The 169,219-nt window shown below is 36.9% G+C and carries 162 protein-coding genes, 4 tRNA genes and 2 riboswitches; of the genes, 50 read left to right on the top strand and 116 right to left on the bottom strand.

Annotated elements, in window-relative coordinates:
• Positions 1-277: 277 nt before the first annotated feature.
• The 3 genes from cysS to folE form a co-directional block, all read right to left on the bottom strand.
• Positions 278-1,744: a cysteine--tRNA ligase gene (gene cysS, locus FFS26_RS11125; RefSeq protein ID WP_110008604.1), complete on the bottom strand. Its 1,467-nt coding sequence runs from the start codon at positions 1,742-1,744 to the stop codon at positions 278-280.
• A 123-nt stretch (positions 1,745-1,867) separates the two neighbouring features.
• The gene (locus tag FFS26_RS11120; RefSeq protein ID WP_110008603.1) at positions 1,868-2,299 is read right to left on the bottom strand and encodes a DinB family protein; all 432 of its coding nucleotides are present in this window, start codon (positions 2,297-2,299) and stop codon (positions 1,868-1,870) included.
• A 6-nt stretch (positions 2,300-2,305) separates the two neighbouring features.
• The gene (gene folE, locus FFS26_RS11115; protein ID WP_002983392.1) at positions 2,306-2,971 is read right to left on the bottom strand and encodes a GTP cyclohydrolase I FolE; all 666 of its coding nucleotides are present in this window, start codon (positions 2,969-2,971) and stop codon (positions 2,306-2,308) included.
• A 102-nt stretch (positions 2,972-3,073) separates the two neighbouring features.
• Between folE and FFS26_RS11110 the strand changes: the two genes are divergently transcribed.
• Together FFS26_RS11110 and FFS26_RS11105 are read left to right on the top strand one after the other, a co-directional pair.
• Positions 3,074-4,225 carry a hypothetical protein gene (locus FFS26_RS11110; RefSeq protein ID WP_137905050.1) on the top strand — a complete coding sequence of 384 codons (1,152 nt, stop codon included), beginning with the start codon at positions 3,074-3,076 and terminating at the stop codon, positions 4,223-4,225.
• Between the two features lie 88 nt (positions 4,226-4,313).
• A complete protein-coding gene (locus FFS26_RS11105; RefSeq protein ID WP_110008602.1) occupies positions 4,314-5,021 on the top strand; it encodes a hypothetical protein in 708 nt (235 codons plus the stop codon).
• Between the two features lie 52 nt (positions 5,022-5,073).
• Here FFS26_RS11105 and metF read toward each other — a convergent pair whose 3' ends face one another.
• The 7 genes from metF to FFS26_RS11070 all read right to left on the bottom strand — a co-directional run bounded on the left by metF (position 5,074) and on the right by FFS26_RS11070 (position 14,650).
• The gene (metF, locus tag FFS26_RS11100) at positions 5,074-6,033 is read right to left on the bottom strand and encodes a methylenetetrahydrofolate reductase [NAD(P)H] (protein WP_110008601.1); all 960 of its coding nucleotides are present in this window, start codon (positions 6,031-6,033) and stop codon (positions 5,074-5,076) included.
• 7 nt (positions 6,034-6,040) lie between these two features.
• Positions 6,041-8,701: a methionine synthase gene (gene metH / locus FFS26_RS11095; protein WP_137905049.1), complete on the bottom strand. Its 2,661-nt coding sequence runs from the start codon at positions 8,699-8,701 to the stop codon at positions 6,041-6,043.
• Between the two features lies 1 nt (position 8,702).
• Positions 8,703-9,794 (bottom strand): fatty acid desaturase family protein, encoded by a 1,092-nt coding sequence (locus FFS26_RS11090; RefSeq protein ID WP_110008599.1) that lies wholly within the window; start codon positions 9,792-9,794, stop codon positions 8,703-8,705.
• Positions 9,795-9,877: 83 nt separating this feature from the next.
• Positions 9,878-10,888: a homocysteine S-methyltransferase family protein gene (locus tag FFS26_RS11085; protein ID WP_137905048.1), complete on the bottom strand. Its 1,011-nt coding sequence runs from the start codon at positions 10,886-10,888 to the stop codon at positions 9,878-9,880.
• 38 nt (positions 10,889-10,926) lie between these two features.
• Positions 10,927-12,087 carry an O-succinylhomoserine sulfhydrylase gene (locus FFS26_RS11080; protein WP_110008597.1) on the bottom strand — a complete coding sequence of 387 codons (1,161 nt, stop codon included), beginning with the start codon at positions 12,085-12,087 and terminating at the stop codon, positions 10,927-10,929.
• Positions 12,088-12,167: 80 nt separating this feature from the next.
• Positions 12,168-13,706: an ACT domain-containing protein gene (locus FFS26_RS11075; RefSeq protein WP_110008596.1), complete on the bottom strand. Its 1,539-nt coding sequence runs from the start codon at positions 13,704-13,706 to the stop codon at positions 12,168-12,170.
• Positions 13,707-13,711: 5 nt separating this feature from the next.
• A complete protein-coding gene (locus tag FFS26_RS11070) occupies positions 13,712-14,650 on the bottom strand; it encodes an alpha/beta fold hydrolase (RefSeq protein WP_110008595.1) in 939 nt (312 codons plus the stop codon).
• A 61-nt stretch (positions 14,651-14,711) separates the two neighbouring features.
• Positions 14,712-14,818, bottom strand: a riboswitch (SAM riboswitch).
• A 188-nt stretch (positions 14,819-15,006) separates the two neighbouring features.
• On the opposite strand from FFS26_RS11070, the gene FFS26_RS11065 reads away from it, so the two are divergent.
• Positions 15,007-17,622, top strand: coding sequence for an MGH1-like glycoside hydrolase domain-containing protein (locus FFS26_RS11065; protein ID WP_110008594.1), 2,616 nt, complete (start codon positions 15,007-15,009; stop codon positions 17,620-17,622).
• 76 nt (positions 17,623-17,698) lie between these two features.
• On the opposite strand, the gene FFS26_RS11060 is transcribed toward FFS26_RS11065, so the two are convergent.
• The 9 genes from FFS26_RS11060 to FFS26_RS11020 form a co-directional block, all read right to left on the bottom strand.
• Positions 17,699-18,118, bottom strand: coding sequence for an OsmC family protein (locus FFS26_RS11060; RefSeq protein ID WP_110008593.1), 420 nt, complete (start codon positions 18,116-18,118; stop codon positions 17,699-17,701).
• A gap of 75 nt (positions 18,119-18,193) precedes the next feature.
• Entirely contained in the window at positions 18,194-19,132 is a 939-nt protein-coding gene (locus FFS26_RS11055; protein ID WP_110008592.1) for a proline dehydrogenase family protein, read from the bottom strand.
• Between the two features lie 29 nt (positions 19,133-19,161).
• A complete protein-coding gene (locus FFS26_RS11050) occupies positions 19,162-20,484 on the bottom strand; it encodes a DUF58 domain-containing protein (RefSeq protein ID WP_110008591.1) in 1,323 nt (440 codons plus the stop codon).
• 85 nt (positions 20,485-20,569) lie between these two features.
• On the bottom strand, positions 20,570-20,920 hold the full coding sequence (locus FFS26_RS11045) for a four helix bundle protein (RefSeq protein ID WP_137905047.1): 351 nt from the start codon (positions 20,918-20,920) through the stop codon (positions 20,570-20,572).
• 79 nt (positions 20,921-20,999) lie between these two features.
• Positions 21,000-22,031 carry an AAA family ATPase gene (locus FFS26_RS11040; protein ID WP_110008625.1) on the bottom strand — a complete coding sequence of 344 codons (1,032 nt, stop codon included), beginning with the start codon at positions 22,029-22,031 and terminating at the stop codon, positions 21,000-21,002.
• 94 nt (positions 22,032-22,125) lie between these two features.
• A complete protein-coding gene (locus FFS26_RS11035; RefSeq protein WP_137905046.1) occupies positions 22,126-23,283 on the bottom strand; it encodes a hypothetical protein in 1,158 nt (385 codons plus the stop codon).
• Positions 23,284-23,294: 11 nt separating this feature from the next.
• Positions 23,295-24,086: a DUF4129 domain-containing protein gene (locus tag FFS26_RS11030; RefSeq protein WP_137905045.1), complete on the bottom strand. Its 792-nt coding sequence runs from the start codon at positions 24,084-24,086 to the stop codon at positions 23,295-23,297.
• Positions 24,079-25,041 carry a DUF4013 domain-containing protein gene (locus FFS26_RS11025; RefSeq protein ID WP_137905044.1) on the bottom strand — a complete coding sequence of 321 codons (963 nt, stop codon included), beginning with the start codon at positions 25,039-25,041 and terminating at the stop codon, positions 24,079-24,081. The genes FFS26_RS11030 and FFS26_RS11025 overlap by 8 nt, the downstream gene beginning before the upstream one ends.
• The gene (locus tag FFS26_RS11020) at positions 25,025-26,008 is read right to left on the bottom strand and encodes a stage II sporulation protein M (protein WP_110008586.1); all 984 of its coding nucleotides are present in this window, start codon (positions 26,006-26,008) and stop codon (positions 25,025-25,027) included. Before FFS26_RS11020 ends, FFS26_RS11025 begins: the two co-directional genes overlap by 17 nt.
• Before the next feature lie 28 nt (positions 26,009-26,036).
• Here FFS26_RS11020 and FFS26_RS11015 point away from each other — a divergent pair, with 28 nt between their 5' ends.
• Positions 26,037-26,786 carry an RDD family protein gene (locus FFS26_RS11015; RefSeq protein ID WP_110008585.1) on the top strand — a complete coding sequence of 250 codons (750 nt, stop codon included), beginning with the start codon at positions 26,037-26,039 and terminating at the stop codon, positions 26,784-26,786.
• Between the two features lie 168 nt (positions 26,787-26,954).
• Positions 26,955-27,245 (top strand): GNAT family N-acetyltransferase, encoded by a 291-nt coding sequence (locus FFS26_RS11010; protein ID WP_110008584.1) that lies wholly within the window; start codon positions 26,955-26,957, stop codon positions 27,243-27,245.
• Here FFS26_RS11010 and FFS26_RS11005 read toward each other — a convergent pair.
• From FFS26_RS11005 to smpB, 5 genes are all read right to left on the bottom strand, one after another.
• The gene (locus FFS26_RS11005; protein ID WP_137905043.1) at positions 27,234-28,205 is read right to left on the bottom strand and encodes a glycosyltransferase family protein; all 972 of its coding nucleotides are present in this window, start codon (positions 28,203-28,205) and stop codon (positions 27,234-27,236) included. The two genes, FFS26_RS11010 and FFS26_RS11005, sit on opposite strands and share 12 nt — an antisense overlap.
• Positions 28,206-29,030, bottom strand: a complete 825-nt coding sequence (locus tag FFS26_RS11000; protein WP_110008582.1) for a UDP-2,3-diacylglucosamine diphosphatase — start codon at positions 29,028-29,030, stop codon at positions 28,206-28,208. It abuts the gene before it with no gap.
• Positions 29,031-29,087: 57 nt separating this feature from the next.
• Positions 29,088-29,828 carry a YebC/PmpR family DNA-binding transcriptional regulator gene (locus FFS26_RS10995; RefSeq protein WP_076596963.1) on the bottom strand — a complete coding sequence of 247 codons (741 nt, stop codon included), beginning with the start codon at positions 29,826-29,828 and terminating at the stop codon, positions 29,088-29,090.
• Between the two features lie 95 nt (positions 29,829-29,923).
• Positions 29,924-31,435 (bottom strand): OmpA family protein, encoded by a 1,512-nt coding sequence (locus FFS26_RS10990; protein ID WP_110008580.1) that lies wholly within the window; start codon positions 31,433-31,435, stop codon positions 29,924-29,926.
• A gap of 77 nt (positions 31,436-31,512) precedes the next feature.
• A complete protein-coding gene (smpB, locus tag FFS26_RS10985) occupies positions 31,513-31,971 on the bottom strand; it encodes an SsrA-binding protein SmpB (protein WP_047427948.1) in 459 nt (152 codons plus the stop codon).
• Positions 31,972-32,092: 121 nt separating this feature from the next.
• On the opposite strand from smpB, the gene FFS26_RS10980 reads away from it, so the two are divergent.
• The gene (locus FFS26_RS10980) at positions 32,093-33,715 is read left to right on the top strand and encodes an ABC-F family ATP-binding cassette domain-containing protein (RefSeq protein WP_137905042.1); all 1,623 of its coding nucleotides are present in this window, start codon (positions 32,093-32,095) and stop codon (positions 33,713-33,715) included.
• Positions 33,716-33,794: 79 nt separating this feature from the next.
• Here the strand turns inward: FFS26_RS10980 and FFS26_RS10975 are convergent, their stop codons facing one another.
• The gene (locus FFS26_RS10975; protein ID WP_137905041.1) at positions 33,795-34,607 is read right to left on the bottom strand and encodes a M48 family metallopeptidase; all 813 of its coding nucleotides are present in this window, start codon (positions 34,605-34,607) and stop codon (positions 33,795-33,797) included.
• Positions 34,608-34,717: 110 nt separating this feature from the next.
• On the opposite strand from FFS26_RS10975, the gene recJ reads away from it, so the two are divergent.
• The 6 genes from recJ to FFS26_RS10945 all read left to right on the top strand — a co-directional run bounded on the left by recJ (position 34,718) and on the right by FFS26_RS10945 (position 43,366).
• Entirely contained in the window at positions 34,718-36,430 is a 1,713-nt protein-coding gene (gene recJ / locus FFS26_RS10970) for a single-stranded-DNA-specific exonuclease RecJ (protein ID WP_110008578.1), read from the top strand.
• 39 nt (positions 36,431-36,469) lie between these two features.
• Entirely contained in the window at positions 36,470-37,054 is a 585-nt protein-coding gene (nadD, locus tag FFS26_RS10965) for a nicotinate (nicotinamide) nucleotide adenylyltransferase (RefSeq protein WP_062673671.1), read from the top strand.
• Positions 37,055-37,136: 82 nt separating this feature from the next.
• A complete protein-coding gene (locus FFS26_RS10960; protein WP_137905040.1) occupies positions 37,137-37,475 on the top strand; it encodes a DUF3817 domain-containing protein in 339 nt (112 codons plus the stop codon).
• Between the two features lie 375 nt (positions 37,476-37,850).
• Positions 37,851-40,112 carry an outer membrane beta-barrel family protein gene (locus FFS26_RS10955; protein ID WP_137905039.1) on the top strand — a complete coding sequence of 754 codons (2,262 nt, stop codon included), beginning with the start codon at positions 37,851-37,853 and terminating at the stop codon, positions 40,110-40,112.
• A 46-nt stretch (positions 40,113-40,158) separates the two neighbouring features.
• Positions 40,159-42,417, top strand: coding sequence for a TonB-dependent receptor domain-containing protein (locus FFS26_RS10950; RefSeq protein WP_137905038.1), 2,259 nt, complete (start codon positions 40,159-40,161; stop codon positions 42,415-42,417).
• Positions 42,418-42,496: 79 nt separating this feature from the next.
• The gene (locus tag FFS26_RS10945) at positions 42,497-43,366 is read left to right on the top strand and encodes an alpha/beta hydrolase (protein WP_137905037.1); all 870 of its coding nucleotides are present in this window, start codon (positions 42,497-42,499) and stop codon (positions 43,364-43,366) included.
• A gap of 40 nt (positions 43,367-43,406) precedes the next feature.
• Here FFS26_RS10945 and FFS26_RS10940 read toward each other — a convergent pair whose 3' ends face one another.
• From FFS26_RS10940 to FFS26_RS10895, 10 genes are all read right to left on the bottom strand, one after another.
• Complete coding sequence (locus FFS26_RS10940) at positions 43,407-45,161, bottom strand: discoidin domain-containing protein (RefSeq protein ID WP_137905036.1); 1,755 nt, start codon at positions 45,159-45,161, stop codon at positions 43,407-43,409.
• A gap of 28 nt (positions 45,162-45,189) precedes the next feature.
• Entirely contained in the window at positions 45,190-46,215 is a 1,026-nt protein-coding gene (locus tag FFS26_RS10935; RefSeq protein ID WP_137905035.1) for a hypothetical protein, read from the bottom strand.
• Between the two features lie 9 nt (positions 46,216-46,224).
• The gene (locus FFS26_RS10930; RefSeq protein WP_228449430.1) at positions 46,225-47,751 is read right to left on the bottom strand and encodes an NAD(P)/FAD-dependent oxidoreductase; all 1,527 of its coding nucleotides are present in this window, start codon (positions 47,749-47,751) and stop codon (positions 46,225-46,227) included.
• A gap of 37 nt (positions 47,752-47,788) precedes the next feature.
• Positions 47,789-49,303, bottom strand: coding sequence for a polyamine aminopropyltransferase (locus FFS26_RS10925; protein ID WP_110008569.1), 1,515 nt, complete (start codon positions 49,301-49,303; stop codon positions 47,789-47,791).
• Entirely contained in the window at positions 49,296-49,511 is a 216-nt protein-coding gene (locus tag FFS26_RS10920) for a DUF350 domain-containing protein (protein ID WP_110008568.1), read from the bottom strand. The genes FFS26_RS10925 and FFS26_RS10920 overlap by 8 nt, the downstream gene beginning before the upstream one ends.
• 12 nt (positions 49,512-49,523) lie before the next feature.
• A complete protein-coding gene (locus FFS26_RS10915; RefSeq protein WP_171006289.1) occupies positions 49,524-49,718 on the bottom strand; it encodes a hypothetical protein in 195 nt (64 codons plus the stop codon).
• A complete protein-coding gene (locus FFS26_RS10910; protein ID WP_137905033.1) occupies positions 49,708-51,171 on the bottom strand; it encodes a DUF4178 domain-containing protein in 1,464 nt (487 codons plus the stop codon). The genes FFS26_RS10915 and FFS26_RS10910 overlap by 11 nt, the downstream gene beginning before the upstream one ends.
• 2 nt (positions 51,172-51,173) lie before the next feature.
• Entirely contained in the window at positions 51,174-51,533 is a 360-nt protein-coding gene (locus tag FFS26_RS10905; RefSeq protein ID WP_110008566.1) for an S-adenosylmethionine decarboxylase family protein, read from the bottom strand.
• Between the two features lie 22 nt (positions 51,534-51,555).
• Positions 51,556-52,479: a citrulline utilization hydrolase CtlX gene (gene ctlX, locus FFS26_RS10900; RefSeq protein WP_137905032.1), complete on the bottom strand. Its 924-nt coding sequence runs from the start codon at positions 52,477-52,479 to the stop codon at positions 51,556-51,558.
• Between the two features lie 90 nt (positions 52,480-52,569).
• Positions 52,570-53,484, bottom strand: a complete 915-nt coding sequence (locus FFS26_RS10895) for a dimethylarginine dimethylaminohydrolase family protein (RefSeq protein WP_110008564.1) — start codon at positions 53,482-53,484, stop codon at positions 52,570-52,572.
• A 289-nt stretch (positions 53,485-53,773) separates the two neighbouring features.
• On the opposite strand from FFS26_RS10895, the gene FFS26_RS22510 reads away from it, so the two are divergent.
• Positions 53,774-53,938 carry a hypothetical protein gene (locus tag FFS26_RS22510; RefSeq protein ID WP_156121335.1) on the top strand — a complete coding sequence of 55 codons (165 nt, stop codon included), beginning with the start codon at positions 53,774-53,776 and terminating at the stop codon, positions 53,936-53,938.
• A gap of 108 nt (positions 53,939-54,046) precedes the next feature.
• On the opposite strand, the gene FFS26_RS10890 is transcribed toward FFS26_RS22510, so the two are convergent.
• From FFS26_RS10890 to FFS26_RS10855, 8 genes are all read right to left on the bottom strand, one after another.
• A complete protein-coding gene (locus FFS26_RS10890) occupies positions 54,047-55,333 on the bottom strand; it encodes a citrate synthase (protein WP_110008563.1) in 1,287 nt (428 codons plus the stop codon).
• Between the two features lie 88 nt (positions 55,334-55,421).
• A complete protein-coding gene (eno, locus tag FFS26_RS10885; protein WP_110008562.1) occupies positions 55,422-56,714 on the bottom strand; it encodes a phosphopyruvate hydratase in 1,293 nt (430 codons plus the stop codon).
• Positions 56,715-56,930: 216 nt separating this feature from the next.
• A complete protein-coding gene (locus tag FFS26_RS10880; RefSeq protein WP_110008561.1) occupies positions 56,931-57,260 on the bottom strand; it encodes a hypothetical protein in 330 nt (109 codons plus the stop codon).
• 65 nt (positions 57,261-57,325) lie between these two features.
• Positions 57,326-58,114 (bottom strand): sensor histidine kinase, encoded by a 789-nt coding sequence (locus FFS26_RS10875; protein ID WP_110008560.1) that lies wholly within the window; start codon positions 58,112-58,114, stop codon positions 57,326-57,328.
• Entirely contained in the window at positions 58,111-58,746 is a 636-nt protein-coding gene (locus FFS26_RS10870) for a hypothetical protein (protein ID WP_137905031.1), read from the bottom strand. Before FFS26_RS10870 ends, FFS26_RS10875 begins: the two co-directional genes overlap by 4 nt.
• 1 nt (position 58,747) lies before the next feature.
• Complete coding sequence (locus tag FFS26_RS10865) at positions 58,748-59,539, bottom strand: hypothetical protein (protein ID WP_137905030.1); 792 nt, start codon at positions 59,537-59,539, stop codon at positions 58,748-58,750.
• 6 nt (positions 59,540-59,545) lie between these two features.
• A complete protein-coding gene (locus FFS26_RS10860; RefSeq protein ID WP_137905029.1) occupies positions 59,546-60,178 on the bottom strand; it encodes a response regulator in 633 nt (210 codons plus the stop codon).
• 202 nt (positions 60,179-60,380) lie between these two features.
• On the bottom strand, positions 60,381-62,240 hold the full coding sequence (locus FFS26_RS10855; RefSeq protein ID WP_137905028.1) for a glycoside hydrolase family 35 protein: 1,860 nt from the start codon (positions 62,238-62,240) through the stop codon (positions 60,381-60,383).
• 66 nt (positions 62,241-62,306) lie between these two features.
• Between FFS26_RS10855 and FFS26_RS10850 the strand changes: the two genes are divergently transcribed.
• A complete protein-coding gene (locus FFS26_RS10850; protein WP_137905027.1) occupies positions 62,307-62,741 on the top strand; it encodes a hypothetical protein in 435 nt (144 codons plus the stop codon).
• Positions 62,742-62,842: 101 nt separating this feature from the next.
• Here the strand turns inward: FFS26_RS10850 and rplQ are convergent, their stop codons facing one another.
• The 29 genes from rplQ to FFS26_RS10705 all read right to left on the bottom strand — a co-directional run bounded on the left by rplQ (position 62,843) and on the right by FFS26_RS10705 (position 77,732).
• Positions 62,843-63,361 (bottom strand): 50S ribosomal protein L17, encoded by a 519-nt coding sequence (gene rplQ, locus FFS26_RS10845; RefSeq protein WP_110008555.1) that lies wholly within the window; start codon positions 63,359-63,361, stop codon positions 62,843-62,845.
• 6 nt (positions 63,362-63,367) lie between these two features.
• On the bottom strand, positions 63,368-64,363 hold the full coding sequence (locus FFS26_RS10840; RefSeq protein ID WP_047376582.1) for a DNA-directed RNA polymerase subunit alpha: 996 nt from the start codon (positions 64,361-64,363) through the stop codon (positions 63,368-63,370).
• Positions 64,364-64,396: 33 nt separating this feature from the next.
• Positions 64,397-65,005, bottom strand: a complete 609-nt coding sequence (rpsD, locus tag FFS26_RS10835) for a 30S ribosomal protein S4 (RefSeq protein WP_110008554.1) — start codon at positions 65,003-65,005, stop codon at positions 64,397-64,399.
• A gap of 19 nt (positions 65,006-65,024) precedes the next feature.
• Complete coding sequence (rpsK, locus tag FFS26_RS10830; RefSeq protein WP_002983263.1) at positions 65,025-65,414, bottom strand: 30S ribosomal protein S11; 390 nt, start codon at positions 65,412-65,414, stop codon at positions 65,025-65,027.
• A 12-nt stretch (positions 65,415-65,426) separates the two neighbouring features.
• Positions 65,427-65,804, bottom strand: a complete 378-nt coding sequence (rpsM, locus tag FFS26_RS10825) for a 30S ribosomal protein S13 (RefSeq protein ID WP_002983260.1) — start codon at positions 65,802-65,804, stop codon at positions 65,427-65,429.
• 9 nt (positions 65,805-65,813) lie between these two features.
• Positions 65,814-65,930 carry a 50S ribosomal protein L36 gene (gene rpmJ, locus FFS26_RS10820; RefSeq protein ID WP_007839480.1) on the bottom strand — a complete coding sequence of 39 codons (117 nt, stop codon included), beginning with the start codon at positions 65,928-65,930 and terminating at the stop codon, positions 65,814-65,816.
• A gap of 62 nt (positions 65,931-65,992) precedes the next feature.
• Positions 65,993-66,208, bottom strand: coding sequence for a translation initiation factor IF-1 (infA, locus tag FFS26_RS10815; RefSeq protein WP_089793277.1), 216 nt, complete (start codon positions 66,206-66,208; stop codon positions 65,993-65,995).
• Between the two features lie 3 nt (positions 66,209-66,211).
• Entirely contained in the window at positions 66,212-67,591 is a 1,380-nt protein-coding gene (gene secY, locus FFS26_RS10810; protein ID WP_002983253.1) for a preprotein translocase subunit SecY, read from the bottom strand.
• Positions 67,592-67,600: 9 nt separating this feature from the next.
• Positions 67,601-68,050 (bottom strand): 50S ribosomal protein L15, encoded by a 450-nt coding sequence (gene rplO, locus FFS26_RS10805; protein WP_110008553.1) that lies wholly within the window; start codon positions 68,048-68,050, stop codon positions 67,601-67,603.
• A gap of 21 nt (positions 68,051-68,071) precedes the next feature.
• Positions 68,072-68,248, bottom strand: coding sequence for a 50S ribosomal protein L30 (gene rpmD / locus FFS26_RS10800; protein WP_029297759.1), 177 nt, complete (start codon positions 68,246-68,248; stop codon positions 68,072-68,074).
• A gap of 11 nt (positions 68,249-68,259) precedes the next feature.
• A complete protein-coding gene (gene rpsE / locus FFS26_RS10795) occupies positions 68,260-68,781 on the bottom strand; it encodes a 30S ribosomal protein S5 (protein WP_002983245.1) in 522 nt (173 codons plus the stop codon).
• 19 nt (positions 68,782-68,800) lie between these two features.
• Positions 68,801-69,154, bottom strand: a complete 354-nt coding sequence (gene rplR, locus FFS26_RS10790; protein WP_002983242.1) for a 50S ribosomal protein L18 — start codon at positions 69,152-69,154, stop codon at positions 68,801-68,803.
• 15 nt (positions 69,155-69,169) lie between these two features.
• Complete coding sequence (gene rplF, locus FFS26_RS10785) at positions 69,170-69,715, bottom strand: 50S ribosomal protein L6 (protein ID WP_110008552.1); 546 nt, start codon at positions 69,713-69,715, stop codon at positions 69,170-69,172.
• Positions 69,716-69,732: 17 nt separating this feature from the next.
• Positions 69,733-70,131, bottom strand: coding sequence for a 30S ribosomal protein S8 (gene rpsH / locus FFS26_RS10780; RefSeq protein ID WP_002983236.1), 399 nt, complete (start codon positions 70,129-70,131; stop codon positions 69,733-69,735).
• A gap of 146 nt (positions 70,132-70,277) precedes the next feature.
• Positions 70,278-70,547, bottom strand: a complete 270-nt coding sequence (gene rpsN, locus FFS26_RS10775) for a 30S ribosomal protein S14 (protein ID WP_002983233.1) — start codon at positions 70,545-70,547, stop codon at positions 70,278-70,280.
• A gap of 3 nt (positions 70,548-70,550) precedes the next feature.
• The gene (gene rplE / locus FFS26_RS10770; RefSeq protein WP_034694682.1) at positions 70,551-71,102 is read right to left on the bottom strand and encodes a 50S ribosomal protein L5; all 552 of its coding nucleotides are present in this window, start codon (positions 71,100-71,102) and stop codon (positions 70,551-70,553) included.
• An 11-nt stretch (positions 71,103-71,113) separates the two neighbouring features.
• A complete protein-coding gene (rplX, locus tag FFS26_RS10765) occupies positions 71,114-71,440 on the bottom strand; it encodes a 50S ribosomal protein L24 (protein ID WP_029297774.1) in 327 nt (108 codons plus the stop codon).
• 21 nt (positions 71,441-71,461) lie between these two features.
• Positions 71,462-71,830: a 50S ribosomal protein L14 gene (gene rplN, locus FFS26_RS10760; protein WP_002983226.1), complete on the bottom strand. Its 369-nt coding sequence runs from the start codon at positions 71,828-71,830 to the stop codon at positions 71,462-71,464.
• A gap of 2 nt (positions 71,831-71,832) precedes the next feature.
• Positions 71,833-72,087: a 30S ribosomal protein S17 gene (rpsQ, locus tag FFS26_RS10755; RefSeq protein ID WP_027371715.1), complete on the bottom strand. Its 255-nt coding sequence runs from the start codon at positions 72,085-72,087 to the stop codon at positions 71,833-71,835.
• A 12-nt stretch (positions 72,088-72,099) separates the two neighbouring features.
• Positions 72,100-72,285 carry a 50S ribosomal protein L29 gene (rpmC, locus tag FFS26_RS10750; protein ID WP_034694678.1) on the bottom strand — a complete coding sequence of 62 codons (186 nt, stop codon included), beginning with the start codon at positions 72,283-72,285 and terminating at the stop codon, positions 72,100-72,102.
• Positions 72,286-72,297: 12 nt separating this feature from the next.
• Positions 72,298-72,723, bottom strand: a complete 426-nt coding sequence (gene rplP, locus FFS26_RS10745) for a 50S ribosomal protein L16 (protein WP_034694677.1) — start codon at positions 72,721-72,723, stop codon at positions 72,298-72,300.
• 97 nt (positions 72,724-72,820) lie between these two features.
• On the bottom strand, positions 72,821-73,570 hold the full coding sequence (gene rpsC / locus FFS26_RS10740; RefSeq protein WP_034694675.1) for a 30S ribosomal protein S3: 750 nt from the start codon (positions 73,568-73,570) through the stop codon (positions 72,821-72,823).
• A gap of 7 nt (positions 73,571-73,577) precedes the next feature.
• On the bottom strand, positions 73,578-73,976 hold the full coding sequence (gene rplV / locus FFS26_RS10735; protein ID WP_002983214.1) for a 50S ribosomal protein L22: 399 nt from the start codon (positions 73,974-73,976) through the stop codon (positions 73,578-73,580).
• A gap of 2 nt (positions 73,977-73,978) precedes the next feature.
• Positions 73,979-74,257 (bottom strand): 30S ribosomal protein S19, encoded by a 279-nt coding sequence (gene rpsS, locus FFS26_RS10730; protein ID WP_002983209.1) that lies wholly within the window; start codon positions 74,255-74,257, stop codon positions 73,979-73,981.
• Positions 74,258-74,259: 2 nt separating this feature from the next.
• Entirely contained in the window at positions 74,260-75,081 is an 822-nt protein-coding gene (gene rplB, locus FFS26_RS10725; protein WP_027381305.1) for a 50S ribosomal protein L2, read from the bottom strand.
• Between the two features lie 22 nt (positions 75,082-75,103).
• Positions 75,104-75,394, bottom strand: coding sequence for a 50S ribosomal protein L23 (gene rplW / locus FFS26_RS10720; protein WP_002983204.1), 291 nt, complete (start codon positions 75,392-75,394; stop codon positions 75,104-75,106).
• Positions 75,395-75,397: 3 nt separating this feature from the next.
• Positions 75,398-76,027 carry a 50S ribosomal protein L4 gene (gene rplD / locus FFS26_RS10715; RefSeq protein WP_034694672.1) on the bottom strand — a complete coding sequence of 210 codons (630 nt, stop codon included), beginning with the start codon at positions 76,025-76,027 and terminating at the stop codon, positions 75,398-75,400.
• Positions 76,018-76,644, bottom strand: coding sequence for a 50S ribosomal protein L3 (rplC, locus tag FFS26_RS10710; protein ID WP_002983195.1), 627 nt, complete (start codon positions 76,642-76,644; stop codon positions 76,018-76,020). Before rplC ends, rplD begins: the two co-directional genes overlap by 10 nt.
• A gap of 191 nt (positions 76,645-76,835) precedes the next feature.
• Positions 76,836-77,732, bottom strand: coding sequence for a LysR family transcriptional regulator (locus tag FFS26_RS10705; RefSeq protein WP_137905026.1), 897 nt, complete (start codon positions 77,730-77,732; stop codon positions 76,836-76,838).
• 131 nt (positions 77,733-77,863) lie between these two features.
• Between FFS26_RS10705 and FFS26_RS10700 the strand changes: the two genes are divergently transcribed.
• The gene (locus FFS26_RS10700) at positions 77,864-78,256 is read left to right on the top strand and encodes a rhodanese-like domain-containing protein (RefSeq protein ID WP_137905025.1); all 393 of its coding nucleotides are present in this window, start codon (positions 77,864-77,866) and stop codon (positions 78,254-78,256) included.
• Between the two features lie 17 nt (positions 78,257-78,273).
• Complete coding sequence (locus tag FFS26_RS10695) at positions 78,274-78,717, top strand: GNAT family N-acetyltransferase (protein ID WP_137905024.1); 444 nt, start codon at positions 78,274-78,276, stop codon at positions 78,715-78,717.
• Positions 78,718-78,801: 84 nt separating this feature from the next.
• On the opposite strand, the gene FFS26_RS10690 is transcribed toward FFS26_RS10695, so the two are convergent.
• Positions 78,802-79,566 (bottom strand): DeoR/GlpR family DNA-binding transcription regulator, encoded by a 765-nt coding sequence (locus tag FFS26_RS10690; RefSeq protein WP_110008548.1) that lies wholly within the window; start codon positions 79,564-79,566, stop codon positions 78,802-78,804.
• 116 nt (positions 79,567-79,682) lie between these two features.
• Here FFS26_RS10690 and FFS26_RS10685 point away from each other — a divergent pair, with 116 nt between their 5' ends.
• From FFS26_RS10685 to FFS26_RS10655, 7 genes are all read left to right on the top strand, one after another.
• On the top strand, positions 79,683-81,281 hold the full coding sequence (locus tag FFS26_RS10685) for a glycerol-3-phosphate dehydrogenase/oxidase (protein WP_137905023.1): 1,599 nt from the start codon (positions 79,683-79,685) through the stop codon (positions 81,279-81,281).
• Between the two features lie 10 nt (positions 81,282-81,291).
• On the top strand, positions 81,292-82,788 hold the full coding sequence (gene glpK, locus FFS26_RS10680) for a glycerol kinase GlpK (RefSeq protein WP_137905022.1): 1,497 nt from the start codon (positions 81,292-81,294) through the stop codon (positions 82,786-82,788).
• Positions 82,789-82,809: 21 nt separating this feature from the next.
• Positions 82,810-83,541, top strand: coding sequence for an MIP/aquaporin family protein (locus FFS26_RS10675; RefSeq protein ID WP_137905021.1), 732 nt, complete (start codon positions 82,810-82,812; stop codon positions 83,539-83,541).
• A gap of 5 nt (positions 83,542-83,546) precedes the next feature.
• The gene (locus FFS26_RS10670; protein ID WP_137905020.1) at positions 83,547-84,359 is read left to right on the top strand and encodes a hypothetical protein; all 813 of its coding nucleotides are present in this window, start codon (positions 83,547-83,549) and stop codon (positions 84,357-84,359) included.
• Between the two features lie 163 nt (positions 84,360-84,522).
• Positions 84,523-84,945 (top strand): hypothetical protein, encoded by a 423-nt coding sequence (locus FFS26_RS10665; protein ID WP_110008544.1) that lies wholly within the window; start codon positions 84,523-84,525, stop codon positions 84,943-84,945.
• A 240-nt stretch (positions 84,946-85,185) separates the two neighbouring features.
• Complete coding sequence (locus FFS26_RS10660) at positions 85,186-86,163, top strand: hypothetical protein (RefSeq protein ID WP_137905019.1); 978 nt, start codon at positions 85,186-85,188, stop codon at positions 86,161-86,163.
• 73 nt (positions 86,164-86,236) lie between these two features.
• A complete protein-coding gene (locus FFS26_RS10655) occupies positions 86,237-88,957 on the top strand; it encodes a hypothetical protein (protein WP_137905018.1) in 2,721 nt (906 codons plus the stop codon).
• 60 nt (positions 88,958-89,017) lie between these two features.
• Here FFS26_RS10655 and FFS26_RS10650 read toward each other — a convergent pair whose 3' ends face one another.
• The 8 genes from FFS26_RS10650 to rpsL form a co-directional block, all read right to left on the bottom strand.
• Positions 89,018-91,285, bottom strand: a complete 2,268-nt coding sequence (locus tag FFS26_RS10650) for a zinc-dependent metalloprotease (protein WP_137905017.1) — start codon at positions 91,283-91,285, stop codon at positions 89,018-89,020.
• A gap of 145 nt (positions 91,286-91,430) precedes the next feature.
• Complete coding sequence (locus FFS26_RS10645; RefSeq protein ID WP_410493523.1) at positions 91,431-91,841, bottom strand: low affinity iron permease family protein; 411 nt, start codon at positions 91,839-91,841, stop codon at positions 91,431-91,433.
• 212 nt (positions 91,842-92,053) lie between these two features.
• Positions 92,054-92,341: a hypothetical protein gene (locus FFS26_RS10640; protein ID WP_137905016.1), complete on the bottom strand. Its 288-nt coding sequence runs from the start codon at positions 92,339-92,341 to the stop codon at positions 92,054-92,056.
• Between the two features lie 15 nt (positions 92,342-92,356).
• Positions 92,357-94,528 carry a TonB-dependent siderophore receptor gene (locus FFS26_RS10635; protein WP_137905015.1) on the bottom strand — a complete coding sequence of 724 codons (2,172 nt, stop codon included), beginning with the start codon at positions 94,526-94,528 and terminating at the stop codon, positions 92,357-92,359.
• Positions 94,529-94,849: 321 nt separating this feature from the next.
• Positions 94,850-95,155 (bottom strand): 30S ribosomal protein S10, encoded by a 306-nt coding sequence (gene rpsJ / locus FFS26_RS10630; RefSeq protein WP_002661363.1) that lies wholly within the window; start codon positions 95,153-95,155, stop codon positions 94,850-94,852.
• A gap of 16 nt (positions 95,156-95,171) precedes the next feature.
• A complete protein-coding gene (gene fusA / locus FFS26_RS10625; RefSeq protein ID WP_110008538.1) occupies positions 95,172-97,289 on the bottom strand; it encodes an elongation factor G in 2,118 nt (705 codons plus the stop codon).
• Between the two features lie 6 nt (positions 97,290-97,295).
• Positions 97,296-97,772 (bottom strand): 30S ribosomal protein S7, encoded by a 477-nt coding sequence (gene rpsG / locus FFS26_RS10620; protein ID WP_062673583.1) that lies wholly within the window; start codon positions 97,770-97,772, stop codon positions 97,296-97,298.
• Positions 97,773-97,795: 23 nt separating this feature from the next.
• Complete coding sequence (gene rpsL, locus FFS26_RS10615; RefSeq protein WP_002983146.1) at positions 97,796-98,209, bottom strand: 30S ribosomal protein S12; 414 nt, start codon at positions 98,207-98,209, stop codon at positions 97,796-97,798.
• Between the two features lie 434 nt (positions 98,210-98,643).
• Here rpsL and FFS26_RS10610 point away from each other — a divergent pair, with 434 nt between their 5' ends.
• From FFS26_RS10610 to FFS26_RS10595, 4 genes are all read left to right on the top strand, one after another.
• On the top strand, positions 98,644-99,120 hold the full coding sequence (locus FFS26_RS10610; protein WP_062673577.1) for a Dps family protein: 477 nt from the start codon (positions 98,644-98,646) through the stop codon (positions 99,118-99,120).
• 96 nt (positions 99,121-99,216) lie between these two features.
• Positions 99,217-100,395, top strand: coding sequence for a nicotinate phosphoribosyltransferase (gene pncB, locus FFS26_RS10605; protein WP_110008537.1), 1,179 nt, complete (start codon positions 99,217-99,219; stop codon positions 100,393-100,395).
• Between the two features lie 126 nt (positions 100,396-100,521).
• Positions 100,522-100,992, top strand: a complete 471-nt coding sequence (locus FFS26_RS10600) for a YciI family protein (RefSeq protein ID WP_137905014.1) — start codon at positions 100,522-100,524, stop codon at positions 100,990-100,992.
• Positions 100,964-101,737 (top strand): hypothetical protein, encoded by a 774-nt coding sequence (locus FFS26_RS10595; RefSeq protein ID WP_110008535.1) that lies wholly within the window; start codon positions 100,964-100,966, stop codon positions 101,735-101,737. The genes FFS26_RS10600 and FFS26_RS10595 overlap by 29 nt, the downstream gene beginning before the upstream one ends.
• A gap of 30 nt (positions 101,738-101,767) precedes the next feature.
• Here FFS26_RS10595 and FFS26_RS22505 read toward each other — a convergent pair whose 3' ends face one another.
• The gene (locus tag FFS26_RS22505) at positions 101,768-101,938 is read right to left on the bottom strand and encodes a bacteriocin-like protein (RefSeq protein ID WP_171006288.1); all 171 of its coding nucleotides are present in this window, start codon (positions 101,936-101,938) and stop codon (positions 101,768-101,770) included.
• A gap of 266 nt (positions 101,939-102,204) precedes the next feature.
• Here FFS26_RS22505 and FFS26_RS10590 point away from each other — a divergent pair, with 266 nt between their 5' ends.
• Positions 102,205-102,459 carry a hypothetical protein gene (locus FFS26_RS10590; protein WP_137905013.1) on the top strand — a complete coding sequence of 85 codons (255 nt, stop codon included), beginning with the start codon at positions 102,205-102,207 and terminating at the stop codon, positions 102,457-102,459.
• 72 nt (positions 102,460-102,531) lie between these two features.
• Positions 102,532-103,287: a DUF5995 family protein gene (locus tag FFS26_RS10585; RefSeq protein ID WP_110008533.1), complete on the top strand. Its 756-nt coding sequence runs from the start codon at positions 102,532-102,534 to the stop codon at positions 103,285-103,287.
• A 58-nt stretch (positions 103,288-103,345) separates the two neighbouring features.
• Here FFS26_RS10585 and FFS26_RS10580 read toward each other — a convergent pair whose 3' ends face one another.
• The 5 genes from FFS26_RS10580 to FFS26_RS10560 all read right to left on the bottom strand — a co-directional run bounded on the left by FFS26_RS10580 (position 103,346) and on the right by FFS26_RS10560 (position 111,023).
• Positions 103,346-106,444: an efflux RND transporter permease subunit gene (locus FFS26_RS10580; protein WP_110008532.1), complete on the bottom strand. Its 3,099-nt coding sequence runs from the start codon at positions 106,442-106,444 to the stop codon at positions 103,346-103,348.
• Positions 106,444-107,547 (bottom strand): efflux RND transporter periplasmic adaptor subunit, encoded by a 1,104-nt coding sequence (locus FFS26_RS10575; protein WP_228449428.1) that lies wholly within the window; start codon positions 107,545-107,547, stop codon positions 106,444-106,446. The genes FFS26_RS10580 and FFS26_RS10575 overlap by 1 nt, the downstream gene beginning before the upstream one ends.
• 15 nt (positions 107,548-107,562) lie before the next feature.
• The gene (locus FFS26_RS10570) at positions 107,563-108,837 is read right to left on the bottom strand and encodes a TolC family protein (RefSeq protein WP_137905011.1); all 1,275 of its coding nucleotides are present in this window, start codon (positions 108,835-108,837) and stop codon (positions 107,563-107,565) included.
• 145 nt (positions 108,838-108,982) lie between these two features.
• Positions 108,983-110,347 carry a sensor histidine kinase gene (locus tag FFS26_RS10565; protein ID WP_110008529.1) on the bottom strand — a complete coding sequence of 455 codons (1,365 nt, stop codon included), beginning with the start codon at positions 110,345-110,347 and terminating at the stop codon, positions 108,983-108,985.
• Between the two features lies 1 nt (position 110,348).
• Positions 110,349-111,023, bottom strand: coding sequence for a response regulator transcription factor (locus FFS26_RS10560; RefSeq protein ID WP_137905010.1), 675 nt, complete (start codon positions 111,021-111,023; stop codon positions 110,349-110,351).
• Between the two features lie 220 nt (positions 111,024-111,243).
• Between FFS26_RS10560 and rmuC the strand changes: the two genes are divergently transcribed.
• From rmuC to FFS26_RS10540, 4 genes are all read left to right on the top strand, one after another.
• Complete coding sequence (gene rmuC / locus FFS26_RS10555) at positions 111,244-112,749, top strand: DNA recombination protein RmuC (RefSeq protein ID WP_137905009.1); 1,506 nt, start codon at positions 111,244-111,246, stop codon at positions 112,747-112,749.
• Between the two features lie 10 nt (positions 112,750-112,759).
• Positions 112,760-113,599, top strand: a complete 840-nt coding sequence (locus tag FFS26_RS10550) for a LytTR family DNA-binding domain-containing protein (RefSeq protein WP_137905008.1) — start codon at positions 112,760-112,762, stop codon at positions 113,597-113,599.
• A gap of 90 nt (positions 113,600-113,689) precedes the next feature.
• Complete coding sequence (locus FFS26_RS10545) at positions 113,690-114,481, top strand: CPBP family intramembrane glutamic endopeptidase (protein WP_110008525.1); 792 nt, start codon at positions 113,690-113,692, stop codon at positions 114,479-114,481.
• A 20-nt stretch (positions 114,482-114,501) separates the two neighbouring features.
• The gene (locus FFS26_RS10540) at positions 114,502-115,269 is read left to right on the top strand and encodes a TrmH family RNA methyltransferase (RefSeq protein ID WP_137905007.1); all 768 of its coding nucleotides are present in this window, start codon (positions 114,502-114,504) and stop codon (positions 115,267-115,269) included.
• A 122-nt stretch (positions 115,270-115,391) separates the two neighbouring features.
• On the opposite strand, the gene FFS26_RS10535 is transcribed toward FFS26_RS10540, so the two are convergent.
• Positions 115,392-115,721 carry a hypothetical protein gene (locus FFS26_RS10535; protein WP_034694620.1) on the bottom strand — a complete coding sequence of 110 codons (330 nt, stop codon included), beginning with the start codon at positions 115,719-115,721 and terminating at the stop codon, positions 115,392-115,394.
• A 183-nt stretch (positions 115,722-115,904) separates the two neighbouring features.
• Between FFS26_RS10535 and FFS26_RS10530 the strand changes: the two genes are divergently transcribed.
• Entirely contained in the window at positions 115,905-117,086 is a 1,182-nt protein-coding gene (locus FFS26_RS10530; RefSeq protein WP_110008523.1) for a hypothetical protein, read from the top strand.
• On the top strand, positions 117,070-117,651 hold the full coding sequence (locus FFS26_RS10525) for a hypothetical protein (protein WP_137905006.1): 582 nt from the start codon (positions 117,070-117,072) through the stop codon (positions 117,649-117,651). Before FFS26_RS10530 ends, FFS26_RS10525 begins: the two co-directional genes overlap by 17 nt.
• Here the strand turns inward: FFS26_RS10525 and FFS26_RS10520 are convergent.
• The 4 genes from FFS26_RS10520 to FFS26_RS10505 are packed head-to-tail and all read right to left on the bottom strand — an operon-like array spanning position 117,615 to position 121,075.
• A complete protein-coding gene (locus tag FFS26_RS10520) occupies positions 117,615-118,175 on the bottom strand; it encodes a 5-formyltetrahydrofolate cyclo-ligase (protein WP_110008521.1) in 561 nt (186 codons plus the stop codon). The genes FFS26_RS10525 and FFS26_RS10520 overlap by 37 nt on opposite strands.
• Positions 118,176-118,180: 5 nt before the next feature.
• Positions 118,181-118,411 carry a ferredoxin gene (locus FFS26_RS10515; protein ID WP_062673534.1) on the bottom strand — a complete coding sequence of 77 codons (231 nt, stop codon included), beginning with the start codon at positions 118,409-118,411 and terminating at the stop codon, positions 118,181-118,183.
• Positions 118,411-119,655: a peptidase U32 family protein gene (locus FFS26_RS10510; protein WP_137905005.1), complete on the bottom strand. Its 1,245-nt coding sequence runs from the start codon at positions 119,653-119,655 to the stop codon at positions 118,411-118,413. Before FFS26_RS10510 ends, FFS26_RS10515 begins: the two co-directional genes overlap by 1 nt.
• Before the next feature lie 58 nt (positions 119,656-119,713).
• On the bottom strand, positions 119,714-121,075 hold the full coding sequence (locus FFS26_RS10505) for a rhodanese-related sulfurtransferase (protein WP_137905004.1): 1,362 nt from the start codon (positions 121,073-121,075) through the stop codon (positions 119,714-119,716).
• A gap of 340 nt (positions 121,076-121,415) precedes the next feature.
• Here FFS26_RS10505 and FFS26_RS10500 point away from each other — a divergent pair, with 340 nt between their 5' ends.
• Together FFS26_RS10500 and FFS26_RS10495 are read left to right on the top strand one after the other, a co-directional pair.
• The gene (locus FFS26_RS10500) at positions 121,416-122,942 is read left to right on the top strand and encodes a trypsin-like peptidase domain-containing protein (RefSeq protein WP_110008518.1); all 1,527 of its coding nucleotides are present in this window, start codon (positions 121,416-121,418) and stop codon (positions 122,940-122,942) included.
• A 162-nt stretch (positions 122,943-123,104) separates the two neighbouring features.
• Positions 123,105-123,674, top strand: a complete 570-nt coding sequence (locus tag FFS26_RS10495; protein WP_137905003.1) for a GNAT family N-acetyltransferase — start codon at positions 123,105-123,107, stop codon at positions 123,672-123,674.
• A 65-nt stretch (positions 123,675-123,739) separates the two neighbouring features.
• On the opposite strand, the gene FFS26_RS10490 is transcribed toward FFS26_RS10495, so the two are convergent.
• The 3 genes from FFS26_RS10490 to FFS26_RS10480 form a co-directional block, all read right to left on the bottom strand.
• Positions 123,740-124,195, bottom strand: a complete 456-nt coding sequence (locus FFS26_RS10490; protein WP_034694594.1) for a hypothetical protein — start codon at positions 124,193-124,195, stop codon at positions 123,740-123,742.
• Entirely contained in the window at positions 124,195-124,575 is a 381-nt protein-coding gene (locus tag FFS26_RS10485; protein ID WP_034694591.1) for a RidA family protein, read from the bottom strand. The genes FFS26_RS10490 and FFS26_RS10485 overlap by 1 nt, the downstream gene beginning before the upstream one ends.
• A gap of 146 nt (positions 124,576-124,721) precedes the next feature.
• Positions 124,722-127,307 carry a putative LPS assembly protein LptD gene (locus FFS26_RS10480; protein WP_110008515.1) on the bottom strand — a complete coding sequence of 862 codons (2,586 nt, stop codon included), beginning with the start codon at positions 127,305-127,307 and terminating at the stop codon, positions 124,722-124,724.
• A gap of 53 nt (positions 127,308-127,360) precedes the next feature.
• On the opposite strand from FFS26_RS10480, the gene FFS26_RS10475 reads away from it, so the two are divergent.
• Both FFS26_RS10475 and FFS26_RS10470 read left to right on the top strand, forming a co-directional pair.
• Entirely contained in the window at positions 127,361-128,647 is a 1,287-nt protein-coding gene (locus FFS26_RS10475; protein ID WP_171006287.1) for an N-acetylmuramoyl-L-alanine amidase, read from the top strand.
• A gap of 60 nt (positions 128,648-128,707) precedes the next feature.
• Positions 128,708-128,779, top strand: a tRNA-Glu gene (locus tag FFS26_RS10470).
• A 298-nt stretch (positions 128,780-129,077) separates the two neighbouring features.
• On the opposite strand, the gene FFS26_RS10465 is transcribed toward FFS26_RS10470, so the two are convergent.
• Both FFS26_RS10465 and FFS26_RS10460 read right to left on the bottom strand, forming a co-directional pair.
• On the bottom strand, positions 129,078-129,431 hold the full coding sequence (locus FFS26_RS10465) for a hypothetical protein (RefSeq protein WP_110008514.1): 354 nt from the start codon (positions 129,429-129,431) through the stop codon (positions 129,078-129,080).
• A gap of 12 nt (positions 129,432-129,443) precedes the next feature.
• Positions 129,444-131,615: an EndoU domain-containing protein gene (locus FFS26_RS10460; protein WP_137905002.1), complete on the bottom strand. Its 2,172-nt coding sequence runs from the start codon at positions 131,613-131,615 to the stop codon at positions 129,444-129,446.
• Between the two features lie 282 nt (positions 131,616-131,897).
• Here FFS26_RS10460 and FFS26_RS10455 point away from each other — a divergent pair, with 282 nt between their 5' ends.
• From FFS26_RS10455 to FFS26_RS10425, 7 genes are all read left to right on the top strand, one after another.
• Positions 131,898-132,218, top strand: coding sequence for a hypothetical protein (locus FFS26_RS10455; RefSeq protein ID WP_034694584.1), 321 nt, complete (start codon positions 131,898-131,900; stop codon positions 132,216-132,218).
• 66 nt (positions 132,219-132,284) lie between these two features.
• Positions 132,285-132,539 (top strand): 30S ribosomal protein S20, encoded by a 255-nt coding sequence (gene rpsT / locus FFS26_RS10450; protein WP_002983073.1) that lies wholly within the window; start codon positions 132,285-132,287, stop codon positions 132,537-132,539.
• Positions 132,540-132,549: 10 nt separating this feature from the next.
• Positions 132,550-132,621 (top strand) — tRNA-Glu (locus FFS26_RS10445).
• A gap of 82 nt (positions 132,622-132,703) precedes the next feature.
• Positions 132,704-132,775 (top strand) — tRNA-Glu (locus FFS26_RS10440).
• Positions 132,776-132,838: 63 nt separating this feature from the next.
• A tRNA-Glu gene (locus tag FFS26_RS10435) sits at positions 132,839-132,910 on the top strand.
• 286 nt (positions 132,911-133,196) lie between these two features.
• Positions 133,197-133,970, top strand: coding sequence for a T9SS type A sorting domain-containing protein (locus FFS26_RS10430; protein ID WP_137905001.1), 774 nt, complete (start codon positions 133,197-133,199; stop codon positions 133,968-133,970).
• Between the two features lie 227 nt (positions 133,971-134,197).
• On the top strand, positions 134,198-134,986 hold the full coding sequence (locus FFS26_RS10425) for a T9SS type A sorting domain-containing protein (protein ID WP_110008510.1): 789 nt from the start codon (positions 134,198-134,200) through the stop codon (positions 134,984-134,986).
• Between the two features lie 142 nt (positions 134,987-135,128).
• On the opposite strand, the gene FFS26_RS10420 is transcribed toward FFS26_RS10425, so the two are convergent.
• From FFS26_RS10420 to FFS26_RS10330, 19 genes are all read right to left on the bottom strand, one after another.
• Entirely contained in the window at positions 135,129-137,387 is a 2,259-nt protein-coding gene (locus tag FFS26_RS10420) for a DUF5074 domain-containing protein (protein WP_137905000.1), read from the bottom strand.
• Between the two features lie 36 nt (positions 137,388-137,423).
• Positions 137,424-138,617: a cell surface protein gene (locus FFS26_RS10415; RefSeq protein ID WP_137904999.1), complete on the bottom strand. Its 1,194-nt coding sequence runs from the start codon at positions 138,615-138,617 to the stop codon at positions 137,424-137,426.
• A 13-nt stretch (positions 138,618-138,630) separates the two neighbouring features.
• Positions 138,631-139,764 (bottom strand): YncE family protein, encoded by a 1,134-nt coding sequence (locus tag FFS26_RS10410; RefSeq protein ID WP_137904998.1) that lies wholly within the window; start codon positions 139,762-139,764, stop codon positions 138,631-138,633.
• Positions 139,761-141,794, bottom strand: coding sequence for a TonB-dependent receptor plug domain-containing protein (locus tag FFS26_RS10405; RefSeq protein WP_137904997.1), 2,034 nt, complete (start codon positions 141,792-141,794; stop codon positions 139,761-139,763). Before FFS26_RS10405 ends, FFS26_RS10410 begins: the two co-directional genes overlap by 4 nt.
• A 108-nt stretch (positions 141,795-141,902) precedes the next feature.
• Positions 141,903-142,088, bottom strand: a riboswitch (cobalamin riboswitch).
• Between the two features lie 92 nt (positions 142,089-142,180).
• Positions 142,181-143,128, bottom strand: coding sequence for a transporter (locus tag FFS26_RS10400; RefSeq protein WP_137904996.1), 948 nt, complete (start codon positions 143,126-143,128; stop codon positions 142,181-142,183).
• A gap of 12 nt (positions 143,129-143,140) precedes the next feature.
• The gene (locus FFS26_RS10395; RefSeq protein ID WP_137904995.1) at positions 143,141-144,190 is read right to left on the bottom strand and encodes a cytochrome-c peroxidase; all 1,050 of its coding nucleotides are present in this window, start codon (positions 144,188-144,190) and stop codon (positions 143,141-143,143) included.
• Positions 144,183-145,013, bottom strand: a complete 831-nt coding sequence (locus tag FFS26_RS10390; RefSeq protein WP_110008503.1) for an MbnP family protein — start codon at positions 145,011-145,013, stop codon at positions 144,183-144,185. Before FFS26_RS10390 ends, FFS26_RS10395 begins: the two co-directional genes overlap by 8 nt.
• Before the next feature lie 199 nt (positions 145,014-145,212).
• Complete coding sequence (locus tag FFS26_RS10385; protein WP_228449427.1) at positions 145,213-145,581, bottom strand: hypothetical protein; 369 nt, start codon at positions 145,579-145,581, stop codon at positions 145,213-145,215.
• A 4-nt stretch (positions 145,582-145,585) separates the two neighbouring features.
• Positions 145,586-146,260 carry a superoxide dismutase gene (locus FFS26_RS10380; protein ID WP_110008501.1) on the bottom strand — a complete coding sequence of 225 codons (675 nt, stop codon included), beginning with the start codon at positions 146,258-146,260 and terminating at the stop codon, positions 145,586-145,588.
• A gap of 189 nt (positions 146,261-146,449) precedes the next feature.
• A complete protein-coding gene (locus tag FFS26_RS10375) occupies positions 146,450-147,127 on the bottom strand; it encodes an SCO family protein (RefSeq protein ID WP_171006286.1) in 678 nt (225 codons plus the stop codon).
• Positions 147,114-147,389, bottom strand: coding sequence for a YHS domain-containing protein (locus FFS26_RS22500; RefSeq protein WP_171006285.1), 276 nt, complete (start codon positions 147,387-147,389; stop codon positions 147,114-147,116). Before FFS26_RS22500 ends, FFS26_RS10375 begins: the two co-directional genes overlap by 14 nt.
• Before the next feature lie 203 nt (positions 147,390-147,592).
• Positions 147,593-147,955, bottom strand: coding sequence for a hypothetical protein (locus FFS26_RS10365; protein ID WP_110008500.1), 363 nt, complete (start codon positions 147,953-147,955; stop codon positions 147,593-147,595).
• 642 nt (positions 147,956-148,597) lie between these two features.
• The gene (locus tag FFS26_RS10360) at positions 148,598-150,247 is read right to left on the bottom strand and encodes a heavy metal translocating P-type ATPase (RefSeq protein ID WP_410493522.1); all 1,650 of its coding nucleotides are present in this window, start codon (positions 150,245-150,247) and stop codon (positions 148,598-148,600) included.
• A 378-nt stretch (positions 150,248-150,625) separates the two neighbouring features.
• Positions 150,626-151,045 (bottom strand): Fur family transcriptional regulator, encoded by a 420-nt coding sequence (locus FFS26_RS10355; protein WP_002983024.1) that lies wholly within the window; start codon positions 151,043-151,045, stop codon positions 150,626-150,628.
• Positions 151,046-151,061: 16 nt separating this feature from the next.
• Positions 151,062-151,958, bottom strand: a complete 897-nt coding sequence (locus tag FFS26_RS10350) for a cation diffusion facilitator family transporter (protein ID WP_137904993.1) — start codon at positions 151,956-151,958, stop codon at positions 151,062-151,064.
• A gap of 16 nt (positions 151,959-151,974) precedes the next feature.
• Positions 151,975-152,856: a bestrophin family protein gene (locus FFS26_RS10345; protein ID WP_137904992.1), complete on the bottom strand. Its 882-nt coding sequence runs from the start codon at positions 152,854-152,856 to the stop codon at positions 151,975-151,977.
• Positions 152,857-152,987: 131 nt separating this feature from the next.
• Entirely contained in the window at positions 152,988-154,217 is a 1,230-nt protein-coding gene (locus FFS26_RS10340) for an efflux RND transporter periplasmic adaptor subunit (protein WP_137904991.1), read from the bottom strand.
• Position 154,218: 1 nt separating this feature from the next.
• A complete protein-coding gene (locus FFS26_RS10335) occupies positions 154,219-158,580 on the bottom strand; it encodes a CusA/CzcA family heavy metal efflux RND transporter (RefSeq protein ID WP_137904990.1) in 4,362 nt (1,453 codons plus the stop codon).
• Positions 158,581-158,728: 148 nt separating this feature from the next.
• The gene (locus tag FFS26_RS10330; protein ID WP_228406433.1) at positions 158,729-159,109 is read right to left on the bottom strand and encodes a DUF6660 family protein; all 381 of its coding nucleotides are present in this window, start codon (positions 159,107-159,109) and stop codon (positions 158,729-158,731) included.
• A 320-nt stretch (positions 159,110-159,429) separates the two neighbouring features.
• Between FFS26_RS10330 and FFS26_RS22790 the strand changes: the two genes are divergently transcribed.
• The 4 genes from FFS26_RS22790 to FFS26_RS10310 are packed head-to-tail and all read left to right on the top strand — an operon-like array spanning position 159,430 to position 168,047.
• Complete coding sequence (locus FFS26_RS22790; RefSeq protein ID WP_228449426.1) at positions 159,430-160,389, top strand: hypothetical protein; 960 nt, start codon at positions 159,430-159,432, stop codon at positions 160,387-160,389.
• A gap of 6 nt (positions 160,390-160,395) precedes the next feature.
• Positions 160,396-160,863 carry a hypothetical protein gene (locus tag FFS26_RS10320; RefSeq protein ID WP_171006284.1) on the top strand — a complete coding sequence of 156 codons (468 nt, stop codon included), beginning with the start codon at positions 160,396-160,398 and terminating at the stop codon, positions 160,861-160,863.
• Positions 160,864-160,867: 4 nt separating this feature from the next.
• Complete coding sequence (locus FFS26_RS10315; RefSeq protein ID WP_137904989.1) at positions 160,868-167,458, top strand: RHS repeat-associated core domain-containing protein; 6,591 nt, start codon at positions 160,868-160,870, stop codon at positions 167,456-167,458.
• Positions 167,459-167,510: 52 nt separating this feature from the next.
• Positions 167,511-168,047 carry a hypothetical protein gene (locus FFS26_RS10310; protein ID WP_137904988.1) on the top strand — a complete coding sequence of 179 codons (537 nt, stop codon included), beginning with the start codon at positions 167,511-167,513 and terminating at the stop codon, positions 168,045-168,047.
• Positions 168,048-169,219 lie beyond the last annotated feature (1,172 nt).

Here is a 169,219-nt window from a genome sequence, read left to right as displayed (position 1 = left end):
TTTAGGTGTGGGGGCCCTTCGGCTTCGCTCAGGGTGAGAGCGTGGGAAAGCCTCGGCGCGAGGAGTATGAATGGATAGCAGGAAATAGCTCCTAATAAAGTTCGAGAGTTGGAAGGTTGGAGGGTGAGTGGGTAAGAGAGTTTAGAGAGGGGAAGTGAAGCACAAAGAGACATAAGCTGAAATAGGGATATATTCTCTAAAAGGGACAAAAAACATTCCGTAAGAATCCTAAATATGTGGGACTCCTACGGAATGGGGATAAAACGAAGTTATATTTCTAGTTCAGAACGTATGATGTTCCGTCTCTTCCGTCTTTTAATTCGATCCCTTCTGCAAGCAGTTTATCTCTGATCTGGTCTGAAAGTTCGAAGTTTTTGGATTTTCTTGCCTGGTTTCTCAATTCGATCAAAACTTTTAAGGTCTGATCAAGTTTTTCATTGTTATTTTCTTCTATGGTCTGTAATCCCAGAACGTCGAAGATGAATGCATTCAGTGTTGATTTTAAGTCTTCAAGATCTTCTGTTGCAATTGTTTCTTTGCCATCTTTCAGCGCAAAGATATATTTCACCGCTTCAAACAGGTGGGCAATCAGTATTGGCGAATTAAAGTCATCTGTTAATGCTTCATAGGCTTTATTTTTCCATTCTTTCAGGCTGAAACCGGATTGTTTTGAATCATCAGGGGTAATAGAAGCCAATACTTTCACAGCTTCCATTAATCTGATAAATCCTTTTTCGCTCGCTATCATGGCATCGTTTGAAATATCCAGAACGCTTCGGTAGTGCGCCTGCAGGAAACAGAAGCGTACAATTGAAGGGTGGAACGGCTTTTCAAAGAAGTCGTTATCTCCTGTCACCAGCTGCATGGGCAGGATATAGTTTCCTGTAGATTTGCTCATACGCTGAGAATTCATCGTCAGCATATTGGCGTGCATCCAGTAATTCACCGGTGCGGCATCGTTGCAGGCTTTGCCTTGTGCAATTTCGCATTCGTGGTGGGGAAATTTAAGATCCATTCCTCCTCCATGGATATCGAATGTTTCGCCAAGATATTTTGTACTCATTGCAGTACATTCAAGGTGCCATCCCGGAAAACCTTCTCCCCAAGGGGAGTTCCATCTCATGATGTGGGCTGGGGATGCTTTTTTCCACAATGCAAAATCCTGTGGGTTTTTCTTTTCTCCCTGGCCGTCCAGGTCTCTGGTATTGGCAAAAAGTTCTTCTATATTTCGTTTTGAAAGTTCACCGTAATTCAATCCTCTTTTATTGTATTCCAAAACGTCAAAGTATACTGAACCGTTGCTTTCGTAGGCAAAACCTCTTTCAATCAGCTTTTGAGTTAATTCGATCTGTTCTACAATATGTCCTGTAGCGGTAGGTTCGATATTGGGTGGCAGCAGATTGAACATATCCAGTACTTTGTGGAAATCTACGGTATATTTCTGTACAATTTCCATAGGCTCCAGTTTTTCAAGTCTGGTTTGTTTTACGAATCTGTCGTTATCTACATTTCCATCATCGGTAAGGTGTCCTGCGTCGGTAATATTTCTTACATATCTTACTTTGTATCCCAAATGCATCAGGGTACGGTAGATAAAATCGAAAGAAAGGAAAGTTCTTACATTTCCCAAATGTACATTGCTGTACACGGTAGGTCCGCAGACATACATTCCGACATTTCCTTCCAAGATAGGTTTGAATATTTCTTTTTCCGCTGTAAGGGAGTTATATAATTTTAATTGCATTTATTTTTAAGTTAAAGATTTAATGATTTTAAGATTCAAAATTGAGTTAAAAAATATTTTTGTCACAACAAATAATTGTCGTGATAAAAATCTTATCTGAAACTTTTTTAAATTTTATCATAATTAAATCGCTTTTAAATGATGCTGCAGATGATCTACATAATCATCGATAATAAACTCCAATGTATAGACCCGTGGTTCTGTTTTGGTCGTATCACAGGTTCTCTGTAATGCTTCGTCCGGGATATTTTCTACGATATGAACAATCTGATAGTTCAAAGATTTCCACAGGTCAATAAGATCTGAAGTAGGAACATTCTGATAGTTCTGAGCTTTTACCCAAAAATTCTGATCATATACAATATTTTCGTTCTCTTTATATTGTGTCACAACAAATCTACGGATATTTGTAAAAGCGCTGTCACAAAGATGGCCAATAATTTCTTTTTTGGACCATTTTTCCGAGGAATTTTTATATATCCATTCTTCTTCAGTGATATTTTGGAATCTCTGAAGCTGTGTATCAATAATATTTTTAAGGATCTGGTAGTTCATTGTTTATTAATCCAGTTTTGCATGACTTCCTACGTAATGTAAGAATTCCTGTCTTGTGATAGGGTTTGTTCTGAAAATACCACTGAGTTCCGCAGTAATTGTGGAGCTTGCTGTATCTTTTATTCCTCTGCAGTTGACACAAAGGTGTTTTGCATCAATGATACACGCCACATCTTTAGTTCCCAAAGCTTCTTTCAAAGCATCTACAATCTGCATGGTAAGTCTTTCCTGAACCTGTGGTCTTTTCGCATAATAATCAACAATTCTGTTAATTTTTGAAAGACCGATTACTTCTCCATTGGAAATATAAGCAACATGTGCTCTACCTATAATTGGTAAAAAGTGATGCTCGCAGAAAGAGTATACCGTGATATCTTTTTCCACCAGCATCTGGCGGTATTTGTATTTGTTGGAGAAAGTGGAGATTCCTGGTTTATTTTCAGGAAGAAGTCCTCCGAAAATCTCGTTCACATACATTTTGGCAACACGTCTTGGAGAATCCTTCAGAGAATCATCTGTCATATCCAATCCCAACGTTTCCATAATCTCACCAAAAAGCTCAGTAATTTTTTCAATTTTTTCCTGTGGCGATTTATCAAAAGCATCTTCCCTTATAGGCGTATGTTCTTTTCCAGTGAAAATATCATCGTCGTTATCAGTAAAATCAACCATTTTTATTTAATTTGCAGCAAAAATACGGATAATATCTGTTCATCTATATTCAATTAGGGTGAAAAACATTATCTTTTATAACCAGCTCAGATTAAAAAGCCTATGATTATTGTCGAAGAAGTACAAAACCAACTCCATAAAAAGGAATTTCTGGAATTCCCGGCCCGTCTTTATGAACACGACAAAAATTATATCCGCCCTTTAGATAAACATATTGAGGAGATTTTTGATCCTGCCAAGAATAAATTCTTCAAAAACGGAGAATGTAAAAGGTTTCTGTTTAAAAGAAATGGTAACACCGTTGGGAAAGTAGCTGTTTTTGTGAACGGCTGTTATGAACAGAAGCAGCCTACGGGAGGAATTGGCTTTTTCGACTGTATTAATGATCAGGAAACTGCCAATTTTATTTTTGACCATTGTAAAAACTGGCTTCAAAAAAAAGGAATGGAAGCAATGGACGGACCTATCAATTTTGGAGAACGGGATAAATTCTGGGGGCTTCTAATTGAAGGTTTTATTGAGCCTTTATTTGGAATGAACTACAATTTCCCTTATTACAAAGATCTTTTTGAAAATTATGGTTTTCAGATTTATTTTGAGCAGCTATGTTTTACCAGACCTGTTTTTGCGGAAGTGTCGAGGATCTTTACCATTGCGCATGAAAAGAACAGAAGAAACCCTGCGATCTCAGCACAACCTATGAAAAAGAATAATTTGCCGAAGTTTGCAAAGGATTTTACAGAGATTTATAATAAAGCATGGGCATCTCATGGAGAAGGAAAGCATCTTGAAGAAGCAAAAGTTCTGAAGATGTTCAATACCATGAAACCTATCATCAATGAGCATATTTCCTGGTTTGTATACGAAAACGAAAAACCGATTGCGATGTGGATCAATATTCCTGATCTCAACCAGTGGTTTAAATATTTGAACGGGAAATTCGGGATTTTTCAAAAGCTTAAATTTTTGTTTTTAAAACGTTTTAAAAAGAATGAAAAAATGGTGGGGCTTGTTTTTGGTGTTGTCCCCGAATGGCAGAAGAAAGGTATTGACGGATATATGATCTGGGAAGGAACTCAGCATTTAAGAAAACATACGGATTTTACCATTACGGAACTTCAGTGGATTGGTGATTTTAACCCTAAAATGATTAAGATTGCAGAAACTCTTGATACTACAGTAACACGTAGACTTGCTACTTACCGGTATTTGTTTGACAGAAATAAGGAGTTTGAGAGACACACAATACTATAGCTAAATACTTTAACAAAATTTCATCATTTTAAGAATAATAATCGTATTTTTGAAAATAACTTTTGAAAACTTTAATAAAACTAACAAAATGAGAAAAGTAATTATAAGCGCCTTACTGGTTACTTCATGCATTGTATTTGCACAGGATTTTACTCCTGATAACTACTCATCCGGCTACTCAAGTACAATATCTGTAAACAGCCTCGGAGGAGATCACGCAGTATTCGGAGTACGATCAGAAAACTATGGGAGAGCATTAAAGTATGATGAAATAGCAGGTTCTCCTTATTACAATTCAGAGTTTCATCTTGCTAAAGTAGGTGAAAACTTTGAAAAAGTACCTGTAAGATACAATAGCTACAAGGATGAAGTAGAATTTCAGAAAGAAGGTAAACCTTTGGTCCTGCCTAAAGAAGAACAGTTTTCCAAAATTGAAATTTCATCGCCAAAAAGCACAATGGTATTATTAAAAACTGATGATGATCTGAGTGGTTATTTTTTTGAATTAGTTAATGGTAAAATCCCGCTTTTCAAAAAAATAAAGGTTAAATTTCAAGATGCCATCCCTGCAGCCAATTCATATGCAACTGATAAAGCGGCTTTTTTTAAAACATTAGACCCTGTTTACTATATCAAAACAGAATCAGGATATATTAAAAAACCGAAGAAAATAAAAGATATCACAGAGGCCTTCCCTGCAAAAAAGGATGAGATTGAAAACTTTGTAAAATCTAATAATATTAAAATCAACAAAGAAGAAGACCTCATCAAACTGGTTAAGTTCTTAAATCAATAAAAAAATAAACCCCTGTGAAATTTACAGGGGTTCCTTCATTTTGGTACTTTTATTAGAATAGCTCACCGGCTACTTTTTTGATGTTATCACTTTTCCCCATTGAGTAAAAGTGGAGAACGGGAACTCCAAAGTCCAGAAGTTCTTTACACTGAGCAATAGACCATTCTATTCCGATCTGTTTTACCGCTTCATTATTTTTTGCATTTTCCACCTCATTGATCAGTTCTTCAGGAAGATCTATTTTGAATACCTGTGGCAGGATTTTCAAGTGTTTCTTTGTTGCAATAGGTTTGATTCCCGGAATAATTGGAACCGTTATTCCCATTTCTCTTGCTTTCTGAACGAATTCAATATACTTTTTATTGTCAAAAAACATTTGGGTAACGATGTAATCTGCTCCGGCATCTACTTTTTGTTTCAGCCACTTCAGATCATAATTCATGGAGGGCGCTTCCATATGTTTTTCGGGATATCCAGCAACACCGATGCAGAATTTGTTCAGTTCATCACAAACCTGTTCTTCGTTATGAAGATATTTTCCTCTTCCCAGATCATTAATCTGATTGACAAGATCCATTGCACTGGCGTGCCCTCCCTGAGTAGGTTCAAAATATTGATGCCCTTTCATGGCGTCACCTCTTAAGGCCATTACATTATCTATTCCAAGGTACATACAATCTACCAGCAGATATTCTGTTTCTTCTTTTGTAAAACCTCCGCAAAGAAGGTGTGGCACTGTATCAACATTATATTTATGCTGGATGGCTGCACAAATACCCAAGGTTCCGGGGCGCATCCTTGTAATACGGCGTTCCATCAGCCCGTTTCCTTTGTCCAGATAGATGTATTCTTCTCTGGATGTGGTAACATCAATGAAAGGAGGTTTGAACTCCATCAACGGATCTATGTTCGTATAAAGATCTTCAATACCTATTCCCTTTTGTGGTGGAACAACTTCTAAGGAGAATAAAGTTTTTCCATTTGCGTTTTTAATGTGTTCTGTTATCTTCATGTTAATGTTAATCTGCTAAATTGGGTGACAACCATTTTTTCGCTTCCTGGATGCTACAACCTCTTCTTGCTGCATAATCTTCAAGCTGGTCTTCTGTAATTTTACCTAATCCGAAATATTTGGCATGCGGGCTTCCGAAATAATATCCGGAAACAGATGCTGTTGGGAACATGGCAAGGCTTTCTGTAAGGAAAACCCCAGTATTCTCTTCTACTTTTAAAAGGTCCCAGATGGTTTTCTTTTCCAGATGGTCCGGGCAAGCCGGATATCCCGGAGCCGGACGGATTCCTTTATATTTTTCGGCAATAAGCTCTTCGTTGCTTAAGTTTTCCTGATTGGCGTATCCCCAGTATTCCGTTCTGACTTTTTTATGTAAGAATTCGGCATAAGCTTCTGCAAAACGGTCTGCCAAAGCTTTGACCATGATAGAATTGTAATCATCATTGGCTTTTTCGTATTCCGCAGACAGTTCATCGGTACCAAATCCGGTGGTTACACAGAATGCTCCTACATAATCGGTTTTTCCAGAGCTTTGAGGAGCAATAAAATCACTTAGCGCCAGATAATCTTTGCCTTTTGATCTCTGAGCCTGCTGTCTTAGAGTTAAAAATTTTGCCTGCTCATTATTATTTCCATCAAAAATCAAAATATCATCAGATTCATTGGAATTGGCTTTAAAGATTCCGAAGATGGCTTTTGCGGTTAACAGTTTCTCATCCAGAATTCTATTCAAAATAACCTGAGCATCTTTGAATAGTTCTTTCGCCTGAACTCCTACCACCTCATCTTCCAGAATATTCGGGTATTTTCCGTGGAGATCCCAGCTTCTGAAAAACGGAGACCAGTCGATAAAAGGAAGAAGCTCTCTCAGATCCTGATTTTCAATTACTTTTATTCCGAGATTATTCGGTGTGAAAATTTCTTCATTTTCCCAGTCAATTTTAAAGTGATTTTCCCTTGCTTCTTTGATTGAAACATAATCTTTATCCACCTGTCTGTTCAGAAATTTTTCTCTGAAATCAGAGTAGTCATTCTTTAAATCCGAAACATATTCTTTATTTCTGTCACCCAGCAATGAGCTTACAACGTTTACCGCTCTTGAAGCATCATTCACATGAACGACAGCATTTTTATATTTCAAATCGATTTTCACGGCCGTATGTGCTTTTGACGTTGTAGCACCGCCGATTAATAGAGGGAAATCCAAATTTTGTCTTTCTAATTCTGAAGCGATGTACACCATTTCATCCAAACTTGGGGTAATCAGTCCGCTTAGCCCAATAACATCTACTTTTTCTTCAATGGCAGTCTGAATAATCTTTTCGGCGGGAACCATTACTCCAAGGTCAACAATTTCATAGTTGTTACAACCTAAAACAACACTCACAATGTTTTTGCCGATATCATGAACGTCCCCTTTTACGGTTGCCATTAATATTTTTCCGTTGGCAGGTTTTGTTCCGTCTTTTTCTGCTTCAATGAAAGGCTGTAAATAAGCTACTGCCTTTTTCATTACCCTTGCGGATTTTACTACCTGTGGAAGGAACATTTTTCCACTTCCGAATAAATCTCCAACCACTCCCATACCTGTCATCAGGTTCACTTCGATGACGTGAAGGGGTCTTTCGGCCAATAGCCTTGCTTCTTCTACATCTTCTTCAATAAAACGGTCGATTCCTTTTACCAAAGCATGGGTAATCCTTTCCTGTAGAGGATTATTTCTCCACTCTAAGTCTTCAGTCTTTTCCTTTTTTACCGATTTATGTTTCTCAGAGTAATCTAAAAGCCTTTCGGTAGCATCTTCTCTTTTATCCAGGATGACATCTTCTACCAGCTCCAGCAATTCTTTATTGATTTCATCATAAACCTCCAGCATAGCCGGATTTACAATACCAATGTTCATTCCTGCCTGAATCGCATGGTACAGGAATACAGAGTGCATGGCTTCTCTCACCGTATCATTTCCACGGAAAGAGAAAGAAACATTACTCACGCCTCCACTCACGGATGCGTAAGGAAGGTTTTGTCTTACCCAGCGTGTCGCTTCAATAAAATCGATGGCATTTCTTCTGTGCTCATCCATTCCAGTTGCTACCGGAAAGATATTTAAGTCGAAAATGATATCTTCTGCGGGGAAGCCAATCTGGTTCACCAAAATATCATAGGAACGTTTTGAAATTTCAATTCTTCGTTCAAAACTGTCTGCCTGTCCTACCTCATCAAATGCCATTACAATGACAGCTGCACCATACCTTTTGATGGCCTTGGCATGTTTGATAAATTCTTCCTCGCCTTCTTTTAAGCTAATGGAATTCACGACACATTTTCCCTGAGCTACCTGAAGACCTGCTTCAAGGATCTCCCATTTGGAAGAATCTACCATAATCGGGATTCTTGCAATATCCGGTTCAGAGGCAATTAAGTTCAGGAATTTGATCATCGATGCTTTTCCATCAATCAAACCATCATCAAAGTTAACATCCAGAATCTGGGCACCTCCTTCTACCTGATGGCGGGCAATATCTAAGGCTTCTGAGAATTTCTCCTCTTTAATCAGTCTTAAAAACTTTTTGGATCCGGCAACATTTGTTCTTTCACCAACGTTGATGAAATTACTTTCCGGGGTTATGATAAGAGGCTCGAGGCCTGATAATCTTAAATACTTCATTTTATTCTTCTAAAATATAGTAGGCATTATTGGCATTCTGCTTCAATAAATCCCTATGCTTACTTAAAGCTGTAATCAGCGGAAATCTTTTGTATGCTAAACCATGTTCTTTAGCAAATTCTTCAATCTCCTCTGTAATTTCATTATAATACATATAACTGTAATTGGGAAACAGATGGTGAGCAACGTGAAAATTGAAATTTCCCAACACATTTCTTACAAACCAGTTATTTTCTTTGAGATCATTGGTTACTTCCAGCTGGTGGCGAAGCCAGCTAAACGGCAGACCATTCTCTTTATTTAATTTTGGAAAGGCATTATCAGGAAGCGGATGCAAAGGCAGTAACACAAACAATGCAAAAATACTTGCTGATATCACCTGTAAAAACCACGCTCCTAAAGCCAATCCTATTGATACTTTAAAGAACACTACAGGAACAACGATCTGATAAAAGAAATAGAACAGCTTATAGCTTATCATTTTTACTTTTTCAATGGTGGGTATCTTTCCCTGGGTTTTTAAAATCACCCTTTCTTTATCAAAAAAGTCTCTGAAGTCTCTTATAAACATCCAGTTGAACAAATACAACGGATAGACTAAAAAGAAAAACTTGTCCTGATACTTCTGTACTCCTTTCGCTTTAATCCACGGTACAATTAAAAGCAGTCCGCTCTGCTCGATATCCGTATCCCATCCATCTACGTTCGGATAGGCGTGATGGCTTGCGATATGTCTTTTTTTCCAGATATAGGAGTTGGCTCCTATAAAATCAAAAATGTGAAGAATCAGCCCATTGAGTCTTTTACTCTTATAAATGTTATTATGGGCCGCTTCGTGGATTAAGTTTAAATAAATCAAAACCAGAGAAATTCCCATTAAAACAAAACTCAGAATATAGATCCAATGCTTTTCGGCATTAAGAACAGCGAGAAAATATAAACCAATATAGACCAATGGCAGGATGACTGCTTTGATCTGAATGTAGATATCTCTGTTTTCAGAAATCCCTTCCACCCTTTGGTTTACTTTCTTCCTCAACTCATTAAAAAGCTTAACATCTTCTGAATCTTTTAAGTAAATCGGCTTTTCCATTACATTAAATTTTGTGGTTTATTTAAAGATAATATTTATAACCGAGCCTTCATTCTTGATTTTAATTAAAAAAATCTATCAAATCAGACAAATTCTTTCAATTCTCTAGGCGGATAATCTTTCACCAGATCTGCAATCGCCCTGATATGCTCAGGGGTAGTTCCGCAGCATCCTCCTATAATATTGATTAATCCTTTCTCTACATATTCTTTGATCTGTCTTGCCATATCTTCCGGAGTTTCGTCATATTTTCCAAAAGCATTCGGTAAACCGGCATTCGGATATGCTGAAACATAGAATCCTGAATTATGAGCCAGTGTTTCAAGGTAAGGAGTCAGCTGATCTGCTCCCAATGCACAGTTGAATCCTACACTTAATAAGTTCAGGTGAGACACTGATATGAGAAAAGCTTCCGCGGTCTGTCCGCTCAATGTTCTTCCTGAAGCATCTGTAATAGTTCCTGAAACCATAATCGGAATCTTAATTCCTCTTTCATCCTGCAGTTCATCAATAGCGAATAAAGCAGCTTTTGCATTCAAAGTATCAAAGATGGTTTCTACCAGAAGGATGTCTGAACCCCCATCCAGCAAAGCTTCACACTGCTGTTTGTAAGCTACTCTCAATTCTTCAAAAGTGATGGCTCTGTATCCCGGATCATTCACATCAGGGCTTAAACTTGCTGTTCTGTTGGTAGGTCCGATAGATCCTGCTACAAATCTCGGTTTGTCCGGATTTTTTGCGGTGTACTCGTCACAGGCTTTTCTGGCAATTTTTGCTGACTCATAGTTCAGGTCGTATACCAGATCTTCCATATGATAATCTGCCATGGCAATCGTAGTTCCTGAGAACGTATTGGTTTCAATGATGTCTGCTCCGGCTTCCAGATATTTCTTGTGAACTTCTTCAATCGCCTGAGGCTGTGTCAGAGAAAGCAGGTCATTGTTTCCTTTTACCGGATGTTCCCAGTCTTTGAAGCGCTCCCCACGGTAATCTTCTTCTTCGAATTTGTATCTCTGAAGCATGGTACCCATCGCTCCGTCAAGAATTAAAATTCTTTCGGATAAAGCTTTATATAATTGTTCTGAATTTTTCATTTTTATCTTTTTTGGCTAAAAACCAGTTGCTATTTGGATTAATCCAAAGCTTGTTTTAAATCTGCAATGATATCATCCACATTTTCCAATCCTACTGAACAACGTACCAGTCCTGCAGTAATACCTACTTCATTTCTTTCTTCGTCTGACAGTTTGGAGTGCGTTGTAGAAGCCGGATGCGTAACGATCGTTCTTGTATCACCTAAGTTGGCGGACAATGAACACATTTGTATCTTATCTAAAAAGTTTCTTCCTCCTTCTATTCCTCCTTTTATTTCAAAGGCTACGATATTTCCCCCGAGCTTCATCTGCTTTCTGGCTACTTCATAGCTTGGATGGGATTTCAGGAATGGATATTTTACCAATTCTACATTAGGATGGCTTTCTAAAAACTCCGCTACCTTCAAGGCATTCTCACAATGCTTTTCTACACGGATAGCCAATGTTTCCAGACTTTTTGATAATACCCAGGCGTTGAAAGGAGACAATGCAGGCCCTGTATTTCTTGCGAAAAGATAAATTTCTCTGATCAGGTCTTCTTTTCCTACTGCGATTCCTCCTAAAACTCTTCCTTGTCCGTCAATCAGTTTCGTTGCTGAGTGTACCACAATATCTGCACCATATTTGATGGGCTGCTGAAGATAAGGTGTTGCAAAACAATTATCTACAATAAATATAAGATTATGCTTTTTGGCGATCTGACCGAAAAACTCAAGATCCAGAATTTCAATAGCGGGATTGGTAGGAGTTTCAAGGTATAAGATCTTTGTATTAGGTTTGATGTATTGCTCCACATTCGCTGCATCTTCTGCTTTGAAATAAGAGGTTTCAATATTCCATTTCGGGAAATATTTGGTAAACAAAGTGTGGGTAGACCCGAATACTGACTGGCAGCTCACAATATGATCTCCAGCGTTTAACAAAGCTGCAAATGTAGAATAGATGGCTGCCATTCCTGTTGCAAAAGCATATCCTGCTTCTGCACCTTCCATTTTAGCGATCTTATCTGTAAATTCTGTTACATTAGGATTGGAAAAACGGCTGTATAAATTTTTAGGTTTTTCTTCTGCAAAGCTTGCTCTCATATCCTCCGCATCCTGAAATATAAAACTGGAGGTAAGATAGAGCGGCGTAGAATGCTCATCAAACTGAGTTCTTTCCGTCTGGGTTCTTATTGCTGATGTTTCAAAATTTTCCATATAGTTTTAATTTGTCAATTTAACAGTGTATCAATGAGATTCTTCACTATGTTCAGAATGACACACTGTTATATTAAATATTATTTTGTTTCACTTACTCTTAAAATATCTCCGAATACTCCTCTTGCGGTTACCTTTGCTCCGGCTCCGGCTCCCATAATCACGATTGGATTTTCACCATAGCTTTCTGTATAAATTTCAAAGATGGAGTCTGAACCTTTCAGTTGTCCCAATGCTGAAGTTGCAGGAACAGAAACCAGTTTTACATCCAGTTCACCTTTATCTTTCTGTAAATCTCCGTGCAGATCACCTACATATCTCAATACATGTCCCGGTTCCTGATTTTCTTTTATTTTCTGATATTCTTCGTCCAGTTCTTCCAGTCTTGAAAGGAATTCTGATTTTGAAACTTCAAGCAGACTTTCCGGAACAAGATTTTGAATATTGATATCTCCGAACTCGTTGATTAAGTCTAATTCTCTCGCCAGGATCAATAGTTTTCTTGCAACATCATTTCCTGATAAGTCTTCTCTCGGATCCGGTTCGGTGTATCCTTTTTCCAAGGCTTCGTTGATGATGGTTGAAAATTTATCGTCTCTCAAAGAAAAATTATTGAACACATAGCTCAATGTTCCTGAGAATACGCCTTTGATTCTTGTGATATTTTCTCCTGAAAGGTGCAGTAATTTGATGGTATCAATTAAAGGTAATCCAGCCCCAACATTGGTTTCATACAAGTAACGTCTGTTATTTTTATTCAACGTATATCTTAGTTTTCTGTATTCTTCTATCGGAAGGGTATTGAAAATCTTGTTGGAAGAAACCAGATCGAAACCGTTTTCTGCCAGGGCATGATAGTTTTTAACAAAATCTTTGCTTGCTGTGTTATCCACAACGATCAGATTTTCCAGTTGATTTTCGTTGGAGAAATTAATCAGTTCTTCAACATTTGACGGTCTTTCAGCTGTTAAAACCTCATCTCCCCAATTGGCATCAAACCCTTTTTTGTTGAAGGCAATTTTCTTTGAATTGGCTACCGCAACTACTTTAAGGTCTATTTTTTTACGTTTTTTAATTTCTTCTGCAGATTCAAGTACCTGTTCTATCAAGGTTTTTCCTACGTTTCCGTGACCAATAATGGCCAGATGAACGGTCTTTGGCTTTTTGAAAATTTCAGATTCTATGATATTTCTTGTTTTTTCATCCTGCGAAGAGGTCACTACGATATTGACTCTGTTTTCTCCTGCCACCTGATTTAAAAGTAACGGGAAAACATTATTTCTTGCCAGCTCAGCAAAAACTTTATTGAAATCTTCTGCAACAAAACCAATCACAGAAACATTATTGATACTATAAATCTGAGAAACTTTTCCTGATTTTCTTTCTGCCTCAAATTCATCAATAAGACAGGCAACTGCTTTTTCTGCATCATTTTCATGAACCAGAATAGAAATTCCGTTTTCTATGGCCTGCTGAGAGATTACTCCTACACTGATACGCGCCAAAGTAAGCGCTTTAAAAATTCGTCCGTCAATCCCGATTTCTCCCAGGAAATCTTCTCCTTCAAATTTGACGATTGATCTGTTCTTCAAAAATTTTATTTCGTTAGCATTTTTCATTACTTCTATAAAATGTTTTTAATGATATTATTTAATTGTTGATATTCCATTAGGAAGGCATCATGCCCGTGTATAGATTGGATCTCGTGATAAGAAACATCCTTATTTTTCTCTTTTAAGTTTTCAAAACACATTCGGATTTCAGAAGCCGGGAAGAATAAGTCTGTATCTACGGAGATCATGTGCATTCGTGCCTGAATGTTCTCCAGTGCTGTATCAGCAGCATTTATATTCATTAAGAGATGATTCATCAGTTTGTACGCTTTCAAACTAAATCTTTCGTTTAGCGCATTACCATGATAAACCAGCCAGTCTTCTGATTCCAGGCGTTGTTTGTCCTGGTTATATTGGTTTTGAAATCTGTCATTGAGCGACTGCGGTGTTCTGTAGCACAACATGGCATGAATTCTTGCTTTCTGTAATGGTTCTTCCTTATCATTTAATAAAAATTTCTGAACCAGACACTGTGCATGAAGCCAGTCGTGCGTTCTGTAATCGCAGGCAATAGGAATAAAAATCTCAGCAAGATCCGGCTGCTGGGCAAGCATTTCCCAGGCAATACCTCCTCCCAGAGAGCCTCCTATAATGGCATATAAATTTTTGATCTGTAAAACTTCAAGCCCTTTCAGAAATATCGCAGCGATATCTGAAGGAGTAAAGTCTTCATAATCTTCAATTAAAAAATCGTCATATCCGTTTCCTGGTATATTGAAGCACAGAACGGTATACTGATCGGTATCAACAATCTGATTTTTCCCTACCAGCTGTTTCCACCAGCCTTTTTCTCCGGATACATTTGAGTTTCCGGTGAGAGCATGGTTGATTAAGATAACAGGGGCTGTAAACAGATCTTTCCCAAAGAGCTGATAGCTCAACGGGATATGGTATTCCTTTTGGGAATGAGTTTGATACGTAAGATTAATATAGTTTAGTTCTGTTTTCAATTCTATTAAATTTTAATACAATTGAAAATGCCACAGGAAATGGCTGAAAAAGAACTTCAGTGAGTTATCTGTCCAAAATTATTTGGTAGAACGTAGCACCTTCTTTGCTTGCGCAAAGGGTTGCTAAGGTTTCATAGGGTCTAATCCCTCAACCTTTCTTGATAACATTTTCAATATTTGAATGAACGAATGGTGCAAAGGTAGTTCTTTTCTTTTAATTTCAAAAAAAAATTATTTTAATATTTAAAAAAGCCCTTAAATACAAGTATTCCAAGACCATATTAATAATTGTTCAGATGAAAAAAATTGGAATTACTTCTCAAAAAAACTAACTTCGTATTGAAAAATGATGCCATATGACCGCCGAAAAAGATAGATTACAAGATACCAAATGGAAAAACTGGGGACCTTATGTAAGCAACCGGCAGTGGGGAAATGTACGTGAAGATTATAGCCCGAACGGGAATGCCTGGAATTTCACCAATCATAATAATGCCGAAAGCTATGCCTACCGCTGGGGTGAAGAAGGCATTGCCGGAATTTCCGATGTAAAGCAGCTTTTATGTTTTGCTTTTTCATTCTGGAACAAGAAAGATAAAATGGTAAAAGAACGGTTCTTTGGCCTGAGCAATCCTCAGGGAAACCATGGGGAAGACATCAAAGAAATCTTTTATTACCTGGATAATACGCCTACCCACAGCTATATGAAAATGCTGTACAAGTACCCGATCAATGAGTTTCCTTATGATGACATTCTTGCTGAAAATGGAAAACGCAGCAAAAAGGAACCTGAGTATGAGCTTTTCGACACCGGGATTTTTGATAATGATGAATATTTTGATATTTTCATAGAATATTGTAAAGCCGATCACAATGATATTCTGGCCAGGGTGACAGTCTGTAACCGAAGCCAGCATGAGGCACCTATCGTGGTGGCACCTACAGCATGGTTCAGAAATAACTGGAAATGGGGATACAACACCTATAAGGCAGAACTTAATGCTTCTCATGACGGAAGTATCAATATTGCCCACGACAGTATTTCGATAAAGAAGCTGTATTCCAGAAATTCAAATGCACAAAGTGTATTTTGTGATAATGAAACCAATACTTCTAAGCTTTACGGAGCTCCTGCAGTTGAAAACACCTATTTCAAAGACGGAATCAATAATTATATTATCCATCAAACGGATACGGTAAATCCCGAAAAAAGAGGAACAAAGGCTTCTTTTCTGATTGATGAGCTTATCGGAGCCGGAGAATCAAAGGTTTTTGAATTCAGATTGTGCCCGGATGAAGCCGATGAGCCTTTTGAAAACTTTGATGAAATTTTCAATACCCGGCAGGCTGAAGCTGAAGAGTTTTATCAGGAAATTCAGAGCGATACCGTTAACGAAGATGAGAGAAATGTACAGAGACAGGCTTTTGCAGGACTTCTCTGGAACAAACAGTTTTATCATTATAATATCGGAAAATGGCTGAAAGGTGATCCCAACTTTGAAGCCCCAAGAAATTTCAACGAATATGTAAGAAATACGGAATGGAATCATCTCCATAATAAGGATATTATTTCTATGCCCGATAAATGGGAGTATCCATGGTATGCCACATGGGATCTGGCGTTTCACTGTGTTCCGTTTTCCATCATCGATGCAGAGTTTGCCAAAGGGCAGCTTTTGCTGCTTACGAAAGAATGGTATATGCATCCTAACGGACAGCTTCCTGCCTATGAGTGGAATATGAGTGATGTGAATCCGCCGGTGCACGCATGGTCTTGTTTCCGTGTTTTTAAAATTGATGAAAAAAATAACGGAAAGCCGGATTTATTATTCTTAGAAAAAGTATTCCAGAAACTCCTGCTCAATTTCACGTGGTGGGTGAACCGAAAGGATAAAAACGGAAAAAATATTTTCGGTGGAGGTTTCCTGGGTCTCGATAATATCGGAGCTTTTGACCGTAACATGGTTTTAAAGGATGGCCAGCACCTCGAACAGGCAGACGGAACCAGCTGGATGGCCATGTATGCATTGAATATGATGCGTATTGCGATGGAACTTGCCCAATATTACCAGGTGTATGAAGATATGGCCATCAAGTTTTTTGAACATTATCTTTACATCGCTGAGGCTATGGAAAATCTTGGCGAAGGCACAAAAGGGCTTTGGAATGAAGAAGATGGATTTTTCTATGATGTATTGCAGCTTGGAAACGGAGACAGTGTTTCTTTGAGGTTAAGAAGTATTGTTGGTTTGATCCCAATGTTTGCTGTTGAAATTGTAGACCACCGCTTACTGGAAAAGATGCCGAACTTCAGAACCCGAATGGAGTGGATCTTAAAAAATAAACCGGAGCTTACCAAACTCGTTTCCCATTGGGACGAGGAAGGACACGGACGAAAACACCTGATGAGCATACTTCGTAAAAACAGACTGACAAAAGTTCTGACCAGAATGCTTGATGAAAACGAGTTCCTGAGTTCTTACGGAATCCGCGCCATGTCTAAGGTATATGAAGAAAATCCCTTTGTCTTTTCTGTGCACGGAACGGAAAATATGGTCTACTATACACCTGCCGAAAGTGACAGCCGGATGTTTGGCGGAAACAGCAACTGGCGCGGCCCCATCTGGTTTCCGATCAATTTCCTGATTGTGGAAAGCCTGCAGCGCTTCCATTATTATTATGGAAACAGTCTGAAAGTAGAACTTCCAACAGGCAGCGGCGATAAAAGAAACCTTGATGAAGTAGCCCAGAATATCAGCAAAAGACTCTGCTCAATATTTTTAAAGGATGAACATGGCCAAAGAGCGTTCAATGGAGGGAATCCAAAGTTCAATTATGATGAGCATTTCAGAGATTATATTACCTTCTTTGAGTATTTCCATGGTGATAACGGCCGTGGTGTGGGTGCTTCCCATCAAACAGGATGGACAGCCACTGTAGCAAAACTGATAAAACCAAGGCTCACCTTTTAATAAGCAATGAGTAGTTGGTAATGAGTAATATAAAAGCCGGATGAAACATCCGGCTTTTCCTGTTTTATATAAGAGATTAAATTTTTTCTCCGTTCACAAATACTTCGTATCCGATTTCCACATTCGGTTCTAACGTTTTTGATACAGAGCAGTATTTTTCAAAAGAAAGTTCTGCAGCCTTTAATGCTTTTTTAGGATCAATTTCTCCTTCCAGAAGGAATTTAACTTTAATTGATTTAAAAGGTTTTGCATCTTCTACCTGTACTCTCTCTCCTTCTACCTCTGCCTGAAAGCTTTTAATTTCCTGACGTTGCTTCTTCAGAATAGACACCACATCAATTCCGCTGCAGCCTGCTACAGCCATCAGTACACTTTCCATTGGGGAAACTCCTTTGGCTCCCGGCTGGGAAGTATTATCTAAAAGAATAGAATTTCCCTGAGCATTGGTACATTCAAATAAAAAATCGTCGTTTATTCTGTTGAGTGTAATTTTCATTGTAAGAATTTATAATTCAGAATTCTTTTTATATTCTTGTTCAAATATAAAAAACTTTGTGGATTAAACCTGAGGCTAAGACATGATATCAACCATAGCCTGAAAAACATTATCGGGATTTTCTGCAATTCGGTTACACATGTACAGATACCATTCATCACCATACACAATATACTGCCTGCACGGGTAACCTTCTTTATGGATTTCATTCAACAGGTCTTCCTGTATTCCCAGTAACATTTCAAATTCATACTTAGATTTTGGAATATCATATTGTTCAATAAGTTCTTTAACTCTATTTTGAATGATATTATGATGGGTAGCTATTGAACATTTTCTGTTATTAGTGAAAAGAGTTTCAATATATTTAATATATAAATCGTCTAAATGTTTTCCTCTTTCTACAGCATGTCCCGGAGGAACAGCAAAAGCTCCTTTTACAATTCTTATTTTTCCTTGTGTTTCAGCCAATATCCGTTCAAGGTCTTTTGGAGTACGATTTAAATAAGCCTGAAGTGTAATCCCCACATTTGAAAAATCGTTTGATATTTTACAATAGGTATTAATAATATCATCAGTTCTTTCAACTCCTTCTGCACTAATCACTATTTCAATATCTTTTTTATAAGCTGATTCCGCTAACAATACTAAATTACTATAAGTGATATCTTTGTCAATTGCAAGTCCGATATGTGATAAATCCAAAGAAACAATAGAATTAATATTCTCTTCTTTCACATTATTAATCAAACGAAGGAAATGTTGAGTTACCGCTTCTGACTCTTTCACTGAACGGGTACTTTCTCCCATAAACTCTAATGAAGTGGGAATTCCTTTAGCATTAATTCTTTTAGCAGTAGCAATAGCTTCCTCCATTTTTTCGCCTCCTATATATCTTTTAGCTGCTTTAAGCAGGAGTTTAAAGAGCTCAGGATTGTTAAGAATATATTCTTTTGCCCCTTCATTTAATGCTGCTATTTTCAACAGAGCACCTGCTTTTTCTTTTAGTTCCATTTATTTTTTGTGATTTGTATTTACATATTTTATAAAATTCCTCTCGCTTTTATCTCCAGATATTTATTGATAACATCGATATTCAAATTTTCCGGAAGTGTATAAACGGTATAGATTCCATATTTCCGGAGTTCCTGGATGATCAGTTTCTTCTCAAACTCAAATTTTTCTGCAATGATCTCGTCATAAATTTCCTGCATACTTTCAGGATTTTTGTTGATCAGCGTCTGCAGTTCTGAATTTTTAAAGAATACCACGACCAGCAAATGATTTTTTGCAATTCCGCGAAGATATTTCAGCTGTCGGTTTAGTCCGTCTAACGTTTCAAAATTGGTAAAAAGCAGAATTAAACTTCTTTGGTTGATGGAATATTTTACATCCTGATATAATCTGTTGAAATCACTTTCGAAGAAATCTGTTTTAATATTATAAAGTGCCTCGGAAATTTTCTTCAGCTGTCCGGATTTATTGTCAGCAGCAATTTTATTTTCGGCTTTTTTGGAAAAGGTCATCATTCCGGCTCTGTCTCCTTTTCTCAAAATAATATGAGACAGCGCCATGGTTGCATTTATGGAATAATCCAGCAGGCTTAATCCATTGAAAGGCATTTTCATGGTTCGTCCTTTATCAATCAGCATAAAAATACGCTGTGATTTTTCATCCTGAAACTGATTAACCATTAAACGATTTGTTTTCGAAGTTGCTTTCCAGTTGATCGTTCTGATATCATCTCCGGGTACATATTCTTTGATCTGCTCAAATTCCATGGTGTGTCCAAGCTTTCTGACTTTCTTGATTCCACCTAATAAAAATTCACTCTGAATAGCCATCAGTTCATATTTTCGGAGATGAATAAAAGAGGGATAGGCAGGAAGCATCGCATCTTTCTGGAAAATAAATCTTTTTGAAATCAGTCCTATTGGTGATGATGCGTACACATTCAAACCTCCGAAATGATATTCTCCCCTTTCTTTAGGTTCTAATGAATATTGAAAAAATGTATTTCCTCCGGAAGCAATCTGCTTTTCGATCAGAAAATCTCTTTTCTGAAATTGGAACGGGATTTCATCAATAATTTTAGTGGCTATGGTAAAGTTGTAATTATTTTTGATATCAATTTTTACAAAATTCTCATCTCCATTAGACAATTTTTCCGGCAGAATCCTTTGAACCTGCAATGCATTCTTCTGATTAAAAATCAACAGAAAATCTACCATTGCTGCCAAAAAACAAATCAGGAGTGTGATATGGGCTACCCACATCAGCACCGGAAAGAAAAATGCAAGGACATACAGAATCCCCACTCCGATGAGTGCAAAAAAGAAACGTGTATTGATGTATAAGTTTTTCATTGGTTAGGTGGCAGGTTGCAGATGATAGGTTGCAGGTTACAGGTTTTGAGGATTATGTGAACGCACCATAGGTCTTACAGTTGTATTATTGTAATGAGTTAATGAGTCCGTTCAACATTTTGGATACTTCTATAATCTTTTCATTTAATTTTAAATGCTCATTTTCATTTAAAAATTTGAGATTTTTTGAAATAATTAATTGTGTTTCTACTTCTGCACAACTGCCTCTTGATATTTTTAAAAATTGCACGTAATCAGGTTTGCTTCTCCTGGAGTTTCCCTCTGCAATATTGGAGGGTATAGAAACAGCAGCCCTTCTGATTTGTGATGTCAAGCCATAAATCTCATCCTTAGGAAAAGCTTCTGTAGTTCTGTAGATTTCAGTAACAAAATCAATAGATCTCTGCCAGACTAAAAGTTCTTTAAAATTTGCCATACATAATAATTTTGTAAATATTTAAACATTCACTCACAATCAACTGCTACCGGCTACCTACCATCTACTACCTATTGTTCTATCTCGGTATTTCTATTCCCTCTAAAATCTGACGGATAATTTCATCTGCGGTAAGACCTTCCATTTCTCTTTCCGGAGATACGATGACTCTGTGTCTTAATACGGCGTAGCTTGCTTCTTTAATATCTTCAGGAGTCACAAAGTCTCTACCTCTTAAAGCGGCAAATGACTTTGATGCCGTAAGAAGTGCCAATGAAGCTCGTGGTGAAGCTCCAAGATATAAGAATTGGTTTTCTCTGGTATTGATGATAATTTTAGCAATATATTCCATCAGCTGGCTTTCAACAATAATTTCTTTTACCAGATGCTGGTAGTTTTTCAATTGTTCAGCTGTGATCACGCGGTTGATTCCTTCTGTTTTATCTTCTTTTTTGCTTTCGTGCTGATTTTTAATAATCGCAATTTCCTGCTCAAGATCAGGATATCCTACATTGATTTTGAATAAAAAACGGTCCAGCTGTGCTTCCGGAAGTCTGTACGTTCCTTCATGTTCAATAGGGTTTTGTGTAGCGATCACCAGGAAAGGTTCCTCAAGGGTATATCGTGTACCGTCCATCGTGATCTGCCTTTCTTCCATGACTTCAAATAATGCAGACTGCGTTTTTGCCGGCGATCTGTTGATTTCATCAATCAGGATGAAATTGGAGAAGATAGGTCCTTTTTTAAATTCAAATTCTGAGTTTTTCACATTGAAAACGGATGTTCCCAAAATATCGGAAGGCATAAGATCCGGTGTAAACTGAATTCTGCTGAAACCTACGTCAATGGTTTTGGCTAATAGTTTTGCAGTGATTGTTTTTGCCACTCCCGGAACACCTTCAATCAAAACATGTCCGTTTGAAAGCAAAGCTGCCAAAAGATGTTCAATCATTTTCTCCTGCCCTACGATCACTTTTCCGATCTCAGATTTTACTTTTTCCAAACTTGCACGAAGTTCAATCATATCAATTCTCGACTGAAACTGCTCTTCCTGCTTATTAAGATTAATAGAGCTTGGGGTTTCTATGTTGGGGTTATCCAGGTTTTCCATAATAAAATTTTTATTTATCATTCTAACAATGTATCTCTTTGAATGGTGACAGCATTGAGCAAATCTACATTGTTAGGTTATTTCTATTGTTATATTATTTAAGTATTTCACCAAGGACCTTATTGATCCTTGTAAGGTCTTCTTTCATTACGCTCGCGTAAGGATCCTGGGCTTTTTTGATAAGTACCATAGCTTCATTGATCATTTCCATGGTTTTCCCGGTTTTCAACTGTAATTTTTTCGCGAATTCTTCATCTAAATTCCGGGTGTCTATCAACAGATCCATTCTTACCTTGTTCAGGAAATATTGAGCTTTCTTGGCCATCATATCATGGAAATCGCCTTCCTGAAGATACAGATTTCCAATGCTTTTCACAAAATCCAGGGAAGTATTTCTCAATGGTTCTGTTACTGGGACTATCCTCTGTTTCCTTTTTGCATTAAAGAAGATAAAAAGAATAAGCCCTCCTAAAAATACCCACCATGCATATTTTAGAGCCGGATTTGACAATATAAATCTCATAAAAAAGCGTGATTCATAGCTTTTGTTTGAGACAAACCAAAGGGTTTCCCTATCCTGAAGATATGAAAATACGTCTTGAGCATATTTTACATTTCCGGGTTTCAGAAGATAATAATTCGTCAGGAAAAGAGGTTCGGTATGAGCATAAATATATCCTTTGCCAAACTTCACCTTAATAAAATTAGCCTGATCTGTATTCTTTTTCTCTACCGTTTTTCCCAGTACTTCCACTCCCGGTTTTATGAATGAGAATCCTCTGCCCGACGGGAATTTATCCAGCTTAATAAAATCATTCTGAAATTTTTTATCGGTAAGTTTCAGGACATTTTCTTCTTCAAAAGAAATTTCAGAATCGTAGTATCCAATACTGTCTGAAATTTCTTTAGGCATACGGGTTACCATCAGAAATGCGTCTGAACCTTCGGATATCTGAGTCAGAATTTTATGCCAGGACTCTCTGTCAAGATTATTTTCAATGACTACAATATTGTGAGCCTGTTTTTTGTGCTGGCTGTAATATTCGTAAGGAACCTGCTCAATCTTCTTCAGCTTATTTTTAAAAAGATTGTTGGCTTCTTTATTGAAAACAAACAACCCGAACGGAGATTTTTCGTTGATATCAAAATTCTTCCGCCAGTCTGTCGTTTCTTTTTTGTTAACTTCAAGCAATGCCAGAACAATCATCACAATGACGAAAATTACAGCATATGTTTTGAAAGTTTTATTCATGGTTATTATTGTTATGGTTTAAAGGCCTGATATTGATTTTTAAATTTCCGGTAGTTCTCTTCATCAATACTGAATTCTCCGTACCAGACATAATCAAAAATATAAGACAGATCAAAAAAGTCATTTTTCAGGTGGGCAGCTTTTAATTCTGCAGTATAATCTTTATTGGTTTTTTCAGGATTCCAGGTGATCAGTTTTTTATCACTCAGCTTTTTAAGAATAAACAGGAACTGATAACGTACTGCTGAACGGTAATCCCCTGCAAGTTCAAATTTCGCGATACTTTCAGGAAAATTAATTTCATGGATATTCTCATGAAGTTCCTGCACATTAAGATCCAGTTTTTTATTCTTTTTACCAAAAATAAAATTCCCGTCTTTTCCCATGATATATCTGATGATGAAATAAAGCAGAAATCCAACAAGAATAATAGCAAACAGCCTGATAAGAACAGTAGTAAGTTCTGCCGACTTCGTGAGTGCCGTATCTCCAAAGATCCCCTGTATAATCTGATTGATCTTACGCATCAGCTTTTGAAAGAAAGATTCTCTCGGCTTTGAAACGGAATAATCAAACTCATTTCCTTTGTATCTTGACGGAATATTCTCTTTAAATGTTTTCGGGTACACTTCATTTTCCGATACCGGATATTTCATCAGTACAGAATCTGCACGCAGCATATTTCTGTAATGCCCGGTTGTGTACAATGAATCTACCAGATCATCAGAAGCAGGAGGGTTATCCTGAGCATGAACCAGCCCGGGAGAAAAGAAAAGCAGTATGAAAAAAAGAGTTTTATTCATTGATTCCAATCGTGTCTATTTCTGCCAATTCAACTTTCTGGTGAAGATCTGTTCTGCTGTCATAATACATTAATCCAGCATTCACATACATAAGGTTGGAAAGAAAAAATGAAAGTAACATAGAAACTCCATAGAATACAAAAAAAATGATTCCGGCAGTTCCGGTAAAAGGATTCTGTTCAAAATTTCCGTCCGGTGTAGAGGTAAGCAGTGATCCGTAAAAAAACATCATCGGAATAAACGTAAAGATAGACGTTATAATGTACATGATAATAAACATCACAAATGCAGCTCCCCAATATTTCCAGAACGGTGATTTTTCACTTCCATTGGGATAAGAAAACTGAGAACGCAAAGCATAGCTCAAGCTTCCCCAGAACCCTCGGTCCGAATTAAAATAATCATACATCAGAAATGTAGTAAAATTAAATATCGTTGGATAAAGAAGCAGGATAAGGAAGAAACCGATAATGATAAGAACCAGGATATAAGAAAAACCTACTACAAATAAGATTGCCGGAGTAACGATAAAGATCATTCCCAGACATAGTTTTCCAATTCTTCCGGCATTGTTTTTAAAGTCGCCGAGAATTTCATCAGTCTTTATTTTTTCTGCTCCCTGTGCAATTCTTTTTAAATAAAAAACAGGATACAGATAATTGACAATCATCAGGACCATGAAAAGCAGGAAAGTCAGTAATCCTACTGTGATCAGCATTCCGGAATTTTCTGAAAAATACTGTTCAAAATAATAGGTTTCACCTCCAAGATTAGATCCGAATATCTGTGAAAACATTTCCTTATATCCGAAAATAACAACTGTAACCATTAAGATCAAAAGCAAGCCGTTGATCAGAATATAGTTTTTAAAATAATTCTTCCCGTATAATTTGAAAAAATTGAAACTATCACTGATAAAAGTTCCGAAGTCTCTTTTTTTATAAAATTGTATCATTGATGTGTTTATTAGTTTTTTTGTAAACAACAGACGGATATACAAAATAGTAGTATCCAATAATTGCCAGTGAGCCAAAAATGATGATAAGGTTCAAAATTAAAGGCATCTTCAATGCATGTCTGGTGACATATCCTTCTATAATCCCTGCACAAATAGTGAAAGGAACCGTACTCAAAAATATTTTAAATGAATCTTTAAATCCTTTTTTAAATGAATTAAATCTTGAAAACGTTCTCGGAAATAAGATAGAAGCTCCCAGAATCAATCCGCACATTGCTTCCACAACCATGGCAAAAATTTCAAAGACTCCGTGAAGCCATATTCCCCTTGCACTGTCTTTCAATGCTCCATAATCATAGAAAAAATATTGAAAAGCTCCCAGCATCACACTGTTGGAGAGCAGTGCAAACAATGTTCCCACCCCTCCGGCAATACCGTAAATATACAACTTTGCTCCAACCTGAATATTATTAAAAATGATCCCGATTGTACTTCCCCAGGTGCTTCCGCTCTGATAAACGCCTACCGCATTATTATTTTTAATATTTTCGATCGTTTCATTCACATACTCTTCGCCCAGTATAATATTCACGAAGTTCTTATCATAAATGGCGGAAAGCACTCCTATTGATGTAAATAAAATGAAAAAGAGGAAGGCATACATCAGATATCTCCGGTACTGATACATCAGCAGCGGAACTTCGGTTTTGAAAAAATAAACCAGCCTGTTCTCCTCTACCCTTTTTGTTTTATAAATCTTCTGAAAAATCTGGGCAGATAAATGGTTCAGATAAACGGTAGTATTGCTTTTGGGATAATAAGTCTGGGCAAAAGAAAGGTCATTGATCAGGTTTATATACAATGAAGACAGGTCATCAGGATTTTTTTTAATTTTCCCTTGAATAACCTGTTCGATTCCCAACCATTTTTCTTTATTTTGTTTAATGAAATAAACTTCTCTCATAATTATTAAGGCTAAAATAATAAAAAATATGTCTCAAATTGCGATAAATACCTCACAAAATGTAAATATTAATTTTACTGTTGCAGGTGTAGGAGAAAGGATGCTTGCCTTCATTATTGATCTTCTGATCAGGATTGCTTATGTAGTTGCTATCCTGTATCTGTTCTTCAATATTCTTGATTTGGGATATCTTCTGGATGGTCTTGACGGCTGGTCGATACGTGCGGTATATCTTGTCCTTACTTTTCCTGTTTACGTTTATCCTCTTGTATTGGAAAGTTTGATGGAAGGCCAGACTCCCGGTAAAAGACTCATGAAAATAAAAGTGGTGAAAATTGACGGCTACCAGGCCAGTTTCGCAGATTATATGATCCGGTGGGTTTTCAGAATTGTAGATATTTCATTTGCCGGAGTAGTAGGACTTATTTCTATGATTGTTTCTAAAAACAATCAGCGTTTGGGTGATATCGCTTCCGGAACAGCTGTTATTTCTTTAAAGAACAATATTAATATCTCCCATACCATTCTGGAGAATATCCATGAAAATTATATTCCCTCTTTCCCTCAGGTGATTGCTTTGAGTGATAATGATATGAGAATTATCAAAGACAATTATACCAAAGCATTGAAAGCAGATGACCGCCAGATCATCAGTAAACTATCCGAAAAAATCAAAAGCATTCTGAAACTGGAAATAGATCCCACTAAAATGACGGAGAGACAGTTCATTGGTGTAATTATCAAAGATTATAATTATTATACGGGGAAAGATAATTAGGTAGGTCAATGGTCAATTTTGCTTCGCAAGTGAATGGTCAACTTGAAAAATGTTGAGCCAGATTGACAGCAAGACTTATTGCTTATTGCTTATTGCTTATTGCGTATTGCTTATTGCTTATGCAAAGCTCGGTTCAATTTTTGTATCTATAAACTAAAGTCAAGAATCATGAAATTTGAAAACAATAAATCCGGGAACGGCGGAGTTATCACTTTAAATAACGAAATAAAAGAAGTCGGAAGGCTTACCTACACTATTTTCCCTGAAGATCATAAATTTATTATTTCTTTTGTATTGGTACATCCCGAATTTGAAGGCAGAGGAATGGGAAAATTTTTAGTCGAAGAAGCAATCAGATTTGCCAGAGAAAATAACTGGAAGGTATATCCGCACTGTTCGTATGCAAGGTCTGTGATGATGAAAATGAGTGATGTGGACGATATTTTTCTAAAGAATTAAAACCTCGTTTACCAGGATATCTTCAATATCATCCGGATAATCCACTTTCAGATGATGATCTGATGCTACCCATTCCATAATTTCCTGAAGATTTAATACCTTGGAATTGGGAATTCCCATTTTATCCAGAGCACATGCATTGCATTCCTGCTCATATTGATTGTGGATAGGAATCACAAATAGTTTCTTATCCATAAATAGTGCTTCTGCCGGGGTTTCAAAACCTGCATTGCACAAAATTCCGTCACAGCCTTCAAAATATTTCAGGTACTGGTTTTCATCAATGGGAAAGACTTCTACATTTTTTATTTTCACCTGTACTTTGCTGTATTTTGAAAAAGCTTTCCACTCCACAGGAATTTTTCTTAAAACCTTGATGATATTCTCATCTGCAAAACTAGGCAGGTAAACAAGATAATATCCCTGTTTGTAAGGATTAAGGTTTCTGATCTTTCTCCTGATGACAGGTTTTTTGATCTGTGGATGGTAATTTTCAAAATGAAATCCTATTTTCCTTTCACTGGGAACGTAATATTTTAAAATCATTTCTCCCAGAAAATCTTTTTCCTTGGGTTTGGGTGTTTCAGGAAAACTCATGGAAGCCTGATGGCTGAGTTCTATCAACGGTAGCTTTTTAAGTTTGGAAGCCCAGCCTGTCAGAGGTTCATAATCATTAATAATTAAATCATACTGTGACAGTTCTAGTTCTCTGATTGTTTTAGCTGCTTCAAAGAATTTATTTTCGGTAAATGTTTTTCTGTAAGATAAGCCTCCTGTTTTATTATAAAGAAGGGAAATACCTCTGTATTGAAAGTTAATGTCAAAATCAGCCTTCAATTGCGATTGATGACCACTGATCAAGGTATCCACAGACGCATGCTTTTTGAGAAGAGGAATAATTTCCTGTGCCCTGGCAATATGCCCGTTTCCGGTACCCTGGAATGCATACAGAATCTTCATTTAGGAAAAATTAGTTACAATTTTTAAAAGATCAGAATTATCCATCTCCGGGATTTCTTCTGCTTCATCATCTTTCAGTAAATGTTTATGTTCATCATAATAAAAAATCTTCCATTGTTTATCATGATATTCCAAAGCAGAAAGATTTTCTATCCAGTCACCGGAATTCAGGTAAGTACAGGATCCTTTTTTATTAACAACCTCGCGGATCTGTGGCTGGTGAATATGCCCGCATACCACATAATCATATTGGTTATCAATGGCCAGCTCTGAAGCTGTCAATTCAAAATCCCCGATATATTTTACCGCTTTTTTCACATTGTTTTTGATCTTTTTGGAAAATGAGTATTTCTCTTTACCCATTTTTTCCAGGAACCAATTTACAACATTATTGATAATAATAAGGAGATCATAACCTTTTCCGCCGAGTTTGGCGATCCATTTGGAATGCTGGACGGATGCATCGAAAACATCCCCGTGAAAAATCCAGGTTTTTTTCTGATCGATATTCAGACAGATCTTGTTACAGACTTTAAGTTTTCCCAGTTCAAAATCTGTGAACTTACGGAACATTTCATCATGATTGCCTGTAATGTAATAGACATCTGTGTTTTTGGTAGCCAGTGAAAGTATCTTTCTGATTACCTTCAAATGAGGTTTAGGGAAGTAAGACTTTTTAAACTGCCAGATATCGATAATATCACCGTTTAAAACTAAAGTTTTAGGCTGGATCGAATTGAGATATCTTAGCAATTCTTTAGCCTTACATCCATAAGTTCCCAAATGAACATCCGATATAACAACTAATTCAACGTTTCTTTTCATAGTTTTGTACAAAGAAACTAATTGAAAATTAACTGTATATGAATGCTATATTATTTTTTATAGAGAGTTCATCAGCTCTTCTGTGATTTCCATGTTGTGGTAAACGTTTTGCACGTCATCATCTTCTTCGAAACGCTCAAGCATTTTCATATTCGCTTTGAACTGTTCTGCGTTCACTTCTTTCGTATTATTTGGAATTCTTTGAAGTTCTGCACTTTTTGCTTCAATTCCAAGCGCATCCAATTTGTGAGATAAAGAACCGAAATCTTCAAAAGCAGTGGTAATCATTACTTCTTCTTCATCTTTTTCTACATCTTCTGCTCCTCCGTCAATCATTTCCATTTCAAAATCATCCCAATCCATTTTGATCTGAGCCAAATCTATAGTGAAAATACCTTTTCTGTCGAAGATAAATGCCAATTCCCCGTTCTTACCAAGGTTACCATCAAACTTATTGAAGATAGCTCTTACATTGGCTACCGTTCTTGTAGTATTGTTTGTAGTACATTCTACAAAAAAAGCAACACCACCTTGTCCGTAACCTTCATAAGTGATCTCTTCATAGTTTTCTGCATCTGCACCGCTTGCCTTTTTAATTGCTCTTTCAACATTATCCTTAGGCATGTTAGCCCCTTTTGCGTTTTGGATACATCTTCTCAAGGCAGGATTAGATTCAGGATCTGTTCCTCCAGCTTTTACAGCCAGTGCGATATCTTTTCCTATTTTAGAGAATGTCTTGGCCATCTTGTCCCATCTGGCCATTTTAGAAGCTTTTCTATATTCAAATGCTCTTCCCATTTTAATTTTTAAATTTCCAACAAAATTACTCAAAAGTCCACAAAAAAAAAATACCTCCAATCAAATTGGAGGTATTCATTATTTAGAAAAATTAATTATTTTTTCTTTTTAGCAGCAGCTTTTTTCTTAGCTGGAGCTTTTTTAGTAGCTTTTTTAGTAGCTTTTTTAGCTGGAGCTACAACATCAGATTTCTGATATTTGTTCCACTCACTGTCATCACCAATGTATCTAACAGTTACTTTTCTATCAGCTTGTCTTTCAGCATCAGAAGCAGATTCTGCAACTTTAGCATTTTGCTCACCAATACCAACTGATTTTAATGCGTTGATATCTACACCTCTTGCATCTAAAGCAGCAACTACAGAAGCAGCTCTTTCTTTAGATAATTTCAAGTTGTAAGCATCGCTTCCTTTCTTGTCAGTTTCACCAACTAATAGGAATCTACCTCCGTCTTTCTTAATGATTTCAGCAGCAGTATCTAAAGCTCCTTTAGATTCAGGCTTGATTGTAGCTTTGTTGAAATCGAAGTATACACTCTTAAGGTTTTTCTCAACATCAGTAGCTGTTACTTCTTTTGGTTTAGGACATCCGTTGTATTCTGGAAGACCTGGAACAGTAGGACAAGCATCATCTTTATCTAAGATACCGTCACCGTCTGTATCTGGCCAAGGACAACCGTTGTTTTCAGCAGGACCTGCTACTGTAGGACAAGCGTCATCTTTGTCGATTACACCATCACCATCAGTATCTGGCCAAGGGCATCCGTTGTTTTCAACCGGACCAGCCACTTCTGGACATTGATCGTCTTTATCTGGAACTCCGTCACCGTCAGTATCAGGACATCCTTGGAATTCTGGTAAACCTGGAGTATCTGGACAAAGGTCATCTTTATCTAGGATACCATCCTTATCTCTGTCTCTGTTTCCGAATCTGAATAAGATGGAAGCAGAAGCTTGCCAGAAGTTAGCAACAGTAGATTTGTCACCTGGAGTTGATACATAATCTCCCTGAACACCAAGACCGAAGTTCTTAGTTACCCAGAAGTTAGCACCAGCACCTGTAGCTACAGTAAAGTGATTAGCTTTACCGTTTTCGTTACCATCCTTACCGTTAGTTACAGTTTCGATTGGGTTACCGTTATCATCAACAGATGTTCTAGGGAAAGTAAGAGCTGTATAGTCATGTCTTAAGTAGTTAGCACCAACTCTTAAATATGGATCAAACCAAGATTCTTCGTTCCATAAAAGACCTGCAGCGTGAGCCTGGAAACCAAGACCTGTCATTAGGAAAAATTCTTTCCCCATGTTGAATCTTTTGTTTTCAACATTTCCAACAGAAGTTTGCCAGTCAATTACTAAACCTTTACCAACGTTTCTAGCAACTGTTAACTTAGATAGTGGAGGTGTAATAGAAAAGTTGTTCACATTGAACATACTTTTTGTCAAATTGTTAGCAGAGAACGTATTACTGAAGTTACTTCTTGCTGCTACGTGGTTTTCAGCATGAGCACCAACTCCGATTAACCACGGATTGTTGGTAGTCTGTGCGAAAACAGTAGAGGCAACAGTAAGCGCCAATGCTGAAATTCCTAATTTTAGATTTTTCATAGAATTAAATGATTAAATAATTGATAATGCAAAATAAATATAATTTTTCTTTATATACAAAGTTTTTCAAATGATTTTTAACTTTTCTTTAATATTCTGTCGAGGTTCCGTTTATTTTCTCTATCTTTTATCGCCTCTCTTTTATCGAAAAGTTTTTTCCCTCTACCAAGCGCTATGAGCACCTTTGCTTTCCCTCTATCAGTGATATATAATTTTAAAGGTATTATGGTGTTCCCGGCATCCTTTAACTTTTTTTCAAGTTTTTGTAATTCTTTTTTGTGCAAGAGCAATTTCCGTTCCCTTTTTGTTTTGTGGTTGTAAAAAGTTCCCAATTTGTACTCATCAATCATCATGTTGATGATGTACAATTCCCCATCAATAAACTGACAGAACGATTCTGTGATAGATGCTTTGGATGAACGTAAAGATTTTATTTCGGTACCCGTTAAAACCATTCCGGCTTCATATTCTTCAAGAATTTCATATTCAAAACGGGCTCTTTTGTTTAATATGTTAACTGTTTTCTCAATCTTCATCATTTTAAAATTTCGTTAATGAAATATATAAAAAATACCGTACATTTAAAAACTTGACTATTATATTATTACAAAATACCCAAATTCTTTTCGTATTTTTGCGCCAAATTTACAAAACTATATGTTAACAGTATCTAACTTATCTTTACAATTCGGGAAAAGAATTCTTTTTGACGAGGTAAATATTATGTTTACCAAAGGAAACTGCTACGGAATCATCGGAGCAAACGGTGCGGGAAAGTCTACATTCCTGAAAATACTAACAGGAAAGCAGGATCCTACAACAGGACATGTATCTCTGGAGCCAGGGAAAAGAATGTCAGTTTTGGAACAGGATCACTTTGCTTATGATCAGTTTACAGTTCTTGAAGCTGTTTTAAGAGGTAATAAGAAATTATTTGAGATAAAAGAGGAAATGGATGCGTTATACGCAAAAGAAGATTTCTCTGACGAAGACGGTATTAAAGCCGGTGAACTAGGTGTAATTTATGACGAAATGGGTGGCTGGACTGCAGAATCTGATGCTCAGACTATGCTCTCTAACGTAGGTATTTCTGATGATATGCACTGGCAGCTGATGAGCGAACTTGAGAACAAAGACAAGGTAAAAGTTCTTTTGGCTCAGGCCCTTTTCGGAAACCCTGATGTATTGATTCTGGATGAGCCTACCAATGACCTTGATATCGACACGATCTCATGGCTGGAAGACTTCCTTGCAGATTATGAAAACACGGTAATCGTTGTATCTCACGACCGTCACTTCCTTGATACGGTTTGTACGCACATCGGCGACCTTGATTATTCTAAACTTAACCTTTATACAGGTAACTACTCTTTCTGGTACCAGGCTTCTCAATTGGCAACAAGACAAAGAGCTCAGGCCAACAAGAAAGCTGAAGAGAAGAAAAAAGAGCTTCAGGACTTCATTGCGAGATTCAGTTCCAACGTTGCGAAAGCAAAACAGGCTACTGCAAGAAAGAAAATGATCGACAAATTAAATATTGATGATATTAAGCCTTCTTCAAGAAGATATCCTGCTATTATTTTCGAAATGGAAAGAGAAGCAGGAGATCAGATCCTTGATGTAAAAGGTCTTGAGAAAACAAAAGACGGAGAATTATTATTCTCTAATGTTGATTTAAATCTTAAAAAAGGAGATAAAGTAGCTGTCCTTTCCAAAAACTCTTTAGCTATTACAGAATTCTTCGAAATTCTTGCCGGAAATGTAGAAGCAGATAAAGGAACGGTTGCATGGGGAGTAACAACCAACCAGTCTCACATGCCTTTGGACAACACCAACTTCTTCCAGGAAGACCTTAGTTTAGTTGACTGGTTGAGACAGTTTACAAAAAATGACGAAGAGCGTCATGAAGAATTCGTAAGAGGATTCTTAGGAAGAATGCTGTTCTCAGGAGATGAAGCTTTGAAATCCTGTAAAGTACTTTCAGGGGGTGAAAAAATGAGATGTATGTTCAGTAGAATGATGCTTCAAAAAGCGAACGTTCTTTTATTGGACGAACCTACCAACCACTTAGACCTGGAGAGTATCACAACCTTGAACAACTCTTTATCCAACTTCAAAGGAAATCTTTTACTGGCATCTCATGACCACGAAATGCTTTCAACAGTCTGTAACAGAATCATCGAATTGACTCCTTCCGGAATTATCGACAGAGAAATGACTTACGACGAGTATCTTGCGGATAAAAAAGTAAAAGAATTAAGAGAGAAAATGTATTCTTAATCTGAACAACATTAAAATCTATATAAAAACACCTCAAAGCAGTGCTTTGAGGTGTTTTCGTTTAAACAATAAATAATATTTATTTCGTCAATTTTACAGCAGGTAAAGTAACCGTTCCCGGATCTTTCCATAAACCTTCTTTCTCTGCTTTCTTTTTGATAGATTCAGCTCTCTTGTTGCTATCGGGGTGAGAATTGAACATTTTTTCAAAATTAGTCTGTGTACTTCCCTGTGAAAGTAAGGCTAACTTTTTAAAAGCTGTATATGCTCCTACCACATCATACTTATTGGCTTTCATGAAATCATATGAATAAGTATCTGCTTCAGATTCCTGCTTTTTGCTGTGCGAAGCATCTAAAAATGCATTTGCCATCTTCCCTACCTGACTATCATTTAGAGCAGCTACATCTGACGAAGCTGAGGAAGCGGCATCTAATGCAGCTGCCTTCAGATAAGCTGATTTCATAGCATCTTTGGTATCCTGATTCTTTACGTGCCCGATCTCATGTCCGATTACGGCAAGCAGTTCATTATCAGTCATAATATCCATTAAAGAAGAGAACACACGTACACTCCCGTCTGCACAGGCAAACGCGTTGATATCTTTTACTTTATAAACTTTATAATTAAGGTTCAGACCATCCTGAGATTTGTGTTTTCCAAACAGCCTGTTCAGTCTCACAGTGTAAGGATCCTTCGGTCCTGCTACAGGATTATTTTTATCCATCCACTCTACTGATTCTTTGGATAATTTAATAGCATCTTCGTTGGTAAATGTTAAGGCTTTTGCACCATTTGAAACCATTCCGGCTGCTTTGCCAAGATTAATTTTCTGTGCGTTGATCGAACATGCTGTTCCCAGTAACAGGAAGCATAGAGTAATTTTTTTCATAGTCATTTAAAATTTTGGAGCACGAAGATAGCCTTTTTTTAACAATTATTAAGTCAAAACTTCGTTTCAGTTCTTCCCTGAATGCTATTTTTTTTCCTTATTTTTGTGAAATGAGTCAAAAATGGATTTACAAGCCTGAACCCGATGAGGAAGTTGTGGACAGACTAAGTTCGTCACTTGGTTTTGGTACTTTTGAATCTAAAATCCTCGTTCTTAGGGGAATTGACAATTATCAAAAGGCCAGAGAATTCTTCAAACCGAACCTTAACGATATCCACAACCCTTTTTTAATGGCAGATATGCAAAAAGCTGTAGAGCGTATTGCCACCGCCATTGAAAACGGTGAAAAAATATTGGTATATGGTGACTATGATGTGGACGGAACCACGGCGGTTGCTTTAATGTACCTGTATCTCAGCAAAATTGTTGAGAAAAAATATTTAGATTATTATATTCCGGACAGAAATTCTGAAGGATATGGAATTTCCACGGAAGGAATTGATTTTGCCAAAGAAAATGGTTTCTCATTAATCATTGCTCTGGACTGCGGAATCAAGGCACTTGATATGATCAACTATGCCAGCAATCTGGGTATAGATTTTATTATCTGCGATCATCACCTTCCAGGTGAAGAGATTCCTAATGCTGCAGCGGTGCTTGATCCTAAAAGAAGCGACTGCCGTTATCCTTTCAAAGAACTTTCCGGATGCGGTGTTGGCTTTAAGCTTTGCCAGGGACTGAATACGATTTATAAATTACCGGAAGCAGAATTATTTGAACTTACAGATCTTCTCGCCATTTCCATTGCAGCAGACATTGTTTCGATGACGGGAGAAAACAGGGTCTTGGCTAAAATGGGATTAAAAACCCTGAGGAAAACCAGAAATCTTGGTTTAAGGTTACTGATTCCTGAGGATAAACTTTCTCATTTCGAAATTTCCAATATCGTTTTTGAAATAGCTCCCAAAATTAATGCTGCCGGAAGAATTTCTCATGGTAAAGCAGCCGTGGAACTTATGGTTTCCGACAATCTGAAACATGCCAACCAGATTGTGAATGATATCATGAACCTCAACGATGAAAGGCGTGAACTGGATATGAATTCCACCCTTTCCGCTCTGAATCAGATTATAGAATCCCAGCAGGAAACCAAGCATACTACTATTGTTTATCATCCTGAATGGAATAAAGGAGTGATTGGTATTGTAGCCTCAAGGCTTATTGAAACCTATTATAAACCTACGCTTGTTTTTACCGATGGTAATAACGGGGAAATGGTAGCTTCCGCAAGATCTGTTTCTGATTTCGATGTACATGAAGCTCTTGATATGTGTTCTGAATATTTCCTTAAATTCGGGGGCCACCATGCTGCTGCCGGACTTTCGATGGAAAAAGATAAGTTTGATGCCTTCAAGGAAAAATTTGAAAGAATTGTTTCTGAAAAAATCCAGGAGCACCAGAAAGAACCTTCTATTACGATTGATACGGAAATAAGAATTGACGAAATCAACAGAGAGTTCATCAATTTCCACAGAAAATTGGCTCCATTCGGGCCTCATAATATGAAGCCTATTTTTACATTAACCAATCAGAAGCTTTCCGGATATGTAAAAACAATGGGGAAAGATAATAATCACCTGAAGTTTTATATCAAGCAGGAATCTACGGGACGAAATATTGAATGTGTCGGATTCAAACTGGGACAGTTTGTTGACGATTTTAAAAATAAAAACTTTGATCTTGCGTTTACCCTGGAAGAAAACCACTGGAAAGGCAATGTCACCCATTATCTTAATATCAAGGATGTAAAATTCAGGGATTAATTATTAGTACCTATAATCTTCTACCTGCTACCTGAACAAATGAAAAAAATCGGTTTATTTTTCGGATCATTTAATCCTATTCATATTGGGCATCTTATCCTGGCCAATTATATTCTGGAAAATTCTGATATGGATGAGCTTTGGTTTGTGGTAAGCCCGCAAAACCCATTTAAGGACAAAAAGTCTTTACTGAATGATCATAACAGACTTGATATGGTACAGCTTGCGGTAAAGAATTATCCTAATATGAGAGCTTCCAATGTGGAGTTTTCTCTTCCGAAACCAAGTTATACTATTGATACCTTAACGTATCTGCATGAGAAATATCCTGATTATTCTTTTAGTCTGATCATGGGAGAAGATAATCTGAAAAGCCTTCACAAATGGAAAAATGCTGATATCCTGATCAAAAATCATCATATTATTGTTTACCCAAGAGTATTTGAAGGTGAGAAAAAAGATTCTGAATATTTACAGCATGAAAATATCTCTCTGGTAAAAGCACCCATAATAGAACTTTCAGCTACGGAAATCCGTAATATGATAAAGGATGGTAAAAATGTAAGACCTATGCTGCCACCAGAAGTTTTTGAATATTTGGATGGTAGTAGTTTTTATAAGTAATTTTGTAAATCAGAAATGAGAGGCTAAAACCAAAAGCCGGAGAAAGACTCTTGCCTTTTAACTCTCACCTCAATCTTAAGAAATGAACTTCATCGAAAAAATATTCTCAAAATATTCTCAGGAAAAAATCATCAGATGGTTTAAGCAGATTTGTCTTGCAGAAGCCATTTCATGTCTTTTGTTGTATGGTGTTGCGATGATCTGGATCCGATATGATGAAAATGTGTACTCTATCATCTTCATCAGTGTTATTGGTAGTTTACATGGTTTATTTTTTACCCTTTACCTTTTACTCTGCCTTCCTGCCAGAAAAATTTATAATTGGGATGATGAAGATTTTGTTTTTGCCTTATTATCGGCATTCTTCCCCTTTGCAACGGTTTGGGTAGATAAAAAGCTGGCCCGATTCGACAGAGAATAAACAATATTATGAAAGGACCTATTCGGTCCTTTTTTATTTTACGGATATTACAGCCCCGCTTCACAGATACCTTTGTTCGGAGCATAATTCCTGGACCATGGGGATAAATTCCAGGTATTAATTATCCATTTTTTTAAAAATTCTTTCATAATTTCTTTCATCGATGTAACATTTAGCATCATTTATTTGTCTTATTATACAGAAAGGTCAAGCAATCAATATTTTAAACTAAATTTTTATCAACTGACAATCAATCAATTGCGATGATTCAAAAATATTTTTAAGTACTTTGTATTGCATAATACTAAATTTATTATATATCTTTGTAATGTTGAATAACAAACCATACAAGCTATTAATTAAAAAAGAATAATCATGAAGACTCAAATTCTTATTGCAGCACTATTTTTCGGTGGACTTATCACTGCCCAGCAGAAAAAAGACAGTTTGAAAGTCAATGCTATTGATGCAGTGACTCTCAAGAAGCAGGTTTTCAAAAAGCAAGGTGACCGTTTGGTATACGATGTAGCTTCTTCATCTATTGCTAAAGGGACCAACACCTTTACTCTTTTGAAACAAACACCGATGATTTCCAGCATTGACGGAAAGACGCTGAAGATTTTGGGAAAAAATGATGCAATCATTTACATCAACAACAAAAAAACCAATATGGATTCTGAGGCGTTGATTGAAATGCTGAAGTCTACTCCCTCTGAGGATATCCAGAAAATAGAAGTGATTACAGTTCCAGGAAGTGAATTCCAGGTTGAATCCAAAGAAGGGGTGATCAATATTGTGATGAAAAAAAGCAAAAACAACGGCTACAACGGAACGCTGAAAATGCAGAACGAGCAGGCTTATTACAATAACCCTAATGCAGGAGCTTCTTTTAATTTCAGACAAGGTAAATGGTCTGGTAATTCCAATTTCAGAACGGGAAGCTGGACAGACAGACAAAGATATACGCTGTCCAACGGTGATCCTACTTTCAAAAATGAATCCTTTGGCTTCAATGATGATCCTAACAAAAATTTTGGTGGAGGCTTCAATGTTGATTATGAAATCAATAAAAAACACAGTCTTGGATTTTCCTACAACATGAGATACAATAAAAGTTTCAATTCTGTACTGGATATTACCAACTGGCAAAACGGAGTCTTAAACAACAGAACAGTGAATAACGAGGATGCACAGACCAGAAATCATTCTTTCAATTTAAATTATGAGATGAAAACAGATTCTCTGGGAAGTAAACTTACATCAAACGTTTCTTACCTGTGGTTCAACAGAGATAAAGTAAGCTTCAATGAGAGTTTTCCTCTAACGAATGATACAATCAATAAATATTCTGCATTGCATCAGGCGGTACCCCAAATTATCAACAACTATGCAGCCAATATTGATTATCTGAAAAAGACAGCAAAAGGCGCAACATGGTTAATGGGAATCAGCTACAATCACACCAATACAGATAACGATACCAAACAGGATAAACTAATAAAGGGGGAATTTATCATCGATCCCAACCAAACTAATCACTTCATTTATAAAGAAAATATTCTTGGAATTTACCTGAACTATGAAAGAAAACTGACTGAGAAAATATCCGGAAAGATTGGTGCCCGCTACGAAATGACCAGAAGCACCGGGGATATTGTAGATAAAACAGGTTTTGAAAGAAATTACAACAACCTTCTGCCTTATCTGAATTTAAACTACGCCATCAATACCGATCATAATCTGAGCTATACTTTCTCCAGCAGAATCAGAAGACCCAGATTCTGGGAACTGAATCCTTCAAGAACCTACTTTACTCCAACCAATTATACGCAGAACAATCCATTTATACTGGCTTCCAAATATTATAATCAGGAGTTAAATTATATGTACAAAAATGCATTCTATGCCAATCTTAGTTTTAATATGGTGGAAGATGCTGCAGCTTCAGACCTGATTCCATTGCAGGGAACGGTTACAGCTCCTAAAAAAGATGCTGACGGGAAAATCATCAAGGATATCAAAGGAAATCCAATTATGGAAACTACCAGATTTCTGAGATACATCAGAACCAATTATGGTAAAAACAGGGAAATTGCTCTGACTCTAGGAATGAACAAGTCCTGGTTCAAAGACATCTGGACAACCAATTATTCTGTCAATCTGGGATATGTTACCTACAAAGGCGGAGTATTTGAAGATCCTACTTCCATGCCGGTTCCGGGAGAAACTGAAGTAGTGGATCCTTATATCATTGATGTTAAAAACTATAATATGTCTGCAACCATCAATAATGTGATCAGACTGTCTTCTAAAAAAGACTGGTTCCTGGGAGTGAATTACTTCTTTGCCAGCCAGACTGCCATGGAAGGAGGTATGATCCGAGCAAGACAAAGTTTCGATTTCAGTCTGAAAAAAATTGCAGGAGACTGGACTATTGTAGCGGAAGTGAGTGACTTATTCAATCAAAGTTTCTACAGCATTAGAGGCGTACAGCCCGATGGGAAATTTAACAATATCACCAACTTCAATTATCCAAGGTTGATGAGCCTAGGGGTTACTTATAATTTCGGAAATCAGAAACTGAAAAAGGCAAGGGAAATGAAATCGGCTAATGATGCAGTAAAATCAAGAACCTAATCTATAACCACTTATTTCACTAAATCCACTCTTAAATAAAAACAACATGAAACGTATAATTTTGTCAATGGCTATTGTATTCGGTACCTGTGCATTTGCACAAGAGAAGAAATCTGATACGGCAAAAACAAAAAACATAGAAGGTGTTACCATCACAAAGCAGGTTTTCAAAAAGCAAAGTGACCGTTTTGTATACGATGTGGCAGCATCACCAGTTGCCAAAGGAAACACCACCTTTGACCTTTTAAAACAAACTCCTTTATTATCTTCTACAGATGATAAAACATTAAAAATAGCAGGAAAAAACAATGCACTGGTCTATATCAACGGAAGAAAAAGCAATATGGACTCTGAGTCACTGGCTCAGTTTCTGAAAAATACTCCGGCTGAAAATATCCAGAAAATAGAAGTGATTACTGTTCCCGGCAGCGAGTATCAGGTAGAATCTTCTGATGGAATCATCAATATCGTTTTAAAGAAAAAAATGAGTGACGGTCTCAATGGAAACATGAGAATGTCTAACACAACCAATAAGTATAACGGAAGCCAGGCAAGTTTCTCAGCCAATTACAGAAAAGATAAACTGGGAGTAAGTGCCAGTCTTAGCGGCGGTGAAAATATCGAAGCACAAACCTATACCCTGAGAAACGGAACTTCAACAACTTCCAACGAATCTACCGGAGATATTGACGATCCGAATAAAAACATAGGAGGTTATCTGAATATTGATTACCAGCTGAACGACAAAAGCAACCTTGCCTTATCATGGAATACATGGGCCAATAAAAGTTATAATTCAACGGTAGATTTATTTAATACCATAAAAAAAACGAATACGGAATATACGTGGTCTAAAAACAGAGAGAATACACGATCTTATAACAATTCTGTGAATTTAAACTATGAATTAAAAACAGATTCTCTGGGCAGTAAACTGAATGTAAATGCGGCTTATCTCAACTACAGAAGATTTCAGTTCACGGATAACCAAACCTTTAATTCGGATATTGACAGAGTGTTAGGAGCAAGAACAAAACAAGTTATTCAGGACCTTCCGCAGATCATTAATAATTTCTCCGGAATGGTGGATTATAATCAAAAGTTTAAAAATGATCTTACCGTTTCCGTCGGTGGAAATTATAACAAGACTAAAACAGATAACGATTCTAAAAACATCACTTATTCATTTAATCCCGTAACAGCTCCGGATTCAAGACCCAACCATTTTATCTATGATGAAAACATCTACGGAATGTATCTTACCGTTGAGAAAAAAATTTCCGACAAGCTTTCAGGAAAAGTAGGTGCCAGATACGAGATCACCAACAGTCTTGGAACGTCTGACAACGCTCCCACAGAAGCCCTTAGAAGAATTGAGAGAAATTACAAAAACATTCTTCCTTATCTAAGTCTGAATTACGCGATTAATGACAAAAACAATATTTCCTATTCCTTTTCAAGCAGAATGAGAAGGCCAAGTTTCTGGGAACTTAATCCGGTCAAAAATATTCTGACCGATGACAATTATACTCAGAACGATCCGTTTGTAAAGGCCTCTTCCAACTACAATCAGGAACTTACCTATATGTACAGAAATTCGTATTTCCTGATTTTAAACCATTCTTACATTCAGGACGTCATTACACAGGTTCCGCTTCAGGGATATCCGGTATCGCCTGATGGTAAAATTGGTGATAATCCTGCATTACGATATATCAGAACCAACTTTGGAAATAAGCAGGAAATGTCGGCCATGGTAGGTATCCAGAAGTCGTTTTTCAAACAGTACTGGACAACCAATTTCAATATCGGAGTGCAGCATAATATCAACAACGGAAGTCTTGATACTGATCCTACAACCGGAGACCGCTTCAAAGATCAAAAAGGGCCTAATGGAAACTTTATTACCTACACCAATAAAACCAATTCTACCAGTCTTCTGATCCAGACCAATAATACCATCCGTCTTGATAAAAAGAAAACATGGTTCTTCGGACTTAATTATTTCTTTGTTGACAAACAGCAGATTGAGCTTGGTTCACTGAAAAACTTAATGAGTATGGATCTCAGTCTTAAAAAAATGTGGAACGACTGGACTTTTGCAGTGAATGTAAATGATGTACTGAATACTAATATTGTTAAAATTGAAGACTTTCAGGAGAACGGAAATTATAATTATATCCACCAGAACCGTTACAACAGAAGTTTAATCGTAAGCTTTACCTACAATTTCGGAAACCAGAAAGTGAAAAAGGTAAGAGACATCGAAGGGGCATCAGATGCCATCAAAAGCAGAACAAGATAGAGAATTATCTTTCTTCATATTTAATTATTCTTACGGTATCCGCTGATTCTTTTCAGCGGATTTTATATATTTAATCATTATGAAAAAAGATATAAAAATTATTTTGATATCCCTCAGCCTCTTTTTTCTATGGACAGCTTGCAAAGAAAAAAAGATAAAGCTTGGTAAAGATATCCACTTTGATAAGGAGGAAAATATTCACTATGGAAACAATCCAGAGCAGGTTATGGATCTATATATTCCATCTGCACGAACGAATAAAGAAAAGGATGTTTTTATTATGATTCATGGTGGAGGCTGGAGGGCTGGAGATAAATCGCAGCTCACCTTTTTCACACTCTCTATGATGCAGAAATTTCCTGATCATATTTTTGTTAATATGAACTACAGACTTGCTTCAGTTACGAACTTTGGACTTCCAAATCAAACTAATGATATTAAAAAGGTAACTGAATTATTAAAAAATAAACTGGGCTACAATCCCAATTTGATTTTATCAGGCAACAGCGCCGGAGGCCATTTATCGATGTTGTATGCCTACAAGTTTGATGCGGATAAAAAAGTAAAAGCAGTGATAAATATTGTGGGTCCGGCAGATCTGTCTGATCCGGGGTTTAAAAACTATCAGGAATATTCTTTTGTGGAAAGCAGACTTGTGGCTCCTGAAATAATTCAAACCGAAATATCAAAGATAGGTTTTGCCAGTCCTGTGAAATGGATAAAAAGCGATTCCCCTCCTACTTTGTCTTACTATGGAAGTTTGGACCGTGTAATTCCGTCTACACAGGAAAAAAGGCTGGATTCAGCATTGACTGCCAACCATATTATCCATGAATCTTATCAATTTAATGGAGGACATCTGGACTGGGATAAACATCCAAATGATCAATTCCTTATCAATAAAATAGAAACATTTCTCCAAAAACACACAAAAAATAACACGTCCTGATATTTCAAAACGTGTTATTCTTCTATATTTAATTTGAAATTTATTCGGATTTTGCAACGGCTGTTCTTTCAGAAACACCATTCGCGTTGAAAGCTTCAATCTGGAAATAGTAAGCATCCGTTCTGTCTGCTCCGGTAAAGAAATACTCATTCTTTCCGTATACCATGATGCTTCCGTATAATTTATCGGGAGACTTTCCAAAATAGATTACATAGCCGTCTGCATCAGGGTTCTGCTGCCACTTCATCCAGATACTTCTTCTTTCACCATACTTCTTTGGATCAGCTCTCAGAGGAACAAACCCTTCCACTTTAGCAGGCTGTTTTCCTGCTCCTTTTCCAAATACTCTGAAACCGCTTAATGCAAATTTTCCTGTTGGCATTTTAAGGTTTTCCATTTTAAGGAAACGGGCTTTTGCAGGCTGTTCAAGTTCTATATAGTCGTGAGGAACATCTTTCATGTTTTTACTTTTATCCACAATCACATTCCATTTTTTCCCGTCATTGGAGCCATAGATCTTATATTGATGCATTTTCCCCAACGTTTTTCCCATAAATTCTGCATCCTGATCCGCATAATTGATCTGAATAGCATTAATTGTCGAAACTTCCCCAAGATCCGTCTGGAACCATTCCCCGGAATTTCCTGTCTTAGCACTCCAGTAGGTTTTGATATCTTCATCTACCGCATAGTTGGGCTGATACCCTCCCAAAGTAGATGAAACCTGCACCGGTTTATTATAGTTCAACAGCATCCATCCGGCAAAAAGACCTTTAGTAAAATCTTTTCCCTGTGCATATTGCGGAAGATAAGTCGGATAATCGCCATAAGCCGTGTTACAGTACATCACATCATCTTTATCAAATCCTGCCGGCCAGATTCCCAGTCTTCTTTCAAAATTATTTTTAGTTGAAATAAAGATGGTCGAAACATGCCACCAGTTTTTGTAATTGTCTTCAAATGTCGCTCCGTGCCCTGCACCTCTTGCAAAGCCTCCCGGTTTATAAGAGAACGGATTATGCTGTTGATATTCGAAGCCTTCCAAAGGATTTTTGCTCACATATACTCCATCGGAATAGCCGCTGAATTCTGTTGCCGGAGCACCATACTGCATATAATATTTCCCGTTATGCTTCGTCATCCACGCTCCTTCTACAAAAGGCTGCAGAAAAACATTATCATTGTATTCCCCAAACCTTTCCCAACCGTGGTCTTCAGGTTTTAGCTTAATAATAGGCTTAACAAAGCCTTCGGACTGAAGGTTTTTTACTTTCACTTCTGTTCCCAGCAATGGCCATTCATTGCTTGAACCCCAGTACAGATATAATTTATTCTTGTCTTCATCATAATGGAATGCAGGATCCCATGCTCCTACTTTTAAAGTATCCACTGCAATTTTCCAGTCGTCTTTGGTGGGATTAGTACTTTTCCAGATCGGGAAATCCTGTTCCCAGGTAGAGCCATACACATACAAAGTATCTTTCATTGCCCAGACTGCCGGGGCATTAAGATCATGGATGTATTTGTTATCTCTGAGGAATTTCCTTTTTACAAACTTCCAATCCAGCATATCATCACTGTACCAGTATCCTTCCTGATTGGTAGAAAAAAGGAAAAGTTTATTTTTAAAATTGACAATTACCGGATCTGCTGTAGCACGGTGCTTTCCCTGCTTGGAAAAGGCTTCAAAAGGGGTATATCCGTAATCGATATTGATAGGATTACAGAAAGTTTTCTGCTGGGCTCCAACAATAATTCCCATAAAAATTGTTAATGATAAAAAATATTGTCTCATTTTCAGATTTTAAACGTTCCGGACAAAGTTAACTAACTTTTTTTGGTTTTCTCCAAATAAAGCCGTCCAGAAGATAATGAGTGAGTTGCGGAACAACCAATAAAGGAACCAGAAACTGAAAGAGATTTTCTGAGATTACCATATTCAGGGAAAAGTGCTCATTCCAGACAAGCGTTTCCCACAAAAATTCTTCGAGAAAGGCAAACAATAAAATGACTCCGACAAATAGGAAGATTCCTGAAAAGGATTTAAAAATCTGCATCCGGTTCAGCTGATGATTTTCTTTTTGCTTTATTTCCCGGATATAGATCAATGCGATATAAGGAATCCCGTGAGAAACTACATTCAGAAACGTAAAAAGGAGATCATTGTTAAAGTAGATAATTCCGAAATACCAGGAAAGAAAAGTTCCCGTGATCAGTGCTGTTTTCGGAATGTTAATTTTTCTTGTTTTAAAGGCTTCAACAACAGTTTTAATAATCCAAATAATCAGAATGGCAAAATAGATAACGGTAATTATAGGAACATAATCCGGAAGATTCTGAAGCCAGTCAAACTCATTGTTGACAAACCAGGTGAAGGCACGGGGCGTTTTAAACCAGTACAGCATCGGATAAATCGTTGCGGAGTAAACGGCTACCTCATCTATTCTTTTGCTCCAGTTATTCGGTTCAAAGCGCGCATAGATTCTCATAAAACCGTATTGCTGCCGTATAAAATGAAAAACGGCAATCAATGCCAGTACTGACCAGAATGTCAGGCTACCCAACTGGAACAGGATCATTCCCAAGATCCAGCTCAAAACAGGAATTCCCAGATACAGCAGTTTATTTTTCTGTATTTCTCCCTTTACGAAATACGTTTTGAACAGCGTAGAATATACATGAGCCACATCCACAAAAACGATCAGGAAAAGCCATGTGTAAAAGGAATAATGATTTTCCAGCCCCTGAATCTGTTTCTGAAAGAGAAAGATAATCATCAATACCAGAAAAGGCGGTGATAAAATAAACCACCAGTCTGTTTTTGCATTATGTATCCACGGTTGTTTCATTGTTGTATTTTACATCATTTGTTCTGCAGTCCGGATTCCCTGATAGAAAGCTTCTTCAAAAATAGATATTCCCGAAAGATCGGAATGGGCAAAGAAAATTTTGTTTCCTATCGGTTCTTTCGCTTTTTGAGTTTCTTCTCCAAAAATCTGGTTGGGAACCGGAGCAATCATTGCATGTCCTATTTTATGGAACTGCATTTCCAGAATGAAATCTTCTATCAATGGATGGGCTTTCTTCAAATCATCCAAAACTAAAGTTTTAAGTTCAGATTCTTTCATGGCATACAGCTTTTTCCTCGCTTTTTTGCAATCTGCAGTTGAAAAACTCTTATAGTGGGTAATTACTTTTTCACCTATAATCTGGTCCAGATTCTGATGTTGGTCAAAAATATACCCCAATCCGGAAGTCCCGTAGATCACATTATCCCAGGCCAGCTCTTCATCTCCTCCGAATTCATTCTTCAGCGTAATGGTGCTTAAAAGCCACGGAACATAACGAAATGATGATCCTCTTTTTTGATTAAAAATTCTTTCATTCACAAATTGTGGGGTTGCAAACAATACTTTATCTGCAATGATCTTCTTCGTTTTCTTTTGGGTATTATCAAAACTTAAAACCTCGACTTTATCATTGATTTTAATATCAAAAACCAGATTTCCCGGCAAATGTTTTCCCTCCGTATATTTTGAAAAATGCTTTGCCAGTCTTGCATTTCCTTCCGGCCAGGTGAATACCTGATCTTTATATTTTGTGCTCCAGTTATTTTTTCTTCCTGCAAAATAATGAATGCCTGCCCATGCTGAAACATAGCCAATTCCCAGGCCGAAATCGTCTCTGCAGGAATAATCCAGCAGCCAGAGAAGTTCTTCCGAATAGAAGTTATTTTCTGTGAGCCAGTCTTTAAAAATGATTTTTTCAAGCTTTACCACCTCATCTTCTCTGCTGGAGTCATGTACCGGAATAGCAAACCAATATCTTCCTTGAATGTCTTTCTTTGCACGAAATTCATCCATCAGTTTAAAAAAGCGGGCAAGCTCTTGCTGGGTTTGCGCTGAAATTCCTCTTTGCGGAACAATATCGTTCTGCCAGGCATTTTTATAAAACAGTCTTTCCTGTTGTGGAAAAGTCATTTGATATTCATCAAGGATGGGTTCTCCGTTATCCTCAGTTCCTAAGCAGATTTCACACTCTTTCAGAAAGTCGATGATTTCTGTATTCTCTTTGTTCGGTAATGGTAAATAATGAGCGCCTAAAGGAAATTTTGAAAATGAATTCTGTCCGTTGGAAGAATTGCCGCCAAGATGGTTTTCCATTTCCAGAATAAGATAATTCTGTTCATGATGCTGGCTGAAGAACCTGCACGCTGAAAGTCCGGAAATCCCTCCCCCGACAATAAGATACTTAGTGTGGATAACTTCTGAAAACTGTGGAAAATCTTTTGCCCATAATCTATGCCCGAGAACATGATTGGTCCCTGTGATCTTTAACAGCAAAGCTTTTACTTTCTTTCCGCAATACTGCAAAAAAGGAAGCATAAGGCTACCTAAAAATATAGTTGTAAGAAAATCTTTTCTACTGTACTTTCCCCCACTCTTCATCGAAATAACGGACTAGTATCTGGTTATCCAGACGGTTAACTTCTACTTCTTTCACTTTCATATCTTTATTGAAATAAGACATCTGTGAAAAATTGTAATCATAATATTTTAATCCAGGCAGCTTTCTGTAGATCCTGTTGTTGATGGGTTCAAATGAAGCCATCGTGAATCCCCATTCTCCAAAAGATGGAACATAGGTGTGATACGCTGCTGTGAATGGAAAGATCTGATTGATCGTTTTTTCAATACACCAGAAAGATTTTGGTGCAAAATAAGGAGAAGTGGTTTGTACCACAATCCTGGTATCAAGAGTTGTCAATCTCTCCAGTTCTTTATAAAACTGCAGGGAATAGAGTTTTCCTAAGCTGTAATTCGACGGATCAGGAAAGTCGATGATGATGACGTCAAATTTCTTTTTGCTGTCTTTTACCCAGATGTAAGCGTCTTTATTGATCACCTCCACTTTAGGATTGGAAAGTGAGCTTTGGTTCAGTCTTCGCATGGTTTCATTGGTCTTGAAAAACTGAGTCATTTCCCCGTCAAGATCTACAAGGGTTACTTTTTTAACATCTTTGTATTTTAAAACTTCTCTTGCTGCGAAGCCGTCACCTCCTCCCAAAATCAGGACATTATCAATGTTTTTCGCCATCGACATAGCAGGATGTACCAAAGCTTCATGATAACGGTATTCATCTGTGGAAGAAAACTGCAGGTTATTATTTAAATATAAACGAAACTCGTGCGTATTCCTCGTTAAAACGATTCTTTGATAGGGTGAACTTTTAGTATAAACCACATTTTCGCCATATAGTTTTTCTTCAGAATAAGATAGAATCGTATCTGAAAAAAAGAAAAGTCCCAGCAAGAAGGCAAATGCCGCGATAGATTTTATTTTCAGGGATAAGGGTTTTGATAATTCCTTTGTAAGATAATAGCAGAGGAATATTGCAATGGAAATATTGATTAATCCAAAAAATAAAGGGGTTTTGACAATTCCTAATTTTGGAATCAAAACCAATGGAAAAAGAATCGATGCCAATAAAGCCCCGATATAATCGAATGCAAAGACATTTGAAACTAAATCTTTAAATTGTACCCTGTCTTTTAAAATATTCATCAGAAGCGGGATTTCCACTCCTACAAGACATCCGGTGAAGAATACAAAGAGATAGAGAACGCTTTCAAAATGTGCGAGTGTATTAAAAAGAATAAACAGCACTACAGAGCTGATTCCGCCTACGATTCCTACAAGGATTTCGATCTCAATGAATTTATCAATAAGATTTCCTTTGATGAATTTCGCAAGATAGGAACCTACTCCCATTGAAAAGAGATACACTCCGATAATGAAAGAAAACTGCTTTACAGAGTCTCCTAAAAGATAGCTCGCCAAGGCTCCGGCCACCAGCTCATAAATCAATCCACATGTAGCAATGACGAATACTGAAAACAATAAAAGCAGCTCAAGAGGAATCCTCTTCTTATCCATGAATTGCTGCGCTTATGATCATTGAAATTCCGATAATAAATGCCCCGAAAACAATAGCAATGGCTATATTTTTGTTCTGGGCGATCTCGTGCCATGTTTTTTCAGGAGTCAGTTTTTCAATAATGAAATAACATACAAGTAAAATGGCGATTCCTAAAAATGAATAAAGAACCGAGTTTAGTATGGGTAAGAAATTGATGTTGTCCATAGTTTTATATTTTTATTTGTGATAGTATCTGTAGAATCCTACTCTGGAATGACTTCTTGTGGTTCCGTCGCGGTATGTTTCCGTTTTGGCACAGTCGCAGACCTGATTTCCCCGGTACGTAAGGTATACAAACCAGGTCAGGAAAAATCCTCCGATCAGGCAGAGTATCCAGTTTTGTCTTATGTAATTGGTTATATTAGTTATCATTGGCAGGATAAGGTGAGTTTGAACTATTTTTCCATTTGTTTACATTAAAGTAATGTTTTCCTATCCACATCGCCACAAACAGAGCAATCATTATAAACAAAATAATTCCGAAGTTCCAGAATGAAACGGGAAGCCAGGTTGCTTTAAGCTGTACATAGGTGTTGCTTGAAATGAGGTCTGTAGTAAGTCTAAGGGCTTCAGTATTAATCAGGGAATCCAGTTTCTGAGTTCCGAACGATGCTTTGGCAAGTCTGATTACTTCTGATGTATCTTTTTCCAGCGTCTGTCCGTCTGTAAAAGTTTTGGTCTGCACCTTGAATATATCAGTAACCTCAATTGTTCCTGATTTATCCCATGAAATCACGACCTTCGAATCAGGAGATGTAAGACCTGAAAATGAGGGTAAGCCTCCTTCTTTTTCGGCGGAAATAATGAAATGATATTTCCCGGAGCCCACTCCACACAGGTTAAAATCTTCGGATTGGCTTCCTTCTGTCCAGCTCTCTCCGCCTTCGTACCCATGATACTGTTCGATATCTTTGGAGGTATAGATAATTTCGTTGGTATTCTCGTTTACAAGACTTAGCTGAACATTCGCCCAGGAATTATCAACACCTGAAAATGCATTCACTTTTAATGGTGCAGAACCTCCTGAAAGGGTAAAACTTTTGCTGACCATTTCTTTGTCTTTTACATCTGCAAAATTGATGGTCTCTGCAAAAACGGTTTCGTTCGTTCTTGAAGTGTAGACGTACATCTGGAGCAGGCAAATCATTAATGCAGCCACACAAAAGATGTTCACGGCTTGCCTGATATCGAAATAATAGGGCTGAACAATCCCTATTCCTGTATAATTGGGCAGATTAGCTATTTTAAAAGCTTTCTTAACTTCATATTTTGAAATGTGAACTCCATAAAAATACTGGCTTTTCTTACCGGTCTTCTCCTGAGAGATCATACGCGTTCCATTGACATATTCTTTGTAGGTCGCAATGCTGAAATCCAGATGTTCATCAAAAAATCCGGCAGCCGCATCAATAGTGCATGGAGTATTTTCGTACCAACGGTAGGTTCGTCCGAGATAGGTTGGAAATTTTGAATCCTTGCCTTTAAAATCATCAGGATGCATAGAGATCAGGAAAACCCAATGTCCATCACTCTCACTCAGGAAAGCATCATTTCCTTTGCTGTCTTTTAAAGAATATTCCCGCCAGAAAATACTGTTTCCGTATTTTTTAACAGTAATCGCAACGACTGTATATTCCGTACCGTCAATTTTTCCTTTTTGTCCGATATCCAATACAACATTTTCCGTTGGGACTTTCAGATGTTTAATTTTTTTGTTCCAGGCTACATCAATGAGATAAGAACAGGTATCGCAAACATATTCTTCAACAGGAAAGGTGAGATCTAATGTATTTTCGGATTCGCATGCTGGGCAGACATAGTGCATTTTTATCTGTAAATTTTGTGTTTTTGAATGGTATTAGCTTTAAAATACTGAACCACCTCATCTGCAATCTGCTCTACTTTCTCCGTATTGTCCTGAGTATAATTACAAAGAAATACATCAAAGGTAAGCTGTTTAAATTCCGGCCACGTGTGGATACAAAGGTGAGATTCTTTAAGGATCACTGCGGAAGTAAAGCTGTCGTTCTCAAAAATATGATTGGTTACTCCTACAATTTCCACCTCCCTGGCTTTCAGAATTTCTTCTGTAAACAGCAGAAAACCTTTGCTGTCTAATAACAAATCTTCTGACTCTGTTTCCAAAGTCAGAAGAATATGTAAACCTTTACTTGATAATGGGTTCAATTAATTTTTTTTGGTAAATATATTATTTTTTTGGAAGAAAAACCTCAGCAAGCATACATCTTGCGCTTCCTCCGCCATTTACTTCAATGGTATTCAGGTCTGAATAGATAATTTCGCAGTATTTTTCAATAGCAGCTACCTGTTCCGGAGTTAAAGAATGGTAAGCAGTCTGGCTCATGACCAGGAATTTTTTTCCTTCTTTATTCTGAACCTGAAGCATATTTCCGGCAAACTGCTGTATCTGTTCTTCAGAAATCTCAATGATTTCTTTTCCGGATCCTTTAATAACTTCCAATACTTTTCCTCTTTCAAGTTCATCATCAATACAGTCAAGGCAGATTACAACAAATTTATCGGCTACACACATCATTACATTGGTGTGATAGATTGGAAGTCTTTCTGTGCCTACAGTCTGGAAAGAATGGAATACAACGGGAGTAAATCCGTATTTTGTACAGAATTCTCTGAACAGTTTTTCATCCAGCCTCAAAGAAACAGAGCCGTAAGCAATTTTGTTATCGTGATCAAAAATCATACTTCCTGTTCCTTCCAGAAAGTGTCCCTGGGTTTCAGAGAAAGACCAGTCATCAATTTCAGCCACTTCAAACCCTTGATCTTTGATACTTTCGATAATATCTTCTCTTCTTTCCACTCTTCTGTTGGAAGCGAACATCGGGTACAAAACCACTTTTCCGTCTTTATGGAAACTTACCCAGTTATTCGGGAAAATAGAATCCGGAGTGTGGGGATCCAACGTATCTTTTATAGTGATCACATTAATTCCCTTTTCTCTCAGCTTTCCGACAAAGGTGTTGAATTCTGCCAACGCTTTTGACTGGATGTCAGAGCCTGTCTGTTCTACCTGGAAATAATTATTTTTCGCTGTTTCAGCGTTGTAACCGAATGCAATCGGTTCTATCATTAATACTGTATCTGTTGTTTGCATTTTTTTGATTTAAAAATTAAAAGATTGAAAGATTAAAAGATTGAAAGATTAAAAACCCCCACTCCCAAACACTAAAACTCTCCAACTCAATTACTCTCTCACAAGTGGCATTGTAGAGCATCTCAGCAAGCCTCCCATTTTAGAGATTTCTCTGTAAGGAATTTCTTCAACAGTCATTCCCCACTCGTTTCTCAGGTGGTCATTCATTCTTGTGAATGCTTTGTCCGAAACGACAACATCAGGAGAAATGGAGAAAATATTCGGGAACATTTCAAACATTTCTTCATCATTGATATGGAAACAGTTTTCTTCTCCAAAAATATCAATGATTAAACGATAGTCGCTTTCATCTACAAATCCGTTTTTATAAATAATACATTTGTCTTCACCTACCGGATTAAATGTACAATCCAAATGAAGAATGCCTTCAAAAGGAACCTTATCGTTTTTCTTCAGTTCCAGGTCAATGATTCTTTTCTTCGGAAAATATTCTTTTAATATTTCAATGGCATATTCATTGGTTCTTGCCGTCTTATAGTTTCTGTAATCTTCACTGAAGCAGGTTCCGATGAAAAGGAAATCATTCCATACGATCACATCACCTCCTTCGATATGTGCAGTTTCGGGAAGATTGATGATCTTTCTCCATGCTACTTTTTCAAAAACGCTTTTATAGGCTTCCTGCTCGTCTGCTCTGTCTGCAATCACATTGGAAATGATCATTTTATCATCAATTACAAAGGCTACATCTCTTGAAAAAACCTGATTGTAATCTTTGATGATGCTGGGACGCAGTACTTCAACGCCATACTTTTTTAAAACCGCTTCAAAAGCGTTCATTTCATTAATAATATCCTCTTCTTTAGGATAAATGTTGTGCTCGATTGAGTAATATGACTTTGCGTCATAACTTTCCTCTAGTGTGGGAACAGGCCCCAATGAATTAGGCTGGCCCAGAACTACTGACTTCAGCCTGCCCGTTTCGTTTTTAATGTTTAGTCTCATAAAGATTTATGCAATACTACAAATATAAGTAAAGGTCTCTACCTGTAAAACTTTTGGATTATTTTATGTATTAAATTTGGTTCCCAAAATCAACACCCTTCGGCAAAATTTGCTTGTATGCAGTGCCAACTTTAGTGAATAGTTCCAAAAACATCTACAACTTACTATTTTTCATCTACATAAGAACAAAAAAATAGATAATCATATTATTTAATTTCCTATATTAGTGATATAATTTTCGCGAAATTATAAACCGTAAAATTGAACTATTAACACCAAAAATCAAGTCATGAACAAGAACAATCCGGTGCTGAAAAACGCACAAAAGTTAGGAAGAGATCAACAAAAATCCGTAATGGGAGGCGCTCCAATCTCAACAGGCAGAAGATGCTGTGAATGGGATGATGCAGGAAACTGTTATATCTGGACTTGCGACAGATGCCAATGTCCTTAATAAACAAAGAAAGCCTGCTTTTTTAAGCAGGCTTTCTTATTGAGCTAATTGATATAAATAAAAAATCCCAAAGCGTGCTTTGGGATTTTTTTATGATGTAAGCAAATATTATCTGCTTGCAATATCGATGTAGTTTCTTTGCTGAGCACCTTGGTAAACCTGTCTTGGTCTTCCGATCGGGTCTCCTTTCAGTCTCATTTCTTTCCACTGAGAAATCCATCCCGGAAGTCTTCCTAATGCAAACATTACGGTGAACATTTCTGTAGGAATTCCTAAAGCTCTGTAGATGATACCTGAGTAGAAGTCTACGTTTGGATATAGTTTTCTTTCTACGAAGTATTCGTCTTCCAGCGCTACTCTTTCCAGCTGCATTGCAATGTCAAGAGCTTTATCCTGGATACCTAATGCTTTAAGGATATCGTCAGCAGCTTTCTTGATGATTTTCGCTCTTGGGTCGAAGTTTTTGTACACTCTGTGTCCGAATCCCATTAAACGGAAGTTATCATTCTTATCTTTAGCTTTAGCAACATATTTAGATACATCACCACCGTCTTTCTCGATAAGTTCAAGCATTTCGATTACAGCCTGGTTAGCACCACCGTGAAGCGGCCCCCAAAGGGCAGATACTCCGGCAGAGATAGAAGCGAAAAGACCTGTGTGGGCAGAACCTACCATTCTTACTGTAGAAGTAGAACAGTTTTGTTCGTGGTCTGCGTGAAGGATTAATAATTTATCTAAAGCATTTACAACTACCGGATCGATTTCGAAATCAGCGTTTGGTAATCTGAATGCCATTTTGTAGAAGTTCTCTACATAGTTCAGGTTGTTATCACCATGGTTTAATGGTAAGCCCTGAGTTTTTCTGTAAGTCCATGCACAAAGGTGAGAAAACTTAGCGATCATAAGCTCAGCAGCGTGATCCATTTCTTCTTTAGAGTTTACGTTAACGGCTTTCGGGTTGAAAGCTGTTAAAGCAGACGTTAAAGAAGATAAAACTCCCATAGGGTGAGCAGAGCGAGGAAAAACATCAATGATTTTTTTCATTTCGTCTGCGATGAAGTTATATTTTTTAATATTGTTGTCGAATGAAGTAAACTGATCCTGAGTAGGTAATTCTCCATGTAATAAAAGATACATTACTTCAGTGAAGTTAGATTTTTCAGCAATCTGCTCGATTGGATAACCTCTGTAGAATAATTCTCCTTTATCTCCGTCTAAGTAAGTGATGTCGCTAATAGTAGCTCCTGTATTTTTGTAACCTAAATCCAGAGTGATTAAACCTGTCTGGTCTCTTAATTTTGAAATATCAATCCCTCTGTCTCCGATAGTACTATCCACGATTGGATATTCATATGAATTACCGTCGTAATTCAATATTACTTTGTTGTCTGACATTATTTATTTATTTTTTTTAAATATACCACTTTCCATAAAATACGGCAAACTAAAAATTTCGCTTGCCGTTATTTATAAATTCGATTAATTATCTTTTGATTTTAAAAGCTTCCAACCCTGGGAAAATTGCAGTTTCGCCTAAAGCTTCTTCAATTCTTAATAACTGGTTGTATTTTGCCATTCTGTCTGATCTTGAAGCTGAACCGGTTTTGATCTGTCCACAGTTCATTGCTACTGCTAAATCAGCAATTGTAGAATCTTCAGTTTCTCCTGATCTGTGAGACATTACTGAAGTGAATTTGTTATTCTGAGCCATCTGTACAGCAGCCATTGTTTCAGAAAGAGAACCAATCTGATTTACTTTTACAAGGATAGAGTTCGCAATATTTTCTTTTACTCCTCTGGATAATCTTTCTACGTTGGTTACAAATAAATCATCTCCTACCAGCTGTACTCTGTCACCAATTTTATCTGTTAACATTTTCCAACCTTCCCAGTCGTTTTCCTGCATACCATCTTCGATAGAAATGATTGGATATTTTGCAGCCAGTTGCGCTAAGTAAGAAACCTGCTCGCTGCTTGAAAACTGAGCTGCGTCCGGAGTCTGGAATTTTCTGTAATCATAGATTCCATCTTTGTAGAATTCCGAAGCCGCACAGTCAAGTGCCAACATAATATCGTCACCTGGCTTATAACCTGCTTTTTCAATAGCTTGAAGTAAAGTATCCAAAGCATCTTCAGTTCCTTTGAAAGTTGGTGCGAAACCACCTTCATCACCTACCGCAGTAGATAAACCTCTTGAATGAAGAATAGATTTTAGGTTGTGGAAAATTTCAGTTCCTTTTCTCAATGCATGAGAGAAAGAATCAGCTTTTACCGGCATAATCATGAATTCCTGGAATGCGATAGGAGCATCTGAGTGAGATCCACCGTTGATTACATTCATCATTGGAACAGGAAGTGTGTTGGCGTTCACTCCACCTACATATTTATAAAGAGGCATTCCCAATTCTGCAGCAGCAGCTCTTGCTACGGCCAGAGAAACACCAAGAATAGCATTGGCACCAAGATTTCCTTTGTTAGGCGTTCCATCAAGATCAATCATAATCTGATCGATATAGTTTTGTTCAAAAACCGGCTGTCCTACTAAATTCTCTGCAATTACTTCTTTTACATTTTCAACAGCTTTCAGAACTCCTTTTCCCAGATATTCTGAACCACCGTCACGTAATTCTACCGCCTCGTGTTCTCCTGTAGATGCTCCTGAAGGTACAGCTGCACGGCCCATTGCCCCGCTTTCTGTAAATACATCTACTTCAATGGTAGGATTTCCTCTGGAATCTAAAATCTGTCTTGCTTCTATGTAAGAAATTGCACTCATTTTTTAATTTTTTTAGTTTAGACAAATTTAATCAAAATTTAACTTTCAAGGGTATTTCACAGCATTTTTTTGAAATAAATCCAAGTTAAATTTTAGTTAATTTATATTATGATAATTCCCCATTTTTAAGGGAATGGATCAGGAATTAAAAAATGGAAGATCATAACAAAACTCACCTTGAAAAGTGAGCTTTATGATACGGTATAGGAGTTATTATTATTTTCTGGGCGTGGGAGATAAAAGACCGGCCAGGGCACCTATTGCTCCTGATGAAATCGTTGCAAATATAGTGACCAGCTGACTATCGGGAGTTTTCCCATTACCCCAGAAAGAGATAAGAATAAGACCTGCTATGATTGCAATAATTGCGAAGCCAAGCATGAGCACTATGATTCTGTAGATCCAGCAATCGGTGTCTTTCGGACTTCTTATTTCCACTTCTTTAATAGCTTCTATGGGATTGGTCCTGAATTTTTCCTGAAGATCACTGCTGTTTTTTAAAGCAGCTTCCAGATCTTCGATACTGTCGTTAATAAGAGTTTTCATGGCCTTTGATTTTATATCAAATTTCCCTCTAAAAAACGGACCAGTCAATTACACAAAAGGGTAATTTATAATTTTGTTTTGAAGACCAGACAGGTTCCGGGATTTCCGGAGATGATTGTACAATCGCCGGATAATTCGCTCATTCTTCGTTTCATATTTCTAAGACCGTTCCCTTCTTTATGGCCGTCGGAAATTCCCTTTCCGTTATCAGAGATTTTCATAGAAAAATTATTTTCTTCCTGCGAAAATGAAAGCTTCAGGCTGTTGGCATGGCTGTGTTTATAAACGTTATTAACGGCTTCTTTTAGACAAAGAAAGAGATTACGCCTCATTTCGGTGGAAATCGGTGTTTCTGCTATGATATTTTCATATTCTGAATACACGATTATTTTTGTTTTCTTCAAAAAGTTTCCGGTATAAAGGACAGCATAATCGATAAAGCTCCCCAATGTGTCATTTCCTGAATTCAGGCTCCACAGCATTTCTCTCATGGAAATATTCATTTCTTCGGAGGTTTTCAGAAGCTCATCGATATCGTTTTGCAGATCATCGTCTTGCGCTTTCTGTTTGAGAAATTCAGCCTGAAGCTTCAATGCAGAAATTCCGGCTCCAAGATCATCATGCATATCGTGGGAGATACGTTCCCGCTCCTGCTCCAGCACCTTTTGTTTTTCCAGTTCTTTCTGAAGAAGCTGGTTTTGATGTTCAGATTCTTTAAGCTGCTGCTGCTGAATAAAAAAAAGCTGTCTTTTGTTATACAGAACAACGATTAAAACAATAAAGATGACAAAAGTTATTAATAAAATAACAGCAATAATATAAGCCAATCTTATTGTATCCGGCAGTTGCTTCATATTGTGTTTTTATTTTCAAATTTCCATAAAGCAATATAGAACATTCCATACATAATGATATTTACACAATACTGCATCGCTTTCAGAATTTGCAGAAGCCCCGGATCATTATCCCGAAGAAAAAACATGGGTATAGATCTGAAAATAAAGAAAATACTCCAAAAAAGCAAACCACAGGAAACCCAGAAATGCGGATCGTCCAGAATTTTTATTTCGTCAAAATTCTTTAGTCTGATATACAACCAAACCAACACATTAATGATGAAATAAAAGCATACTAATATTCCTAATGTATTTTCATAGTTAGCACTATAAAACTTTATAAACAGAATAATATACACAAGTATGGCCATCAGAACATACCGGGAAAATACACTGATTTTTTTGGGGAAAATTTTAGCATAGTAGATACCAAAAAAAATAATCAAAAAAATGCTGTAATAATTAAACAGATAAGCAAAGTCAAATTCTTTATTGAATATTTTATAATGGCCATACAGCTCCAGACAAAGCGAAAGAAATAAAAATATCGCAAAATAGTTTTGGCTGGAAAGACCTTTCTTCCCAGCTAAAACTATGGACTTTACAGTAGCCGCCAGGAGTACTGCGATGTATATTATCTGGATTACCATTTTACGGATATAATGACCCCATATCGTAATATCCTTCGTCTGTACTAAAAACCAGTGTCATTTGTTTTTCATGGGTTTCAAAATGTCTATTATATTGGTCTTCGCGAAATTTATCGCCAAGATTATTTTCAAAAACGACTTTCTTCACATCACTGATCTCGCAAAGATTAATGATAAATGTCTCACTATCATCTTTTGACAGGGTATCTATCAGATCAACGATATGATAACTGATATAAAATGTATTATTTCGTCCTAAATAATTAGTCAATACCTGATGTCCGTTCTTAAGATAAAAATCATTAAGTGCTTTTACATTCTCATCGGAGATTTTCAGATCCTTAAGTGAAAGATCCTGCTTGGCATTAATGATAAGATAATTATGCTCATCAATGGTATTTTTCCCCTCTGTTTGCAAAGAGGCCACCATGTAGATCATCTTGTTTTCAGAATTAGGTGTAAGTCGCAACCTGGAATCCCGGGGATCTATCTGTACAAAAGTGAATGTTAAATAGGTCGCTTTAATATCATTCATGAGGTCACAAATATTTTTCAGTAATGAATGTTTTACAGCATAAATACCTCCGAGATTAAAATTCACATTTTGATTTTGCATAAATAGCAAAACTCCCCTTTTAGCACTGTCAATAAAACTTTTTGCCAGAATGTGACTAATGGGCCTCATTTCCGACACATCTTCAACCAGCTGTTCAAGTTTATTACCGATAGGGCCTTCTCTGTAAGCTAAATTGTCATCAAGGATTACCTGACTTGTTGCATTTGAATTTTCCATAATTTCTTAGTTTTTTGATTGATTAAATTTATTAACTGCCTCCACTTTGTTGTTGACGTGGAGTTTTCTGTAAATATTTCCTACGTGCTTCTTGACGGTGTCAATACTGATGAATTTTTTATCTGCAATCTCTTTGTAAAGAAGTCCCTGTGAAAGGAGTTCAAGAATTTCTTTTTCGCGTTCCGTAAGTTCATCAAAGCCTTTTATTTCCGGAAGCTTTTTTTCAAAATGATTCAATACTCTTCTTGCAATAGAAAAGCTCATAGGAGCACCTCCCTGATATACGTCCCGTATCGAAGTAAGAATCTTATCCATACTTTCACCTTTTACAAGATATCCCATGGCGCCAGCCTTTAAAGAATTAAAGATCTTTTCATCATCATCAAAGCTGGTACACATAATAAATTGGGTACCAGGAATTTCTTTTCGCAGTTTTTCTATGATTTCGATTCCGAGCATATCCTGTAACTGGATATCCATCATCACAACATCAGGAGAGATGTCTGGCAGGTTCGTTATGGCATCATTGCCATCAAAGAACTGGGCAACCACTTTCATATCCTTCTGATAATTGATGACCTTCTTCAACGCATTGTTGTAGTTTTTTTCGTCTTCTACTATGGCTATGGAAATGCTCATGACTTTGTTTGTTTGAAGCAAATTTCAACAGAAAACAATTTGAAATCAATTACACCTTTGTGTAATATTATTATTTGAGTTTGAAGTTATGGCTTAGTGTTTTAGTTGTATTAAATTTAATCAATTTTTCACTTCAAAAACAATATTATTATAAATATTTCATAATAAATCAAAATAAAAAATTACAAATCCGTTTTTAAAATCAATTATTACTCACAATCTGATCAAGGATAGGATGATCAATACTGATTATTGTATGGTGAAACTTAATCTGTTCAAAGATCTGAATCCTGTTTTTGCCTTTTTTCAGCCATACTCCGGGAATGTAAAGTGTTTGCTGAGGACCTGCAGTACTCCAGTATCTTCCTGCATTTTTCCCATTAATAAAAACAATACCTTTTCCAAAATTTCTCATATCAAGAAAAGTATCACCGATTTCTTCAAGCACAAATTCTGCCTCCTGAATAATAGGTGAATGGTCTGCAATTTCTTTATTTTTAAAATGATGTTTTGGAAAAGTATCAAAAGGAAGAGGAAGCATTTCCCAGTTCCCGGAAACTTCAGCGCCATTAATTTTTATGGGGCTGATAATTCCTTTTAAATTATGAGCAATCTCTGCTCCGTAATTGATTCTTCCCATATTTTCAACAAGAATTTCCAGCCGGTCTCCGGATTTTATTTCAATAGCAAGATCATACTTTTTATATACTCTGTTCAATTCGCCTTTCCATTGGCCATTGATGTAAATATTCGCATAATCACGGAGTCCTTTCATTTCCAAAATCCCTTTGTGGTCTTTGTCAAACTTTCTTCTGTAAAGAACATATCCGTTTCCGATGTTCAAATCTTCAAACGTCAGTGGCTGGTCATTAATAACAGGTTTCTGATGATCGGTAAGATCAAACAGAGAATTTACTTTTGAAAATTTTATCCGGGGAATGGTGATGACTTTTACTGGTTTTGGAACATCCGGAAGTTTACTTTTATTGAGGGATTGAAAAATTTCTCTCAACGCATTATATTTAGGGGTTGCCCATCCTGCTTCACTGATGGGAGCATCATAATCATAGCTCGTAAGATCCGGCTGGATATCATGATCCTTATCGTAATTGGCACCACTGGTAAATCCAAAGTTGGTTCCGCCATGAATCATATAATAATTAAAAGAAATATCATTTTCTATATAAAGCTTTGTTTGCTTCACCACTTCTTCCGTGGAAACTTTAACGAATGGCTCTGCCCAGTGATCAAGCCATCCGGGATAATATTCTGCAACCATATAAGGACCTTTTCCACCATTATACTCATTGATGCTTTTCTTTAAAACAGCAATATCACCTTCTCCGTTTGCCGTAGGTAAAGCACCTTCTATAGATCCTCCTTTAAAAAGTGAACTGCCGTCTGAAGTAAATAAAGGTACAGAGATCCCGCTTTTCAACAGCATATCTTTAATCTTATGACTGTATTTTCTGTGTTCTTCCAACGGAATATCCTTTCTTTGGGCAACGTAAGATCCAAATTCATTCTCTGCCTGTACCATAATAACCTGGCCGCCATTATTAATCTGCAGAGGTACGATCTGCTTTGCCAGCTGACTGATATATTTACGGCATTCCTCTAAGAAGGCTTTGTTGTCTCTTCTTATTTCAAGGTCTTTATTTTTCTGCAGCCACCATGGATATCCTCCGAATTCCCACTCTGCACAAACATAAGGCCCCGGACGAATGATAACGTATAAGCCAACTTCCTGTGCCGTTTTGATGAACTTCTGCAAATCTTTTTCACCTGAAAAATTCCATTTTCCCGGGGCTTCTTCATGATAATTCCAAAAAACGTAAGTCGTAACGGTATTCAGTCCCATTGCTTTCATCATCTCCAGACGATGCTTCCAATACTCCGACGGAACTCTGGGATAGTGCATTTCTCCTGAATACACGGTAAATGATTTTCCGTTTAGCAAGAAATGTCCATCTTTAATTTCAAAATTTCCTTTCTGCGAAAACACAGTATTCAAGGAGAAAAATAAAAGAATTATGCATAAATAACGGTTAAAATTTCTCATATTGTAAGGCATGATTTTTGTAAAATTTAAAATATAAAAATCAATTGAATATCAAATAATATAATCATGAAAAAAAGTCTTTTAGCACTAGGTGCTGTATTGGCACTGGCAGTAGTCAGCTGTAAAAAAAGTGAAAGCGGAAACAAAAGCGTTATCAAAACAGACAGTTCAGAAACTGTAGTTACAGACAACAACGGAAAGATAGATTCGGTAACACAAAGTTCCTCTACTGTAGACATCAACGGTCAAAAAACTGAGAAAACAGATTTTGTGTATAAAGCTACTGACGGAACACTGGTGAAAGTAGTATTTAAAAACGATCCTAAAGAAAGTACGGTAGCTATTACCAGCAACAAGAAAACGTTTACCTTGCCTAAGTCGGAAACGAAAGGAGATGAAACGATTTACAAAAAAGATGATATGACTGCAAGGGTAAAAGGAGACAGCCTTCACCTTGAACAGGGTAACAATATTATTGAGCTGAAAAGAACAAAGATTTAAATAAAAAATGTCCTTCAATATTGAGGGACATTTTATTTGATAAGTATTAAATAAAAAACCATCCGGATTCCGGATGGTTTTTTTATATATCTGAATGAATATTATTCTTCAGTTTTTTCCTCAGTAGTATCAGCTTTAGCTTCTTCTACTTTCTCTTCAACTGCAGGAGCATCAGCAACTACTGCTTCAGCTTTTTTAGCAGTTGTTGATCTTCTGCTTCTTCTTGTAGCTTTTTTCTCTTCAGCATTAGGGTTGTAAAGCTCGTTGAAATCTACTAATTCGATAAGAGCAGTATCAGCAGCATCACCTGGTCTGAACCCTGTCTTGATGATTCTTGTATAACCACCGTTTCTTTCAGCGATTTTAGGAGCTACAGTTCTGAATAATTCAGCAACCGCAAATTTATTTTGAAGGTAAGAGAATACTACTCTTCTGTTGTGTGTAGTATCTTCTTTTGCTTTTGTTAATAGAGGCTCAACATATACTCTTAAAGCTTTAGCTTTAGCTACAGTAGTGTTGATTCTTTTATGCTCAATTAGAGAACAAGCCATATTAGAAAGTAAAGCACTTCTGTGAGAAGCTGTTCTTCCTAAGTGATTGAATTTTTTACCGTGTCTCATTATTAATTATTTATCAGCGTCTAACTTATATTTTGCAACGTCGAAACCGAAGTTAAGACCTTTTGAATGCACTAATTCTTCTAGTTCTGTCAAAGATTTTTTACCAAAATTTCTGAATTTCATCAAATCAGACTTACTGTAAGAAACCAGTTCTCCAAGAGTTTCTACTTCAGCCGCTTTCAGACAGTTAAGGGCTCTTACAGAAAGATCCATATCTGCTAATTTAGACTTAAGAAGTTGTCTTGTGTGAAGAGTTTCTTCATCGTACTGGATAGATGCTTTTACAGCTTCAGTTTCAAGCGTGATTCTCTCATCAGAGAATAACATGAAGTGATAAATTAATATCTTAGAAGCTTCAGTTAAAGCATTCTGAGGGCTGATAGACCCATCAGTTTCTATATCTAATACAAGTTTTTCGTAGTCTGTTTTTTGCTCTACACGATAATTTTCAATGCTGTATTGTACTTTCTTGATCGGCGTGAAAATAGAGTCAATAGCAATAGTTCCTACAGGAGCATTGTTTGATTTATTTTGTTCAGAAGGAACATACCCTCTACCTTTTTCAATATTGAAAGTAATTTCGAAAGTTACATCACTGTTTAGGTTGCAGATCACTAGATCCGGGTTCAGAACCTCAAATCCATTGATAGACTTTCCTAAATCACCAGCAGTAATAACCGTTTGACCTGAAACTTTAGCAACAACCTGCTCGTTAGCCTGGCCTTCTGCTGCAGCTTTTAATCTTACCTGCTTAAGGTTAAGAATAATTTCGGTAACGTCTTCGATTACTCCTGGAATAGTTGAAAATTCGTGCTCTACACCTTCTATTTTGATAGATGAAATAGCGTATCCTTCCAGAGAAGAAAGCAACACTCTTCTCAAAGCATTACCGATTGTAAGCCCGAAACCTGGTTCTAAAGGTCTGAATTCAAATTGACCTTTAAATTCATCAGAGTTAAGTAAAATTACTTTATCGGGTTTTATGAATTGTAAAATTGCCATATTATTGGGTTGAGCAAAAATTTGATTAAAAAATTATTTAGAGTAAAGTTCGACGATAAGGTTCTCCTTAATATCCTCCGGAATCTGGATTCTTTCAGGAGCAGAAACGAAAGTTCCTTCTTTCTTCTCATCGTTGAATTGTAACCACTCATAGTTTGACTTAGAAGCCAATGCATTGGTAACAACTTCAAGAGACTTAGACTTTTCTCTTACAGCGATTACATCACCAGCTTTTACCAAGTAAGAAGGGATATTAAGAATTTCCCCGTTCACAGTGATGTGTCTGTGAGAAACCAATTGTCTAGCTCCAGATCTTGTTTTAGCAAAACCTAATCTGTATACTACGTTATCCAATCTTGATTCACAAAGTTGTAATAGAACTTCCCCTGTTACACCTTTACTTCTGTGTGCTTTGTCAAATAGGTTAGCAAACTGTCTTTCTAAAATACCGTAAGTATATTTAGCTTTTTGTTTTTCAGCTAACTGAATTGCATATTCTGATTTTTTAGCACCTCTTCTTTTGTTAGGACCGTGTTGTCCTGGCGGTTGGTTCTTTCTTTTTTCGAAGTTTTTATCATCTCCGTAGATTGCAGCACCAAACTTTCTAGCAATCTTAGTTTTAGGTCCAATATATCTTGCCATAATGGGTAAATTCTAAAAATTAAACTCTTCTTCTTTTTGGTGGTCTACATCCATTGTGTGGCATAGGAGTCACATCAATGATTTCGCTAACTTCAATTCCTGAATTGTGGATAGATCTGATAGCAGATTCTCTACCTGCACCTGGACCTTTCACAAACACCTTTACTCTTCTTAAACCAGCTTCGTGAGCTACAGCAGAGCAATTTTCAGCTGCCATCTGAGCAGCAAATGGAGTATTCTTTTTAGAACCTCTGAAACCCATTTTACCGGCAGAAGCCCAAGAGATAACCTCTCCGTTTTTATTTGTTAAAGAAATGATGATGTTATTGAAAGAAGCCTGAATATGAGCTTCACCAATAGCTTCAACTTTTACTTTTCTTTTCTTAACTACTTTAGTTTGTTTTGCCATAATTCCTAACGATTATTTACTAGCTTTTTTCTTGTTAGCAACAGTTTTTCTCTTCCCTTTACGTGTTCTAGAGTTGTTTTTCGTTCTCTGGCCTCTTAAAGGTAATCCAAGTCTGTGACGTATTCCTCGTTGGCATCCTATGTCCATCAATCTCTTGATGTTCAATTGCACTTCAGATCTCAATTCTCCTTCTACTTTTACGTTTTCAGAGATATATGTTCTGATTGCAGCCAATTCATCGTCATTCCATTCGTTGACTTTCTTGTCTTCGCTGATACCGGCAGCTTTAAGGATTTCAGAAGAAGTACTTCTTCCTACTCCATAGATGTAAGTTAAACCGATAACACCTCTTTTGTTTTTTGGTAAATCAATACCTGCAATTCTCGCCATAATTTAATGTTAACCTTGTCTTTGTTTAAATTTTGGGTTCTTCTTGTTGATTACGAATAGTACACCTTTTCTGCGTACGATTTTGCAATCAGCGCTTCTTTTTTTAATTGATGCTCTTACTTTCATTTTGATAGTATTTATTTTTTACAAATGCCAAATGGAATGTGTATTCCATTTGGCTAATTGTTTTAATATCTAAATGTGATCCTCCCTTTTGTTAAATCATAGGGAGACATTTCTAGTTTTACCTTATCTCCAGGTAAAAGTTTAATATAATGCATTCTCATTTTGCCGGAGATATGAGCAATAAGGACATGCCCATTTTCCAGCTCTACACGGAACATGGCGTTCGAAAGTGCTTCCACGATCACGCCATCTTGTTCAATATGTTTTTGTTTTGCCATAAATTAATATCCAGTCGTTCTTGATAATTTAGACTGCATTAAGCCATCATAATGATGGTTCAGCAGATAAGTATTAATCTGTTGAACTGTATCTAAAATTACACCCACCATAATTAATAATGATGTTCCCCCGAAAAATAGGGCAAACGCATCTGTCTGAACAAAGCTTCCATGCACAATTGCTGGAAGGACTGCAAAGATAGATAAAAAAATTGCACCTGGCAAGGTAATTTTTGATAAAATATCATCTAAATAATCAGCGGTCTCTTTACCGGGTCTTACTTTCGGTACTAAACCTCCATTTCTCTTCAAGTCATCAGCCATCTGGTTTACCGGAATTGTAATCGCAGTATAGAAAAATGAGAAGATAATAATTAATAGCGCAAACAATACGTTGTACTGCCAGCTAAAAACATTCTTGAAACCTGCAAGAAAAGTGTTAGACTCATCGAATTTTGTTAATAATCCTGGTACGAACATCAATGCCTGGGCAAAGATAATCGGCATTACACCAGCAGCATTTACTTTCAATGGAATCCATTGTCTTGCTCCCTGCATAAGATTTCTGTTTACACCTCCTCTTGCTTGAGCTCTGCTTACATACTGAATTGGAATTTTTCTAACAGCTACTGATAAGATTACTGCTAAAAGAACTACCAACATCCAGAATAATACTTCAATAAGGATCATGATAGATCCCATTCCTCCTTTTCCGTTCTGCACGGCCATCTCCTGTACGAATGCCTCAGGTAATCTTGAAAGGATCCCCACCATAATAAGGATAGAGATACCATTTCCGATTCCTTTATCGGTAATCTTTTCACCCAGCCACATTGCGAATACTGAACCGGCAACCAAAATAACAATACTTGGCAACCAGAACATGATTGAATTTGGCTCTACATAGTATGCAGACTGGAACTGAGCATATGGTAAGAATAATTGAGTAATAGAAGTTAAGTAAGAAGGTGCCTGTACCAGACAAACTCCAATTGTTAACCATCTTGTAATTTGGTTCAATGTATTTCTACCTGACTCTCCATCTTTCTGAAGCTTCTGAAGATAAGGAATAGCCATCCCCATCAACTGAACAATAATAGAAGCAGAAATATAAGGCATGATTCCCAACGCCATTACGGAAGCGTGGCTGAAAGCTCCCCCCGTAAACGACGAAAGCAAGCCAAGGAGACCTGCTCCTTGCTTGTTACCGCCTTGATTTTTATAATGCTCTAAGAGATCTCCCACCTCTGCAAGGTTAATTGCAGGAAGCGAGATATAAGATGCGAATCTATACACAAGGATAATCCCTAAAGTGAAGAGAATTTTATCTCTAAGTTCTTTAAGACTCCAAATATTTTTAAGTGTTTGTATAAATTCTTTCATTAGTAAGTATTATAAGGTAATTGCTTTTCCACCTGCTTTAGCAATAAGCTCTTCAGCAGATTTAGTGAATTTGTCAGCAGAGATTGAAACCGCAGATTTCAATTCTCCTCTACCCATAATTTTCACTAATTCGTTTTTAGAAATTATCCCGTTTGCTACTAAAACTTCTTTCGTGATATCTCCGGTGATGGATTTGTTCTCGATTAAAGTCTGGATAGTATCAAGGTTAACTCCTCTAAACTCTTTTCTGTTTACGTTTTTGAATCCGAATTTAGGTAATCTTCTTTGTAAAGGCATCTGTCCACCTTCGAAACCGATTTTTTGAGAATAACCAGCTCTAGCTTTCTGACCTTTGTGTCCTTTTGTTGAAGTACCTCCTTTTCCACTACCTTGACCTCTACCAATTCTCTTTGAGTTGAAAGTAGATCCTGCAGCAGGTTTTATGTTATTTAAATTCATTTTAATTTCTCTTTTATAAAATTATTTTTGAACTTCAAGTAAGTGGCTTACTGCAGCGATCATTCCTAAGATAGAAGGAGTAGCTTCGTGTTCTACAACTTGGTGAAGTTTTTTTAATCCTAATGCTTCAAGCGTTCTCTTTTGGGTTTTTGTTCTACCAATAGCGCTTCTTACTTGCTTTACTTTAATTGTTGCCATTGTTTTAATTATTAACCGTTAAACACTTTACTTAGAGAAATTCCTCTCATTCTAGCGATCTCTTCAGGTCTTCTGATGTCTAATAACGCTTTGAAAGTAGCTTTCACTACGTTGTGAGGGTTAGAAGATCCTTTAGATTTTGAAAGGATATCGTGAATACCAGCAGATTCCAATACCGCTCTTACCGCACCTCCGGCGATCAATCCTGTACCGTGAGAAGCAGGTCTTAGGAAGATATCTGCACCACCGTATCTAGCAGTAGTTTGGTGAGGGATAGTATGGTTCATTACAGGAACTTTCACAAGGTTTTTCTTAGCGTCTTCAACTGCTTTAGCAATTGCAGAAGCAACCTCTTTAGATTTTCCTAAACCGAAACCGATAACACCTTCTTCGTTACCTACTACAACAATAGCAGAAAATCCGAAAGCTCTACCTCCTTTTGTTACTTTTGTTACTCTGTTAACAGCTACGAGACGATCTTTTAATTCTAATCCTCCCGGTTTTACTCTTTCTATATTATCTAGTCCTAACATATTTTCCGAAATTTAATGATTAGAATTTAAGTCCTCCTTCTCTTGCACCATCAGCAAGAGCTTTTACTCTACCGTGGTATACGAATCCGTTTCTGTCAAATACAATACTTTCGATTCCTGCAGCGATAGCTTTAGCAGCGATAGCTTTACCAACAGCAGCAGAAACTTCAGTCTTAGTCCCTTTAGCGTCTACACCTTTCTCTCTTGAAGAAGCTGAAACTAAAGTTTTACCATTTTTATCGTCGATTAACTGAGCGTAAATTTCCTTATTACTTTTGTATACAGATAATCTTGGCAATTCAGAAGATCCAGAGATTTTCCCTCTTACTCTTCTTTTGATTCTTATTCTTTTTTCTAATTTACTTAATGCCATAATACTTATAATTTATTAAGCAGATTTACCAGCTTTACGTCTAACAATTTCTCCTACGAATCTTACACCTTTTCCTTTGTATGGCTCAGGCTTTCTGAAAGAACGGATCTTTGCAGCTACCATTCCTAGAAGTTGGTTGTCGTGAGACGTTAAAGTAATAATTGGGTTTTTACCTTTTTCAGTCAATGTATCCACTTTTACTTCACTTGGAAGTTCTAATACGATACCGTGAGAGAATCCTAAAGCCAACTCAAGTTTTTGACCTGCGTGTGAAGCTCTATATCCTACCCCTACTAGTTCAAGTTTCTTTTCGAAACCTGCACTTACACCAACAATCATGTTGTTGATTAACGCTCTGTATAAACCGTGAAGCGCTTTGTGTTGTTTAGAATCAGATGGTCTGTTTACGTTAAGTTCACCATCTTTCTGTTCTATAGTAATTCCTGCAGTAAGCTCCTGAGAAAGCTCTCCTTTAGCTCCTTTTACAGTTACTACACCGTTGTTTTCAGTGATTGTAACTCCTGCTGGAATTGTTATAATTGCTTTACCAATTCTTGACATTTTCCTCTGATTAAAAATTAATAAACATAGCAGATTACTTCACCGCCTACTTTCTCTTCTCTAGCTTTCTTGTCAGTCATTACTCCTTTAGAAGTAGAGATGATAGAAATACCCAAACCGTTTAGTACTCTTGGAAGCTCAGCTGAACCTTTGTACTGTCTCAAACCTGGTCTAGAAGCTCTTTGAATAGACTTGATAGCCGGTTTGTTAGTTTGCTTATCATACTTTAAAGCGATTTTGATCACTCCTTGAACAGCGTTATCTTCAAACTTGTAGTTTAAGATATACCCTTGATCAAATAAGATCTTAGTAATCTCCTTTTTGATTTTCGATGCAGGAATTTCCACCACTTTGTGGCCTGCGCTTTGTGCGTTCCTTACTCTTGTTAGGAAATCTGAAATTGGATCTGTTACCATTTTTCTTTTATAAATTATTGGTTAAAGAACAATCAGTTTTGCAAAGACTTGAAGAGTAAAATATCAGACTTCAGAAATCTTCGGTCTGATATTTTTATCTTTAGTATCTGAACAACTTAATTGTCCCGATTTTTAATTAGTAATAATTACCAACTAGCTTTTCTTACACCTGGGATAAGACCGTTGTTTGCCATTTCTCTGAAAGTTACTCTGGAAATACCGAACGTTCTCATATATCCTCTTGGTCTACCTGTTAGTTTACATCTGTTGTGTAATCTTACAGGAGAAGCATTTTTAGGCAATTTTTGAAGTCCTTCGTAATCACCAGCTTCTTTAAGAGCTTGTCTTTTAGCAGCGTATTTAGCAACTAGTGCTTCTCTTTTGCGCTCACGCGCTTTCATTGATTCTTTAGCCATTTCTTAGTTCTTTTTAAATGGTAAACCGAAGTGAGTTAATAATGCTTTAGCTTCTTTATCTGTTTTCGCAGTAGTAACGAAAGTGATGTCCATCCCCTGGATTTTTTTCACTTTGTCAATTACGATTTCAGGGAAGATAATCTGCTCAGTAATACCTAAGTTGTAGTTACCTCTACCATCGAAACCATCAGCTTTGATACCAGAGAAATCTCTGATACGTGGTAAAGCAGAAGCAGTAAGTCTGTCTAAGAATTCATACATCTGGTTTCCTCTTAAAGTAACTTTTGCACCTACAGGCATACCTTTTCTCAATTTGAAAGCAGCTTCGTCTTTCTTAGAGATTGTACCAACAGCCTTTTGACCTGTGATATTTGTAAGCTCTTCTACAGCATAATCAATGATTTTTTTGTCTGCAGTAGCATCACCTAAACCTTGTGATACAACGATTTTCTCTAATTTAGGTACTTGCATTACTGACTTATACCCGAATTCTTCCATCATTGCAGGAACAATTGTCTCTTTATATGCTTTTTTGGGTCTTGCTATATATTCCATGTTAATTCAAATTATAAAGTTTCACCCGTTTTTTTGTTAATTCTTACTTTCTTATCTCCTTCGATTTTGTAACCGACTTTGATAGCTTTTCCGTCTTTACCAACTAAAGCTACGTTTGAGATATGAATAGAAGCTTCCTTCTCAGTAATTCCTCCTTGAGGATTAGAAGCTGAAGGCTTAACGTGTTTTTTAACGATGTTAAGTCCTGCAACGATTACTCTTGGGTCTCTACCTTCTTTCTTGATCACTTCAATAACTTCACCAGTCTTACCTTTGATATCTTTCTTACCAGTAGTAATGATTACGTTATCTCCTCTTTTTATTTTTAACTTTGACATTTCTTTTAAAAATTTTTAAAATTAAAGTACTTCAGGAGCTAATGAAATGATTTTCATATATTCTTTGTCTCTCAACTCACGAGCAACTGGTCCGAAAACACGCGTTCCTCTCATTTCTCCCGCTGCGTTTAGTAATACACAAGCATTGTCGTCGAATTTGATGTATGAACCATCTTTTCTTCTTACTGCTTTCTTAGTTCTTACTACTACAGCTTTAGATACCTGACCTTTTTTAGCGTTTCCAGATGGCGTAGAATCCTTGATCGTAACAACGATTTTATCACCAACTGAAGCATATCTTCTTCTGGTTCCTCCCAGAACTCTGATCACTAGTACTTCTTTAGCACCCGTGTTATCAGCAACTTTTAATCTTGATTCTGTTTGTAACATTATTACTTAGCTTTTTCAATGATTCTTACTAATCTCCATCTCTTGCTCTTGCTCAAAGGTCTAGTTTCCTGGATCAAAACTGTATCACCTTCTGTGCATTCGTTATTCTCGTCGTGTGCAGTATATTTTTTCGTTTTCAAAACGAATTTACCGTACATCGGGTGCTTTACTCTTGTAGTTTCACTAACAACAATAGTTTTTTCCATTTTATTGCTGGAAACCACTCCGATTCTTTCTTTTCTTAAATTTCTATCCATTGTAAAATGAAATTATTGTTTGTTAGTTAACTCAGTGTTTAGTCTTGCGATTGTTTTTCTCAAATCTCTGATTTGAATCGGGTTTTCAATTGGGCTGATTGCATGAGCCAATTTCAATTTAGAATATTGAGCTTTTGCTTCAGTTAATTGAGCTTGAATATCACCCGCGCTTAAATTTTTAATATCAGCATTTTTCATTGTATTCAAAGATTATAGAGGTTTAACAAAATCGTTAGCAACGATGAATTTAGTAACTACTGGTAATTTTTGTGCAGCAAGTCTAAGAGCTTCTTTCGCAATTTCGTAAGGAACTCCTCCAACTTCGAACATAATTTTACCTGGTTTTACTACAGCTACCCAGTATTCAACAGCACCCTTACCTTTACCCATACGTACTTCCGCTGGTTTTTTAGTAATTGGCTTATCCGGGAAGATTTTGATCCATAGTTGACCTTCTCTCTTCATATATCTTGTCGCAGCGATACGAGCTGCTTCAATCTGTCTTGCAGTGATCCAAGCTCCTTCCGTTGCTTTGATCCCAAAAGTTCCGTAAGCAAGTTGACTACCTCTCTGGGCATTCCCCTTCATCTTCATCTTATGAACTCTACGGAATTTGGTTCTTTTTGGTTGTAACATAATTTCTAAATTTTAGATTTTAGATTTTAGATTTTAGATTTTTTTTATTTTAAAAAAGTAACGGTAATTTAAAATTCAAAATTTCTAATCTAAAATTTTAATTATTATTGTTATTGTTGTTGTTTTTTCTAGGTCTTCTGTTGTCTCTGTCTCCTCCTCTGTTTCCTCTGTCTGACTGACCTCCTTTTTTCTGTTGTCCCACTAATGGAGAAAGTTCTCTTTTACCGTAAACTTCACCTTTCATGATCCAAACTTTTACCCCTAGTCTACCGTAAGTAGTGTGAGCTTCTGCCCAGTGGTAATCAATATCAGCTCTGAAAGTTGACAATGGAATTCTTCCTTCTTTGAAAGATTCTGATCTTGCCATTTCAGCTCCGTTTAATCTACCAGAGATTTGAACTTTGATACCTTCAGCACCCATTCTCATAGTACTTGCCATTGCCATTTTAACAGCTCTTCTGTAAGAAATTCTGTTTTCAATTTGCTTAGAAATACTATCAGCAACTAGTACAGCATCTAATTCAGGTCTTTTGATTTCGAAAATGTTGATTTGAATATCCTTACCAGTCAATTTCTTCAACTCTTCTTTCAATTTATCAACTTCCTGACCTCCTTTACCGATGATAAGTCCCGGTCTAGCAGTAGTAATAGTTACTGTAACTAATTTTAAAGTTCTTTCAATATAAATTTTTGAAATACCACCTTTAGATAATCTAGCTTCAAGGTATCTTCTGATTTTGTAGTCTTCAGCGATTCTGTCTCCATAATCGTTTCCACCAAACCAGTTAGAATCCCATCCTCTGATGATACCTAATCTGTTACCAATTGGATTTGTCTTCTGTCCCATACCTTGATTAATTTTCTTTGTTACCTAAGATTAATGTAACGTGGTTAGATCTTTTTCTGATTCTATACCCTCTACCTTGTGGAGCTGGTCTTAGTCTCTTCAATTGTCTTGCACTATCCACAAATATTTCTTTAACGATAAGGTTTGCTTCCTCGATGTCAGCACCTTCGTTTTTCACTTGCCAGTTAGCCATAGCAGAAAGAAGTAATTTCTCTAACTTGTTAGAAGCATCCTTCTTAGAATATTTTAGGATATAAAGTGCTTTGTCTACCTGCTCTCCTCTAATGATATCAGCAACTAATCTCATTTTTCTTGGAGAAGACGGGCAATTATTTAATGAAGCTTTTACAACGTCTTTGTTAGCTTCTTTTCTTGCGATTGAACTATCTTGTTTTCTTGATCCCATGATTATCTGCTTCCTTTGTTTTTGTTACCACCATGACCTCTGAAAGATCTTGTTGGAGAAAATTCGCCTAACTTGTGACCAACCATGTTTTCTGTAACGTAAACAGGGATAAAAGATTTCCCGTTGTGTACAGCAATAGTTTGTCCTACGAAGTCCGGAGAGATCATAGATGCTCTAGACCAAGTTTTGATAACTGTCTTCTTACCAGACTCTATATTTGCCTGAACCTTCTTATCTAAAGTATGATGAATGAACGGTCCTTTTTTAAGTGATCTTGCCATAATTATTTTCTTTTAGATACGATGTAACGGTTAGACACTTTGTTTTTCTTTCTAGTTTTGTAACCTTTAGCTGGTTTACCGTTTCTAGATCTTGGGTGACCTCCTGAAGAACGTCCTTCACCACCACCCATTGGGTGATCTACTGGGTTCATTACAACCGCTCTTGTTCTTGGTCTTCTACCTAACCATCTGCTTCTACCAGCCTTACCTGATACAGTTAATTGGTGATCTGAGTTGGAAACAGAACCAATCATTGCCATACATTCAGTAAGGATCATTCTTGATTCTCCTGAAGGTAACTTGATGATTGCATATTTACCATCTCTTGAAGTTAATTGAGCTGAAGAACCAGCACTTCTTGCTAAAATTGCACCTTGTCCAGGCTTCATTTCAACACAAGAGATTACAGTACCCAATGGAATGTTTTTCAATTTCATTGCGTTACCTACGTTTGGTTCAACGCTTTCTCCTGATACTACTTTCTGATCAACTTTGATACCGTTTGGAGCGATGATATATCTCTTCTCTCCGTCTGCGTACTCTAATAAAGCGATAAATGCAGTTCTGTTTGGATCGTATTCTACAGATTTTACAGTGGCTTCAACGTTTGCTTTGTTTCTTTTGAAGTCAATAATTCTGTATTTCTTTTTGTGTCCACCTCCGGTGTAACGCATGGTCATTTTACCTGTTTGGTTACGTCCACCTGACTTTTTAATACCAACTGTTAGAGATTTCTCTGGTTTGTTGGTAGTAATTTCCTCAAAATTGTTTACAATTCTGAATCTCTGTCCCGGGGTGATAGGTTTTAATTTTCTAACAGACATTACTATTATTTATAATTAATAATTAATTTACAGCAAAAATATCGATAACCTCGCCTTCAGCAAGTTTGATTACCGCTTTTTTCAATTTATTTGTCTTTCCTACTTGAAGACCTTTTTTAGTGTATTTTGAAGAAACCTTCGGAGCATAAATCATTGTGTTAACGTCTGCTACTTTTACACCGTAAGCTGCTTCAACAGCTTTTTTGATCTCGATTTTATTCGCCTTAGGATTCACTAAGAAAGAATAAGAACCTCTTAAATCTGTAAGGTAATTAGCCTTTTCTGAAATAACTGGTTTAATAATAACTGACATGATTTATTTCTTTAAATTTTCCTGGAATTTTTCAACTGCACCTTCGAAGAAAATGATCTCACCAGCGTTTACTAAATCGTAAGAACTGATCTCGTTGAAGTTCATTACTTTAGTTTTAGGTAAGTTTCTTGAAGATAAATACACATTCTTGTTAGCTTCAGGAAGAACGAATAAAGATTTTTTACCGTTAAGTTCCAATGCATTTAATACATTGATGAAATCTTTAGTCTTAGGAGCGTCAAAGCTCACATCTTCTAAAACTTTAATGCTGTTGTCTCTCATTTTTTGAGATAAAACAGATTTCTTAGCCAATCTCTTAAGAGCTTTGTTCAATTTGAATCTGTAGTCTCTTGGTTTTGGTCCGAATACTCTACCTCCACCTCTGAATACTGGAGATTTGATATCACCATATCTAGCAGATCCTGATCCTTTTTGCTTCTTAAGCTTTTTAGTAGAAGCAGTAATTTCGCTTCTTTCTTTTGCTTTATGAGTACCTTGTCTTTGAGCAGCAAGATACTGTTTAACTTCTAAGTAAACCGCGTGCTGATTTGGCTCAATTCCGAATACTGTTTCGTCTAGAGTTACTTTTCTTCCGGTCTCTTTTCCTGATGTATTTAATACTACTAGTTCCATTTTCTGATAATTACATAAGAATTTTTAGCTCCCGGAACAGCACCTTTTACTACTAAAAGATTTTGTTCTTGATCAACTTTTAACACTTGAAGGTTTTGAACAGTTACCTGCTTACCTCCCATTCTTCCAGCCATTCTCATCCCTTTGAATACTCTTGAAGGGTCTGAACCAGCACCGATAGAACCTGGAGCTCTAAGTCTGTTGTGCTGACCATGAGTTGCCTGCATTACACCTCCAAATCCGTGTCTCTTAACAACACCCTGGAAGCCTTTACCTTTTGAAGTTCCTGTTACGTCAACATATTCACCTTCAGCGAATAAATCAACTTTTACTTCTTCTCCTACTTTTACTTCATCAACGAACTCTCTGTAGAATTCTACTAATTTAGCTTTAGGAGCAGAACCAGCCTTTTTAAAATGACCAGCTAACGCTTTACCAACGTTCTTCTCACTCTTGTCATCGAAACCTAACTGAACAGCTTTATAACCGTCTTTTTCTAAGGTTCTGACCTGTAAAACCGAGCATGGACCAGCTTGGATAACTGTACAAGGAATGTTTTTTCCTTCTTCGTTAAACAAAGATGTCATACCGATTTTTTTACCAATAATACCTGACATTGTTTATATTATAATAAAATTTATCCTTTATTTATCCCCATTTTTCGGAAGTCTGAAGTAATTTCTACTTTTGATATAGGCATACTACGCCCCTAAAATGAGTGTGCAAATTTATGAATAATTTTGTAACTGACAAATATTTCGACTAAAATATTTTGATTTTTAATCATTTAGCAGTTTCAGAAAAAAAACTATCCAAAATTTTGAAAATATTCTTTGAAGTTCAAAAGAAAGTCATTAATATATTTTTTTCCGGCATCCGATTTTCTTACCACCAGATAATGTTTTCTTTTCAAACCCTTACTTCCGATTTTTTTAAATTTCAGCTCATCAGACAGCCTGAATGAATGCAATGCCCATTTCGGCATACAGGTAATCCCCATATTGGCCTGCACCATTTCCAAAGTAACTTCTGTTAACGGAACTGCTGAAATCTTCACAGGCATCATTCCGCTAGGATTAAGGAACCGATCGTAAACAGAAACGGTTTCTAAAGGAAAAGAATGAATGATTAAATGAGCATCCCGAAAATCCTCAGCACTAAGATATTCAATATCATTTAAAAGGTTTTCCTGATGAATTACTGCAAAAACTTCATCCTCAAAAATCTCAATGCAGATCAATTCATTATTAACGGAAGGTTTTGAAGTGACCACTGCAATATCAATTTCATTGGATATGATTTTTTCCACAGGCTTATGAGTCGCTTCCAATACCAGATCCACTTCAATCTCCGGATATAATACTTTCATTTTCTGAATAAATAACGGCAGTCCCTGATAGAATGAGTAACATTCTGTACTGATTTTTATAGTACCCGCTGCTCCTGCTCTTATCTGTTGAATCTCATTCAGACCATTCCCTATACTATCTATTACCGTACATGCAGTTTTGTAAAGCACACTTCCCTCCTCAGTAAGCTCCCATTTGTTCCTTGCCCTGTAAAACACTTTAAACCCGAGCTGGATTTCCAGATCTTTAAGCTGATGGCTTAATGCCGACTGTGTCAAAAAAAGTTTTTCAGAAGAACCTGCAATACTCCCTTCCTCCGCAATTGTTTTAATAAGTTTTAAAAACTTGATTTCCATAGCGCAAAGTTAATCATATAACAAAAAACACTATCTGAAAATATTTCATTTAACACTGCAGAACATTCAATTTCAATCTTAGGAAAAGAATAAACCCGATCATAGCTTTGCACTACAAACAATTTAATAGTATGCAAGAACAAATTGAATTCTACAAGAAAAAATTAATGTATGAAATGGATCCTTCAGATTTATATGATGGATTTCAAAACAGTACAGATTATATAGCAGTAGATACCAGAAAACCAAATGGCTACAGCAAAGAACACATCCCATCTGCAATTAACCTTCCCCATCGGGAAATGACAGAAGAAAGCACCCGGCACCTTGATAAGTCAAAAGTATATGTCTGCTACTGCGACGGGATAGGCTGTAATGCTTCCACAAAAGGAGCTTTAAAAATGACCCAATTAGGATTTAAGGTGATGGAATTAATAGGAGGAATTGAATGGTGGAAATTTGACGGCTACGCCACAGAAGGAACAGATCCTACCAATGGTTCCGCTTTTGTATGCGCCTGCTAATTCAGCAACATAAAGATATGAAAATAAGATTTGCCGAAGATAAAGACATAAGTTCCATTATTGAATTGTGTAAAGCCCATGCGCACTATGAAAGAAACTTTTTTAACGAAGAAAACAAAAAGGAACAGCTCGCTAAACACCTCCTTGATCCGGATTCCCATATAAAATGTCTGGTTGCAGAATCTGATACTGAAATAACAGGATATGCAACATTTTTCAAACAGTTCTCCACCTGGGATGCAGGTTACTATATGTATGTTGACTGCTTATTCCTAAAAGAGAATGTAAGAGGAAACGGAACAGGAAAACAAATAATGGAATTAATAAAAAGCCACTCACAAGAAGAAGGCTGCTCCATAATTCAATGGCAAACCCCGGATTTTAATACAAGAGCCATTAAGTTCTACACTGTGCTTGGAGCGGAAAGAAAAAACAAAAAGAGATTTTTCTGGAAAGTATAAGTCAAATGAGTTCTATTTTAAAATAGAGAGCGCCTGAAATCAGACGGTCTCTATTTTTAACTATTTGATTAAGCCGAATACAGCCTATTTTACAATAACCGTAACCCCTCTCTCTTCCAACGCGGACCGGTCTTCTTCACCGATACCATTATCTGTGATCAGATAATCTACTTCGTCCAATGAGGCGATTTTACCAAACCCTTTCTTATTCAGTTTGGACGAATCTGCCAAAACGACTGTCTTATCTGCACACTCAATCATTACCTGATTAAGATGTGCCTCCGCCGCATTGGAGGTACTGATTCCAAATTCAAGATCAATACCGTCTACCCCCAGAAAAAGTTTATTACAGGAAAACTGTTTGAGAATTCCTTCCGAAATGGATCCTACAATTGAAGTTGAACTTTTCCTCACCTCCCCTCCCAGTTGGATCACATTAATATTAGGATTGTTACAAAGCTCAATAGCCACCCTCAATGAGGACGTTAAAACAGTAAGCGAATTGAAATTCACAAGCATTCTGGCAAGATAATGCATGGTTGTTCCGGACGCCAATATAATACAGTCATTTTCCTGAATCAGTGATAATGCCGCTTTGGCAATAATCTGCTTCGCTTCCACATTGATGTTTTCTTTCTCCCCGACGTTTTTCTCGTAAGCATATCTTACCTGCTTACTTGCTCCTCCATGATTCCTGAAAAGAAGTCCCAGGCTTTCGAGATAGTTCAGATCCTTTCGGATCGTAACTGAAGAAACATTGAGCTTTTCACACAGATCCTGGACAAGTACATGCCCTTTCTCATCCAGCTCTTTAAGTATTTCATCCTGCCTTGGTAATAGCTTTTCCATTTTATTCGTTTCATCAAAATTACCGATTTTTTCCGATATTTTAAAATTTCATTTATTTTCTTTTTGCTTTCATTTTTAATTTATATATTTGAAAACGAAACATAAACGAAACATTTATGAAACGAAACGAAGAACTCAGTAAGTTAACCAATGTAAAAGAATGGGACTTTATTGTCATAGGAGGAGGAGCCAGTGGTTTAGGTTCAGCATTAGATGCGGTAAGCAGGGGATTCAAAACTTTATTGCTTGAATCTCATGACTTCGCAAAAGCAACATCCAGCAGAAGTACCAAATTGGTACACGGCGGCGTTAGATATCTCGCTCAGGGAGATGTCGGATTGGTAAAACAAGCATTAAAAGAAAGAGGACTCTTAGCAAAGAACGCAGCACATATTGTAAAAAATCAGTCTTTTATTATTCCTAACTATACCTGGTGGGGAGGAATCTATTATAAGATAGGACTATCTGTTTATGATTTTCTTGCCGGAAAATTGAGCTTAGGTAAAACGAAATACATCAGCAAATCAAAAACCATCGAAAAGCTTCCCACTATTGAACAAAATCACTTAATGAGTGGAGTTGTTTACCAGGACGGACAGTTTGACGATGCCAGACTTGCGATCAACCTTACCCAGACTATTATTGAAAAAGGCGGAAGTGCTGTCAACTATGTTAAAGTAATCAACCTTTTGAAAGATGATTCGGATAAAATAATCGGTGTAGTTGCAGAAGACCAGTTTTCTAAACAACAATATCAGATCCATGGTAAAGTAGTGATCAATGCGACAGGTGTGTTTACCAATGACATTCTGAACATGAACAACCCTAAACATGGTAAACTTGTGGTACCAAGCCAGGGGATTCACCTAGTACTGGATAAATCATTCCTGAAAAGTGATGATGCCATCATGATTCCAAAAACATCGGACGGCAGAGTGTTATTTGTTGTTCCATGGCATGACAGAGCTTTGGTAGGAACTACAGACACCCTTCTGAAGGATGAAAGCTTTGAGCCTCGTGCACTGGAAGAGGAAATCAGTTTTGTATTGAATACAGCGAGACAATATTTAGCTAAAAAACCAACGCGTGAAGATGTAAAATCTGTTTTCGCAGGTCTTCGTCCGCTTGCAGCTCCTAAAGACGGAAGCAAAAGTACAAAAGAAGTATCAAGAAGCCACAAAGTCATTACTTCAGAAACGGGATTAGTTTCCATTATCGGAGGAAAATGGACCACCTACCGTAAAATGGCAGAAGATACCGTAAACGAAGCCATGAAAGTTCACAGATTGGGAAACAGCCCGTCTAAAACAGAACATCTTTCCATTCATGGAAATGTAAAACCGGAACAGGTAGACAGAACCAATCATCTGTATGTGTACGGATCTGATATTCCGGCTATCAAAGCCTTGCAACAAAGCAATCCGCGTTACGCACAGAAGATCCACCCGGATCACCCTTTTACTGTAGCAGAAGTGGTATGGGCGGTAAGAGCTGAAATGGCAGAAACGATTGAAGATATCCTGGCAAGAAGAGTACGTTTATTATTCCTTGATGCCAGAGCTGCTATAGACAGCGCACATAATGTAGCAAGAATCATTGCTGAAGAAAAAGGATATTCTGAAGAATGGGCTCAGCAGCAGGAAAATGAATTCATTGAACTGGCAAGAGGATATTTATTGACTCCTTATTCACCTAAAGTAATCAACCTAAATTAGCATTATATACATGAATGAAAAACTAATTCTCGCTCTAGACCAGGGAACAACTTCCTCCAGAGCGATTCTCTTCAATCACAGTGGAGAAATAGAATATGTATCTCAAAAAGATTTCAGACAAATATTTCCTACTCCGGGTTGGGTAGAACACGATCCAAACGAAATCTGGTCTTCACAGATCTCTGTAGCAGCTGAAGTTATTGCAAAGGCAGGAATCTCAGGACTTGAAGTTGCAGCCATCGGAATAACCAATCAACGTGAAACTACAATTGTTTGGGATAAGGAAACCGGTGAACCCATCTACAATGCCATTGTATGGCAAGACAGGAGAACTTCAAAATACTGCGACGAGCTGAAAGAACAGGGACATGCAGAAACCATCAAAGAAAAAACAGGACTGGTTCTGGATGCTTACTTTTCAGCAACCAAATTAAAGTGGATCCTTGATCATGTAGAAGGAGCAAGACAGAAAGCCGAAGAAGGAAAATTATGTTTTGGAACTGTTGACACATGGCTTGTGTGGAAACTTACCCGCGGAAAAATGTTCATCACAGATGTTTCCAATGCCAGCAGAACAATGCTTCTGAATATTCATACTTTAGAATGGGATAATGATTTATTAGAGCTGTTCAATATTCCTAAAAACATTCTCCCTGAAGTAAAGCAAAGCAGTGAAATATATGGAGAAACAGCAACTACCCTTTTCTCTACCAAAATTCCAATCGCAGGTATTGCCGGCGATCAGCAGGCAGCTTTATTCGGACAGATGTGCACCACTCCGGGAATGGTAAAAAACACCTACGGAACAGGATGTTTCTTATTAATGAACACAGGAACGGAAGCAGTTTCTTCTAAAAACAATCTTCTTACCACTGTAGCCTGGAAAATCAATGGAGAAGTCAACTACGCTTTGGAAGGAAGTGTATTCGTAGGAGGCGCTGCTATTCAATGGCTAAGAGATGGTCTTAAGCTTATTCATTCTTCTGATGAAATCAATAAACTGGCAGCTTCCGTACCAGATAATGGTGGTGTTTACTTCGTACCTGCACTGACAGGTCTTGGCGCACCTTACTGGGATCAGTATGCCCGCGGAACGATTGTAGGAATTACCCGTGGAACGACTGATGCACACATCGCAAGAGCAACATTGGAAGGAATTGCATTTCAGGTTTATGATATTGTGAAAGCCATGGAAGCAGATTCAGGGAGAGCAAGTCTTGAGCTGAGAGTAGACGGCGGTGCTTCTGCAAGTGATCTTCTGATGCAGATACAATCCGACCTATTCGGGTTCAAAACCACAAGACCTAAAACCCTTGAAACAACAGCATTAGGAGCAGCTTACCTTGCCGGACTTGCAGTAGGATACTGGAAAAGTATAGACGAAATCCAGGAACAATGGATTGTGGACAAGGATTTCCACCCTCAGCTGGCCAGAGAACAAGTGGATAAAATGACCCACTTCTGGAAGAAAGCTGTAAAAAGTGCCCAAAGCTGGATAGAAGATTAACTCACTCATAAAAAAACTTATATGACCCCATTTATTGCAGAAGTGATCGGAACGATGCTTCTTATATTGTTAGGCAACGGTGTTGTAGCCAATGTTGTCTTAAAAGATACGAAAGGAAATAATTCCGGATGGATTGTTATTACTACCGCATGGGCACTGGCCGTATTTGTGGGAGTAACCGTTGCAGGGCCAATAAGTGGGGCCCATCTGAATCCGGCTGTAACCATTGGTCTTGCAACCGCAGGAAAATTTTCATGGGACCTGGTTCCCTCTTATATTGCAGCACAAATGATCGGCGGAATGCTGGGTGCATTTCTGGTATGGCTGTTTCATAAAGATCATTTTGCCATTACAGAAGATGAAGGAGCAAAACTGGCATGTTTCAGTACAGGCCCGGCTATCAGAAAAACATCTTCCAATCTTATCAGTGAGACCATCGGAACGTTTGTACTGGTATTCTGTGTCTTCTACTTTGCAGATCCAAGTATTTCTTTACAGGCAGACCCAACCGCTAAAGTAGGATTGGGTTCTATTGGAGCCATTCCTGTTACGTTTGTAGTGTGGGCAATTGGTTTATCTCTGGGAGGAACTACAGGCTATGCCATTAACCCGGCAAGAGATCTTGCCCCAAGAATTATGCATGCCATTTTGCCTGTAAAAGGAAGCAGTGACTGGAGCTATGCATGGATCCCTGTAGTAGGACCGGTAGCTGGAGCGATTATCGCTGCAGTGTTATATGGATTTTTAAAATAAAACCAATGATGAAAAAAATCTTAAAAGGAATCTTTTTTCTTGTTTTAGGAACAGGAAAGCTATTTTCACAGGAAAGTCCCGAAGCCAGGGAATCCAAAGAAGGAAGACTTGATTTTACCGCCAACATTCAGAATAATCATTTATGGAGAGGGCTTATTATTACTGATAAACCTGTCGTAATGGGAAATCTTTCCTATGCTCTGGATGCGGAAAAGAAATGGAAGGTAGGAATCTGGGGAGCTTCTGCATTAGCGGATGATAAAGACAACACCCATTATAAAGAGATCAATTATTATGTTCAATATTCTGACGGTCGTTTTTATATTGGATTATGGGATCTTTATAACTCCAGAAACATCAATACTGCAGTAGCTGCAGATGATATTTTCAGTTATTCGCAGAAAAGAACTGCTCATATTATTGATTTAAGAACCAACTATACTTTCGGACCGTCATTCCCGATCAATATTGAGGCTGATATCATGCTGTATGGGGGTGCCAATGCAGGAGAAGTAATTCTGGAAGCTGATGGAAGTTACAAAAAGAACAGATATTCTACTTATGTACAGGCAAGTTATCCTGTTATTAAGGGACAGAAAGTCAATCTGGATGCATTTGTAGGAGCCGGGTTTGCGCTCAATGATAAAACGTTCTTATATGGCAATGGCAAAAACAGCTTTGACATCGTAAATGTAGGTTTGAAAGCCGGAAAATTGGTTAAGATTACTGATCATTACAGCCTTCCGGTATCCATGATGGCGATGTGGAATCCATCCAATAAGTTTGCAAGGATTCAGCTTGCTGCAACTGTTTTTTAATCTGATTTTAACTCATTATAGAAAGCCACTTCTTTTGGGAGTGGCTTTATTGTTATAAAAAAACTTTCAGTGAAAGAGATTTTGTACAACGCATCATTTAAACAACCGTGTTTTTACGGTGAATGTTTTTGCTTAAAAATCTTTACTTTTGAAAAAAATATCTATGAAAAAATTTTTCAGTGTAATGATTCTGTGTATCAGTATTTTTACGTGGGCACAGCAGACAGAGCTTCCTTTTATCGGATACAGGGCTTTTGACATTCTGAAAGGATATAGCGGCACCGGTACTCCTCATTATTATCTGGATGTAAAAAATAATGGTGATGTATATTTTGGATATGTCCAGATCAATCAGGCTAGCGGAGAAGAAACCACGGAAGAAATCAATGCAGGGAAATATGCTCCTAATAAGGTCATGAAAGTGGTCTTTAAAAAATATGAGGAAACGTTTTTCCTGAAATTTGATAAAGATAAAATCTACCTTACCGATGAAAAGGGAAATGTTAAAAACCTTGAAGGCTGCTGCTCATCTTCTGACAGCATCAAAAAAGAAACCTGTACCTGCGAGAGCGAATTTTTTAAGTAGTACAATTATATAGAGAGAAAGCCACTCCATCAGGGGTGGTTTTCTTGTTGTGGAAAACCACCCCGTCAAATTATAAATTTGCCACCCCTCCGGAGGAGAGGAATCGTTATACAACCTACTGCATTTGAACAAATCATACTACATCAATACAATATTTTTTGCTTATTACCTTTAATCACCGGGATTTTACGGTTTATATTCTGCCAAAATATCTTTAATTTTGAAGGGTGATTTACACCAATGAAACATTTAAAGATTTTATTTCTATTTCTTCTTTTCCTTATTGCATCATGCAGCAGGAAAGAGAATCATCCTTACACGTTTTATTACTGGAAAACCAAACTGAAGCTTGATAATGCAGAAAAGAAAGCACTGGAGAAAGCTACGATTCCTTATTTGTACACCAGATTTTTTGACGTAGATAAGGTGAATGGGAAATTTCAACCTGTTGCAGTAATTACCAAAGACCCAAGTTTTCAGACAGACAAACAGATTGTTCCTACGGTTTTCATTACCAATCAGACCTTGCTGGGCATTTCTGCAGAAGAGATCAGATTTCTGGCAGAAAGCATTCATCTTTTAATTCAGAAGAAAGCAATAGAATATCAACTGAAAACCAGCAATGAAATTCAAATTGACTGTGACTGGACTGCGGGAACACGGAATGATTATTTTAAATTTCTGAAAGAACTCAAAAGAATTTCCGGAAAAGAAATTACCTGTACCCTTCGCCTTCATCAGGTGAAAGATAAAAAGCAGACAGGAATTCCTCCCGTAGGAAAAGTATATCTGATGTGCTACTCTACTTCATCGCCTCTTGAAAACTCTGACAAGAATTCTATCCTGGATGTAAATATTCTGAGAAGCTATCTTTCAAAAATGGAAGATTACCCTATCAAAAATGTTGAAGTGGCACTTCCTATATATTCATGGGGAATTGTCACCAATCATTTAGGAAAACACAGACTTATTAATGCCTTATCGAAAAGAGATCTGGAAAACTCCAGTTTCAAAAAGATTTCAGATCACGAAGTTGAAGTCATGAAAGACGGCTTCTACTTTGGAAGTTATTTGAATAAAGGTTTCAAAATAAAGGCAGAGGAAATATCTGAAGAACAGCTTAACGATGTCATTGTATTTTTACAGAAAAAAATCCCGCATTTTAATATCATTTATTATCAATTAGATAGTAAATTTGTGTCAGACCGGAAATTTTAAACTCCTGGAGAGAGACACCTGCCAGAACACTGCCATCATACAATATTAAAACTAAAAAAACACTGCACACCCTATGAAAAAGTATATTCTTTCACTTGCGGTTGTATCACTTTTCTATACACAATCTGACGCCTGCGCGTGGTCAGATCCTGATTATGATTACTTCAACCTTTTTACGCAAACCATCATCAAAGACAAGGCTTATCTTCCCTTCCTGCACAATTATTCAAGCAGATTTTATGGAGGATATAATTCTGCATTGATTCCTGATGATAATGTTGAAACGTGGAAAAAGTTTTTTAACAATCAGCTCAGTTATTCCGAAACCCAGAATCTGGTGTATAAGATCAGTATGAACGACCTGAATGCTTTAAAGAACGGAAATCCAACCAACCCTCTTTTACAAAAGCTAGGCACCGGATTTTACCAGAAATATAAGGAAGGTATTGATTATTTGATTGAAGCCAAGTATCTTGAGCCTTATATGAGCATCAATTATATAGAAAGTGAAAACTCATTCTATTACGACAGGGATGCCAACAGAAAAAATGCTACTGCTCTTGATTACCATAAAACAATTGCAGCCTTAACCTCTCTGCACAATGCAGCAAGAAATCCGGAAATCAAACAGCGTTACGGATATCAGCTGGTACGTCTGAATCATTATACAAGAAATTACGATTCTGCAGTACAGGCTTTCAAAACATATGTTGCATCCATCAAACTGAAAGGAACGGTCTACTTCATGTCTCTGGACCAATTGGCAGGAGCTCAAAGAGGACTGGAAATGAACAGTGATGCCAACTGGAACTTTTTTCAGGTATTCATGAACAGTAAAGACCGTAAGGAATCTGCTTTTGTTTCGATGAAACTTTCAGACACTGCCTCTTTCAGCAATATCATGAAAAGAGCCAATACGAATGAAGAAAAGAATATGGCTTACTTCCTTCTGGGTTATGAAGATTTCAACAATCCTATTCCGATGATGGAAAAGATGTATGAAATTGATCCAGATTCCGAGATTCTGAAGGTAATGGCTGCCAGAAGTATCAACGAGCTTGAAAGAAGCTATCTGCCTACCTATTACTACACTTCAGACGCTCAAAAAGCAACTACGAAAGAAAATTCAACGGATAACACCTCAAAAGAGACATCTGCAGATTCAACCAAAACTGAGGTGAAAGAAGAAAAGCTTTCTTTCTGGCAGAAAATTGTAAGGTTTTTTAAAAATCTTTTCGGTGGTTCTAAATCTGATAAAACAGGTAATAACGTTAAAGCTGATCAAAGTGATGATGAGCTGTTCAGTAATCCGGACAGAATCCCCTTTTATAACAGAACGGCTTATTATTACGATGAAAAAACACAGGATTTCCTTGACAGTCTGGAAAAATTCACCGATAAAACAAAGGAAAAGTCTAAGGATGAGTACTGGCAGATTGCAGACGCTTATCTTAAGTTTTTAAAGAAAGACTATAAAGAAAGTTCTGAAATTCTGAATGACATCAAAACGACCAATCCGGAATATCTGGAAGAGATCAAAAGAATGAAAGTTCTGAACGATATTGTTTCCCAGCCTAAAATTGATGCAGACTATGAAGACCATCTGATGAAAGAGTATGCAGAATACTTTGTAGAAAAAAAGGTAGAGAAAGATACAGCCACTACAGATAATTTCGATTATTATGGTGAAGTACCTTCAACGGCAGATTTCCTTAAGGATGTTATTGCGAACCGTTACTTCCTTCAGGGAGAGGATGGAAAATCATTCCTGATGAATAACAAACTTTCAGATTTGCAGTACAACCCGAACTCCAGCCTGGTAAAAAGCGTGGAAGAGTTTTACAGGAAACCAAATAAAACCCAGTTTGAGCAGCAGATCATCGCCAAAAACATGGACAGCGTAGGTAATATTGATGCCTTCTTCAATACCATTTATGGAGACAGAGCCATGAGACTTGCCAATTTTGAAAAAGCAAAAGCTTATTATGAAAAAGCAAAAAGCTTTGCGGGTATCCCCAGACAAAATTATGAATGGACAGAAAAGAATGGGCAAACCATCACTCCAAAACAATACGCTCCTGCAGAATACGACGGATTCAAAAATATTTCAAATCTTGTATTCGGACATAATGTATGGGAAAGTTTCGGAAGCCCTGATACCGAAAGTATGAAAGCGGAAAATTACGCTGATTTCCCATTCATCAAAACAAGTATGAATAAACTTGAGCTGGCAGACGCTTTGATTCAGTTGAAAAAGATCGGAAACGGTACAGGTGAAAAAGCGGCAAAAGCCAATCAGCTGATCGGAAACTTATTGTATAATACTTCTATTTTAGGATATTACCGCGAATTGTTTGTTATGGATATCGACAACAGCAATGGTGGTAAATATGATTTCTGGAATACAGACAGAAAGAATCCTTATAAGTATTATTATAAAAACTTCCTTGATACTTCTTATATTGAACCTGATAATTTTGACCTTTCCATCAATTATTATCAAAAGGCGCTTAAGCTTTCCAATAATAAAGAAGAAAAAGCTAGAATCCTATTCCAGATGGCAAGTGCTGAACAAGGCAAATATTATCAATATGAAGCCAAGGCACCCAAGGATTTTGATTATTCTGATCCGAAATGGTCTGAAAAAGAAGATGCCAGACAAAAAGAAATGGACAATCTTAAAAACCAGAAGTACAGAACTTATTTTGCTCAGCTGAAGGCTCAGTATTCTGACACTGAAACTACCCGAAATCTGATGGGAAGCTGTAGTTATTTCAACTATTTTATGAGATAAGACAAACCATAAAAAAACCTCTGAATGATCAGAGGTTTTTTATTTTGATGGATGACCTGATTATTTTTTAACAAACTTAGTTGTACTCTTTTCTTCTTTATTATTGATGGTAATAAAGTAGATTCCTTTCACAAGAGTTTTTAGATTAATTTTGCCGTCTCCAATAGTTCCCCTGGCAATGATCTGCCCCGGAGCACTGAAAATTTCATAAGAAGCGCTTGAAGAAACATTTGTGACGTTCAATACATCTTCTGCAGGGTTTGGATAGATCTTAACAGATTTCACATTCCCGGCTTCAGAAACTGCCAATAAACCGGATACGGTAGCCTGCTTCACAGCATAGAAAACATTTCCAATAGCAGAGACTCTCAGGTGAATCGTTTTTCCAGCTAAAGATGCCGGGATAAAAACATTCGCTGATCCGTTATTGGGAACTGATGCAGCCAGGTCATTCCAGGTTGCTCCGCCATCTGTTGTATAATCAATTTTTACGTTAGCTACATTATATGGAGCAGCTGTTGTTCCGGAAACAGTCCATGCAATTGCAGAGTTCACATTAGGTGTCAATGATGTTGTGTTTACAGTAAATGCCGCTGCAGAACCTACTACAATAGTTTGTGTGGCATAAGCTGTCTGGGCCTGCCCTCCTGGTTTGTTATCTCTTACCGTCACGCGGAAGTTTGTAATTCTTGCAACGGTACTAGCTGCTTCAAAATCTGCTGCTTTTTTTACTGCTCCTCCCAAGACCGTTGACAGCTTAGGAAAATATCTGGTAGGATTTGCAGCAGGTGCCCAGGATCTGAAATTGGCTCCAGTTGATGTACTACCTATAGCTGAAGCTCCAGTACTTGCACTCGATGATTTACCAATACCATCAACTAGTAAACTGGAATTTACCTGTTCCCAGCAGTAGGTTAGGGCATCACCGTCCGGATCTGTTGCTGATGCAGTCAGCACAAATGCGGTAGATTTCGGTATGGTATAAGTTGTATTCATGGCAGCTACAACTGGTGGATTATTGGTGATAGGTGTTTCCACATCAGCAGTTACTGCAGCAAGATTGGTCTGCACCTGGTCAATGCTTACGCTATGGAAATAGGCATCAGAATGTTGCTGAACATCTGTATTGGTCCCTGTAATTCCGGCATAGCCCATAATGGTAGATCCCGATCCTGGTTCCACATAGGTATTAGAGCCTGTTTCTTCATCATAACTGAAGGTATGATTATCCCCCAACTGATGTCCCATTTCATGCGCTACATAATCTATGTCGAAGTTATCTCCCTGTGGTATACCGTCTGCAGGAGATGTAAAACCGCTTCCTTTGTAGTTCTCCGGGTATGTATAAGCATAATAATTCCCTGCAGCATCCTGGCAATCACTTTGTGCAACGGTATAAGAAGTCGCGCTGATATCATTACTTCCAATACAGCCAATACAGCCTGCATTTCCACCACCACCTGTAGCGCCGAACAAGTGTCCTATATCAAAATCAGCATCTGTAACACCATACGCTCCTCCATGCAATGCATTCATCAATTCATAATTCCATTTACACATAAGGTCAGAGGTACTGTAAGGATCAGTAGATGCATTGGTAAAGATCAGATCCGGAGCATTGATTGCATTAACATGTACATTAAATTCTTTTTCAAATACACCGTTTACTCTTGATAAAGTAGCATTAATCTGGGTAAGTGCACCGGCAATACCACCAAAATAAGCAGTGTATTCACCTGTCACAGACATCGCTAATCTTAAGGTATGAAAAGTTTTATTACCAGATTTTGCTGCACTACCTGCATTTTTCATTTTTTGAAGATTGGCAACAGATTCTTTATCTTCTTTGGTAGAGCAGGCAAATGCATGTCCGCTTTTATTAGTCTTTCCATGTACGGAATAATAAGACCTATCAGACGTTGCTGGTTCTATAAATTCATATTGGCCGTCGGCACCAATAATCATAGACTGAAAATCATTGGGAGCAACACTGAACCTGATATATTTGGTTGGATCATCCACTCCGATCCCAACATAGGAACCCAACTGGTATTTGTTAGCCAGAGTTTCATCCATTACCGGAAAGCTGTTGACTGTAAATTTCTCTATTTTCCCATCAAGAGTAGGAATATTAATGGTGATGGGAGAACCTTCGCCTATTTTAGAAGCTCTTAGCAGCTGTGTCCTTATCTGGCTAATATCAAGCTGGTAGTAAACAGAATGATCACTCTTTTTTATTATTTTTTGTTGAGGCAGCCCTCTGTTCCATTGGGCATTTGCAGATATTGCCAACAGGAATACCGGCAAACAAAATAATTTTGTTTTCATATGTTTTTTTAATAAAAGTAGATATTTATCAAAAAAAACACTAAAAGCATGGCGGAAAATTAAAAATAACCATTAAAAACACCATAATATGAATAGAAAAATTAAGAATATATCACAATATTTCACATATTCTGAAAATTTTTAATTAATCCTTTTTTTGTTTCTGTATCCATTCTTCATGTTTTCTTTTGAAGAATTCATATTTATAGTCATGGTTTCTTTCCGCAGCATCAATAGAATGAGAAGTATGAATATCCGTCTCTTTTTTGGCCAGATGTCCTAGTCTTTCATAATAAACGTGAAGCTGATCAAGTTCTTCTTCTGTAAGGTCTTCAATATCCACAATACGATTGCTTGCTTTTTCATGAGCAGCTATAAGTTCATTCAGCTTAATCTGTATCGCTTTGGAGTCTTTATTCTGCGCTTTCTGAATCAAAAATACCATCAGAAAGGTAATGATGGTAGTTCCGGTATTGATCACCAGCTGCCAGGTTTCGGAATAATCAAAGAAAGGTCCGGTTACTGCCCATATTACTACAATAATAAAAGCTCCTATAAAAGCATATGGACTTCCTGTAAATTTTACAGCCCAGTTTGAAAATTTTTCAAAAAAACTATGGCTTTTTTTCCCATAACCGTCATTTTATAGATTGATTAAATGTATAAAATTAACAGGAATCCGGAATAATAAATACTAAAAAACATTAAGACAAAAGTTCTGTCTTAATGTTCTTTGAATTAAAATTGATATGAATGATTGAAACTAAATTATTTTATTTTTCCTGAGAAATGCTTTTCAAGATTTTGTTTTTCTTCTGCTATCATACTCTTTCCGACCTGTCCAGGTGAAAAATTTTTTGGATAAGAGGTATTGTACCAATGATCTTTCCAGGGAGAAATATTACCCCATGAATATATACTTCTGGGATTTGTGTAATGTCTTTCTATATTTTCTCTTGCTGTTTTCAGTTCCTCTTCAGACAGATGTTCTTCGGAACATGAAGTTAAACCGGCAATGGCAATAAATACTAAAAATACTATTCTGGCAATTTTCATAATAATTTTTTTGTGTTAGAATTTATAGTTTACCTGTACAGCAAAGTTTCTTGGCTGGATCTGATCAATATATCCGCCTCTGAAATAAGAGTTATATCCTACGGAATCAAAAATATTATTGAAGAATCCTCTTAATCCTAATCCATTTTTGAAGGAATATCCTATTTGGGCATCTACCGTAGTATACTGTGGCATAAAGAAAGGTTTTTCTCCAGGCTGAGTTCCGTTCACATGACCGTTTTCTGTATTGGTATATTTCTGTTTATAATCATCTACTGGTCTTTCTCCAACAAAATAAATTCCGGCTCCTACGTCAAGACCTGTAAGAATCCCCTTATCGAATTTATAATTCAACCATGCATTAGCAGAATGTTTAGGAGTATTAATAGGTGCTGAACCGTTCACAAATGAAGGACTGTCTTTATACTGTGCATCTACATAGGCCCATCCGGTCATTACCTGTAGGTTGGGAAGAATTTTACCTATCAACTCCACTTCTACACCTTGTCTTTTTAGGTTACCTGCAAGTGCATATTTCCCTGTAGGGTTTCCACCATCAAGAAGTTCATATGATAAATTATCCGTATTGATATCAAAAACGGTTACATTAAATCTCAATCTTTCATTCAGCCAGTCGGACTTAATTCCAGCCTCCCATTGTTTTGTAGTGGAAGCTCCAACAGTTCCACCGGTAAACAATACGTTATTGGAACTTCTCAACGCTGTAGTACTTGTATAGGAACCAAAGATGTTCATATTTTCAATCGGAGAAATCATAATTCCCAATGAAGGGTTCCATGCGTAGTCTTTTTCCTTATCCGAACCGATGAGTCTGCTATAACGAACTCCTAAATGAGCCTTTATATATTTGTTGAACGTAATAACATCCTGTGCCATTAATCCCATAGTAGGAGCTACCGTATTGATTGCATTAGCTGTTGACAAGTCTATATTAACTCCGGCAGGCAGGATATTGTTGATTTCATTCAGAACATTGATCTGGTCAACATCTTTTGCTTTATATGAAGTTGTAGTAACGTTAGATTCTTTCCAGTCAAAACCTACCTGGAAAGTATGTTTCATGAGCCCTGTCATTACATCAGCACCAATAAAATCAAATTGAAATACCTTATTTAAATCTTCCCTGTCAGATCTTGTTAATGTTCTGTTACGGAATTCTGTCGGATTATCTCTCTTTAGAGGTGCCAGGGCTGCACCTACAATTTCGGTCTGATAAGATGAGCTCATATAAGCCGCTCTTACCTTCAATTTTTCAGTCAGTTTTCGTGTAACAGTTGTTGAAAAGTTGAATGTTTCAGTCTTTGCTTTATCTGTAGAAAAACCAAGGAATTTTCTACCTGGCATTCTGTATATTGCTTCTGTATCTCCCTTGGCAAGGTTTACAGTTCCTCTATCTGGTGTTGTATTGTTATGCATATAATCCATTTCCACTACAATCTCCGTTTTATCATCCGGACGAATGGCAATAGATGGATTTACATAAATACGTTCTGTATTAATAAATCTTCTGAAGCTGTTATTATTTTGGTAAGCAGCATTTAGTCTCACTGCAACTTTCCCCTGAGAATCTAGTACTCTCTGAAAATCGACTGTTGGTCTATAGAAATCCCAGCTTCCATATCTGAAACCTACATTAGTCTGGTTGATAAATTTGGGTACTTTAGTTACCACATTTATCACTCCACCTGCAGAGCCTAGACCATCTCCTATTCCTTGTGTAACGGCAGCAGAACCTTTAATTATCTGAATACTTTCTATTCCCTGCATATCGGTAAGCATTCCTGCAGTACGGAAATCAGAATCCATCTGGACTCCATTTTTTAAAACGGGTACTCCTCTGTATCCTCTGATAGACATACTTTCTCTGGTCCCTCCATAGCTGCCGAACTGAGTTACTCCCGGAACATTCTTTGCTACATCAGTAACCGTCAGCCCTCCAAGGTCTTCAATTACTTTATGCGAGATTACGGAAATACTCTGAATCTGGTCTCTGGTTTTTAAAGGCAATCTTGTGATTGCTTCCAAACCTTGCGGTTGCTTTTTTCTTTCACCGAATAATTCTACTTCATCAATTTCTTTCGACTTTTTGATAGAATCGTTAACTTTCTGTGCATTTACAAAAACCCCACCCAATACAAGCAGAGAAAAGGATACTACTTTATTCATCTGATAATTTTTTGCAAAATTATTATTTTTATTAATTCTAAATAAATAAAATAATGTGACATATGTCACCATAAAAAGCCCAGCCAATATCAGATTATTAACCTAGTTCACAGACTCTTTAAGATCCCCGAATGGATTATCTGTATTATTAAGACAAAACCCATGAAGATCTTTTATCATTATAGAAAGTACAATGCAAAAAAAGCCGATTTGATAAAATACAAACCGGCTTTTCTATTAATTTTTTAAAAGTCATAGTTATAAAAAAAATCCGTCCCTGAAAAGGAACGGATTGTATAATCATTGCAAAGTATGCATTTATCACACTTTAATTTCAACGTCTACACCTGAAGGAAGTTCTAATTTCATTAGAGCATCAACAGTCTTAGAAGAAGAAGAGTAGATATCCATTAGTCTCTTGTGAGCTGAAAGTTGGAACTGCTCTCTTGCTTTCTTGTTTACGTGCGGAGATCTCAACACTGTGAAGATTCTCTTATTCGTTGGTAATGGAATAGGACCGTTTACAACAGCACCAGTAGCCTTTACCGTTTTTACGATTTTCTCAGCAGACTTGTCTACCAAGTTGTAATCGTAAGATTTTAGTTTTATTCTGATTCTTTGTGACATTTCTTTAATTTAAAAATTAACCTTTTGCTTTAGCTATGATTTCTTCAGCAACGTTTTGTGGAGTAGCCTGGTACTTCTCTAATTCCATAGAAGAAGTAGCTCTTCCTGATGAAAGTGTTCTTAGAGTTGTTACATATCCAAACATTTCAGAAAGTGGAACAGAACCTTTGATTACAACAGCTCCGTTTTTCTCTTCCTGCCCACTGATAGTACCTCTTCTCTTGTTAAGGTCACCAATGATGTTACCCATATATTCTTCCGGAGTTACAACTTCCAGTTTCATAATAGGCTCCATAATTACTGGCTTAGCAGCACGTCCCGCTTCTTTAAATCCTAATTTAGCAGCCATTTCAAATGAAAGAGCATCAGAATCCACCGCGTGGAAAGATCCATCTTTAAGAACCACTTTAATACCTTCAACTTCGAAACCAGCCAATGGACCGTTCTTCATTGCAGCTTTAAATCCTTTTTCAATTGCAGGAACGAATTCTCTAGGAACGTTACCACCTTTGATCTCATTGATGAATTCTAAACCAACTTTACCTTCGTCTGCAGGTCCTAGTTCAAATACAATGTCAGCAAATTTACCTTTACCTCCAGATTGCTTTTTGTAAACTTCTCTGTGGCTGGCAACTTTTGTTAAGTTTTCTTTGTACTCTACCTGAGGTTGTCCCTGGTTTACTTCAACCTTGAACTCTCTCTTCATACGGTCTACAATGATATCTAAGTGAAGCTCACCCATACCAGAGATGATCGTTTGTCCAGAAGCTTCGTCAGTTCTAACAGTAAACGTTGGATCTTCTTCAGCCAATTTAGCTAGAGCGTTACCCATTTTATCCTGGTCAGCTTTAGTTTTAGGCTCAACAGCGATACCGATTACCGGATCAGGGAAAACCATCGATTCAAGAACGATTGGGTTTTTCTCATCACACATCGTATCACCAGTTTTGATAGACTTGAATCCTACCGCAGCACCAATATCACCCGCTTCAATATATTCTACCGGGTTTTGCTTGTTAGCGTGCATCTGATAGATTCTTGAGATTCTTTCTTTATCTCCTGAACGGGAGTTCAAGATATAAGAACCTGCATCAAGTCTTCCAGAGTAAGCTCTGAAGAATGCTAATCTTCCCACGAACGGGTCAGTAGCAATCTTAAATGCTAAAGCTGCGAAAGGCTCATCTACAGATGGCTTTCTTGTAATTTCAGCGTCTGTTCTTGGATCAGTACCTTTGATATCATCTTTATCCAATGGAGAAGGTAGGTATTTACATACTGCATCCAACATAAACTGTACTCCTTTATTCTTGAATGAAGAACCACAAGTCATTGGGATAATAGATAAATCGATAGTAGCAGCTCTCAATGCAGCATTGATTTCTTCTTCTGTAATTGAATCCGGATCTTCGAAGAATTTCTCCATCAAAGTTTCGTCATACTCAGAAACAGCTTCTACAAGTTTCTCTCTATATTCAAGAACTTCATCTTTCATATCTTCAGGAATTGGCACTACTTCGAAAGTAGCTCCTTGTCCTGCTTCATCCCAGATGATCGCTCTGTTTTTAATTAAGTCAACAACTCCTTTGAAATCTTCTTCAGCACCGATTGGTAAAACAATTGGAACTGCGTTAGATCCTAACATTTCTTTAACCTGGTTTACCACGTTAAGGAAGTCAGCACCTTGTCTGTCCATTTTGTTTACGAATCCCATTCTTGCAACTTTGTAGTTGTCAGCAAGTCTCCAGTTTGTTTCAGACTGAGGCTCTACTCCATCTACTGCAGAGAATAAGAATACCAATCCATCCAATACTCTTAAAGATCTGTTTACCTCTACTGTGAAGTCAACGTGTCCCGGTGTATCAATGATGTTGAAGTGGTAAGGTTTAGTTTCTGGTAAAGCTTTTCCTTGATCTGTTGGAAAGTTCCAAGAACAAGTGGTAGCTGCAGAAGTAATAGTAATACCTCTTTCTGCTTCCTGCTCCATCCAGTCCATTGTAGAAGCACCATCGTGAACCTCTCCAATTTTGTGGTTTACCCCTGTATAGAATAGAATCCTTTCTGTAGTGGTAGTCTTACCTGCGTCAATGTGAGCAGCGATACCAATATTTCTTGTAAATTTAAGATCTCTTCCCATTTCAGATTAGAATTTGAAGTGTGAGAAAGCCTTGTTAGCTTCCGCCATTTTGTGAGTATCAGATTTCTTTTTGAAAGCAGCACCTTCTTCTCTTGAAGCAGCTACAACTTCGTTAGCTAATTTCAAAGCCATAGACTTATCATTTCTAGCTTTAGAATACTTGATTAACCATTTCATTGCCATAGAAATCTTTCTGTCAGCTCTGATTGGCATAGGGATCTGGAAGTTAGCTCCACCTACTCTTCTAGAACGTACTTCTACGTGAGGCATTACATTTGTAAGTGCATCTTTCCAGATTTCAAGTGCAGTTTTTTCGTTATCTCCTTTTTTAGTTTCTACGATATCTAATGCATCATAGAAAATTTTGAATGCGATTGACTTCTTACCGTCAAGCATTAAGTTGTTTACGAATCTCGTTACCAATTGATCATTAAATTTCGGATCTGGTAACAACGGTCTTTTTTTCGCTTTTGTCTTTCTCATTGCTTTTGTACCTTATTTAATGATTATTTTTTCTTTCCTTTTGCAGGAGCAGCAGCTGCTTGTCCTGGTTTAGGTCTCTTAGCTCCGTACTTAGATCTTCTCTGAGTTCTTCCATTTACACCAGCTGTGTCTAATGCACCTCTTACGATGTGGTAACGTACTCCCGGTAGGTCTTTCACCCTTCCGCCTCTAACCAATACTATCGAGTGCTCTTGAAGATTGTGTCCTTCGCCCGGGATATAGGCATTAACTTCTTTACCGTTAGAAAGTCTTACCCTTGCTACTTTTCTAAGTGCAGAGTTAGGTTTCTTCGGTGTAGTTGTATATACTCTCGTACATACACCACGTCTTTGTGGACAAGAATCAAGGGCAGCCGATTTGCTCTTCTTGGCAAGCGTGGCTCTTCCTTTTCTTACTAATTGTTGAATAGTAGGCATTTAATTGCTTTTTATTTTAGGGTGCAAAAATAGTAATATTTTTTTAATCTGCAAACACTTATATAAAAATTAAAATCAAATACTTACATCGAAAATAGAAGACGTTTCGATATAACATTCAAAGAAGTATAATATACATAAGGAAAAGAGATAGAAAAGAAACTTTTTTCCAAGCTTAAAAAATGGGTATTAAATAATTATGAATTTATAATTCTAAATCAGATCTGTAAATCATAATCACATACCCGATATATCCAAACTATATTTAAAAACTTTCTTATAGTTATGATCTATGAATAATCCAACGAGTTCGGCACGATATTTCGTAAATTTGGGATATACAATGATAAACACAGCAATCATCATTAAAAAGCTTCATATTCTACTGAATCGAAGTGGTGATTGTATCACAATTTAAAAATAAATATATACATATGAAAAACGCAAGTATTATCGGTCTTAAAGAAGCCGACTGTAAAAACATCTCAGAAAAATTAAATGTACTATTAGCTAACTATTCAGTATTCTACCAGAACACAAGAGGTTCTCACTGGAATATTAAAGGTGATCAGTTCTTCACCCTTCACCCGAAGTTTGAGGAATTGTACAATAGCCTGGTCTTAAAGATTGATGAGATTGCAGAAAGAATCCTTACGTTAGGAGCTACTCCTGCACATAATTATTCAGATTACTTAAAGGTAGCAACCATTAAAGAAAGTAAAGAAGTAACGGACGGTACCAAAAGTGTGGAACAGATTCTAAGTTCATTCAAAGTAGTAATTGACCTGCAGAGAGAACTTTTAGATATCACAGATAAAGCAGGAGACGAAGGTACGAATTCGCAGATGAGCGACTATATCACCGAGCAGGAGAAAGAAGTTTGGATGTACAATTCCTATCTTGGAAAATAACTCCATCCATAAGCATGGAAATATTTCAAAAAAATCGCCTTACATTTAGGCGATTTTATTTTTTATTTTTATATTTGCGTTAAAATTACACATATTATGAGCGACGTCAGATTAAACTCTATCCTTGATAATGATTTCTATAAAATAACCATGCAGAATGCTGTGGTAAAGCTATTCCCGAGTTCTATCGTAAAATACGAATTTATCAACAGGGGAAAACACCACTTTCCGGAAGGGTTTGACGCTGCTTTAAGAGAAGCTGTCAATAAAATGGCCGAGCTTAAACTTACGAAAGATGAAAAAAAGTTCATGGCAAGAACATGTCCTTATATAGATCTGCCCTATCTTGATTTTTTGGAAGGTTATCACTATGATCCTTCTGAAGTAAAAATCCATCAGGAAGGAGGTGATCTTTCTGTCATTGTTGAAGGGCTTTGGTACAGAACGATTCTTTGGGAAGTTCCACTGCTGGCATTGATCAGTGAACTGCATTACGAAATGAACCACATGGAAAGAGATTCCAACGAGGTGGTAATGAGCAAAACGATAGAAAAAGCAGATTCATTGGGCAGACTTGGAGTAACATTTGCAGAATTTGGAACGAGAAGAAGACACTCTTATAAGGTACAAAATCTGGTGATGGAAGCTTTAACCCAGAAAAAAGAGTCTACTTTTATCGGAAGTTCAAACGTACATTTTGCGATGAAATACGGTGTAAAACCTATCGGAACGCATGCTCATGAATGGTTTATGTTCCATGCTGCCGAATATGGATTCAAAATGGCCAATGAGTTGGCACTGGAACATTGGGTAGATGTTTACAGAGGTGATCTTGGAGTAGCTTTGTCTGATACTTATACCACAGATGTATTTTTCCAGCAGTTTGACAAAAAATTTGCTAAGCTTTTTGATGGCGTTCGTCATGATAGTGGAGATGCTCTGGAATTTGCAGATAAAACCATTGCTCACTATCAAAGAAATGGGATCAATCCGATGTTTAAATATATTATTTTTTCAGATGCATTAAATCTTGAAAAAGTAGAGGAAATTACCAATTATTGCAGAGGAAAAATTGGCATCTCATTCGGAATCGGCACCAACCTTACCAATGATGTGGGATTGAAGCCCATGAATATTGTAATGAAACTTATTGGTGTACAAGCTCCCAATAAAGAATGGATTCCTACAGTAAAACTTTCCGATGAGCATGGTAAATATACCGGAGATCCAAAGATGATCGAACTGGCGAAAGAATTTTTAAGAATAAAAGATTAGTAACCTCATCAGAACAATTAGATATAAGCCTCGAAATCATCGAGGTTTTTTAGTTTCATAGTGACATTTGAAATTCAGTTTTCAGAAATCTATAAGGATTTATTATATTTATCAAAATAAAACAAGATGAAATCAAGAACTTTACTACTCGCAGGTCTTCTCCTATCAACATTTTCCTTTGCTCAGGAAAAGAAAGCAGAAAAGCCTAAATACAACCAGGAACTGGCTACTTCTTTAGGTGCTGACAAATATGGGATGAAACCTTATACGATTGTTATGCTGACAACAGGTACCACGAAAATTGAAGACAAAGCTAAAATTAGCGAACTCATGAAAGGGCACATGGCCAATATCGGTAAACTGGCCAATGAAGGCAAAATTTTTGTTGCCGGACCTTTCCTTGAAAAGAATAAGGAAAACTACCGTGGCATGTTTATTTTCAATACCAAATCTAAAGAAGAAGCTGAACAATGGGTAAAAACAGATCCTGCAGTTCAGGCCGGTGTATTCAGCTATGAAATTTTCCCTTGGTACGGCTCTGCAGCGCTGCCATTGTATCTTAAACATCATGATGAAATCTCGAAAGAAAATCCTTAAACAAAACACAGCGCAAATACTATTTGCATTTTTTTCATTATCATTAATGATAAACTGCAAAAAACAACCTCCTATTTTTGAATTTAACATTGAAAAGGTTGACAAAAATATTGTTGATGAACTAAAAACAATAAAATTACCTCCCGCAGGATTATTGTACAGCGATACAATATACGAAGTTTGGAAAACCTGTTCAGGTGAATGGGGTGGTACTGTTTATTTTAAAAATAAAAAATCAGGGAAAATCTACAATGCAACAGCAAGTTGTCCAGTTTCCGTAAATAAAATTAATAATACATATTATCTCTCGAATTCTATGTCACATCTTTCTGGAAATTCTGAAATTCTGCAAATTGCTGATCCTGAAAAGATGGAACAAGTTACAGAAATTCCCGTTCATGGTCGTGGCGTTAGCACAAGAGCATATGAATCTCAATCATTAAAGGGAACAAAAAAAATAGTCGGTTGTTTTGAAACCCTACTTATGTCAAGTTTTGTGTATCAACAAAAACTATATTCAATTTTATCCCATAACGACTCCGGTAAAGTTACAATTTCGGAACTCCGGGGAAATAAATTCTATTCCATACGGGAAATTGACAAAAAGTTTTTTTCTGACAATCCTTTAATTATAAAAAAGTCAGAAACTTATCAGAAAATTTACTTTCAGCAACCCAATCCGGGGATTCTTGAAATTAATAAAAATAAAATCAGATTTATATCTTATACGAAGAGTAAAAAATAAAGGCTACTTTTAAAGCAGCCTCCTTATTTTTTATAAATCAAAACAGATAAATGGTTTTCTTGGCGGATAGCAGCAATAAGGGTTGCTGCAGAATGTGTACCCTGCCGGACATCCCCCATCTACAGGTGCTTCACAGGCTAATGCTGTACCTCCTAAAACAGTCTTTAACTCTTTTCTGTTTAAGCTTTTTAAATTTTTCATGATTAATTTAGTTTAATTTGATTTCCTACTCTTGAAGATTTTCGGATTCCTCTTTATTATTTCTCTTCATCTGGAAATAAATATACAATTTATTTTTTAATTCATTAAATCTCAAACAATTATACTTAAATAAATTAAAAATTTTAATTAATACACTTTGTTTCTATGAATTAATTTAACTATTTTAGCTTATTGACAATTAGCATTATTCAACTAACTACCAATAAGTTAACCATCAAATTAATACCATAATTAAAAATAAACTCATGAAAAAATTAAACATTACAAAACTTTCGAGAAGAGAGCTGAAAGATGTATTCGGCGGAACACTGTACCCGGCAGAATGTCCCGGAGGATGCCCTGGTGAAGGCATTATCAGATGTCCTGACGGTACTACCACAATGACTAACTTTATATGCATGGGAGGAACCTGCCAACCGGCTGCCATGTGCAAGCCACTGATTCTTGAACCTTTTCCAGATCCGATTATCATCACTGATCCGGTTATCATCACCCCATAATCAGAATGAACCATACATAAAGTGAGCTTTGCGGCTCACTTTTTTAGTATCTTTAAATAACAAAAAACCATCATGAAAACCATTGACGAAGTTCTTAAAAAACTGGATGAAATTATTATCTGGTGTAAAGAAAACAAGAGTCCGGCAGGATATTTTGCCTGTACCTACAGAATTATGACCGCACAGGTTCTGAAAGGAATTCAGCAGAAAAAATTTGAAGATAATCCCAGAATGACATTGCTTGATATTGCTTTTGCACAAAGATATCTTCAGGCGTGGGAAAGCTACAGTAAAAATGAAAGATGCACCAACTCATGGTACATCGCTTTTGAAGCTGCTAAAAACAGGAATATTTTAATATTACAGCATATATTTCTTGGTATGAATGCTCACATCAACCTGGACCTTGGTGTTTCTGCCGCTTCTATTATGCCTTACCGGAAAATAAACCCCTTGAAAAAGGATTTTGAAAACATTAATAATGTCATCGCTTCCATTAATCAGAATGTACAGAATTCGCTGAACAAAATCTGTTATCCTGTAGATCTTGTTGACCAACTCTCCAATGGAAAGGATAATGCTGTCCTTGATTTTGCCATATCCAAAGCAAGAGACACTTCCTGGGCAACGGCAGTCATTGCCTCCAATACGCCGAATTTTTTAAAAGAATCTGTGATTGGTATTGTAGATTATGCCGCTGCAAAAGTTGCCACCCAAATTCTGAATCCGAAAATCCTCACTCCTTCCCTTTTAAAAGAACTTAAAAATTGTGAAAGCAGTGATGTGGTAAAAAATATTGAAATTTTAGAATCTACAAAAAATTCATAACAAAAAAGCCGGGATCTTCCTCACGGATCCCGGCTCATAATGAACAAAATAAAAGAAACTATATTGCTTCCTTATGCTTTTTACGGTAGGCATAATGGAAAATAATTGGTAACACAGTAAATGACAGCAGCATACAGATAATCAGTCCTCCTACAATCATAATGGCTAAAGGTTTCTGAATTTCCGATCCCATTCCATTCGACATGGCTGCCGGAAGAAGTCCCATAGAACCCATCAGGGCGATCATCACCACCGGACGTATTCTGCTTTTCACTCCCTGAGCTATGGATTCTTTGAGTGACATTCTGTTTTGCAGATTTTCTTTCATCACTCCAATGAGTACAATACCGTCTATGGTAGCCACTCCAAACAGGATGATAAATCCGATTCCCGCTGAAATTCCGAAGATGGTTCCCGTAAACCAAAGGGATAAAAACCCTCCGATAAATGCAAATGCGAGTGTAATGGATGAAATCAGCGTATCTTTTATATTTCCGAAATTAAAGTACAACAGCATCAGAATAAGAACTAAAGAAATCGGCACTACCATGGCCAGCTGTTTTGCAGCTCTTTCTTTACTTTCAAACTCTCCGGCCCACGTCATTTTATGCTTTTTTGGAAGCTTCACTTCTTTATCTACTTTCGCTTTGGCTTCTTTAATGGTACTTCCCAGATCGCGTCCTTCAATATTAAATCCTACTCCGATATATCTACTGTTTCCTTCACGGTAAATAAATGATGGCCCCGTATGATAATCAATGGTTGCAATTTCTTTCAGCGGAACTTTTTTATTGTCCTGAGTCGGGATGAGAATATTTCCCATCTTTTCAGGCGTATCTCTGTAATCTTTTTCAAACCTGAGCATTACGTCAAACATTCTTTCTTCTTCGTAAAATTTGGTGGCTGCCTGACCTCCGATTGTCATTTCAATCACAGCCTGTGCATCTGCTGTGGAGACTCCATATTTTGCCATTTTGGAATCGTGAAGCTGTATTCTCAATTCCGGAAGTCCGATATTTTTGAAAACATTCACGTCCGATATTCCCGGAACGGTTCTGATGGAATTAGCTACTTTATTGGCGTAATTTTCCAGCTCAAATAAATCATTTCCGAAAATTTTAATAACCAGCGGAGCTTTTACTCCTGCCACATATTCTTCCACGTTATCCTGTATCGGCTGGCTGAATCCAAAATTGATACCTGGAAATCTCTCAAGGGAGATTCTCATTTCTTCAAGAAGTTCTTCTTTGGATATTTTTTTCTTCCATTCATTTTCCGGTTTCAGCTGAATATTAAATTCGATATTAAAGAACCCGGTGGGATCGGTTCCGTCATTGGGACGGCCTGTCTGGGTCATGACAAATTTTACTTCATCATACTTCATGAGAATTTCCTTCATTTCTTTAGTCAGTCTTACAGATTCATCCAGATTGACACTGTTGGGAAGTGTCGCTCTTACATAGATAGCACCTTCGTTCAGTTTGGGTAAAAACTCGGATCCATAATTGGAAAATCTCCATCCACACACGGCAAGCAAAGCAACGAAACCAACAATGAATCCTTTTTTATGGCGGTCACTGAATTCGTAAATTTTATAGATATTAACTCTGAAAAATCTTGAAATAAAGTTTTCTTTCTCTTCAATATTTTTTGTCAATAGCAGTTTACACATTGCCGGAACGTAGGTCAAACTTAAGATCAATGATCCTAATAATGCATATCCCAGCGTAAATGCTAATGGAGAGAACATCTTACCTTCTACTTTCTGGAAAGAGAAGATAGGCATCAGGGCAACGATCAGAATCAGTAGGGCGAAGAAAATATAGCTCGCTACGCTTCCCGCACTTTTCTTGATGATTCCGAGTTTTGAAATTTTATTGAATCTGCGCAGTCCTATCTTTTTCGCTTTAAGTTCGAGGGCGACAAAGACATGTTCCACGATAACCAACGTTCCTTCCAGAAGCAATCCGAAATCCAGCGCCCCCATGGAAATAAGGTTGGCCGGCAATCCCTGAATTTTCAGCATAATAATAGCGAACAGAAAAGCCAAAGGAATTACTGATGCCACGATGAAAGTTGTTCTCCAGTTGTAAAGGAAAATAAATACAATGATGGAAACCAGAATGACTCCTTCAATAAGGTTTTTAGAAACCGTATGCACTGTAGTATTCACAAGCTCCGTACGGTCGATGATCGGAACAATCTGGACATCTCCCGGCAGTTCTCCTCCGTTCAGTTCTTCTATTCTATCTTTCAGCCTTGCAATGACTTCACTTGGATTTTCACCCCGAAGCATAATCACAATTCCTTCTACAACATCATTGTCTTTGTTGTATCCTACCTGTCCCAATCTAGGTTTTGCAGAAACTTTTACTTCCGCTACGTGTTTCACCAAAATAGGGGTAGAACCTTTTACCTCGATCTGAATATTCTCAATATCTTCTTTCTTCTCTAAAAGACCGATCCCCCGCACTACATAAGCCTGATCACCTTTTGCTACTACATCTCCTCCTACATTGATATTACTCTTCGAAACCGCTTCATACACATCCAGGGGGGAAAGGTCGTAATTGTGTAATTCCGTAGGATTAATTTTTATTTCATATGTTTTTTCTTCTCCACCAAAGCTTACCACATCCGCAACACCGGGAACGGCAAGCAATTCTCTTTCTACTACCCAATCCTGAATAGCGGTTACTTCTTTGATGGGAAGTTTACTTTTTATAATATATCGGTAAATTTCACCTGTAGCACCGGACGGAGGCTCAATGCTGTATTCTGCTCCGGCAGGAAGTTCTACATTTCCCAGTTTATTGGAAGCATATTGCTGGGCATAAAAATCATTGACATGATCATCAAAAATAACCGTCACCACAGACAATCCAAATAAGGAAATGGAACGCACCGAAGTTTTATTCGGGATGGCATTCATTTCCTTTGAAATAGGTAATGTGACGAATTTCTCTATTTCTTCAGCACTTCTTCCAGGCCACTGGGTAATCACTCTTACCCTGGTATTGGTAACATCCGGAAATGCTTCAATGGGGGTATGCAGATAGGAATAGATTCCTCCGGCGAGCAATAGAAAAGTTCCCAAAAGAACAATCAATGAGTTTCTTAGTGAGAAGGAAACTATATTCTGTACAAATTTTCGCATTACTTCGTGGAATTATTTAATTGGTTTTTCAGGTTTTCATAGATCAGCAGTCCGTTGGAAGCAATGACATTTTCATCTGGTTTTAAATTACCTTCTACATAAATATATTGACTGTTGGAAGCAATTTCTGTTACCGGTCTGATTTCAAGCTCACAGTCTTTTTTGTAAACCACTACATAACTCTGGTTGTTATCAAAGATTAAAGCCTTTGCCGGAATAGCCAGTGCGCTTTTGTTTTGTGAATTAACTGGTAATACAACATCTGCAGACATTCCCGGCCTTAGCTTCATTCCGTTATTATCCATAATGATTTTGGCTTTGAGTACTCTTTCGTTTTCATTGAAAACCTGAGAAATATTGTTGATCTTCCCTGAAAAACTGTCATCAGGATAAGCAAGCGTTTTTACCACGACCGGCTGATCCACATAAACGTGTCTCATATTGGTAGCATACACATTGGCCATTACCCATACCTTATCCAGATTGGAAATGGTAAACAATTGATCTCCTCCGGCAGTAACAGGCATTCCTTTTGAAATATTCTTTGAAATCACATATCCGTCCGCAGGTGCTTTTATCTGAATCGTGCTTCCTCCTGCGGAATACAGCTGCATATTTTTCTGTGTTTTGGAAATATTGGATTGCAATATGGCCACCTCTGATCTTGCTTCCTGCAAATCTTTCTGGGAGGCAATATCATCTTTATACATGGCTTCTACGGAAGACAGTTTTCTTTTTGCAACAGCCAGCTGCGCCTGAAGGGTCCGGGTATCATCCTGCATTTCGTTAACGGCCGTACTTTTTACACTAGCCAGCGTTTGCCCTTTTTTCACATAATCACCAAGAGAGAAATAGGTATCTATTACTACTCCGTCTACAAGACTTACAAAAGGAACCGTTTTATCGGAATTACTTTCCACTTCCCCGGTAAGCGTAATACTTTCTTCTATGGGAAGCATTTCAGCTTTGGCCAGTTTAATCTCTTGTTTAAGTTCTTTGCTGATGCAATAGGCTTTTTCGGTTTTTTTATTTTCTACTTTTTCGGCACAGCCTGTAAAAATGACGAGGGCAGACAGGTAAGCCGCAGCAATGTATGGGTTCATATTCTTGTTCATATCTTATAAATCTTGTCCTACAACATACTGCAGGTTTTCGTAGTATTGATTCAATTCTTTTTTAGTGTCCAGGATGATCATTTTATTTCCGATGTAGGTATCCAGAAAATCCATGTACTCCAGCATGCTGATATTTCTTAGTCTGAAATTCTTCTCATGGCTTACCAGCAAACCGTCCAGTGTAGATTCATAATTTTCATCAATTTCTTGTGAGACCTGTTGTGTTCTGATATAGTTTCTGAAAACAGATACAATTTCGTTATCAGATTTCATCATGTTTTTGCGGGTCTCCAGTTTACTTTTTTCAATCTCAAGCTTAGCTTCCTGAATATTCCCTTTGTTACGGTCAAAAATGGGGAGATCCATAGAAACCCCCAGTCCTATAAAATCTTTCATGATATTTCCTCCGCGGTCATATCCTATAGAAACTGCAACATCAGGTGTTTTCATGGCATTTTGAATTTCCAGATTTTTGGCAGCGTGTTTCTCTTTATTTTTGGAGATCATGATATCGGGACGGTTTTCTTTTGCTTTTTCCATCCATTGAGTCACTTCCAGTTCTGATAGTTGTTTTTCGGGCATGACCAATGAATCTGAAATCTCCAGATACGTTTGAGAAGGCAGCATTAATAAAGCTTTCAGTTCTACCTGCTGCTCTTCGATTTCCTGCTTCAATGAAACCAGTTTCTTTTTGAATTCAATTTCCTGTGCTTTTAAGCGGACATATTCAGCTTTACTGATATTACCTAGGTTTAATTGATTATTATAGGATTTTGTTAATTTCTCAATGGAAGCAATCTGTCCCTGATAGATTTTTTGCTGTTCCTGATTATAAAGAATTTCAGTAATCGTATTTCTGAGTGTCTTTTTAAGTTCACGCAAAACTTCCTGCAGTTCATACTTCTCTCCTTCCACTTCTATTTTCTGGAGTTCAATATTTTTTCTTCTTTTCCCCGCAGTCTGAATCACCTGTTCGATCTCGGCAGAAATCTGAGTACTTTTTCCCCAATTTCTGATAAGCGCAGGCTGTTCTTCGATGTCATAGGTTCTCCATAGATTCACCTCACTGATACTCAATGTAGGATTAGGCCAGTATTTAGCCTGGACAGCTCTTGCCTCGGCTTGTGAAATTTCAAGTTTCTGTGCAATAAGGTCAAGGTTTTTAGCCAGAAAAATAGTTTCAGCCTCCTTTCTGCTGATTTTCATAGTGTCTGAAATCTGTGCAGAAAAGAAACTGAAACAGGGAATATAAAATAGTGTAAAAAATAGCTTCTTCAAGGTCTCTTATTTAAGACCACAAAGCTATTTGTCTAATATTAGAGGGAATTGTAAAGAAAATTAAAATTCGGTTAGTTCAACATTAGAGTTTGATTAGAACTTTTTTAAAACACGAAAAACACAAATCTTTTCACAAATAACACGATTATGAATGGGCAGGAAATTCCAGGAGAACATTGGTTCCCACATTGACCGTAGAATCAATTTTCATGACAATATGATGATGATCAAAAATACTTTTTGAAAGTGATAAACCAATTCCGCTGCCTTTTACAGTATCTACATTTTTTCCTCTGTAGAAAGTCTCTGATATTTTCACAAGATCATCAGCCGGAATACCTCTTCCTTCATCCCTGACCTCAATGTATAACTGACTGTTCTTTTCAGATAATGTGATCACTATAGGTTTGTCATAGGAATATTTGATGGCATTTTCTACAATATTATATATCGCCAGGTAGAGAAGTGTTTCGTTTCCCGGGAATTCCAGTAAAGCAGGTTTTGTTACCTGAAGCTGTATTTTGATAGATGAATGGTTTTCTTTTGCTTTGGGTTCCAGTTTTGCATAAATCTTCCAGATCAGCTCATCCACTCTCATGAGTTTGTGAGATGATTCCAGTTTGGTCATTCCGGACATCAGCAAAAGATTGTTGAGAATATTTTCAATCTCATATACGTTTTCCAATGACTCTTTGGCCACTTCCCTATATTCTTCCGGTGTACGGTCTTTTTGGGCAAATACTTCAAGATTCCCTGAAATGGCTGCTAAGGGAGTTTTAAATTCATGAGAAACATAATTGATAAAGTTCTGCTGTAAAAGCACATTTTCGGAAATTCTTCCCAGCAGTTTATTATAAGATTTAATGAGATCTTCAATTTCATCATTGGTATTGGTGGAAGTAATAATTGCCGTAGAAATGTTATCATATTCCACTTTATTGATCCGTTCCACCACATTGGAAATAGGTTTATAAACTACCTTGGAAAGATATCTGCTCAGGAAATAAATCGCAAGCAGGCCGATGACCAATACCGAAAGCATGATAATAGCCAATCTCAGGATCTGCGACTGGAAAGAATCGTTGGAAGACTTTACAAAAACCACAAAATCACCCTGGTTATCAGGATAAAAAATCCCGTAGTAGAATTGATTATCAGACATAAACTGTATTCCTTTGTTTTTTCGGACAGCCTGCAAATGGGAAAGCTTTATATTCTTATCGTTCAGGTTATGTCCAAAGGTAACTTCATTATTCTGATTATAAACCGCTACCCTGTTATTCTGAATCAGATGGTTGTATTCTTTTTTAATCTGGGCATGTCGGTCTTTCGGGAGTTCATCTTTTTCCAGATAATAAATAGCAGAGATCAGAGCCGTATTTCTTAGCTTTTCAAAATAAAAAATTTTGGTACTGTCATAATAGGCAAAAAATATCACCGCAGATGTGATGATAGAAACAATGCCGAATGAAAGGCTTGAAATAAGCGTAAATCTATTTCTGAGGGTCATTTCAGTCTTTGATCAAATATCCGGTTCCTTTTACTGTATGAATAATTTTCTGTTCTGACTCATCGATCTTATTACGGACATAGGAAATATAAACATCCACTACATTCGTTGTATTATCAAAATCAATTCCCCATACCTTATGCAAAATCTGGGTTCTGCTCAACACTTTATTTTTATTCTCCATCAGGAAAGTAAAAAGTTTATATTCTGTCGGTGAAAACTCTATTTCCCTACCGTTCTGGGTTACTTTATGAAGATCCGTATCAATGGTGATAGTGCCACAAGATAACAATTGGTCTTCTTTCTGATAGCTTAATTTATTTCTTCTGGTTAACGCCTTAATCCTTGAAATCAGTTCTTCAAAATGGAACGGTTTTGATAAATAATCATCAGCTCCCATATCCAGCATTTTGATTTTATCATCAGGACTATTCAATGCGCTTAAAACCAAAATCGGAGTATAGTTTCCTTTAAATCTGATAATTTGTGTCAACTGCATGCCATCCAGTCCGGGAAGCATAATATCCATTAAAATAATATCAAAATCATAGGTATGAAGAAGCTCACGTGCTTTTTCCCCGGAATCTGCCAGGGTTGTATTATAGCCAGCCTCGGAAAGGCCTTTTATCAGGAAATTACTGATTCTTTGATCATCTTCTACCAACAAAATATTCATAAGTCTCTGAAATTTCCCATAAATATAGGTATTCTAATTCAGAAAGAAAGCTGGAGGCCAAAAGCGAGAGGTAATGGAATTTTACAAAGCAATTGTTCCCATATTACTTCCCTTTAAAAAACATTGAATTTAATTGTAAAAAAAGTCAGTTCTTATCTGTACAAAAGGAACTTCCAACATCCCGCTTCCAGCTTCCGACCTTTTTTCATAATTTTGGAAGATGGAGATGATATATTTAATTATTGGATTGGTTGCCGGTGGCATACTGGGAGCGGTTATTTTATATTTTGCGCTGAAATCGTCAATGGTTTCAAGAAGTTCTTATGATGCACTGAACACCTTATCTATTAAAAATCAATCTGATCTTGAAAATTCCAACCAGAAAATTCAGGAGCTTAATCAAATCATAAGTGAAGAGAAAGAAGCCAATATGCTGCAGCAGGACCTGCTGGATGATCTGAAAAACGAATTTTCTAAAATCTCCGCAGAATATTCTTCTTTGAATATCCAGTTTCAGGAGTTAAAACAAATCAATCAGAGGCAGACTTCTCAGATAGAAACCCACATTCTTGAAAAGCAGACCCTTTTTGCTAAAAACTCTGAGCTTTCTGCCAAAAATGAAGGTCTTCAACAATCTCTTGACACCCAGAAAGAAGAAATTGTCAAGATTCAGGAAGATTCTAAACTTCAGTTTGAAAATCTTGCCAATAAAATTTTAGAAGAAAAAACTGAAAAGTTTACTACCTTAAATCAAAATAACTTAAAAAATATCCTTGAACCTTTTCAGGAGAAAATCGCGGATTTAAAAAATAGAGTTAACGAAGCTTACGAAAAGGAAAATAAAGAACGTTTCTCCCTTGCGGAAAAGGTGAAAGAACTGGCAGAACTGAACCAGCAGATTTCCGAAGATGCCAAAAAACTAACCCGTGCTCTGAAAGGGGAAAGCAAAACCCAGGGGAATTGGGGCGAAATGATTCTGGAAAGTATTCTTGAAAAATCCGGACTGGTAAAAGGAAGAGAATATTTCCTGGAGCATGAATTGCGTGATGAAGATAACAAAGCGTTATTCTCCGAATTTTCAGGAAAGAAAATGCGTCCTGATGCTGTTGTGAAATATCCGGATGAAAGAAATGTTATTATAGATTCTAAAGTGTCTCTGACCGCTTTCACAGAATTGGTAGACGAGACTGATGCAGATGTTTATGCCATAAAACTGAGCCAGCATCTTGGATCTATCAAAAACCATATTAATCAACTCAGTCAAAAAGCGTACGATGACTATGGAAAATCACTGGATTTCGTGATGATGTTTATTCCGAGTGAACCGGCTTATATTGCGGCAATGCAGGCAGACCAGAATCTTTGGAACTATGCCTATGAAAGAAGAATCCTGTTGTTGAATCCAAGTAATCTGATCACTTCTCTTAAGCTGATTGCCGATCTTTGGAAACGCGAATATCAAAACCGGAATTCTATTGAAATTGCTGATCGGGGAGCCAGACTTTATGACAAATTCGTAGGTTTTGTAGAAAACCTGGAAAAAGTAGGCAGAAATCTGGATCAGGCGAAAAATGTATTCAATGATGCTTACAAACAGCTTCATACCGGAAATGACAACCTGGTGATCCAGACTCAGAAATTGAAATCATTAGGCATTAAAAACAAAAAAGAGCTGCCACAAAGTCTTATTGACAACGGCAATTTTATTGAAACATCAGAAAGCTAAATCTGGATTTATGTTTTCATTTACAGCACATCCATACCCCAAATCCGAATCTTTCAAAGAAATTTTCGTTTCTTCACTGGGAGCAGGAGCTGCTGTTTATTTATTTCTGATCATTTTTCAGCCTTTTGGTACGGAAAACTTTCAGCATCCCTATAAATTTGTATTACTTTTTCCCTATTGCATAATCTTTGGAACTGCATTTTTAATGGCCAATCTTATAACTTCCCGTTTCAGCAACTGGAGCATTGGTTTGGAACTCTTAAAAATAACTTTCATTCTATGTATGGGTTCTGTTCTATCTTACTTTTACAATTCATTATTCTTGAGCCATGTAAAGCTGGATATAGTCAATTACTTTTATATGTTCCTGTATACTTTGGCTGTCGGAATTCCTATCTCTATCATCTATATTTTATCACGGTATATCTATTTAAAGAATATTCATGAAAAGAAAGCCCGCGACATTTCTCAACACCTTCCCGTTTCGCCTCCTGCAGAACGACAAAATCTGTTAAAAATAACGGCACAGAATACAGAACTTATCATCAATGAGAACGATTTTCTATTCGTGCAGTCCATGGAAAACTATTGTACATTTTACTTTTTAGAGAACAACAGCTTACAAAAAGCATTGATCAGAATAAGTTTAACCAATGTCTTACAACAAATCGAAACAGGCTCTGTCAAAAAATGCCACCGTTCTTATATTGTCAACCTTGGAAGGGTAAAGAAACTCAAAGGAAATGCTCAGGGTTATAAATTAATTCTTCCGGAAATTGATTTTGAAATTCCTGTTTCAAGAAGTTTTATTCCTTCAATTATTCCTCAGCTACAGAAGCAAAATCTATAAATTTTGTCATTCGTCACTATTCTTTGTCATTCATCACATTAACTTGAAAGCATTGATTTAAAACTACATTTTTGCTCAAAATTAACATACATGAGTAAAAACATCCGCTTCTTTTTCATCTTTATTCTAGGATTTACAGCCTATTATTTCTTTGATTTTCTCTTTTTTAAAACCATACAGACTCTCTCAAAAGATTTGTTTCACAGTAAAGCAATAGCCCATATAATTGCTTATTCGGTAACATTAATTCCATTGATAGTCACATTAAAAATTCTGTTACCTCAAAGAAATATCCTTGATCTGTTCTCATTAAACAAACCCATTACCATAGGATTTGTGTTAGCACTTATAGGAACTACTCCTATGCTCATTGGATACCTGATTCATTTTAAAACAATCTCTAAAATAAATTTTGAATCCCTGTTTATCAATACTCTTTCATCAGCATTTTTTGAAGAGATTATTTTCAGAGCATTTCTTATTGGAATACTATACAGATTTACACGACTTGGATTTTTATCCTCTGCATTATCAGGGTCATTGCTGTTTGCACAAGTACATTTGTATCAAAGTCAGAACTTAATAGAACTTACCGAAATATTTACCATTACATTTTTAGGATCAATATTTTTCGCCTGGGCATATTTTGAATCGGAATACAACCTATGGACCTCCATTCTCCTCCATCTTTTTATGAATCTGTACTGGGAAATCTTTAATGTATCAGAAAATGTTTCCGGGAATTTCTATGGAAACCTCTATAAATTCCTATCCATTGTCTCCCTGATCTTAGTAGTTATCTATTTTAAAAGGAAAAATAAAATTCCAATGGAGATTACGTGGAAAAGTCTTTTTATTAAAACCAGAGAAGTTCAATCATAAATTTTGCATAATTTTGCAGCATGTTGATAGAAAGTTTTCAAAACGATAAAATAAAAAATGTCACTAAGCTCCTTACTGACAACAGGTTTCGTAAAAAATCAAAAGTTTTTGTGGTAGAGGGCCAGCAGGAAAATGAAAGGGCCATGCAGTATGATTTTGAACCGCTGGAGTTCTTTATCTGTGAAAATATCTTTAAAGGAACTCTTCCTAATGGGAAAATCCATTATGTAAGTGAGAAGGTATATGAAAAAATCGCTTACAGAGGAAGTTCAGAAGGAATTATCGGCATTTACCATACCAAAGAAAATTCACTTTCATCATTTGTGCCTAAAGAAGATGCTACGATAATCATTGTAGAAGGCGTGGAAAAACCAGGAAATCTTGGCGCTATTTTAAGAAGCTGTGAGGCATTTGGTATTGATGCCCTGATTGTTGCTGACGGGAAAACCGATTTCTACAACCCTAATGTGATCAGATCCAGTGTAGGATGCCTGTTCGGAATGGAAGTCTATCAGGCTGAAAATACAGAAACATTGGAATTCCTGCAGAAAAACAGTTTCAATATCTACACTACGCTGATGGACGAAAGTGCTGAAGACCTTTATCAAAGAGATTTCAGACAGCGTTCTGCCGTATTATTCGGCACGGAACATTCCGGATTGAGTGATTTCTGGATTGGAAAAGGAAAAAACACTTTAATTCCGATGGCAGGAAGTATTGATTCTTTAAACCTGAGTAATGCAGTAGCTATTACCTGCTATGAATCTCTGAAACAGAAGAAGGGATAAGCTATTCCTGATCTGATTTTGATATGAAAGAGATTGCTTCGCCTTTAGCTCGCAATGACTAAGCATAAAAAAACCGTTTCACTGGGTGAAACGGTTCTTTTATTGTTAAGCGTATGCTAGAATTATTTCTTAGCAGCATCTTTAGCAGCATCAGCAGCTCCTTTAGCAGCGTCAGCAGCACCTTTAGCAGCGTCAGCAGCACCTTTAGCAGCATCTTTAGCAACTTCAGCACCAGCAGCAGTAGTAGCAGCAGCAGCATCTTTAGTAGCTTCTACAGCAGTAGTTGCAGCTGAATCAACAACTTTAGCAGCTGAATCAGAAACTACAGCAGCAGAATCAGCTACAGTAGCAGCAGCAGAATCAGTTGTACCTTCAGTAGCAGTAGCTTCAGTTTTTTTACAAGCAACTAGAGAGATTGCAGCGATAGCAGCTACGAATAATGACTTTTTCATAATAAATTAAATTTAATTTTGTTAATATTGTTTTATAAAATTTTCTTCTGTTCTGTTATTTGAACAAGACAAAGGTAGAGCAGTTAGAAAATTTGTCTATGAAAAATAATTGTAATACCTTTGTAAAATAGTTTTACAAAAAAACATAGCTGATAATCAACAATTTAATTATTTTTTGAAAAATTGACAGATTTGGATCTATTACACTTTGAACAGCTAAAAAAGGATGTTCAGGGTCAATACTTAAAAGAATATACCCCTTCGCAGGATGACATATCCAAGTGGAAGGGTATAGATATTATATATTTTCAGGAAGACCTTCGAAAAAAAGCGAAAGGTAACATCAGTGAAAAGTCATTTTACACTTATTTTAAAACTTCACCGGTTACTAAATTACCAAGAATAGATATGCTCAATTTATTGAGTATTTATGCGGGTTACGACTCCTGGTACGAGTTCAAAAAACAGCATCTTTTTGCGGGTGAACTGCTGCAGGAAAATGAAAATTTTGATGAAGAAGATATTGATGAAATTGAAAAAACGGTTTCTTCAGCTCCCGAACTTCCAAAAACTGAATTTCAGCCTAAAAAAGTTGAAACTACCCCTCCACAAAACACTGATTTACAAAAATCAAATACTGAAAATCAATCAGTTAATCAAAATAAGACAATTACCCACGAAACTGAAATTTCATCTGTTCCGGCAAAGAAAAATTTCTTCAAAAAGAATGCCTGGGCACTTGTTACTTCAGTTTTGATTACCATTACCGGTCTTTTAGGTTTTAAAGATGTTCTTTTTTCAAAAACTTATAAATATTGTTTCATTGATAAGGACAGAGGAGTTTCTGTGATCAATACTTTAGAAATAATGGTAGTGAAGGAAAATGAATCTCCGTTGATGTATAAAATAAAGCCGGGCGAATGTTTTTATTATTCTACCAAGGATAAAAATCTAAAAATGCGAATCAGCGCTCCTTTCTATGAGCCACTGGAAGTGAACAGAAACCTTGAAAATGCTCCTGAAGAAGAAAAGATCGAATTAAAGCCGGATGATTATAAGATGGCGGTTTATTATTTCTCTATCAAAGACATCAAAGGAGGAAATCCGGATGAGCAGGTTGCTCTTATCAAGCAAAAAAGAAATCAGCTTGAAAACCTGATCAGTAACAATGCAGTAATTTATCAGGTATATGACAATGATACGTATGGTATAGAGAGCCTGAATAAGCAGAAATATATCACGCTGGTAACTACTCCAACGACCTCTCTGAAAAACCTGAATGTAATAGAAATGAAAAAGGATACCAAAGGTAAAATTGTATCCATCAAATTTAAAATTGCTACCACAGATGAAAAGAATAAGTAATTTTTTAATTTTCACCGTGCTTCTGACGTTATTTATTGCCTGTAATAATAAAACCTCAGAGGTAAGCGACCTCGATAAACTACGAAACAGCACCAACGAAAAAAGCTATCCTGCCGTACAGATGGATAGCATGCAGGCGATTAATTCCATCACCAAACAGAAAGTTCAGGAACTTCTTGATCTGTCTACTCTATATCTCAGCGGAAACAGAAATACGGAAATAGATACTGTCATTTATTCCCAGATGGAAAGCTATTTTCACAAACCGGATTCACTGACATTTAAAAGATTGCTGAAAGAACTGGACAGCATGAAAGTAAAAACAGCGAAAGTCAGCAATCTGAATGTATATAAAGATTTTTATAAAAAAGATACACTAGACTATGCCAGGTTTAATGTGGAATATTTTGACAGTAAAAACAAGTCTCTGGGAAGCTTTGAAAAGAATGTACAATACATCTTATTGTCTACATCAAAGCTTAAAAAAGAGTTTAAATTCTACTTTTTAGATTTTTATTCCAAACCGCTTCAAAAAGACAGCACTTCGGTAGGAGTAACCAAATAGTCAAGAGGAATATCATTTTCCCAGACATCATCCACATATTCATCGGGGGCAAAATAATTGACTCCGATTTTTTTTGTCTCCTCAGAAATACTTTGAAACAATCTGTCATAAAATCCTTTACCATAGCCTACTCTATTCCCTTTTTTGTCACAATACAACAAAGGCGTAATCACATAATGAAAGTATTTTTCGCCAGAATCTTCATTGGAAACAGGTTCTGAAATCCCCCAACTGTTGGTTTCAAAAGCAGTATCTTCAAAAATTTCAATATTAATCAGTTTATCCGCTACAATTTTAGGCACATACACCCGGATATTCTGTGCTAAAAAATATTGAATGAAAATTTGGGTATCAATTTCTTTCCTTGCCGGAATCGGGATAAAAATGTGTGCTTTTTCTGATTCTTTTGGCTTAAAATATTGAATGAAATTTTCAAAAATCTTCTCAGATAACAGAAAAGCCTCATCGGCAGACAATGCTTTCCTTTTTTGATTGTATTTTTTTCTAAGCTCAGCTTTCAGCATAATGATTAAGTGATTCTTACAGAAATAATTTTCACAGGACAGGCGTTGGCGGCTCTCTCCAAATATTCAAACGCTTCGTGGTCTGGTGTTTTTAACGTGTAGAAGCCTTTTTTATCAATCGTCTTAAGCAATACCGATTTACCATCTTTTTTAGACATTCTAAAATATTCCGGAGCAAATTCGACACAGTAATTACAACCAATACATTTATCTCTCTGAAGTGTAGCAATGACCATTACGCTTTAACAATTTTATATAATTTGTCACTTGGCCGTACACGGAACTTCGTAGGGAAAGTAATCACATCAGACTTTGTTGCCTTGTCTGCCCCTGTCTTCGCATCAACGATCATACTTTCGATGACCATTTCCTGTGATCCTGTAGTAGGTCCCTGTATAAGGACACTGTCTCCTACAGAAATATCATAGGCTTCAACCACAAATTCTGCAATATTGGATTTCGGATAGAAATGCCGTCCTTTTCCAATATAAACTTTCTTTTGTGTTGCACTCGAACCGGAGTTTGAAGACCAGTCACCCAGCTCCTGACCAAGATAATATCCACTCCAGAAGCCTCTGTTGTATACAGTCTCCAGAAGTTTCATCCATTCATCCACTTTTTCCTGAGAAAACGTTCCTTCCGCAATACTGTCAATTGCTTCTCTATAACATTTTGTAACTGTTGCTACATATTCAGGAGCCCTTCCTCTTCCTTCTATCTTTAAGACTTTCACGCCGGCATCCACAATCTGATTCAGGAAACCAATCGTACAAAGGTCTTTGGGAGACATCATATATTCGTTATCAAGTTCAATTTCAAAACCTGACTCCTGATCAATCACAGTATATTTTTTCCGGCAGTTCTGCTTGCAGGCACCCCTGTTTGCTGAAGAATTATGGGAATGCAGACTTAGATAGCATTTCCCGGATACTGCCATACATAAGGCACCATGTCCGAAAATCTCCACTTCAACAAGATTACCGGAAGGTCCTTTTACCTGATCTTTTTCAATCTGAGAACAGATTTTTTTGATCTGGCTGATACTTAATTCACGGCTCATCACCATGGTATCAGCAAAAAGAGCATAGAATTTTACAGTTTCAATATTGGTAATATTAATCTGGGTGGAAATATGCACCTCCATACCAATTTGCCTTGCATAAGAAATCACAGCCTGGTCCATTGCAATCACTGCTGTAAGACCGGCTTCCTTCGCTTTATCTAAAAGTGTTCTGACGATAGAAAGATCATGATCATAGATGATGGTGTTAAGGGTCAGATACGTTCTTACTCCTTTTTCAGAACATCTTCTGGCGATTTCCGGCAGGTCGTCAATGGTGAAGTTCATTGTTGCTCTTGCACGCATGTTGAGCTGCTCAACTCCAAAATAGACAGAATCTGCACCGTTATCTATAGCCGCCTGAAGTGATATGAAATCTCCTGCAGGAGACATCAGTTCTATTTTTCCGCTTTTTGTCATTTCAAGTCTGGAATTATTAAGTTGTTAAAACAGAAATAATTGTATTGACAGCTATGAATTATGCATTTTGCACAATTCTGTACAATTTATCAGACAAACGAACTCTGAATGGCAGTGCAAATGTAATCTGATCTCCAATGTTTGCCGTTTCACAAGGCCCTCCGTTAGCATAGATTTCAGTAATGGTAACTTCCTGCTCTCCTGTTGTAGGACCTGAGATCAATACTTTATCACCCACTGATAAATCTTTATGCTCAATTAAAAACTGTGCAATCTTTGATTTTGAATAGTAATGCTCTGCTTTACCAATCAATTCTTTTTTAACAGCAATTTTTTGACGGATATTTTTTGTCTCAGCTTTTGCCAAAGGTTTATCAGTTAAATCTCCTGAGTTTTTAAATTTCAGGGCATCTGATTTTCCTTTTCTGAATACTTTATTTCCAACCTGTAATCCCTTTCTCAGTTTAACCTGTTCATCCCACGGCAAATGAATGGTATCCAGACATTCTGTAGAGCAGCAGTTTTCCATCGCAGCTTTACAGTCGTCACATTGGATAAACAACAAATGACAGGCATCATTGGCACAATTGGTATGATTATCACAAGGTTTTCCACACTGGTGGCATTGTGCAATAATATCATCTGTAATTCTCTCCCCCAGGCGGTGGTCAAATACAAAGTTTTTACCAATGAATTTACTTTTTATTCCTTCTTCTTTGATCTGGCGTGTATATTCAATGATACCGCCTTCCAGCTGATATACATTTTTGAATCCCTGATGTTTGAAGTAAGCACTTGCTTTTTCACAACGGATTCCACCGGTACAATACATCAGCAGGTTTTTATCTTCTTTAAAATCCTGCAGCTGTTCATTGATGATGGGTAAACTTTCTCTGAAATTTTCCACATCCGGAGTAATGGCTCCTTCAAAATGCCCTACTTCACTTTCGTAGTGATTTCTGAAATCTACAACAATGGTATTGGGATCTTCCAGCATACTATTGAATTCCTGAGCTTTTAAGTGAATTCCTTTGTTGGTCACATCAAAAGTTTCGTCATTCAAACCGTCAGCAACAATTTTGTTTCTGACTTTTATGGTTAATTTTAAAAATGAGTAATTGTCCTGGTCTACCGCTACATTCAAACGGATTCCTTTCATGAAGTCATAAACTTCCAGCGTATCACGAAAAGCCTCAAACTGATCTGCAGGAACACTCATCTGAGCATTAATTCCTTCTGTAGCAACATAAATACGGCCAAGAGCATCAAGGGCATTCCAGGCTATAAATAATTCGTCGCGAAATTTTTTGGGGTCTTCGATTTTGGCATACGCATAGAAAGACAAGGTAAGGCGGTCTTTACCGGCTTCATCAATAAGTTGAGCTCTTTCTTCTGCGCTTAAGGTGTTATACAGTTGCATGCTATAAACGTTTTAAGTGAGAATAAAAATTTTTGCAAAGATAATAATTTTAGAATTAAGTATATTTATGACACCAATTACGAACAATAAGCAATAACCTGCCAGCAATGAAAATCAGATCACTATGTATGATAAGTCTGCCATATTTTCTTTAATTTTTTTTTAAGTTTTGTTAACTGTGGCATTAACAATTATGACATAAGGCACAAAATCATATAATAGCCGTTAAATTTTAGTTAAAATTGAAACATAGCATACTAATTGCTTACTTATTTAACATTAAATTTGTTTACTCAAAAACATAAAAAGAAAATTAATTAATAAACAAGAAAGATATACAATGAAGAGTACTTTAAAAAAACTATTACCATTTGCAGTAGTTGGAGTCATTTCCGGAGCTACTACCGTTGGAGCTTTACAATATTTCGGACACGGCTCCAACAATGGAGATCAATCTTATTTCACAACAGCAGCACCCAATACTTCATTCGCAGGAATGAATACGGGAGCCGTAGGTGATGATTTTGTAAAGGCGGCTAAAACAACCGTTCCCGCTGTAGTAACTATTAAAAATTATCAAAGCAGAACATCAAGCAGAGCTTCAGAGCAGGATTTGTTTGACTTTTTCTTCGGAGATCCTTTCGGGGGAAGAGGCCAGCAGAGACAAAAGCAGCAGGTTCCTGATAATATGCCATCGGGAATGGGTTCAGGGGTAATCATCTCTCCGGACGGTTATATCATTTCCAACAACCACGTGGTAGCAGGTGCCAATAAGCTGGAAGTCGTACTAAGCAACAAGAAATCATATATCGCAACATTGGTTGGAACAGACCCTAATACAGATATCTCTTTATTAAAGATTGAAGAAAAAGGGCTTCCTTATCTGAATTTTGCGAATTCTGACAATATTGATGTAGGACAATGGGTTCTTGCAGTAGGAAATCCATTAGGATTAAACTCTACGGTAACAGCAGGTATTGTTTCTGCTAAAGGAAGAGGTATCGGAATCCTGGGAAGCCAGGGAAAAGCTGCTAATCCTATTGAAAGCTTCATCCAGACGGATGCTGCTATTAACCCGGGTAACTCAGGAGGTGCTTTGGTAAATACCAATGGAGAACTGATCGGGATCAATTCTGCGATTCAGTCTACCACAGGATATTACCAGGGATACGGATTTGCCGTTCCTTCTAACCTGGCGAGAAAAATTGTTGAGGATATCAAGAAATTCGGAATTGTACAGAGAGGATTCCTTGGAGTTCAGTCTTTAGATCTTTCAAATGATCAGTTAGTAGCATCTTACAACAAGCAGTTTAAAACAAATCTAAAAGTAGGATCAGGAATCTATATTACAGGATTTGGTGAAAACAGTGGTGCTGAAGATGCAGGATTGAAAAAAGGAGACGTTATCACCAAAGTAGACAACTACGATATTACAGACTTTGCTGATCTTTCCATGTCTATCGGAAGCAAGCGTCCTGGTGACAAAGTTCAGGTAACCTACTCAAGAAATGGTAAAGAAGGAACTACTTCGGTAACACTTAGAGACCAGAAAGGAGGAACTTCAACCAGAACGAAAGCCGATCTTAGCGTAACAGAAAAAATCGGATCTGAATTTGACCCTCTTACGGAACGTTTCAAAACAGAATATGGACTGAACAGTGGTGTAGTAGCTAAAAACGTTTCTGAGGGCAGTGAAATGGCTAAAATCGGAATTGTAGATAACTATATCATCATCGAGGTAAACGGCAAACCTGTCAATTCACAAAAAGATGTAGAAAAAATCCTTGAGAAATATCAGGGGAATGTACAGGTAAAATTCGTAGATGATTACGGAAGAATTTATACGAAAGGATTCAAAATGCCTTAATTGAATTTTTTTGATTTCACATTAAAAAGTTAACCATTCTTGCTTAAGAATGGTTTTTTTTGAAAAAAAGTTAACTAAGCTCAATGCAGAAACTAACACAAGCCATATAAAACACTGATTAACACACTTCTATTTTTTATATATTTGAAAAAACAAAAATGCATGAAAAAAGCTACCTATGAGGATAGAGAAAAAGTCGTTACTATTTTATGCCAGTCTTTCATAAATGTTCTTATTCCTAATTCTATCAATTTTGTCATAAAGAATTCTGGCAACAGATATAAGAGATTGAGAGCATTAATGGAATTTCAATTTGATTTATCACTGTTAAATGGAAGCATATTTCTCAGCGACGATCACAAAGCATGCATTTTATACTTAGAAAAATCCCAAATCAGTTTAAAAAAAATCTGGCTTGAAATAAAATTGCTGTTCAATTGTATTGTAATTGAAAATATCTTTAAAGTTTTACAACGAGAAAAACTCTTAGTAAAATTTCATCCGGAAGAAAAATTTGTTCATTTATGGTTAATGGCTGTAGTTCCTGGTGAACAGGGCAAAGGAATTGGAACAAGACTTTTAAAAGAATCTATGAGTAAATATGAGAACGAACTCATATATGTTGAAACAACAACATTAGAAAACAGAACCTTCTACCAACAAAATGGATTTACCATTTTCCATGAAACCTTTGAGCTTGATTATCCTCTTTATTTTTTGAAATATGTTTAATACGGAAATCTACTAACTCTTTTCAACAAAAAACGCTGCAGAATCTGCAGCGTTTTTTTTATTATTTATTTAGACTTATTCATTTTGTCAGCGATACTTTTCTTTTTATTTCTTTCATAGATCACTTCTACAATCTTCCCTCCAATCCAGGAAAACGGAAAGAACGTAAGAAAAATGGAGATCTTATAAAACGTAGGATGATATGGAAAAATAATAACATCCAACATGGCAATAAAAAGCATAATAAAGCCTATAAGAATAGCATAGGCTACTTTAGCATATTTAACGATAATCGCTGTTGCCACTCCTCCAATCGTAGTTCCTAATCCGGAAATAAATAAAAGGAAGCCGAAAAACGCCTTATCATCTTTCATACTGAAAAGAAACCTTTGCCAGTGCTCAAACGGAGCAAAAGCCTCAAAAGTTACCCATTGCGGAAAAGCCCTTATACCAAGAGTAATAATAAGCCCTGCAATACCAAGACCTATCAGAACCGCAATTGTATTTCTTATAAAATTCATTAATCCTGATGTGCAATCATAGAAATTTCGATATCCACATTTTTAGGCAAACATGAAACCTGTACTGTTTCACGGGCAGGATAGCTTTCTGAATCTAAGTAAGATGCATAGATATCATTCATTACAGCAAAATCATCCATACTTTTAAGAAAGATAGTAGCTTTTACAACGTTTTTGAAAGTCATGCCAGCTTCAGTAAGGATTGCTTCAAGGTTTTTCATTACCTGGTGCGTTTCCTTTTCAATTCCCTCTACCAGTTTACCAGTTGCAGGATCTACAGGAATCTGCCCGGAGATATACAAAACTCCGTTGGCCATATTAGCTTGTGAATAAGGTCCGATCGCTGCAGGTGCATTAACTGTGTTGATTATTTGTTTCATATGCGGATATTTAATTTTTTTCTAAGGGTCATAAGCAATCACTATCTGCCATATTCGTTGGTCTTTGAATTCAGCCAACAGTGATTTCATTAGAATTTATTCTGCCTGCAAATATAAAATTTATATTCTCAAATGCCAATCTGATATTAGAAAGGTGCATTAGGCTGGGTAAAGCTTCTGTCTTTGTACTTCAAGGCATCACTTAAGATATTGGCTTTGATACCGATAAAGAAGTCATACACTTTATATTGTCCGAAAGGAACCCAGTTGAAATTGATCGTAAAGCTTCGCTGATCTCTTGAAAAACCAATTCTTGTATATGCCAATTCTTTGGTCACCATATCATAATGGGTACTTCCGTTGATATTCCAGTATGGAGTCAGTTTGATGCTACCATCCAATCCAATGGATGCAATTTTATTACCAAATCTGCTTAATCCTTTGGAATAAGCGTAATTGGCGCTGACATTTAAAGTCCAGGCCTGATCAAAGTGAGCATAATGATCATCATCAAAATAATAATTTTCATTACGGATTTCTCCCTTCGAGGAATATTTTTTGGCATAATCTGTTTTTTCTCCAAAGATCTCGCTGCTTAAAGGATATGATAACTGAACATTGAATCCCTGTACACTGAAGTGTCCGAACTGCTCTGTTCTTATTCCGGTATCCTGTCCCGGTAAAAACTCAATTTTATAAGGTTCCAGTGCAAGACTGGTATTTACCGTTAACTTATTATTGAAAAATGAAGACTGTCCGTTGATGGAGAACACAGACCAAGGGTGATCTTTAGCGGCAAAGTTGTAGCTTCCTGCAAGGTTTAAAGATTCAAAAATTTTGATTTTCTTCACCCCTGTAGAATCACTCTTAGATTTTACTTTCATCTCGATATTGTTACCGATATTAAAACCCAAAGCTCCCTGCATACCGCTTGACGGGCTTCCGATAATTCCTTTTTCAAAAATAGAATATGGCGTCAACGCTCCGTTTGCATTATAATAGTTTCTGTAATATCCGAAATTAGGACTTGAAAAATCCGGGGAATAAGTAAAGCTTACACTCGGGGTCATCATATGTCTTACGGCTTCCACAGCAGATCCTTTTTTGAATTTCATCATCCCGAAAAGTGTGGTCTGAAGACTGGCAGAAGTGGAGAAAGTAGAGTATCCTGTAAAGTTTTTATTGATTTCATCAACAGTTACATTCTTTACCGGATCATAATACCTGTTCAGTGTTTTTGTTGTCAGGGCATTGTCAATATTCGCACTTAAACTGAAAGTAAAATATTTCGCCAAAGTTGTATTGGTAGCCAATGCGATATTATTTTTAAGGCCGGTCTGCATTTTATCCCACATTTCTTTTTTAAACAACTCATTTTCCTGAGTATTCACGAAATTGGTAAGGTTGAAACCGGTATTCACTGTAATATTTTCAAGCAATCCCTGTCTGATTCCTGTTCTTGATTTAAATAAATAAAACTGGTTGATGGCCACGTTCATCTGCGGAAGACGAAGGTCTGCCAATCCTGTCGCAAAGTTCTGGGAATATGAAGCAGTTCCTGTAATCGTCATCGGCAGTTTCAGGAATCTTTTGGTAAGGGTTACCGTAGAGTTTTGCTGAGTATTCAATACATTCTGGTTGAAAATGTAATTGTTGTTAAGCGGGTTGTTATAAAACTTGGTACTTACAATATCAACAGAAGCACTGAATGTAAGGAAAGGATTGGCTTTGGAATCCTGCGAGTGTGTCCAGTTGATTCTGTAGGTACTGTTTTTAGTATAATCGTCCAGACCTTTGATTCCTCTCACCATTGTACCGATATCGGCCGTAAAGTTTCCGGAGTAACGGTATTTCTTCTGGTAATTCACTTGTGGGCGTAGATTCCAGCTTCCTTTTGTATAAATATCTGCTAAAACCTTAAGGTCAAAGTGTTCTCCGATCGGTTGATAATATCCAATTCCGTTCAGGAAGAAACCTACATCTTCTCTTTCCCCGAAACTTGGAATCAGAATACCCGCAGCTCTTTTATCTGAGAATGGTAAAATAGCGAATGGAAGATAAAGCGGTGTAGGAACCTGTTCGATAAACATCTGAATAGGACCTGTCACGATCTGGGATTTTGTTTTGGTTTTAATCAGCTTAATATTATAAGCTCTCATAAAATAATCCGCTGCCGTATCTTTTTTCTTGATAAAATAATCATCCGTTGTATAATCTGCTTTTCTCATTGCAAATACGGAATCATTATATTTTTTGGTTTTCTGTGCTATAATTACCCCTTCACTTTCTTCTGTTCTTGCATTGAAGGCAATGGCCTGTTTTGTTTTTGTATTATAGCTGAATTCGTTGGTTTCGTATTTTTTTCCGGCCTGCGTAGTGATTACAGGCTCCACAATCTTGCCCAAAGAGTCTTGTTTTCCTCTTGCATAGATCAGATTTTTATTATCATCAATAGAGATATAATCTGCATCAATCTGCATATCCTGATACTTTACCTGAGCATTTTTGTTCAGGAATGTCATTTTTTTCGGAACGTCTCTTCTCTGATCATCCGCTTTTGTACGGAGAACATCATTGAGGGTTTCTTTTTTTACAACTATGGTATCCTTTTTGGAAATAGTATCATTAACCGCATTTTTAGGCAATTTTTCAGGAGTTTTCTGTGCTAAAAAATTGTTAAAAATTAGGATAATTAAAATTTGTAATATATTTTTGAAGACGGTTTTGGCCAATTTTATACTATATAATTAAGGCCCAAAATTAATATAATTTTTATAACTGTAAGATGCACAAACAAAATTTTAAAATAATTTTATCATTTCTCCTTATCCTTATCAGCAACTTTATTTTCTCCCAGAAGAAGTTTACTATCGTTCTGGATGCTGGACACGGAGGAAGTGATCATGGAGCCAACAGGACCTATTCCGACATCGGAAGAATCGCAGAAAAAGACATTACACTTGCCATTACGTTAAAAGTAGGTGCCATGTTAGAAAAAAACAGAGATTTTAAGGTAATTTATACCCGTAAAATAGACGAGTATCCGTCTCTGTCTGACAGAACCAATCTGGCCAACAGAAGCAAAGCAGACCTTTTTATATCCATTCACTGTAACTCATCCCAGAGACCTACAGCGTATGGAACAGAAACGTATGTACAGGGACCTAACCAGAATAATGAAAACCTGGAAGTAGCCAAAAGAGAAAATGACGTAATTTTCCTGGATGAAAAAGATAAGCAGATCTTTGGTTCTTATAATCCGGACTCACCGGAATCATTAATTGCCCTGAAACTTCAGCAAAGTAAATATCTCGAATCAAGTCTTCTTTTGGGAGGATTGGTAGAAGATAATTTTGTGAATAAAGATAAAAGATCATCAAGAGGTGTATTTCAGAAAAACCTTCATGTTCTCCGTATGAATGCCATGCCATCTGTACTGATAGAAACCGGGTTCATCAATCACCCTGAAGAAAGTCACTACATTGCTTCAGATAAGGGGCAGACTGAAATTGCAGAAAGTATCTACAATGCTATTATTGATTATAAAAAGGCGATTGACAGAAAATCCGGTGGTTCTATTGCAACAAGAAAGCCAGAGCCGGAAAAACCTGCAGAGGTTCCTTTGAAAAATGATTTCAGAATTCTATTAATGAGTTCTCCTATGAAATACAATGAAAATGATCCTGCCCTGAAAGGCCTGAACTATATTCTTACGCTTAAAGAAAACGGGCAGTACAAGTATTACTATGCTGTCACCAATATGGCTTCGGTAAAAGATATTAATCTTAAAACAGCGAAGGATGCCGGTTTCAGAAATGCGTTTGCCGTAGGATTTATGCCTAACCAGAGAATCAATATGGGATATTATACGATTGAAGTGTATGCAGGTGATAAACTGAACGGCAATTCTTATATCCTCCAGAATTTAAAAGATGTGGAACGAAATAAGGACAACGGTGTATTCTACTACACGTATGGAAAAGTATACACATTGGAAGATGCTGTAAAACTTCAGAAGGAACTTGAAGCTAAAGGTATCAAAAATACGGTGATACAAAAGGTCTACAAATAAATCAAAAAAAATAATTTTGAAGTTTAAAAGTTAATTCCTACTTTTGCAACCTCAAAATTTGGCCTATTCGTCTAGTGGTCAGGACTCAAGATTTTCATTCTTGCAACAGGGGTTCGATTCCCCTATAGGCTACAAAACTACATCAATCAATCCCTGACCAATATAAGGTTCAGGGATTTTTTTATTCCAAAATTCAACGAAATCTCCACGAATTTTAAAAGAACGCTCATACACGCTTTGTACAAGGCGAATTTCGAAAATCTTTTTTGTTCGCTAAAATTTTCCTTTACTTTCTTTAACTTTTGTTATTTACAACTTGAAAACTTCAAGATTTATAAATTTTGGAAACCAAAAAGAGACTGCCTTTGATTAAGACAATCTCTTTATGTTAAGAGTAAACTAAAAATTTTCTTGTTATTACTCAAATTTATCAACTATTTTCCTCTACAAATTTTTTAAAGTCTTGTAAAAACTTAATAAAAACATCATGTTCTAAATCTAAATCCTGTTTTTTAGATTTTTCACCTGCCCTTTGTTTCATGAGGTCTACGAAGAAAACCCCATATTTATTGCTTCGGAAGAAAACATCCTCGTTTTGCCAGTCAAAGGATTCGTCAGGTTCTTTATTTTTGCTGTGTTCCACACCTTCAATTAATTTTTGAATTTTTTGTGGAGTCCAACCCGAATCTCCGAACCTAAACAAAACATTATATTTTTCTTCTTCAGGCATTATTCCAAAAGTAACTATATCTTCTATTACTTCAATGTAAAATTTATATTTCATTTTCTTTTATTTTTAAATAATTGGATAAGCATTCATGATTTTACCCGTATTGTCAACTTCTATTCTAATTTTAAATCCTACTGAAGTTGAACCCTCGTACTTATCAAATAAGTCAGTAGGTGCTTTTATTTTTTTATTAAGCCCTTTAGCTACCGTATTTTCATATACATACGCTATTTCCTCTTGTATTCTTTTAAGATCCCAATTTTTAGGGAACATAGAAGATTCTGCATTTTTCACTAAATAGCCATCTTTGTATTTTATACTGATTTTAGCCTTAAAAGGAACATCATCTGCTAATTGTGCCATAGAATAAATTCCTTCAGGTTCTATTACTTTCTCTACATCAATAATTCCGTCAAGAATAGCTGAACCTCTGTGCCCACCTTGTGAAACCAAAAACTCATCAAGATATTTAAACCCAGAGGGTTGTATACGCTCAAGCAAACTTGTATTAAATTCTCCATCTAAATGATTGAAAAAACCTTTGTCAAATTTACTGAGCCATCTTCCAAAAGCCAATTTACGCAAACCTTCCACATCATCTGTTAATTCATAAAATTTTTTCTTCAAATAATGAGCTAAATTCCCACTTTTTATGGCTTCTACTAACTCTAAAAATTCCTTTTTTAACCATTTCCACAGATCTGCCAATGAATTACCAATTTTCTTACCTATGTTTTTAGAAAAATTTATCGCTTTTCCTAATTTTGCTGATTTTTGAGATACTCTACCAATTTTACCTGCTGCCTGTGCTATCTTCTCAGAGATTTTTCCAGCAAGAGATGCGCCTCCTGTAAAATAGGTGATGATAGCATCCAAAATAAGCTCAAAAGCAATAGCACCTACAAAGTATGCCCAAAAGTAGTCATTAAGTTCTGAAAATTTCTTTTTTAGCATGTCAGTGAATTGTGAAATTTCTTTCCAAATTTTACCATTGCTAAAAATATTTTTAATTCCACTAAGAAACTCTTTTGAGTTTTCAGCAAATAAATCTACAAAATCTTCAATAAACTCTAACTTTTCTTGATGTTTTCTAAGCTCTACAGGGCTGAATTTCTCCATATTTAAAAATGGAAGATTGTCAGTAATCATAGCTAATAACATAATTACTGTTTGAGCCAATGAGATAAGACCGTTAAGTAATCCACATAAAAAAGCATTAATTTTTGCTACTTCCTGATTGATTTTTTCTCCTATAAACGCTCCAATCCCAGAAATGACATCTAAGACATCCTTAAAGAATGATTTGAGTTTATTATATATATTTTTAATGCTTTCAGGGATATTATCTTCTATGAAATTCTTTAAATAGAAGACTACAGCAAAGAAAATATCGTCCGCTATTGTTGGGGTTGCTTTAACAACAGTTGAAACTATTGCCAGGGAAATTTCATCAAAATAATCTACAAAGTCTTTGAGCTTGTTAAATCCTTCACTTGCTATTTCAGAAGCATTCTGCATAGTTTTGTATTCTCTGGCAGAAATAGGAACAGGAATGATGGGCTTATATTTTGCTTCTTGTTTTTGAAATCCGCTTGTACCTACTTTATTTTGATAAGTACTGTACATCGGTAATACAAAATACTTCTCGTAATCATAATTTTCTTCCGTGAATTTCCAAGTTTCAACAGTTTCAATACCTCCTCTAAGCCAATCAGCCAATTGATTATTTAAAGAAAATACCTTTTTAAAGGCTTCGTTCAATTGGGTTTGTTCTGCAATTTCTAAATAGATTGCACCTTTCAAAAGAGTTTCGTTTATCTTTTTATCATCAGCAAGCTCTCTAACAAGATTGTCAAACCCACTTACAGTTATTGATTCTGTTGGAGTTACATATGTGGTATTTTGATTATTACTATAAATTCTGTTAAAGAAGTTTTTGGCATCTTTTCCCATTTTTACCCGACAGGCTGTGCCAAAAAAGTTACTTTTTTTAGCGTCATCTTCTTCATAGAAAACTTTAAATTGTTTCTCTTCTACACCCTCTTTTTCGTACCTATCAAACACTTCAACACCACTCTTACATAGTATGAAAGTATATTTTATGCGATCTGTTACTTTAGTTTCGGGGATTTTATCGAAATCTTCGGGAGGAACAACAAATGTTTCAAAAAACACACTGTTTTTTCCATAAGGGCTGTCAATGTCTCTGCTCAAGACGTAATTTAATCTTTGTATCATATCATTTGAATTTACTATGAGCCAAATGTAGATTCGGGTAACGACAGAACCTGACGTATTATATTTATTTTACTTGAGACTTCACCTCATAATATTGCTATTAGCAATATTTGTATTAAGAATTATTTGAAAAAAGCAATCCCTATATGTTATATGTCACAAAAGCATTATATTTGCAAAAAATTTATCCATAGTTGGTTCTACCAATAGGGTAACACTGATGAAAAATATTATTGATAAATCATTGTTTGTAGTTTTCTGCAGACCATCAAATTTTATATCATGCCGGATTTAAAAATACAAGAAGCGAAATTGCTTTTTAAGAAAATCCACTCTAACCCAAAAAGTTACGATTTACAAATCAATGAAGGCGGGATTACAGGCAGAGATGATAAAATCAGTTTCAGGCTTTACAGGACTGGAGAAAGGGTTGCTTTTGAAGTAACAATTGATGAACTTACTTTCACCAATACCACTGGAGAATGGAATAATGCACTGATCATGCTTGGAAATACGATCAAAAAAATAGAGAAAGAACAAGAAAATTTAAAAATAGAACAGGCAATAAATAAACTCAGAAAGTACCTATCAGAAGAAAATTAAAATTTTTAAAAATAAATTTGGTAGTTTAAAAAAAAGTTTATAGTTTTGCACTCACATTTAAACGATATGGCAAATCATAAATCAGCACTAAAGAGAATCAGACAAAACGAAACTAGAAGACTTCGTAACAGATATTACCACAAGACTGCTAGAACAGCTTTAAAAGCTTTAAGAAATGAAGAGAACAAAGCTGCTGCTACAGAACAATTGCCAAAAGTTATCGCTTTATTGGATAAATTAGCTAAGAAAAATATTATCCACAAAAACAAAGCAGCTAACTTGAAAAGCAAATTAACAAAGCACGTTAATAAATTAGCGTAACAATATAGCTGGCCCGTTCGTCTATCGGTTAGGACCTCAGATTTTCATTCTGGTAAGAGGGGTTCGATTCCCCTACGGGCTACTTACATCTTATAAGACCACTGTAACAACGGTGGTTTTATAAAGATCACTGTAGAAAAAGCTATATTTAAATAAATCTAACCGGCCCGTTCGTCTATCGGTTAGGACCTCAGATTTTCATTCTGGTAAGAGGGGTTCGATTCCCCTACGGGCTACAATAAGAGTTGACACTTATAAAAACAAAAGCTAACACATTACTTCGGTAATGGAAGATAGAGGGCCCGTTCGTCTATCGGTTAGGACCTCAGATTTTCATTCTGGTAAGAGGGGTTCGATTCCCCTACGGGCTACAAAAGGACTTTTTCGAAAGTCCTTTTTTCATTTCTATATATAGATTTCGGGGATTCTTCCCAAGGTTTAAGCTTTCTATAGTTTCATTATACCTACCCTAAGGAACTATGCGATAATTCTTCAGATACAAAAGCCTATCCACAAGACCTCTTGTACAATTTTCACCCCAACAGGAACGTCATATTAAATTTCATTAAAAATATCACCAATAATGGAAATATTTTTTTTACTTCTTCCATTAATCCTTACATTTGAATAAAACTATTCATTTTTAAAATATATAACATGAAATTCAATTTATTTTCGGGAAGCCGATCCTCTTTAAAGGCCGGATTGATAGCTTTATTTTTATTTTCTACCAGCACAATGTCCTTGGCACAAAACAGAATTTATGCACACGCACAAAGCTCCGGAGTATTCGGAGTAGCCTGCCTGGGATGTCATATCGATAATCCCCTTAATGCCGTAGGAGATAACGAAGATGACTACTCAACAATGGTATTGGGAACAGCTCTGTTGGGAGGAATTCAGCAAACCCTGATTTTCCCTGACCTAAGATCTGACACAAGGCTGGTAGTAGGAATCGGAACAGACAACATACCATTATCTGTACAGTTGTTAAGCGGAGTAACGCTTGAAACAATGAATGGAGGTACATCCAATGATGATCGGAGAACAATTGATGTAAGCCTTCTTAAACTGGGCGCAACCCCAAACAGAGGTACAATAGAATTCAAACCTACAAAGCCTTATGATGGGATAAGAATCGGATTAACAGGCGGTGTTCTAAGCCTTGGCGATGGTTTCAGAGTTTATTATGCTTACCAGGATCCATTGATGAATATCATGGCTCACAGTCAGAACGGACAGATTACTCTTGGTGGAAATGTTCCTGTAGAAGGTTCCGAAGTTATCCTGTACAATACTTCAGGAAAGGAAGTATTCCGTTCCAAGCTGACCTCAAATACATTTGAGCCGAAACAGCCGGAAGGTGTTTATATCATGAATGTACAAACGAAAGAAGGTAAAACCTATTCCAAAAAAATTGTAATCAAATAATTTAATTGATTACAGAATAAATGCAGTATACTTTTTTCAAGCTTGCCATATTTTTTACATTCATTTTCAAGCAACTACAAGCATTCACCCCATTAAATAATAATAAATCATTAATTGCAAATATCAATAAATTATTAACAAATCACATAATTATGAAATAAAATAAACAACATAATTATTTTATTTATAAATTTACAAAAAAAACTAAAATCCAAAATTTTCTACATATGAAAACTTATTTATTATTGAGCCAACGCACGATGAAAGCTGCAGTTTTGGCATCATTCCTATTTTTAACCAGCACAATGTCTTTTGCTCAGATCGTAAAAACCTACGCAAGCAGCCAGACCAATCAGGTGCTAGGAGTATGCCTGGGTTGTGGTGTATTGAATCCTCAGAATGCTGTAGGGAGCAACGAGAATGACTATTCTACTCTACAGGTTTCAGTGGGGCTTCTTGCAAGAACAGAACAGACATTGATTTTCCCAACTACCAATATTGCGAACAATACCAATAAACTTGTTCTTGCGATAGGTTCAAACGGAACTCCTCTATCTGCACAGCTATTGGGCGGGGTATCTATTGAAACATTTAATGGAGATGTTTCCAATAACGATTACACAAGTCTTGCCACAAAACTGATCACTCTTGGAAGCGGAGATCCAAGCAAAGGGGAAATAGAGATGACGATGAACATCCCTTTTGACCGCATTAAAATAAATGTGAATTCCGGATTATTGAATATCGGTGGAGAGCTTAGAGTATACTATGCTTACCAGTACAAAGATCCTTTCATCAATTTCATGGCTCACAGCCAGGATGGGCAGTTCACTCTTGACAAAAATGTTTCTGCAGAAGGTTCCGAAGTTACTTTAACCAATACTTCAGGGAAAGAAGTATTCCGTTCCAAGCTGACATCAAATACTTTTGATACCAAACAGCCACAAGGGGTATATATTATGAAACTTCAGACAAAAGAAGGAAAAACATACTCTAAAAAAGTGATTATCAAATAAAGAAGATATACAACAGAATGAACCCGGCAAGCTTTAAAAGCTTGCCGGGTTTTTTATATCATCCCCTATTGATTGGTCAATAAAAACCCCTGACCAAAATTGATCAGGGGTTAAAATAACAAGATTACTATCTGCAATAGTATTAGTTTTTGATTAATTTCTGCTGATATACCGCTTTATCGGTTATAGCTTTTACAATATAAATACCCTTTGGAAGTGCACTTACATTAATCTGACCATTGTTCAGCTGCACATTGATTATTCTGCCCGAAGCATCGTAAAGAGAAACATTCTGAATTTTCTCCTGAGTTTTAATCGTAAGAATATCAGTTACCGGATTCGGATAAATGCTGAATTCCAGTTTCTTCACCTCAGCAGTTGCTAAAGTGGAAGCCGTACTGTTTACTGTAAGTGTTTTTTCAACTAATTTACCGTTTGAGTTAAAGCTGATCACAATATCAGACGTGCCTGAAAAAAGTGGTGTCAGAACCAGCTCATCATTATTGTTAATCACTGCAGAAACCGTGGCAGGGTTGCTGTTTGATTTGATAGATTTCACAACAGATACCGTCATATTGTCTGCATCAGAAACTATTGATTTCAGATCAATTGCCGTTGTATTTCCTGCAGTAACCTGTGAAGGGAAAACATTACTTACAACAGGAACTGAGTTATTGGTAAATACCGTTAACGCAGGGAACCAATAGTAGTCGTTCAGAGTTTTTGTATTGATAAGGGCTCCGGTCATATCATAGGTATGAATCCAGTTTTTCTGGTAGTGTGCTCCATATCCGCTTTCTGTGGTATTCAGAACCAACTCTCCGGTAACAGGGTTTACACGAAGAGCCGCTCCGTACGGAATTTGTTTAAACTGACCTGTTTGTCCTGGAATTGCAGCAAAGTTTTCGTTAAATGTTTTCGTTGTAACATCAAATCTCACAATCTGTGTTCCTGAGCTCCAGCTGCTTATTGAATTGATCCAGTATAAAGCATTTTCTTTGTTACTTGCTGTGAATCTTCCGGCATTCCATGCTCCCCAGTCTCCGATATACTTTGTAGTTGGGATATTGTAGATCTGTGTTGCAAAAGTGGTAGGATTAATGCTGATCAGCTTCTGATCCTGAATTCCCCATACACTTCCGTCTTTAGCCTGAACCACCGAGTAGAACCCTCCTGCAATAGTACTCACTATCGTATCGGTATTAGGATTAATCACTAAAATTCCTACTCCCTGTTTTACGGCAAAAACATATTGAGAAGTACGGATCATATTTCCGATCTGCCCGTTTCCACCTGTTCCGGTAATTAAATTACCAACCTGTAAATTATCAATATTAAAAAGAACGATACCGGTGGAAGTACCGATATATCCTTTATGTTCGTTTACTCCCACAAATGACCTACCATCACCGCCTCCGATGTTATTAAAACCAGCAATTTTCTGCATGGTCTGCGCATTGGCTACAACCAGTCTTCCTCCGGGAGTATATTGAGTATCTCCTCCATCAGCAGCTTGTTTTGAAACAAAATAGAATTTATCTCCGTAGATGGCTCCGTATTGTGTAGTTGCCCCAAAAGCCTGGTTATTGTTTGCATTACTGTAGACACGGTAATTAATCTGGCCGTTATTATCAATGAAGTTTACAGAACCGTTGGTATGACCAAACCATTCTTCGTTCACCATAAAATATCCGTTGGTATAGTTTGTAGAAGCTACATAGGGAGAAACCGGAGTCATGGTAGAAGAAACAGGTGTTTCATTAAATCCTACATTGAAATTCCATAGATCCCAGGAACCATTTTGCAATGTCCGTGAGGAAGCTCCAACACTGGAATATCCGAAATCTGCATCCGCCGGATTCTTTACCCAGTACGCCCAATATCCGTTCACGGTCCAACCTGACTGCCAATGATCGTTCGCAGCATCTACAATGGTGTAGCTGTCGAAATCATAAGCTGTCGTATTGACAAAACCATTGACCGGATATAACGGATAAGTGGTATTTCCGCTTTTGATCAGGGCATTGGTCCCCTGGCCGTTCAGATCAAATCCAATCCCTCCGACTGCTGATCCAAATTGTGTTCCCTGATAAAGCAACGTATATAATCTGTGGTCTGCTTTAGCAATAGCTTTCAGCATGTCTTCTCCGGTAGCACTTCCGTTCCATTTGAATCCCCAAACCATCGCATCAGGATTTTTACCGTCGTTCCACTGTACTACAAAAGCAGCCTGATTGGTTCCCGACCCTACCCAATACTGAATATCAGAAAAACTGATGGCAGTGGTATTAAGATTACTGATCCCTGAAATATCATTTCTGGGCACACCCTGTACTTTTATCTGTGCATTGGATACGCATGCAAACAGAAAAAGCATCATAAAAAGATAAAACTTTTTCATTTTTTATTAATTTAAATAGATTGTATTATTGACTTATTATTTGAAATGCAGATCGTAAGCTCCTGCTACTTCTGTAGAAACTTCACCCAGCCAGCCGGCTTCCTGATTGACTCCTGTATATATTTTCATAAAGTCAACGCCCGGAAGTTTCACGTATTTCCCACTTCTGTCTACCGCCCATGAAATATCAATATTGGAGGCTTCATCATTATTCGGAGCATTGTCTGCATATCCGAACTCATATGATTTTCCTACCCAATAGGATCCGTCCCCGTTCTGATCGTAGAAATTATTTGCCAGTCTTGTTCCAGAAAACCCGTAAGAACTTTCGGTAAACCATAAAGGATAATAGCTTTGCGCATGGAACGTATTTTTTGTTTTAAAGCCCTGATTCCCCAGATTGTCACTCCATTTTATATATTCCACATCGGTCTGCCAGAATTCAGTTCCGGCTACAGGTGTTTTATTTTCGTCAGGCTTAAAATAAGTTATGCTGTAATCTTTTACGGTAGCATTTTTAAAATATTCACTACCTGCAATTTCGTACCATTCATCATTATCCGGCTTTCCGTTTTTATTTCTGTCGTAGGCCACCATAATAATTCCCGGTTCACAGGATCCTGAACGTTGATCCGCGGCATCATTTCCAAAGAATGCATTTCCGAGTATTTTAAAATCACGTCCATTCAGATTGGGAATCGTATGATCAAAACCAAACACTACATATCCCCCATATCCTCCCAGACTGATCATGGTTGAATTACCTCCCACCAAAGATTCATTGGCTTTCTGAAGCATATTCGCGGCAGTATTCCCCGGTAAATATTCCGGAATTTCATTCATAAACTGTCCTACGGCAGGGCGGAACTCCAGTACTTTGGAAATGTATCTGCTATAAGGTGTTTTTTCTTTGGTTACAATTATTTTAGAATGAAAAACCTGCTCGTTTCCTTTATTCCTGATCTTTAAAGTCAGAGGATAAGCATCTGCATTTACACTGATAAATTCAAGTTCTGAGTTTTGGGAAATAATAGAATCGTTGATACTCCAAGTAACCGATCCTGATGCATTGGTAGGAATACTCAAAACCTTTAAACGCTCAATGGTATAGGAATCATCAAGGCCGTTAAAGGTAAATTCGTCTTCATCATCATGTTTACAGGCAATCGCTCCTAAAAGGAAAAAGGAAAAAAGCCCGGTTTTTAAATAAGTAAAGGTATTTCTGTTCATGTCTTAAGATTGGTTATTTGTATAAAAAAGCGAAGTGGGCAGGGATATTTCCGCCTTCCGTTTTCCATTTAAAGTGTCCGTTTTTATCGAAGCAATACACAAATCCCATGGATACATAATTTCTGGCATCTGTCATGTAGATATCTTCTGTGATGGGATTTACGGCAATGCCGTAAGGGGTTTTAATGGCATCTTCATATTCTTTGTCAAAAATTCTGTTGGCGATGATCTGTTCTGTTTTTACATCAATGATTCCAAATGTCTTTTTATAGCTGTGGGTATTGTAGTTGAATTCATTTCCATAGAAATAGAGTTTATCATTCACGATTGTCATTTCACTCACGGAGAGATGGAAATCTTTCTTGACCGTTCCTGTAGCTGCATCTATTAAATAAAGACTGGAAGGAACATTATAATAATCTCCTCTTGAGGTTACATAGAGGTCTCCGTAATTATCTTTTTTAATGTGGTGAAGATTGATGGCAACATTTATTTTTTTAAGTTCTGTAAAAGTATTCAGATCGATGACGGAAACTGTATTGTCATAATCGGGAGCCTTATATCCTCCGGAATTGGCAACAAATAAGGTATTTCCCACAATTTCCATTTCTTCGGGCTGATATCCTACCACTACCTCACGCTGAATGGAAAGAGAAGTGGTATCAATTTCCAATACTTTCCCTTTCGGTGCTTTCGGGTTAATCGCAACAGGTCCGGCGTAGCTGCTGGCATAAGCTTTTCCGTTTTTGAAAGCAAGGTATCGGCAGTTTTGTAATGGAATAGAAGTAATACGTTTGGCCGTTTTGGCATCAAGAACTTCAATTTTATTGGAAACATTGACTACGATATAAAGTTTGCTTCCGTACACTTTGATATCATTTCCTACATCTCCCAACTCTTTTACCACATTGGGATTAATTTCTGCATAAATATTTCTAAAATAAGTTCCCTTGGTGTAATCAAAAAAATCAAGGGTACATTTATTACTCCCCATATTCCCTTCATTGAGCATGTAGAAGCCTTTTATTGCTGTATTTTCTGAAGGAAGCCCTTCTACCACTTCCTGGCGGACAATAATTTCATCTGTACGGCATGAAGTAATAAAAGCTAATACAAGAAATAAAAAATAAAAGTTTAATTTTCTCATAGGGTGAAGTTTAGAATAAGTTTAAAGTTTCTTCCGGGCATCGGATAATTGAGGACAACATCATAGTATTGATTGAAAATATTATTCATCTCAAGGCTTATTTTAAACTGATGATTCGCCCAGTTGAATTTTTTCTGAACAGACAAATCGTGAGTATACCAGGGCTGCACATAATTGTATTGAATGTTATCCTGATTCACATCATATCTTTCTCCTACATACATCGCACTGTAATTGAAACTCCAGTCTTTATAATCCGCCAGCAGACTGAAAGATCCACTATGCCATGGGGTATAAGGAATCTGATTGCGGTAGAAAGTATCTTCAGGATCACTGATATCTTTTGCACTTTGGTATGTATAAGAAAGCAAAGGTCGGAGGGTTACTTTTCCAAGCTGCATTTCAGTCTGCACATTCACATCTGCACCAATGATTTCAACCAATCCAAGATTCATCATCAGCCAGCGGAACATGCTTCCGTTCGGAGCTGCCACAATTTTATCCTGTACTTTATTGTAGTAACCGTCTACTTTAGCATAAAATGTTTTAAGGAAACGGTTGTTATAATTCTTCTGATAAGTAAATCCTACATCATATTGATTGGTGAATTCCGGTTTCAGGTAGGTATTTCCGATATTGGTATAATACAAATCATTGAAGGTTGGAAGTCTGAAAATTCTTTTATAGAAAGCCCTTAGAGTAAGCTCCGGAATTTTTTCCGGCTGATAGCTCATAAACACCGCAGGTGTCCACTCTCTGGCATCTCCCGGTCTTTTATTTTTTCTTACTTCTTCAAAAGTAAAGGTTCCTAAAAGGCTTCCCATAATTTTGAATCTGTTCAACTGATAGGTTGTTGCTAATGCGACCAATGTAGTGTAGCGGGTAGGATAAGAAAAGTTATCCAGATTCGCGTCCAGATTATTGTACTGAAAATCTCCACTCAGGCTGACATCCCAATTGGGAGTGATTGAGTAAATATTGGAAGAGGAAAGATAAAGTTCCCTTTGGATATAGGTGTTATCGGTATAAATAATAGACTGCGAACGAACTGTGTCCATGAAATGGGTATAATCGTAAGCAAATTTTGCTTTAAGCTGTGTTTCAAATTTCGGGAACAGTTTTTTTCTCAGATTGGCCTGTACGAAATAATTTTCATCTGAAAGTCTCGCTCCTCTTCCGCCAAAGCGACCATTCACAATGGGAGCCGGCATTCCACGATCTGAAATATAACCATACCCTCTGATATTCCAGCTTCCATTATTTAAAGTTCCGTTGAAAGAAGTTTCAAACCGTTTTGCTTTGATATCTGAGTCCTGTCTTTTAGCGATGGTATCGTACGCCTGCTGCCCATCAGGATATTTCTTCGCGTACCGGAACCTGTAAATTCCGTCACTCTGCATAAATTCTCCGCTGAAGCTGGCAGAAATCTTGTCTGAAATTTTCTGTTCCAACCGGAATGAAGGATTAAAGAGATCAATAGATGCACTTTTTGCTCTTATCACCAAATTGGTTTTTCTTGGTCCTTTAAATATGGGTGTTTTAGGCTGTAAATAGATAGACCCCGAAGAGCCAAAGTCCTTTGCTGGCTGAAAAATTTCACTTTTCTGTCCGTTATACAACGATATTTCTTCCAGATCATCCAAAGAGTACCTCCCCAGATCTACCAGTCCGTTTTGAGCATTTCCTAATTGAATTCCATCATAAAAAACCCCTACATGCTGGCTTCCCATGCTTCGGATGTTGATGGTTTTCAAACCACCCAATCCTCCGTAATCTTTAATCTGAACGCCTGAAAAATACCGTAGTGCATCTGCAACAGAATGGCTGTTCAGTCTTTCCAGCTGTTCTCCCTGCAGGGTTTGTGCCGGAAGGATTTCTTTAAAATTCTTTTTATAAAGGTTGATTCCTTTAATGGTCTCTTCCTGAAGACTGTCTTTTTTCTTGGTTTGGGAAAACAAAAGTTGAGATGTGATCACCAATATTGTGAAAACAGCTTTATGAATTGCAGAAGTAGTTAGTTTTGCCGCCATTAGCTCATTTAAGGTAATGAAGACGCTAATGGGTATAAGAATACAACGACAAAGCACAGCGGTCACTGCACAGAATCATTGATGTCCTAAGCTTTATTCCACGAAAGCGTCAAACGATTATTGTCTGGCAGGTCTTCTGACTTACTCCATTTTTGAAATCCTTCCCATTAAAAAATAGTGGATATATTCTTCAAAAACTTTGGTGCGGAGCTTACAGCAGCGGGTCTGTCCCGGATTTTCACCGGATTCCCTTTTAAGAGCTTTTTACGGCTCACCAAATTCCGGCAAAGATAAATAATTATTCCTAATCCCCAACTAAAATCATGATTTATAAACAATTAAAGCTCCCGAAGGAGCTTTAACATGATTTCAACAAGGGTTTCTTTTTAAATTCCAATATTCAGAAAAATACTGAATCTTGATTTGGCTTCAATATCTCCTCCCGCCAGGCGCGTGTACATGGGAAGCATGACTTCACTTCCCAGGCTCAGCTTTTTATAAGAGGCTTCAAAACCTAATTTTCCGTACAAAGCACTTCCTGCAGTGTTCGGCAATGCTTCATCAAACTGTTTATTCTGAGCATAAACTTCTCCCTGAACTCCAGTTTTTACAGAGAATATAGATTTTTCATTTCCTGCAACCTGATAAAAACCTGTTGCTGCATAGTTCCATTGGTTTCCAAAACGGTAATTTTTCCTGTTCTCTGTTTTAATGGTATAATCTGTATTCACCAGTACGGCTACTTTATTTTTCTGAAACTTATAATTCAAAGCCGCCTGATAATCCCAGCTTCCGGTTCCCAGCTGAAAGCTTGGGTTGACACCGGATGCTCCTTTTTCATCAAACTTCCCTAGTGGAATTTTCACTCCCAGCCCTCCGCTCAGATAATGGAAATTATCTTTGGAACTCATCAACTGGTAAATTCCCATCAGGTTTAAATCTCCTATTCCATTGATTCTGACATCTCCCTGCATGGTTTTCTTTTTATGAAAATGGAATGGAAGGCTCGCATAAACACTCAGTTTTTTAGTCAGTGGAATTTTCCCCCAAAGTTGCAGCGTATTGAAATACTGATCCTGGGTAAGATCTTTTACAAATAAGTTCTCTTTCGCTTTATAATGCTGCGCAAAGTATTTGATCCCGATAAACTGCGGATTCAGTAAAGATTCAAAGCCGGAAGATCCGTTTCCTGCTGCACAGCCGCAAGCATCACAGTCATCATCAAAATCGAATCTGTTAAGCGTTTCGGGAGCAATATAAGCACTGTCTCTGATGGTTTTTGCCTGATACTGACTAAACACGATCAAACTTACTATCAATATAATCTTCTTCATGTTTTTTATAAATTATTCTGCAAATTTTGGATTGGATATAAAACTTTTATCCGATAATGTTTTCAGGAACGCAATGATCGATTGTTTTTCCTGGCTGTTCATAGCAATTCCTATGTGACCATTCTGTTTAAGCTGAGGATCAAGATTGGCATTATCTTCCACCTGATCCGAATAGAAATTAAGTACCGCTTCTAAGGTGTAAAATCTTCCGTCATGCATATAAGGTGCGGTATATTCCACATTTCTTAAACTGGGAACACGGAATTTCATCCAGTCGACCTGGTTAAGAGTAACTCTGTATCGTCCCGCATCTTTGAACTCCGTATTGTAATAGAGTCCTGTATTTCTGAAACTCTCATCGGTAAACAGTTCTCCGCTATGACAGGAAGCACATTTCTGCCCGAATAAGGCCATCCCTTGAGCTTCTGTTGAAGTCAACTGTTCTTTTCCCAGTCTGAATCTGTCATATTTTGAATCTGCAGAAATTAAAGAAGCCATAAACTGCGACAATGCTTTCAGAATTCTCTCTCCTGTAATGGTTTCGTCTCCATAAGCTTCTCTGAACAGTTTTTTATATTTCTGATCATCTTTTATTTTCGAAATAGCTTCCGGTATGGAACTGTCCATTTCATTTACGTCAGTAATCGGGCTGATGGGCTGCTCATTCAGATTGTGAATCACTCCGTCCCACATATATCTTTTCAAAAAAGCCATATTCTGGATGGGCGGTGCATTCCTGATTCCGATTCTGTCGTCTACCCCATGGCTCACCGTATGACCATGATGGGTAAAAGCATTTTCCTGGATATGACAGAAACCACATGAAATGGTATTATTTCTTGAAAGTCTGCCCTCATAGAATAATTTCCGTCCCAGCTCCACTCCGTTTTTGGTCACCGGATTGATGGATGTATCAAAAGTCATTTTCGGAAAATAAGAAGGAAACCGGAGATTATAGGCTTCATCCTTTTCCAGTGGCTGAATCACCTCATCAGAACATGAAATGAAGCTTAAGACCAATACAAGAAGAACGAGTATCGTTTTAATAAAAAAATTAATCATTGTGAACATGGTCTACTTTAAACATTTTTGTAAGATTGTTGGTAACGTCTACCAAGTGCTGGTTGGACCCCATCAGCATATCATTGGATGTGGTAAGAGTCAGTGCCTTATCTCCGCTCAGAAATTGGTTCAGGTCTGCAAGAATGTGAACAGAAGGACGGATTTGTCCTGTTACTCTGGCCGTTGTTGGAAGATTCAATGTAATTTCGCGATAAAGATCAGGTGTATTGTTGGCTGCAGTATTTCCCATATTTCCGGTGTGATTCATAAATTCTTTTGAAGGTGTATCATTTCCATATTTTCCTTCCAGTTTTACAAATACATAACCAGCAGCCCATGACCAGGACATTCCCTTCTGCTTGGCTTTTGTCCAGAATTCAGCTTGTCCGTCCTGTCCCAGCAAATAGGCTTTCTGGCTGACACCCAATCCGAATCTTATTTTTTTGTAATTGTTTTTCGGAACGCCATCCAGATTAAGATAAACAATTCCGGCTACAGCATCTGCCTGATCTACGATAAAAGCTCCTTTGTCAGGATTATTTTCGTTGTATTTAAATTCGTTTCCGTTTTCATCTATCAATGTGATATTACTGATGACGTATTTCAAAGCAGAAAAGTTATGTTTCTGTCCGTTAGCAGAAGTCTGAAACGTCTGATTTAGAACGATATCTCCCACATTGTTAAATCCGTTTTCAAATTTGATCTGAAGTTTTCCAGGCGTAGTATCCTGTGGGTTATCATCATCCCTGCTGCTTTCGCAGGCTGTAAAAGAGAATACAGTAAAGGCAATAAAGAATAGTGATAAAAATTGAGAAATTTTCATTGTTGATTTTTTAAGTTAAATTAATTTGAATGGCTGTAACAGCATTGTTTTTTTACCACAAAAGGCACAAAAGCTCTTACACTTAAGTTTATTAAGTGATACATATTATGTTCAGAGGAGCACTTAAGCTTTTTAAAATCTTTGATTTTTAATTGAGTAAGCTTTTGTGACTTTTTTGGTTGAATAGTGATCGTTTAACTTAAAAAACAGGTGGTTTGAAAATATGGGTAAGAAACGGGAAAGAATAGGCTGTTTCGTAGGTAAAATTGAAATTGAAAAACGAAATTTTTCCAGTAGTGTTGATCTCTGTAGTCTCCGGCAGAATATAGGTATCCAGAACTTTCTGCCCAGAGTTTTTGAGTTTCTGAAAAGGTGAAGATTCTGAATCATTGGCTTTGGCGAGCTCTTTACTCAGGTAACATTTTCCGTTACAGTGAACCTCCGGCCTGGTTTTATTGATACAGAGAACTTTAACAATATAATCATAATTTACAGCATACTCTACCATAGGTACTAAAGGTCTTAGCACCATATAGAAGGTAAAAAGTATGCTGTACAATATTTTCATCAGATTATTTCTTGCTTATCGCTTCGTCATATCTTCTGCTGATTTCTTTCCAGTTCGTAACATTCCAGATGGCGGTAAGATAATCTGCTCTTTTATTCTGATATTTTAAATAATAAGCGTGCTCCCAAACATCAATGCCGAATATTGGAGTTCCCTTTTCTTCTACAACATCCATCAAAGGATTGTCCTGATTAGGAGTAGAGGAAACAAACAGTTTTCCATCTTTCCCTACAGAAAGCCAGGCCCATCCTGAACCAAAACGGTCTGCACCTGCCTTAGACATTTTTTCCTTAAAAGCATCCATACTTCCGAAAGTTTCAGTGATAGCTTTTGCTAATTTTGCTGAAGGCTGTGTATTTTTCTGAGGTGTAAGGACCGTCCAGAACAATTCGTGGTTGTAGTGTCCTCCTGCATTATTTCTTACTGCAGCAGGTAATTTTGAAACATTGGAAAGAATCTGAAACAAAGTTTCTTTTTCCTGTAGAGTTCCGGCAATCGCTTTATTCAAGTTAGCAGCATATGCTGCACCGTGTTTTGAATAATGAATTTCCATCGTTTGGGCATCAATATTTCCTTCCAAAGCATTATAAGCATACGGCAGAGGCGTCTGCTTAAACTGGGCCAGTGCAAACTGAGCTGCGAAAACTGCACTTAAAGCAGCTATTTTCATAATCTTCATAACTTTTTTGTTTATGGTTGAACAATGTTTTCTTGTTAAGCGGGAGGATGGGTGATGGAAGCTGGAAGTAATTAATGTTATAGCCTAACTTTTTCAACTTCTATCTCCTTTTACAGCCATCTCAAAAAACTGCTAGAGCTTCATCGTCTGGAATAACTTCCAGCTTCAGACATCCGGCTCCCATCTTCCCTATTTCAATAATTTCTTAATATCCTCAATAAGAATTTCTCTGTCCGGGTGATACTTTCCTGTCAGCATTGGTGTTTTACCTTCCGGATCTGCGTAATTCAATCCTGAGTAATACAGAATAGGCATATTTTCCTTGTTATATCTGCATCGGATATTTCCTTCCTGATCTACCAGCGCAATCATTCCGCTGTGGTTCAGGCTTTCTCCTTCATCTTCTTTGTCACCCACATAAATATTAAACTGATCAGCGAGATTTCCAATATAGGCACGATCTCCGGTCAGGAAATGCCAGTTGGGAGATTTTGCACCAATTCTTTGGGCATGTTCTTTCAAAGCTTCAGGCGTGTCATTTTCCGGATCAATACTGATGGAGATAATGCCGAAGTTGGGATCATTAATCTGGTTTTGGATTGCCTTCATATTGGTATTCATCACCGGGCATATCGTAGGACATTTGCTGAAGAAAAATTCTACGAGATATACCTTTCCCAGCATATCTTTATTGGTAACTTTTTTACTGTTCTGATCTGTAAGTTCAAAATCCGGAACTTTCATGACAGTATAAAGATTCTTTTTAAAATATCCCATTCCTACCCCGATTCCCAGAAAAAGCAATGCAAATACCGCAATGGGTATGATCACTTTACTTTTATTTGCGGTCTTTTTATTTTTGGGCATATTTCTCAGGATTTTTTTTGAATTCATCTTTGCAGTACACACTGCAAAAACCGTACGTTTTATTTTTATATACCGCAGTATCTTGAGTAGATCCGGCAGTTTTCATGTGGCAGATAGGGTCTTCTTCATTCACTACCTGTACATTTTCTATTTTCTTTCCGGAGGTATCCATGTGGCTTGCATGCTTTACCTTAGGCGTTTCTTTCGCACACGACAGCAATGATATCGACAGCATAGCAGCCGAAATAATGAGAGATTTCATTGTAATGTTAAATTGAATTAATACTATTAAATAAGTTATGGTACAATCTAAGTCGGAAAAGCACAACATTTCTTAAGAATAACTGATGCATCCTTTATACTTACAACAGTTAATTTTAACTGCAGAATGTTTCTTTAACGGCCTATTAATGAAGATTTTAAAAACCTCCATTTATTAAACTAAAAATATAGTTTAAAATAAAACTAAACTAACGGAGGATGGAATATCCTTGAAAAGTATTCTGAAGAATGAGAATTAAAGTAGCTTGAGTCCGGAGCTTTAGTAAATAATTCTGAGTTCAGCTGTGACGAAAATGAAAGAATATCATGAGAAATAAAAACATCTAATCCCGCAATCTTTATAGTTTGGGAACTATTGGACTGCTTTTCTGTTTTTGCCAGTTCTTTTTCCACATAGCATTTTCCCTTACAGGTGGATTGTGGTACATTCCTTTTCTCACAAAGGTTTTTTACAATATAATCATAGTTCACTGCATAGTTTGCCAATGGCAAAACAGGGCGTAATGCAATGGTAAAAATGACGAATATGGAAATAAATAACCTCAACGATTTTTTCTCTGTTACAAATATACTACTTCAAAACTGTTTTATATTCCATTTATGATGAATGTCATTGGAAAGTTGAGCTGTTACCGTTAAAATTTACAAAACTGTGGCTGTTGCTAACATCATATTATCCCGAAATTTGAATACAATTTAGTTCTTTATATACAATTTAATCTTGTTAATAAAAACTCTGCCGATGTATTTGGCAGAGTTTTTTATTTTTTTAATGTCTTGTTTTTGTTGGAAACGCAAAGACGCAAGTTTTTTCAATGTTTACTGTTTTTAAGGCGCCAGGATTTTATCTCCGATAAAATTTAATACGGCTAATAATAAGATTGAATAAAGCTGATCATTCAGAAGTAACTTTGCTGAAAATCTTTGATTTTCTTGCGTCCTAAAAAAACACTACAATTTTTATCTTCTTTGCACCTTTGCGTTTCTCCAACAAAAACCTATTCCCTCTTCTAAATTAAGTTTTGGCGTGATGCAATGTTGGAAGCGCAAAGACGCAAGTTTTTTTAAATGCTTACTATTTTAAGGCGCAAAGATTTTATGTCGGATAAAGTTTAAAAACAAAAGCCCTGCTGAAAAATTCAGCAGAGCTTTATTCAATATAATTGAGTTGTGTTTATTATTTGCTTGTTAAAATTTCATTCTTTGGATTCTCACCGCATTTAAAATAGCCAGCAATGCTACTCCTACATCGGCAAACACAGCTTCCCACATGGTTGCCAATCCACCGGCTCCCAGGATGAGAACAACAGCTTTTACAGCAAAGGCAAGGACAATATTCTGCCAAACGATCTTTTTAGTTTGTTTTCCGATATTGATGGCCATCGGGATTTTACTTGGTTTATCATCCTGAATCACTACATCTGCAGTTTCAATGGTGGCATCACTTCCCAAGCCTCCCATCGCAATTCCTACATCGCTTAAAGCCACTACAGGCGCATCATTCACTCCGTCTCCTACGAAAGCTACAGTCTGGTTTTTAGCTTTGATTTCTTTCACCTTGTTTACTTTGTCTTCAGGCAACAGATCTCCGAATGCATTGTCGATACCCAATTGATCTGCTACATATTTCACAACGGTACTTTTATCACCACTCAGCATCGTAGCCTTTACATTCATTTTATGCAGGTTGTCTACGGTTTCTTTAGCATCTTCTTTGATGCTGTCTGCAATCGTGATATAGCCTGCAAACTTTTTATCATAGGCCACCGCAATCACCGTGTAGACAATATTGGAGTGGTTAAGATCATAACGGATGTTGAACTTATCCATCAGCTTAAAGTTCCCAACCAGAAGTTCTTTTCCGTTAACCGTAGCTTTCAATCCGTGACCTGCAATTTCTTCTACATTTTCTAAGGGATTATTATGATTTATTTCTCCTACATAATTGTGGATTGCTGTTGCCACCGGATGAGTACTTTTACTTTCGAGAACATTGACCAGCTGAAGGATTTCTTCTTTGTTAAATTCAGGGCTTATGCTTACTTCCTGAACTTTGAATACGCCTTCTGTCATGGTCCCGGTTTTATCCATCACCACATTCTGAATCTCTGCAATACTGTCTAAGAAATTACTTCCTTTGAACAGAATTCCGTTTCTACTTGCTGCCCCAATTCCTCCGAAATACCCTAACGGAATTGAGATAACAAGGGCACAAGGGCAGGAAATCACAAGGAATATCAATGCTCTGTACAGCCAGTCTCTGAACTGGTAATCGCTCACAAAGAAATAAGGCAGTAAACAGATTCCAATGGCAAGAAATACCACGATGGGCGTGTATACTTTCGCAAATTTTCTGATGAACAATTCTGTAGGGGCTTTTTGGGCCGTAGCATTCTGAACAAGTTCCAGAATTTTGCTCAGTTTACTGTCTTCATATGCGGTATTTACTTTTACCAGAGCAATACTGTTCATATTGATCATTCCGGCAAGGACTATTTCTCCTTTATTTTTGGTATCGGGTTTACTTTCTCCCGTTAAAGCTGCTGTGTTGAATGAAGCCGAATCTGAAAGCAATTCCCCATCCAGTGCCAGTTTTTCACCGGGTTTCAGCTGTATGACGTCTCCAATTTTAGCTTCTTTGGCCTTCATAGCCTTGGGCTGATTATTTTCCATAACCGTTACCTCGTCAGGACGCTGATCCAATAATGCTTTTATATTTCCTTTGGCTCTGGTAACTGCCATAGACTGGAATACTTCTCCTACGGCATAAAACAGCATTACCGCTACTCCTTCAGGATATTCTCCGATGGCAAAAGCACCAATGGTTGCAATGCTCATCAGAAAGAATTCTGAAAACACATCTCCCTTAATGATACTTTTATAAGCATCTTTCAATACCGGAAATCCTACAGGAATATAAGCTGCCAGGAACCATACCAACCGTACCCAGCCTGTAAACCATGCAGGTTTTATATAGTTATCAAAGGCAATTCCCAATAATAAGATGATAAATGATATTATGGCAGGAAGAAACATCTGGAAGACCGTCTGATCTCCTGAGTCGTGAGAGTGATCATGCCCATCGTGGTCATGTCCGTCTCCTTCTGCGTGATGATGTTGGTGTCCTTTTGTATCTGGTTTTTCCGGGGTTGTACTACAGCATTTTTCCATAACTGAATATTTTTATACAAATGTAAAGATGAGACTGATGCAATGCTATTGCAAACTTTCAAGACAGTTTTCGCAGATTCCTTTGGCAAAGAGTCTTATTTCGTCAATCCTGAAATTGGTCTGGATATTTTCAGGGAAGGAAATATCTTCTTTGCAGGTGGTTTGCTTGCATATTTTACAGTAAAAATGCAGATGCCAGTCTTTGTGTGTTTTTTCATCACAATCATCTTCGCAAAGTTTGTATTTCGTGGTTGTATTTTCCTGAATGCTGTGAACAATTCCTTTTTCTTCAAAGGTTTTCAATGTTCTGTAGATGGTGATTCTGTCAGCATTATCAAAATGATTTTCTATTTCAGAAAGGGATAGAGCCGCTTCCTGAGAGCTTAAAAAATCATATACCAAAATCCTCATACTGGTGGGTTTGGTATTTTTATCAATGAGTTTGTGTTCTATATCTTTTTTCATTGTACGCATTTAATGGTTACAGATGAACTTCATTTTCTTCATAGCCTTCTTCTTCGATCTGAAAAGTGGTATGACTGATTTTAAAATTATTCACAGTAGCATCAGTCAATGTTTTTAATAATTGGCTTTGAGGATGTCCATTCTCTTTTACAACGTGTGCGCTCATCGCATTCACACTGGATGTTAGTGACCATACGTGCAGATCATGAACATCTTTCACTCCGGGAGTTTTCTCCAATGATTGACGAAGTTCCCGGATATCCACATCTTTTGGAGTTCCTTCCAGCAGAACATTAATGGCTTCTTTCAAAAGTCTCCATGTTCTTGGAAAGATCAACAGCCCGATGGCTGCTGAAATCAACGGATCGGCATAGTACCAGCCTGTGGTCAGCATAATTACTCCTGCGATCATGACTCCTACAGAAGTAAGCATATCTGAAAGAACTTCAAAGTATGCACCTTTCATATTGAGACTGCCTTCTGAATCTTTTCTTAAAATCATCATTCCGACAATATTAACGATCAATCCGATTCCGGCTACAATCAGCATGGATTTACTTTGTACTTCCGGCGGGTTCTGAAAACGCTGATAGGCTTCAAACAAAACATAGATTGAAATTCCCAGTAAAACCACAGCATTTACTACTGCTGCCAGTATTTCTGTTCTATAATAACCGTATGTTCTGGATGGATCTGCTTTTCTTTCTCCTATTTTAATGGCAATAAATGCCAGCAATAATCCTACCACGTCGGTCAGCATATGGGCTGCATCCGCTAATAGTGCAAGACTATTGGTGATGATCCCTCCTATTACCTCGGCAATGAGATAGGTTCCGCTAAGGCAGAGAACAATCAGGAGGTTCTTTTTGTGTCTGCTTCCTGCAGAAACGGTTTGTGTTGGTGTGCTTTCCATATTGGGTATGGTTTAATTACATTTCATAATAAGATGTATTCTCTTTTTTGGGTGGAACATTCTGCTCACCAATCATCTGTCTGATATTGATTTCTATGGTCTGCGCCAGAGAAGTCATTGGAGTATCTACAGGACCATTTTCAAACGGATCCTGCATGATGATAGATGTTTTTTCAATGGCAATGAATGTCACCGGAACCAGGAAAGTAATGGCAATTTCTACCAACAGCTGTGAATCATCAAGCCCAAACGGAAGAATGGCTGCAAAAACATAGATCAGAATATGAACCAAAACACTGTAAGAACGTGGAAAAACGGTATTCTTCAGTCTTTCGCATTTTCCCATACTGTCGCAGAGTCTTGTGATGATATCATTCAGCTGCATTTGCTGGAAATCCGTCAATCCTTTGGATACTGCCATTTCTTTCAGCTGTCTTGAATGTTCATCCAGAATAGCATTGGGAATATTGACAGCTTTGATCTGATGTTGATTCAGGTATTGCTGAACTTTTTCAGAAAAAGGTAACCTTCTCAAAGATTCTCCAAGGGCATAGGTCCAGATGATCTGTCTTTCGGCAAACTCTTTTATTGCTTTGTCTTCTCCTGCCGGCATAAACTGAATGATCAGTCTCACAAAAGTTCTGGAATCGTTGACAACAGCACCCCAAACTGTTCTTGCCTCCCACCATCTTTCGTAGGATTGGGAGGTACGGAATGCCAACAGTAATGACACCGCAGTTCCCAGCAATGCAGGGATATTTAAGGGCAGTGATATTTTGCGAAACCATGGTAATTCGTCCAGAAGACCAATAGCAATGGCAAATATTCCGATGAAAAGAATTTGGGTTTTTATTTCACGGATGAAATACCAGACTGATATTTTTTTGTTTAGTAACATAATCAGGTCATTTATTAAAAATTCGGTGAGATACTCTTTATTTTTTTCTGCCGTTTCTATTCAATAAAAATTCCGTAAACAGCTCTAATATAAGGATAAAAAACGATATTTTAGGGTTCCGGCTGCTTTCATTAATGTTCGTGTTCTCCGGAATTCACCAGTTTGGCATTCACGAAAAAGGCTCCTTTCACTACAATCTTTGCATTGTCAGGAATATTTCCAACCGGAGTTATCGCGGTATAGCCCATATCCGACGTTCCTTTCACTACTTCTATTTTCTCAAAGTTTAAGGTTTTCGGATGTGGTTTTCCTTTTTCTTCATGTTCTTCTTCCGCTTTTTTATCGGTCTGAATAAACACGTAATATTTCCCATCTGCTTCTACAATGGCTTCTGTAGGTACTGCCGGGGTTGTGCTTTTATCAAGGCTGACAATTCCGGTGATATTCATTCCGTCAATCAGACCGGATTTGTTTCCAATTACTTCGCAATGCATAGAGATGGTTTTACTTTCGTTTTCAAAAGAAGATCCTATGCTGTAAATTCTTGCATCGTATTCAGTTTCCGGATTGTTGGTCAGTTTAAAATGAACAATCTGCCCTACTCTCATTTTAGGAAGATCTTTTTCAAACACCTGAAGATCGAGATGAATAGAACCGTTATCAATCACTGTAGCAACGGGAGAAGAAATATCTACATAACTTCCGATCTGTGCTGTAATACTGCTGATTGTTCCGCTGATGGGCGCTGTGATCACCAAACCGGATTTCATGTTTCCATTGCTTACTTTTCCCGGGCTTATTCCCATCATCTGAAGCTGTTTCAAAAGAGACGCTCTTTTTGTTCTTAAGGTTTTAAGCTCAGCATCAGCACTCTGAAGATTTTTCTTTGCGCCTGCATCATTATCAAAAAGCTCTCTCTGTCTTCTGTATTCCTGTTCTGCATAGGTAATTCGGCTATTGGTAGTCAGATAATCTTCCTGAAGCTGGATATATTCCGGATTGGCAATGGTGGCAATGACCTGCCCCTTTTTCACAATACTTCCTACCTGAATATTGATGGTTTTGATGATTCCTCCATACAGGGAAGTGATGGTTGCTTTATTACTATTGGGAACGCTCAGTAAACCGTTAGCTTTTATCGTTGATGTCAACTCTTTCATTTCTACAGTTCCCAAAGCAACGCCTACAGATTTCATCTGATCCTCCGTAAGAGAAGCTATGGTTTGAGGTCCCTCGTCATGTCCTTTTTCCGATTGTTCGGTTTTAACATCTGTCTTTTCCGTTGCCTTTTCCTGTTTTCCGCAGCTTATGATGGAAAGAGCCGTGACTGTAAGATATATGATATTGTGTTTTAGTTTCATGTTATTTATTGATGATTGAATTAATAGTAACGACAGATTGGTTCACCTGCTGGATGGATTCCAGATATTTCAACTGGATATTTGTGGCAGTCTGTAGGGCAAAAAGATATTCCACATAGGAAATTTCTCCTGTTTTATATCCTAGCTGAGCTGCTTTTACAATTTTCTCTGCGTTAGGCAATGCCTGGCTTGTATAGTAATCATACTGCTGTAAATCCTGCTGATACTGGCTGAAGGCATTTTCCAACTGAGCAGAAAGCTGTTTCTGCTGCATTTTAGCATTGGTTTCAGCGACCTGTTTTTCATATTCGAGCGCCTGAATTCTTGCTTTCGTCGCTCCAAATGTTAACGGTATTGCTACTCCTACTGTTGCTGACTGAAAACGTTTTCCTGAATTATAAAAATTCTCCTGTCCGTTAATGGTATGCAGACCTATCAAAGACTGGTTGGTATATCCTAAACTGAAATCTGGCAGCCCAAGTGATTTTTCAACTTTTTTATTTTTTTCGGCGATTTCCATTTCCTGATAAAAAGCTTTTACCGTAGGATTGTTGGCAACTACCGCACTATCGAGTACATTTTCTGCTTTCAAAGGAATATAGTCTTTATTAAACGGAACTTCAATATCTTCCGAAGTGTTCATAAGAGTTTTTAAATTCTTATAGGCATTATTCAGATAGACTTCATTTTGTCTGAGCAAAAGATCAATTTCCCCTTTCTGGGTTTCTGCAGTACTGATCTCAATTTTCTTGATATCACCTGCTTTAAATCTTACGGTTGCAATTCTGATGAATTCCTCATAATATTGATCCAGGCTGGTCAGCTGGGCCTTGTTATACTGAAGGTATTCAATCTGGTAATAGTAGGTACGCACCTGTTTTATCAACTCATTGACTGTAATCTCCTTATCAATCTGCTTGCTTTTAATATTTTCATTAATTAAATCTTTTCTTGCTTTAAAAAGTGTCGGAAAAGGAATACTCTGTGAGATCGCAAACGATTGGTCAAACTTTGGGCTGTTGTACTGACCAAGCTGTGCTTCAAAGCTCAATTTCGGAAGTTCTTTTGCAGTTGCCCTTAGTGCTTCGGCAGATTTAATACTTAGGTCTTTTGACTGCAGGGTTAAATTATTGTTCACTGCCTGCTCTACCGCCTGTTCTACGGAAATTGGTCTGGACTGTGCGTTAAAAGTCTGTGCCACCATCATAAATCCTACCACCAAAACGGCAGTAATAATTCCCGTATTATTATTCTTTCTTTTCAAAATCTTTGTGTTAAAAATAATGTACAGCATCGGCAAAACGAATAATGTTAGGAATGTTGCAGTTACCAAACCACCAATCACTACTGTCGCTAAAGGTTTCTGTACCTCAGCTCCGGCTCCGGTGGAAATAGCCATTGGTAAAAATCCTAGTGAAGCTACAGTAGCCGTCATCAATACAGGCCTTAATCTGGTTTTTGTTCCTTCAAATACTCTTTTCAGAATATCCGTTTCGCCTTCTTTTTCTAACTGATTGAATGTTCCGATCAAAACAATTCCGTTAAGAACTGCTACTCCAAAAAGGGCAATAAATCCAATTCCGGCACTGATACTGAAAGGCATATCTCTTACCAGAAGGGCAAATACACCACCAATCGCACTCATAGGAATAGCTGTAAAGATCAATGCAGCCTGCTTGAATGAGCGGAAAGTAAAATACAGAAGCATAAAAATCAGAAGTAATGATACCGGAACAGCGATCATCAGACGTTGGCTTGCTTCCTGCAGGTTTTCAAACTGACCTCCGTAGGTAAAGTAGTATCCTGAAGGCAGTTTCACTTTCTCCAGTTTTGCCTGAATATCTTTCACTACACTTTCCACGTCACGGTCTTTCACGTTGAAGCCAATAACGATTCTACGTTTTCCCTGTTCACGGCTGATCTGTGCCGGCCCTAATTTGTAGCTTATATTCGCCACCTGCGAGAGTGGAATCTGGGCTCCGGTAGCAGAAGTGATCATCAGATTATTCACATCTGAAATATCTGTTCTGTGAAGACTGTCCAGGCGGACAACCAGATCAAAACGTCTTTCATTTTCAAATACCTGTCCGGCAGCTTTTCCTGCAAAGGCTGTACTTACTGCATTGTTGACATCTTCGATATTCAATCCGTAATTGGCTATTCTTGTTCTGTCATACTGAACATTGATTTGTGGAAGACCACTTACTCTTTCAATCTGAGGCGTCGTAGCTCCATCTACCGTCTGAATGATTTTTCCTACTTTATCAGCATACACTGCCAAAGAATCCAGATTTTCTCCAAAAATCTTTACCGCCACATCCTGTCTGATCCCGGTCATCAACTCATTGAAACGCATCTGAATAGGCTGGTTTTTCTCAAAAAATACTCCTGGAATGGTTTCCAGTTTTTCACTGATCTCATCCGCGAGTTCGTTGTAGGATTTCTTGGTTTTCCATTCACTTTGCGGTTTTAATACTACGATCATATCGGTTGCTTCAGGAGGCATAGGATCTGTAGGAACCTCAGCAGAACCGGTTTTCCCAACGACCATTTTCACCTCATCAAACTGTTTGATAATTCTTGATGCCTGCATGGAGGTTTCTATACTCTGACTCAGTGAGCTCCCCTGCGGTAAAATACAATGGAATGCAAAGTCTCCTTCCTGCAGCTGCGGGATAAACTCCCCACCCATATTTTTAAAGATAAAAGCAGAGATAAGGAACACTACAGCTGTTGCAGAAACAATGATATACTTTACTTTGATTGCTTTTTGTAATAATGGCTGATAGATCTTTTGAAGACGGTTCATCATTTTATCAGAGAAGGTTTCTTTGTGGGATATTTTCTTAGATAAAAACAAAGCGCTCATCATAGGAATGTAGGTCAGTGACAGAATCAATGCTCCCAGAATGGCAAATCCTACTGTTTTGGCCATTGGAGTAAACATTTTTCCTTCTACACCTGCCAGGGTAAGGATCGGAATGTATACAATAAGGATGATGATTTCTCCGAAAGCCGCACTGCTTCTGATCTTTGAGGCAGAAAGGAATACTTCTTCATCCATTTCAGACTGTGTTAAAGCACAGGTCGATTTCCTTACGCTTAAATGATGCAGGGTTGCTTCTACAATAATCACGGCACCATCTACAATCAACCCGAAGTCTATGGCTCCAAGACTCATCAGATTAGCGCTTACCCCGAAAACATTCATCATTCCTAAAGCAAATAACAAGGAAAGCGGAATGGCCGAAGCCACGATAAGCCCGGCTCTCAGGTTTCCAAGAAAAATGACAAGAACGAAAATAACGATCAGTGCTCCTTCGATGAGGTTTTTCTGTACGGTATTGATGGCTCTGTCTACAAGGTCTGTTCTGTCGAGGAATGGTTCTATTACCACATCATCCGGAAGGGATTTCTGTATTGTCGGAATTTTTGCTTTGATATTGCTGACTACTTCATTACTATTGGCCCCTTTCAACATCATCACTACTCCTCCTACAGCGTCTACCTTTCCATCATAAGTTAAGGCTCCGTAGCGAACGGCACTTCCTAAACGAACATCAGCAACATCTTTTATAAAAATCGGAACGCTTCCTGTTTCATTTTTAACCGCAATGTTTTTAATGTCTTCCAAAGAGGTAACCAAACCAATTCCACGGATGAAATAGGCGTTGGGTTTTTTATCAATATAAGCTCCTCCTGTATTCTGATTGTTTTTTTCAAGCGCTGTAAAAATTTCAGTGATACTTGTTCCCATTGCCTTTAAGCGATTGGGATCAATAGCCACTTCATATTGTTTTAATTCTCCTCCGAAACTGTTGATTTCCGCTACTCCCGGTGTTCCGTTCAGCTGTCTGCGGACGATCCAATCCTGCATGGTACGGAGTTCTTTGGCATTGTATTTCTTTTCGCTTCCTTTTTTAGGATGAAGAATATACTGGTATACTTCTCCAAGACCTGTACTCACGGGAGCCAGTTCGGGAGTCCCTACCCCTTTGGGAATTTCTTCCACTGCGTTTTTAAGCTGTTCATTAATGAGCTGTCTCGCAAAGTAGACATCTACATTTTCTTTGAACACTACTGTAATTACAGAGAGCCCGAATCTTGAAATACTTCTTGTTTCCTGAATATCGGGAACATTGGCTATGCTCTGTTCAATGGGAAAGGTCACCAGCTGTTCCACTTCCTGCCCAGCGAGCGTAGGACATACGGTAATGATCTGTACCTGGTTATTAGTGATATCCGGTACAGCATCTATCGGTAATCTGGTGGCACTCCATGTTCCCCAGATGATCAGCACCAGGGTCATCAATCCAATGATCACCTTGTTTTTGATACTGAATTTTATAATTTTATCTAACACGATTTGTATTTAATTTTTATTGAAAAGTGAATGCACACAGTATAAAATACTGCAGCAAAAATATCCTGAAAACCTCTGCAATGGTATTGCAAAGTTTCAAGCACAAGTACATATCAGAAAGCAAAAGCTTTCTGAAAGTCAATAAAAATTAAATTTTAGGAGGCTGCCAGATAGGATCGTAAACCTGATAAGCAAAGTCGTTTTTGTGGAACAGGATCTTCTTTGAAAAGTATGCAGGAATCTGCTCGGGAATCTCCAGTAAAGGATTCATCTTAAATGCTGAAACTGTTATCTGACAACAGCTGCAGGCACACAGCGGAGAACAGATATCTCCTTTTTCTTTTGAATGGTTTTCCTGAACACTCAGGGAAACTATTTTATTCCCGGAATTCTGTGGATGAGACACATCAGCACATGGCATCAATGATAGCGCCATGAAATAAATTGCCAGTATCCATCTTAAGAGGTTCATGGTACAAAGGTAGAGATTTTTTGTAAAGTTGAAGCTTTCATTACATAATTGATTCATAAAAAGTATAATTTCTAGCTCCGGTTTATTTAATAGAAAAGATTTTGCCAAAAAAAATTCATTATATGAACAATTATGACAACAAAAACGTCAACAAAACAGATTATTCATTAAATAAAAAATAAAATTAAATGATTTATATTAAAATATACTAATACATGAAATAAAAACCAAAATATTCTATCTATTTTTGTAAATTTGCAAAAACAATAACTCATCAATAGGTATTTACCAATTGTTGATAAAATTATTATTAAACACGACACCAATTGTCGCCTTGCAGTTATAGCTTTACAAAAAAATAAATTTTAATTATAATTATGAAAACACAATTATTTTCGATGGCCTTATTGGTTTCATCCCTGGCATTTTCACAACAGGCCCAAACATTTTCTGAAGTTACTGTACAGGCATATTCTCCAACTATATATTTAAAAAGAAGTGTAAACGATGGTGGATTTATCAGAGGAATTCAGACTCAGTATCTTAATGGAGATAACGGATGGTTTTTTGGTGATCTTCATGGTTCTCAATGGGTCGTTTCCAAAGGAGATTATAATGACCGAAAGCTAGTAGTCAATGATAATGGAAATGTGGGAATCGGAACCGTAAGTCCTAACAGCAAACTACATATCGCTCAGGACAATATAAACAACCAAAATTTGTCTCTGGGCAAGTTTACATCTGTAGGACAAACCGGGGGTAGTGCTATAGTCAGTTTAGCATATAATAGTACTACGGCTAATCTGGAAGTAAATTCTACCTACTCAGGCAGTGGCTTCAGATATGGAACTTATGGTGACTTTAATATTGAAAATGAGATTACAACCCCGGATTTTGGAGCGATTAATTTTATTACAAACAAGAAAGTACAACTTGCCATTAAACCCAATGGGAATGCTTTATTACAGGGAAAATTTGAAGCCAAAGAAGTAAAAGTAACTCTAACTCCTACTGCCGATTTTGTATTTGATGAAAAATACGATCTTCCAAAATTAGAAGAAGTTGAAAAACATATCAAAGAAAAAAAGCACCTTCCTGAAATTGCTTCTGCTAAAGTAATGGAAAAAGAAGGTGTAAATGTTGGTGAGTTCCAAATAAAATTATTGCAGAAAATTGAAGAGCTTACTCTTTATTCAATCGAGCAGAATAAACAAATAAAGCAACAGTCAGAACAGCTGAAACATCTTAAGGATGAAAATGAAGCTCTAAAAGTCCAATCTGCTAAAATTGAAAAACTTGAACAGCAGGTTCAGCAACTCTTATCAACACAAAAATAACCACAAATGAAAAGAAAATTACTCTCACTATCATCCCTGATGATAGGATTCTTCGGCTTTTCCCAAACCGAGGTGTATTTCAAATATGATGAGGCCGGAAACCAGCGATACAGGGGAATCGACGCTGCTGCTAAACAAGCCGAAGGAATGGTTTCAAAAGAATCAAAGGTAGCAGCTGTTACCAGACAAGCTCCTGTTATTGATGAAAAAACATTCCTGAAACAAATACGTCTGTACCCGGTTCCTGTTAATGACTATCTTACCATAGACTGGACAGAAGAAGTGGATGGGCTTATAGAATCCGTTTCATTGTATCAGCACAGTACAATTCACTGGAAATTCCAGCAACAGAATATCCCGGACTTAAACCGTCAGGTTAAAATCAATATGACAGGTTATGACTGGGGAGTGTATGTTGTACGCTTTACGCTAAAAGATGGCAGAATTTTCAGTAAAAACATCACCAAACGATAAGATAATGAAACTTTACGATAAGAAAATACAACTATTTTCATCATTCATCCTGTCCTTATGTTCGGTATTGGGCTTTTCACAGACCATACTGTATCAGGCAGAGAGTACTTCGAGAACGGTTCAGGATCCACAAACAGTAGTATTAGCACCAGGATTTCGCGCGTCTTCCAGCTCATCGAATCCATTCGTAGCTAAAATTGGCCCAGCTACAGAGAATCCGGGTGGAGGACCAGTGGATTCAGGGGCAGGAGTAGGCAATCCATCGGGGACAACCGCTCCGGCAGGGCAAAGCTTCCATGATACCAAAGGTAACATAGAAGTTGCAGGAGGAGGTCAACTGCAATTTAGTTTACCCATTGCCCTACCTCCCGGAGTAAAAAGTGTTGCCCCTCAAATCAATCTTGTTTACTCGAGTGATTCCGGAAATGGAATTGCCGGTTATGGCTGGAATTTATCTGGTATAACTTCTATTTCCAGAACTGGAAAAAATATAAACAAAGATGGAGAGGTAAAAAGTATTCAAATTGACTATTCTGACTATTACAGCTTCAATGGACAAAGGCTTATTTTGAAATCAGGAGAATACGGAAAAGATGGCGCAGAATATATTACGGAAAAGTATTCCAATATCAAAATTAAGTCCCTTGGAAATATGGCTAACTGGAAACAGCCAGAATATTGGGAGGTAACTTTCGAAGACGGCTCCCAGGCCTGGTATGGAGGAACGGCTCCCGGCTGGAACAATGCTACGAATCGCTTAGGATTTAGTATCGTAAAATGGAAAGATGCTCAAGGGAATGTTATCAATTATAGCTATGATCAAGAAAATAATGTCAATGTTATAAAATCTATCACCTGGGGTGGAAATGAAAATTTAGGAACTCCTTCTTTTAATGAAATCATTTTCACTTATAACGATAGAAATATCTTTGAAGGAGCATACATCAACGGCCCTGAAACTTTATTTACCCAAACAAAGATTCTAAAGGATATTACAGTAAAAACAAATGGACAAATCTTCAAGAAATATGTACCAGAATATATAACCGATTCTATAGGGTATCAATACGTTAAAAAGATTACTGAATCTAACTCAGCTGGCGAGTCAGCAAATCCAGTTGAATTTAATTACCCTGCTCAAAGTCCAACTTCTATTAGTGGCTGGAATATAGACAGCCAGGCTTTGTTTGATAAAATTAAATTTACCGGAGACTTTAATGGAGATTCTTATCTTGATTTTGTAATGACCGATGGAACTATCAAGTTGGGGGCTTTTAATGATAATTTTAATGTTATTCAGACTAATAAAATCTTCAATTCCAGTTCTGTTGTTGTTAACACATTTCTAGATGAAACAAAAAAAGTGGTTAATGGTAATGGGGTTGCAGAATATGAAGGTGGTAAAATTTCAGTATATACTTTTAGAAATAATACTTTTGTCAAGGTATTCGAAAAACAGGTTTCTCAAACACCATGTACAACGTGTTCAGCTGTACTAAATGAAGGAGATCTCAATGGTGACGGCATATCCAATGTTTTTCTTACTTTATCAGGGTCGGGGGTTGTAGAAAATTATATCATAGATCTGACCAACGTAAGGAATTCTGTTGCTACTTATACTTTGGATAATGGGATTAATGAAAGTTTATATACAAATCAAAAATATATAGATATTGATAGTGATGGAAAGGTAGATATCATTAATGTATCCAATACTGCATATACTGTATTTGAATTTGTAAAGACAGAACCCGATGTGTACTTAAAGAAGATTAAGTTTTCCGGAAATCTAGAAGAGACCAAAGGGAATGAGTTTCCTGTATTATTTGGGGACTTCAATGGAGACGGAAAGCTTGATTTTACCCTTCCTCTTACCGAAGGTAAAGTGGGTAAAGATGACTGGAAATTTTATATAGGAACAGGAAAAAGTTTTAATACCGTTTATAAGCCTGATTTCTTAATGTATAAAAATGAAAATACAGTGAGTAATGGGGCTTGGTTAAAGTTTAGTAGAACCATGTATTCTATTTCCGATCTTAATGCAGATGGAAAGTCAGATATTGTGCAGGTTCATTCCTATTCAAATCTGTTAAATTCAAATTCAAGAACTATAGGGGTTGTTGTGAATGGACTGATTTCGAAAGGATCACCTATATTCGGAGCCATAGATTTTGAAACCCAGAATATTTATACTTTTCCTATCCCACCTCAGTTTACTATCGTTCAACCTTATGATGATCTTTCTATCTATCAGCCGATAACTAATGTGATAAGATCTAATAATAATTATTATAACGTTTTCTTATTCAGGAAAAATAATGTTCTTAAAATTAAGGCACCTACAGGTGTAGATGAATTCAAAAGAATACAGTCAATTACCCAAGGAGGAATCAGCACCTCTGTTAAATACTTGGAAATTGTTCCTGATAATACGACAACTCCTACTTTCTATAAAAATCCAAAAAGTGAATTATATCCTTATTTTTCATTAAACAGGATTGACAGAGGGTACGCTGTATCACAACTTCAACAAGAAGGTAGAAAACAGGATTTCCGATACAGGGGCATGACTTTGCATATGCAAGGAAAAGGAATGATAGGATACTATCAAACTGCCCGTTCTTCATGGTATGCTGATGGATTAGAGAACACAAAGATATGGTCTGGAACAGAAATAGACATTCAAAATGAAGGCGTTCCAACAAAAGAATGGAGCATTAGAACTAATGATGAATCGAAAGTTTTCCCAGCAGATATCTCAGAAAATAATAATGAATTATTAAGCTTAAAATCAACCATTTACCAAAATCACTACCTACTAAATGGCCAGGTCGTAGACTATTATTCTGTCTCTATTGCAGACAGGCCGAAAGTTATTACCGCTATTTTTCCAAAAAGTACCATGATAAAAGATTTTTTAACGGGTACAATAACAAATAACACAATATCCTATAATAATTATTATCTTCCGGTACAAACAGTATCAAATGTTAATAATGGGTACGCAGTAACTACTTCCACAATTGATTACATACACAACCCGACAGGAACAGGTTCTAACTATTATATTGGACGCACAACATCCAAAACCAATATATCACAGGTGTATGGTGATACGAAATCAGACAAAGAAGAGTATATCTATGAAAGCAACCTCTTAAAAAACCTGAAAACATGGAATAGAGACAATACTGGATATTTACAGCAAACTTACAATTATGATGGATTTGGAAATATTACTAAGAAAGTAGTAAGTAATAGTATAGATTCTCAAACACAAACGACAGCAAGTGTTTATGATTCTAAAGGAAGATTTGTAGAAAAAAAGACTGATAATTTAGGATTAGAAACTAATATTGAATACAATGACTGGGGGCAGATCAAAAAGCAAACTGATCCAGTAGGTAATACACTTGTTAATACTTATGATGGCTGGGGTAAACTTTTAACTTCCAAAACCAATTTGGCAGGAACTACCACCTATCAATATAACAGGGATGATAATGCAAATATTACCATCACACAATATGATCCGGATGGAGATATTTCTAAGAAATTTGACAATAAATTAGGACAGAATTATAAAACCTCCTCCAAAGCATTTGGACAAGGAAAATTTATATCTAAAGAAATTCAGTATGATATTTTAGGAAGGAAAATCAAAGAATCCGAGCCTTATTTTGAAGGACAGACTCCGAATCAATGGAATACCATCGTATATGATGATTCTGTATTCCCTGCTAAAGTGACCGCTACTGAATTTACTGGAAAACAGATGGAAACTTTGATGTCAGGCTTTACAACAATTATAAAAGAAACAAATCTTGTTGATTATGGCAGAACCACATCTAAAACCACTGATGCTTTAGGAAATACAGTCTCTACCACTGATAAAGGTGGAACGATCCAATTCTCGTACGATGCAGCCGGAGAACAGATCAAGGCTCAATATGCAGAAAATATTGTGACTACTAAATATGATTCTTGGGGGAGAAAATCAGAATTCAATGATCCTTCCAACGGATTATATAAATATGAGTATGATGCTTTCGGGCAACCGAAGAAAATCATCAGCCCGAAAGGAACTAAAGAATACATCTATAATAGTTTAGGACAATTAATTTCTCAAAAAGAAATTTCTACCGCTGATGGTGGAGAAGCAACCAATAAGTTGATTTCTTTCTCATACGATAATAAAGGAAGAATTGTTTCAAAATCTGGAACCTCGAAAGGAAAACCATACAGTTCCAATATCAGTTATGATCCACAGGGACGAGTATTATCATCCTCAGAAAGCAGCAACGGAAAATACTTTATCCAAAAAGGAATTACATACGATGATAAAGCAAGAGTAATTTCTTATGAAAAACAACTCTATTCTTCCGGTACTTTAACCAAAGTTCAGATAGAAAATGTATACAGTACATGGAATGGAGAACTCTATCAGGTTAAGGATAAAAACTCCGGTAAAATCCTTTGGGAACTCAAAGAAGCCAATGCCAAAGGACAGGTGCTGAAAGCAAAATTAGGAGCAGCAGATATTAACAATATCTACGATGCCAATGGCTTCTTAACGAATGTCAATCATTCTTCCGCAGTAAAACCAAGTATTCTGCAACTTTCTTATTCATTCAATGCGATCAAGAATGAATTAAATAGCCGAACAACCGGAGGTGATTTTAATATAGCAGAATCATTTGATTATGACGACAACAATCGGTTGGTGAATTGGACGAATCCTGTTACAGGAATTAAGCCAATCACCAATAGAAATGTTTATGATGTAAAAGGAAGAATCACTCAGAACGATCAGGTAGGAAGCATCAAATTTGAAAATGCTGCTAAGATCTACCAACCAACAGGAATGACACTGAATACAACAGGAGAACAGAATTATAACAATGATCTTATCCAAAGCATTGTGTATAATGAAAACAACGATCCTGTATTCATAGACGGAATGAAAGGAGATGTAGCCTTCCAGTATGGCTTAACAAGTATGAGACAAAGGGTTACCTATGGAGGCAATTTTAGTACAGACGGAGAAGGCAAGTTCACCAAATATTACAGTGAAGATGGCAGCTATGAAGTTGTAAAAGATAATACGACAGGGAAAGAAAAACATATCATTTATATTGGCGGAACCCCGTATCAATCTAATACTGTATATTTAAAGAACTTTACGGAGAGCAGCGGTTCTTACAAATTTTTGCATAAAGATTATATCGGAAGTATTTTAGCCATCAGTGATGAAGCTGGAAATAAGCTGGAACAAAGGCATTTTGACGCATGGGGAAATTTCACACACTTACAGATTGGAAACGGAGCAATTATTACCGATAAAAATATTATTGACCAATCATCATTAATCATTGATAGAGGTTATACCAGTCACGAGCATTTTTCAGAAGTAGGAATCATCCACATGAATGGTAGATTGTATGATCCTTTATTAAGGAGATTCTTAAATGCAGATGAGAACATCCAGGACCCTACAAATACGCAGAATTATAATAAATATGGCTATGTACTGAACAATCCACTGATGTATAATGACCCGAGTGGGGAATTTGCCTTTGTTGCCTTGGTAGCGGTAATGGCTAAAGCGGCCTTCGCTGCAATTGCAATAACCGCTGCTACCTATACTACCATAGCACTAATAAAAGGAAATTGGACAGTTAGCGGATTTTTTAGGTCTATTTCTTCAGCAGCGATTACCGGAATGGTCAGCGGTGCACTGTCTTTTGGGATAGGAACATTGTTTCAGGTCGCTAGTATTGCCAATTCTTTAGGAACAACAGGCGTTACGCTTGCAAGAGCAGGATTGCACGCCGTAAGCATGGGCGTCCTATCTTCTGTTACAGGTGGCAGTTTTTGGAGTGGTGCTGCAAGTGGTGCATTTGCAAGCTTAAGCGGTGATTTGCTAAGAGGTATTAAAAGTGGCTTTTTTGCAAGTGATACGGGCAAAATTTTAACGGGTATGACCTCTGGAGGTGTAGGAAGTGTGTTAGCGGGAGGAAACTTCTGGGAGGGTGCTATGAATGGTTTTTTTGTAACTGCCTTCAATCATTTAGAGCATACAATTCAAAAAATAACACGACAGCAAGCGATACAGGCCATTAAAAAGCAATACCCTCGTCTTTATCAAGTTTTGGAAAAACTTCCGCAATATTTAAAAAATAATCCTGAAATATTGGAAACTTTATCTAAAGATACAGGTATTACCAAGGAACAGATTTTAAAGTTTATGGATATCAATAGCTCCGAGGGACAGGTAATTAAATTAGCCAAAATGAAAAACTTAGGACAATCCGCTTCCCCTGTGAGCTATTTAAACGCAGGTTTGGTAACAACATTTGAAGGATTGCAAACTGCTGCATTTATACAAGGTACTTCCTTCCTGCTCGCAGTTACAGTATTGCATGAATTTGTACATTGGGGACGAGCATATAATATCCTATCCTCTGATGCTCCAAATAATAAATGGGGAGAAAAAGATTATGGGAATTATTGGGAACAACGTACTTTCGGTACCGTTACAGGGGTTAATCAGGAAACAATTAATTTATCATATAAGTATGGCTGGAAATTTTAGATTTTTGAAACCCATATTTCTATTGCTTTTTTTCATTAATTGCAGTAATTCAATGAAAGATGAAACAGTAGGTAAGGAAATCATTGATGAAAATGCAGATCGATTTATTTCTAATATGTATGGGCTTCCTTCACAATATCATAAAGACGGAACATTCCCTGTTTTTTTATTGAAAAAGGCAGGGAAGACAGATTTCTTCAAAGAACAATGTGAGTCTGTAATAGAAATAGATGGGTTAAATTCTGTTGAAAATTGTAGAAAAGATTACTTCACATTAGTCAATAAAGAAGGATTTCATATTAACGAAAATACAAAATATCTTTCTTTTGATTTGACAAATTTTTCAAAAGAATCTTCTGCGAAAAAGGTTCAGATTATAGAAGACGAGCCTGTTATTAAATCGAACGCATATGTTCAATTAAAGTTTTCAAATATATATATAGATCATTCCATAAATAAAGCTTTTATTGTATTAGAAGAAAATGTATTTACTAAAGGTAGATATGGAGGGAAGGTTGATATTTATTTCTTTACAAAGAAAAAGGATAAATGGATATTTGATAAAAAGCTTATGCTATTAACAGCCTAACAACTGCTCTTGTGAAATACTATCTTTTTCAGGACTAGCCAAGATTTTTATAAGAATCAAATCTATCGTATTAGTAACGATACAAAGATTGGCCAAAGAGTAAATTCTATTCAACCTGCAGATACTATTATAACAAGAACAAATGAAAGAAACTATCTATATTCTCTTAACGTAAAAGAGAATATAGATATTGAAAAAATTAAAGACTTCAAAAAATTTATGCACACTTTTGATTCTTTAGTATACTATAGATCCCGAGGAAAATAATTTTCTAACTCTAGATAATTTTAAAATTTAGGCTATCGTATTTATGGGATAGCCTTTTTTGAAAGAATAAAAACCACCACTAAAAAACAAATCGTATTATAAACTCCTATAACCATATCCAGACACAATTAGCAAAACCATAATCTATGAAAACACTTACTTATTTATTTTGGAGCTTAAAAAAGTATTATGAAAAAGTTTGGTTAACAAAGGGACAGTATAATTGGACGATATTAGTTTTTAGTCTCCCCTATAATATTCCTATAATGCTTTTTTCGGGAGCCTTTGTTCAGGTATTTATTAACCCCTATTTAGAAATGGAGATATTGCGAATAATAATATTTTTATTATTTACTTTATTAATTTTCTTTTTATTAGCGCAGCCTCTGAAGTTAATTTTCCCAAGGAAAAAGATAGAAAGCTTATCTTATACAAAAGAGGAGGTAAAAAAATACCGATTAAATATTTTATACTTTTTCCTGGGTTTCATACTCTTAATTGCTTTATTAGTAATCTATAAAAAGTATGTTAGCTAATCGAGAACAAAGGTAGTGTGAACTGTTGTATTCGGAGGTATTTACGGAAGTGTAAGCTTTCTCAGAAACAGAAACTACATGGGATTTATATCTTTAATTTATAGAATTAGTCATTATATATATCACTGTAAAATTTGATAGAAAATTATATGATCCTGACGAATCAATGTATCAGAATCTTAATAAAATTAGCGTTTGGTATTTCTGTTTTTTACGTGGTAAACCGTTGCTTTTTAGCAACGGTTTTTTAATAAAATGTCTCGTCCTGAAAAAGGTTGACTAAAAAACCATAAAATTAGTCATCCTTATGAATCTAAAAAAAACATCGTCCCCTGTCCAAGAATACAGTGAGGCATTCAAACGACAAGT

The sequence above is a fragment of the Chryseobacterium sp. 2VB genome (genome assembly GCF_005503635.1).
Lineage (GTDB): Bacteria > Bacteroidota > Bacteroidia > Flavobacteriales > Weeksellaceae > Chryseobacterium > Chryseobacterium cupriresistens.
This window is presented reverse-complemented; position numbering and strand designations above follow the sequence as displayed.

Bases quoted from the DNA above. Each gene is read 5' to 3' on its own strand.
- FFS26_RS10940 (WP_137905036.1), bottom strand. From the start codon at position 45,161: ATGAGACAATATTTTTTATCATTAACAATTTTTATGGGAATTATTGTT.
- rplN (WP_002983226.1), bottom strand. From the start codon at position 71,830: ATGTTACAAACAGAATCAAGATTAAAAGTTGCTGATAACACGGGTGCT.
- FFS26_RS10590 (WP_137905013.1), top strand. From the start codon at position 102,205: ATGAAAAAATTAAACATTACAAAACTTTCGAGAAGAGAGCTGAAAGAT.
- FFS26_RS10990 (WP_110008580.1), bottom strand. From the start codon at position 31,435: ATGAAAAATCTAAAATTAGGAATTTCAGCATTGGCGCTTACTGTTGCC.
- FFS26_RS10425 (WP_110008510.1), top strand. From the start codon at position 134,198: ATGAAAACTTATTTATTATTGAGCCAACGCACGATGAAAGCTGCAGTT.
- FFS26_RS10945 (WP_137905037.1), top strand. From the start codon at position 42,497: ATGAAAAAAGATATAAAAATTATTTTGATATCCCTCAGCCTCTTTTTT.
- FFS26_RS11060 (WP_110008593.1), bottom strand. From the start codon at position 18,118: ATGAAAATTACACTCAACAGAATAAACGACGATTTTTTATTTGAATGT.
- FFS26_RS10860 (WP_137905029.1), bottom strand. From the start codon at position 60,178: ATGAGCATTTCCATAGCCATAGTAGAAGACGAAAAAAACTACAACAAT.
- FFS26_RS10375 (WP_171006286.1), bottom strand. From the start codon at position 147,127: ATGCCCAAAAATAAAAAGACCGCAAATAAAAGTAAAGTGATCATACCC.
- FFS26_RS10600 (WP_137905014.1), top strand. From the start codon at position 100,522: ATGAAATCAAGAACTTTACTACTCGCAGGTCTTCTCCTATCAACATTT.
- FFS26_RS11090 (WP_110008599.1), bottom strand. From the start codon at position 9,794: ATGGAAAAGCCGATTTACTTAAAAGATTCAGAAGATGTTAAGCTTTTT.
- FFS26_RS10585 (WP_110008533.1), top strand. From the start codon at position 102,532: ATGAAAACCATTGACGAAGTTCTTAAAAAACTGGATGAAATTATTATC.
- rplP (WP_034694677.1), bottom strand. From the start codon at position 72,723: ATGTTACAACCAAAAAGAACCAAATTCCGTAGAGTTCATAAGATGAAG.
- FFS26_RS10385 (WP_228449427.1), bottom strand. From the start codon at position 145,581: ATGAAAATATTGTACAGCATACTTTTTACCTTCTATATGGTGCTAAGA.
- FFS26_RS10925 (WP_110008569.1), bottom strand. From the start codon at position 49,303: ATGGATAAGAAGAGGATTCCTCTTGAGCTGCTTTTATTGTTTTCAGTA.
- FFS26_RS10890 (WP_110008563.1), bottom strand. From the start codon at position 55,333: ATGTCAGACAACAAAGTAATATTGAATTACGACGGTAATTCATATGAA.
- infA (WP_089793277.1), bottom strand. From the start codon at position 66,208: ATGGCAAAACAAAAACATATTGAACAAGATGGCGTGATCGTGGAAGCA.
- FFS26_RS10400 (WP_137904996.1), bottom strand. From the start codon at position 143,128: ATGAAGAAGATTATATTGATAGTAAGTTTGATCGTGTTTAGTCAGTAT.
- FFS26_RS10550 (WP_137905008.1), top strand. From the start codon at position 112,760: ATGTTTTCATTTACAGCACATCCATACCCCAAATCCGAATCTTTCAAA.
- FFS26_RS10690 (WP_110008548.1), bottom strand. From the start codon at position 79,566: ATGGAAAAGCTATTACCAAGGCAGGATGAAATACTTAAAGAGCTGGAT.
- rplC (WP_002983195.1), bottom strand. From the start codon at position 76,644: ATGTCAGGTATTATTGGTAAAAAAATCGGTATGACATCTTTGTTTAAC.
- rpsQ (WP_027371715.1), bottom strand. From the start codon at position 72,087: ATGGATAGAAATTTAAGAAAAGAAAGAATCGGAGTGGTTTCCAGCAAT.
- FFS26_RS10935 (WP_137905035.1), bottom strand. From the start codon at position 46,215: ATGAAACAACCGTGGATACATAATGCAAAAACAGACTGGTGGTTTATT.
- fusA (WP_110008538.1), bottom strand. From the start codon at position 97,289: ATGGGAAGAGATCTTAAATTTACAAGAAATATTGGTATCGCTGCTCAC.
- FFS26_RS10880 (WP_110008561.1), bottom strand. From the start codon at position 57,260: ATGAAAACTCTTATTAACGACAGTATCGAAGATCTGGAAGCTGCTTTA.
- FFS26_RS22510 (WP_156121335.1), top strand. From the start codon at position 53,774: ATGAACAAGAACAATCCGGTGCTGAAAAACGCACAAAAGTTAGGAAGA.
- FFS26_RS10895 (WP_110008564.1), bottom strand. From the start codon at position 53,484: ATGAGACTAAACATTAAAAACGAAACGGGCAGGCTGAAGTCAGTAGTT.
- FFS26_RS10490 (WP_034694594.1), bottom strand. From the start codon at position 124,195: ATGAATTTTATAAGAAATACAATTGCGGTTCTGATAGGTCTTGGTATT.
- FFS26_RS10405 (WP_137904997.1), bottom strand. From the start codon at position 141,794: ATGGCGGCAAAACTAACTACTTCTGCAATTCATAAAGCTGTTTTCACA.
- FFS26_RS10485 (WP_034694591.1), bottom strand. From the start codon at position 124,575: ATGAAACAAATAATCAACACAGTTAATGCACCTGCAGCGATCGGACCT.
- FFS26_RS10510 (WP_137905005.1), bottom strand. From the start codon at position 119,655: ATGACAAAAAGCGGAAAAATAGAACTGATGTCTCCTGCAGGAGATTTC.
- rplB (WP_027381305.1), bottom strand. From the start codon at position 75,081: ATGTCTGTTAGAAAATTAAAACCTATCACCCCGGGACAGAGATTCAGA.
- ctlX (WP_137905032.1), bottom strand. From the start codon at position 52,479: ATGCAAACAACAGATACAGTATTAATGATAGAACCGATTGCATTCGGT.
- FFS26_RS10700 (WP_137905025.1), top strand. From the start codon at position 77,864: ATGCAAGAACAAATTGAATTCTACAAGAAAAAATTAATGTATGAAATG.
- rplF (WP_110008552.1), bottom strand. From the start codon at position 69,715: ATGTCAAGAATTGGTAAAGCAATTATAACAATTCCAGCAGGAGTTACA.
- FFS26_RS10685 (WP_137905023.1), top strand. From the start codon at position 79,683: ATGAAACGAAACGAAGAACTCAGTAAGTTAACCAATGTAAAAGAATGG.
- FFS26_RS10495 (WP_137905003.1), top strand. From the start codon at position 123,105: ATGAAAAAAGCTACCTATGAGGATAGAGAAAAAGTCGTTACTATTTTA.
- FFS26_RS10650 (WP_137905017.1), bottom strand. From the start codon at position 91,285: ATGAAAACAAAATTATTTTGTTTGCCGGTATTCCTGTTGGCAATATCT.
- rplD (WP_034694672.1), bottom strand. From the start codon at position 76,027: ATGGAACTAGTAGTATTAAATACATCAGGAAAAGAGACCGGAAGAAAA.
- rpsC (WP_034694675.1), bottom strand. From the start codon at position 73,570: ATGGGACAGAAGACAAATCCAATTGGTAACAGATTAGGTATCATCAGA.
- FFS26_RS10360 (WP_410493522.1), bottom strand. From the start codon at position 150,247: ATGAGCATTGCAACCATTGGTGCTTTTGCCATCGGAGAATATCCTGAA.
- FFS26_RS10420 (WP_137905000.1), bottom strand. From the start codon at position 137,387: ATGAAAAAGTTTTATCTTTTTATGATGCTTTTTCTGTTTGCATGCGTA.
- FFS26_RS10460 (WP_137905002.1), bottom strand. From the start codon at position 131,615: ATGATACAAAGATTAAATTACGTCTTGAGCAGAGACATTGACAGCCCT.
- FFS26_RS10855 (WP_137905028.1), bottom strand. From the start codon at position 62,240: ATGAGAAATTTTAACCGTTATTTATGCATAATTCTTTTATTTTTCTCC.
- FFS26_RS10475 (WP_171006287.1), top strand. From the start codon at position 127,361: ATGCACAAACAAAATTTTAAAATAATTTTATCATTTCTCCTTATCCTT.
- FFS26_RS10415 (WP_137904999.1), bottom strand. From the start codon at position 138,617: ATGAACAGAAATACCTTTACTTATTTAAAAACCGGGCTTTTTTCCTTT.
- metF (WP_110008601.1), bottom strand. From the start codon at position 6,033: ATGAAGATAACAGAACACATTAAAAACGCAAATGGAAAAACTTTATTC.
- rplO (WP_110008553.1), bottom strand. From the start codon at position 68,050: ATGAATTTAAATAACATAAAACCTGCTGCAGGATCTACTTTCAACTCA.
- rplE (WP_034694682.1), bottom strand. From the start codon at position 71,102: ATGGAATATATAGCAAGACCCAAAAAAGCATATAAAGAGACAATTGTT.
- FFS26_RS11005 (WP_137905043.1), bottom strand. From the start codon at position 28,205: ATGAAGATTCTGTATGCATTCCAGGGTACCGGAAACGGGCATATTGCC.
- metH (WP_137905049.1), bottom strand. From the start codon at position 8,701: ATGAAGTATTTAAGATTATCAGGCCTCGAGCCTCTTATCATAACCCCG.
- FFS26_RS11035 (WP_137905046.1), bottom strand. From the start codon at position 23,283: ATGAATAAAACTTTCAAAACATATGCTGTAATTTTCGTCATTGTGATG.
- FFS26_RS10910 (WP_137905033.1), bottom strand. From the start codon at position 51,171: ATGCACTATGTCTGCCCAGCATGCGAATCCGAAAATACATTAGATCTC.
- rplQ (WP_110008555.1), bottom strand. From the start codon at position 63,361: ATGAGACACGGTAAAAAATTCAATCACTTAGGAAGAACAGCTTCTCAC.
- FFS26_RS10505 (WP_137905004.1), bottom strand. From the start codon at position 121,075: ATGCAACTGTATAACACCTTAAGCGCAGAAGAAAGAGCTCAACTTATT.
- FFS26_RS11120 (WP_110008603.1), bottom strand. From the start codon at position 2,299: ATGAACTACCAGATCCTTAAAAATATTATTGATACACAGCTTCAGAGA.
- FFS26_RS10975 (WP_137905041.1), bottom strand. From the start codon at position 34,607: ATGAAAAAAATTACTCTATGCTTCCTGTTACTGGGAACAGCATGTTCG.
- FFS26_RS10535 (WP_034694620.1), bottom strand. From the start codon at position 115,721: ATGAAAAAGTCATTATTCGTAGCTGCTATCGCTGCAATCTCTCTAGTT.
- rpmC (WP_034694678.1), bottom strand. From the start codon at position 72,285: ATGAAAAATGCTGATATTAAAAATTTAAGCGCGGGTGATATTCAAGCT.
- FFS26_RS10665 (WP_110008544.1), top strand. From the start codon at position 84,523: ATGAAAAAATTTTTCAGTGTAATGATTCTGTGTATCAGTATTTTTACG.
- FFS26_RS10870 (WP_137905031.1), bottom strand. From the start codon at position 58,746: ATGGTAATCCAGATAATATACATCGCAGTACTCCTGGCGGCTACTGTA.
- FFS26_RS11025 (WP_137905044.1), bottom strand. From the start codon at position 25,041: ATGATACAATTTTATAAAAAAAGAGACTTCGGAACTTTTATCAGTGAT.
- FFS26_RS22500 (WP_171006285.1), bottom strand. From the start codon at position 147,389: ATGAAATCTCTCATTATTTCGGCTGCTATGCTGTCGATATCATTGCTG.
- FFS26_RS10390 (WP_110008503.1), bottom strand. From the start codon at position 145,013: ATGAAAATTTCTCAATTTTTATCACTATTCTTTATTGCCTTTACTGTA.
- FFS26_RS10840 (WP_047376582.1), bottom strand. From the start codon at position 64,363: ATGGCAATTTTACAATTCATAAAACCCGATAAAGTAATTTTACTTAAC.
- FFS26_RS10540 (WP_137905007.1), top strand. From the start codon at position 114,502: ATGTTGATAGAAAGTTTTCAAAACGATAAAATAAAAAATGTCACTAAG.
- cysS (WP_110008604.1), bottom strand. From the start codon at position 1,744: ATGCAATTAAAATTATATAACTCCCTTACAGCGGAAAAAGAAATATTC.
- FFS26_RS10565 (WP_110008529.1), bottom strand. From the start codon at position 110,347: ATGACCCTCAGAAATAGATTTACGCTTATTTCAAGCCTTTCATTCGGC.
- FFS26_RS10350 (WP_137904993.1), bottom strand. From the start codon at position 151,958: ATGGAAAGCACACCAACACAAACCGTTTCTGCAGGAAGCAGACACAAA.
- FFS26_RS11075 (WP_110008596.1), bottom strand. From the start codon at position 13,706: ATGAAAAATGCTAACGAAATAAAATTTTTGAAGAACAGATCAATCGTC.
- FFS26_RS11055 (WP_110008592.1), bottom strand. From the start codon at position 19,132: ATGGAACTAAAAGAAAAAGCAGGTGCTCTGTTGAAAATAGCAGCATTA.
- rpsT (WP_002983073.1), top strand. From the start codon at position 132,285: ATGGCAAATCATAAATCAGCACTAAAGAGAATCAGACAAAACGAAACT.
- FFS26_RS10395 (WP_137904995.1), bottom strand. From the start codon at position 144,190: ATGATTAATTTTTTTATTAAAACGATACTCGTTCTTCTTGTATTGGTC.
- rpsM (WP_002983260.1), bottom strand. From the start codon at position 65,804: ATGGCGAGAATTGCAGGTATTGATTTACCAAAAAACAAAAGAGGTGTT.
- rpsL (WP_002983146.1), bottom strand. From the start codon at position 98,209: ATGCCTACTATTCAACAATTAGTAAGAAAAGGAAGAGCCACGCTTGCC.
- FFS26_RS10500 (WP_110008518.1), top strand. From the start codon at position 121,416: ATGAAGAGTACTTTAAAAAAACTATTACCATTTGCAGTAGTTGGAGTC.
- FFS26_RS10560 (WP_137905010.1), bottom strand. From the start codon at position 111,023: ATGAATATTTTGTTGGTAGAAGATGATCAAAGAATCAGTAATTTCCTG.
- rpsS (WP_002983209.1), bottom strand. From the start codon at position 74,257: ATGGCAAGATCACTTAAAAAAGGACCGTTCATTCATCATACTTTAGAT.
- FFS26_RS11045 (WP_137905047.1), bottom strand. From the start codon at position 20,920: ATGGCAAATTTTAAAGAACTTTTAGTCTGGCAGAGATCTATTGATTTT.
- rplR (WP_002983242.1), bottom strand. From the start codon at position 69,154: ATGGCATTAAGTAAATTAGAAAAAAGAATAAGAATCAAAAGAAGAGTA.
- folE (WP_002983392.1), bottom strand. From the start codon at position 2,971: ATGGTTGATTTTACTGATAACGACGATGATATTTTCACTGGAAAAGAA.
- FFS26_RS10345 (WP_137904992.1), bottom strand. From the start codon at position 152,856: ATGTTACTAAACAAAAAAATATCAGTCTGGTATTTCATCCGTGAAATA.
- FFS26_RS11105 (WP_110008602.1), top strand. From the start codon at position 4,314: ATGAGAAAAGTAATTATAAGCGCCTTACTGGTTACTTCATGCATTGTA.
- FFS26_RS10995 (WP_076596963.1), bottom strand. From the start codon at position 29,828: ATGGGAAGAGCATTTGAATATAGAAAAGCTTCTAAAATGGCCAGATGG.
- glpK (WP_137905022.1), top strand. From the start codon at position 81,292: ATGAATGAAAAACTAATTCTCGCTCTAGACCAGGGAACAACTTCCTCC.
- FFS26_RS11015 (WP_110008585.1), top strand. From the start codon at position 26,037: ATGTCTCAAATTGCGATAAATACCTCACAAAATGTAAATATTAATTTT.
- FFS26_RS10320 (WP_171006284.1), top strand. From the start codon at position 160,396: ATGAAAAGAAAATTACTCTCACTATCATCCCTGATGATAGGATTCTTC.
- FFS26_RS10955 (WP_137905039.1), top strand. From the start codon at position 37,851: ATGAAGACTCAAATTCTTATTGCAGCACTATTTTTCGGTGGACTTATC.
- FFS26_RS10670 (WP_137905020.1), top strand. From the start codon at position 83,547: ATGATGAAAAAAATCTTAAAAGGAATCTTTTTTCTTGTTTTAGGAACA.
- rpsK (WP_002983263.1), bottom strand. From the start codon at position 65,414: ATGGCAAAACAAACTAAAGTAGTTAAGAAAAGAAAAGTAAAAGTTGAA.
- FFS26_RS10315 (WP_137904989.1), top strand. From the start codon at position 160,868: ATGAAACTTTACGATAAGAAAATACAACTATTTTCATCATTCATCCTG.
- FFS26_RS10595 (WP_110008535.1), top strand. From the start codon at position 100,964: ATGATGAAATCTCGAAAGAAAATCCTTAAACAAAACACAGCGCAAATA.
- rpsD (WP_110008554.1), bottom strand. From the start codon at position 65,005: ATGGCAAGATATATTGGACCTAAAACTAAGATTGCTAGAAAGTTTGGT.
- FFS26_RS22505 (WP_171006288.1), bottom strand. From the start codon at position 101,938: ATGAAAAATTTAAAAAGCTTAAACAGAAAAGAGTTAAAGACTGTTTTA.
- FFS26_RS10545 (WP_110008525.1), top strand. From the start codon at position 113,690: ATGAGTAAAAACATCCGCTTCTTTTTCATCTTTATTCTAGGATTTACA.
- secY (WP_002983253.1), bottom strand. From the start codon at position 67,591: ATGAAAGAATTTATACAAACACTTAAAAATATTTGGAGTCTTAAAGAA.
- FFS26_RS11040 (WP_110008625.1), bottom strand. From the start codon at position 22,031: ATGGAAAACCTGGATAACCCCAACATAGAAACCCCAAGCTCTATTAAT.
- recJ (WP_110008578.1), top strand. From the start codon at position 34,718: ATGAGTCAAAAATGGATTTACAAGCCTGAACCCGATGAGGAAGTTGTG.
- FFS26_RS10355 (WP_002983024.1), bottom strand. From the start codon at position 151,045: ATGAAAAAAGATATAGAACACAAACTCATTGATAAAAATACCAAACCC.
- FFS26_RS11110 (WP_137905050.1), top strand. From the start codon at position 3,074: ATGATTATTGTCGAAGAAGTACAAAACCAACTCCATAAAAAGGAATTT.
- FFS26_RS11080 (WP_110008597.1), bottom strand. From the start codon at position 12,087: ATGGAAAATTTTGAAACATCAGCAATAAGAACCCAGACGGAAAGAACT.
- FFS26_RS10340 (WP_137904991.1), bottom strand. From the start codon at position 154,217: ATGAAACTAAAACACAATATCATATATCTTACAGTCACGGCTCTTTCC.
- FFS26_RS11065 (WP_110008594.1), top strand. From the start codon at position 15,007: ATGACCGCCGAAAAAGATAGATTACAAGATACCAAATGGAAAAACTGG.
- FFS26_RS22790 (WP_228449426.1), top strand. From the start codon at position 159,430: ATGAAAACACAATTATTTTCGATGGCCTTATTGGTTTCATCCCTGGCA.
- FFS26_RS10515 (WP_062673534.1), bottom strand. From the start codon at position 118,411: ATGGTCATTGCTACACTTCAGAGAGATAAATGTATTGGTTGTAATTAC.
- rpmD (WP_029297759.1), bottom strand. From the start codon at position 68,248: ATGGCAACAATTAAAGTAAAGCAAGTAAGAAGCGCTATTGGTAGAACA.
- rpsN (WP_002983233.1), bottom strand. From the start codon at position 70,547: ATGGCTAAAGAATCAATGAAAGCGCGTGAGCGCAAAAGAGAAGCACTA.
- FFS26_RS10960 (WP_137905040.1), top strand. From the start codon at position 37,137: ATGAACTTCATCGAAAAAATATTCTCAAAATATTCTCAGGAAAAAATC.
- FFS26_RS11020 (WP_110008586.1), bottom strand. From the start codon at position 26,008: ATGAGAGAAGTTTATTTCATTAAACAAAATAAAGAAAAATGGTTGGGA.
- FFS26_RS10920 (WP_110008568.1), bottom strand. From the start codon at position 49,511: ATGGACAACATCAATTTCTTACCCATACTAAACTCGGTTCTTTATTCA.
- FFS26_RS11010 (WP_110008584.1), top strand. From the start codon at position 26,955: ATGAAATTTGAAAACAATAAATCCGGGAACGGCGGAGTTATCACTTTA.
- FFS26_RS10525 (WP_137905006.1), top strand. From the start codon at position 117,070: ATGAAAAGAATAAGTAATTTTTTAATTTTCACCGTGCTTCTGACGTTA.
- FFS26_RS10850 (WP_137905027.1), top strand. From the start codon at position 62,307: ATGAAAAAAAGTCTTTTAGCACTAGGTGCTGTATTGGCACTGGCAGTA.
- FFS26_RS10380 (WP_110008501.1), bottom strand. From the start codon at position 146,260: ATGAAGATTATGAAAATAGCTGCTTTAAGTGCAGTTTTCGCAGCTCAG.
- FFS26_RS10455 (WP_034694584.1), top strand. From the start codon at position 131,898: ATGCCGGATTTAAAAATACAAGAAGCGAAATTGCTTTTTAAGAAAATC.
- FFS26_RS10655 (WP_137905018.1), top strand. From the start codon at position 86,237: ATGAAAAAGTATATTCTTTCACTTGCGGTTGTATCACTTTTCTATACA.
- rplW (WP_002983204.1), bottom strand. From the start codon at position 75,394: ATGTCAGTTATTATTAAACCAGTTATTTCAGAAAAGGCTAATTACCTT.
- FFS26_RS10330 (WP_228406433.1), bottom strand. From the start codon at position 159,109: ATGAATCAATTATGTAATGAAAGCTTCAACTTTACAAAAAATCTCTAC.
- nadD (WP_062673671.1), top strand. From the start codon at position 36,470: ATGAAAAAAATCGGTTTATTTTTCGGATCATTTAATCCTATTCATATT.
- FFS26_RS11000 (WP_110008582.1), bottom strand. From the start codon at position 29,030: ATGAAAAGAAACGTTGAATTAGTTGTTATATCGGATGTTCATTTGGGA.
- FFS26_RS10705 (WP_137905026.1), bottom strand. From the start codon at position 77,732: ATGGAAATCAAGTTTTTAAAACTTATTAAAACAATTGCGGAGGAAGGG.
- FFS26_RS11030 (WP_137905045.1), bottom strand. From the start codon at position 24,086: ATGAATAAAACTCTTTTTTTCATACTGCTTTTCTTTTCTCCCGGGCTG.
- FFS26_RS10660 (WP_137905019.1), top strand. From the start codon at position 85,186: ATGAAACATTTAAAGATTTTATTTCTATTTCTTCTTTTCCTTATTGCA.
- FFS26_RS10930 (WP_228449430.1), bottom strand. From the start codon at position 47,751: ATGCTTCCTTTTTTGCAGTATTGCGGAAAGAAAGTAAAAGCTTTGCTG.
- rpsG (WP_062673583.1), bottom strand. From the start codon at position 97,772: ATGAGAAAGACAAAAGCGAAAAAAAGACCGTTGTTACCAGATCCGAAA.
- FFS26_RS10695 (WP_137905024.1), top strand. From the start codon at position 78,274: ATGAAAATAAGATTTGCCGAAGATAAAGACATAAGTTCCATTATTGAA.
- FFS26_RS10635 (WP_137905015.1), bottom strand. From the start codon at position 94,528: ATGAATAAAGTAGTATCCTTTTCTCTGCTTGTATTGGGTGGGGTTTTT.
- FFS26_RS10310 (WP_137904988.1), top strand. From the start codon at position 167,511: ATGAAAGATGAAACAGTAGGTAAGGAAATCATTGATGAAAATGCAGAT.
- rpsH (WP_002983236.1), bottom strand. From the start codon at position 70,131: ATGGTAACAGATCCAATTTCAGATTTCCTAACAAGAGTAAGGAACGCA.
- rpsE (WP_002983245.1), bottom strand. From the start codon at position 68,781: ATGTTAGGACTAGATAATATAGAAAGAGTAAAACCGGGAGGATTAGAA.
- rplX (WP_029297774.1), bottom strand. From the start codon at position 71,440: ATGTCAAAGTTAAAAATAAAAAGAGGAGATAACGTAATCATTACTACT.
- FFS26_RS10950 (WP_137905038.1), top strand. From the start codon at position 40,159: ATGAAACGTATAATTTTGTCAATGGCTATTGTATTCGGTACCTGTGCA.
- FFS26_RS10915 (WP_171006289.1), bottom strand. From the start codon at position 49,718: ATGATAACTAATATAACCAATTACATAAGACAAAACTGGATACTCTGC.
- FFS26_RS10980 (WP_137905042.1), top strand. From the start codon at position 32,093: ATGTTAACAGTATCTAACTTATCTTTACAATTCGGGAAAAGAATTCTT.
- FFS26_RS10610 (WP_062673577.1), top strand. From the start codon at position 98,644: ATGAAAAACGCAAGTATTATCGGTCTTAAAGAAGCCGACTGTAAAAAC.
- FFS26_RS10580 (WP_110008532.1), bottom strand. From the start codon at position 106,444: ATGCGAAAATTTGTACAGAATATAGTTTCCTTCTCACTAAGAAACTCA.
- FFS26_RS11050 (WP_110008591.1), bottom strand. From the start codon at position 20,484: ATGAAAAACTTATACATCAATACACGTTTCTTTTTTGCACTCATCGGA.
- eno (WP_110008562.1), bottom strand. From the start codon at position 56,714: ATGAGTGCAATTTCTTACATAGAAGCAAGACAGATTTTAGATTCCAGA.
- FFS26_RS10640 (WP_137905016.1), bottom strand. From the start codon at position 92,341: ATGAAAATTGCCAGAATAGTATTTTTAGTATTTATTGCCATTGCCGGT.
- pncB (WP_110008537.1), top strand. From the start codon at position 99,217: ATGAGCGACGTCAGATTAAACTCTATCCTTGATAATGATTTCTATAAA.
- rplV (WP_002983214.1), bottom strand. From the start codon at position 73,976: ATGGGATCAAGAAAACAAGATAGTTCAATCGCAAGAAAAGAAGCTAAC.
- FFS26_RS10520 (WP_110008521.1), bottom strand. From the start codon at position 118,175: ATGCTGAAAGCTGAGCTTAGAAAAAAATACAATCAAAAAAGGAAAGCA.
- rpmJ (WP_007839480.1), bottom strand. From the start codon at position 65,930: ATGAAAGTAAGAGCATCAATTAAAAAAAGAAGCGCTGATTGCAAAATC.
- FFS26_RS10430 (WP_137905001.1), top strand. From the start codon at position 133,197: ATGAAATTCAATTTATTTTCGGGAAGCCGATCCTCTTTAAAGGCCGGA.
- FFS26_RS10675 (WP_137905021.1), top strand. From the start codon at position 82,810: ATGACCCCATTTATTGCAGAAGTGATCGGAACGATGCTTCTTATATTG.
- FFS26_RS10575 (WP_228449428.1), bottom strand. From the start codon at position 107,547: ATGAACCCATACATTGCTGCGGCTTACCTGTCTGCCCTCGTCATTTTT.
- FFS26_RS10875 (WP_110008560.1), bottom strand. From the start codon at position 58,114: ATGAAGCAACTGCCGGATACAATAAGATTGGCTTATATTATTGCTGTT.
- rmuC (WP_137905009.1), top strand. From the start codon at position 111,244: ATGGAGATGATATATTTAATTATTGGATTGGTTGCCGGTGGCATACTG.
- rpsJ (WP_002661363.1), bottom strand. From the start codon at position 95,155: ATGTCACAAAGAATCAGAATAAAACTAAAATCTTACGATTACAACTTG.
- FFS26_RS10410 (WP_137904998.1), bottom strand. From the start codon at position 139,764: ATGAGAAAATTAAACTTTTATTTTTTATTTCTTGTATTAGCTTTTATT.
- FFS26_RS10865 (WP_137905030.1), bottom strand. From the start codon at position 59,539: ATGGAAAATTCAAATGCAACAAGTCAGGTAATCCTTGATGACAATTTA.
- smpB (WP_047427948.1), bottom strand. From the start codon at position 31,971: ATGAAGATTGAGAAAACAGTTAACATATTAAACAAAAGAGCCCGTTTT.
- FFS26_RS11085 (WP_137905048.1), bottom strand. From the start codon at position 10,888: ATGAAAAATTCAGAACAATTATATAAAGCTTTATCCGAAAGAATTTTA.
- FFS26_RS10465 (WP_110008514.1), bottom strand. From the start codon at position 129,431: ATGAAATATAAATTTTACATTGAAGTAATAGAAGATATAGTTACTTTT.